A 228,755-nucleotide genomic window follows, 5' to 3' on the forward strand; every position below is an offset into this window, starting at 1 on the left:
GTGGTAGTTCAGTTGGTTAGAATGCCGGCCTGTCACGCCGGAGGTCGCGGGTTCGAGTCCCGTCCACTCCGCCATTTAGTACGCCCCAAAGAATATTGCGGAGTGGTAGTTCAGTTGGTTAGAATGCCGGCCTGTCACGCCGGAGGTCGCGGGTTCGAGTCCCGTCCACTCCGCCATTTTCACACTTCTGTTCGTTTCATGACTTTTCAGCGTTAACTCCCTGTCTTCGGTTTTGCCCTAATTTCTCCATTACGACGTTTTTCTGGATTTTACCTCTCATATTGCGCTTTTTGCCGTTTAGCTCTTGAGCTACATCCATTACAGGTCTAGAGTAATGTCACTAAAATTACAGTGATATAAAAACGATAACGGGAGATACCGATGCGTAAGACTTTACTTGCTGTTGCCGTCAGTGCGGCAGTTTCTTTGGGAGCGTGCAGTGATGCAGGCAACAACACATCAACCACGCAAAAGCCTGAAGCTGCTGCGGACAGTAGCCAACAAGCGACAGCGATGATGAATCCTTTTTTCAAGCCAAGTTCGCTACCTTATGAAGCTCCTAATTTCGATATAATTAAATTCGCTCATTATGAGCCGGCTTTTGAAAAAGGCATGAAAGAGCATATGGCAGAAATTGAAGCCATTGCGAATAACGAAGATGCTCCAACCTTTGAAAACACTATTGTCGCCATGGAAAAGTCAGGCCAAATTTTAGGTCGTGTTTCCTCAGTTTTTTACAACTTGTCGTCTTCACACAGCAACGAAAAAATTCGCGAGTTGCAAGCGGAACTGGCGCCTAAAATGGCTGCTCACAGTGATAATATTCGTCTCAATGCTAAATTGTTTGCGCGAATTAAATCACTTTATGAGAAGCGTGATGAATTGGATCTGGACACGGCGTCAGAACGTTTACTAGAAGATACTTACACAGGCTTTGTCCGTGCCGGCGCAGAATTGAATGAAGAAGAACAGCAAGAAATTCGGGATATTAATGAGCAACTTTCTAGCCTGACCACAGAGTTTCGTAATAGCTTAATGAAGCTGACTCAGGAAAATATCGTTGTCGTTGATTCTAAAGAAGCATTGGCAGGGCTAAGCGATAGCCAGATTAGCCAACTGGCAAGCGCAGCTGAAAGTCGTGACATGCCAGGGAAGTACGCAATAACCTTAACAAATACCACGCGCCAGTCTATTTTAGCTAGCCTTGAAAATCGTCAGTTGCGCCAACGTATTTGGGAAGCGTCCGCTAAACGGGGAACGGGTAATACCGAAACAGACACTCGTCCAATGGTTAAGAAGCTGACCCAGTTGCGTGCTGAAAAAGCCCGTTTGTTAGGTTATAAAACTTGGGGCGACTATGTTTTACAAGAAAACATGGCGGGTAGCCCTGAAGCGGCTAAAAAGATGTTGCGTGACTTAGTACCAGCGGTTGTAAGTAATGTTGAAAACGAAGCCGAAGCGATACGTGCAATGATTGAAGCTGAAGGCCAACAACACGAATTGAAACCGTGGGACTGGTTCTACTACGCAGAAAAAGTCCGTGAAGAGAAGTACGCGATTGACTCTGACGAAGTAAAGAAATACTTCGAGTTTAACCGTGTGCTGGAAGATGGGGTGTTCTACGCAATGAATCAGTTGTTTGGGATAACCTTTGAAGAACGTAACGACATTCCGGTTTATCAAGAAGATGTTGTTGTCTATGAAGTGAAAGATGTAGACGGCTCTACTTTAGGTTTGTTCTATGCGGATTACTACGCGCGTGATAGTAAGCGTGGCGGTGCCTGGATGAGCTCGTTCCGTACGCAGTCGGAATTGATGAATCAGAAGCCTGTTATTTTGAACAACATGAACATCAACAAAGCGCCAGAGGGTGAACCAACACTGCTAAGCTTTGATGAAGTGTCAACTATGTTCCATGAAATGGGCCATGCATTGCATGGTATGTTCTCCGACGTGAAATACCCATCGCAAGCGGGTACTTCAGTTCCTCGTGACTATGTCGAGTTTCCGTCAACCTTCCAGGAAGACTGGACGCTGAATCCAAAAGTTATCGAAAACTACGCGAAGCATTACGAAACGGGTGAGCAGATCCCTCAAAAACTGTTGGATAAAGTGCTGGCAGCTCGTAATTTCAACCAGGGCTTTGATACGCTTGAATACATTTCAGCTGCGTTATTGGACCTTGAGTACCACACAGTAGAAGCGGGTACGGAAATCGCTGATGTGACGGAGTTTGAACAAGACGCGTTAGAGAAAAACGGTGTTGCAATAGAAGCAGTGCCACCGCGTTATCGTTCAACTTACTTCGCTCACGTGTTTGCAGGTGGTTATTCTGCCGGTTATTACGCTTATATGTGGAGTGAAGTGTTGGCAGCAGATGCCTTCAAACATATGGGCAATAATGGCGGACTAAGCCTTGAAAATGGTCAAGAGTTCCGTGAGAAAATTCTTTCACAAGGCAGCAGTAAAGATCCAATGCAGCAGTACATCGACTGGCGTGGACAGAAACCAACCGTTGAAGCTTTACTTGAACGTCGTGGATTAACGGATCCAAGTATTGATTAAGCGATACTAAAATAATTACGACTGAGTGGTCGTTATCTGAAGCCACTGGCGTTATCATCGTCAGTGGCTTTTTTATTATCTGCAGATAAGCGAGGCACAAATGCAAGAACGAATTGTAATTGTAGGTGGTGGTGCAGGTGGGCTGGAATTGGCGACTAAGCTGGGCAGAAAGCTAGGGCGAAAGAAGAAAGCAAAGATTACTCTGGTTGATCGTAACAGCACCCATCTATGGAAGCCGCTATTGCATGAAGTTGCTTCTGGCGCATTGGATTCCCGCTTAGCCGAGCTGGATTATCGAGGACAGGGTGCCCGGGAAGGCTTTCAATTTCTGGTCGGAACCTTAGAGTCTGTGAATAAAGATAAAAAATCCATTCAACTTGCTGCCATAAAAGATGAACAAGGTGATGAAATATTAGCACCGCGGAATCTTCAGTACGATAGACTTATTTTAGCTATTGGTAGTGTCACAGCGGACTTTGGGATACCCGGAGTTGAGGAACATTGCTACTTTTTAGACTCGTTGCGCCAGGCTGATGAATTCCATGAACAACTGCTGAATGAATTTTTGCGAGTGAATCAATCACTCGAGGATGGTCAGAACACGAAATTGTCTCTGGCTATCGCCGGTGGTGGTGCTACTGGTGTAGAGTTAGCTGCCGAGTTAGTGCATTCAGTGTCTCTGCTTTCGATTTATGGCTTGTCCCACCTGGATAAAGAGCATCTTGAAATCTGTTTGGTTGAAGCTGGCGATCGATTACTTCCGGCATTGCCGAAACGCCTGGCAAGTTCAGTTGAGAAAAAATTAAAATCGCTCGGTGTTAACGTTATTCTGGGTAACCCGGTGAAAGAAGCAAAGAAAGGTGCTCTGGTATTATCTGAAGGTGACGATGTTGAGGCTGACCTTATCGTATGGGCTGCCGGGGTCAGAGCACCTGACATGGTCAAAGACTGGGGGCTAGAGGTTCGTAAGAACAATCAAATAGTGGTTAACGATTACCTGCAGTCGGTATCTGACAGCAGCATTTATGCAATAGGAGACTGCGCTGGCTGTAAAATTGATGATGAGCGCTGGGTGCCTCCACGGGCACAGTCTGCTAATCAAATGGCTGAGCGTTTGTATAAAAATATTCTTCGCGAGTATCGCCAAAAGGATGTAAAACCTTTTCATTATAAAGATAAAGGTTCATTAGTTTCACTAAGCCGTTATTCGGCCGTAGGTAACCTAATGCAAAGTAAAAGCTTATCAATGTCGCTGGAAGGGACTTTGGCGCGCTGGGCCTACGCAAGTTTATATCGCATGCATCAAAGGGCCTTACACGGTTGGTGGAAAATGTTTTTACTGTTGATGGTGGACAAGCTGAACCACGTAGTAAAACCGCGACTGAAGTTACACTGACGATATACTTCGCAGGTCGCTTAAGGCACAATAACGACCATAGAATAATAACGAAATAAGCCAGACTGTATTCGTAAAATGACTGCACCTAATTTTGTTCACCTAAGAATTCACAGCGACTTCTCCATGATTGACGGTCTGGCGAAAGTCGGGCCAATTTGTGAGGCTGTTGCCGAAGCCGGTATGCCGGCACTGGCAATTACCGATCAAATGAACTTTTGTGGCCTGGTTCGTTATTACGGAGCGGCTCATAAGTTGGGGTTAAAACCGCTAATAGGCTGCGATTTTTGGCTGCAAGCCGATTATCCTGAAGGTGAGATTTTTCGCCTGACAGCTCTGGCTATGGACAACGAAGGATATCAGCAGATAACCCAACTTATTTCCAAAGCCTATTTGCGTGGTGAGATCCAGGGCAAACCAGTTATAGATAAGGACTGGCTGAAAGAACATAACGAAGGAATTATTTTGCTGTCGGGCGGTCGTCATGGCGATGTCGGGCAGGCATTAATTAAGGGGCACGACGAGCCGCTTAATGCTGCACTGGACTTTTATCAGCAATACTTTCCTAATCGGTACTACCTTGAGCTTGTGCGCACCGGCCGACCGCAGGAAGAAGATTACCTTCACAAAGCGGTGGCTTTGGCGGGTGAGACCGAATTGCCGGTGGTGGCTACGAACGAAGTGGTTTTTCTTAAAGAGGAAAACTTCGATGCGCATGAAATTCGAGTTGCGATTCATGATGGCTATCAATTAGAAGATAAACGTCGGCCAAAAAAATATTCTCCACAACAATATTTACGCTCCAGCGAAGAGATGATCGAGCTGTTCTCTGATATCCCTGAAGCGATAGAAAACACCATTGAGATAGCAAAACGCTGCAATGTCACGGTACGGCTGGGCGAGTACTTTCTGCCTAAGTTTCCTACCGGTGATTTAACCACTGAAGAATTTTTAATCAAGGCCTCGGAAGAGGGGTTGGAAGAGCGTTTAGAGTTTTTATTCCCTGACGGCGAAGAGCGACAAAAGAAGCGGCCTGAGTATGATGAACGGCTCAAACGAGAGTTGGGCGTTATCAACGATATGGGCTTTCCCGGATACTTCCTTATCGTTATGGAGTTTATTCAGTGGAGTAAAGACAACGGTATACCAGTGGGACCCGGACGTGGCTCTGGTGCCGGATCTCTGGTGGCTTATGCGCTTAAAATTACGGATCTTGACCCACTTGAGTTTGACCTGCTTTTTGAACGATTCCTGAACCCGGAACGGGTTTCCATGCCGGACTTTGATGTCGACTTTTGCATGGATCGCCGTGACGAGGTAATTGACCATGTTGCTGATCTCTATGGCCGCGAAGCAGTTTCGCAGATTATCACGTTCGGTACTATGGCGGCTAAGGCAGCGATACGAGATGTTGGACGGGTTCTGGCTCATCCCTATGGCTTTGTCGACAGGATTTCAAAACTGGTACCGGGTGATCCCGGCATGACATTGGCGAAAGCTTTTGAAATAGAGCCGCAACTGGGTGCTGCGTACGAACAAGATGAAGAGGTTAAGGCCATTATTGATATGGCCAGGATTTTGGAAGGTGTGACTCGTAACGCTGGTAAACACGCTGGTGGAGTGGTTATTTCTCCAACCAAAATCACCGATTTTTCACCGTTGTATTGCGATGACGAAGGCAATAACCCAGTTACCCAATTTGATAAAGACGATGTTGAATCAGCGGGTTTGGTTAAGTTTGACTTTCTGGGGCTGCGAACCCTGACCATTATCCAGTGGGCGGTGGATATGGTGAACCGTCGTCATGCTCAAAGTGGTAAGGATCCAATTGATATTACCTCCATTGATTTAACCGATCCAAAGTGCTTCAGGTTATTGAAAAAGGCTGAAACAACGGCGGTTTTCCAGTTGGAATCCCGTGGTATGAAAGAGCTGATTAAGAAGCTACTGCCCGATTCGTTTGAAGATATCATTGCATTGGTGGCCTTGTTCCGTCCGGGCCCACTGCAGTCCGGTATGGTGGATAACTTTATCGATCGTAAGCACGGCAGGGAGGAAATTTCTTACCCCGATGTGGAATATCAGCATGACAGTTTACAACCCATACTGGAGCCAACTTACGGCGTTATCCTGTATCAAGAGCAGGTGATGCAGATTGCTCAGGTACTGGCGGGGTATACGCTAGGTGGTGCTGATTTGTTACGACGCGCTATGGGTAAGAAAAAGCCGGAAGAAATGGCCAAGCAGCGCGAAATTTTCCGTGAAGGGGCCGCTCGAAATAACATTGATCCTGAACTGGCGATGAAAATCTTCGATTTGGTGGAGAAGTTCGCCGGTTACGGCTTCAACAAGTCACACTCTGCTGCCTACGCGTTGGTTTCTTATCAAACCCTTTGGATGAAAACTCATTATCCGGCAGAGTTTATGGCAGCGGTGATGTCGGCCGATATGGACAACACCGATAAGATTGTCACTCTGGCCGATGAATGCGAACGCATGGGATTGGATTTGCTGCCACCGGATGTGAATAAAGGCGAATACAAGTTTATCGTCGATGAGCAGCAACGAGTGGTTTACGGTATTGGCGCAATTAAAGGCGTAGGCGAAGGGCCAATTGAGTCTATAATAAAAGCGCGTCAAGAGGGCGGCCCGTTCCGGGACTTATTTGATTTTTGTTGCCGGGTGGACTTAAAGCGGATGAACAAACGTATTCTTGAACGTTTGATCCGAGCGGGCGCGATGGACAACCTGGGGCCACATCGGGCTGCGCTAATGGCTACGTTGGAAAAAGCTATTCGTCAGGCAGAGCAGCATTTAAATGCGGAGAAAATTGGTCAGTCAGATATGTTTGGGGTGCTGACCACTGAACCTGAAGCGGTGGAACAAGAATTTGTTACGGTGCGCAAATGGTCTGAAGCGGTATGGCTTGAGGGTGAACGCGATACCTTAGGTCTCTATTTAACCGGACATCCTATTAATCGTTTTCGTGAAGAGCTCAAGCATTATATTAATAGTACGCTATCCAATGTCACTCCAACGCGTAAAGATGAAAGTATTGCTATTGCCGGTTTAGTTATCGATGTGCGTGTATTAACCAATAAACGCGGTCAACGATTTGCTATAGTGACTTTAGATGACAAAACGGCACGCATGGATGTACGCTTGTTCAGTAATGAGTACGAAAGTTATCAGGAATTGCTCGAAAAAGACCGAATTTTGTGGATAAAGGGTGAGGTCAGATTTGATAACTTCAGTAATAGCAATACAATGACTGCCAGAGAAGTGATGGCAATTGAGCAGGCACGAGAGACCTACCTCAAACATTTGGCGATTACGGTAACAGATGAACAATTATCCAAAGGTCTGGCCGGAAAACTGGAAAAGCTATTGCAGCCCTTTGCTGAAGGGACTTGTCCGATAAAAATGCGGTATCAGTCGGAACGTGTTGAAGCCTTGTTGAATGTGGGCGCACAATGGTATGTGAATCCGTCTGATGAATTACTATACGAATTACAGAACTTGTTGGGAACTCAGCAAGTCTCACTTGAATTTTAAAGGAAATGACAGCGAATGAGCCTTAATTTTCTGGATTTTGAACAACCTATTGCGGAACTTGAAGCGCAAATTGAAGAGTTGAAATCGGTCGGTAACCGAGGACAGCTGGATCTGAACTTAGAAGAAGAAGTTCAGCGCTTGACCACAAAAAGTCAGGAACTGACAGAGAAAATCTTTTCTGATTTAGGTGCATGGCAAGTGGCCCAATTGGCACGTCACCCACTGCGACCCTATACGCTCGATTATATCCGTATGATATTCACTGAGTTTGATGAATTAGCGGGCGATCGTTCCTTTGCCAATGATGAAGCTATTGTTGGCGGTATTGCACGCTTAGACGGCAAACCAGTGATGGTGATTGGTCAGCAGAAAGGGCGTGAAACCAAAGAGAAAATTCGTCGTAACTTTGGTATGCCGAAACCCGAAGGTTACCGTAAAGCATTAAGATTAATGCAAACGGCGGAACGCTTTAAAATGCCTATTGTTACTTTCATTGATACACCAGGGGCTTACCCTGGAATTGGTGCAGAGGAACGAGGACAAAGTGAAGCCATTGCGCGTAACCTAAAAGTCATGGCACGCTTAACGGTTCCTATTGTTTGTACTGTTATTGGTGAAGGTGGTTCCGGTGGTGCCCTGGCAATCGGTGTCGGCGATCGCGTTAATATGCTGCAATACAGCACTTACTCAGTGATATCACCCGAGGGATGTGCTTCCATCTTATGGAAAAGCGCCAGTAAAGCGCCACTAGCAGCTGAAGCGATGGGTGTAACAGCACAACGCAGTAAAGAGCTTGGGCTTGTTGATGCTGTTATCCCGGAACCTTTAGGCGGAGCGCATCGTCACCAGGAAGAAATGGCCGTTCGCTTAAAACGGCAACTGATTGCCGACTTAGGAAGCCTGCAAGGCTTGAGCCATGATGAGCTGCTGGATCAGCGCTACCGTAAACTCATGTCCTTTGGTTATTGCTAATTCTCAATGATGGACGATGGTCTTTACGACCTGTTTTGTGACAGTATAGAGTCGCTTGCCTTAAAGCCGGGACAGCAGTTAGTTGCTGCTCTCGGCGGCGGTGCCGACTCTCAAACCATTCTTGATTTGCTGATACGCTATCGTCAGAAAAACCCTCAATATCGCTACTTAGCAATCCATTTGGATCATAGTTTTCATCCCAGTTCAGCAGAATGGTCAAAAACCATTGAACAGGCTGCAAAGGCCTACGGCGTTGAAACGATATTTGAGCCGCTGGAAATTGTTCTTGCGAATCGCCAAAGCAAAGAAGCTGCCGGGCGTGAGCGGCGTTATCAACGTATGGCCGAGCTGACGGACGATGATTCCGTATTGTTACTTGGGCAGCATCGCAACGATCAAATCGAAACCTTTTTTCTGCAGCTTAAGCGCGGTAGCGGGCCCAAAGGTTTATCATCAATGGCAAAAGTTCAGTCTTGGATAGGCAACCGCCGATTATGCCGTCCTTTGCTGAGTGTCAGTAAAGAACAGATTCTGGAGTATGCTCAACAACGCAAACTGACTTGGATTGAAGACGACACCAACTACGATACCCGCATTGAACGCAACTTTTTGAGACATAAGGTTGTTCCGCTTATAGAACAGCGTTGGCCGCAGTTTGGTCATAGTGTGTTACGAGCGGCAAAGCTGTGTGCAGAACAGCAGCAAGTAATGGATGAGCTTTTACTGGAGAAGTTAAGAAGCCAGCAGACAGATGAGAGACACTTTCCACTGCGTACGTTACAAGCACATTCGGGGGCCATGCAAAGAGCTTTACTGAGGACCTGGCTGCAAGGGCTAAGGCGCTCGTTGCCCAGTTATGAGCAATTGGAGCAAATTCGACGGCAAGCATTGTCGGCCGAAAATGATAGCCAGCTGCAAGTGCAGTGTGACGGTTATACTGTGCGTTATTTCCAACAGGCTTTATGGTGTGACACTAAAATGCCCGACTTGCCAGAGAGCCAGAAAATAACCCAAGTCGAAACCGATTTAGGTGAGTGGGGCAAGCTGCATATACCATCTTCTCTGCTGACTGATACTAATGAACTCTGGTTAAGGTTTTCACTGCCAACAGAGAAGCTTGCAAAGCCAGGACGGCAGGGCAGAAAGAAACCTAAAGACTGGCTCAAACAGGCCGGAGTGCCGCCTTGGTGGAGGCAAAGGCAGCTAATAGTCGAGCTGAATGGAGAATACCTATGGGTGGCTGGTCTTGGCTGGTTCAGCTACCAGACTGTCGATAACCTTGATTTGCCTGAACCAATATGGAGTCAACTCAGGTGCTGATTCTTACCTGAAACTTTTGCTACGTAGAGGCGTCTGTCGGCTTCATCAATAATATCCTGAGGGCTATGGAAGTTTTCCATTGCCAAACTGCCAGCACTGACGCCAATATTAAACGTAGCAAGGCTGATGTCATTATTTAAGGCATCGCGAATGCGGATGAAAACGTCTTCAGCCTGTTGTGAATGCGTATTTTCCAATATGAGAACGAACTCATCGCCACCGTAACGGAAAACTCGATCAGTATCGCGCAGTTGCTGCTGAAGTAGACGTCCGAATTGCTTCAGTACCTCGTCACCTTGCTGGTGGCCGTGACGGTCGTTGACGGCTTTAAAACCGTCCATATCCAGTAGCATAACAATGTGTGATTGGCTGTTATCCCGCTTTAAACGGGCACTCAAGTGCTCCAGCGTTTCATCCAGCAGGGCCCGGTTCCCCAGACCCGTTAAATGGTCGCGTATTGCGGCTTGTCGTAGCTTTGAAAATTGCATCGCGTTTCGCAAAGGAAAGGTCAACTGACGGTGCATTTGTTCCAGTCGTACTTTGTTGACGTAGGACGGTGGGCGTTTAAATTGGTAAATCATCTGCCCCAAGTACTCATTGTCTGCGTAGAGCATGACGGAGTACTCATTGGCGCGGTTTTCATAATCGCCGACTAAATTGATGATTTGATCATCGGAAATGAATTGCAGTGCACTGACAGGTAGACGCTGAATCAGGTAGTCTGCATAAAGTGAAAGCACCTGATGCAAATCAAGTGACGTTTGCAAACGCTCGCTCAAGGGCGTCGATTTACTCTGCAGATCCGTTGATGAAGTTAATTGACTGATAATTGCCTGAGTTTTGTTCTCAGTTGTTTTATTTTCAGTTTTTGCAACAGCTCTGTTTAGCATGACAACCCTTAGTGCATGGATTTAATAGTAATTGAAAAGAGTTTAAGCAAAATTTAGGCCAAAATTAAAAAGCCTATATTTTACAAAACTTTATAGGAGATAGTTTTTCTGAAACAAAAGAGTGTTATTATTTTGACACTAACAAAAAACAATAAATCCAGAGGCTTCTGAATGAACGGTACTTTTTCCAGCCTTATGCTTTTATTAGCGGTGGCCGTTATTTTGGTGTGGTTGTTCCGACGGGTTAAGTTACCTGCCATCTTGGCGTACTTAACTGCCGGAATTATCGCCGGGCCTGACGTTATGGGCTGGGTCGCTGACCCCGATGATTACCACCTGGTTGCTGAGCTCGGTATCGTTCTACTTCTATTCTCACTTGGTCTGGAGTTTTCATTACCTAAGATGATAGCAATGCGCAGGTGGGTATTTGGGCTGGGGGCAGCCCAGGTGCTTGGCTCACTGCTGGTATTTATGTTGGTTGGGTTTATCTGGCTGGACGAATGGGCTGCTTCTTTAGCAATAGCAGGAGCGTTAGCGCTGTCGTCGACTGCTGTTGTTATCAAGCAGCTGAAAGAAAGTGCGCAAACGTCAACCCGTCGGGGGCAGATGACCATCGCTATCCTGCTCTTTCAGGATATTGCTGTCGTCCCATTGCTTATCATTATTCCACTGTTGGCGACAGATGGTGGCAACATTGGCTATACCCTATTGCTGGCTCTGGCGAAAGGTGCGGCGGTTATTGCTGTGCTCATGGCAATAGGCAAATGGGTCTTGCCCTATTTATTTAAAGAAATAGCGAAACAGCGTACTGACGAACTCTTTGTTCTCGCCACCCTCTTGGTTGCACTAGTCGCCGGTGGCATGACACAGGTGTTTGGACTTTCTATGGCATTAGGAGCCTTCCTGGCCGGAATGATGTTGGGAGAAAGTCAGTACAAACACCAGTTAGAAGCGGATATCCGTCCGTTTCGTGACATTTTAATGGGCTTGTTTTTTACCACCATAGGCATGCAGTTACAGCTTCAGGGCTTTGTCCAAAACGTCCACTGGATAGTGTTAGCGGTGTTGGTTATGGCTGTCGTAAAGATAGCCTTAATTAGTTCGGTAGCCCGCTTTATGGGTGAACGCGATGAAGACTCCTGGGGCAGTGGTTTGTCGCTGTTTCAAATGGGTGAGTTTGGTTTTGTTATTGTGGCTCTGGCCAACACTCACGGTTTACTGAGTAAAGAAATCGTCACCAGCATGATAGGTATTGGGGTGTTGAGTATGGCGATAACCCCTATTGTAATTCACCGTCTTAAGTTTTTGGTAAACCTTGTTGTCCGCTACCCCGATCCGTTAGCCGATATTGAACAGCAGCGGACGACACACAGCGAAGGGTTGGAAAACCAAGTATTGATTTGTGGTTTTGGGCGAGTGGGCCAGACAATGAGTCGTTTTCTGGATGCTGAGGGGATCACGCATATCGCGGTAGACAATGACCCGATGAGAGTGCAGGAAGCGGTTGCCGGTGGTGCTCGCGTGTACTTTGGTGACAGCGCGCGAAAAGATATTCTACGCGCAGTAGGCGCTGAAACGGTTGATCTTATTATTATCAGTTTTGCTGATGACATAAGAGCGCTGGAAGTACTGAAGGAACTACGGCAGTTAAACCCTGAGGCTTACATTATTGTGCGGAGCCGCGATGATACGAGGCTGACTCAGCTGCAGGAGGCTGGAGCCTCTCAAGTTGTTCCTGATACTTTGGAAGCCAGCTTAATGCTAATCTCCCACGTACTGAGCCGCAGCGGAATTCCTATACGTCGTATTTTGGCTCGTTTGGACAAAGAACGGCGTAATCATTACGGTGAGATGCATGGGTTCTTTCAGGGCTCCGAAACCGATATGGCACCTGAGCTTGTCGATAAGCTCGAGTTTTTGCGAGCGTTAACCTTACCGGAAAATGCATGGGCAAACGGCAAGCGTATTGATGAGCTGGATTGGGACAAGCACCAGGTTCAATTGAAAGCGTTGCGTCGCGATGACGAGGAATTTCCTGAGCCTGATCCCGATACACAGTTTCAACCTCAAGATGTGGTTTTGTTAGTGGGTAAACCTCGTTATGTAGAAGCTGCGGAACGCTGGTTACTTGAAGGCTGAAACAGTCGGTTACAACTTTCTGCTGTAATCACACAACTGGCAACAGTTAACGCCTAACATTTTACATTATTAACAGCGATAATAACGCTGTGAGTTAATCAATCATGAGTAGAACAATAATATGAAATTTCCAAAACGTGCTTTTATTCCACCACTGATCATTGTCGGGGCCATCGCTTTGTCGATACTGGCGAGTATGAGTGCTGAGCCGCCAAAGACGCGAGAAAAAGATAAACCTGCAGTAATGGTTGAGGTCAGCGACGTTAACTCCCGGGATCTAACGTTTATTGTTGATTCTCAGGGTACGGTCGAACCTAAACACTCAACGATGTTGGTAGCAGAAGTCAGCGGACAGATTGTGGATGTTGCTGAGAACTATAATGCTGGTGGCTTTTTTCAAAAGGGTGACATGTTAGTGAAGGTTGATCCTTCTGATTATAAAGTCGCCGTTCAGCAAGCTCGTGCTGCGTTACTTCAGGCTCAGTCAGAGCTTGAACAGGAGAAAGCACGTGCTCGTGTAGCAGAAGAAGAATGGGCTGCATTTAAAGATGGCAAAGCGCCTGAGCTGGGCTTGCGTAAACCACAGCTAGCGAGCGCGGTAGCCGCGGTTGAATCGGCAGAAGCTAATTTGGCTAAAGCGGAACGAGACCTGGAGAGAACAACCATAAAAGCACCTTTTGACAGTATATTAAAAAGTAAAGAGGCTGACTTAGGGCAATTCGTATCAACCGGTAGCCAAATTGCAATGCTTTACGATACCCGAAGCGCCGAAGTTCGGTTGCCATTAAGTGATCTCGATATGACTTACATTCTTGATCCTGCCACCGCAGATAAAAAGCCTCTGGTTCAATTAGAGTCTGTTGTCTCTGGAGAAGCGATCACCTGGCAGGGGCGTATGGTCCGAACCGAAGGCGTCTTAGATGAGAGCAGTCGTGTTATTTATGGTGTTGTTGAAGTTAAAGATCCTTATAACCTAGCAGACGAAACCCATCCGGCTCCGCTCCGTTATGGACGTTTTGTGCAGGCAAAGATAGAGGGCAAACCGGCAACGGATATTATCGAGATACCCACTTATGCATTGAATCCTGACGGCTCAGTTTGGGTTGTTCCTAAAAACAGGGAGTTGGAGAAGCGCCATGTTGAGGTTGTACGCACGCAAGGCAACACAAGCTTAATCAGCTCAGGTCTGGAGAATGGCGACAAAGTCGTACTGACGCAACTGAAAAATGCTTTGCCGGGGATGAAAGTCCGCTTGCCGGGCGACCCATTACCAGAGCAAATGGAAACGGCGGCTAAAGCAGATGATAAAGGCGAGAAGCAAGCCGGCGACTCTGAAAATGTAGGCGGGTAAGCATCATGACAACAGAAAAACAAACAGGTTTGATTGCGTGGTTTGCACGCAACTCGGTAGCTGCAAATTTATTGATGATTATTATTCTGGTTGCCGGTGCATTGTCGGTCTTTACTGTACGTAAGCAAATGTTTCCGGAAATAGAGTTAAATATCATCAGCATTCAGGTGCCTTTCCCAGGTGCCGCACCGCAGGAAGTTGAACAAGGCGTCATTATTCTGATTGAGGACGCCTTAGAAGACGTCAATGGCATTGAAGAGATGACCTCTCAATCCAGAGAAGGTGGAGGTAGCGTCACCCTGGAAGTTGAGCCTGGCTACGATGTACAAGTGGTCATGGATGAAGTCAAGATGCTGGTAGATGCTATCCCGAACTTTCCGCAGCAGATTGAGAAACCCAACATTTACCGGGTCAGGCCTCAGCGACAAGTCATCTGGATGTCCGTCTATGGCGACCTTAATGAGCGAGCTCGAAAGGAGCTTGCCAAAGATGTCCGGGATGAACTGAAAACGGTGGGTGGTATCACTAAAGTTGATGTCGTTGGGGATCGCAGTTATCAGATTTCTATTGAAATTTCACAAGAAGATCTCGAGCGTTATGGCCTGACATTTTCACAAATTGTAGAAGCCGTAAGAGGTACGTCAATTGATGTTGCGGGTGGCTCTATTAAAACCCCGAACGGTGATATTTTATTGCGGGCTGATAACCAGGCTTATGTTGGCGGTGAGTTCGAAAAAATTGTTCTATTAAGCCGTGCTGACGGAACCCGTTTAACTTTAGGCGATATCGCCAAGGTTCAAGATGGTTTTGTTGAGGAAGAGTCTTATACACGCTTTGACGGTAAACCGGCAACCTTCATTAGGGTTCAGTCAGTTGGTGATCAAAACGATCTTAAGATAGCTGAATACGTTCGCGGTTATGTGGAGAGGAAGAATAAGGAGCTGCCTGAGGCAGTGAAACTAGCCCAGTGGGGAGACTCATCCTATTATCTGCAAGGCCGTTTAGGCTTAATGCTAAACAACATGTGGATGGGCGGCTTGCTGGTTTTCCTGATGCTGTCATTATTCTTGCAATTACGTCTCGCCTTTTGGGTCATGATAGGTATCCCGGTGTGCTTCTTAGGAACCATCGCTTTAATGCCTCTGCCTATGTTTGACGTGTCGATCAACATGATTTCCCTATTCGGTTTCATATTGGTGTTAGGGATAGTGGTGGACGATGCCATTGTCATAGGGGAGAGCGCCTACACCGAAATTGAAGAAAACGGGAAAAGTATTGATAACGTAATAGCCGGGGCCAAGAAAGTGGCAATGCCGGCAACCTTTGGGGTTCTCACTACCATGGTTGCTTTTGTTCCTATGCTGACCGTTGAGGGAGGCATGGGGGCCATCTGGGAATCCATTGCCTGGGTAGTTATTCTTTGTCTGGCTTTCTCTCTGGTTGAGTCGAAGTTGATATTGCCTGCGCACATCAGCAATATGAAATACTCAAAGCAAGAGGGTGAAAAGGCAAATGCTTTCCAGCGTTTTCGGAATAAGTTTGCAGGAGCAATTAAGTCCTTTGTCGATAACCACTATCGTCCATTTTTGAAAAAATGCCTGCATTATCGCTATACAACGTTAGCAACCTTTTTAGGCATGCTGATTTTGATGGTGGGTCTGATTAGCGGCGGCATTGTGCGTTGGGTTTTCTTCCCCGATATTCCCAGTGACTTTATTCAGGCGAATGTTGAGATGCAACCGGGCACGTCTGAAACCCGCACTATTGAGGTTTTAAACACAGTTCAGGATTCGCTAACAGAAGTTAATAACGACATTAAGGAAACCGAAGGTGAAGGCGTGGTTCGTCATACCAATATTTGGATGAACGGAAGTACTTCAGGTACGGTTTTCGTTGAGCTCCAAAAAGGTGAGGAACGCCAAATTGATGGCTTTGAGATTGTTGATCAGTGGCGTAAATCGGTACCGGAGCTGGCGGGTGTGCGAGCACTCAATTTCCAGGGAAGTATGAGTGGTGGTAGCGGTTTTGATCTTGAATTTCAGTTAGTCGGTGAAGACCTTGATGAGTTAAAAGCTGCGTCTGAGGAACTGAAAAAAGAACTGTCTGACTACGACGGTGTATTTGATATCGAAGATACCTTTGGTGATGGTAAAGAAGAAATCATTTTACAAACCAAACCGTTAGCAACCGCCATGGGCATTAATCTGGCTGAATTGGCAACGCAAGTTCGTTACGCTTTTTACGGTGCAGAAGCTCAACGTATACAGCGGGGCGATGAAGAAGTAAAAGTGATGGTACGTTATCCTAGAGAGCAACGAGAATCCGTTGGTAACCTTAAGGATATGAAGCTGCGTGCCCCTGATGGCTCTGAAATTCCGTTTACCGAACTGGCGGAAATTCAATTTGCAGAAGGCTACAGCACCATCACTCGTATTGATCGTCAACGGTCGGTCAATGTCCGTGCCCGGGTTAATAAAGAGATGGTTGAACCTTTCCGCATTGTAGAAGAAGTTCGCAAGGATAAGATTCAGCCTATTCTGGATAAGTACCCAAGTGTTAACTTCCAGCTGCAAGGCGCAACTCAGGACGAAGCCGAAGCAACAGATTCATTGGCAATCGGTGGTTTACTGGCAATGTTCGCTGTCTATGCGTTAATGGCAATTCCGTTAAAGTCTTATAGTCAGCCTCTGATTATTATGTCAGTGATTCCATTTGGTGTTATTGGGGCTGTTATCGGGCATTGGGTTATCGGTATGCCGGTCAGTATCCTGAGTTTGTTTGGTATTATCGCGCTGGCAGGTGTTGTGGTAAACGACAGTCTGGTTATGGTGGACTATGTCAACCGCGCCAGAGAAGTGGGTACAGACTTGCGTAAAGCTGTTTTGGACGCTGGCTGTCGACGCTTCCGGGCTATTACCTTAACGTCGTTAACGACCTTCTTTGGTCTGCTGCCGATTGTTCTGGAAAAGAGTCTGCAAGCTAAGATAGTCATTCCAATGGCAATTTCGCTAGCCTTTGGTATTATCTTCGCGACGATTATTACGTTGCTATTAATACCTTGTCTGTATCTTATTCTTGCGGATAGCAAGCGCGGAATGCGTACTATGTTGTCCTGGTATGGCTTAGCAAAACCACCAGAGCCAAAAGACATGAGTACGAAAGAAGCTTTAGAAAACTATTAAACAGCAATGAAAAGAAATAAAGCCGGAGCGTAGTCTCCGGCTTTATCGTATGGTTCGTCATAAACTGGTAAACTAAAGCCATCACAATTAATGCATCTTTCAACTCGATAACTCTCAAGGAAACGTGGACATGGTGTTGTCTCTTCTTGATCTTGCTGCGTTAGCATTTTTCTTTTTTAGTTGGGTAGGCTATTCGCTTTTTGCCAAGAGGCGAGCGAAAACAACTCATTGTTTATCCAGTATTTTGTGCTCGCTCAGAATTGACTGGTTTACTACCGTCATGCACAAAGACAACCAAGTTGCAGATGCCTCTTTAATTGGTAACGTAGAACGTACGGTTACCTTCTTTGCGTCTTCCACTATTCTGGTTTTAGCGGGTGTAATTACCGTATTAGCGCATGCTGATGAGGTGGTTTTTGTGCTGGATAAACTGCCCTTAACGCCTCACACCAGCGCCATTATGGTTCAGTTTCAGCTTGCGGTATTAGCGCTTATTTTTATTTATGCGTTCTTTAAATTCACCTGGTCAATTCGTCAGTTTGGCTTTGTATCCGTACTGTTGGGTGCTTCTGTGGAGTATCATCAGGATAATAAGCCAGAAGAAGAAAGAGATAGATTTGCCAGACATGCTGCAAAAGTACTGGATCAATCCGGGCATGAGTACAATAAAGGGCTAAGAACGTATTATTTCGCGCTGGCTTACTTATCCTGGTTTTTGCACCCGCTAGCCCTGATTGCGTCCAGCGCAGCCGTCGTGATTGTACTTTACCGTCGTGAGTACCGTTCCAGGGTGTTGCGTGAACTGCTGGCAACCAAAGGTTTTGTTCCGGGCAAAAAATCGTAGGAGAAAGGTTTGAATAAGATATTTTCGGATTTTCTGGGTTGGAGTTGTGACAATGAGTGGGGCAGTGAAGAAACTGCTGAAATCAGCTTAGAGAACGGCACCCAACTTTCAGTTTGGGACAGCGGTGTATTAGAAGTTACTCCCGCAACTCCGGTCGGACACAAAGATATTATTCTGTCTTGCGCAGTCCACGGCAATGAAACGGCACCTATCGAAATTTGCCGGGATATTATTAATGATATTATCAGCGAAAAGCAGACGGTAACGCACCGGACGTTATTCTTAATAGCAAACCCTGCCTCTATTAATAAGGGAGAGCGGTTTGTTGAAGAAAACATGAATCGTTTGTTTAGTGGCGCCCATAGTAAAGGTGACACAAACAATAAAGAGCGTGAGCGGGCGGCAAAAATAGAAGGCTACGTGGAGCGTTTTTATTTATCAGCCCCTGAGGGGCCGCGTCAGCGACTGCACTATGACTTGCATACCGCTATACGGGATTCGAAACGTGAAAAATTTGCGGTGTACCCGTTCACACACGGCGCCCCTTATAGCCGACACCAACTTCAGTTTTTACTGGCGTGCGGAGTGGATACGGTGTTATTGAACCAGGCGCCAACCACGACTTTTTCTTATTTTAGTGTCAGACAGTTTAACGCTCAGGCGTTTACGGTTGAACTGGGTAAGGTGCGTCCATTTGGTGAAAACGATCGTACAAAGTTTGCTGCAGCGGAAAAAACACTGCGTCAGTTACTGGCTGAGGTGGAGCTGGACTTTGGCCCATTTGAACCAGAAAAGCATTATGTGTTCAAAGAGGCACAAACCATTAACCGCACACAGCAGGACTTTGAACTAAACTTTGCGGATGATGCTGCTAACTTTACCTCTTTTGATAAAGGTGATTTATTGGCTCGCGACGGCGACAAAAATCATTATGCGCAACACAATGGTGAGCATATTATTTTCCCTAATGCCAAAGTGGCTTTGGGTCATCGAGCGCTATTAACGGTGGTAAAGATACCAACAGAATCTCTCGACTTGTTCTGAGATTACTGGTCTAAGTAGTCAGTCTTTGTTGTTATTACTGTTCGTTTCTATTTACACTTAGCGCACTGAGTTTTCATTAGTGAGTGGTTTGCATGTCACTTTACGTAAAGGTAAAGTAGCGTCAATTTCCCACCCAGCTTTAAACCGAAAGAGAAGGTTATGGCCAAGGATAAAAAACACAACACAGAAATTGTGACCAAGCCGAAATGGTTTGATAAAAATTCTGTCACAATTCCGATGCTGCAAATCTTAAAAGAAGATGGCAGTTTTCATAAAGATGCCGACATGCCGGAATACGATAAAGAGCTGATCGTGAAAATTCACGACACCATGCAATTTATCCGCATTCTTGATGAGCGCATGATTGCTGCCCAACGTCAGGGTCGTATTAGCTTCTATCTTGCCTCTCGTGGTGAGGAAGCGGCAAGTGTAGCTTCCGCAGCTGCACTGGATTTTGGCGACATGATTATGGGTCAGTACCGCGAACAGGGCGCATTGGCTTATCGTGGCTTTACTGTTGAACAGTTTATGAATCAGCTGTTTTCCAACGAGAAAGATTTAGGCAAGGGTCGTCAAATGCCGGTTCACTACGGCTGTGCTGATCTTAACTTTATGACCATTTCTTCCCCACTGGGAACGCAAATTCCTCAGGCTACTGGCTATGCATTTGGCCAGAAAATGGATAAAACTGGAAAGTGCACTATTTGCTACTTTGGTGAAGGCGCCGCGTCAGAAGGTGATTTCCATGCGGCTTTGAATATGGCGTCGGTTTATAAAGTTCCGGTTATCTTTTTCTGTCGTAACAATGGCTACGCCATATCAACACCGGCACAAGGCGAACAATACAGCGGCGATGGTATTGCACCACGTGGTATTGGCTATGGTATGAAAACCATTCGTATCGACGGTAACGACGCGTTTGCAGTGTTGAAAGCCACTCAGGAAGCACGCCGTTTAGCCGTAGAAGAAAACGAGCCGGTATTAATTGAAGCGATGTCCTATCGTATGTCAGGTCATTCAACATCAGATGATCCAACGGGTTACCGTACGCGTGAAGAAGAAGCTGACTGGCAGGCTAAGGATCCCCTCGACCGTCTACAGAAATGGATGATGAACGAAGGCTGGTTGGATAAAGACCATGTTGAAGAGCATCATGCAGAAGTTAAAGCCAAAGTTCTGGCAGCGTTGAAAGAATCAGAAAAAGTGCCAGTCCCTCACATCGATGAACTGATCAACGATGTTTATGACGAACCGACTGATATGCTGAAAGAGCAGTTGGACGAATTAAAAGATCACATTCGTAAATATCCGGATGCCTACAGCAAAACGTCAGGGAGAATGGACTAATGGCTAAAATGAATTTACTACAAGCCATCAACAGCGCATTAGACCTGGCGATGGCCAAGCACGACAACGTATACAGTTTCGGTGAAGATACCGGTGGTTTTGGTGGTGTATTCCGTGCAACCTCAGGCTTAACTGAAAAATACGGTAAACACCGTAACTTTAATACGCCATTGGTTGAGCAAGGCATTATTGGTTTTGCCAACGGTCTTGCGTCACAAGGCAGTTATGCAGTCGCTGAAATACAGTTCGGCGATTACATCTTTCCGGCGTTTGACCAAATTGTAAATGAAACGGCAAAGTTCCGTTATCGCTCAGGTAATGAATTTAATGTCGGCGGCTTAACCATTCGTACACCTTACGGTGGTGGTATTGCGGGTGGTCACTATCACTCACAGTCCCCGGAAGCCTACTTTGCACATACTCCAGGCATTAAAATTGTCACACCACGTAACCCTTACGAAGCGAAAGGGTTATTGCTGAGCGCAATTTTTGAGAAAAACCCGGTGTTATTCATGGAGCCGAAGCGGCTGTACCGCGCATCCACAGGTGAAGTGCCAGAAGAAGAGTACACCATTCCGTTAGGCAAAGCTGACGTGGTTAAAGAAGGTAGCGATATTACCGTTCTTGGCTGGGGTGCGCAGATGGAAATGACCGAAAAAGCGGTCGAAAAAGCTGAAGAAGACGGCGTTTCCTGTGAAGTGATTGATTTACGGACCATATCTCCGTGGGATGTTGAAACCGTGACTCAGTCAGTTTTAAAAACGGGCCGTTTAGTGATTAGCCAGGAAGCTCCGATAACGGGTGGTTTTGCCAGCGAAATCGCAGCAACCGTTCAGGATAAATGCTTCTTGTATCTGGAGTCTCCAATTGCACGTGTTTGCGGTATCGACGTACCGTATCCGCTGTGTCATGAGAAAGAGTACATGGCTGATCATTTGAAGATTTATGAAGCGATCAAACGCTCAATGAACTACTAAGGACCCATCGACATGAGTAAAGATTTTATTCTACCCGATATCGGCGAAGGGATCGTAGAGTGCGAAATCGTTGAGTGGCTGGTTGCCGAAGGTGACGAGGTTAAAGAAGACCAACCGGTAGTTGAGGTCATGACCGATAAAGCCATGGTTGAGATCCCGGCTAAAGATGATGGTGTTGTGGAAAAGCTATATTACCAGAAAGGTGATATTGCTAAGGTTCACGAACCTTTATTTGCAATAAAGCCAGCTGATGGCTCTTCAGATGAAGCACCTGCTAAAGACAGCGAGCCGGCTAAAAAAGAAGAACCGAAAACTGAGCAAAAACAACCTTCAGCTGGTGGCGATACAACCGACTTTATTTTACCCGACATTGGCGAAGGCATTGTTGAGTGCGAAATCGTTGAATGGCTGGTGTCTGAAGGCGACGAAGTGAAAGAAGATCAGCCGGTCGTTGAAGTTATGACGGACAAAGCAACGGTTGAAATTCCGGCTAAAGACGATGGTACCGTGGTTAAGCTGTATCACAAAAAAGGTGATATTGCGGAAGTACACAAACCGTTGTTTGCGTTGAAGCCTGCTGGCGGTGTGCAAGAGGCTGGTTCAAATGCTCCACAGAGCCATGTTGACCCCCACTCTAAGACTTCGCCATCTGGTTCCAAAGCAGAAGCGGAGCCACCAGCGAAAGCGCGTCAGGGCAAAGCTATTGCAAGCCCGGCAGTGCGTCGTCTGGCACGCGAAAGCGATATCAATATTGCTGAAGTAGACGGTTCGGGTAAAAAGGGCCGGGTATTGAAGAAAGATATTGAAGCCTTTAAGTCGGGCGAGCAGAAATCGCAGCCAACACCGGATAGCCAGCAACCGCAAAAAGCAGCTGCTGCCAGTGGTGGCACCCGTACTGAGGCTATCCGTGGTGTGAAAGCGGCCATGGCGAAGCAAATGATGAGTTCAGTCAGCACCATTCCGCATTTCACTTATGCTGATGAGTTCGATGTGACCGACTTAATTGCGTTGCGTGAGAAGCTGAAAGAGCAATACAAAGAGAAGGGCATTCGTTTAACGGTAATGCCATTCTTTATTAAGGCTCTGTCGCTGGCGTTGAAAGAGTTCCCGGTGATGAACGCGCAGGTTAATGACGACTGTACGGAAATTACTTACTTCGATGATCACAACATTGGTATGGCAGTGGACACCAAAATAGGCTTGTTAGTGCCTAATGTTAAACAGGTACAAAACAAGAGCATCATTGACGTTGCTAATGAAGTGACTCGCCTGACTCAGGCGTCGCGGGAAGGTAAGTTGCCACAGGCCGATATGAAAGGCGGCACTATTAGCATTTCAAACATTGGTGTTATTGGCGGTACGGTGGCAACACCTATTATCAATAAGCCGGAAGCTGCGATTGTCGCCTTAGGTAAAGTACAGGAACTGCCGCGCTTTGATGCTAACGGCAACGTGGTTGCCCGTAAGATAATGACGGTAAGCTGGTCAGGCGATCACCGTATTATCGACGGCGGCACTATTGCCCGTTTCAACAAACTCTGGCAAGAATATCTCGAAGACCCAACCAGCATGCTGGTCAATATGGTCTAATCAGAAACAAAGAGTTAGATAAAGCTTCGGAACACGCCGTAAACCCATCCCTGGGGGCTTGAGTGACGCCATCCATGGCGTCACACAGTTCCTTCGCTTCTATCTAACTCTTTATTTGTTTCTGATTAGTCGGTTCTAAGTGAGATCCTCTGGCTTCGTCACTCCTGTATCAGAGGGTCTTAACTCCTGGTGCTACACACAATCCCCGTAGGAGCCTTAACACTTCCTTTCACCTTATTCTGTTTAGCTGTGCTATGGTTTTCTTATCTTAGAAGCATTGAGAGACAGCATGTTTGAGACTATTTACCTCTCTTTAGCGATCATTCTGGGCGTACTTACTTTGGCACCGTTATCGCGGTCGCAGGTTTGGTGGATACGAGGATTGGACTTTCCACGTCTGCAATTGTCGGTTTTGCTTGGCGCACTGTTGGTTATCGGGTTTGTCGTTATACGTGACTGGACATCGGTAACCGCGATAGCGATGGGCCTCATTATCGGCTGTCTGGTCTGTCAGCTGTGGTGGGTTGTGCCTTATACTTTTTTCTTTCCGAAGGAGGTAAAAGCGGTTAACGAAAGCCAGGGCGGTCAGCGTTTGCGGATAATGACCGCGAATGTATTGATGTCGAACCATAACAGCCGTGATCTTTTAAAGCTGGTTCACGACTTTACGCCCGACGTGTTGGTAACGCTGGAGTCTGACGATTGGTGGCAGGAACGGTTGGACGCTATTGAAGCCGATTATCCCAATACGGTTAAGATACCGTTGGACAACCTCTATGGTATGCATGTGTACTCGCGCCTGGCGTTGTCTGACATCAGTGTTGAGTATTTGGTAGAAAACGATAAGCCATCGGTGCATTGTCTTATTGAATTGCCGTGTGGCCGAAAAGTTAGAGCCCACTTTGTTCACCCCGCACCGCCAAGCCCTAGTGAAAATGAAGAGTCGGAGGAGCGGGATGCTGAACTTATACTGGTTGCTCGTCGAGTCGAGCCTGAAAAGTATCCTACTCTGGTTACAGGCGATTTGAATGATGTAGCCTGGTCGCGCACCACGTTACTTTTCAGGAAAATAAGTGGCTTGCTGGATCCCCGTATTGGCCGGGGGATGTTCAATACTTTTCATGCAGATTATTGGTTTGCACGTTGGCCACTGGATCATATCTTTCACAGTCATCACTTTGCGCTGGTCTCAATGACACGCTTGCCAGGTTTTGGATCCGATCATTTTCCTCTATTAACTGAGCTTGCGTTGGCCCCGGAAGAGAACGGTGTCAACGATGGCCCCTCACCGGATGATGATGACAAAGAGGTCGCGGATGAGATTGTCAAAAAGGCTATGGCTTAAGCTTTCGTCGAAAGTGCAGGCGTTGCACCAACAGTCCAAAGATAATAAAGATGAGGCCAACCAGCGTGCTGGGGTAAATGGTTTCACCAATCACAACAGAAAGCAGCATCAGTGAGATAAAGGGTGAGATAAATATCAAGTTACTGATGAGCGCAGTATTCGTCGCTGTTTTCATGGCTTTTAACCAAAATAAAAAGGTTATGCCCATTTCAAATAAGCCAACGTAGCTTACGGCAGCCCAGCCTTGCCAGGGAATTGCAGACCAGTCACTCCAGATAAAACTGGCGGCTATCAATAGCGGTAGGGCAAAGCCGAAGGAGAGTACTAAGCTGACAACGGAGTCAGCGTTACGTCGGGTGTTTAAGATCCAGTAACCAGCCCATAAGAAAGTCGAAATCAACGCAAGGGCAACGCCCCAGGGGTTACTAAAACTCAGTTCCAGTACATTGCCCCGGGTTGCAATGATTAAAACGCCAAAATAACCCAAAGCACAGGCAAACCAATCACGACGACGTATGCTCTGCTTTAAGAATAAGGCAGCCATAATACTTAGAGCTATAGCCCAAGTGTAATTTAGGGGTTGAGCCTCTGAGGCTGGCAATAATTTATAGGCTTGAAACAGAACCAGATAGTAAATCAGCGGATTAATAAGCCCCATGAGCACGTAATATAAGGGCATTTTACGCAGCTCAAGTATGAGCTCTGACGTCTTTTTCTGGATAAGACAGACCAAACCTAAAATAAAGAAAGAGACCGAGCTGGCAGCTGTGACCATCTGCAGTGGTGTCATATACTGAAGTGTAATTTTAAAGGCGGTCGCGACCGTTGACCATAAAAGAACGGCGATGATCGCATAAACAAAAGCTTGTTTATCAGCGGCTATGGTGTGATGGCATGATGACCCCTTAACTCATACTGTGATGAGTACTGCAGCTTGTTGGTATTCTATCCAGACCAGCGCATTTTGCTGATACTGGCGTGCAAGGTCAATGACTGTTTGCTGTTTAAGTCCTAAAACCATATAACTTTCCTCTGCCGGCCACTGTTTGTTTCTGTCTTGCCCTTCACCGCGAAAGTAGTGAACTTCTCCTATTTCCCTAAGAGTAGACTCTAACTGCTTATTTCTTTCTCTATTCTCCTTTATTGAAAGCAGCTGGCTGTGTGGATTAAACGCCGTAATAAAGGCGCCATTGCGTTGATTTAGGCTGTCACATAACCGATCAAAATAAACGTTCTTTTGGCCAATGGTTAAGGTCACTTGTTGCCCATCAGCCATGAAGCGGTAATTGGTATTTTTATAGTTCGCAAGTAACTTTTTATCCATGCTTTGACCAGTCCGCCAATGTTGATTAGAGTGTGGTATTAAGAGTCTAGCGTTAACAAGAAAGATGTTCTATGAATCCCAGTATTAGTGTAATCACTTTAGGTGTTGATGACTTAAAGCGTTCCCTAGCGTTTTATCAGGACGGCCTGGGTTGGGAAACCGACGGTATCATTGGTGAGGAGTTTGAACATGGCGCGGTGGTGTTTTTTAAATTACCCAGTGGTCTGAGATTGGCTTTATGGCCACGCGCCAGCATAGCGGCTGAAATGGGCGTTGAAGTTGCTCGCGCAGCTAACGAAGTATTACTGAGCCATAACGTTCAGTCGCGTCGTGCGGTCGACGAAGTAATGAATGAAGCCGAGCGGGCAGGGGCTGACGTCATAAAACCAGCAAAAGATCTCTTTTGGGGCGGCTACGGCGGCTTTTTTAAAGACCCGGATGGGCACCTTTGGGAAATCACCTGGAATCCAGCCTGGGATACCTAGCTAAGAATATTGATATCGATCAATATTTTGTGAATAATCATTCTAAAATTTACTTTTGTTTGATCTCATACGACCAGTCGAGCGTAATTTACCGCATTTAAATATCCTTTAGTTTGCGGTAGGAACCCTAAATGCTCGGTACCAAAAAAAAGAAACATCAACTCACGAAAATGACCGAGGAGTTGAAACAGTATAAGCAATTAATAAACTCCATTGATAACAACGTCGCGCGTATTGATTTTACCCCCCAGGGGTATGTGATTAATGCCAATAACCTATTTTTAGATACCATGGGTTATCGGCTGGATGATGTCGTATCTAAGCACCATAAGATGTTTTGTGAGTCCAATTACGTTTCTACTCAAGCGTATAAGACCTTTTGGCAACAGCTTGCTGAAGGACACTCACAGCATGAACGCTTCAAACGCGTTCGCAGTAATGGTGAAACTATTTGGTTAGAAGCCACCTATCTTCCGGTTAAAGATGAGGAAGGCGAGGTAGTGTTTATTACCAAAGTTGCCAGCGATGTAACGGATGAAGCAACCGCTCTGGAGCACCAAACTGCGATAAATACTGCCATCAACAAGTCTATGGCGACCATCGAGTTTACGCCTGACGGTACTGTTATCTGGGCCAATGATAATTTTCTAAATACCGTTGGTTATTCGCTGAGTGACATTACTGGTAAGCATCACAAACTCTTTTGTGAACAGAATTTTTATGATGAAAACCCTGGGTTTTGGCGTGAACTTAGTGCCGGTGAATTTAAAAAGGGGCGCTTTAAACGTGTTAGCCAGCAAGGAGAATCTGTTTGGCTCGAGGCTAGCTACAACCCTATTTTTGATAGGAATGGGCGAGTTGTAAAAGTTATTAAGTTTGCCAGTGACGTAACGGAACAGGTGTTAAAAGCACAACAAACAGCAGAAGCTGCGGAAATTGCTTACTCAACGTCGCAGCAAACGGCAATGATAGTAAAAGATGGTAAAGCATCCACGGATGTCTCCGTTGAAACGTCCAACGAGATTCTGACAAAAAGTCAGGCAACGGACGCCATTATTGAGCAATTGCAAGCGCAGGCTGGCAATATAGAAGATATCGTTAAAACGATTAATGGGCTGGCGGAACAAACCAACTTACTGGCATTGAATGCGGCTATTGAATCTGCCCGGGCGGGAGAGCACGGCAGGGGGTTTGCGGTGGTTGCAGATGAAGTGAGAAACCTTGCTACGCGAACGACAAAAGCAACGGGGGAAATATCAAACGTTATGCAGCGCAGCTCTGAGGTCTCTGAAGCGATATCATTATCTATCGACGATATTCAGCGTATGGCAAAGTTAGGTAAGGAACAAATTGAAAAAGTAAAAACCATAATGGAAGAGGTTGATGAAGGCGCAACAAATGTTGTTAACGCCGTGAGTCATCTTTCGTAAAACGGCTTTACCTATTGGCGAGCATCTTTCTCAGTAGTCCGGGTAAAAAGCGCTGCAGTAGTGGCGCAACTTTGCTCATTCCTTTGCCACTAATCACTTCAGCTTTGTTTGTCTCAATAGCCCGAATAATATCGGCAGCGCATTGTTGTGGGCTGATGCCTCCTGCGTTGTCCTGGTCTTCTGATCCTCTTAAAGAACCGTCACCGGTCAATGCGTTGTGGGCTATTTGAGTATGCACAAAACCGGGCAGCACGGTGGTACAGCACACATTGTGCTCTGTCATTTCAGCGCGTAAGCAATCCATGTAGCCAATAACCGCAAATTTAGCGCCTGAATACCCGCTGCGCAGCTTGGTCCCTACTTTGCCGGCTACGCTCGATACCGTGACTATATGCCCGTCACCACGCTGCACCATACTGGGCAAAACCACTTGATTTAAAGCGACAACAGAAAAGTAATCGACTTCCATTAAGGTGCGGTAAACCGCTAAGTCGGTTTCCATGGCTAAGCTGCGCTGAGAAACACCGGCGTTATTAATCAGAATATCAACGTGTTTGTCTGCTAGCGCGCCAGAAGCCGTTTCTTTCGCTTGCTCAGGCTGACTTAAATCCAACGCCAGCACCTGATGTTGTTCACTGTTAGGCAGAGACTGGCGTAATTCTTCCAACTGTTTTTCACGACGGGAGGTCAGAATCAGTCTCGCACCTTTGTCGGCCAGTTGATGTGCCAGAGCGAAACCAATACCCGAGGACGCGCCTGTTAACCAAACCGTCTTGTTCTTTATGGAAGTCATGAGAGTTGCCTGCTGTCGTTGCTTTTTATTGGCCTAACGTTTACGTATCGGTATCATAAACCCTATTGTATTGTGTGACCAAGCAAACAGGATGAAAATACCCATGATTTGTGGAACGGATGAAGCGGGCAGAGGGCCAATCGCAGGTCCTGTTGTGGCGGCAGCGGTAATATTGGATCCTGATAACCCGATAGAGGGCCTGAATGACTCGAAAAAGCTTAGCGAGAAGAAACGCGAAAAACTGAGCCTCGAGATAAAGGAAAAAGCGCTTTATTGGGCTATCGCCCAGTCTGATCCTGACGAAATTGAAGCCATTAATATTCTTTGGGCTTCCATGAAAGCGATGCAGAGAGCGGTAGAAGCACTTCCTGTTAAACCCGATATCGTACTTGTTGACGGCAACCGGGTTCCGGAATTAAAAGTTCCGGCAAAAGCTATTGTCGGTGGTGATGCCAGTGAGCAGTGTATCGCTGCCGCTTCCATTTTAGCGAAAGTAGAACGAGATCGGCAGATGCTAAAATGGCATGAGCTCTATCCGCAGTATGAGTTTGATAAACACAAAGCGTATGGCACTAAAAAACACCTGGAGTTGTTAGAAAAACACGGGCCTTGTCCCATACATCGTAAGGGCTTCAACCCCGTCAAACGGGCCTTGGCTAACTTGTGATTTAGCCCGAAAATTCATACAATAGAGGGCTACTCACACAGTTCTTTTAGGAAGTTGAAACCACCATGCAGTCTATCCCGCACGTTGATATGCGTCGTTACCATGACGACTTTGATGCTTTTACTCAAGATGTTGGTAACGGTTACGAGAAGTACGGCTTTATTGCGTTGACCCGGCACGGGGTCGATACGGGGCTAATTGAACGAGCACTGGATACCTGCCGCGAGCTTTTCGCTTTGCCTGAAGAAGTAAAAAAGCAATACCATCGCCCGGGACAGGGTGGGGCAAGAGGTTACACACCCTTTGGTACCGAAGTTGCGAAAGATGCGACGCATGTCGATTTAAAAGAGTTTTGGCACGTTGGCCGTGAAATTGACGGTAAACCCCTGTACCCACAGTTGTTACCAAACGTTTGGCCACAAGAATTACCTAAGTTCAAAGACGATATGTTGGCGATCTACGCGGCGCTGGATAAGCTGGGCAATCAGGTATTGGACGCATTAGCGGTTTATCTGGGGCAACCCAAAGACTTCTTCCGCGACAAAGTGAATAATGGAAACTCGATTTTGCGGCCATTGCACTACCCGCCAATAATCGATGAAGCTACTCCGTCGGTTCGTGCTGGCGCTCATGAAGACATTAATGTGTTGACCTTATTGGTCGGTTCACGTGAACCGGGTCTCGAGGTTTTAGCAAAAGATGGCACCTGGGTACCGGTAACAATTATTGAAGGGGCTATTATTTGCAATGTAGGGGATATGCTTCAGCGCTTAACCAATCATGTGCTGCCATCCACCACGCACCGGGTTGTTAATCCGCCGGCACCGTTTAATACCAAATCACGTTATTCTATTCCTTTCTTTTTGCACTTTAACCCGGATGTGGTGATCACGCCGTTGCCGAGTTGCATTTCCGATGAGAATCCGCAACGTGATGAACCTATTACAGCGGACGACTATCTAATGCAGCGCTTACGAGAAATTGGTTTAATCAAAGATTAAGAGGAAACGCTGGTGAAAACAGGCAAGCTGAATGTAAAACAGATGGTTCGAGCCGTGACAGCTGTCGCTGTTTCTTCTTTGCTGCTGAGTTGTGCGTCTGCGCCAGCTCCGGAGCCCAAGAGCAATGAGTTTAAACTCACAGTGGTACATATTGATGATCACCACTCGAATTTAGCAGCGAAGCAGAAAACGCTCGTTTGGGGCGAGCAAGAGTGGCAGGTTGAAGCGGGCGGTTTCCCGCGAGTTGGGGCAAAGATTAAAGCACTACGGGCTACAAATGAAAACGTATTGACCCTGCATGCAGGTGACGCGTTAACGGGGAGTCTTTACTTTACTTTGTTTGGCAGCGAACCCGACGCTCGTATGATGAATAATGTCTGTTTTGATGCGTTTACGATAGGTAATCATGAGTTTGATACTGGAGACGCCGGGCTGGCAAAGTTTCTGCAGCAATTAGGCACAAAGCGCTGTCCTACAGCGAAACTTGGCGCCAACATAAAACCTAAAGTGGGTGTATCACCGCTGACGCCGGAAAGTGAATGGCAGATGTTTCAGCCTTATACCATTGTAGAGCGAGACGGTGAAAAAATTGCGATTATTGGCCTTGATATCGCCAGTAAGACAAAGAAGTCCTCTCAACCCGATGAAAACACAGAGTTTTTAGATGAACTGGAAACTGCGCGTCGGTATGTTAGTGACGTTCAGCAACAGGGCATCGAAAAAATTGTGCTGCTGACACACATTCAATACGAACGTGATAAAGAATTGGTACGACAGCTTCCGGGCGTCGATATTGTCATTGGCGGCGACTCACATACGCTGCTGGGTGATTTTAGTGACTTTGGAATAGAGTCTGCAGGCCCTTATCCTACGGTGTTAACTAATGCTAACGGAGAAAAAGTATGTCTTGGCCATGCGTATGAATATTCTTTAGTCGTTGGCGAGCTGCATGCGCGCTTTAAAGGCGACAAAATTTCAGAATGCAGTGGCCGCCCGCATTATCTTCTCGGCGAGGATATCCAGGTCAGTGAAGGCATCGTGACCACCTACGAGCCAATTAAAACGGCGTTGGAAAAAAGTGGCGTTTTCAGTTTTGTTGAGCCAGACCCTGAATTGCAAAGCATGCTGGAAGATTACCAGAGCAAGGTAGAGGAATTTTCTGCAGAAGTTGTTGCGCAAGTCCCGCAACAAATTTGTGCGCAGGAAATTGATCGACCGCGACGTGAAGGCTGTGCTGATACACTGAGTTCAGGCGCTCACCGACTGGTGGCTGAAGCTTTTCTGCATTCAGTCCCTATGGCCGACTTCGCTATACAAAATGGCGGTGGTGTCCGGGCCGATATTAATCAAGGGGATTTCACGGTAGGCGATGCTTTTACTGTACTTCCTTTTGCAAATACTTTGGTTAAGCTTGAGTTAAGTGGCTCTGAATTCAAGCAGGCGATGGAAGAAGCGCTCGCTTATTCTGTTTCCGACGGTGGTTCATCAGGGGCGTATCCCTATGGTGCAGGCATTCGTTACTCAGTTGATTTAACCAAAGAAAAAGGTAGCCGGGTATCGAACTTGCAAGTGTGGGATAAAGGCAGTAATAGCTGGCAACCGATGACGGCCAGAGCCACTTACATTATGGTGACTAACAGCTTTATTGCTGGCGGCCAGGATGGGTACGACACTTTCTATCGGGTGAGCGAGCGCGGACGTGCCCGTAATACCGGCATCGATTATGCGGAGTCTCTGGTGAACTATGCCCGCGCGCAGAAAACATTGGAGCGTCCGCAAAATTTCGCAACGCAATCATACGTTCCAGCGGGAGATAACTAATGGCTCGACAGTTCGAGCCAACGCCTGTTTCAGACAACGCCAGATTTGATTTTATCGTTATCATTCTGGCGTTATTGACAGCTTTCGCTCCGCTTTCTATCGATATGTATTTACCCGCATTCAGTGCGATAGCCTCCGATTATGCGACTGATACACATCATGTTGAACTGTCTCTCACTGCATTTTTCTTTGGCCTTTTTATAGGGCAGTTACTGTACGGAACCGCAACAGATAAATTCGGACGTAAGAATCCGCTTTACATTGGTCTCGCGATTTATGTTGTGACCTCCATTGCCTGCGCTTTTGCCCCCGATATTGAGTGGCTGATTGTCCTGAGGTTTTTTCAGGCAATAGGGGCTTGCGCCGGTATTGTTATTGCCCGTGCCGTGGTACGTGACTTATACACGCCTCAAGCTTCGGCGCGTGTGTTCTCGTTTTTAATCCTGGTTATGGGCGTAGCCCCAATTCTTGCGCCATTGTTTGGTGCCTATGTGACCGAGTGGATGGGATGGCGAGCGCTGTTCTTGATCGTTGCCGGCTTAGGTGTCGCCTCAGCGATTACTATCCATTTTGTGATGCCGGAAACCCGGGGACGCCGTTACGACGTGCGTATGAGGAATACGGGCAGCACGTATTGGATGGTGCTGACAGATCCTTCTTTTCTGCGTTATTCATTAACCGGGGCTATTGCTCAATCAGGGTTGTTTGCCTATATCACGGGCTCGCCAAAGATGTTCATTGAAGTATTTGGCCTTGCGCCAACTCATTACAGTTGGCTATTTGGTTTAAACGCTGTGGGTATCATTGGGTTTTCTCAACTTAACGGTTGGTTATTGAAGTACCATACGTCACGTAAGATCCTGAACTTTTCACTGCCGCTATTGGCCATTGTCTCTGTTGTGATGTGCGTTATGGCTTATTTTAACGCAGGCTTCTGGGGTATCTTATTGCCGTTATTTGCTTATATTTCAACTCTTGGTCTGGTTTTCCCTAATGCTATGGCTGGGGCGTTGGCGGAACAGCAGGAACGTGCTGGTTCGGCATCAGCAGTGACCGGAAGTTTACAGTTTCTGATTGCGGGTTTAGTCTCTGCAGGCGTTAGTCAAGCCGGTGCACTTACTGACTATGCTATGGCATGGGTCATTGGTATGGCTGGCTTATTAGCTGTTATAGCATACCGCGTAATGCGTCGTCCCGAGCAACTTTAGTAATAAAAAAAGCGCCGCTGAATGAGCGGCGCCTTTTGGTTTGCGATGAACTCTTAAGCTGCTTCGCCTTTTTTCAGGTTTTTCAGTGCGTAATCAAATGCGGCTTTACCGGCCAACAGATCTTCCGGAGCAAAATCGTCAACGTTAATGGTACGCAAACGACCTTCTTCAGTGCGCTCCAGTAAGGCAACTTCATCATCACTGAGTACACCCAGCTCTTTACCTTTAGCACCAATCTGATCTAACTGAGTAAAGGAGAAACGCTTACCGGCCGCTTTGCAGACTTTGTCATAAAGAGGTTCCGCGGCAATCACATTCTTAAGAGTTTCTTCAAGGAAACCGAAATGACCTTCAGGACTCAGGAACTGGCCTTCACCTAAGCGTGTACGTACGTCATTGGGTGACATCAGCATACGCGCAATTTTGTGATCATTTTTGTCGCTTGGACGTTTTGCAATACGGCCTAATGGGTACATAACGGCACGCATAAAGCTACCAAGTCCGCCAAAGTTTGCCAGCATTTCAAGCTGTGCTTCCTGTAGCTTATGCAGAGTATCCTGCATTGCCCAATGAACCAATGGCAGATCGTCTTTAATGCGTCCCTGGTCATGAAAACGTTTCAGAATACACGAACCGATGTACAAGTAGCTGAGCATATCCCCCAGACGTGCAGAAACCCGTTCTTTACGCTTAAGGTTGCCACCCAATTTACCCATGGCGAGGTCTGATAATAACGCCATGTTGGCACTAAAGCGGTTCATTTGCTGGTAGTACTTACGTGTTGAGTCGCTGGCCGGGACTGAACTCAAGCGATGACCGCCGAAGCCGTAGAACAGTGAACGAACGAAGTTACTGATAGCAAAGCCAATATGGCCAAAGACAGCTTTATCAAACTTTTTCAATGCGTCCGGGCCTTTCTCAGCCGATGCTTCCATTTCTTTTAATACAAATGGATGACAACGGATAGCACCCTGACCGTAAATCATCATGCTGCGGGTCAGAATGTTGGCACCTTCAACGGTAATGGCAACAGGCACACCCTGATAACCACGGCCCAGGTAGTTATTCGGACCTAAGCAAATACCTTTACCACCATGAATGTCCATGGCGTCGTCCATGCAGGAGCGTAACTTTTCTGTCATGTGGTATTTTGCGATAGCACCGATAACTGATGGTTTCTCGCCTAAATCAATGCCCTTAGTCGATAGCATAGTTACTGCATCCATCAGGTAGGCGTTACCAGCGATGCGTGCCATGGGCTCTTCAACACCTTCCATCTTACCAATAGGCAGCTTGAACTGGCGACGAATACGGGAATATGCACCGGTTGCCAAAGCAATAGATTTAATACCGCCGGCACTGTTAGACGGCAGAGTAATTGAACGACCAACTGACAGACACTCAACCAGCATACGCCAGCCTTTACCGGCCATTTTCTGACCACCAATAATGTAATCTAAAGGTACGAACACGTCGTTACCGCGAATCGGACCGTTCTGGAACGGGACGTTCAGCGGGAAGTGACGACGACCAATTTCAACACCTTTGGTATCACGAGGAATCAATGCACAGGTAATACCCAGCTCTTCTTCTTCGCCAATTAGGTTGTCAGGGTCGTACATTTTAAAGGCTAAACCCAATACGGTAGCGACCGGTGCTAAGGTAATGTAACGCTTATTGAAATTCAGTTTAATACCGACAATTTCTTCGCCGTTCCATTCGCCTTTACAAACCACTCCGGAGTCGGGAATAGCACCAGCATCGGAACCGGCTTCAGGGCTGGTTAAAGCGAAGCAGGGGATCTCGTCGCCGTTAGCTAAGCGCGGCAAGTAGTGGTCCTGCTGCTCTTTGGTACCATAGTGCTGTAATAACTCACCCGGACCTAAAGAGTTAGGCACACCAACGGTTGATGCCAAAACGGTACTAACACCGGCTAATTTCTGTAAGACACGAGACTGGGCATAAGCAGAAAATTCCAGACCACCGTATTCTTTCTTGATGATCATTGCGAAGAATTTTTCATCTTTCAGATACTGCCAGACGTGTTCCGGCATATCCGTTAACTCGTGGGTTACTTCCCAGTCGTTCAGCATTTTACAAACCTCTTCACACGGGCCTTCTAAAAAGGCTTTTTCTTCCGCGCTGAGCTCCGCTTTAGGTACGTCATGAAGCTTTTTCCAATCAGGGTCACCGCTAAACAGGTCACCGTCCCACCAGACTGTACCTGCTTCTAGTGCATCGCGCTCGGTATCAGACATCTCTGGCATTACTTTGCGATATGCGTTAAGAATAGGTTTAGTCAGCAGGTTTAAACGGATGGGCGCCAAGTTAAGTGGTATTAGTACAATGGCTAAGAGAGCCCAGAGTACGGGACCAACAATGTCAATTGCGCTGCCAATAGCGAACATGATAACTAAGCCTGCACTGAAAAGTGCCAAGCTGGCTCGTTTGTAAATTAATGCAGCCGCCACTAAAACTGTAGCGACAATCCAAAGTGCAATACTCATAGTGTAATACTCCGACTTGGAGGTCTGACCAGTGATAGTATGCAAGTTAGATCAATGAGCGTTTATTTTCAAGAGAAAGTTGAACGGGCGTTTGAATTTTATTGTCAATATAAACGTCCAGTAGTGAGCAGAAATGGAGATACAACAGTGAAAAGGACCGCCAGCTGGTTAATATACAGCTTAGTCATCGGCAGTTTTGCGACAAGCATTGCGAGTGCTAAAGATGCAGGGCAGCCAGAAACGCAACCCATATCGCAGTCGATGAAACCGTATCAGGCTAATTACGTGATCACACGGGACGGTAGTGAGTACGGGCACGGTTATCGTTATCTGGAAAAGGCCTCGGAAAATGAGTGGGAACTAAAGACTCAGTCAGATATCTCCTGGTTCATTTTATCGGACAAGCGTGAGGCCCGTTCAGTCTTTATTCTGGACGATGAAAATAATCGTCTGGAGCCGCGTGAATTTATTTACATGAGAACCGGTACCGGATCAGATAAGTCGTTTCATGGTGAGTTTGAAGCGAACGAGAAAAGAGTAAGAAATGTTGATACCGGGAATATTCTGGATATTAACTGGGAACAAGCGCTGTTTGACGAAGCCAACGTGACAGAGCAGCTACGGATTGATGTAGCCAATGGCGCTGAAACCTTTAAATATCATGTGGTGAACGAGAAAGGCCAGGAAGACGAGTATCGTTTTGAAATTTTGGCCCGCAATCAGAAACTGTCACTGCCTTATGGTGAGGTTGAAGCCATAAAAGTAGCACGCATTCGGGAAAGTAACCGTCGCCAGACGTTTTTCTGGTTTGCGCCGGAGCTCAATTACGTGATGGTTAAAATGCAGCAGTTTAAAGAAGGTGAAGAACAGGCAACGATGTTGCTGAAAAGCCTGTCGATGTGATCTACGGCTATGTCAGGTTACGCCGTTAATCGGCGGCGTAACCTTGCTGACCTAAGACTTCTCCGTCGAATGTGACACGACCGCCTTGCAACTTCACTCGCTCCTGACAGAACCAGTTGACTACTAACGGATAAATGCGGTGTTCCTGCTCATGAACGCGAGCCTGAACATCTTCGACTGTGTCGCCTTCAAAAATCGGTACTTTTGCCTGCAGTACCACCGGGCCTCCATCGAGCTCTTCCGTAACGAAATGCACGCTGACACCATGCTCTGTGTCACCAGCATCGAGTGCGCGCTGGTGCGTATTCACGCCTTTATACTTGGGTAGCAGCGACGGATGAATATTGAACATGCGGCCTTCATAGTGTCGGGTAAACTCACCGGTCAGAATACGCATGAAGCCAGCCAGAATCACCAAGTCGGGCTGGTAACTGTCAATCAGCGACTTTAACTCAGCGTCGTAAGCTTCACGGGAGTCAAACTCTTTGTGGTTCAGCACTTCAGTTTCAATGCCTTTGGCTGCAGCCTTTTCTAAGCCTTTAGCAGACGCTTTGTTAGAAATAACAGCAACTACTTCACCGGCGACTTTACCGTCTTCACAGGCCTTTTGAATGGCCTGCATGTTACTGCCCGTGCCTGAAATCAGTACAACAATACGTTTCATTAGTGAGTCTCGTCGGCCAGAATGTCGACTTGCTCTTCGCCTTCAGCGGCATTGGCAATGCGGCCAATTTTCCAGGCATCTTCACCCGCATCGGTAAGAATATGGATAGCTTTATCGGCTAACTCGTTAGGAACGGCTATGACCATTCCCACACCACAGTTAAAGGTGCGGTACATTTCTTTCATGCTGACATTGCCGTTTTCTTTTAACCAGTCAAAAATGACCGGCCAGTCCCAGCTGTTGCCGTCAATAACCGCTTTACTGCCTTTAGGCAGAACGCGTGGAATATTTTCCCAGAAACCACCACCAGTAATATGCGACAACGCATGTACCGGAACGTGTTGAATCAGTTCAAGCACCGATTTTACGTAAATGCGGGTAGGTTCCAATAAGTGGTCAGCTAAGGTTTTACCGTGAAGGTGTGATTCTAAGTCGGCCCCGCTGACTTCAATAATCTTACGAATAAGTGAGTAGCCGTTTGAGTGAGGGCCGCTGGAAGCCAGGGCAATCAGAGCATCGCCATCGGCGACTTTTGTGCCGTCAATGATTTCAGATTTTTCAACAACGCCGGTACAAAAGCCCGCTAAGTCGTAATCGCCGGCTTCGTACATGCCAGGCATTTCTGCGGTTTCACCACCAATAAGAGCACAACCGGATTGCTCACAGCCGTCGCCGATACCGGCAACCACATCGGCTGCTACGTCGACATCCAGTTTGCCAGTAGCGTAGTAGTCGAGGAAGAATAACGGCTCAGCACCTTGCACAATTAGGTCGTTCACGCACATGGCGACCAAATCAATACCGACGCCACGATGGCGCTTTAGGTCTATGGCTAAGCGCAACTTAGTGCCAACACCGTCGGTGCCTGAGACTAATACCGGTTGCTTGTAACCCGCCGGAATTTCACACAGAGCGCCAAACCCACCAATGTTACCCATGACTTCAGGCCGGTGTGTACGCTTGGTGACGCCTTTTATACGTTCAACCAATGCATTACCGGCGTCAATATCGACACCCGCGTCTTTATAACTTAAAGAAGGTTTTTTATCGCTCACAGAATCATCCCGACAGGCAGAAAATTTGCGCGCAAGTTTAACACGGTTTGGGCGACAAAAGGTAGCTCATCCCCACGCTTATTCCATCAGGATTTTTGCGCGATAAACCGATAGCCAACCCCCGGCTCTGTCTCGATATATTGCGGATGTGTCGGATCGTCTTTGAGCTTTTTGCGAACCTGACTCACAAAAATACGCAAATAGTGAGTGTCCTGCTGGTGGGTATGCCCCCATATTTTTTCCAGAAGTTGTTGTTGGGTCACTAACTTATGCGGGTGGCTGACCAAAAAGTCGAGCAAGGCGTATTCTTTGCGGGATAAGTTGACTACTTCGTTTTGCAAAAAGACTTTGTGTTGCTCGCGATCAATAAGTAATTCACCAAAACGAAGCTGAGCTTCTGTAGTCGGCTGTTGATCGGACAAGTCGCGCAGTAAGACGTGAATACGGGCCATCAGTTCACGAATGCCGAAGGGTTTGGTCAGATAGTCGTTGGCGCCACCCTCCAGCAATTTTACTTTTTGTAACTCGTCATCACGGGCTGTCAATATTAACACGGGCACCTGGCTCCATTCGCGTAACTGCTGCATTAGCTGGTAGCCATCGGCGTCTGGCAGACCTAAATCAAGGATAACCAGGTGTGGGCTCTGACTGGTGATTTGTTTCATGCCGTATTCCGCCGTTGCGGCTTCTAAATAAGTATAGCCTTCAGCGGTGAGAGAGGCCCGCATAAAACGTCGAATCTGTGGCTCGTCATCAATGACTAAAATGCGGGGGCCTAAGCTGTGGGCTTGTGCATTCATTTGACTTCCTCAGTGGTATTGGCTCGCGGTAATTCAATTTGGACGTGGCAACCCTGGTTACTGTCCTGAATGCTAATACGGCCATTATGAATATCAATAATGCCCTTAGCAACGGATAGCCCCAGGCCGGTGCCACCGGTACCGGAATCTTTTTCGCGCGACGAATAAAAAACCTTAAAAACTAATGCTCTTTTATTCGCTGATATACCGGGGCCCTGGTCTTCTATATCAATAAATACAGACTCAGCGGTTTCCGACAGGGTAATGTTAACTGCTGCAGCTTCACCTGAAAAACGTACCGCATTATCGAGAACATTGAACAAAGCTTGCTCGAGTAAAGACGATTGAACTTCAACCATGGCGCTTTGCAAGTGATCATGAACAAAGAACCGGTCCTGCGAAGGGAAGCGCGACAAGGTTTTACTGACCACAGGGCGAATATCCTGTACCGCATGGGTTAAGCGAATTTCTCCATGTTGCAAACGGGTGGCTTGTAGCAAATTTTCAATGTAACGGTGTAAGCGGTCACCTTCATCTAAGGCTCCTTGCAGTAGCTCAGCTCGCTCCTGCTCCGGCAACCGTTCCTGATAAGCTTGCAGCGTACTTAAGTTGCCGATAATGCTGGCTAGTGGTGTCCGTAAATCATGAGAGACAGACAACAGAATATTAGAACGCAATTCTGCCTGCCGCAGACTTTCTTTTTGGTGTCGGAATGAGGTAGCCAAATGACTGGTGATGACGGCGACACTGATAAAAACAATGGCCGTTACAATCTCGTCGATATCCGTCATATGCAGTGAGTAACGTGGCTCGGTGAAGAGAAAATTAAATAACAGTAAGGCGATAACAACGGCTAACATTGCCGCCCGGAAATTGCTGAGGAAGGCAACTAACAATACTGATAATTGTAGAATTAAGACGGTGCCGGAGGTTGGCAATAACCAGTGGTCAAGCAGGTACGTAATACCGGCGGCAGTGCAGGTAATAACAACCGAAATGACGTAGCCTAACCAATGTTGCTTGTTCATATGTTAATCCCGCCAAAATTGAGGAAGCAGTAATGTTAGCAAAGTAAAGTATTCAAGGCGTCCTAAAATCATCGCCAGAGTGAGTATCCAGGTACCACTGTCTGTTACCGGGATAAAGTTGCTGGAGACCTCACCAAAGCCCGGGCCCAAAACGTTTAGGCAGGCCGAAACAGCAGTAAAGGCAGAGAAAAAGTCGAGCCCGGTGAACATCAAAATAACGGTAAATATCAGCGAGCTCATGGCGACCAGCAACATAAAACTCATAACGGCCTGGATAACATCATTGGTGACTGCTTTGCCCTGATACACCACTTTCAGAATAGCTCTTGGATGTATCGCCTGCAGCATCTGGTGTTTAAGGATCCGCAAGGTAATGACATTGCGAATGAATTTATTCCCGCCGGCGGTGGACCCGGCACAACCACCAAGATAACTGGCAACGACCAAAAGCCCAGCCGTAGCAGCCGGCCAGGCGGATAAGTCATCGGCACCATAGCCGGTGCTGGTCATAAAAGAGACGACATGAAAAATTGCCTGGTTAAGAGACTCCCAGAAAGAGTTGTGGGTTTGCGCGTTAAACACGAGCACGGTAAGAATGACACTAAAAACAGCCAGTGCGATTAAAAACCAGCGGGTTTCTTCGTCTTGCCAATAACCCTTTACTGCTTTGGTCGCAAAAATTTTATGATGAAGTGCAAAACTAATGGCACCCAGTATCATAAATACGTCGGCTACCATCAGAATAGCCGGTTGGTGAAAGTGACCCATACTGGCGTCATAGGGAGAAAACCCGCCGGTTGAGACCGTTGTTAAACTGTGTGCCACAGCGTCGAATGCCGACATCCCGGCAAGCCAGTAACCACCCGCGCAGCCCACGGTAAGACAAAGGTAAACTAACCAAAGATAGCGGCTGGTACTGGCAACCCGGGGAGCCAGCTTATCGTTTTTAATAGGACCGGGAGTTTCTGCTTTAAGTAACCGCATCCCGCCTACATTCAGCATTGGCAGAATGGCGACAACAAAAATAACGATACCCAGTCCGCCCATCCACTGCAGGAACTGGCGGTAAAGCAGAAAGCTTTTGGGCATTTCATCAAGGCCTGTCAGTATGGTTGCTCCGGTGGTGGTCATGGCGCTGACCGATTCAAAGACAGCGTCAGTAAAACTGACTCCGGTAACAGACATGATGGGCAAGGCACCTAAGACACCCATTAAAATCCAGGTAAAAGAAGCGAACGCCAGTGCTTCGCGGAAAAAGATTTTCTTTTGTTCACCGCGGTTGGTGCGAATAAAGAGAAAAAACGCCAGAATAAAACAAAGCAAAGAGGGGTAAATAAAATCGGTAAAGGCTTTGTCTCTGAATACAAAAATAGACAGTAAGCCAAAGAAGAACTGAATCGAGGCAATCCAGATAATAGGCCAGGTTAATAGATGTAAAGTGGCTTTTAGATTCACTGTAACCTCATTCAGAGACCTTATTTTATGTTAATCAGATTAATGTGTTACTGCGTAAAATCGCTATACCGAAAATCACTTTAGGCGTAAAATCTTCGTAAAATTAAGGGGTTTTAATTGTATGGCCTGTATTCAACCGGCGCGCAACGAGCATCTGGACGCAGTATCGGCAATAGAAACAGCCAACTTCCCAGAAGATGCAATCAGTAAGCGTAGCTTCCGCCGATTTATCGAGTCGCCAACCGCAGACTTCAGGGTGCTGCTGGCGGACGGAAAAGTCATTGGCTACACCGTTATTCTCTATCGCAACAATACGAACCTTGCGCGGCTTTATGCGCTGGTTGTTGAAGAGAGTTGTCGAAGCGGTGGTCATGGGCGGCGTTTGCTACAAACAGCAGAAGATCTGGCCGATGAGCGCCATTCACTGTTTTTAAGAACTGAAGTGGCCACATCGAATACGGTGGCCCAGCAGCTTTTAAATAGTGAAGGGTTTCGGGCAATAGAGCTGCGCGAAGCCTACTTTCCACCCTCTGCCTCGCAATCCACAGACGCATTAGTATTGCAAAAGCTGCTGCCGAGGTACGAAATGGGTGAAGACTCGGGTGTGGGGGCAACGGAAGAGTACGTGCCCATGCTGACCCAATCGACGGAATTTACCTGCGGGCCAGCGAGCCTGTTAATGGCAATGGACTATTTTGGTCGGCCGAGCAATGATCCTCAAGCCGAAGAACTGGAGATTTGGCGCGAAGCAACCACCATTTATATGACCTCAGGGCATGGTGGATGTGGCCCGCATGGTTTGGCCAGAGCCGCTTATCAACGTGGACTCAAGGTTCGCGTTGAGGTAAATACCGAACAGCCGCTCTTTGTCGATTCGGTTCGTCAGGAGCAGAAGAAAACCGTAATGCAGCGGATACAGCACGCCGATATGACCTATTTGCGTGAACAGGGTGTCCCAATTTCGGTACGCGATTATGACGTGAATTCAATAAAGGAAGATTTAAGCCTGGGTTGCCTTATTATGGCGCTTATCTCGACCTATCAGTTTGATGGTATCCGTGCGCCGCACTGGGTATTAATTTGCGCTGCAGATGACGATTTTATTTACATCAATGACCCCGATTACGATACCTTGCCCTGGGAATCTCCTACGGAACGTCAGTATTTGCCGGTTCCTATCAGCACGTTCAGCAAAGCCTTTGGCTACGGTGGCCGCAAGCAAAAAGCCGCGGTTGTACTTGCAGCGGATTTATCAATAAAGTGATCAATTGCCCTTGAATTCTGCGTAAATATGCTCAAAGTCATATAACAGTAGCAGATGATAAAGGAATTCTTATGAGCTCAGCATTTGATGATTTTGAACTGAAAGGCCACAAACTGGAAAACCGTTTTGTTGTTGCCCCTATGACCAGAACCAGCGCCGACAAAAAAGGTAAGCCAACCGAGTTAATGGGTGAATATTACGAACGTTTCGCTAAAGGTGGCTGGAGCATGATCATCAGCGAGGGGGTTTATACCGACAGGCAGGCAAGCCAGGGCTATGAAAACCAACCCGGCATTACCGATGCACCGCAAACTGACGCCTGGAAAGAAATTGTTGAACGGGTACACAAACATGACTGCAAATTTATTATGCAGTTGATGCACGCTGGCGCTCAGTTTCAGCACAATGAATACACCGATACGCCCATTGGCCCTAGTGAAGTAAAGCCTAAGGGTGAGCCATTAGATTTGTACGGAAAAACCGATGGCTGGCCTGAAGTGAAAGCGATGGGTGAGACCGATTTTGATGCGGTAATGAATGGTTTTGTCGGTGCTGTGAACCGTGCAAAAGAAGCCGGGTTTGATGGTGTAGAACTGCATGCGGCGAATGGTTATTTGCTGAATGAGTTTTTAAGTGACTATTTTAACCAGCGCCCCGACCAATGGGGCGGCGATATGGCAAAGCGTATGCACTTTCTGGAACTGGTTGTTAAAGCGGCGAAGTCAGCTGCCGGCGACGACTTTATTGTGGGTGTACGTTTAAGCCAAATTACGGTTACCGACCCGGACTACCAGTGGCCGGAAGGCGAAGACGCGATGATTAAACTGGTTAAGGCTATGGAGAAAGCCGGAGTCGATTACATTCACACAACGGATACCGATGTCATGCGTAAGCCGTTTAAAGGCGGCAGCAATAAGTCGTTGGGTGACATTGTACAAGAGTTTTCTGATACTCCATTAATTGTTAATGGTGGTATCAATGAGAAAAACTACGAACACGTAGCGGGGCATTATCCGAATTCATTGCTGGCGCTGGCAAAATCATCGCTGGCGAACCCTGATTTTCCTATCCGGGTAAAGTCGTCTGAGGGAGTCCGCCAGTTAGACTTTGCGATGTTACAACCAACCGCTACACTTGAAAATGAATGGAAATGGCGCGATGAGAACGACGCGCACATAAAACTGGATTAAAGCACGCTTTAAATAGCGCGGACAGGAGGTTTCGACGATGAAAAAAGTAGCTGTTATCTTATCAGGCTGTGGCGTTTTTGACGGCTCTGAAATTAATGAAGCCGTTTTAACATTGCTGCACATACAAAAGCAGGGCGCCAGTTTTGAATGTTTTGCGCCGGATGTCGAACAAATGCAGACCATTAACCATTTAAAAGGTGAGGAAAGGGGTGACAAGCGCAATGCGCTGGAAGAAGCCGCACGTATCACCCGCGGTGAGGTGAAACCTTTAACCGAGTTGGATTCTACTGAATTCGATGCGCTCATTCTTCCCGGTGGCTTTGGTGTGGCGAAGAATCTTTGTGATTTTGCAGTGAAAGGCGCCGATATGACGATTAATGAGCAGGTTTTGGAGATTGGCAAAGCCTTTGTCGATGCGAAGAAACCTGCTGGTTATATGTGCATTGCACCGGTATTGTTGCCGCACATCTATGGAGAGGGCGTTAAAGTGACTATTGGTAACGACGGTGAAGTAGCCGGCGCCATTAAGAAAATGGGCGGTGAACACGTGAACTGTAGCGTTCGCGACATTGTTGTGGATGATAAACACCAATTAGTGACAACACCTGCCTATATGTTGGCTGAGAACTTGCCGGATGCAGAAGAAGGCATTAGTAAGTTGGTTGAAAAAGTCTTATATATGGCGGCCTAATACCTAACTTAAAGTCCAATAAATAACCGCTTGAGTGCGGAACTTATAGCACTTAAGCGGTGTCTGAGTTATAGTGTTAAGCATTACGTAAGTAATAACCTTTGGGGCTGATCTGGATTCGACGGGATACACGAAACCCAAGGTGCATGCCGAGGTGAGGCAGGCCTCGTAAAAAGCCTCAACCTAATAGTTGCAAACGACGACAACTACGCTCTAGCGGCTTAATAACCCGCTAAGCCCATCCCCCGGCGCTTTGTCTGCGAGACCGGACCAGGATGGCTCAAACTAATGTAGACTCGCGTGGAGGCTTTGTCCGGAGCTGAAGCGTTAAAACCAATCGGACTCGTCAGTTGTGAAGCCTGTCAGTCGGCGTCACACTGATTAACTAAAAGACTGACTAAGCATGTAGGACCGAGGATGTAGGTATTGCGGACGCGGGTTCAACTCCCGCCAGCTCCACCACATTATTAAATCAGGGCGCTCCAGTAGCGCCCTTTTTTATGCCTAACCCCCCCCCTTTCATAGAGCCTCTTAAGCTATTTTAGATTCTCAAGTAATCTCACGATATTCCAGGGAAGCCTAACGTTTTTGTATTCCAGGTTGTATTCCTGAGCGATGGGTATACAATCCAGGAATACAACGATTGGAGATATTGATATGCCACGGCCTGTGACTCCGCTTAACGACAGTCAAATAAAAAAAGCTAAGCCAAAGGAAAAAGACTGTGTTTTTTCTGATGGTGGGGGGCTTCAGTTGCGCATTAGAGCTTCCAGTGGTTCAAAGTTATGGAATTTTAATTACCTGCATCCAGTTACAAAGAAACGTATGAATATGGGGTTGGGGATGTACCCTGAGGTTAGCCTAAAGAAAGCCAGAAGCTTAGCGGAAGAGGCTCGGGCAAAAGTTGCTGAAGGCATAGACCCTAAGCTTTCTAGAGATGAAAGTATTCGGACTCAGCGAACTGAGCAAGAGTCGACTTTACGTAAAGTTGCTGAAGATTGGTTTGAAACTAAGAAAACCAAAGTCACGGATGATTATGCGGATGACATTTGGCGATCACTAGAGCTTCATGTATTCCCAGACTTAGGCAAAAAGCCGATAAATGAAATTACTGCGCCGATGTTTATCCAGGTACTTAAACCAATAGAAAAGTCAGGACGCTTGGAAACTGTGAAGCGTGTTATTCAACGTGTTAATGAAATCATGGTCTTCGCCACGAATACTGGTGTTATCCAGGCTAATCCCCTAGCTGGAGTGAAAGCAGCTTTTCAGTCGCCCAAAAAGCAGCATTTACCAACAATAGGAAAGGATGAGCTACCGGTATTCTTGGATAAACTCCAAAACACTAGCGTCAGTAAGGTTACCAGGCATTTAATTAAATGGCAGTTACTTACGATGGTTCGACCATCTGAAGCTGCTGGCGCTAGGTGGGAAGAAATTAATAGACTGGAAAACGGTGAAGTTAATTGGATTATACCGGCGGAGCGAATGAAAAAGCGACGTCAGCACATTGTCCCTTTACCGACGCAAGCCATAAAAGTGCTGGATAAAATGAAAGAGATTAGCGGTAACAGAGAACATATTTTCATTTCAATGAAGAACCCTAAAACGCATGTAAACAGTCAAACAGCGAATATGGCGATACGACGCATGGATTATAAAGATAAGCTCGTTAGCCACGGTTTAAGAGCTTTGGCGAGTACTATTCTAAATGAAGAAGGGAAGGATCCTGATCTGATTGAATCTGCATTGGCGCATACTGACCCTAACCAGATACGCAGTGCTTACAACAGGGCTCAGTATTTGGAACGTCGTCGAGAACTGATGCAGTGGTGGGGCGATTATCTCGATGAAGCCTTCCGCGCGGGGATATGAGACAGTATGGGATCAACGAGGAACTACTACTAAGTCTTTAGTTAACTAGTGGCGATTCATATCGCCTATATCTCACTTAGTCAATGAATATGTAAATCTGCAAGCAGAAGAAGAGAAAATTAAGAAAAAATCGAGACGTGCTTGGGCTTTAACTTGGGTATCGTTCGTTGTCGGATTGATGTAGCTTCTACATTACATTAACAGGCCCTACAGCAGAAGAAATAGCACAACAGTTAATCGAGATTGGTGTGGTAGATGAGACAGAGAACTGATTAGAGCTCAATTTTTAGAATGCTGCAGACCCATCAGTTTTGTTATAGGGAACGAGGGTGCCCCCAACACTTGCTCGTGTGTGGTAGAAATCATTACTGATTTCTACCCTACCCATAAAAATGAATAGAAACATATCAGGTCGGGGGCATTGCTTGGCTCACTCGTAAGCGAATACGAATTCTCGCTTATCGAGAGATTTTTGTAAATACTTTTCATCCCTCCATGGGGCAATAAAATCATTAGCTAAAACGTAATCTCGTTTGTTATGGCCATAATTTGCTCCTGTTAAACTTTTCATTTTGAGCATTAAATCACATCTAATTCCTCTGTCTATATAGGGGCAAGATATGAAGTCAAAGAAGAGAATAAAAAACTGACAGCAAGAAAACTTATCATAGCTATTATCGATAAAGCTTAATGCATCTTTTATTAGGCTACTCTTTAATTCTGAATAGTCATCATCATCTTTCAAATAAATCATAAAAGTAACCCATTTAAAATAAAAGCTGTCATAATCATTAATAGAATTGTAGTATTTTGTCAGGCGATCTGGATCAAGCTTATAATCTTTAGGTAATAGTGATAATGTAACAAGAAGATTAAGTGTTTCTAGTCCATAGACTTTATCTTTTGTGTCTATGAATATGTCTATCGCCTGCTTCAATAAATCAAAAATTTTCTTGTGTAGAACTTCCTTATTAGAGCTTTCCATAGACTCACTGTAGCGCAAAATTCTCTCAACCTGCCTCGCTACTTTATCTGTTGTTCTTATTCGTATATCCATTGCGTGCATAAAAAATAAAACATCTAAATCTACAAGTAGCCAATTAATATGATTTTCATTAATATTAGTAGACGAGCTAATTTCCTCTAGAAGTTTATTGTTCTTGTTCTCTATTGATTTTAATAAGTAATTAGATATGGATTGATAACTTACATTATGGGATGATATCTCCATCTTAAGTCTTGATATAATTTTATTTGCCATTATATCTGGTCGAGAAAACTTCGAGTTTTCCAATTGCTCCCTATCTCTATTTTCAAAAACCTGGTTTATCTTATTCTTTATCGCATACTTAGTGATAGAAATGCTACTAGAGAAAGGACGTTTTAGGTACTCAGTTTTACTTTCATTTAAGTGAAGTTTATACTCTAATAAACAATCGGATACTGCTGTGTAAACTGTATCTGAAATTTCTTTGCTTTTATAAAAAATAAAGTAGTCATCAACGTATCGCCTGAAATCATAATGTTTTCCGATTAGTATGCCTTTATCTTTTAATGTTTTAATTATATCTATATCTATTTGCTGGAGTATAATTTCAGAGAATATTCTACTAACTTCAGGACCTATTATAATCCCATTAGTTTCACCATAGTTTAAATTTTGCATTAAAAGGTCAAAGGCAGATTCAAAAGATCCTTTGCCTTTTTGTTTAGCGAGTTTCTTACCCTTTGTTGCCCAGCCGATAGTGTGAGTATATATCGATGCAAAGCATTTCGATATATCTACTTGCAGCATACCCGAAAATCGCTTTTCAAGCTTATTATGTTCATATGACTCGAAGAACCTATATAGAAAAGGGTATTTAAGATATTTAAAGTATGAGCTAGCGGTTTTAGGATCGTCATCTATCATCTCAATGCCGATATTTGATTTATTCGATTTGCTGATTTTCCCATAGAACTTGGTCGAGACTTTATGAGGGTAACGCAATGAATTTCTTGACTTTCCAGAATAGTACTCAATCAAATTTTCGTAGGTACTATAAAAATTACATGTGTTTACTTGAGAGAAAGGGTGCATTATTGATAGTACTCTAGCTGACTTTCCATCACCTCTAAATATTTTATAGTTCAAGGGTATTGTTTCTGGTATTGGACCATCATTTGGATTTTTAATTTTGGATATAGCTGCATATGCCCCTATATCTTTTTTAAAGCGGTCGTACATATGGTGATTTGTATACCACAAGGGGAGCTCATATGGCAAAACGTCTGTAAGTAAAGCTCTAAGCTTATCATCTGTATCAACCTTTATTATTTTAGACATCTTTCCAAATCCTTGTTATGTCGATTACTTTTTTGTTGGTGAATTCAGATTTTATCTTTTTACTAGTGTGTCCATAAAATGACTTCTTTTTTAGATTTTCATATTCATCTCTACTGAAGTTAAATCGACTTTTAGATATTAATTTGAGATAGAAACCATCTATACCTTTCAAGCATTCAAATTCGTCTGTTACATGCCGATAGTTATAACGTAAACCGCTAAGTAGAACACCATTCTCATGTTTCCTGGCTGCTCTGACTGTACTTAAATAATTTATTCTTTGACTTAAAAGAGAGAAGTTCCTGTTCTTATTGAAATCCAATAGAGCTAATATAATTTTTAATTTTATTTTTTTAAGTTTATCTTTTGATATGGTAACTGAAACTTTATTCTCATTGTTGTTGCGATGATTAACTTTGAATAGATAGCCTAGAAATGTGAATTCTATATCTTTCACGCTTTGGTTTATAAATTTGTCGCTACCTTCATTAATTCTAAGGTCAATTTCTTCAACTTCTTTATTGATAAAGTAGTTTAACTTATCTTTTTTATATGAGTCATAGATTATTAGGTAATCATCTACATACCTTTGCGAGTAAATAACGGCTTCATTCTTTCTAATTTTATCGTCAAGATCTTCAAGGTATAGCTCAGATAAAGTTGGAGATACTGAGAGCCCTCTAGGGAGCCCTTCTATTTCCTGACGTTCACACTGATCAAAAATTGACTTTAGCAACTTTCGGCTTTGAGGGGAAAGCACCATATCGGTTTCCACTTTCTTTAGAAGCTTTAATCTAGGGATTGATTCATAGCACTTCTTTATGTCTATTCTTAATACGCTTAAATTGCTGTTATCTCTTAGAAGTGTTTTTATTTGTTTTATTATTTGACTTCTATCTGACTGTTTTACTTTATATATTCTTCTTAGATATTTATCTAGAAGCCTGATTGAAAATAGGTCCTCTGGTGAGCTGACTTGGTAGGTTGTAGCTCCTCTATGTTTCGAGGAGTAAAATGGCGCTACTTTTAGTTCCTTTTCTCTCAAAGTTTGGGCTAGCTGCTCAGTTTTAATCTCTTGCTCATTTTTGTCATTCCAGAGTTTCCATTTTTTGACGTCTTGTCTGTTTATTACTTTTGCTATAGATTCTCTGTTATAAGCTTGTTTAAGCATAGTAATTAGCTCTTTATTTAATTTGTTTTAAGAGTAGCTGAATATTAAGGAAGCTTTCTGATCTAGTCGATTTTTAATACCTTTCCAATTGGGCATCACTTGACCCATCAGTCGATAAAATCGCTCACTATGGTTGTGTTCGGCGATGTGACACAGTTCATGCAGTATGACGTAATCAATGCATTCGCGTGGCGCTTTAACCAGCAGTGGGTTTAGGGTAATACGTCCGTTAGGCGAACAGCTGCCCCACTGAGTTTGCATAGTCAGTATCCGCAGAGGAGGGCGTTTATCAACCCACAATGCTTGCTCTAAAACGGCGCCTAAACGCTTGTGGAAGGCGCCTTTGGCTCTCACCTTATACCAGCCTTGTAATGCTGCCTTTACACGCTCAGTAGTGTACTCACGCACGTTGACTTCAAGTTGACCGCGAAGCAGTTTAACGCCTGGTGCCTGGTCGGGTTTTATCAGTACTTTGAGTACGTATTGCTTGCCCAGGTAATAATGACTTTCACCGCTGACATAACGGCGTGGGGTAATGTGCGTTAGTTGCTTACGAAACTCTCGCAATTGCTGGTAAATCCAGCGTGCCCGTTTTTTGGCGGCACGCAATACGTCGTCATCAGAGCTATCAAGCGGTGCGGCGACTTTCACAGAGCAGTCAGGCAAGACCTTGATTTTAATTCTACGATCAGGGCTTTTGGCGGCAACGCGCTCAAACTCAATCAGCTCGTCGGCGTAATAAAAGCTGAGTTTATCCCCGTATGGCTTATGCTTCTCAGTAACCTGGTCAGCAAAACGTATCGCAAAGTTCATGGCTTAATGACCCAACTGCCCAACACGAACAACCTGCACAATAGCTTCGACAATCTTTTTCGTTTGCTCAATACCGCCACCGACAGCTTTGGCTTCGGCAAAAATCTTTGGTAGCAATTTATTGCGGATATCAGCTTCAATGTTATTCGGGTTAATCGAGTTTTCCGCAACGGACTGGCTAACGATGCTATCGACATCAAACGCAATCTCTACCCATTTATCCTGCGCTTGTTCATCCATTACTGTAAACGCCTCGGGTAGGTGCTTTTTGAACACGCCGTAATAGGCTTGCGCATGATGGTTGCCGGTCAACCGTTCAGGGATATCATCCAGACGACGCTCTTGTACCTGCTCCTCAAATTCGCGGAACAGCATGTACTGTTTCAGCGGGTGGTCAAACAGTTTTTCCGCTTCTTCAATGGCTTCACGCAGTAGCTTAGAAAATGCTTCCTGTGCGTAAGGGTCGTCACCGAGCTCTTGCTCAATCATTTTAGTGACACGGGTTTTGATGATATCGGTTTCGTTACGGGTTTTATCTTCGCTCCAGTCTTCCGGTGCTTGTTTCTGGCCCATTTTACCGACTTCGTATACGCCCTCAGAATCCCGCACTTCGACACCAACGACGTGTTTATTCAGCAACTTTTTCACCTCGTGAGCGTACTCGTCGTAACTGACACGCTCGCCGGAATCCTGTTGCACAGTTTGACGAAGACTGGATAGTTGTTTCACTGTCTCTTTGTATTGTCGACGGTCTTTATCGGAAAAGCTCTTATCCTCAAAGAAGGTTGCTGATTGCAGGGCAACTTTAAGGCAAGTGGCAAAGGCTGTGAGTGCTTCATAAAAGTCTTCGCGGCGTTTTTGGTTTTTATCGACCATCTCGCCGTTTATTTCTTCCATGTGCGGCAACAGGGCATGACGCAGGGCTTCAGTGTCTGATTTATTTTTAACACCATCAAATATCGCCCATAGCTCTTTATAAAGCTGTGGTAGCCGTTTGTATTCGGTGCTCATTTGCTGGTAAAGACCATCAATATCATCGATGTCGTAACCGCCCTGGGTACGTGAAGCCAAGTCCTGATATTCTTGTATAGTGGTATCAAGCTCGGACAAAATGCCTCGATAATCAATCAGCAGCCCGAATTTCTTGTCTGGGTGTAATCGGTTAACCCGAGCAATAGCCTGAATGAGGTTGTGACCTTTTAGTGGCTTATCGATATAGAGCACGGCATTTTTCGGCTCATCAAAGCCGGTTAACAGCTTATCAACCACAATCAACAGCTTAAGCTTAGGGTCTTTATCAAAGCGCTCGACCAGCTCTTTGGTGTAATTCTGTTCATCTGACGAGCCGACATGCTCTTTCCACCACTTACTGACTTCCGGCATTGTTTTTTCATCAACAGAAGTATTGCCCTCCCGGGTATCCGGCGAGCTCATGACCACCGCCGATTCAAACAGGCCGACTTCGTCCAGGTATTTTTTATATTTAATGGCAGAGGCCTTGCTGTCACAGCACAGCTGACCTTTTAAACCTTCATCGATGTTTCTATCAAAGTGATGAGCAATATCGTACGCAATAAGCTGAATACGCTCGTCAGTTCCATACACCTGACCGCGACGGCTGAATTTCTTCTTTAAATCGCCTTTTTGCTCGTCACTTAAGCCGTCCGTCATACGCTCGAACCAAGCGTCGATGGCGCGCTCGTTTACATCCAGGTCGGGTATGCGCTCTTCGTAGAGCAGGGGAGTGACGGTTTTATCTTCCACCGCACGCTGCATGGTGTAGGCGTGCACAATAGGTCCGAATTTATTCGTGGTTTTATCGTCCTTTAACAGCGGTGTACCGGTAAAGGCCACAAAAGATGCGTTTGGCAGCGCCTGATTCATGCGAATGTTGTTCTCGCCGCCTTGGCTGCGGTGACCTTCGTCAATCAGCACAATAATGTTGGGACTGTCGTTGTGGCACTCGGGTAGTTTGGTGGCGGAGTTAAACTTCTGAATGAGCGTAAAAATAATACGCTCATTGCCTTTACCGATTTGCTGAGCGAGGCGTTTACCCGAGGTAGCCATTGCCGCTTCTTTGTCTTTCTTACTGGACAACTCGCCACCGGAAGCAAAGGTTTTCGAGAGCTGGTTTTCTAAATCAACACGGTCGGTTACAACAATCACCCGGCATTGTTTCAGCTCTTCGTGCAGAATCAGTGCTTTGGACAAAAACACCATAGTGAAGGACTTGCCCGAGCCGGTAGTGTGCCAAATAACGCCGCCTTCGCGACCGCCTTTACTGTTGCGTTGTTGAATTCGTTCAAGCAGTCGTTTGATGCCAAACACTTGCTGATAGCGGCCTACAATCTTGCCGATTTTCTTATCGAAAATAGTGAAGTAGCGCACCATATCGAACAGGCGCTCTTTAGATAGCAGGCTTATCAGCAGTTTATCCTGTCCTGTTACCATGAGCTCGCCACCGGCAATCAGGTTTTGATACCAACTGAGGTCGCGCTTATCACGGTGGTCGAATAGATGTTGCAGGGTAGCGTCGTCCAGCGCCTTATTCTTGAGCGCCAGCATGTCAGCGTCGCTAATATCTTCTTCTTTCCAGGCGGCCCAGAACTTTTCCGGGGTCTCGACAGTGCCATAACGCCCATCAATGCCATTAACCGACAACAGCAGTTGCGAATACGCAAACAAGTGGGGGACTTCGTCAGGGCGTTGGTTACGCAGGCTCTGTGAGATGCCTTCGTTAATGGTTGGGCCTTTCTGAGCATTACCATCGGGGCGCTTCGCCTCAATCACCACCAGCGGCAAGCCGTTTACAAAACAAACCAGATCCGGTCGGCGACTGTCAAAGCCACCGGCACGCGTCACCGTGTATTCTTCTGTGAAATGAAACTGGTTGTTGTCCGGATTCTGCCAGTCGATGATAGAGACGGTTGGCGTGACTTTTTTCCCGTCGACGAATTCCGTCACCGGAATACCGTACATTAAATGGTTATAAATCGCTTCGTTGGCGTGGCGAAGTCCCTCATTAAGAGCTGGGCTGCAAAGATGCGAGATAATGTTATCAATGGAGTTATCGGACAGTGGGTAGCTTTTACCGGCATAATGAAAGGTACGCTGGCTCAGCACATCACGTAATACCTCACGCAACACCACCCGGTCCTGTTTACCACCACGCTTCGTCAACGCTTCCTGTGGCGACAAAAACGACCACCCCAAACCGGCTAATAGCGTCATTGCCGGTATTTTAGCGGCGTATTCTTCCTGAAATTTTGGGGCAAACTGTTCCATTGTCTTCTCCGCGTAAAGTCGCCTTATGGCAACAGACGCTTTTATTATTTTTAAATCAAAAAATAAGCTACCAGATTAAGTTGTTCGGCGAAACCGAACAACTTCTACCACTCACTCTTTAGTCCTTGCTCTGCTTGAACTAAGACCTCTCTGAAACTTGTTTCGCGGTGAAGGTAGCTCGATTTTCATGAGCTGGCACCGAGATAAAAGTTTTGAATCGATGACTTAATAGTCTCGAAAGCTTGATTATCTCTAAGACCAAACGAGCCGAATAAGCGTTGTTCCATTTGTACATAACTGCTTGCCTGTCCCTCAGGGGCACTATAAAGTCCTTCATCGCCTTCAAGCTCTTGTATTAGAAAGTATGCAATTAACTCAATAGCTTTTCTTGGGGCATTGCTCTGCGCCCACTCAGAACCTGGCAGTAGTCCTAAATATTTTGCGACATACTCAATATCTATCGAGTTGTTAATAATCGACTTTTCAAGCTTTTGCTCGAAACAGAAGATAAAGATTCCGAACAACCGTAGTAAGCAATAACCAGGATACTGATTGCTCTCCAACTTTTGCGTCAATTGGTGGTAGATTTCGATATGACGAACAAAGGTTTCAACTTCCCTTAGCGATAGGTTCTTGAGGATTGTAAGCTCTTCGCAAACGGATTTTACAATATGGCCGTGTTCTATGAGCTTTGTGTTTTTTAAAACTTGGCTGTCATATAAGAGTCTTGATAGGTGCTCAACAGAAGCTGCTTTTTCATGATAATGGGAGCCTCCCTCAGGGATAAACTTTTGGGGGAGGGAACATTTAAATTTTATAAATTTATCAAGATAACGGCTGGCCTCAACTCCTGCACCATACGCATGGTTAATTGCTGCCTTCAATTGTGTCGTGTTTGTCACTAGTACGAAGTCGACACCAGGAATATCAAATGTGTGCTTAATGAGCTCTAATACCTGTACTGAGAAGTCAGGTCGGCAACGGTCAAGTTCATCGATAAAAATCACGATAGGTGTATCGTGTGCAATAGATGCAAGTGTATCTTGTAAAGCTTTTATATTAGCTTCTGCTTCTTCGTGATCTTTTAGCAGGTTGCGGACCGTTGCATCAATTGCTTCATCTGTTGCACTATCTAATTCACTTGCAAGCTCATCACCCAAGCTGTCTGCGTTAGCTTTTAGAACATGGCTAAGGATAGCTTTTCCTAAAACCTTAGTTCCAAGTCGTAGAACAGGAATTGCTTTTTCCCTAAGATTTGACTGTTTTTCACCGTCCTCTATCAGGGATAATACTCCACTTAAGATTGTCATAAGAGGGTTGTCAGCGTGGTCAGCTTTAAAGGCGTCAATATAAAGAACTTTGTGACTATCTTCTGACTTAAGCTTATGAATCAGCTTCTGACAGAACTCTGTTTTGCCGGTTCCCCAGTCACCATCAATGACGAGTGGTGATATATCAATATCAGAGGTCAATAAGCTGATGAGCTGTGAGGCGATGGGCTCACGACGAAATTCATCTCGATTTTCGAACGTTAGTGCTGGCTTTGGCTCGTCAATATCGCTCACGCGACCTCCCTATCTAACTTTACGCGACGCTTTCCCGTAAGGAGCTGTTGCATAAGAGCCTGCTTCTCGCATTTTAAGTGACTAAGCTTTCTATTGAGAGTTTCTAGTTCTTGATCTGCATCAGCTAAAACTTCAGATATCTTCATTTGTTCTTGTAAGCTAGGACATTCAAAGGTCGTTTTTTCAAAATCTCGTTTTGATAACTCTAAAAAAGTGGAACCAGAAGCTTTTCGCGTAAGCTTTTTATTAAAATGTGCTATTAGGTAGTATATAAACTCAACGTCAAATTTTTTACTAGGGATAAGGTTTTTGAAACCTTGGTTTGTAGTGATTTCTGAAGCTGAAATTGCTGCTGCGCCAACCGTCGCACGTGTACAAACCATCAAGCTTCGAGGAGGTAGCAAAGTGGCGGAGCTTTCTTTAACACCTTTTTCGGTAATTGTTCTGGAAGTCGATTCAACATAACGTGATTTTAATGCTGTTACGTCGGTAGGAGTGAGCCAACTAACCGATCCTCCCCAATACTCTTCGTTTTTTGTATCTGGTGTGCCACCAGATACAATACGCCCCATCTCCGAGAGAGCAGTATCTTTCCACTCCCCACTAAATCGCACACCATTCTCATCCAGCAGGCGTTTTTTGCCGGTGAGCAGTTGTTGCATTAGAGCTTTTTTCTGCTGCTGGCTATTGGCGAGCAGTTGCTCGGTGGTAGTGATGGCCTTATCCCAGGTTGAGAGGATTTGGGCTATTTTCTTTTGTTCCCTGACGTTTGGCATTAAAGCTTTGTACTTGAACAAGTCAGACAAAGAGATTGAAACTTGATTAGCGTTACCTCTAACTAGAGTTGAAATGTAATGACGGAATTTAGGCTTTCTAAGTATCTCAAATAAATATTCAGTGGTGACTTGGCCCTCAATAGGAATTAGTTTTACTAAGTTTTGATTAAGAAGACTTCCTGACGCCGCTAGGGGAACCCTGATTGCTTTCCCCACCATAGAGTCAATCAGGTGGGGGCGAGAACCCACTGTAGTAAGCAGGATGTCTCCAGTTGAAAGTAAGTGAGCATCTAGTTTAGCTGCGACTTCATTCGGTATATAGACTGGACTCTCAGAGTGCACTGAGTCTCGAGTCGTATCTGAAATTCTAATGATTCTGACGCCAGAATCACTATAATCAGTTGATGTGAAAGCGAATCCTTTCTTATACGTTATAAGGTCACCTAAATTACGAGTGTTCCACCCCTCAGGCACCATAACCCAACTCCTCCAGATATTTCTCCATCTGGCTTTCTAGCTCATCTAGCTCGGCTTTTAGCTTTTGGCGCTCAGCACGCACTGCCATCAAATCGATTTCTTCTTCCTCTTCGAAAGTATCGACGTAGCGGGGGATGTTCAGGTTGTAGTCGTTTTCCTGAATTTCTTCGAGTGTTGCCAGGTACGAGTATTTGTCGACGGTTTCGCGACTGCGGTAGGTGTCGACGATTTTCTGAATGTTGCCGTCGCTTAGCTGGTTTTGGTTTTTACCTGATTTAAATTCACGCGATGCGTCGATGAACAGCACTTTGTCATCGGACTTCGATTTTTTGAAAACTAAAATAGCGGCAGGGATACCTGTGCCGTAGAAAAGTTTCTCGGGCAGACCGATAACGGCATCTAACAGGTTCTCGTTAATCAGTTGCTGACGAATTTTGCCTTCTTTCGAGCCTCGGAATAATACGCCGTGTGGTACAACGACGCCCATGCGGCCCCCGAGTTTCGTCGAAGACGCGGGCTTCAGCGTTTCTATCATGTGTAAAATAAACGCGTAGTCGCCTTTGGTTTTTGGTGGCACACCACGACGGAAACGGCTGAATTTGTCATTCTCAGCGTCGTCATGACCCCATTTATCTAAACTGAACGGTGGGTTAGCGGTTACGATATCAAACAGCATGAGGTCGCCGTTCTTATCCAACAGCTTAGGATTGCGAATGGTATCGCCCCATTCAATTTTATGGTTGTCCTCGCCATGTAGGAACATGTTCATTTTGGCTAATGACCAGGTGGAGCCAATGGCTTCCTGACCGAATAGGGCATACTCTTTGCTGTCATGATTTGCGATAACTTTGCGGCCACACTTCATCAATAAAGAGCCGGAGCCACAGGCAGGGTCACAAATGCTGTCACCGGGTTGTGGGTCGAGTAGCTCTGCTATTAAGTCGGATATTTCAGGTGGTGTATAAAACTCACCGGCTTTTTGGCCGCCGCTGGCGGCAAAGTGTTTAATTAGGTATTCGTAGGCGTTACCGATGACATCCAGTGAACCAACGCGGCTTGGCTTTAGGTTAAGCTCAGGCTTGGCGAAGTCTTCGAGCAAGTGTCGCAGAATGTCGTTTTTCTGCTTTTCTTCGCCTAGTTTATCGGTGTTAAAGCTGATGTCCTGGAACACGCTTTTGCCGGCATCTTTTAGCTTAGTGCCGTTGGCTTCCTCAATGGCATGCAGTGCTTGGTCAATGCGCTCACCATTACCCGGCTCGTAGCGACGGTCGTAGAGCGCATAAAAGCTGGCATCGCGCGGTAACACGAAGCGCTCGTTTTTCATCATCTCTTCAATGAGCTCAGGCTCATCACCATACTGTTCTGCATATTGGTCGTAATGGTCCTGCCATACATCCGAGATGTACTTGAGGAAGAGCATGGTCAGAAGAAAGTCTTGGTATGTTCCGGCATTTATTGTACCGCGAAAAGTGTCACAAGCGTTCCAAAGTGCTTTATTGATGCTGTCCTGGCTAATTGTTGTCATTATTATTAACGTCCCCGTACAACCTGATTGTAAGCGTTATTGTTATCCATTATTTGCAGTCATTATGCCACGGATAGCAATGATGTCACGGGTTCAAGTTTGGAGGAACGGTGCGACAGTTTAGGTCGCACTCTCATCGAGTATGGGTAGTCAGGGTAATACCAGTTCGATTGGGCGAGCTACCTGGGCTGTTAGTGCAGCTTTTTCGTCAATGCGGTGATAGCAATTGAGATGGCCTTTTTATCAAACATATTTAGTTTGCGTTGCGCCCATTTAGCGCCAGCAGGCCAATCGGTTAATGCTTCTATTACACTATCTGTGTCTGGATTTACGTTCCCCTCAGTTATCAGCCAGTCAACTGTCGCGAGCAGCTCGAGTCCAAAGGGAGATTCGAACCCTTCAATAATTTCTGTCGCTTTATCCAATGCATATTGAAACTCAGTTGCTTCAGCTTGTAGGAAAGCTGCAACGGTTTCCCGCTTATTATCATTAAAGGCAATCACATCTGTCGCTTTTGCGTCGGGAATCCGCTTATCCGACTGTAAATAACTACCATCTAACCGGTTTAATAAGTGAGTTAAGTCACTGGCATAGGGTCCGTAATTTCTGGGCTGAAAGGTCAGTCTAAGCGGGCTCTCTTTCCCTTCTTGCTGTATGGCTCGTTGCAGGAACCATGCAAGCTTTTGCACCTCAAGTAGGGTACATTCATTACCTAATACCCAGTAACGTCTTATCAGCTCTGCAATCATTGCTCGAGCAGCTGTTAGTTGCTCAACTCCAGATTGTTTGCTTACGTTCTGGTACTGCTGCGTAGGCTGATAAATTTGAATGTCGATGTCAGTCATATCGCCCAGATGCTTTTGTATCAGGGGCAAAACGTTATTCCAGTCTAAACCACCATTGCCTGCCCCTAGAGGAGGGATGGCAATTGAGCGAATGTTATTATCAATAATGAAAGCTCTTAAGTCTTTTAACCCTTCTTCAATCCATTCTATTTTTGATTTGGCACGCCAATGCTGCTTTGTCGGAAAGTTCACGATCCATTGAGGATTGACCAGTTCGTTGGTGTGAGTAACGAACATTTTGCCTGTCTTAACTTTATTCTCTTTACAGGCCTGAGAATAGGCTTCCATATTTGCAGGAAACCTTTCTTTAAACATCAAAGCGATCCCTTTACCCATAACACCGACAGTATTTACGGTATTAACAAGGGCTTCAGCTTCAGATTCTAATAAATTGCCTGTCTTATAATTGAGCATGAAAAAGCGCCAGTATTCGGGGTAGTGAATAAATTAGTCAATAGCTTACTAGCTACAAGATAGGGGAACCTTTGCTACCCCTTTAAGGCCCGTACTTTAGCTAACTAAAGAGTGTATCGCTACAGGCTGACCGCCCGACATTAAAATGTGGTCTTTAATCACGCAAAATGACGCCTTCGCGGCTTTTGAGCCTGTTCTAATTTTGGTTTGACAAAATACGGGCAACATAACTGGACTAATTAACAGGGTGATATGGATATCCAGTATTTTTTGGCATACCAAATTCTGAACGCTAACGGCTATTTCACTCGGCAAAACTTCAAACCTATATCACGGCTGTGCATTGCCAAGAATTAAGGAGAAAAGCTATGCACAGATACTTATGTATGGAAAGCTGTTGTTTGCAGGGCTCTGGTCATGATTAATGAGCATGGATTGTTAGCTATTAAAACAGAGCCTGGCAAAATCACGATCATTGAGAATCCAAACGTTATTTTATTACGTGCAGCTGGAAACTATGTCGAATTGTTCCTTGAGGATGGACGTTTGCTCCACCGGGCAACGTTGCAGTCTATGCTTGGGAAAATGCCTGAATACTTCCTACAAGTTCATCGTAGCTATGTTGTGAATTTAAAACATTTGAAGCACATACAGAGTGAGTTAGGGCGTTATACTGAGTGCATTATGTCAGATGGGCAACAAATTCCTATTGGCCCCCAATTCAGATCGTTGTTAATGATGAAGCTAGGTCTGCAATCAGACGATTAACTCTCCATATTCACCATCAATATCTACCGTTTACTCCATCATTCGTTAGTGTTCGTCACAAATTACCATCAATTACTGCAGCGTGTGTAACCCTCTAGTCTGAGTCTATTCGTGTTTATTCAGCAAGGATTAGTTAAATGGACGTTCGGGTTTATGGGGTACGCGAGTTACCTGATGTAAAGTTGAAGAAGTTATTACGTGACCACGAGTCTTTCGTCATCGAGAAGGTTCCGCGCAAACACTTCAAAGAGGTTATCAAGACGCTGGAAAGTCATATTGAGACACTCGATATGAAGTGCCGAGTTTTTTCAAAGGGACGTAAGACATTAATGGCAGGGTCTTTCTTTGGTCCAACGGCAATATGGGGTGTCGCTTCAGCGGCGTTTATGGGCGCACACAACGTAGCAACGTGGGACCCGGACTATGAAATTGCTAAGAACCGGGTAACTGGCACCTTAACCGTTACCTACAAGAAAAAGGACGACTGAGGGCTCTAGGAGCCCTCTTTATTTTTTGTCTACTCAAGTTCATTGTCGCGTTCAGCAATACGTTGCTCTATCCACTCTTAAATTTCGTTTTTGGAATTCGCTTGTTAATAACGGTTTGTGATTGAGTGAGTGTCCTCACCACGTGATTTTCTGAGGCATTGCATTAGCCATTCGTCGACTTCACTTTCTAGCCAGCCACTAGCTCGGCCGCCAAGTAATACTGGTTTGGGGAATCCGTCGTTTTCTATGCGGCGGTAAATGGATGAACGACTAAGGCCAACTTTGTTAATGACTTCTCCTAAACGAATGAATCTCATGAGTTTTCTCCTATCTGAGTTTGTCTCATGGGATTGGTTGACCCTGTAAGAAATTATTTGAGACTGGTTTACGGCTCGCCTTAAGCTCGAGCATTAATTAGTTCGTTGTCTTTAAGCACGCACTCGCCCTTCATTTTGTCCGTCTGATCACAAATAACCCTGCACTAATTAGGCATGTGGAAATCTGGGCTAACGTTTATTCCAATGACTGAAAGGAGCTAGTCATGAAAAGGGCATTATCTATTGCATTGTTTGCTGGACTTTTAGCTGCGTGTAGCGATCCGGATCCTCAAGTAAGTATTGAGGCTTGGGAGCATACCAACCGGCATACAGGTGGCACGTACTTCGTAATTGAGATTACATCAATTGAAGAGCAGGTAACGGTGGAAGATATGTTGGTTAATCGCGGGAACTGCGACTACAGTGATAAAACGCCTTACTCAAGAAAGCCATACCTACCAACCGATCTGAAGTACGGTGAATCTATTGAGCTTAAAATCTACGATGACTGCTCGCTGACTGAGATTGAAGTGGTAACTGATAGTGGCTCTACAGTCATTAACTATTAGACATAACTTTATGTCGCAAAATGGAAGCATAGAAGCGCTCAAGGAACAGTAATTTAACCCGTAGAGCGCTTAAATTTATTCAGGACCTAGCCGCGGCACTTTCGACCTAGTTCTTTTTCTGCTAGCTCAGTTGCTTGCTCAAGAAAATCGTCAGGAGCATCAGCCCAGCTTGAATACTCCCCATACTTGCGAAGATGCGTCTCTAAACAAGCAACGAACTCTGAGTCATATTCGTTATTATCAACTTTGTGGTCACTCATCATGATTTACCCTCTTTAGTTTGAGTTTTAGTTATTCTTCAAACAAAGAGGTTGGGGCTGATGTTCGATAGTTCAATACCGAAGAACCTGAATTTCTATGATCGAAATGCCCCTATTGAGTTACATTTGAAACCTATATTACCGCTGTGCATTGATACATTAATACTTAAGGAATCGATATGCACAAGCAAATACAAAATGATAAGAGCGTTTTGTTCAACTCAGAGCGAGAGTTGTTGAGCAAAGCGCATCTCCTAATCCAGTCACGATTTAAACAGGGAGAAGGCTTTACCGAGCCCTCAATGGTTAAAGAGTTCGTCCAGGGAAACTATCAGCAGTGCTCAAAAGAAGTTGCAGGTTTACTGCTACTCGATAGCCAACACCGACTCATAGATAACGTTGAGTTTGAAGAGGGCGAAGAGCTAGCTGCTTCCATAGTGTACCGAGAGGTACTTAAGGTTAATGCTGCCGCTGTTATTGTCAGTTATTTCTCACCGGCTAAAGAGCTGAGTCACTCTGACAAAGAGCATGAGTTATCAACACTTAAGTCGGCTCTGAACCTGATTGACGTATCCCTACTGGATTGTATGTTGGTAACTGATGAGGTCGTCTCGCTTGCTGAGCGGGGGCTACTATGACTGGGCGGCTGTACTGCTAGGGTACAGCCGTTTTGCATCCTGAGTTTTATAAATCGACCAATCTAATCCAACGTCTGCGGCCACCTAGCCTAGGTTTCTTTATTTTTTGGGAAGCCCCGTAGTCTCCGTTAACGTCATAAGCCATTTTTATAGCGGCAGTAAGCGACACAGTCATGTCTTCATCGAGAGCTATATCAGCAATGTCCATAGGCACATGAGGCCGTTGAAGATGGAGAGATTCAACATAGCTTTCAGCTCCTGCATAAGCACCGGAAAGGCAGATAGCCATCGTTTCATGGTCTGCGTGTCGCTCGACGAAATTGTAAAGGTACTGCTGTGTACAGACAAAACCGTGACCGTATAGCCGAAGGAATAGTAGGGCGCAGACCAATGCCGTATCACCGCTTTGTCTACCAAAAGCGTTTGAGCGAATGAGCTGGTACGCGTAAACGCCTGCTGCTTCAAAAGCTCCGTATGTCGAGTTATTCCAAATTTCGTTGGACGCTTGTTTTACTGCAGACTCCAACGCATCCCTTTTAATGTAGTAAGGGTTGTCGTGAAAGTGATTGTGAATGAGTGCAATGTGCTCTGCGTCAAAGGTAAAAGGGTTATACATGATGACTCCAAGTTTCTGTTGTGTTGATTGATCGTGCTTGCTTTCAAAGCATCGGTCGGAGCCGTAATGTTTTATTGCGATAGTTAAGAGCCCATCAGATTTCAGACCTATATCACTGCTGTGCATTTACCAAATTAGGAGGTTAACAATGCACACACTTGATAAAGGCTGTTATTCATCAGCCAACAATAAAGCTGAGCGAGACGTTTTTCATCGCGCCAGCCAGATCCTGGAAGAGCGTCACTTACGAGGCAAAGAGCCTTACAACCCGAACGTCATTAAGGACTTTTTGACGTATAAGCTGGCGCACTACGAGCGCGAGGTATTCAGCATCATCTTCCTAGATGAAAAGGGTCACTTCATTGAGTACCGCGAACTGTTCTACGGCACCATCAATGCGGCCAGTGTGTACCCACGGGAAGTGGTTCGAGCTGCACTGGAAACGAAAGCGTCGTCACTCGTGCTGTCACACAACCATCCTTCGGGAGAGCCTGAGCCTTCCAATGCGGACATCCGCCTGACGGAGCGCCTGCAAAAGGCCCTGGCTGTTATCGGCGTTGAGGTGAAAGACCACATCGTTGTCGGCAAAGAGTGCGTGTCATTCTCTGAGCGCGGTCTTCTTTAGCGCTAATTCACTTGTAACCAAATACTGGAGTAAACCTTTATGGCGGCAATATTTAAGACACCGGCATCGAGAAAGTGGGTAGTGCTGGGAATTAAGGCAGCAATAACTGCATTAGCGCTTTTACCGCAACTGCGAGAGCGCCAGCAAAATACTGGATGCTTAAGGTCAGAGTCAGACTTTCCTAACGCTATGTCAGCAAGCCCACTGGGCCTGCTCCTGCTCGATGAGCTGGGTTATGTCATCACGTCCTACCAAATCCGTTATCACATCACTGATGACTCTGCGGTTGATAGTGAAGGCATTAAGCGGGCAGCGTCCAAAGCGAAAGCGTACGGAGCTGTTTTAACGTTCGATAAAGGTGTGTATGCCAATGGTTTGTCGATCGAACCTGACGTTGTTGAGAGCGTTAGAGCGGCTTTGGAAGAGGTCGGTGTACGATTATTTAACCAAAGCTTTTCGTCTAGAACGGGACCTTAAAAAGCTGTTCCGTTTGTAGTCATATCAGCACTTAGTAGCCCTTGTAAAACGAGGGCTAAAAATGGAGTGTTGTCATTCCGAAACCATAGAAAAATAAGGAAACTTAACCATGGCTGAAGTACAAGCAGTGAAGGACTTGGACCAGGTGAAGCTTATTGGCCATCTTCTTCTAAAAACCTACGGTCAGCAGATATCTGATATCTGGAACGTTGGCTTAAACTTAGCTTTACGTATTTCTGACTTACTGTCAATTCGATTTAGCGATATCCAAGGGGATAGATTAGTTCTCAGGGAAAGCAAAACCGGTAAGTTAGCAAGTATCAAGCTCAACGAAAAAGCTAGAACGATTATTGAACGGATACGTTCGGAGCACCCTGACCATACTTACTTGTTTCAGTCCTATCGGAACCGTTGGTCGCTTAACCAGTCACCCAGGCCATTGAGCAGCCGGTATGTGAACCGCGCTATCTCAATGATTGGTGAAGAAGTGGGCTTAGATCTGGGAACGCACTCAATGCGTAAAACGCGAGGTTACCATCTCTACAAAAACACCAATGACCTTGCACGGGTTATGAAGATGCTTAGGCACAGTAATGAGGCGGTTACCTTGCGTTACATTGGCATTACGCAGGAAGACGTTGATAGGGACTTTGTTGAGTTAGAAATTTAGTGCGGTATATACCCGCACTCTTTCTCTTCATCGAGTATTAATTTAAAAAGAGGAGTAATTGTATCGCAAGAATTATAGAGAGAAACCATAATACTATCGTAAAGCGTTTTCTTAATGACTCGATTTGCTTTGATAAATGCTTAAACTTTCCGGAATTGTCTATAAGTTTTATATCGGCTCTTTCTCCATCTTTAGAGAACTGATCCGCATAAGAAGCTAGCACTCCTCCCCCTGCACCAGCACAAGAGTAGATAGCTAAACTTTGTAACAGCATGAAAATTCCAGAGTACTGAGTAAATAGCTCCCTGTTGAGGAGTAGTTGCTTCAATCCATCAGCAAAAACACTAGACCAAAAAACTCCGAAGAGAATTAGTGCTATCCCTTTAGTCGACCTAGTCCATTTCGCATGGATAAGCGCAATGAAAGGAAATATAAAGCTGAGGGCTAGAGCAAGGGGCACTGCGGATGATACGTTGTAAATAACGACAGTGACAGCAGCTATTAGAGAGAAAATTGCTAGAGTGGTGAAAACTATTTGCATTGAGCCCCCAATTGTTTAACTTTGCAATAGTTGTTGGTACTTGGGTTTAGTGGCATTAGCTTATCGTTTGTTTAACCATCTCTCTAGAGGCGTTTTTCAATTATGGTGGTTTAATACTCCACCCTATGCTGTCACTGAAATCTTTAGTACCTAGTCCAGACTTTACTAATTTCTACTACAGTTGAATGATTTTCTGCTATCTCCGTAATGTTTGCTCTTAAGCTTTGCAAAATAACTGAGGCGATAAAACGCATCCTGGTAAGACATTGAAGCTCGTCCCTCATTTCGCAGCAAGTGGTAGCTGGCGTTATCTACGAAATATACACCGCCAGCCAATTCAAAGACATTCAGATTTAACGCACTTGCCCAGGCTTTCTTAATAAAACACGCCAGACTTGTCTCGCTACCTCTGTACTTACCGAGTGTTCCAAAGTAACTTTCGTTCAGAACCAACGCAACGTGGTAATGCGGCTTCTCCGAACCTTCTTGCTCTAGGCACCAGATATATCTAAGGGTACAACGGTGGGCACGATTCGAGCTAATTAAACGTCGTTTTCTGTCTGTTAAAAATTGGTACTTTAATGCTTCGAAAAACCGAGTAATGGAGTCTGATTCAAATGCATACTCAGCAGTTATCGGGAATCTTAAGTCAAAGCGTACTACAAGGACTCTTGCGTAATCATCCATCGCTTTTGCTAGAACTTGCTCAATTGACTCAAGGTAGTTAATAGCTAAGGGCCCTTTGTAGTTGTAGACTCTTAAACCGTTGTAGAAACTCCCGTAGGTCAACCTAAGGTTTGTATTATCAGGGGGTCTTCTGTTCATGACTATTCCTCGTATGATTGGTTATGTGTCATACAAGTAGTCAGCCATGTAAAACTTTATTGGTATTGTTTAATGAACAGCTTTGTTGCTGCTCTAGTGGCTTATACATTTACTCTATATGTATATTAATTATTACATACATCAAGCATCGTAATTTTCCCCGGTGTAACGTGTGAAGTCATGCGCATTCCGCGTATATTGTGATTCTGATTAAATATCAATAGCCTTAACTGCAACGGTGAGGGTACTCAATCGACAACCAACAAACTTTGGGATGAAGAAAAGAAGTTCTTACTCGCCGGGTATAGCATGAATTTTTTTTGTCTTAGTTCGTCACTAGGCGTGCCTGAAAATTGTTGGCTATTTCGAACTGCACTTTGGATTTTATTGAATAGGTCAATTGCTGCATTAGCCATAAAGTAGCTGACCGCCTCACTTATTTTATTGGCCTTGTGATATCCCATGCTTTTAGTTAGTGGGCCAGTTACCATTTTGGAGATAGCATCGACGAACAAAGCGTGTTGATCATCTAATGTCGCATTAGAGGCGTTATCTTTTGGTTTTGCCGAGTCTGAATGGGGAAAGCCAGAACGCCTTAATTCACTTATGACGACTTCCTCAATTAAGAAACAGAAATGTTTGTAGGGTCGGTCCCCAATGGGAGGCTCGGCCTTAAACAGCTTGCGGAGCATGGAAAAACCATTATTCGTTAACTCCTGCGGTATAGCGTGCTTAATTTCTTGCTGTCTTGATAGACCTTTAAGAACGGTCAGTATGTGGCTACTACTACTAAGTGCTGCTAGATCAAGCAGTAAGGATATGGTTTGCCTTACAGGGTTGTCGCATAGGGTTATTTCGGTATTCAAACGACCTAGCTTATAGTTATTAACAACGATATCAGGTTTTACAATCAAGGTTGATTTCGCTTTCCCCATTAAGCTGCTTCCAACGAACCCTCCGACGTATTCGGATAGTAGGCCTAGCTTCTGAAATTGTGAAAGGTGGCTTCTCAGTGTCTTGGTTGTAATACCTAACAATGAAGCGAGTTCACCATGCTCAGTCTTGATTACTCCATATTCATTGGCTCGGCAAAGAAGGGTCCCAAAAGTTATTTGTTGCGGACGCATAAACCGAACCGCACCAATCCTATTACTTTTCTGTGCTTGTCCTTTGCTTACGACTTTAAAGTTCTCTGTATCATCGAGCTTATCTTGGCTGACATTCAGAAGGTCGGCTGTGTCATCTCGATTAGAGGTTATCAGTTTTATCGCCATCTCCGAAAATGGCGGTCTGTGATTGGATGCGTCGGTTTCAAAATCGGTAACAGAAAAACTAACTCTGCCATCTTCTTTCGATAAGTTTGACGTGGCTAAGTACTCTTGCGTCACTAACTCAGTTAATTCCGCATGGTAGTTATTTTTTACATATACGCCAATGTCGCTACTCTGAAACTGCAGGTTTTCCGCACGCTTTTCCGTGGTCAAAACAAAGCGGGGCTTGTTATTTTCGTTGGCCCACTCGATTAAATTTATAAGTAGGTGTTTTGTCTTTAGAGATATGGGATACTCGTTCGTTAATACGGATACTGACTTATGGTTATTCATAAACGACATTAATGTTGTTGCTATTAGGTATACCTTAAACTGAATAATATCAAATGTCACTTTAATGTTGTTTTGTCGTTATATATAGTCACATATGTTTTTTTCGAGTTGTCGTTGGATGGCTAATAGAAGAAGCCGGGAGAGATACATGAGTCGAAAATCGAAATCACTCGAGCGAGTTGCGGCAGAGGAAATAGATCTAGATTTTGATCGCGACGATGAAAAGTTCGATTTGATCGACCAGCACGTTGCCAAAGAATTTAGCTTTGTAAGTCCTAAAAATCGTGTCCTTTTTTATCGATGGCTCGAGCTCTTTCTCGACAAATATCCGACCCGATCGCATGTCGATTTACATGGCTCAGTAAAAAGTGACCAATTGCTTACATCTGAAAAAGTTGCTGCTTTATTAAGCACCCCCGAAACAAGTTTAGACTTAAACTCTTATTGGAAAAGAGGAAGCAGAGCGATCAGAGATAGAGTTAGAGAGGAAAATAAGGCGGAAAGGGATAGGATAGTTGCTATACCTATTTCAGTTAGCCGCCGGGACAAAGACAGGTTCGAAGACTTCAAGCATGGCCTTGATTACGAAGCTACTAATAAGGAGGCTCTGATTGAATTACTTAATTTGAGCGAGAGCTTTGAGCCCGCAGTGAAAATGCGTGTGCGAGAAAAGTATGAGAATCTTTTAGAGGAAAATAAGAAGCTTAGGAAAGCAAAGGAGGGAAAATTCACAAAGCAACAGCATCGTATACGGCTCGAAAGGCTTGAAGAGGCTCTAACTATGCTTTTCGATGCTAGCTTTGGTATGTCGGTGGAAGAATACCTTAAACATCATAGGCAACTAAAGACGTTGGAGGAAGGGCATAAGCGGATTGCAGCCGAAAACAGTTCCTCGACAAAGAATGACGATACTGAGAAGCCCGAATAGCAGTTGTTTCAGTACTATTTGGTCGGAGCGTTTATATGAACTTTTAGGCGATATCGTCGATGGTTCCCGATCCACTCCACCTATTGCTTTTAAATATCAAACAATAGGTGGCAAATCACAAACCCTTTTCAGCGAATTCACTTAACTTTTTTTTCACAACTGTCATGCAACATTAATCTAAACCTGATTAAATTGTACGCGTTTTCGTACAAACGTTGCGATAAACACTCGATGTACAAACCAAAAACTTATAAAAAAACAAAATAGGTAACTCGATGAAAAATTCGTCTACCCTAGGCAACCTGACGCGAACGCTAGCGACTCTATCGTGTTTATTTGCCGTTTCATTTTCAAGTAGTGCAGAGCCTCCAACGGGCTATTATAATAGCGTCGACCAAAGTAATGCCCAAACCTTGCGCCAGTCACTTCACACTATTATTGATGACCACCAACGCTTCCCCTATACCTCAAGCAGTACCGATACCTGGGATATACTAGAAGTAGCCGATGAAGATCCGGATAACTCCAATAATGTGATCGATGTTTATCGAAACGCTAGCTACATCAAGCAGGGTGGTGGTAACAGCTATTATAATCGTGAGCACAGCTGGCCAAAGTCCTATGGCTTTCCTTCGGATGGCAGCTCTAATTACCCCTATACAGATGCTCACCACTTATTTATTTCGGATAGCGGTTATAACTCCAGCCGCAGCAACAAACCTTACGCAAATTGCTCATCGGCTTGTTCGGAAAAGCCAACGGAGTACAACAATAATCGCGGAGGCAGTTCAAGCCAATCAAACTGGACAGGCGGCTCTTATTCGGCGGGAACATGGGAAACCTGGTCTGGTCGTCGCGGTGATGTTGCCCGTGCGTTGATGTATATGGCGGTACGCTATGAAGGCGGAAACCATGGCGTAACCGGTTATAGCGAACCTGACTTGATCCTTACTGACGACCGCAATTTAATCGATCAATCCAATCAAGGTACCAACATCTCGGTGGCTTATATGGGATTAAAATCGGTGCTATTACAGTGGCACAGCGAGGATCCCGTGGATGATTTTGAGCGCCGCCGTAACGACGCTATTTATGCTCAACAAGGCAACCGAAACCCGTTTATCGATCATCCGGAATACGTTGACTGCGTATTCCAAAGCGTATGCAGTGGCAGTGATGGTGGTGGGACGGGCGACACGACAGCGCCGAGTGCACCGACGTACTTAAGTGCATCAGCTGGCAGCGGTTACGTTACTCTAACCTGGAACGCTAACAGCGAAGCTGACTTAGCGGGTTATAATGTCTATCGCAGCACTAACTCGGGAACAGGCTATACTCGGCTCAATAGTAACTTAGTGACCACCGCGAACTTTGATGATAGCTCGGCAACGGCAGGTATTACCTATTCTTATGTCGTGACTGCTATTGATACCTCTGCTAATGAATCAGCTTATAGTGGTGAGGTATCAGCTATAGCAGAGGGCGGAGACTCTACCGGAGGCTCAGTCTGGATCAATGAAATTCACTACGACAACGATGGTGGTGATACAGGTGAGTTTGTTGAGGTTGCCGGTACTGCTGGCACTGATCTAAGTGGTTGGCAATTGGTTGCGTACAACGGTAATGGTGGCGGTGCTTACCATACCGAATCTTTAATCGGTACTTTACCGGAGCAAAACAACGGGTTTGGTACACAAAGCTATGCGATTAGTGGCTTACAGAATGGATCTCCCGATGGTATTGCGTTAATTGATGCGAAAGGCAATGTGGTTCAATTCTTAAGTTACGAAGGCAGCTTCACGGCAACGGACGGTGCGGCGGCTGGCATAGCATCGGAGAATATCGGTGTTGAGGAATCGTCTTCTACGCCAATTGGCTTCTCTCTGCAGCTGACAGGCTCCGGTAGCCAATACACAGACTTTAGCTGGCAAATGCCACAGTCGGCCAGCGCTGGCTCCGTTAATACTGACCAAGCCTTCGTGAACCCTAACGCGCCTGCCGACCCGGTGGTTTGGATTAACGAATTTCATTACGACAATGACGGCAGCGATAGTGGTGAGTTCATAGAGGTTGCGGGTACTGCAGGCGTTGACCTGAGTGGCTGGAGTCTGGTTGGTTATAATGGTAGCAATGGGCGTGTCTATGGAGCCATTAATCTAGCGGGTATTATCGCTGACCAGCAAAATGGTTTTGGCACGTTAACAAGCGCCTTTACGGGTCTGCAAAACGGCTCTCCTGATGGTATAGCGCTGGTCGATGCACAAGGTCAGGCTGTGCAGTTTATCAGTTACGAGGGCTCTATTCGCGCCAAAGATGGCGCAGCTGAAGGGCTTGTATCTGAAGATATCGGTGTTTCTGAGTCAGCGAGCACAGCTGTTGGGCATTCATTACAACTGTTCGGCTCTGGCGTTGAATACGCAGACTTCACCTGGCAGTTCCCTGGCCAAAATACCGAAGACTCGGTAAACAGCGAGCAGTCGTTTGGTAACTAGCCATCAAACTTAACCTTTAAACAAGAGGGCGTAGTTTTACACTGCGCCCCGTTAGCCCAACTTTCTTTCCGTTATGTGCCATAAACAGGCAGTGGTAACGCTGCGTTAGGTTAGAGAATAACGCCACCACGAAAATTTAACCATGCCACTTTAAACATAAAATCAAATGATGGAATGAAAATGCCATGCCTTGCGAATTACTCTTAAACAGTTTGTTAGTGTGATGTGGTTAAGTGATTCAAAGCCGATTGATACCAACTTTCTAAAAAGTTGAAAGCAACGACTGTAAGCCCAATACAGGCATCATGGCTAAGGGTTATATACCCATTGTCTATGTCTATTCCATCGTACCGAGAAGCTAATTGTTTTATTACAGTTGCTTTGGGAAATCCCTCAATACACGAATCATTGTGAACGATACAATTTCTTAGTTCGATTAATCCTTTAACGTCTTGAAAATTCGATAAATTCTCTGGTACCGGAATACCGCAAACTGTCGAGCAATATTTACTAAATCTTTCGATAGCACTACCTTTTAGGTCGTTCCACTTTAGTGGCTGATCGGTTGCTAACTTAAGCCGGTTGCAAAATGTAGAGAATTCCCGTTCGAGAACAATTAGAACAGTAACAATATGGCTTTTTCGGGTTACATCGGGAAAACAGTCAAAAACAAGTCTGTCAGAGCTACGACCAAGCTCAATACTTTCTGTTTTCTCAAGTATCAATAATAAGTCTTGTACGTAACAATCAAGGCTTACCAAGTCACCGAAAAATTTAGTTTCATGAGTTATACTCAAATACACTTCCTCTTAACAATACTAAAGCTGCGCTATGCGGCTGGTTTTTAGCGCAGCGGAAAACCTGTCCGACAACAGCGCTTTGTTATGCCTATAGTTCACGAAAATGCTCTGACACGTCTCGATTTACCAACAACAGGAACACCTTAATTCGATGCTGCTCATGGATTTTCCTTGCCCAGGTTTGTATTCGTTCCAAAGGTTCATCATTTTTCTGCCAATCGCTTTGGTCGTAACCTTTCACCAGTTTTTCAGCAAGCTCGCGCAAATTCAGTAACCTATTTTCGTTTATGCAGATATCAATCTCTTTCCTAAGAACATCACTTAACCGATTTGGTTTTTCGGATATAACCTCTGGAGAGTGCCAGCCAATATCACAACCCGTAGCTGAAAAAGAGTAGTAATGCTTGTGTGTGGTTACTCTCTCGTGAGGAACAATTGATACATGCTCATTTAGAAAAGGAACATTTCCGACATGAGATACCCAACCCCCTCTGAACAATTTATAGCTTCTATAATCATAAGGATGTGTAAGAAGTCTATTTGCTGAATCGAATAGACTGTTATCGTAATCATCTTTATCTAGGTGTAATGGCGCAACATAAAATGCCTGCGAATATTGCTGGTTGGCATATTCCATCAAAATGTTGTGCTGATAGTCAGATGCATTTTTAGACATTGCCCTCAAACCAAAATACAGAGTAGGGTCATCCTCTAAGCCGTGTTTTTGACGAAATTCCCGCACGGACTCTAGAGCGCTTCTATTTTTTCTTGTTGAAGGCGTGACTTTAGATACGGGTTCCAACCCTTTAGAAACTTTAAACTGCATTAAGAATGCGAATCCAGAGTCATAAAACTTTTTGTCGGCTCCGGTCAATTGCTCATCTATAGCCAAAAGACGGTATGGAGAGTGTTTTGATATCCACCCAAAAAAGCGTGAAACATCTGACTCGATCTGTCTTTCGGATAAGTTTCCCTTAATCTCGTATTTGCTCATTTGCGACCATTTCTGCTTTGTATTGTTTCTACAAATAACAGCTTTTAGCGAGACCTTGCAAGATACGCTACCTTATAGGTTATAAATCGAGGCCAAGCATGTATAGCAATACTAGTAAGACTAAAAAAATTATCTTAAATCATACAGTAAAGTAGATACTGCCTCAGCACAATTAGAACGGGGTGATGAAGCGGTTCAGTGCATTCCTGTGCTACGTAGAGTTATTGAAATTATAGGTTAATACAATGAAGTGCCAACCACGCACACGCTAAAGATGTATAAAACGGTTCGTATTGCCTGTTACGGAGTGAACGTCCGATCTTCGCTCAAAGCGGACTACTTGTCTATTGCCAGTAGCGACTGGTATGTATGAACTTTTTCTTTCTAATCGCAACTAAATAGCTTTATTAGCAAACAGTTGAAAGCGTAATGAAGCCCTATTTACTAATTTTAGCGTTAAGTTTTTTAGCCATGCCCGCAGCCTATGCTGATGAAAAGTATTACCGTAGTGATGGAACTGAAATTCGTTATTACTTAGATAACGCAGAAACCGAAAACTTGCTTGTTATTTTCCAAGGCTCGGACTGCAACAGTGTCCGACATATGGAGTCGGTAAATAAAATATGGCAAGAATTTGCTCCGGGTTCAGCGCTTTTGACCATCGAAAAATATGGCATCGATAATAGCTTATCCTACTCCTCCGGAGAACGAGATGACTGCCCCACCAAATATCTAAAGCACGATACTATGGCACAACGAATTAGCGATGGGGTTCAAGTTATCGAGGCTCTGAAGCATTCTTACGGCAAAATCACTCTAGCTGGCGGCAGTGAAGGTGGCTCCATTGCGTTAGGAGTAGCCGCACAAATTTCAGACTTGCACGCTGTATTGGCATTGAACTCGGGGTCATCCAGCTTTCAGCATGATGTGGAATTCAGCATTCAGCAAACTGTTCCTGCCGAGCAACTTGATAAGGTTTTAAATGGTTTCAGACAATTTGTAGCGCAGATTAAGGAGAGCAATGAGCCGTTTCCGGTTGAAGTAAGTGGTCATGGCTATGCTTTCTGGAAGGACGCTTTGGAGCGAGACTTGCTCCAACCGCTCAAAAAAATCGACGCGCCTGTGCTTATAGCACAATCAACTGGAGATAAAAGCGTGGATCCCGATAGAACCAAGCATGAGGTTGAAAATATTATTGCTGAGGGCGCATCTAACATCACTTTATTAATGATACCGAAGCTTGATCATGGCTTTCGTGACGAAAGTGGCGTCTCGAAGCTTAAAGAGGTTATTGAAAGCGCGGCTGGTATTCTTAAGACTTAACTTTTCGACGTGCCCTTTGGGAAATTAGCGGCTCAAATTTAAAGGTCCGCTGTGAGCGAACAGCGGACCTTTGCGTTTTGACTAATTTAAAGATTGACTCGTTTCCTTGTTATGGGAAGCGTGAAGAAGCCAATGAGGCACCGCACACTTATCACTGCTACATCGTGTGTTCTATCATTGTGTTGTCCATTTAGGTTGTTTATTCTCAATTACATTCCAAACAGTTTGGATATTGTGCGTGAGCATGCTCAACTTGTCTCTGTTGGCTCGAGACCTGCAGGCGCACGAATGCTGACTTGAACAGTAAATTAGGAACCGAATACTACCAATTGTAGCGAGTTCCGAGGTGTGCAGGCATAATTTAAAGGTATTATATATTTGATTGGAGGTAGTCTTTGGCCGCTACTTGGCTAGACATCGTTGATACAGCAGTAAAGATTGGCCTAGGCGCTGCAATCAGCGGCATCGCAACATATGCTGTCACTCGGTATAAGCATGTATCGGATAAGAGCCTAGAGGCAACGCAAAGAAAGCGTGGCGCCATCAGTCAAGTTGCTGAAGAAGTTGAGGAGTTTTCTCATATTTCCCTTAATTACTGGGCGCGAATTCTTGATTGGACACGAAAGCGTGCCAATGGGAAGTCTCCAAACGAAACATTGGAGCAAGAGCTTCGCCAAGTTCGCACAGAGCTGTTCAATTCCTATAAGGTGCTAGCCAGCGCTGAATCAAAGCTTTTGTTAATGGGTGAGCAGGAAGCTCAGGATTTAGTTCGGAAATATGGTGAAGAACTGACGAAATTTTATTCGAAAGCATTCATTGGCGATCACGAGATGTCGGTGGATGAAATTCAAGAGTGGCGCGAAGTAATACTCTCAGGTCGTATCAAGGTGTTTAAAGAGTTGAGCCACGTGTTCAAGAGTTTGGAAATATAAAAATGCCGAGCACGACGATGCCTAATATATTGAGGCTTTGCCTCATCCCACATCGCATGCTGACCGGCGTTTGGAGGCAGGGAGAGTTCAGTTGTATAACAGAGCCATAGAACATGCTTTTGAAGAGTTAGCACAAAGCCTTCGGGTTCTGTTGGAAGCCGATTTCAGAGCCAATCAAGACGGCCTTCTCCTGATTGATAGAGCTGAAGCGATTGGAAATATTGAAAATGCCCTATCTTCAGTGCTAAACGCATTTCATAGCCTCTATGATGCTATAGAAAAGCAACTGGATAATCACCCAATAAACTGGTATGAATCAGCTCCTCTAGCCATTGTTTTAGCCATACGTAACGCTAGACACCACAACAAAGCAAACCGGATTCGAACTCTTTATACATACCATACACAAGAAGCCGAATATGTTCAGCGCATGGAACGTTATGTACTAGTTGACTTTGTGACCCCAGATGAAGGTGCAGATACTTTTGATGTATATATGTCTTGGAGTGATTTAAAGTTTCTTCTCAATATGCCGCCAAATGAGAGTCGAATACGGAAGTCCACTAGTATTGCAATTCGCGAGTACCTTGATACTGAGAAGTTTCCAGAATATTCAAGCTACTATGACTTAGAGGAATCTCGAGTATTCTTCAATATAGTTCCATTATTGGTTAACGCTGCTGCCACAATCGTTCCTCTGATAAAACAATATTGTGGATCAGGGTCAACAGAAAGTGCTTTTTTCGCAGAGCATTTCTCTACAGTAATCCATGCTGATACAAGCCACCATGACGTTAATTGCGGTCCATTTGCTTTAGTCAAATAATGTGCGGTCAACTTTTAATTTGGTTCCTGTGCTGGAAAAGATACTCGCTGAACTCCATTTGCGCAGCTAAAACGTCAACGTCCGCTCCTGGCACAAAGCGGGATTAGGCAACTCGTTTGCTTTGATAAGGGCGTTTTTTCAAACTGAATTATGTACTTCGTACCGAAAGCGGAAAGTGTAGCCATTAAGAAAAATAGGGTAACGTCTTATAGTTAATCCAGTATTTTCACAGTGTCTTAAACCGGTTGTTAAGCTGGTGCGGTAGCGGATGTTTGTAATACCTGATACGACTAGTAAGCAAAAGCTTATGTATTCCTAGTTGTATTCCTTTTTAATCGTATTTTTATAAAAGATCAATATAAACAGTTGGTTATATGAAATTTTAAACTCCCGCCAGCTCCAACAATTCCATTAAAAAGCCGCTCAAATGAGCGGCTTTTTTACACGTTTAACAATACCTATTTTAAGCCAGTTACATCCTTTCAATCACATTATCAGTAATACGCTCAAGTCGACTAAACTTTTCGCCAATTTCGGCTTCCTCAGCGCTGCCCGCCTGGCTGGCGGTTTCCATTTCACGCTGAATGTCATCTAGGCGTCGCTCGCGCGATTCGCGCTCGGTTCGACTTCCGGCCAGCTCCATATTCGAAACAATACTTTCTCGCTCTTGAGCAAGAGCATCGTATGATTGTGTTCGAGTGTGGTCAGCTGGCGTGGCAGCTTCCGTCTGAAGTTTAACTATTTCACTGGCTAACTGCTTAAGCTCTTCTTTTTGCTCTCCGGCAGCATCATAGAACTCTGGCAGTGAGCGGTTATCGGGTAGTCGATTGATAAGAAAATCGTTTAAATATTGCTCGGCATTCATAACTACCTCCATTTACAACAAAATTAAATACTTACCTTAAGTGTTATTTGATAATCGGGATCTGTCAAATCTGGGAGAACTTACTTACGGAACGAAACCAGTTTATGTGGGTACATAGTTAAGTCGATTAAAGCGGGATTATAGCCAGGAACGCTGTTGGATTAGCCTTGTAGTTATTTGTGTTGTTAGTTTTGGTCAGTTATTTGGTGTGAGCTATCATGGCACATACAACGTATCTTGCATGAGGAGCAATTTCTTAGGCAAAGCTAGTGTCTCACGGTTTTGTTTTAGAGACGCTCAGGCTTATAAATTATCTGTTAAAGGAGAAAGAATATGACCGGCAAAATTAAAGCACTAAAACTCAAAAAGCCATTTGGACTGGACAACATTCAGGTTACCGAAATAGATGATCCTGGTCAGCCAGGTCCGGGTGAAATTCGAGTAAAGGTAAAGGCCAGTTCACTTAACTTTCATGATTACGGCGTTGCGGCTGGTGTTATGCCTCCCGAAGACGGGCGTATTCCAATGTCTGATGGAGCCGGTGTAGTTGAAGCCGTAGGTGACGGCGTAGACGAGTTTGAAGTAGGAGATAATGTCGTTTCAACCTTCTTCCCGCAATGGCAAAATGGTCCTGCTCCAGTCGGCGATTTTAGCTCCACCCCGGGTGATGGCATTGATGGTTACGCTCGTGAAGTGGTGGTGCGGCCTACTCAATTTTTTACGCACCAGCCCAAAGGCTACAGTCATGCTGAATCAGCAACCCTCACTACGGCCGGATTAACGGCGTGGCGCGCGTTAGTTGTAGATGGCAACATTAAGCCGGGGAACACGGTGCTGGTACTAGGCAGCGGCGGGGTTTCTGTCTTTGCCTGCCAGTTAGCAAAAAGCCTGGGAGCCACTGTGTTTGCCACCTCGTCTTCTAATGACAAACTCAAGCACTATAAACAGTTGGGTGCGGATCATCTTATCAATTACAAAGAAGATGAGGAATGGGGCAAAACCGTTCGCAAACTTACCAACGGGCGCGGCGTGGATCATGTGATTGAAGTGGGCGGGCCTGGTACTTTACCGCAGTCAATAAACGCTGTGGCTATTGCCGGACATATTGCTTTAATTGGTGTGTTAACCGGAAGTGCAGGTGAAGTGCCAACCGCTAAGTTAATGGCAAAACAGGCGCGTTTACAGGGCTTAATTGTTGGTAGTCGTGACAATCAGAAAGACTTTGTGCGGGCTCTGGAAGCCAATGGTGTAAAACCTGTCATTGATAAAACTTTTGCAATGGAAGAACTGGCGGATGCTTTCCGTTATGAAGAGTCCGGTAAACACTTCGGTAAAATTTGTGTCGAGTTCTAAAATGTTTGTATGGTAGGGAGAATAGATGAAGTGTATTCACAAATCCTTAGTAACTAAAAGCATTGGAATAAACCAACATGACCATAAAGCCGGGTATTTACGAACACTATAAAGGGGGGCGTTACCGTGTTATTGATACTGCTCGCCACAGCGAAACAGAAGAGTGGATGGTGCTTTATCAACCTCTTTACGGTGAACAAAAGCTGTGGGTTCGCCCCTTTGATATGTTCGCGGAAATGGTAAAGATTGACGGCGATGACGTACCACGGTTCCGATTTATTGGCAATGAGTAAGGCAAAACAATGAACGGAACCGATAACAAATTGTTTTTAGTGTATGTAGGCGGTACGGCACCCGGGGCAAACATTGAGCTGCATGATATTCGCTTTGTGGTGGGGCAGCGCATGGAAGATACCTACCAGACTATTCGAAAAGGGTGGTTCGGTACGCAAAAAGGATTACACCTGGACAGCTTCGTTCACTTGCACCATGTGGATGGCTACCGCATTCAACTTACCTCTAAAGCGCCTGAGAAACCTGCGGAAAAACGCTTGTATTTCGTTAACTTCGGTGGTTATTTTCCGAACAAGCTGGCCGAGTATCATGACTTTACTGTGGTGGTCGCTGACTCACCACAATCCGCAAAGCAACTGGCTCGCGCACAAGTTTCCAAAGCCGGATTAGCGGACGCTGAGCAAATCCATAAAGACGACTTACTGGCGGTGGACGACTACTTGTGCGTCGATTTGGTGGATAATCACTATGTGACGCTTGAATTTGACGGTGAACAACAGCCGTTGGTACCGGACTGGAAAGGGTATCAGCCACTGCCATAAATTTTGCATCCAAAGGCATTCGTTGTTGTGTCTAATACTGTGTAAGTAAAATAATTTAACAACAATAGGGGGCGTTATGTCCGATCTTTGGGTACCAATTACAGCCATGCTGAGTATTTCAATCGTTATTATTGTGGGCCTGGCTTTATCGGCTCATCATAAAAAGCACTTGCAGTTAACTTTACAAAAGCATCTGGAAAACGGAGGCACACTAACTTCGGAGCTTTTAGGGCAGTTGGGCACTTCGCCCAGTAGTCGTCATGGCGACCGTCGTAAAGGTCTGGTTTTGGTGTCAGCCGGGCTGGCCTGTTTAGTGGCCGGGTGGTCAGTGGGTGACTTGGATGTCGGCGTTATGTTCGGGGTATTCCCGGTGTTTATTGGCGTTGCCTTCTTAATTTCGGCTTACTTAACTAACGATGAATGATAGAGCGTTGATTGCGCGGGTGATAGCCCGCGACGATCAACATGCATTTGCAACCTTGGTCCGGCAGCACCAAAATGGGGTGCGGCACTTTCTGCGACGATTAACGGCGGGCGACCATGCGCTGGCTGACGATTTAGCGCAGGAGGTGTTTTTACGCGCCTACAAAAACCTGAAAAGCTTCCGCGCAGACGCCAGTTTTAGTACCTGGCTGCACAGCATTGCGTACCGTAGCTTTTTGAATGAGCAGCGTAAATCTCATCGCCATAATGAAGTAGCTGGCGACACTTTACCGTTTCTGCCGGGGCCAACCAGCTCTATTGATAGTGATATTATGGTGGAGCGCCTTATGCGTCAACTTTCAGTGGCGGAGCGTACCTGTTTAACCTTGTCCTTAAGTGCGGGGATGAGTCATCAGGAAATTGTCGCTATTACTGACCTGCCGTTGGGTACGGTCAAATCTCATACTGCCCGTGGAAAGCAAAAGTTGGTTGATATTTCAGCTCACCTAAAAACAAGCAGGAGGTAGCCTCATGAGTGCGCCCGAACAGGATCCTTTGAATGATCTTCTCAGCTATAAAAGTCGCTTAGTTGATGAAAATTTTACCCACGATACGCTGAGTGTTATTAGAAAATCACAGAAAAAGCGCGGCATTCTTGTCTTTCTGGCCACCCTGAGCGCGCTACTGGTGTCTGCAGTCTTATGGGTAATGTCAGGCGATCAAATTTTAGCTCCGGTAAGGAGTTTTATGGCCCAGTCACCGTATTTGTTCACACTGGCTATTGTGGCTTTTTGTTCAATTACCTTTTGGTCAACACAACACAATAGGTAGCACCGTTTCTTTATGCTTGGTGTTTATGTTGTCGTTTGTAGGTTAACAGTCCGGAAATAATCAACGACGAGAAAGTCAGGACCCCGAACCAAACTAATAGTGCATCGACCGCATTGGGCATGAAAACGGTGCAGGCTAGCCCAGATGCTAACAACGTGAACCCAGCCAATTTATAAACGCGTTCTCTGCTTGAACTTATGACGTTTAAATTAAACAGCTTACGGTGACGTGCAGTTACAATACACAGCAGCCAGAATCCGGCAATGCTAAAAAGCCACATAAGCAGGGCTATCATTGGGACACCTCGCTCTGGGTATTTTGAGCCATATTTTGTGATTGCAGTTGTACAAAACCAAAGGACATAGCACCTCCGAGAATCAGCAGTATCAGCGTGATTTTCAGCAGTTTTTTCGTTGCAATAATCCACATAATCAGAGCACAGTAGACGGCGAAACTGAGCAGCATCATCCACATTAAGCTTGAAGCCTTATTCCAGCCCCAAAGCCAAACAAGCAGTTCAGGCGTAAATACGGTAACGATAAGAGTAAAAAGGAAGCCGCCGATAGCTGCCAGCAGAATTCGGTAACCCACCATTGCGTTAGTCAGCGCAGATGTCTTTGAATTTCCAGCTGTCATTTTCCACTCTCCATTCTCGTTTTATTCCTGAATAAGTATCTGGTAAGTGCCAAAAATATTAGAGCGGTCACCCACAAGCTAATATCAATGCCTAGCAGTGGCCAGTCTCGAGGATACTGATAGTTAAAGATATGACGACCAACAGTAAAGACGCTGACAACGGGCAGCGCCAGGAAGGTAATTCCATTGAATAATGCGCCATCTCTCCAGGTCCGTTCGGACCCTCTCAGCAGGGGATAGCAAACCATGAACAACCAAGCGAAGAAGAAACAACTGATTTCCAACTCAGCGCGGTTGTCTGCACTGACAGGAAGTAACCGGTTGCTCAGAAAATAAACGGCAACGGCAAAGGGGAGTCCCATAATAAAGCCCGCATTCAGGCCACTTACCAAATGATGACCGAAAGATAATTTTTCCATCGCTTTCAATTTCTTCTTCCGACTCTCAAACCATAATACTAAGCCGGTAGCGACCATTAACGTGCCAAGAATACCAGAGAAGAAATAAAGCCAGCGTAGTTGAATGCCTGCAAAGCGGCCTGCATGTAGCCCTATCATTGTACGCCGGGTTAGCTCTGCATTATTTAGTACGGGTTTTGCGCTAAGCAGCTTGCCACTCACTGCTGAGTAAGTCAGAGTTGAATAATTGGACATGAGCGACGAGGTGGCCGCTTCATGAAAACTGACGGTGGCATTTTTATCGCCTGGGTTCACAACACTAATGAAGCTAATGGGTTTATCACCAATAGATTCCCGGGCATTGAAATAAAGTGTTTGTAAGTTGGTTAATGGCGCGGTTTGACCGCTAACCTGTGGCGCAGGAACTTGTGATTCCAATGCCTGGAAAAACGCACCGCGATCTCCGAAGCTAAGCGATATTGCTGATGACATGTACATTATCATCAGCGTTACTAGACCAGTGTAAGTAATCATAAAATGAAAGGGTAGTGCCAATACTGACGTTATCGTATGCCCGTCAAGCCAGCTTCGGGGACCTTTGCCGGTCTGAAAGGTAAAAAAGTCCTTAAATATTTTTTTATGAATGACAATGCCGGTAACAATAGCGACCAGCATAAACATGGCACATATTCCTATCAGCCAGCGAGCCCAGAATACGGGCATATAATGCAAATCAAAATGGAAACGATAAAGGAAGCTTCCACCCCGCGTATCGCGAAGAGCAACCTCGTTGCCGTTGCCATCAAGCGCAGCACGCTTGAAACCGCGCCCGCCAGCGTTTGGGTCTCGCCAAAAAAGTATTGTTGTGGTGGCACGATCATTGGGTAAAGTGATAGACCAGCGTGATGAATTGGGCGCGCGATTTTGGAGAAAATTTTGAGCTTGTTTTACGGCTTCATCCGGGGTGGCGTATTGTTTTAGTTCGGGCTGCATCCACTGAGTAATTTCGTCCTGAAAATAGGCTAATGTCCCAGTTAAAAAGACAGCGAAGAGTATCCAGCCTGCGACTAAACCGGCCCAGGTATGAAGCCAGTTCATGCTGTCTCTGAATCGTGTTTTCATAATAATTTTGGTTAGTTATTAACGTTTAACAGGTGGGTATTACACCATATAAATAAGTATAATGAAAACCATTATCATTTGTATTGTTAAGAACTGTTTTTAATAGAGGGTGTTAACATGGTCGTTAAAATGGAAGATGTTATCGATTTTTGGTTCAAAGAGCTGACCCACCAACAATGGTTTGCCAAAAGTGACCAACTGGATGAGGCCATTAAAGAACGGTTTTCAAGCACCCTAAATGCAGCAGCGGCAGGAGAATGCTGGAAATGGAGAGTGACAGCACACGGACGCTTGGCAGAAATTATTGTGCTGGACCAGTTTTCGCGCAACATTTACCGCGACACACCTCGTGCTTTTTCGCAGGACCCCATGGCTCTGGTGCTGGCGCAGGAGGCTGTCAAAGAAAACGCAGATGAATCATTAAACACAAACGAAAAAGCATTTTTATACATGCCCTATATGCACAGCGAATCAACGCTTATTCATGAGCAAGCTATGCAGCTATTTGACCAGCCCGGCCTTGAAAATAACTATAAGTTTGAAGTGAAACATAAAGACATTATTGATCAATTTGACCGTTATCCGCACCGAAACGCCGTATTGGGACGTCAATCGACGCCGGAAGAAGAAGAATTCCTCAAGCAGCCGGGCTCTAGCTTTTAATTTTGTCGATGGATTCCACCTATTTCTCTCAAATTCACACATAGAATTATGCGTTTAAGGTAAACTGCTGCAAAATTTTGACAGGGAAAATTTAGTTAATGATGGCTTTTAAACGCACGCTGGTTTCTTTGGTTGTGTCTGGCGCTTTACTCGGGACTTCTCAAGTAGCAGCCCATGATGGAATCGAACGGATTTTGATTTCAGGGCATCAGGCAAATTTGCTTGGGCAGGCGATGTCGGCTTCTGAAGGCGTTTTAGGCCAGGCGGAAATTGAAATTCGGCCCATGTTGCGTACCGGCGAATTGATGGAATTGATTCCGGGAATGAGCGCGACTCAGCATAGTGGCAGTGGTAAAGCTAACCAGTACTTTTTACGTGGTTTTAACCTTGATCATGGTACCGATTTTGCGACCTACGTTGATGGTATGCCGGTTAATATGCCAACTCATGGCCATGGGCATGGTTACACCGATATTAACTTTCTGATTCCGGAGCTGGTTGATCAGATAGCCTATCAAAAAGGCTCTTATTACGGCGATGTAGGAGATTTTTCCGGCGCCGGAAGTGTGGGCTTCAGTACGCAGATGAGTCGGAAAAAGGGCCTTGCCAAAGTCAGCCTGGGAGAAGACGCTTACCAAAGAATGTTACTGGCTGACAGTATCTCGCAGAGCAGCCGCAGCAGTACGCTGTATGCACTTGAATATCAGACTTATAATGGACCCTGGACCGATATTGAAGAAGACGTAAATAAAATTAACGGAATACTACGGCATAGCATCCGCACCGACGGGGGCGTGCTGACACTAGGCGCCATGGGATACGAGAATGAATGGAACAGCGCCGATCAAATTCCCTCCCGCGCGGTAAACAATGGCCTAATTGATGAGTTAGGCTCTATAGATGAAACCTTGGGTGGTAAAACACACCGGTACAGCGTAAATGCCATTTATACCGCTGCAGATTACGCATTAACCGCCTATGTTATTGACTATGAGTTATCGCTCTTTTCAAACTTTACTTATTATCTCGATAACCCTCTACAGGGCGATCAGTTTGAGCAAGTCGATGACAGAAAAGTGTATGGTGCTTCAGGAAGCTGGCATCCCGATAATAACCTGACGCTTGGGTTTTCAACGCGTTACGATGATATTAATGAAGTTGGCCTGTACAACTCGCAGCAGCGGGAGCGGTTGGGTGCGGTTAGAAGTGATGATGTCAATGAGTGGAATATGGGGGCGTATGCCAGTTACGACTATCAATGGACCAGCCGACTAAGAACGAATGTTTCTCTGCGCTACGACTATTTTAACTTTGATGTGAATTCTCTCATTGATACTAATCGGTATGGAGTTGATCTTAACGCCAATAACGGTGAGACGTCTGATGAACTCTGGTCTTTTAAAGGCAGTGCGACCTACCTGCTGAACAACGATATGGAAGTTTACTTATCGGCCGGACAAGGTTTTCATTCGAACGATGCACGCGGCACAGTAGCCAGTGTTGACCCCAATAGTGGCAATGCGGTTGAACCGGTTGATCCTCTGGTCAGAACCTTTGGTTACGAGGCTGGCTTGCGCTGGCGTCCGAACGGAAAGCTTAATAGCTCGCTGGTTTTTTGGGCGCTAGAGCAGGACAGTGAACTTTTGTTTGTCGGGGATGCCGGGAATACCGAAGCAAGCCGGCCATCTAAAAGGCAAGGGATAGAACTGGCAGCTTATTATAACGTCAGTGAGCAGCTAAGTTTTGATCTCGAATACGCTTATACTGACGCTGAATTTGATGACGGCAATGTGCTTGAGCGAGAGATACCCGGAGCAATGGAAGACATTCTGCAGTTTGGAGTCACGCAGCGTTTCGAAAATAACTGGTTTTCCACGGTGCGGGTTCGTTACTTGGGAGAGCGCCCCTTAGTTGAAGATAACTCTGTACGTTCGCAAACTTCAACCGTAGTAAATTTTCTACTGGGCAAACAATGGGACGCGTGGTCGATGAATATGCAGGTACTTAATGTTTTTGACAGCAATGATCACGATATTGACTACTTCTACGCGTCGCGACTGCCGGGTGAACCGGTGGCTGGCGTAGAAGATGTGCATTACCATGTTATGGAGCCCAGAACCGTTCGCTTTGAACTCAGCTATGAATTCTAATTATCGTCTGGATTGCTACCTTTAATGTTGTCGGCTGTTAATTCGATAATCCGTTGCCGCGCTTCAGGTGACGTCCACGCATTATGTGGCGTTACAATAAGGTTTAGTCCTTCGTTCATTGCGTCCAGTAACGGGTTGCCATTTTTCGGCGGTTCCTGAGGCAGTACGTCGGCCGCAACACCGCCAATTTTACCAGCTAGGAGTGCGTCAGCAACGTCCTTCTCATTGATAACCCCTCCGCGGGCATTATTGACGACAAGTACTTCTTGCTTACAACGTTTTAGGTTGTCAGCGTTAAGTAGATTTTTAGTGTCATCGGTTAACGGGCAATGGAAAGAAAGGACGTCAGCGTCGGGAAGCAATTCGTTCAATGATGGGCGCGGGTCATCGGTTTTGCCTGGTCTTGCTGAAAATTTAACGGTCATGCCAAAGGCTTCTGCCAGCGTTTTTACCGCCTGACCTAGCTCCCCTGAGCCAACGATAACGAGCTTTTTGCCGGCTAGTTGAATGGTTGACGGGTCTAGCAGACAAAACATAGAGGAGTTTTGCCAGTCACCTGCGGCTACTCGTTTTTGCATTACCGGCAGTTTAGTGGCCAGTGCCAACATCATCATTAAAGTGTGCTGAGCAACGCTTGGTGTGCCATAGGCTTCAACATTCTTAACCGGAATATTTAATTTTTCGGCGGTGGCTAAATCAATGTTATTCATGCCCGTTGCTAACACACAAATGAGCTTCAATTGCGTGGCGTTTTCAAGAGCTGGTTTATTGATAACAACCTTGTTGGTTATAATAATCTCAGCATCCTTTATACGCTCATCAACCTGGTCTGGTGTCGTCGAATCATATAAGACTAAGTCTTCAACTAGCTTCTCAATGGCTGAAAAATCTACACCATTGCCCAGGGTTTCCGCATCGAGTATCACTGCTTTCATGCCTGCCTCTTCGTATTTTGAAGTCGTATTTTAATGCGTATCTTATCAAAAATAATAAAGGGTATTTCATAAAAGCCTGATCTCGCTCGTTCATCCAGGGAACAATTTAGGGTATTATTCGCGCCGACTATTATTGACTAAGGAAAAACGATGTTGAAGTTAGGGAAACTCATTGCGATAGCTATTACCACTCTTTACCTTTCAGGCTGTGCACAGTTAATGACTGCTGAGCAGGCTGCTCCCGCAATTAACGCGCCGGCTGATCTGAAATCGATAACCATTGCTGTGGTTGATAAGCGTGAATACGTTATTAATGGAGATAAAGCGCCTAGTTTTGAAGGATTAAGCCGCAGCAATTTCGGTATTCCTTACTCCCAATATACGCCGGGTTCACAGCCAATGACCAGCTATTTAGGTGACAGGCTTGTTGCGGGTTTTAGCAAACAGGGCATTAAAGCTGAGCTTTATTCGACAAGCCCGTCTATGAGTATAGAAAGAATTAGAGACGCATTAGCAGAAAAAAACCAGCCATCGATTATTATCGCGTTGAATGAATGGAAGTACGACTATCATGCGTTTTCAGATAGCTCTTGGTATAACGTCGATGTTTTGGTTTTGGACAGTAATGCCAAACTGAAAGTTGAGAAGAACTTTAGAGGCGAAAACGATGTTGGCAATGGGGTAATTTCCAATGAAATGCAGACGATATACAAACACCGTTTTGAGCACATATTTTTAGATCGTGATATTGAAAGTGCTTTAACACTTTAAATTTTGACTGCTTTTTAAGCCCGCCTATAGCAGGGCGGGCACTTTCCCGGAAAATGAATGAAACGGTAATGCATCAGTTGCTACGAATCGCTGATACGAGTACGTCTTTAATAGCGCAACTAAGCTTTAAAGTCGCTAAATCATCAGCTCGCGTCCTGCCCAGGGTGAGTAATGCTACGGGTTGATTGTTCTGGTACGCCTGTCGTGCAAAGCGATAGCCGGAAAACACCATGAGCGACGTGCCTATAGCGAGTAGAGCATTGCTTTCTTGTAATGCTTTTTGAGCTTCTTCAACACGTGGTCGAGGAACATTGTCGCCAAAATAAACCACGTCAGGCTTTAGAATACCTCCGCAGTTTAGACAATCGGCAATTTTGAACCTTTCAAAGTCGGCTTCCAGGTCCGCATCACCATCGGGGGCTGCGGCTGCCTCAAGAGCTGCAAATTCAGGATTCATAGTCAGGCAGCGTTCATGCATATCAAGGCGCGGACTGATCTGACGACAACCCATACAAACCATATTATTGGCGTATCCATGCAGGTTAATAACATTGGTTGCTCCGGCTTTTTGGTGAAGCCCATCCACATTCTGGGTAATGATGCTGCTAACGAGCCCTTGCTTCTGTAATTCAGCAATAGCGTAATGTGCAGAGTTAGGTTGTGCGTGGTAAAGAACCGGCCAGCCAAACAGGCTGCGGGCCCAATACCTCTTTCGGACGGCTTCGCTGCGCATGTAATCTTGATGCTGGACCGGAGGTGTGCGTTTCCATTCACCTTTGCTATCACGGTAGTCCGGAATACCTGAGTCGGTACTTATACCTGCACCAGTAATAACCGTTACAGGTGCATTCTCTTGCAAGAAATGTATAAGAGCAGAACGGGCTTCAGTTGAGTCAGTTATTGTCATATTAATAAAAGGGTAAGCGTAAGTTACAACGTTGATCGTAAGTTATCACTGCTGAGTAATAAGAGGAAAGCGTTAAGTAAAGAATCTGCAAATTTCATGAGTGGCTATACTAAAGCATGCTAATTTTCTGGGCATTGACTGATTCAAGGGAGTAAATATATGAAAAAGTTCGTTCTAACTATGGTGATGTCGTCCTTGGTAGTGGCTGGGTGTGCAAACATGAGTAACACCCAGAAAGGGGCGACCATTGGTGCTGTTACCGGAGCTCTATTGGGCAAAGGAACGGGCGACCATGATAAAAGCCGATATGTCTGGGGTGCTGCAGTTGGTGCTCTGGCAGGCGGTGCCATTGGCAATTATATGGATAAGCAAGAGCAGGAATTCCGTGAAGAACTGGCTGACAGTGGTGTAAAAGTTATTCGCGATGGCGACAACCTGCGTCTGCAATTACCTAGTAGTATTACCTTTGCGACGGGTAGCGCTAATATTTCTCAAAGTTTCGATCCTGTACTGGATGACGTTGCCCGAGTACTGAAGAAATACGAGAAGACTACGATGCTGATAGAAGGGCATACCGACAGCACCGGTTCGGCCGAGTACAATCAGCAGTTGTCTTTAAACCGGGCTAAAGCCGTGCGTAACCATTTGGTTGGTAATGGAGTGGACTCACGTCGGGTAACGACTGAAGGCTATGGCGAGAGTATGCCGGTGGCCGATAACGACACCGAGAGAGGACGCCAGTTAAACCGACGGGTCGAGTTACGTATTATACCAAATACGAAATAGAAATTAGCGGCCCTTCTTGTTAAGGGCTAGCGGTGAAATTCCAGGAGTTGGTTGTTTGCCGGCATAGTATGGATGTTTTTTAATTTGAATCCTTGCTGGTCGGCAAGCTTCGCGATCCATTGTTGGTCGCGTATGCCCATTTGACTATCACGAGCCTGCAATGACTGCTGAAAAGCTCGGTTGCTGTCGCTGGTAAAGTGGCCGTTGTCATTAAACGGTCCGTAAATGCATAGCACCTTTACTGATTTAAGTGCATCCCCTAAGTGGTCGAAAAGTCTTTCAACGCCTTCTTTAGGCATAATGTGGCAGGTATTTGCTGTGAATAGGGCATCAAATTGACCGTTAGGCGCTGATTTAAAAACGTCAAACTCCCGAGGGGCAGGCTGGTTGTTCTCGCCTTCCTGTTTAATGCGAGCTGTTATTCCAGATAAATATTGAGGCTGATCACTTGCCTGCCACTTAAGGTGCGTGAGTTGCCTGGCAAAGTACACTGCGTGCTGTCCGGTACCACTACCCACTTCTAGTACGTGAGAGGAGTCGGCAAAAGCCCGTTTCAGAATATTGAGTATTGGGTCTTTATTGTTTTCGCAGGCTTGTGAAAAAGGTAATTCCATAATTACATCCAGGATTTTTTCAGGGCTTCGACACGGTACAGGCAGACATCAATGAACGTCCTTCCCGTTGTATCTTGTACGAAAGGCAGTGTTTGCCGGCCACAGGCTAATACAAATTTAACCGAGCATAATTGAAAGCGTCGCATAAAAACGCTTTGAGAGAACTGAGTTTGTTGAACTTTATGGATAGGGAAGCAGCGATAATTAATGCCGATTAAACCCCTTCTAAGATAAATGAAGTTATCGTCAATGGCGTAACCCCATCGTTTCCAACTTAAAATGATAAAAGCAGTAGAAACAGCAAACAAAACAACTGACGCCGATGCCAGCTCTGCTTGTCCAAAGTAAGCGAAAACACCCGCCAGTGGAATGAGCAGCCAGAATGCAATAAGCGTGTTCCGCACGGCAAGCCGTTTACTAACCGGCTGATAATCGACTGTGCTGAGTTTATTGTCGGGCCAGCTATCCGCAGCTAAGTGATGTGCTTCTTCAAGGGTTACAGAGGGCACAATAATTTTTCCACTGGAGCCTTCGCCGGACTGATGCCCCTGGTTTGCGTTTAATTGTTCAAACTTTAGATTCACTCTTTGTAAAAGACGGTCGAGCCAATTTTGCTGATAAATAATCATTTGAAGTCGGGACAATTTCATAACGACTTCATGCCGGGTGAAAAGCCCGTTACGGCGAATATAGCGATCATCACTCCGTGTTAATTTAAAATTATAAAAGGTGATGACCGAGCCTAGAATTGAGAACAACGCCATAAGCGCAATAACAACAAAAGCGATAGATAAGAAAAACAAAATATATTGCCAGAATGCGTATTGAGACGAGGAAACTAGAGAGTCGACGTCAACCCCCATACTCTCTATGCTTTTCACAAACTCTTCTGAAATTGAATTAAAGAAGGGGGCCAACGCGCCCAAAACAATCCAAATGCGGTTACTGGCAAGCCCATGAACGATTAAATCACGAATTGAACGAGAATTTAAAAGCTCTTCCTGCTCTGCCTGAGGTTCTTCGGGCTCTGTGGAGTCAATGCGTTCAGTTTTGTGTTCGAGTATTTCTTTTTTCAGGGATTCGGCGACCTCTTTGGGTAAAGCAATAACTTTGGCTTCTAGTTTACTCGAACCTGCCGTATCCAAAAGCATACAAATATGGTTGGTGGGCCGATAAAAAATAGGCTGCTCAAAACGAACGTTCTGTATGCGTTCAAAAGGAAGGTCAATGTGTGTTTTTTGTAATACGCCGGAATGAATTTGAACTCTTCCTTCCGTTAGACGATATTTATAGAAGTAAAATTTGAGCAACGCACTTACTGCAACAAAAAGCAAAATAGCGCCGATACCTGACAGTATCATCGGGCCATTCTCGGCAAATTGATTATAACCGACAAGAATAGCCGGGAGCAGATAAATTAGGTTATTGCCAATGCTTTTAATAAACTGAACGGCAAAATAAATTACTGCTACTGGCGACAGTTTTAGCCATTGATTCTGGTAACTAATCATTTGCTGCAATATCACCGTGCGTTAATACATACGATCGCATTTCAAGGGCTTTCTCTTCTGGTAAGCCGGGAATAGAGAAAGTATACATTGATCCACCGGCGCTAAAAATTTCTAAATTAGCTAACCCAAAATGTCGATCGATAGGGCCGTGCTTTAATTCAACATGTTGTATACGCAAAATAGGCTGACTTACAACGGATTTAAATAGAACGCCGCTGCGATAGCTGAAGTCGTGTTCCCGTATTGCATAGCCCTTTTGTTTGTCAGCGATAACCCCATAGATTGAGCTTAACAACCCCAATATGCCAGCAGCTAACTGCAGCTCCGGTAAATAACGTGCGGCTTCTGGCGGAAGAGAGAACCAAGGCTGCCAGTAGAGTACTAAAAGAACGCTAACAAGGACTAACCAAAAGACTAAGCGGCACAGCAAGTTGACCTTCACATAAACTTTGCTTAACGGTGTAAATTGTTGTGCGCTAACGTTTGGAAGATTGTCAGGCGGTATTGGTTGATTACTAAAGTTATCGCTTGGCATTGTCTTAGGTATCTAATTTTTATTATGCCGTAAAGTTACCAGTATTTTGATAGGTGTTCTAGTTTTGCGAAAATAAAAAGGCGGCTTCAGAAGCCGCCTTTTTATTTAAAGAGTGTGATTAAGTGTTCGCACTATTCCGCACGAACCTGCAGGTTGTTTTCGATGTCTTTTACACCTTTAACCGTTGAAGCAAGGTTCTCTGCTGTATCGATATCGGCTTCACTCTCAACAAAGCCAGACAGCTGAACAATTCCGTTGCTCGTTTCAACATTAATATTCATGCTACTCAAATTGTCATCTTCGAATATTACCGCTTTAACTTTGGTAGTGATGACAGCATCGTCAACGTATTCAGCAGCTTCTTCTGCTTTGTCTTCAGTGTAGCTTTGAGCTTTTTGAGCTGTGTCTTTTGTTTCCTGCATTGCGTTTTCAGCTTTAGACTTAGCTTTTTCGGTCTCGGCTTCACTGCAACCTGAAATTGTTAGCATTGAAAGCGCGATTAAACTTGCTGGTAGTACCATTTTTAAATTCTTCATGGGGTAAACCTCCTGTTATTGAAAAATCATTACCACAATCACTATAGCGACATCTATTCGGTTTTACGGTCATCTTTACAGATGTTTTGCAAAACCGGCGGCTGTTTGAGCGCCTGAGATGATTCTTAATACATTAATCACCGCTCCTGATTTTGGCTTTTTCTGCTTTTGAGGTTTTTTCTGTCGTGGTTTGTCTGACAGCCTTCCGATAAAGAACCCGGCACCGGCAGCAAAGCAAAGCGCTTCGGGCGACGATAACTTGTTACAGGTGGTGGCAACCGCTTGTCTTGAACGAGCTTTTAAAGCGAGTTTACGACGCTTAAGGTTGTGCTCCATTTGCGCAATTTGATTATCCAGGCTTGATGGCATAAAACCTCCATTAAAAACTGCTGCTTGTTTTAGAAAACAAGAGGTCACGGCTTCGCCTTTTGATGTACTTAATAATGTAAAGTGCGATACCGAGATGGCAAGCGGAAACGACGATAAGCGCCGTTGTCAGAGATAAAACAGCGCTATTGACGACGATGGCTACAGCGGCCACCACTAGTGCTCCCCAGGCAGACAAAATTAAGCAACTGGCGATAACGCCTAAGGCTACCATTCGAACAAAGCTTTCCCCCGCTCGGCGGGTTTCCATACCCGCTAGCTGGAGCTGTGCTTTAACAACACCTCGTACTTCGCTTTCCAGCGCCTGGATTTGTTGAAGCAAACCTTCAGTTTCGTTCGCTTCTGCTTTATTAGGAGCGGTCACTAAATAACCTGCTCAATAAGTAGCCGCTAGCTGCTGCAATTCCCAACGATTTAATGGGGTTTTCCTTAACGTAATCGGTTGCAGTAGAAAGCCATTTTTCCTGAGTTTCTTTTAGGTCGTGACCTTTCTCACCGACTTGATCAGAAGCATTCTTAGCCGCATCAGCGACTTTATCGATGGTGTCGTGGGCCTTATTCGCAGATTTATTGACAGTTTCTTCAGCTTTAGCTTGGTTGTTACTCATAGTACCCTCGCTTTTTCATTGAAAGTCTATTACTAAGCAAAGACCCTGGCGCCGATATAAGCAAATAAATTTACATTGATTTACAGTGAGTAAAGGGGAGACATTTTTTAGTATTCTGGCAACTAATGAAAACCACAAAAAGGCAGTGTTATTCTGTTATCTGATGAGCGTTAAATTACAAAGAAACTTAAGAAGAATAACTGAGGGAGAGGCTATGAAGTATATTTTTCAAGTTCGTATTAAAGAGGGTCATACTGCAGAGGAATACGCAGATGCCTGGGTCAAAGCTAGCGAAATTATCCAGCAGGCTCCCGGTGCCAAAGGTACAGAGTTGCATCGAAAAATAGGCGATGAAAAAACATTAATTGCCATCGCGACATGGGAAAGCAAGGCACAGCGGGACGCTATGGAAGGTCAGCATGACCCGGCTGTTGCTGACATTATTCGTAGCGCTGCGCCTTTTTGTGAGATTACACCTCTCGGTGAATTCGAGGATCCTGAATGGATCGTATTGCCGCCAAACAATTAGATTTGGGTCAACCACCCGTGCTTATCTTCTGCTTTGCCCCACTGGATATCGTTCAGTGCTTTTCGCAGCTTCAGCGTTGTTGCTCCCGCATTTCCGTCCCCGACGGGAAATTCCTGTCCGTTGTGAATTAAGGTACCAACAGGGGCGAGAACGGCAGCTGTGCCGGACAAAGCCGCTTCAGTGTTTGGTTTCTTAGCCCGCTCAAGCAGCTCTTCTACACTAAGCTCGCGCTCTGAAACTGTCATGCCCATATCGCGTGCAATGGTCAGGATAGAATCTCGGGTTACGCCATGCAGGAAGCTACTGTCCAGCGCCTTGGTAATAATTTCGTTGCCATCGATAAGCAAGAAATTGGCAGCCCCGGTTTCCTGTACGTCGCCATTAGGGCAAAACAACACCTGATCAGCGTTGACGGAAGCTCGTGCCTGTAAAATAGGCTGCAACGCACTGGCGTAGTTACCACCGCTTTTAACCATGCCCATGTGTGCGGCGCAGCGCGAGCCATCTTCTTCTAACAGTAAGCGCAAAGTTTTTGCCCCGCCGGAAAAGTAGTCGCCAACCGGTGATAGCAACACGTAAAGCATTGAAGAGCTGGTGGGGGATGCTGCTTTGCCGATAGCGGCTTCGGTGCCTATATGAGTGGGTCGTATGTACATGGATCCCGGTGGTTTTGGAACCTCGTCAGCAAAATGACTGACAACATCTGAAATCATGTTTTGCAGCAAGCTGGCATCAAACTTAGGCAATGAGAGTAGCTGACTGCTTTGTTGCATGCGCTCTATGTTGCGGTTCATACGAAACAAATTAATAGAGCCGTTGTCGTGACGAAATGCTTTGAGTCCTTCGAAACAGGTACTGGCGTAATGTAAAACATGGGCGCCGGGGTGTAACTGTATTGAGTCAGATGAGACGAGTTTAGGCGCACTCCAGTTTGAATTTTCGAAAGTTGCCAACGTCATTTGTGGCATAAATACGGTGCCAAAAGCTGCCATAGGATTATCCTGCTCGGGTAAATAGTTGCGCAGTAATATACCACAAAACTTAACATTCGGATGACCACCGTGGTTTGCTTCTTTTGCGTCATGCTCGTACATTGAGTCATTAACCGGAGCACGCGGGCGGATGATTAATGAATAAAGCACTTAAGTTAGTGATTGTGAGCAGTTTGTTAATGATAGGATTTGCTCAGGCCGAAGAAACAGAGACTACGTTAAACGCTCATGCGGCTGGCTATACCGCAGGCTTTACCTGCAGTGCTGTCTTTAACGGCAATAAAAATATGGAGCAAATTCGCGAACATGAGTTGAGTGGCATTTATTCATTAATTGCTGAACGCGTGAGGACTATGGAGCCTGTCATTGACGAAGAAAACCAGTGGGTCAGGGTTGCTTACGATGAGGGCAAGAGGGAGCGGATATCAGTGTGGCGTCCGAAGTTGGGCTGCGTGGATTTGCCAGTAGGTGCCAGTACAGACGATGCTAAATTGGTAGCGGATCCATATAGCGGGAAAGCCGCAGCCGGAAAGGATAATGGAGAGCCATGGCAGCAACGCGCCAAGGTTAATGCTATTAATGATAATCCTGAGTTAGAGTCAGTACTTCAGCAAGCTTTTACTAAAAAATATGGTTCAGGGGCACGAACTTCAGCAATATTGATAGCAACACCTGACGAAATTATTGCGGAACGCTATATCGAAGGTTTTACTCCTGAAACCTCGCAGCGCACCTGGTCGGTTGCGAAGAGTATTGGTGGCAGCGTTATTGGGGCTGCCGTTCAACAAGATAAGTTAGAGTTGGGTGCTCCAGCGGGGATTGCCAACTGGTCGCACCCAATTGATCCGCGTAGAAACATTACGCTGGAAAACTTATTACACATGGCGTCCGGCTTAGATAGTAACAAAGCGGGGAATCGCACCGACCGCGTCTATATGGGAGGCGGGCTGGTGAGTGACACCGCCACGGTAGCCGCTCTTGAGGTGGCCCCGGGGAGCCGGTGGAAGTACGCTAACAATGACACATTATTGGCATTACGGGCGCTTCATGAACGTTTTGATACAACGGAAGAGTATTTGGAGTTTCCGCACACAGCTCTATTGGAAAAGATTGGTATGCAGCACACGTTCCCGGAAACTGACTGGCGTGGGGACTTTATTTTATCGTCACAGGTGTGGACGACTGCTCGCGATTTAGCTCGCCTGGGCGTTCTGCACCTGCAAAGAGGAAAATGGCAGGGGGAGCAAATTCTACCTGAAGGCTGGCTCGATTACATCAGCATGCCGGCACCGGCCCAACCGCCGCAAGGAGCTCCAGGGTATGGCGCGCAGTGGTGGCTTTACAATGAACGCTTTCCGGAATTACCGAATGACACCATTGCCGCGCGTGGCAACAGAGGACAGTTTTTGGTGGTCATTCCGTCAAAAAACTTAGTCGTTGTTCGCCGGGGCTATGATCTTGCTGGGGAACCAGGGTTCAATGAGCACGATTTCGTACGCGATGTACTAGAAGCATTGCAAAAAGACCCTTCGGGGGAGACGGAAGAGTGATAGAATGCATCCCCACACTGATCAACAAAAAGAGCCGACTATGAGCGAAGAACAGCAAGTGATTCAAAGTAAACACACGCAAGAATACAGTGACAACGGCAAAACCGTGGAAATAGATATTTATCGCTCTGAAGAGAGTGGCTGGATTTTAGAAATTGTTGATCAGAATAATAACTCGACCCTTTGGGAAGATGAGTTTGAGAAAGAAGAAGACGCTCTTGCAGAAGCATTAGATGCCTTAAAAGAGGAAGGCATTGATAACTTTATAGAACCCGCAGAGTAAAATGATCAGAGTTTCACAGCGAGTTGAATTTTCAGAACATGAAATAGAATGGCAGTTTATCCGTTCTAGTGGTGCGGGGGGCCAAAACGTGAATAAAGTGGCCACCGCAGCTCAACTTATTTTTGATGTTCAGGCGTCTTCCTTGCCTGATTTTTATAAACAGCGACTGCTTAAAAAGTCTGACCACCGTATTACTCAAAGTGGCAAAGTCATTATCAAATGCCAGGAGACTCGCAGCCAGGCTCGTAACCGGGAGCTGGCACTTGAACAGCTGATTGAGCTAATTCGCAGTGTCGGACAGGTTCAAAAAAAGCGGATTCCGACAAAACCCAGCCGCTCAGCTAAGGAGCGACGATTAACCGGTAAAAAGCAACTGGGGCAGAAGAAGGCTCTTAGGAAAAAAGAGTTTTAACTGTCAAAATTCGTTAACGAGCTACTGCAATTTATACGTGCACATTCGAGTATCAACTGTTTTAATTCACATTGGCTGCAGTAATCACAACAACGAATATCGCTGGCAACGAGCTTCTGTTCAAGTAACAGTTTCTTGAGCTGCTCTTTACTCATTGAAAGTTTTAAACGCTCAGGTTTGTTCCTGCGCATAACCCGTCTCCTCTAATTGTTGTATACAATGCCCCAGACAACGAGAATGCTGACACCCCGTAATAAGTAATTGATAACAATAGCGGCATAGCTCTATGAGCGGTTGAGCCGATGTGTGCTGCTGCCACTGTATTAACTGCTTCATGCTTTCCTGCTGAAACTCGTGCGCCTGCATTTGCTGATGGCGGCGAATACAAGTGGCTATAAGTAAGACTGAACAGGTTGTATAGTTTTGGATGGCGTTAGCAGCCAGAGCCGGTTCATTGAAAACGCCTTTCACTGACTCTCGCGCCTGTGCAAGGAAAGCGGTTGCGGACTCATAGTTCTTTTGGCTTAGCAGTGACGTGGCGGTTTTTAACTGCGCCTGACTAGTAAAGTAGTTTTGATAAGTGTCAGTCATTCTTTGTCCTTTTATCTGGCTTTAAGTAAATAAGCTAACGCAAATGATAATAGTTCGCAATAAGTTATTTGTAAACGATCGTAATGTAGAGATAGAACGTATAGCTAACTAATCAGACAATAAACTCGGAGCTTTAATGAGAACCTATAAACAGCAAGATCTAGCGAACATGGAAGACAGCGAAAGAGCCTGCTTCGTCAACTGTCTGTCGGGTTTTAAGAGTGCCAATGTGATAGGGACACGTGACCGACATCAGCAAAATAACCTGGCAATGATAAGCTCGGTTGTGCACTTGGGTAGCAACCCGCCTTTTCTCGGCTTTATTATGCGCCCTCAGTCTGTCACCCGGCATACTTGGGAAAACATTGAAGAAAGTGGCGTTTACACCATTAATCAAGTCAACAACGAGTTTTTTCAGCAGGCGCACCAGACCTCAGCACGGTATCCGCGCGACACCTCGGAGTTTGAGGCTTGTGGGCTTACTCCTGAATTTGCGGATGGGTTCCACGCGCCCCACGTAGCGGAAAGTGCTTTGAGAATTGGTATGCAGTTGGTGGAAATTATTCCTATTCAGCATAACGACACGGCATTAATTGTCGGTGAAGTACGTTGGGTGGAGGTGAAAGAAGAGGCTGTAAAAAACGACGGCTTCATTGATATTGAATCACTGGGAGCAATGACGGTTTCAGGGCTGGACGGATACCATAGTACCCAGCGGGCTGCACGTTTATCTTATGCAAAACCTGGTGAAGAGTTACAGGAACTGGATGTTGAAGGACAGGTTAAAGACTCATAATATTCGGTGTTTTACGACTGTGCTTTTTTGTTATCCAAAACAGTAATAACCCGGCTAAGGCCAGTGCGCATCCAACCCAGCCTGTGCCTTGCCAGCTTAGGGGGGATATAATGGCGAGTCCGCCCAGCCAGGCACCTAACGCATTCGCAGCGTTGAAAGCTGAATGGTTCAAAGACGCTGCCAGGGTTTGGGCTTCACCGGCAACATCCATTAAGCGCACCTGAAGAGCGGGCACCAGAGCGGCGGCACTACCCAGTAATAAGACCATGGGCATAATGCTCCAGAGGCTCTGTAATGTGAGCGGAAAAATGGCCAGGACAATTGCTGACCAAAGCAGGGAACCACCTATGGTTAATTTCAAGTTTCGGTCAGCCGCCCAGCCTCCGACTAAACTGCCACCCAGAGAGCCTATTCCATAGATGAATAATGCGACAGGTATCCAGTGAGGTGCCAGCCCGGTTGCGTTTATCAGTGTTGGTGCTATGTAACTCAAAACTGAAAACATTCCACCGAATCCAATCGCGCCTATTGCTAAGGTCAGCCATACCTGCGGGTTTTGTAATGCTTGTATTTCGTTTCTGGCGGAGGTTTTTCGTTCGTTCGGATGTTGCGGAACCACAAAGAAAATCATGATCAGCGCCAGTAGCCCAAGAGCGCCTACCGTGTAGTAAACTGTGCGCCAGTCAATAAGCTGCCCTAGCCAGGTTGCTAATGGATTGCCAACTAAAATGGCAATGGTTAGACCCATCATGACCATGGTGACAGCCATACCGCGTTGGTTTTTGTGCACCATGTCGGCAGCAACCAAACAGGCAATACCAAAATAAGCACCATGCGGTAAGCCTGTTAAAAAGCGTAATACCTGCAGTAGCGGGTAGCTGTCTGCAGAGGCGCTGGCAAAATTGCCTAAAGCGAACGCCAGTAGTAGAGCGAGTAGCATGGGTTTGCGCGGAAATCGTGCAAATAATATGGTAATAAGTGGCGCGCCAATAACGACACCCAGTGCATAAAGACTAATTAAATGCCCTGTTTGGCGGGTATCTGTATTAAAGTCCGTCGCAACGTCCGGTAGTAGCCCCATAATGACAAATTCGCCAATACCAATTGCAAAGCTTCCAATCGCCATGGCAAAAATGGCCAGTTGAACTTGTGCTTTAGAGAATTGAATCATGGGTCCGGTTTGCTTCCTGTCGAAATGAGGAGATTATGCGATTGCGCAGTTTAGCGGATGTAGCAACTATTGCAATCTATGTGACCTTACTGTATAAATAAACAGTATATTTACACATCAGCAAAGGACCACACCATGGCTGTAGTAACCCAATATGTAGTTATTCGCGACGGAGCCGAGAAAATGACATTCACTTCAAAAGCCGAAGCCGATGCACACGATAAAATTTTGGATATGGCAGAAGCCTTAAATCCACTCATTAAAGGCAGTGAAATTTTTACTGACGAGCAGCAGCTTGAAGATATGGCCTTATTTCTAGCAAAAGAACGCGAGAACGTACTTATTGCGTTAGGTGCAAAAAAACCGAAAAAGCCAAAAACTGAAAAAACTGCAACGGAAACTTCTGGGCCAGCAAAAACAAATAATAAAGAGTCGACCAAAGCGGCTTAATCAGCATGATAGAATTTGGTGCAGGCAAAGACTTTGATAATATAGCTGCCTTGTTTTAATGAATAGGATCAGAATATGACGCAACAAACGATTTATCATATTGGAACGCCGGGTAAGCCGTGGGGAGCAGAAGAGAAAGCTCGCTGGCTGGCTGAGCAAAGCAAAAAGCGCTCATACTTTGATGATGTTGTCAGCAAAATTGAAACCTTTAAAAGCGATTTTGACGTAGAGCAATACGGTGAACTTGCATACGAAAGCGCGACTTACCCTTTATTTGCTGTGAAGACAAAAGATTGGGATAGCGCTAAGCCAACTATTTTAGTGACAGGTGGCGTGCATGGTTATGAAACCAGCGGTGTGCATGGCGCGCTGCGTTTTATTGAAGCAAAAGCAAACGCTTATCAGGCAAATTTTAATGTTGTAGTGGCGCCGTGCTTAAGTCCCTGGGGTTATGAGACGATTAATCGCTGGAATCCTGCCGCCATTGATCCTAACCGTTCCTTTGTGGTTGATTCTCCCGCAGGCGAGTGTGCGCATATTATGAATTATGTCGCGGGCCTTGGGGTGGATATTTTGGCTCACATCGACTTGCACGAAACAACTGACACAGATAACAGTGAGTTTCGTCCGGCCAAGGCTGCTATGGACGGTAAAGTGAATACCAACTGGAATATTCCAGACGGCTTTTATTTAGTTGGTAATTCAGAAAAGCCATACCCGGACTTTCAAAAAGCGGTGTTGGATTCGGTAGAGCAAGTGACGCATATTGCGGACGCTGACGACGAGAATAAGTTGATAGGCGAAGACATTGCCCAGCGCGGTGTTATTTTATTGCCAACCGCAAAAATGGGGCTGTGTATTAGCTTTAGTAAAGCCGAGTATGCCACCACAACAGAAGTGTACCCTGACAGCCCGAAAGCAACACCTGAGCAATGTATTGATGCTCAGGTTGCAGCGGTTACCGGAGGGCTAGACTTTTTGAAATAAAGTCTAGCCGTGCTTCCGACCGTGAAACTAGCGTCGTGTATCTGGCCTTTTTTGGCGAGGCGCACGACGTGAGTTCTGAGGGCGGCCCGTTCTGGGCTTTTGGATTGGCTCCGGTTTTATACTGGGGTCTGGTTCAAAGCCCGGAATAACCTCTTTAGGTATCTCATTTTTAGTCAGTTTTTCTATGTCGCGTAACAATTTATGCTCATCAACACAGACCAGTGATGCCGCTTCACCTTCACTGCCAGCTCGGCCGGTGCGACCAATGCGGTGAACGTAGTCTTCAGCTACCTGAGGCAACTCAAAGTTAATAACGTGGGGTAGCTCGTCGATATCGATACCACGTGCGGCAATATCGGTTGCCACTAGTACGCGCAATTTTCCGGCTTTAAATTGGGCCAGGGCTTTGGTTCTTGCGCCCTGACTTTTATTTCCGTGGATTGCCATAGAGGGCAGGGCATCATCAGTTAATTGTGTTGCCAGCCTGTTGGCACCATGTTTAGTGCGCGTAAAGACCAGTACTTGTCGCCAGTTACGGCTACCAATTAAGTAGCTGAGCAGCTCTCTTTTACGTTTTTTATCAACCGGGTAAACCCGCTGTTGTATCGTGTCTGCTGCCGCATTCTGGCGTGCAACTTCAACCAGCTTTGGCTCATGCATAAACTGCTGCGCCAGGGCTTTAATTTCACTCGAAAAAGTTGCTGAAAACAGCAATGTCTGGCGTTTCTCGGGTATGAGTTTCATCACTTTTTTAATGTCATGAATAAAGCCCATATCCAGCATTCGGTCCGCTTCGTCCAGAATCAAGACGTCAATTTTACTTAAATCCACCGTCCCCTGACGGCTATGATCCAGCAAACGCCCTGGGGTTGCTACCAGAATGTCGACACCACGACGTAATGCATTAATTTGAGGGTTAATACCAACGCCACCAAAAATAACCAAAGACTTAAGACCGGTATATTTGGCGTAGGTATTGAGGTTATCTTCAACTTGAGCAGCCAGTTCGCGAGTCGGCGTCAAAATTAACGCTTTGATAACTGGCTTACCTTCGGTCTTGGTACTGGAGAGTTTATGTAGCAATGGCAGCGTAAAACCGGCTGTTTTTCCGGTTCCAGTCTGCGCGGCAGCTAATAGGTCATGACCTGCCATCACAGTTGGGATGGCTTGCTGTTGTATTGGGGTCGGGGTGGTATAACCGCATTCAGTAACGGCACGTAAAATATTGTCGCTCAATCCTAAAGACTGGAATGAGGTTTGGTTTTGTTCTGTGGACATGAAGCTCCGGGAATTATGATAGTAGACACCACACGCATGCGGCTTTTTGCCATTGTACCACAGACCACAGTAAACCTTTATTTAGAAACCAGCGTAATAGGATAACTTTTCTTGATTTGATGAAAATTTGAGCGCATTATTCGCGCCGTTTTACTCCTCCCCCCGAGGATATTTAAAGGAAATTTCATGTCGTACCGCCCGTGGATTAATTCCGCCAATCGAGTTTTTACCGGCGTCTTGCTGATTCAGCTACTGATCACGCTAGTTATCGCCTTTCTTACCAACGACTGGTTTGTACCTGTATTGTTGTCGTTACTGATTGTGTCTTTACCGTTGTTGCTGATTCGGACGGCGGGGCAAAGCAAGCTGACACGACATGTTATAGCCGCTGCTGTTCAACTTATTACAGCCGTTCATATCGATCAAACCATGGGTTTGGTTGAAATGCATTTTGAAATTTTCGTGGTAATGGCGTTTCTGATTTATTATCGCGATTGGGCTATTGTCGTCACAAGTGTCGCAGTGGTCGCTGTTCACCATATTCTATTCTTTATTCTGCAATCTAACGGTGCTGACGTTTATATTTTTGCAGAAGGCTATGTCACTCTCGGTATTCTGGCCATTCATGCGGGGTTTGCGATAGCTGAAGCCGTGGTACTTTCTTTTATCGCGAAACAAAGCGACACGGAAGCGGTTAGCGCTCAGGCTTTACGCGACAGCATTGCTGATATTGTAAAGCAGTCTGATAAGCTCGATTTAGCCGTAGAAGTTAAAGGAGAGAGCAATGAAGTAGTGGCGTTTAGAGAGTTGCTCAATCAGTTTCAGGGTAATATCCGAAGTACTCGGAGCCTGGCTGGCCAAGTACAGAGTGTTTCAGGTGCACTGTCTCATCAAACAGAGGAATTAATGGACAGCCGACAGCAAACTTCCAGGGAGGTAGACAGCATTGCCAGTGCAATTGAACAGATGGCGGTTACTATCAGCAGTATCTCCGAGCAGGCAAATGATGTGAAAGTTGCGGCAGAGGAGTCCATTGAACGTTCCGAACACGCAGAAAGTGTAGCCAAAACGGCAGCTGACTCTATTGGTTCACTGAAATCCAATGTACTGGCAACAAATGAGAAGTTGAGTACGTTAGATAATCAGTGCCGCCAAATATCGAATGTTGTCGAGGCTATTAACGATATTACCAAACAAACGAATTTACTGGCACTTAATGCCGCTATTGAAGCTGCCCGGGCCGGAGAGGAAGGCCGCGGCTTTGCCGTGGTTGCTGACGAGGTAAGATCACTGGCTGCAACAACTGGTCGAAATGCTGAAGAAATTAGTAAAATTAGCCGAAGTATACTTACTGAAGTTGCAGAGGCTGTGAGTTCAATGGACGCTTGTGTTCGGCAAATTGATGATGCGGTGATATATTCTGATGAGTCAGGAGAATCAATGAGAGCAGTTGCAGAGCGAATTCATCATGTTGCGGAGCAAGTGATCTCAGTTGCCGCTGCCACTGAAGAACAAAGAAATGCAAGTGAAGATATTTCTCGATCGGCGCAGACAATGCGCGAGCTATCTGAGGCCGAAACGGAATTGCTGCTCAGTGGGCAAAAAAATGCTGATTCACTGAAAAGTGCGTCAGACCAGCTTGATGCAGAAGTAGGGCGTTTTATCGTTGACTAAAACTCTAAGTAAATCACGCAACCGATGGCTTATTGTTGCTGTTATCGTCTGGTTTGGATTGGTACTTTTTGGCATCAGTTACTTACTGGAGCAGCGCTTAGTCTGGTTTGATGAGCAGGAACTGCTATTGGAACTTAGCAACAACGAGAGCCTTGAACGTGAACTAGTCGCAGAGCTCAAGCATCTTGGCTACGAAGTGCCGGGACGTGTTTTTCATATCACTTCACAGGACTGTTCTTGCAATTGGCGCTCATCCGGTCATATAGCCAGCGTAAAAAGACAAGTGACAGAGTCCGATGGCCAGAACCTTATAATTGATATTGATCAAGTTTCGAGCCTAAAAGACTTCGTACCAGCAACGCCTGCCATTATTATGTTTAATAAATCATCAAAGCTTATTTACATTGGGCCATACGCAGACGGTGCTTTCTGTACTACAGAGAATAGCTTTGTGGAAGAGTTGATTCCGTCAGTTTCGGTGAGCTCAAGGGCTCCTAAGTGGGTTAATACCGTTGCAAAAGGGTGTTATTGCAAAGTTTAAAGCGACAGAATAATGGAGCCGCATCAGAAAATGGAAGTAAAACAAACCTTTATTGATTTTCTGGAAGTGATTCCTGATGGTGCCGTCGTTATTAACCGGCAGGGCTTCATTATTGCTGTTAATCAGGCGGCAGCAATGATGTTTCGCTATTCGTCATCATCCATGCTGGAGCTGCATCTTAACCAGTTGTTGCCGGAAGATGTGCGCGAGAAACATGATCAACATTTGATAAAGTTTTTTAAGTACCCTGGCCGACGTTCAATGGGCAACGGTTTAATTTTTTCGGCAATTCGCCGCGATGGTTCCACTTTCCATGTTGATATCATGCTCAACCAGCTTGAGTTAGAAGGCGAGTTGTATGGTATTGCGATAGTGCGTGACTATACTTTACAGAAAAAAGCCGAAGATAAGATCCGACTGGAGCTTGAATTTGAAAAGCGTCAGGCACTCACTGATCATCTAACCGGAATTATGAACCGGCGCGCTTTTACCGCGCAGTTGCAGGATGAAATAGAACAGTTGGAATTGCAGGGGACCCCCTTCGCTGTGAGTTTTATCGATTTAGATGATTTTAAAGAAATCAATGATGAACACGGGCATCATTTCGGTGATGAAGTTTTGCAAAAAATCGCTGAGCTTATTCGTTTACACAGTCGGCACACTGACTATGTAGCCCGTATTGGTGGTGATGAGTTTGCTACGATTCACCCGATGATTTCAGCAGAGGACGCTGAGCTTATGATGCAGCGTTTGCGCAGTCAGCTGGTCAGTGGAATAGGGCATGCTGAATTACCGGTCACTCTCTCAATAGGGCTTTGCCAGTGCGATAAACCTTCTGAACTTTATACAATAGAAGGGATAATGGCGAGAGCAGACAAAGCCATGTATCAGGCGAAAAAAGAAGGCAAAAATGCCGTGGTACTCGCCAACTAAATGTAATAAAGAGTAATTAAGTTTGCTTGTCACTCAAGGTCTACTCTAAAGTGGTTTTGGCTTTGTAAGGAGAGACCATGGCAATCTTCACTTCCTATTTACGCATTATCTTACTCATTACGGGTGTTCTGGCGGGTATACAGCTGCCCGGTTTTGTCGATCAGTATGGTAAAAGTCTGCAGGCACATTTAATTGAGTCTGAGCGCAGTCTGGATGAATTCCGTGATGAAGCTGAACGGTTTTTTGATGGCAGTATTGAAGAACTGATAGCGCATTACCAGGCCAGCGATGACAAAGTATTTCAGGAAGGTGGGCAAAGTATCAGCGTTATTTATCAACGAAACCAGCGACTGAACCAAGCCTATCAAGACTTCAGTAAAAATGCATGGAGTGCCTATCAACAGGCATTTTTCACACCGGTTGATGATATCCAGCGCGAAGTTCGTGCCAGCTTTTCTTACACCGTTAAGCTAAACCCCGGTGCCATTCTATTTGGGTTGGTTTCGGGGTTATTGTTAGCGATACTCGGGGAGCTCATTGTTCGACTCTTGGTGAGGCCCTTTCGACAATCGCAGCACAGTTGAGCCCGGGTGGTAATGTGCCGTAATTAAAGGCGCCATGTTGCTCTAACCGGCTGGCACAAAACGCATCCGCAATATCCTTACTCGCGTGCTGGACTAACAAGGCGGCTTGTAAGCCAACCGCCAACTTGTCGGCAATAGTACGAGCCCGATATTGTATGGTGTTTTTGTCAGTAAACTCATTCTTCAGGCGCATTAGAAATTGATCAAAGCGCTTATCCGCACCCTCAGCACGTTGCAATTCGGTAAAGTAAGCATCCAAAACATCCGGCTGTTTCTCTACTGCTCTTAAAATATCCAGACATTGAACATTGCCGCTGCCCTCCCATATGGCATTTACCGGAGACTCTCTAAACAGCCTTGGCATAATGTGATTTTCCATTACACCGCTGCCTCCAATTACTTCCATTGCTTCGTAGGCGTGGTTAGGTGTTCGTTTACAAATCCAATACTTGCCTACAGGTGTGGCTATTCTTGATAGCAATTTTTCATGTTCGTTATCCTGATTATCCATGGCGCGAGCTATGCGCATGGTGTATGTCATCGCTGCTTCACTTTCCAGTGCTAAATCAGCTAACAGGTTTTGCATTAAAGGTTGGTCGCTTAGCATTGCGCCAAAAGCTTTGCGGTTGCTGGCATGATGAATGGCCTGAACTGCCGCCTGTCGCATGCCTGAAGAAGAGCCTATCATGCAGTCATAACGGGTAGTGGCGACCATTTCTATGATGGTGCGTACGCCACGACCCTCCTCACCCACCATCTGACCATATGCACCGCGAAGTTCAGTTTCACTGGACGCGTTAGCGGCATTGCCCATTTTTTGCTTCAACTGTTGAATTTGAATGGGGTTTTTTGAGCCGTCAGGACGCCATCTGGGAACCAGAAAGCAAGACAGTCCATTGGTTGTTTGGGCCAAAACCAGAAAAGCGTCGCACATTGGTGCTGAAACAAACCATTTATGCCCAACCAATTCATAGGCCTGGCCTGAGCCTTCTCTATCGATAGGATAAGCTCGTGTGCTGTTAAGCCGGACATCCGATCCGCCTTGCTTTTCGGTCATCGCCATACCAATGGTAACGGCTTGCTTTTCGGTATGAGGCAGGTTCCGTGGGTCGTAATGGCGCGCCGTAATCTTAGGGCCCCATTCTTTCAGTAAATCCGGTTGATGTCGAAGTGCCGGTAATGCTGCAAAAGTCATGGTAACAGGGCAGCCATGTGAAGCTTCTACTTGAGTATGTAAGTAATATTTGGCTGCTCTTGCGACATGAGCGCCTGGTTTAGGCTCACTCCATGGGCTTGCGTGCAAACCGTGCTCAATGGCTGTGCTCATCAGTTGGTGATAACTGGGGTGGAAGTCGACCTGATCAATTCGATGTCCATAGCGATCATGTGTGCGCAATTCCGGTTGGTACTTGTTGGCCTGAAAACCCAGTTCAATACTTTCACGCTTTCCGGCCAGTTCGCCAAAGGCAATAAGATCAGAAAAAGCCCAACTGGCTCCTTCACGTTCAACGGCTTGTTGCAGAGCTTTGTCGGCTAGGTATAGGTTATAGTTTTCCAGCGTTGAGGGCTGGTTTTCAACCTGATGCGTGCTGGCCAAAAACTGATCGGCCTTGGGGTATAACTGTGTCATTCCTCACTCCTTATATTGACTGAGTGAAGCAATTAAAAAAGATTAAGTCAATGAGTTTAATAGTTGCCTTTATCATGGTTTGTGATAACAGTAGAAGTATACATTTGCTTTATTCAAAAGATTTATTTTGAGCCAGTATTTATTCAGAAGCTTATTATTAACCATTAGTTGGGTCGTCTTGTGGCGGGTCGCCGCCATTATGGAATATGGACCCCATGCCAGTATATGGTTCCCTCCAGCTGGCTTAACTTTTGCGGCGCTTTTAGTGATGCGCTGGAAAGCTATACCGGCTCTTTTACTGGCCGGAGTTTTATCGACTTTATGGGTGACGGGCTTATACGGAAATGAAATTGTTGTCCGCGAAGCCGTTACAACAGGGTTAATATTCGGTGTAGCTCATTGTACTCCCTATTTTATTGGAGCCTGGCTATTACGATCGAAACTGACCCGCTTAGGCAGCCATGGCCTGGCAAGCACCATTATGGCCTTTCTCGGTATTGCTGCTGCTTCCTCATTATTTGCTGCATGGTTTGGAACCGAAGTGATGGCAGCCAGAGGAATGCTTGAAGCGGATGCTGTCTGGTATACCTGGCTGCCTTGGTGGATTGGCGATATGAGTGGAATTATTGTCCTGTCGCCACTGTTTATCGGTTTGATGAGTTGGCGTTACCCAGAACTAGAGCACTGGTTAGGTGGGCTCAGTTTTACTGTAAAAACAGGAAGTCAGAGTTCTTTTGTCTGGAAAATCCTACTTATCCTAGTGTTATTAGCACTGTGTCTGATATTAACGGTTACCGCAGATAAAGACGAAGCCGCTTTCTCAATATTTTTCCTTATCCTGCCTTTACTTTGGGTTTCTTATACAGAATCTCCACTGAATACAGCCATTGCTCTGGCGCTATTCAGTACAACGACTGCATTAGCCGTAGGGCTGTTGGGGTTAATGGATTATGCCATTGTTTATCAGTTTGCTGTCACGGTTATTGCAGCCAGTGTGTGGTTTGGGTTAACGGTTCCTACTCTTATAGCTCATAACCAGTTACTGACTCGACAAGTATCAGAGGACGGGCTCACAAGAACAGCATCGCGTGAACACTTTATGCAGCGTGCGGATGCGTTAATAAAGTTGAGTAAACGTCAGAATAAACCGCTTTCTTTGATCATGTTCGATGTCGATGACTTTAAAAAGATTAATGATAGCTATGGCCATATTGCTGGTGACCAAGCTCTGGTTCAAATAACCAACCGGGTTGCTTCGGCCTTAAGAAATAGCGACTTGCTGGGGCGTTTCGGTGGTGATGAGTTTATGATTTTACTACCGGGAAGTTCGGTTAACTATGCTGAAGAAACGGCTGAGAGACTGCGAGTTGAAATTAGCAAAACAACGCTTGTTGGCACTGAACATTACTTTTCCTGTAGTTTCGGAGTCGCCCAGGTGGTGGCCAATGAACATATTATGGCCACAATTGATCGTGCCGATAAAGCTTTGTTAGAAGCGAAAAGGCATGGGAAGAATCGTATAGAGAAGGAAAATTCATGCGTATCATATTCTTAGGTGGTGCAGAGACGGTTACCGGTTCTAAATATTTAGTAGAAACGGATTCGACCCGAATCTTAATCGACTGTGGTCTTTTTCAAGGGTATAAGTGGTTACGTCGACGCAACTGGCAACCGCTTCCTATGGGAATTAATCAAGTTGATGGTGTTGTATTGACTCACGCTCATTTGGACCATTCGGGTTTTGTTCCGGTGCTATACAAAGAAGGGTTCCGAGGGCCTGTATTTGCACACCATGCAACGGTAGGTTTGTGCGATATCCTGTTGGCAGACAGCGGGCGTATTCAGGAAGAAGACGCTAAGTATTTAGGTAAGCATAAATTGAGTCGCCATGATAAACCTGAGCCTTTGTACGATGAGGCAACTGCAAAGTCTGCTATGCGGTTGTTTCAAGGAGTCGAATTTCATCAGCAATTTTCAATTGGGGATATCAACATCTTGTTGCAGCCCGCGGGTCATATTCTTGGCGCTTCCAGTGTAATTGTTGAGGCGGAAGGTAAGAGAGTAGGGTTCTCTGGTGATGTTGGCCGACCTCAGGATATCATGATGTACTCACCTGAGCCTTTACCCGATGTAGACCTACTTTTATTAGAATCTACCTATGGCGACCGTCGGCATGCAGAAACAGCACAAGCTGAAGATCAGCTGGCAGAAGTGGTTAATGAGACGTCACAGGCGGGAGGGGTCTTATTAATTCCAAGCTTCTCAGTTGGCAGGGCACAATTGCTGCAATATTTGCTGGTAAAACTCATGGATGAAAAACGCATTCCCAAGCAACCTATATATCTAGACTCGCCTATGGCGATTAATGTGTCTGGTCTTTATCAGCGGTTTCACAAGCTTCATCGGTTAAGTGACTCGGATTGTTCAAGAACCTTCAGTACAGTGGAGTACACGCGCTCTGTTGATGAGTCTAAAGGGATTGCGTCTCAGACGGGCCCTCACATTATTATTGCCGGAAGTGGTATGGCAACGGGTGGACGCATTCTTCATCACTTTAAACGCTGGTTAACCGATCATCGTGCCACGGTTCTGTTTAGCGGCCATCAGGCGGGAGGCACCCGCGGGGCGAAAATGCTACAGGGCGCAGAGTCGATTAAACTTCATGGACAATGGTTACCGGTGAAAGCAAGAATACGCTCATTAGAAGGTCTTTCAGGTCATGCTGATTACAAAGAAATAACCGATTGGCTGGCACAGTCTAAATTAAAGCCGAGCACAGCAATTGAATTGGTGCATGGTGAGGTAGATGCACTTGAAACCTTTCGCGATTATTTAATGAAAAATACATCGTATAACGTGAATGTTGCTGATTATCAGGGGGTATATCACCTGTAATGGAGTCTGCTAAAATAACTGAATCAGGAAAATCACGTTAATAAGGGAGTTGTATGACGTTTTTAAGGACTATTTTGGCTGGCACTGCATTTTTACTGTTCAGTGTTTTTGCACACGCGCAAGACAGCGGTTATTACGGGGCCGTGTCTTTAGCGCAGCTCAATGTTGATAGTGAGCTTATAGGCTCTCCTTCATTTACGCCCCACACGGCCAATTTAATGCTGGGGTACCGTTACAGCAACAGCTTGTCCGCAGAAGCCCGTTACGGTTTTGGTGTTCACAGCAGCAGTGATAAGGGCGTAAAGTTTGAAACGGACTATTCAGCGAGTATTCTGGCGAAACCCCGCTTGTATTTATCGCCTGAGGTGGCGCTGTATGTGACCGGTGGATTTACCCGCGGGAAATTTAGAGTCGGTGGACAGGATACCACTCTTAACAGCCTAAGTTATGGCGCGGGTATCCAGTACGATCGTAATCCCCGGACCACCTATTTTATTGATTGGATCAAGTTAATTGATAAAGACGAGTACACTATTAATGCATTAAATATTGGTGTCACTTACCGTTTTTGAACGGTAGTTTTGTCAATAAAGGGGCTTTAAGGCCCCTTTTTCTTTAAAAGTGCCATTTGACCAAAAGATTCGGATTGTTCTCATTTAACCCGTCAATATAAAATTTATTACGCCAATACACGTACTCAATACCAACATAAAGCGGTGCTGATAACTCGAAATAAGGGGCAATATTCCATTTGAGCTGAGACGTAAAGTTTAAGTTAGCGGGACCAACATTGCTGATGCCTGAAGCGTAATCAATAAAACCATCATAGAGCCACTTGGTGTTACCGACTGAAAAAGGCAATCCCCAGGTTGCTGTTAACTGATAGTTGTTAGGCAGGCCATCGTTATTTCGTTTATAAGCATCAAGTTCGACATACTGAAAACCCGGGACATTGAATGCAGCGCCAAAACCATACAAGTAATTGGTGAAGCCATCTCCCATTTCAGCTGTACTGGTAAGGCTAAGATTCTTAACGGGACTATCCTGAAACTCGAACAAATACAGTTCAGGAGACAACTCGATATAGGTTTCGGTATCGCCGTTAAAGGACTCTAGTCTATCGGCAAAGCTGAATATTTTACCCCAGCTGTAGCCGCCGATATATTCAAAGGTCAGTACCTGCCGGTCAGTATCTCCCAGTTCGTAATCACTGCCGTTTAAGTAAGTTAAGCTCGTATCTGACCAATACTTTTCTGCATGAGCAGAAAATGAAAGGGCACTGAATAATATCAGTGTTGAAATTAGTTTTTTCATGAGAATTTACCTGACAGATAACGGGTGAAATAAATTTTGAACGAATTATACGGGAGTCAATGACCCAGGTTAAGTAAATATCTTCGGTGTGCACTGTTATTATCTTAGCGAATTCGGTACATTACATAAAACTAACATTTATTTTTTTGACATAAGCCGAGCAAGCATGAATGCGTGATACATTTTTGTTAAAGCAGTACATTAATACGCTTGAATCTTCAGCTTTATGTGCACGACTGTCGCCGGAAGGCACTATTCGTTGGATGAGTGAATCTCTTCACAAGCTACTCGACATTCGTTACTTAAGGGAAACCACTGTTTTTTCAGCTTTTCTCCCTGTCGACAATCGTGCTGGTGTGGTTAATGCGATTAAAAAAGCCTCAGATAAAGGCGATGCGTGGAATGGAACTCTTTGCTTAGAGAGCTCTAACCGAAATAACTGGTGTCGCTGCATGGCAATCCCTTTATATGGAACCGATGGTCAGTTGACCGAACAGGTTTTGTTATTTCAGGATATTTCTCGCGAAATTTATCTCGATGAATTGCTTCGGGAGGCGCGTTTTGATCAGGTTACCGGATTACCGACCCGAGTTGACTTACTCAATGACCTTAAACGTGTCGAGGCGCAATGCCTTGCGGTACTGGATATTCGGAAATTCAGAAGTTACGCAGACTTCTACGGCCTTGAATTTGGCGATGAGCTTTTGCGCGAATTTAGTGCTTGGGCATCAGCGTTTCTGAAAACGAAACACATCAATATTTATCGTATGTACAGCGATAAGTTCGCATTAATTCCCGACTTTAGAATGATTCCGAATTTATTTGAGGATCACTTGTTAAGCTTTCATCAAGCCTTGTCTTCAATGAAGCTCAAAGTTGGAAATAGCGATATCGCTCTCGATGTTGCTATTGGCATGGGCGTTGGTCGTAATAAACAGCTACAGTTAGCTGAGAGTGCACTATCTAAAGCTAAAACTATCTACTCTGGCTACAAAATTCAGGTGGTTTATGAGCGTGAATTTTTGAATGAAAATAGAGTGAACTGGATACCTAAAATTCAATCAGCTTTAGTTGATCATCGCTTCGTGAATTACTATCAGCCAATTAAAAGCACAAAGAAAGATAAACCAAGCTATTACGAGGCTTTAGTTCGGCTGAGGGAAAACAATAAAGATCTGACCCCTGGGTTATTTTTAGATAAAGCGAAGACTACTCGCTACTACTGTGAGATAACCCGCTCTGTTATTGAGCAGGCGGTGCTGACGTCAGAGCAGTATCAGGTGGCTATATCGGTGAATTTATCGATTGAAGACGTTTTGAATGACGATACGGTCAGTTTTATTCACTATGTACTGGCAGAACATAAAAGAGCTAAGCTCATTTTTGAAATTACCGAAACGGAATCAACAGAAGATTTCAGCAAAGTCCAGGCTTTTGCTAAAGAAGTCAGGCGCTTAGGCGGACAGATTGCAATTGATGACTTTGGTGTTGGTTATTCCAATTTTTCGCGCCTGATAAGTTTGCGTCCAGATTATCTCAAGATTGACGGCAGTATTATCCAGAACATTCTGCATGACCCAACCAGTGCCAGTATTCTCAATGGGTTAATTAGTATCTGTAAGGAGTTAAACATTCCTATCGTTGCTGAATTCGTTGAGAACGAAGACGTCAATGGTTATCTGTGTGATCAGCAAATTGAGTATCTACAAGGCTACTATATTGGTAAGCCAGCCCCGGAAGTCGACAGCTTATTAAATTAAAATTTTTTTAAACGCCACTTTTTATCCTTAAATATTCCGTTACTGGAAAGAGTCGTCGCTATGAATGATTTTATCGAAACCTATGACAACGCCTTATCTTCCGAGTTTTGCGAGCAACTAATTAACGTATTTGAACAGTCTCCACATACTTTTCAAGGGCGCACCGGCGGTGGTGTCGATGTTAGTAAAAAAGCCAGCACTGATTTAGCCCTGAACAATCATACGGAATACCAGGAGCTGTTGTTACAAATACAACAGACGACAGCCCGCTATGCACTGGAGTATTTCAAGAAATACCATTTTGCCTTGATTGCCCCCGTAGCTCTTACGCTGCAACATCCGAAAACGAAGCAACCGACGCCGCTGACGCACGATAACTTTGATGAAGTTGCTAAAGGCAATGAAATGGCCATTATGCAAAAGCTGTTTCGCGTGGGCGCTATACAAATGCAACGTTACCGAAAAGGGGAAGGAAACTACAATTATTGGCATTGCGAAGCATTCCCACAGAAAGGTTCGACGGAACCACTGCATAGGGCGTTACTGTTTATGTACTATTTAAATGATGTCGATGAGGGAGGGGAAACCGATTTTTATTACCAAGACCGCTCATTAATGCCAAAAGCGGGGCAAATGGTCATAGCACCAGCGTATTTTACGCATACTCATCGGGGCAGAACGCCAATTTCTAACGATAAATACATTTTAACCAGCTGGATATTGCATAGTCGTGCAGAGCAATTGTTCGGAGGTTAATACAAGAAGAACACCCCAGCCATCAAGACTGGGGTGTCATTACGGTTATTTAACGTCGCTGTCACTTAGAATGGTCACTTCACCCAAATCGAGTGAACGGACTTTTTCTTCAATTTCAGCTAAGTCTCCAACGATAACCCAGGTCATTGCTTCCGGTTTTAGAACCTGATCCGCATTTTCCCTTATATCTTCAAGTGTAATAGCGTTGATGCGTTGTCCATAATCTTCCAGGTACTCGACATCTTTACCTTTATTAAAGGTACCGACTAAACCGCTAAGCAGGCTGCCTTTTGTTTCATAAGCGCCTGGTAACTTAGCCGTTTTATTGGCTTTTACTTTAGCGAGCTCGTCTTGTGTTGCCGGTTTGCTTCCCTCGTATTGAGTAAATTCTTTAACAATTTCCTCAATAGATTCTTTGGTTTTATCGGTTTGTACCGGTGCCAAAGCCACTAGCAATCCAGGACCTTCGTTATCCAGCCAAATAGAGCGTGCACCATAGGACCAACCTTTGTCTTCCCGTAAGTTCATGTTCAGACGGCTGGTAAAACTGCCACCAAGAATGGTGTTCATGACATCGATGGTGTCGGCATTATCAACTCGGCCAGAAGGCGCAAGTTGGCCAGCAATGATCAATGACTGAGGAGTTCCCGGCTTATCAATCAAAAATACACGGCTGTTATCCGATGCCATAGCGGAATCAAACGTCTTTTGGGGTTTGTCAGACGCTGGTGCCTGCCAACTGGCAAGCTCTTCTTCTAATAAAGCTTTAGCTTGCTCAACGCTGGTGTCGCCAACAATGACCAGTCTTGCGTTATCGGGACGCAACCAGGTTTGTGCGTGCTGAACCAAGTCGTCGCGAGTTAAAGACTTGATTGATTCTGCTGTACCAGACCCCGTTAGCGGTTGGCTATAAGCGTGCCCGTCACCGAACATGAGCCCAGGTAGTACACGTAAGGCTTGTGTTTGAGGTCTAGCCTGTTCTTTACGTATTTGCTCTAACCAGTTTGAACGTTTACGTTCAATTTCTTCTTTGGCAAAAGCAGGGTTCTGCAGGACATCACTCATTAACGATAAGCTTTCCGCAAAGTTTACTGTCAGGGTGTCCATGTTAATGCGCGAACTGTCGAGACTGGCGGATGCGCTTAGGTTTGTTCCCAGTGACTCGAGACGCTTATTCAGTTCTAATGCACTTAAGCTCTCTGTCCCTTCTTTGAGCATCGACATGGTGTAACTGGCTGTACCCAGTTTCGCTCCGACATCAGAAGCATAACCGCTGTCAAACACTAAACTCATTTCCACGGTTGGTGTGTCACTGCGTTGTGCCAGGTAAACGTCTAAACCATTTGATAAGGTAAATTGTTCAACTTGCGGCAGTTCCAATTCCGGCAGGTCGCCTATGTCTGGCAATTGTGAGCGGTCGGCGTTGGTTTCCTGCGTGGTATATTCTGGTTGTGGTACAACATGAAGAACGAAATCACCAGAGCTTAGCCATTGTTCAGCTGTACTTTGAAGATCATTCACGGACGCTTGCTTTGTCCATTCCATCTGTTGCTGATAAAAGCCTGGGTCGTCGTGGTAAACTGCTCCAGATGCCAGAATATCTGACTTGCCGCCAAAGCCACCAACTTTCTCAGCACGACGAACAAAGTCGGCTGTTGTACTGAATTTAGTGCGTTGCAGTTCTGCTGTAGTAGGCCCTTCATTAATTAAGCGCTCAACTTCTTCATCAATGATGCTCTCAATCTGCTCAAGCTCAACCCCAGGCTTTGCATCAGCAGTAATTAAAAATTGTCCGGCTAATTCACGACCATATTGAAAAGCACTAACAGAGCTGGCTATTTGTTCGTTATACACTAGACGCTCATACAAACGTGAATTTTTACCGTTGGCCAGAATGTCGGCAAGCAGGCTAAGATATTCAGAGTCTGCGGTGCCCATTTCTGCCGTATTCCACACTTTATAGACGCGGGCAGCCGGCACTCGGTCTTCCATGGTTGCGCGTTTCTGTTCTTCGCGTTTAGCAACCCAGGACTCCTGCTTTTGTAGCGGTTTGCCAGGCTCTATATCGGCAAAGTATTTTGTTACCTTTTCTTTTGCGGTCTCAACATCGATATCTCCCGCCAAAACTAATACTGCATTAGCGGTTCCATAGTAATTTTCAAACCACTGATGCACATCGTCAAGAGACGCTGCGTTCAAGTCTTCCATTGAACCAATAACTGACCAGGAGTAGGGGTGGCCCTCAGGGAAGGTTTGCTCGGCAATATAGCTCCATGCTTTACCGTACGGTTGTGCTTCGCCCTGACGCTTTTCATTTTGAACAACGCCGCGCTGTTCATCCAGTTTTTCCTGAGTAATTGCTCCGAGCAAATGACCCATACGGTCAGATTCCATCCATAACGCCATATCAAGTGCTGGGGTAGGGACGTTCTCAAAGTAGTTAGTACGGTCATTGTTTGTTGTGCCGTTCATTTCGGTAGCACCGGCGCGTTCAAACGGACCAAAATACTCATCGTCGTAGTTTTCTGTACCATTAAACATTAAGTGTTCAAATAAATGAGCGAAACCGGTTTTACCCGGCTCTTCGTCTTTTGAACCAACGGCGTACCAGACATTTACTGCCACAATAGGGGCTTTATGGTCCTCGTGAACAACTACCGTTAAGCCATTATCCAGAGTAAAGGTTTCGTAGTTTACGTTAATCTCCGGAAATTGGGACTGACTGATGGTCTGTTCGTTATTATTAGCTGACTGAGTTGTCTGGCAGCCACCTAACAAAGCCGTTGTTACGGCGACCGCTGTTAAGGTCTTCATCATTTTCATAATAGTTCCTGAATTATTTTAATTAAGCGCGCTTACTATACGAGAGGTCGACATAGATGTTCGGACTAAATTGTAACGAAATTAAACATTCTTGGGTTTAAGGGTAAAAGTTGTGACAATAAAGGTGTCAGTCAAGTCTTTTAATTACGCGGACAATCAAGGATAATTGCGCGCGGTTTACAGCAAATAGAAACGGAAGCTTGTGAGTAAAATAACAGTAATAGCGATAGCTGGCGCCTCAGCGTCAGGAAAGAGCCTGTTTGCCTCAACGGTATATCAGGAGTTGGTGGCTGAGTTAGGAACTGACGGTATTGCTATTCTGGCAGAAGATGCTTACTACCGTGACCAAAGTCATATGACGATGGAACAGCGGGTTTTAACGAACTATGATCAGCCAGCTGCTTTTGAACATGATTTACTGATGCAGCATTTGCGCCAGTTAAAATCGGGTGAGGCTGTTGATATGCCACAATACAGCCACAAAACACACACTCGTCTGGATGAGTCTATTCGGGTAGCACCGGCAAAAGTGGTGATGGTTGAAGGCATTTTGTTGCTAACGGATGAGAAGTTGCGTGAGCAATTCGATATCTCCGTATTTATGGATACTCCTTTAGACATTTGCTTGCTGCGCCGTATAAAACGCGATATTGAAGAACGAGGCCGCACGTTACAGTCGGTTGCAGAACAATATGAGCAGTACGTCCGCCCCGCATTCTTTGACTTTATATTCCCGTCTAAGCAATTCGCAGATCTCGTTGTTACTCGTGGTGGTCAAAACGAAATCGCGATTGATATTATAAAAACAAAAATACGTCAGTTGCTGGCGGAATAAAAAATTGGTTCTTTTATGAATAGTATTCTCGGCGTTGCTGTCATTTTTATCGTTGCTTACTTAGTTTCAACGAACCGGAAAGCCATTCGCTGGCGCACCGTCCTGGGGGCTTTCGGTATTCAGGTTGTATTAGCGGGCTTTGTGCTTTATGTGCCTCTTGGTCGTGAGTTATTGTTTGGCTTTGCACAAGGTGTTTCCGCCGTTATTGGTTACACTAAAGCGGGTATCGATTTCTTGTTTGGGAACCTGGCATCAGAAGAGTTTGGTTTCGTGTTCGCTATTCAAGTCCTGTCGGTCATTGTTTTCTTCTCCTCTCTTATTTCTGTTTTGTATTACTTAGGTATTATGAAGTGGGTTATCCGCATTTTGGGTGGTGGTCTGCAAAAGTTATTGGGAACCAGTCGTCCGGAGTCTATGTCTGCCGCTGCCAATATCTTTGTGGGACAAACAGAAGCGCCCATGATGGTACGCCCCTTTATCGGTACCATGACTCGGTCTGAACTTTTTGCCGTGATGGTCGGTGGCATGGCGTCTGTATCGGGCTCGGTGCTAGCCGGTTATGCCGGTGTTGGCGTGGAGTTAAAATATCTGATTGCGGCAAGCTTCATGGCGGCACCGGGAGGTTTCCTGATGGCGAAGATGATGATCCCCGAATGCGAAAAGCCGCGCAATGACCTTGAGGAAGTAGAAGTTGAAGATAACTCCGCGAACGTTATTGATGCTGCCGCACAAGGCGCATCCAGCGGACTTCAGTTGGCAATGAACGTGGGTGCTATGTTGTTGGCCTTTGTTGCGCTTATTGCATTAGTTAACGGTATTTTCGGCTGGGTTGGTGGCTGGTTTGGATATTCCGACCTGACCCTGCAGGAGCTTTTCGGTTATGTGTTTCAGCCAGTGGCGTATGTATTGGGTGTAAGCTGGGATGAAGCGCAACTGGCCGGAAGTTTTATTGGGCAAAAGTTGGTGATCAACGAATTTGTCGCTTACCTGGACTTTGTCAATTACAAAGACCAATTAAGCCAAAACTCTCAAGTCATCATTACGTTCGTTCTGTGTGGTTTTGCTAACTTCTCGTCGATTGCTATCTTGTTGGGTGGCTTAGGTGGGATGGCGCCCAGCAGACGCCATGATATTGCTCGCTTAGGTATGCGTGCTCTTTTAGCCGCAACCTTGGCAAACATGATGAGTGCCGCAATTGCCGGCTTCTTTGTGTCACTGACCTAAAGCTATTTCGGGATCGCGTTTAACCGCGGTCCCGCATTACACCTTCCTGAATTGTCGATGCCACTAGTACGCCATCTCGAGTAAAAATTTGCCCGCGAACTAAACCGCGCTGTCCGCTGGCAGATGGGCTGTCTATCGCGTAAAGCAACCAGTCGTCCATGCGAAAGTCGCGATGAAACCACATAGCGTGATCAACGGTAGCAACCTGCATATTAGGCTGGGCAAAGCTCACTCCATGGGGTTGCAGTGCCGTTGGCAGGAAATTAAAATCAGACGCATAAGCCAGTAAATACTTATGAACTCTTTGATCATCGGGCATATTACCGTTGGCTTTAAACCAGACATAACGGCGAGGCTCATCTTTCTGCGGCTTAAACGGGTTATAGGGCGTTACAAACCGCATCTCTATGGGTTTATCACAAATGAACTTTTTGCGTAGCGGGGCGGGTATCAGCTCTTCGTGTTCGCGGTAAATGTCCAAATCTGAGACCAGGCCTTCAGGACCTGGCACCTCAGGCATCGTATCCTGATGTTCATAACCGCTTTCCTGCTGCTGAAAAGAGGCGGTCATGTAGAAGATAGGCTTGCCGTATTGGATGGCTTTTACTCTTCGGGCCGAAAAGCTTTTCCCGTCGCGTATGGTTTCAACGTCGTAGACAATAGGTTTTTTTGCATCACCCGGACGCAAAAAGTAGCTGTGAAAAGAATGACAAACCCGTTCTTGTGGCAGAGTTTCTTTTGCAGCAGAAAGCGCTTGTCCAATCACCTGACCGCCAAAAACGGCACCAAAGCCCAAATCCTGACTTTGACCACGATAAAGTCCGTCCTCAATGCCTTCCAGGGTCAGCAAGTTGAGTAAATCGTCGAGTACCTGACTCATCCATTATGTCCTTATTGATTTCGGTTAGACTGATGTTTGTTGATCTTAAACGCTTTTTACGGACTATGTAATATAAACACAATTTATAATAAAAATAGCCGCTTAACTGAGTACTTAACCACCAGTTAATTGGCACAAACCTGTGATTTATGTTTTCATCAACGTATAAATTCTATGGCTGAAACGGTTGTGTTTGTCTATATTTAGAAGACCGTTGGGCTAAAAAAACGCTTTGGAAGCGAAAGGGAGAGAATCTATGTCAGGCAAAGACAGTCTGAAAACCTTAAGTTCGTTAGACGTAAAAGGGAAAACCTTTCATTACTATAGCCTGCCTAAAGCAGAAGAGGCTTTGGGGGATATTTCAAAACTTCCGGCTTCAATGAAAGTTTTACTGGAAAACCTATTGCGCAATGAAGACGGCGAAACCGTCACAAAGGATGACCTGCAAGCCATGGTCGACTGGTCGAAGAAGAAAAAAATTGACCGTGAAATTCAATATCGACCAGCGCGAGTTCTGATGCAGGACTTTACCGGCGTTCCTGGCATTGTCGATTTGGCTGCTATGCGTGATGCAGTGGCAAAAGCGGGACATGATCCGGAAGTGATTAATCCGCTATCCCCCGTCGATTTGGTTATCGACCACTCGGTTATGGTTGATAAATACGCTACGGAAGGGGCGTTTAAACAAAACGTACGCTTTGAAATGGAAAGAAACAAAGAGCGTTATGAGTTCCTGAAGTGGGGACAGGGCGCCTTTAAAAACTTCCGCGTCGTCCCACCGGGTACGGGTATTTGCCACCAAGTCAATTTAGAGTATTTAGGTAAAAGCGTCTGGACGAAAGAAGAAGACGGCAAAACTTTTGCGTACCCCGATACTTTGGTCGGCACTGACTCACACACCACCATGATCAACGGTATTGGTGTATTAGGCTGGGGTGTCGGTGGTATTGAAGCCGAAGCTGCTATGCTGGGTCAGCCTGTTTCTATGCTGATACCGGAAGTTGTCGGTTTCCGTATGACAGGCAAGCTGAAAGAAGGTGTTACTGCAACTGACTTGGTTTTAACGGTTACCCAAATGCTGCGTGAAAAAGGCGTTGTTGGCAAATTCGTTGAGTTTTACGGTCCAGGCTTAGATAACCTGCCATTGGCAGACCGGGCAACCATTTCGAACATGTCACCGGAATATGGTGCAACTTGTGGTTTCTTCCCGGTAGATGATGAAACTCTGCGCTATTTCCGTCTGTCAGGCCGCGATGAGGAAACCATTGAGCTGGTCGAGAAATACTCTAAAGCTCAAGGTTTATGGCGTGACAATGACAATGAGCCAGAATACACCGACACGCTGGAGTTGGATCTGGATTCTGTGACAGCGTCCTTAGCTGGACCTAAGCGCCCTCAGGACAGGGTGAATATGGAGCAGCTGGGCAGCAATTTTGACTTGATTCTGGAAACTAACGGGAAATCAGGCGAGAAAGACAAAGAAGTGCAGGTTAAAGGCAAGGATTACTCATTGTCGCATGGTGACGTGGTGATTGCTGCGATTACCTCTTGTACTAACACGTCTAACCCCAGTGTCATGATGGCAGCCGGGCTAGTGGCCAAAAAGGCCGTGGAGAAAGGGTTGGCTCGTAAGCCATGGGTCAAATCTTCGCTGGCTCCGGGCTCTAAAGTGGTTACCGATTATTTTGCTAAAGCCGGCTTAGATGAATATCTCGATAAGCTGGGCTTTAACTTAGTCGGTTACGGTTGTACTACCTGTATTGGTAACTCGGGTCCACTGGATGACGAGATTACTGAAGCCATTAATGAAGGCGATTTGACGGTATCTTCTGTGTTGTCAGGTAACCGCAACTTTGAAGGGCGAGTTCATCCGGAAGTTAAGGCGAACTGGCTGGCTTCGCCACCCTTAGTTGTTGCCTATGCGCTGTCTGGAACAACACGTACCGATTTGAGTAAAGATCCTTTAGGAAAAGACTCAGAGGGTAACGATGTGTTCTTAAAAGACATCTGGCCAAGCAGTTCAGAAATTGCCGAAGCTGTGGAAATGGTGGATAACGAGATGTTCGGCAAAGAATACGGCGAAGTCTTTGAAGGTGATGAAGAATGGCAGTCAATTAGCGTTGCTGAAGGCAATACTTATAACTGGCAGGATGATTCTACTTACGTGAAGAATCCTCCGTTCTTTGAAGGTATTGATAAGCCACTGGAAGCGCCAAGCGATATTAAAGACGCAAACGTGTTGGCTGTATTTGCTGATTCAATTACGACGGATCACATCTCGCCAGCAGGCTCCATTAAACCGGACTCACCGGCAGGTAAGTATCTGCAGGAGAATGGCGTAGAAATTAAAGACTTTAACTCTTATGGTTCTCGCCGGGGTAATCACGAAGTGATGATGCGTGGTACCTTTGCCAATATTCGCATCAAGAACCAAATGTTGGATGATGTTGAAGGTGGTTACACCAAGTTCATTCCAACTGGCGAGCAGATGCCAATTTACGATGCGGCCATGAAGTACATGGAAAACGATACACCGCTCGTTGTGTTGGCAGGTAAAGAATATGGTACAGGTTCAAGTCGCGACTGGGCTGCTAAAGGTACAACGCTTTTAGGTGTTAAGGCCGTATTGGCTGAAAGCTACGAGCGTATTCACCGTTCTAACCTGGTGGGTATGGGAGTTCTGCCGCTGCAGTTTGCTGAAGGCGAAGGCGTTAAAGAGCACAAATTGACCGGCGAAGAGCAGATATCGATTTTAGGCCTGGATGATAATCTAAAACCCGGACAAATGCTGAAAGTTGTTGCGAAACGCAAGGATGGAAGCGAAGTTGAGTTTGAGGTTAAGTGCCGTATCGATACCGGTAATGAAATGAGCTACTACAAAAGTGGTGGTATCTTACATTACGTATTGCGCGGAATGCTTAAATAAACGCAGAATAAGTTGTGAAAGCAAACCCGGCCATTGCGCCGGGTTTTTTTATATCATCAAGCCGCGACCACCATCAACTTTGATTGATTCTCCGGTAATGAAAGGGTTGTCGCGTAAAAACCGAACGGTCTCTATCATGGGTCCTAAACCTCCTTCCACACGCAGCGGTGTTTCATCCAGAACTTGTAGACGATGCTCCTTATCATGTTCGGGTAGAAAGAGAATTGGACCCGGCTGAATGGCATTGACTCTCACCGAAGGGGCTAAAGTTTTCGCAAACGCTTGAGTCATATTGGCCAGCCCGGCCTTTGCAGCGCAATAGGCGATATAATCAGTGGAAGGGCGGTCTGCGTAAATGTCGGTAATATTAATGACCAGTCCATTTTCTGACTGGCTTAATTGCTGTCGCAAGCCGCTAATAAGTAAATAAGGTGCCATACCATGCACCTGGAATACGGAGGCTAACGCGTCGTTATCGGTATCAACGGTTTCGTTGTCAAAAAAGCAAGACGCATTGTTGACTAAAAGCTCGATGGAACTTGTTGCATCGCTGATTGTGCGGATCATGGCTTTTACACTCGCTACATCGGTGAAATCTGCCTGCACCCCTTTTGCCCCTAGAGATTCTAATTCATCAATACCGTCACGAGAGCTATTATAGTGGGCAAATAATTGATACCCCTCTGCCAGTAAAGATTTGGCTAATTCAAAACCAAAACGTCGTCCTGCACCGGTAATTATTGCTGTTTTTTTCATGAGGCGAGTCCTAAATCTGGTAGTAAGGAAGTTAAATAATCAGGTACCTTCGGGCTTTCTTCAACGCTTCCAAGAATATCGATGTCGATGGTGCGGTCTTTTAGGCTTCGCTCCGGATCAGAACGATCACGCCCAAGTGCCTCTTCAATTCTATTAAACTCACGTTTTAGTTCGCCAGCGGTCATTGGCGTTTCAATAATAAACAAAGCATTTAAAAATGCATTGTCGGTGTTGATATCAACCGGAGATGTCGGAATGTTTCTTGAGAAGGTTATATCGCCAGACAATACCTCGAGGGCAGCCCGAGCTTGAGAAAAGTGATGTTGAGGTTCTATGTTTGACCCCAGACTGCATAAATACTTTTTCATTGAATATCTGACCACTAAACGTGAATAATATGTTGAGTTAACTACGGCTAAAAACACAAAACAGATGACAGCCTCAAACAGTTGAAATTGCGAAGATCTGCTGATAGCCTGAAGTTTCAACCTACGCTGGTGAGCAGACGTCTTAATGATCAAAGAGAAAAACTGCTTTAACTATCGATATATTTTGTTGGCTTTATGTTTACTTAGCATGCTGCCAACAATGACGCTTGCAGACTCATTAACGCTAAGCGGGCCTGGCTCTGTCGTTAAAGAAGGTTATTTTACCGTTTCTGTTCGTGCTGCCGATGAAGCGGAGCTTAACAGACTTACCATTGAGGTTGCCAGCAATTCAGAGTTCACGCAAAGCACTCGCCAGTTCCCGACACTGGGCGATTTTAAAGACATTTCGCTGACGGGTTTTAGTAACGGCTCGTACTATTTACGCGCCCGTGCGCAAAATGCTAACGGTCAAAGTCTTATCAGCAATACGATTAAAGTCACTGTAAAACATTACCCACTTTGGCAGGCCCTGACACTGTTTTTTATCGGATTGGTTATTTTTGTCACCCTGGTAGCAACTTTACTCCTATTGCACCGCCAATGGGTACACTCCAGAAAAGAACACCATGACTGAATTTGCTTTAGAAACGAGTACTGGTATCGCCATTATCATCCTGTTTGGGGTGTTTTGGATTGCTTTTGGTTATTGGCTGGGACGAAAGAACCGCAGTCACGAAGATTTTGCGTTAGCGGGACGCAATGTCGGATTTGCTTTTGCTGCAGCAACAGCCATGGCAACCTGGGTAACCAGTAACACCACGCTGGTGGCACCTCAGCTAACTTATCAGTTTGGCATATGGGGAATGATAGGGTACTCCTTTGCTGCATTAGGTTTGATTCTATTTGCGCCAATGGCTAAACGAATTAAAGAATTATTACCCAATGGCTACACTTCCGGAGACTTTGTACGGCTGAGGTACGGGAATTTTGCCTGGCTGATCTTCATTATCATTTCCGTTGTTTATGCGTTCGGATGGTTAATCAGTTTAGGTATGGCTGGTGGTATTTTGCTGGAATCGTTGAGTGGTCTTGATTACCACATTGGCATGACAACCATATTACTTATTTGTGTTGGTTATACGCTGTTTGGCGGAATGCGGGCGGTTATTGCTACTGACTTTATCCAGGCATTGATCATTATTGTCGGTGTCAGTTTTATTGCGTATTGGTTAATTGATAATGTTGGTTTGCAAAGCATTCACAGCAACTTGACCGCTGAACATCCGCGGCTTCTGGATCTTTTATTTCCTGCGGCAATTATGTTTTTGTTTAACAATATTTTCTTTGGACTTGGTGAGATATTTCACTCCAATGTCTGGTGGTCGCGGGCACTCTCTTTTAAAAAAAATGTGGCCTATAAAGCCTATTTAACAGGAGGGTTGCTATGGCTGCCTATTCCTATCGTTACCGGTTTTATCGCGCTTGCTGCCCCTCAGCTGGGCATTTTCCCACCAAGTCCTGACATGATTGGACCGACGGTTGCAGCGGCAGTGTTGGGTAAAGCCGGAGCCATTGTTGTTTTCATTGTTATCTTCTCTGCTTTGGCATCCAGTCTGGATTCATTACTTGCTGCAACGTCCGATTTAGTAACTCGGGATATTTTTCATAAAAGACTGAAGCCCAAAGCGAGTGATAAAACACTCATGCGTTTTAACCGTAGCTGTATTTTGGGCTTAGGCATTATGACCTGGTTGTTTTGCTTACCGCGTATTGCGACGTTAGGGGCTTTGTTGAATTTCGCAGGCGCATTTGTCGCAAGCACAATCTGGCCAATAGTATTGGGACTTTATCATCGTCGTTTGACCGGAGGGTACGCTGCTTGTGCTATGGCGTTTGGAACAGCATTCGGTATGCTGGGTTATTTCGTTATTGGCTTTTATGTCGCTGCATTGGCCTCATGCGCAGTTTCCGGCCTTATCTGCTTAGTTGGTATTCTACGTAGCAACAACGCGTTTGACTGGGACCAGTTAAATGAGGGAGATCAAGTTCATGCTGATAAGTGAATTCGTTTTCGAATGGCTGATTTATTTGGCTTTGATAATGACTTGTTTAGCGCCGATACTGCTGGTGGGGCTCTTTATTAAAGATTTTATTTCTAAAACCATATGGTAATTGTATGACTATAAAGGATGTCTCCTTTGAACGGGATCGCCCCGATGTGTGTGGCGATGCTCATCCAAAGGCGTTGTTGAAAGCAATTCAGGAAGATGGTGATTACCTGCTGAAATTATCGAATCAGCATGTGGTATCGGCTGATCAATTTTCACAATTGGGTATGTTGCAACTGTTTCGGTTGGCTGCGAAGTATGAGGCGAACCCCCGGCGGTTTAGTACGTCATTACAAGGAAAGATTCTAATCAGTGCGTTTTATGAGCCGAGTACGCGCACGCGGTTATCATTCGAAAGTGCCTGGCATCGGTTGGGCGGCGATATCATGTCAATTACCGATCGTTCTACCACCGGTATCGCTAAGGGCGAATGCCTGTCGGATGTCGCAGAAATGTTTAATAATTACGGCGATTGTGTGGTACTTCGTGATAACAATGAAACTTCTTTAGAAGAGATGATTGACTCGTTACGCATTCCTATTATCAATGCGGGCAACGGCTCCGATGAGCATCCAACGCAAGCCTTGGCTGATATGTATGCGCTGTTTAAGTGGCGGCCGGACTTGGTGACTGATGAAGCTGCAAAAGCACCTATAAAAATCGGTATTATTGGGGTGCCTAATAAAATGCGGACCGTCCGCAGCTTTATAAAGTGCCTGGTCAAGTTTCCTAAAGCCATTGATGAAATTGTTATTATTCACGATGAGGAATCTTCAACTCAATTATTCGGAAGTGAACAAAGAGAACAAATTGAACAAGCCGGAATTAGAATTCGTACCACTCGAGACTTAGAGCAGGTATTACCAGAACTCGATGTGGTTTATATCAATGCCATTTCATGGGAAGGTGATACTTTTAGTACTTATGGTAGTGAATTTCACTTAACGACGCAGTCACCGCTAAAAGACAGCGCCATTATTTTACACCCTTTAGCACGCGGTCAGGAACTATCGACCGATCTCGACTCTACCCCCCATAACTGGTATTTCAGCCAGGCTAGGGGAGCTGTGTTTTTACGTATGGCGCTGCTGACCTGCATGGTACAGCGAGCTGAGCGCGTCATTGATGTCGTCTGATACGAGGAAAAGCAAAGAATGTGCGGAATTGCTGGCGTTTTTCATCATCAAACGGAAAGAACGATTGACCCCCAAACCTTAGTCAATATGGCAGCGATAATGCATCATCGCGGACCGGATGGTTTTGGATACGAAGTTCAACAAGATTATGGCGTGGGTTTTAGTCACGCCCGGCTATCAATTATTGACCTAAACGAAAAGCGAGGTCGACAACCCTTTTTGTCTGCAGATAAGCGGTTAATGCTGACGCATAATGGCGAATTTTATGATTTTAAACGGATTCGTGCGGACTTAACCGCTCGCGGAGCGCGATTTAACAGTAAAAGCGATTCTGAAATTGTTCTGCATTTGTTTGAGCGCTACGGGCTGGAGGAGACATTAAAAGAGCTGCGTGGCGAGTTTGCTTTTGGTCTTTTTGATACAAAAGATGAGAGTCTCTACCTGGTGCGTGACCGGTTCGGAATAAAACCACTGTACTGGACGGAGACTGAGCATGGGGTTGTGTTTGGTTCGGAGTTGAAAGTGTTGTTTGCTCACCCGGACGTTAAACGTGAGTTTTCGGCAGAAGGTTTATATCATCAACTAATTCAGGTGATGGTTCCGGGCTCCACGGCTTTTGAAGGCATTAATCAGGTCCAGCCTGGTTATGTCGTTAAGCTGCAACGCAAAAACGGAAAAGTTGTTGCGACAGAACATAAATACTGGGATGTCGACTTTCCGCCTGAGGAGAGCTACCCCGGAGCTGATGTGGATGAAGAGCAATACATTGAAGGTGTTCGTTCTAAGTTATTGGAGGCTGTCCAACACCGCATGACAGCGGATGTGCCTGTGGGTTGCTATCTGTCGGGTGGCATTGACTCATGTGCAATTCTTGGTCTTGCTTCCGCATCAACACAAACTTCGGTTAAGGCTTTTACTATCGGCTTTGATTCCGCCGACTACGATGAGACGCCTATTGCTGAAGAAATGGCCGAAGCCACTCAGGCGGATCACCATATTATGCGTCTGAAAGCAGACGATCTTTACGATCACTTTGTGAAAACGCTTTGGCACACCGAGCGAACCATTTATAACACGCTGGGTGTTGCGAAATACTTGATGAGCAAAGAGGTGCACGAAGCAGGTTATAAAGTGGTAATGACCGGAGAAGGTTCCGATGAACTTTTCGCGGGTTACCCGGCTTTTCGTAAAGACATGTTTTTACATGGCCTGGACCACTTACCGGAAGTTGAACGTGTTGAGTGGCAAGAGTTGCTGGAGAAAAACAATAAACTTTTTAAAGGCGCTATGTTGGCGCGGGAAGAGTTTGTCAGCGACGCATTTAACCAGAAAATGGGCTTCACTCCGAGCTGTGTTCAGCCTTGGCTGTCGTGTTCATCGGTTGCGCTACCGCTCATGTCAGAGCGAAAACGTAAACAAGTCAGCGATTATGACCCCAGTAAAGCAATAGCGGATACGCTCGACAAGGATATGCTCGACGGGCGTCATCCTTTAGACAGAGCTCAGTATGTCTGGATTAAAACAATGTTAGAAGGGCAAATTCTGACCTGGGGTGGCGACAGGGTCGATATGGCGAATTCAATGGAAGCTCGGCCGGCGTTTTTGGATCATCATTTGGCCGAGTACGCGTTCACTGTACCCCCGCACTTGCGAATTAAAGGCAACAAAGAGAAATATGTTTTACGCGAAGCAATGAAAGGCTTGTTGCCAGAGACGCTTTATAAGCGTGAGAAGTTTGCTTTTATGGCGCCGCCGGCACATACCGATCCTGAAAAATGGAAAGCGGTAGAGAAGTTGGCTGATCAATTCCTGAATGAGGAGGCGGTTAAGTTAGCCGGCCTGCTGGACTACGATGAGGTTGTACGAACCTTTGAGCGGCATCAGGATGAAAATGTGCCTAACGAAGAGCGGGTGCAACTTGACGCGGTAATTAACCACATGCTCGGTGTTCAGGTGTTACATCATCATTTTGTGGCGACCGATGTGCCTAAGCAAGCCCAGCAACGTGCAAGCGAACTGGGCTGGACGGTTTGATTTTTTACTCTCCGGTGACTGCAGGAATGTAGTCACCGTAACCTTCCGCTTTCATATCTTCCAGCGGAATAAACCGCAGTGCCGCTGAGTTCATGCAATACCTTAAGCCGGTTGGCGGTGGACCATCTTTAAAAACATGGCCAATGTGAGAATTCGCTTTGCGACTGTGAATTGCAGTGCGGGTGTAAAACCAGCTACTGTCTTCTTTCTCAACGACGGCGTTAGGCGTTATGGGCTTGGTAAAGCTTGGCCAGCCGGTGCCCGATTTGTATTTATCCGCGGATGAAAACAGCGGTTCACCACTGACAATGTCGACATAGATACCGGCACGCTTGTTGTCCCAGTAAGGGTTATCAAAAGCGGGTTCAGTTGCGTGTTCCTGAGTTACGGCATACTGTATATCGGTTAGCCGTTCTTTCAATTCACTTTTACTGGGTTTCACGTAACCTTGCTTTTGTTCTTGGCCTGTGGGGTTACTGTTTGTGTATTGTTGGTAATCGACGTCGGAAGTATCGCCCCAATGTTTTTCAACAAAGTCATAACGGCCCGAATTATAAGTGTAAATACGATAGCGAACGGGGTTCTTCTCGTAGTAATTCTGATGATATTTTTCCGCTTTATAAAAGCTTTCGAAGGGCGTTATTTCAATCACCACGGGTTCAGAGAAAGGCCCATTTTTATCCAGCCATTCTCGAGACTCCATCGCAATGCGCTTTTGTTGTTTGTTGTGATAGAAAATAGCAGGACGATACTGCTTTCCTCGATCAACAAACTGGCCTTGGTTATCCGTTGGATCGCTGATACGCCATAACTTTTGCAGTAAAGCAGCATAGCTAACGATATCGGGATTATAGTAAATTTGTGCCGCTTCAGTGTGGTCTGTTTGACCTGAGGAGACTTGCTCATAAGTCGGGTTAACTTCCTCACCGCCACTGTAGCCGGATATCACTTCCCGGACACCCGCCATTTCTTCAAAGGCTTCCTCAACACACCAAAAGCAACCGCCGGCAAAAGTCGCTACTTTTTCGTTTTTTTGCTTTGTTGGCTCATTATTCTGTGCCATGCTGAAACAGGAAACTAACAAACTAGCAATAACAATTATAAGGCGAAACGACATTGTGTTCTCCAACTGCAGGTGGTGGTTAGTTATAGACCGTTTTATATGAAAAAGATTACTTGGTTCGTTATTATTTTTAGTCTCAATTGTCACTCTGCTGCTGGATTCCAGCAATCAGATGATGAAGATGAGATGTGGCTGGACAGTTTTCGCAGCGGGCTTGGATCATCGGTTGACGTGTCTGCTCGCTGGCTTGACGGTTTGTTTGGAGAGGAGGGCATCGAACAGTATGAACGCTCTTATGGGCGACTGTCGGTAGCTCCTCAATGGGACCAGTACGAAGGTTTTGAAATTAAATCGCGTTTTAGAGCGAGGGTCGCTTTACCCAAACTTAAAGAGAACTTTTCTGCCTTTATTGGGCGTGTCGATGAGAACGAATTTTTGGGTGACGATTCAGCTGGGCGCCCATCAGTAATTCGCTCGGCACAGTCGGATGAAGAATGGCTGGTAGGCCTTGGATTTGAGCCGGAAATTAACGAAGCGCACCGGGTGTCTTACAGTGTCGGGATTCGGGGGGGACTGAGATTTGATACTTATGTAAGAGCGCGCTACATGACGGGGTTTGTTCTGTCTGAAAACCAACAAGTCCGTACTCAAGCTTCCGCTTTTTGGCGCGATAGCGACGGTTTTGGCGTTGTTCAACGTATTGATTATGAAGCGACGCTTTCCGACACATGGCTATTAAGGTGGGGCTCAATCGGAACCTTCGCAGAAGAAACAAAAGGGGTTCGATGGAGTAGTAGTGCGCGTTTATATCATTTGTACGGGCAAGACAAAGCCTGGGCGACGGAAACCTGGATAGAGGGTAACACCGACCATGCGGTGCCTATTCAGGACTATGGATTGCGATTGTTGAATCGGCAGCGGTATTTGCGTGAATGGTTTTTTGTTGAGAGTTGGGTGGGTTACCACTGGCCACGAGGGCATATGGAAGAGCGGCGTCGTGGACAGTGGTTAGTTGGTATTGAGTTTGAAGTTCACTTTGGAACGGACAATGCTTACATGCCGGATTCAGAAAACTCTAAATCGAGTACCAGCGGATCGTGGTCAGAAGAGCGAAAAGGGCCTTCTGAGAAATACGTTTCGTTGCGGTAGTCGTAAACCCAGGGTTCATCAGCATTAAAAGGCAGGTGGTATACTGTTTTAACTGACCCCTTAAGAGAGTTTTCGACAAACACGTGGTCTAAAGCACCTGCCTGGCTGTCGTAAACGTATGAGTAGTCAGTGGCATCAGATGGATTATAAAATCCGTTTTCACTCAGATAACGAATGGGGTCCTCCTGATAGTAAGCGTTAAAATCGCCCAACAATATCGAGTTTGTCAAAGCCTCACTCTGGATCCATTGAACCAATTGTTGCGATGACTTCAGGCGGAGATCGTTCCAACAAGCCTGACCGTCATTCTGATTGCTGTTAAGGCTTTCGGCATCTTCCGGGCAGCTGCCCTTAGACTTGAAGTGATTCACAATAACGCTAAATTCTTTACCATTGTGGTCAGCAATGAAGCTCTGAGCCAGCGGTGGACGACTCCCCCAGGAAAATGGGCCTTGACGGGTAAACAACGCGTGTGAGCTTGGTGTGACCCGTTCAGGTTGATAGATAATACCAACCGTAATTTGATCGGTACCAATTTTTTCTGCTCTCGGTTCGGCTATCGCGTAGTCTTTGCCGGACGCTTTTTCTAATGCATTAACCAATTGCATTATCGCGCTGTGCTGACCAAAACCGTCATTTTCAAGCTCCATTAGACCGACAACATCTGCGTTAATAGCCGTTAGTGCCGCAACAATTTTCTTCAATTGACGCCGCATTTGCTCTGGGTCGTCGGCTCCTCTTGGGGTAGGGAAACCGGCTCCCGCACCGTTGCCGTTAAAAAAGTTCAAAACGTTAAAGCTGGCGATACGGATAGAGTCACTGGCTTTCTCTGAAAGTTCAGGCTGTTTTGATGCTGTTTTTAGCTGCAGCTCATCGGTTGGCTGGATCCTGTAACCATCATGAAACTGACTAAGGACGCCATGAAAGCTCGCGACGGTTGAACCCGATCGCAGACTCGTCTGGGAGCCATGCTGAAGTTGCGCAAAGGGAAGGGGAGTGGGCTCAACAATGTCACTGTTGTCATCCACCTGCAAACGATTTAATTGGTTATCTTTGGCCTGGCGATTGGCATCTTTGCCAGGCATAACCACTTGGGTAGGTGTCCATAAACGGCCTGAAGAAATATCGAAATAGCCGTAGCGAGGGTAGTTATAATGGCCGGCAATCGTCAAATTTTCGCCTTTTTCGGCGGATAGCTTAACCGGCATCCCTTCCAGAGCCTCAAGTTGGCTGAGTGATTGAACGGGTAATCTCAGTTCGACCGAGTCAGGTATGTTGTCGCTTGTTCCGCAAGTTACTATATTAGAAACCTTAACCAGAGAAGTTAACTGCGAACGCTCAGCCACTTGCCCGGTTATTATTACTTGCTCACCAGCAGTGACCAATGAGTGCTGTTTTTTTGTTGCAACAAAGAGTCCTTCTGAGGTGGCTGGATTGTCATCTATATCCTCTGCGAAACTGTGAATGAAAAAACCGCCGAGTTGGTCTGGCTCTTGCCAGCTTGCAGTGACAACTCCCCGTACCGTTACCTCATCACCTGCTTTCTCCGATAATTGGGCTTCTCCCTGAATACTCGGGATGGGAATGATGTCTTTATCGTTGCCACAGGTGTCCGCTACTGCAGTTCCGGACAAGAAAAGTGCCGGTAGCAAGTTAAGTATTTTTTTGTTCATATTAGTTATCCAGGTTGTGATAGCTTCCGACTTCAAGTACGGGGGCTGCGTCGAGACGTTCTGCATCCATCATATTGGCAATTCGCTGCATGGATGAAAGTAATAGCGATTGTTCCCACTCATCTAAGGCCTGAAATTTTTTGATAAAATCTTCCTGAAGTGGTTGTGGCGCCTTTTCAAGCAGTGTCAGCCCCTGTTCAGTAAGGTACAGCGAGACTCGGCGTTTATCTTGTTCGCTCCGGTGTCTGTGTATAAGCTGTCGGTGCTCAAGCCGCTCAATGACGTTAGAAACTGTGGCTGGGCTCAGGTTGATATTCTGTGCCACTTTACTGGCTGTTATGCCGTTAGCGGCATTGATTTCACGCAAAATTAATAATTGGGGGGCGGTTAATCCCGAATACTTGTTTAACTGCTTAGAATACAAATCGATGGCCCGAATGACTTTTCTAAGCGCAAGGAGCAATTCTTCGTACTTTTCCATAAGTGCCTCGGAACTGTTTAGTATCGTGGAGCGGACAAATCCGTACGTCGAATCTGAACAACGACGCCCATTTTAGGGTGGTCGAAATAATGTGTTTCGTGACTGATCACCCGCCGTAACTGAGAAAAGTAATAGCTGCGCAAATAAGGAATGTCTTCGCTCGAGTTATTCAGTGCCAGTGATGCCTGTGCTTCTATATCGTTGACAGCACGTTTTATTCTGTCGGGCTCGCGTAAATTGAACTCACCATCAATATGAAGGTAGTTTCCCACAAGGAATATGTGCATTAGTCCATCAAACTGCCAGGCGAGCTCAGGGTAACCCGCTGCCATCAACGGTGGACGAATAGGCGTTTCTGAATTTAACGCACTGAAAGGTTCAGAACCTGTTTCAATCATGTTCAGCAAGCTTTGAATATTGGCCATGCGTTGCTGTTCGCTGGCGCTTGATAATGGTGTTCTGAGGTTTTCTTGTTCCCGGGGAAAACCATTATAAAAAAATTCGTCACTGTAGTTTTTACCAGCAAATAAGCGATATTTTTTACCAACGCCACGAGTAAAAACAGGCTGTCTCCAGGCTAGATGTAATAAGGGCTCTGCTTGTCCGGTTGCTTTTAGTTGACTGCGGATGGGCGACAGTTCCAGTACGTTTTTCGGCATTAAAAAAGGCTGCGAAGCGGTTTCAATATTTCCGCCGGGGCCATCAACAATAACCTCTGTTGAATTGAGTTCGGCTAACGCGTGGCCAGGCGCAAGCGGATTGCCGGCAATGGGTATCCACTGATCCTCATTTTCGTACTGACAGGCTATATCAATTTGCCAGTTTTGTTTAGCCAGCTCGACACAAAACGGCAGTGCGCTTCTGAGTGCACGGTTTTTTTGACTGAAGTAAGACGTTAATAAGTTCCGGCTGTGATCAACAGCAATGGGATGCAGAGCCAGAGAAAAATCTTCGCTCAACTGCTGTGAGGTTGTTTGTTTGAAGACCAGAACTTCCACTTCAAACCAGCGCCAGTAGTCTTTATCAGACTGAGCGGCGGCACTAAAAGACACGAGGGCCATTAGTGCCGTTGTCAGACCCAGTATCGATTTTAACCCACGATGCGCCAGCGCCATTCCTTCACTCCTGTGTTATGCCGCCTGAGATTGTTCTGCAAACTCTTCCAGCAGAGACTCTATCAGTTTTAAGCGGCTTTGAGTATCTTCCAGTGGCTGACTTAAACGTAAACGATTCGGCCCGTCCAGTTTGTAATAATTGGGCGCCTTTTGAATTAGCCCAATAATGGTTTCCGGGTTAATCTTAGTGTCGTCAGCAAACTCAATAATACCGCCTTGATTACCGATATCAATTTTGCGAATACCCAGCTGCTCAGCGTTATTACGAAGTTGTGTCTGCCTAAGTAGATTCTTCGCTGCGTCTGGCAATAGACCAAAACGATCAATCAATTCGACTTGTAAGTCGTCCAGCTGCTGGCTGGTATCACAGTTAGCAATTCGCTTGTACAAACTTAAACGATTATTAACATCGGGAATGTAAGCTTCGGGTAAAAGTGCCGGCAGTTTTAAATCAATTTCGGCGCGCTCATGTAAGAGTTGCGCCAACGCAGGCTCTTTACCGTCTTTTAATGCCTGAACGGCTTGTTCCAGCATGTCCATGTACAGGGTAAATCCAATGCTTTCAATCTGACCACTTTGATCATCTCCCAACAACTCACCGGCACCGCGGATTTCTAAGTCGTGAGTGGCAAGCATAAAGCCCGCACCCAAATCTTCGAGTTGGGAAATTGCCTCTAGACGTTTATGCGCATCTTTGGTCATGCGTTTGGGGTGCGGTGTTAATAAGTAGGCATAAGCCTGATGATGGGAACGCCCGACACGGCCGCGCAACTGGTGCATTTGAGCCAGTCCGAGGTGGTCGGCTCTGTCCATAATTATGGTGTTAGCGCTGGGTATATCAATACCCGTTTCAATAATGGTAGTACATACCAGAACATTAAAACGCTGATGGTAGAAGTCTGACATAATGCGTTCAAGGTCTCGCTCGCGCATTTGTCCGTGGGCTACGACAACACGGGCTTCAGGCACCAGAGCTTCAATATCGGCGGCGGTTTTCTCAATGGTGTCGACGTTATTGTGCAGAAAATACACCTGACCGCCACGCAATACTTCACGCAGAATGGCTTCGCGAATTGTGGGTTCATCGTATTGACGCACAAAAGTTTTCACTGCCAGCCGTTTGGCTGGCGGAGTGGCAATAATCGAGAGATCCCGAATGTTATTCATGGCCATATTCAGGGTTCGGGGAATAGGCGTTGCTGTGAGTGTCAGTATGTCAACGTCAGCCCTCAGGCGTTTAATCGTGTCTTTTTGGCGGACTCCAAAACGGTGTTCTTCATCGACTATTAACAGACCTAAATCATGACACTTTACATTGTCCTGAAGCAATTTGTGTGTCCCAATAACGATATCGACCTTGCCATTAGCCAGATCCTCAAGCACTCCTTTTGACTGCTTAGCTGTTTTAAAACGCGACAACACTTCAACCCGAATTGCCTGGTCAGCAAAACGGTCACTAAAGTTTTCGTAGTGTTGCTGGGCAAGCAGGGTAGTGGGGACCAGCACCATGACCTGCTTACCTTCATTAACAGCTAAAAATGCGGCGCGCATCGCCACTTCGGTTTTACCAAAGCCAACGTCACCGCACACCAGTCGGTCCATAGCGCGAGGCTGTTGCATATCGTGCTGAACAGCGTCAATTGCGGCTTGCTGATCAATAGTTTCTTCAAAAGGAAATCCAGCCGCGAAGCGCTGGTAATCTTCATCGTTAATTTTAAAGGCGTAGCCAGGTTTCGCTTCACGCCGGGCATAAATATCTAATAATTCTGCGGCGACATCGCGAACTTTTTCGGCTGCCCGCTTTTTGGCCTTTTCCCAACTGTCATTGCCCAGCCTATTTAATGGCGCATGACTTTCCTCGCCTCCACTGTAACGACTTAAAACGTTGAGGTTTGCCACCGGCACATAAAGCCTGGCAGCGCCTGCGTATTCAATAGTGACAAACTCGGTGGTGACGTTGCCGGCATCTAGCGTGGTCAGTCCCTGGTAACGACCCACACCGTGGTCAAGGTGCACTACGGGCTGACCAATTTGCAGCTCCGCCAGGTTGCGAATAAGGGTGTCAGCGCTGACAGTCGCTTTTTGCGCCCGGCGCCTGCTCTGCACCACGCGGTTGCCAAAGAGTTCGGTTTCGGTAATAAACCAAAGTTTGGCGTCCGGCAAATAGAAGGAATTAATAATTGGGCTAATGATTAATCCAATTTGCTTCGTTGGGCATTCATCTAAACCGGCACAAAGTTTAACCGACAGGCCAAGCTTGCTGACAATTTCTCGTAAGGCTTCACGGCGGCCGGCAGTTTCAGCAGACAGTAGCACTTTCTCATTATTTGCTAAGGCCTGTTCTAACTTGGCCTTGAGCTTGGCGAAAGGCTGTTTTTGCTGGTGATCAGCGGCTATTTCAGTGACAGCTTCTGTAATAAACGGGGTCGGCCCGGGTTGTGCCATTTCGGCTGGCACGTTGGCCCGTACTCTGCGGTAGTTTTTAAAGCCCGCGTGAATATTATCGACCGGAAGAAACAACTCATTCGGGTGCAACAGTGGTCTTAATGGATCGAATTGACGCTGATCGTAGCGATGATTAATGTCCTGCCAAAGTCGTTCCAGGCTGGCCTGAATATTACCGAAAGTGACCAACACGGTATCGTCCGGAAGGTAATCGAACAAGCTGGCGGTTTCTTCGAAAAATAGCGGTAAATAATATTCTATACCGCCGGGCAACTGGCCTTTACTGACTTGCTGGTAAACCGATTCGCGCTCGGTACTGGCGTCAAAATGCTCGCGATAATTGGCGCGGAAGTGTTCAATTGCCGTCTTGGTTAACGGAAACTCATGCGCCGGTAACAAGTTAATGGCGTCTATTGGGTCTTTGGACAGTTGAGTCTCAGGGTCAAATGGTCGAATACTGTCGACTTCGTCGTCAAAGAAGTCGAGTCTGTATGGGGTCTGACTGCCCATGGGATACAGATCTAAAATGGAGCCGCGGGCACTGAATTCACCGTGTTCCATCACTTGATTTACATGGCGGTAGCCGGCATTTTCTAACTGTTGACGTAGTTTCAGACTATCGAGTTGCTGGCCTTTTTCAATTTGTAATGCCTGGCCTTGAACAAAAGAGGTTGGTGCAATTCGATGCAGCAGGGTGTTGATGCTGACTATCAGCGCGCCACGTTTGGCGTCCGGGAGCCGAGCCAGAACCCGCAAACGATCAGAGATAATATCCTGATGCGGCGAAAAACTGTCGTAGGGCAGAGTTTCCCAGTCAGGGAACAGGGTTATATCGTCATGGTATTCAGTGTGTTCACCAGCAAAGTATTTAACTTCCTGCTCCAGCCGGTGTGCCTGATTGGCATCCGCTGTAACAATCAAAACCCGCCCGGGGGTGGCGTCAATCAACTTGGCGATAGCCAGTGCTGGCGAGCTGCCATGCAACTCCTGCCAGGTAAGATCTTTATTTGCCGCCGGTGGAAAAGGGGGTCTTAATACCGATGCCTTAGTCATGACTACTCAACTGGTTTAGAAAAACGTCGGTATTATACCGAAATCAATCAGGATTTGGATGACAAAGTGTCGCTTTCTTTTTGCTCCCGGCGCTGCTTCGAACGTTCTTTAAGCTGACGGCTTTGAGCGTGGAGACTAGCCCGAATAAGCAGTTCTTGATCTTCTTCTCTTATTTGAGCAAAGCTGAGCGTGCAGCGATAACGGTCGCTGTCCTCTTCTTGCTGGCAGTTATCAAGTGTCAGGTAACAATATATTGCCAACGCTTCTTCTTTGAAAAACAATTTGGCCTGGAACGCCTGACCTTCTGTTAAGGGCGAATCATTTAGAATGCGGATACCGCCGCCGCCATATTCAACACCCTCAAAACGATGATCCGGGTCATCTTCATTGCGCAGCATATAGCCCAGCAAAATGTTCATGCGCTTATGCTGTTGTTCAAGAAATGCGACTAACGCACTGCCTGAGGACTGTTCCACCTTGATACTTTGCAGTTGTTGCTGGTCGCTTTCAGCCATACTGGATGCAATAGTAAAAAGCTCTGGGATTTCAGCAATAAATGTGTCTTCATCCGGGATGCTATCGGCCGATTCCAGTACAATTAAATTAACCGGGAAATGATCTCTTACAGTGAAGAAATCCCCTATTGGTGATGTCATTGATGTCTGCGATTGCGTCATTATGTCGGCTTTTAGTTGTCAGGCTCAATACAACTCATTATCCTTGCTCGTTATGAATTAGCAACCATCAAATAATTGAGGGTATATGTTCCAGCCGGTCGTGCTGTTTATTGGCCTGCGTTATAGCCGGGCAAGGCAGGGGGCTGCGTTTACTGCGTTTATCAACCGCTTTGCTTTTGCTGGTATTGCACTGGGCGTTATGGCGCTGGTGGTTGTTATGTCGGTTATGAACGGTTTCGAAGGTCAGCTAAAAGAACGGATTCTGGGGGCCGTACCTCAGGTCACCTTAACCGATGCCGGCAGTTCAACAGAGCTGACCAACTGGCAGAAGGCACAGCAACAGCTTCCTAATTTGCCCTCAGTTAGAGGTTCAGTCCCTTACGTACAAACGCAGGGTATATTGCAGTTTTCAGAGAAAATGTCAGTCGCAAATATTCAGGGGATTTACCCCGATACGGGTGCCGTACCACCCTCACTTTCCGATAGCATGGTGATGGGGTCATGGAATAGCTTAGAACCCGGTGCTTACCATTTGGTCATTGGGCAGCGTCTGGCTCGAATGCAAGGCATTACTGTGGGTGACACGGTCAGGGTGATAGCTGCTCAAGGCGGCATTTATACACCGTTCGGGATGGTACCAGCTCAAAGACGATTTGTTGTCAGTGGCCTATTCGCTATGGGTTCTGAAGTAGATGAGTCCGTTGTTTTCGCCCACGGTAGTGATTTAGCGCGCCTGATTCGCTTACCAGAAGGAAAAGTCAGTGGCCTGCAGTTGTTCTTGAATGACGCCTTTAATGCTCCGATGGTTGCAATGGAACTACGTAATCAAACAGACCTTAACGTGAGTGACTGGCGCCAAAATTACGGGCAACTGTTTGAAGCGGTTGGCATGGAAAAGCGCATGATGTGGCTAATGCTGGCTTTAATTATTGCAGTTGCCGCGTTTAATACATTATCGGCTTTAGTCATGGTTATTAATGATAAGCGCCACGACATAGCCATACTACAGACATTGGGCTTATCGAATCGCCGTATTCGTGCTGTGTTTATGCTGCAAGGGCTATACAACGGCGTTCTTGGATCATTACTAGGCGTCATTTTAGGATTAATGATCAGCTGGTTCCTGAATGACATTCTGGCATTATTTGGTGCTCAGATATTTGCCGGTTCAAATGAAGGTTTGCCCATTATTATTAATGTCTTTCAAGTAACAGCGACAGCCGTTGCCGCAATAGCATTAACACTGGCAGCAACTCTATACCCTGCATCACAAGCTGCGCATATCCAACCATCGGAGGCACTACGTTATGACTGACAGGCTGTTGGCTTGCTCTGAACTCAGTAAATCTTATCAGGACGGGAACAGCGAGGTCACTGTTTTAAAAAACATTGATTTTTCTCTGCAAACCGGAGAAATGGTTGCGGTAGTGGGTGCCTCGGGTTCAGGCAAAAGTACCTTGTTGCATTTACTGGGTGGTTTGGACAAGCCTTCAGGTGGGCATTTATTTTATCAAAATGAAGAAATGACGCACTGGAAATCTGATAAGTTAGCTCAGTGGCGAAACCAAAATCTTGGCTTTGTCTATCAGTTTCATCACTTACTGCCTGAGTTCTCCGCGTTAGAAAATGTGGCTATGCCACAAATGATAGCGGGTAAAAGCCAGAAAGAGTCTAAGCAAAGTGCTCAACGGTTATTAGAACGCGTTGGACTAGGGCATCGTTTATCTCATCGCCCATCTCAACTCTCCGGAGGCGAACGGCAGCGTGTTGCAATAGCTAGGGCGTTCGTGAATAAACCCAAGGTTGTGCTTGCAGATGAACCCACAGGCAATTTGGATGGAAAAGCAGCTGAAGCCGTTTATCAATTAATGCTTGAACTGAACCAGGAGATGGGAACCGCGTTTATTGTGGTGACTCATGATTTACAGTTGGCTGAGCAGTTGCAGCGAGTAGAAGTGCTAAAAAATGGTGCTTTGCTAAAGGACCAGAACTGATGCAATTGGCATGGTTAATCGCACGTCGCTTTCGCCAGGGCTCAGCTAAACAGGGCTTTCTGTCCTTTATATCGGCTTCTTCAACTATCGGCATTGCACTTGGTTGTGCTGTTTTAATTGCCGCCTTATCAATGATGAATGGCTTTAATAAGGTTCTTCAGGAGAAGCTGCTGGCGGTTGTCCCTCAGGTTGAATACCGGGCAGTGGAAGGGCATTTGAATGACTGGAAAGCACTGGCTGCTATTGCAGAACAACACCCGAATGTAACAGCGGTTGCTCCGGGAATTAATGCGACTGTGATGGTACAAAGTGAATCCAGCTTTCATGGTATTCAAGTGCGGGGGATATCTGCTGAGTATGAACATGGCGTATCTTCCCTTGCGGATTATGTCAGCGAGCAGGACTGGCAGCGTTGGCAACAGCAAGGGGGATTGTTACTTGGTGCCGGTTTAGCCGAGGAACTTGAACTCAATATTGGTGATTCGGTGTCGCTATTAAAACCTGAAAAGTCAGCGAATGGTTTTCGCTCTCCTGAGCGTGTCAGACTCAAAGTCAGTGGTATTTTTAAGTTTGGTGGACAAATTGATTACCATAACGCTTATGTTTCATTAGAAACCGCAAAGAACGAACTCAACTTTTCTGACGGCGTTAACTCTATTCGCTTGAAATTAAACGATGTGTTTGCGGCTCCGGGTATCGCCAGAGAAATTGGTAACCAGTTGCCCGAGTTGGTGTATCTGGATGACTGGACCCGGAGTCATGGCCATTTGTATCGCGATATAGAGCTGGTGCGTTGGGTTGTTTATTTGGTCTTGATCTTAGTGATGGCAGTGGCTTGCTTTAATATTGTTTCAACTTTAATTATGACGGTAGCAAAAAAACGCAGTCAAATTGCCATGTTAAAAACCCTGGGGATGTCCGACAAGGATTTATTAAAATCATTTGTTTTACAAGGGCTTATAAATGGCGTTTACGGTGTGGTTATTGGTTGTACCGGGGGCATACTGTTAGCGCAGTTTTTACCGAATATTATGATGACCCTTGAGCAATGGTTTAATTTTGATGTGCTTTCCAGCGACATTTATTTTGTTGGTAATGTTCCATCCGAATGGATCTGGTCCGATATTGTCTTAGTTGCGGGAGTCGCACTGATTATGAGCTTCTTAGCGACTCTTTATCCTGCCTGGCGAGCCGTTCATGTTGAGCCGGCTAAAGCCCTGCATGGCAGCAGTTAAGTGTTTCCTTTGTTACGACGGCGCCACGCTTTTACTACTGACTGGCGCCAAAGTAACCGAATACCCACGTAACCAATAAAACTTGATACGGTTCCTAAAATTAAGCAGCCAAGCAAAAACGCGGGGCCTATCGTTGAAACGCTGTGCATTAACCACGCCCAGCTAAGCTCAAAGGCAAATGGTTGAGGGGGTTCGGCGAGAATGGCGTTGCCCAGCAGATAACAGAGGTAAAACATCGGTGGCATAGTAATAGGGTTTGAAACCCACACTAGCCCAACTGATAGCGGTAGGTTTACACGAAATGGAATTGCTGAGGCTGCCGCTAAGAGCATTTGAAAAGGAACCGGTATAAAGGCGCAGAATAAACCAACCGCAAAGGCTCCTGAAGCCGAGCGTCGATTCAGATGCCACAAGTTTGCATCGTGCAGGAGACTCCCAAATACACGAATCGCTTTTGACTCACGTATTTTTTGATGATCAGGCATTAAGCGTTTAATGAAGCGTCTGGCCATAATGTGACGTTTATTACCTATCCTGTTACTGCCCCATGGAAGGAGCAATGATGGACCGCTGGTTATTGGTATTTTTAGGCGGAATGACGTCCGCCTTATTACACTCTGACATTCAATTTTGGCTGATTGTTTCATCTATCGCACTACTACTTTTGGCGATAGTTTATGCCTATTTTTGCGTTAAGCAGAGAGAATTAAAGCAACGATCGATCATATTACTGCTGATGCTACTATTTTGCGGTATTTTATGGGCTAATGCCAACCTTTATTGGCAAAATTTACGTGCAATACCGGCTTCACTTATAGGTACTGAAACTAAACTTAGATTAACAGTCGATGAAATCTCCAAGCGTTATCCTTATCACCTGCGAGTAACTGGCAGAGTAGAGCTGCTGTCTGACAAAATACTGCCTTACTGGCAGCAGCCCAGAGTTCAGTTAAACTGGTATCAAAAGGAATGGTCGGGGATACCTGAAATGGGCGAGCGTTGGGACTTGGACGTTCGCCTTAAACTCGCCACTGACTACAGAAATCATGGCAGCTTTCGCTACCGACATTACTTACTGCGCAATAACATCCACGCTATAGGAACTATCAAGCAAGGAATAAAAGTCTCAGGTTCAGCTAATTTTCGGCAGAAGATTTTTAACACAATAAAGCGTGTCGATTTAGCCGAGCCGGGAATACTGGCCGCATTAACCATTGGTGACCGCAGCTTGCTAACAGAGGACACCCGGAACATTTGGCAGAGGACAGGTCTGGCTCATAGTCTTGCAATTTCGGGGCTGCATTTAGGGATGGTTGCCGGCACCGCTGTTCTGTTGTTTCGTCTAGGCTTTCGTTGCTTCCCCGTCAGTATGAAAATCAGAGAGCAAATAGACCTTCGTTTTTGGTCCTTAGCTTTTGCCGCATTTGTGGTCACCGGTTATGCCGGTCTGGCAAACTTTCCGGTTTCTACTGTAAGAGCCCTGACCATGTTTCTGGTTGTTTTAGGGCACTTAATGCTGCAAGTGAATTTAAGACCATTCAGTTTATTACTGCGTGTCTTGGTTGTGGTGTTAATAGTGGATCCGATGTCCTGGCGGGACCCTGGTTTATGGTTGTCAATTACAGCGGTTTCTGCGCTCTTTTTAACGAGTTGGCGTTGGGAAAAGCGTCGGGGGCGTTTTGCAGCCATTCAGAATTTATGGTTTATCCAATGGCTGTTACTTGTTGTAATGTCGCCGTTGTCTTTTATGTTGTTTGGCGGTTTTTCCTTATTCGCACCCTTAGTGAACTTGCTGGTATTGCCCATTATCAGTTTTTGGCTACTTCCTCTGTCTCTTGCTGGAACTATTTTTGCGCTATTTGACAGTGCGTTTGTGCAACCTATTTGGCAGTTGGCAGAATTGCCTGTTACCTACCTAAACCCGTTACTTAAGGTAATAGCCGAAGAACCGGCTAATTGGTTGCAATTGAATCAATGGCCGATAACGCGTGCGGCAAGGTTTGCCGTTTTGTTCGCACTGATTGGGGCATTGTTGGTTCCGCTTCGAATCCGCTGGCAGCGCTTTGTCTTATTGTTGTGTTTGCCAGCGTTGGCTTTTGTATTGTTTAACCAAAGAGACGGTAAGTTACGCCTTCATGTATTGGACGTAGGGCAGAGTCAGGCGGTGGTGCTTGAAAAGGACGGTCGGGCTATGCTGGTGGACACTGGAATTGAATTTAATTCTGGCTTTAGCGTTGCTGAGTCAGTTATTGAACCCTTTCTAAATTATCATGGACTAGTCCCCGAACTGGTGTTTATTAGTCATGGCGATAAAGACCATAATGGTGGAATACGTTTTCTCTCAGAGCGCTATCCTGAGCTAATATGGCGAGGTGACTCCAGCAATAAGCCTTGTCATGCCGGAGAGAGCGGTAGTTGGAATGATATAAAATGGGAAGTGTTGTGGCCGACACCGGTATACGGTCGTTCGGAAAACTTCAGTAAAAACAACCGGTCATGCGTATTACGCATTCGCTATGGTAATTTCACGGCACTCTTACCGGGCGACATTGAGATGTCAGCAGAGCAAGGGTTACTTGAGCGACTAGATAGCCCGGCCGAAATAGCCTCTGATGTCCTGTTAATTCCTCATCACGGCAGCAAAACATCGACCAGTTGGCCTTTGTTGCAAGCGGTAGATGCGGATATATACCTTATCAGTTATGGCCTCCACCGGGGTTATAGGTTTCCGCATCGGTATACAACTGAAAGGCTGCTTCGTACAAAGAAGCCCTGGTTTGGAACGAAAAACAAAGGTCAGCTGACTATTGTAAGCGACGGAGACACATGGAGTTTGGAGTTACCCTTTGAAAACAGGTAGAATGTTCCAAGTGTTAATGACTTATATGAGATTACATGGATTCTCAGCTTAAAAAAAAGACAGACTTTAAACGCTTACTAGGTTATATCAAGCCTTATAAAGCTGCTTTTGTCGTTGCCGTTATTTGTATGATTGGTTACGCGGGCATCGATACATTATTCATATCCCAAATCAAAACCTTAATAGATGATGGCTTAACAGAACAAAATTCTAGCGTTTTGATCTATGGTGCTATTTTTGTTCCTTTCATTTTCATTTTGCGCGGTTTACTTAATGTGGGGTCAAACTACTTTTTGCATTGGGTTGGCTTTAAAGTTGTGACAAAAATGCGGCAGCAGCTGTTTGAACACATGATGAGACTGCCGGTTAGCTTCCATGATCAGCATTCAACTGGCGATTTGATTTCGAAAATCACTTACGATACCCAACAAGTAGCGGAAGCCAGCAGCCGGGCCGTGTTAGTGCTGGTTAAAGAGGGCGCTTTTGTTGCCGGATTGCTGGGCTTGATGTTTTATCACAGCTGGCAATTGTCACTGGTATTTCTGGTAATTGGCCCCTTAATTGCAAAAATTGTCGGAATTGTATCTAAGCGCTTTCGCAAAGTCAGTGGTCGTATTCAAACGGCCATGGGTAACGTCACAACAACCGCCGAGCAAATGATTAACGGTCATAAAGTTGTACTCATGCACCAGGGGCAAAAAGAAGAGTCGGCGCGTTTTTCTGAGATAAATAATATTACTCGTAACCAGAATATGAAGTTGGTGAACACTCGGGCAATAAGCACTTCGGTTATTCAGTTTATTGCATCTTTAAGTTTATCTATGGTTTTGGTTATAGCTAGCTTTCCTGAAATGCTGGGTGAGCTTTCAGCGGGTGCGTTTACTACCTTATTAGGCGCCATGCTTATGCTATTGAGGCCATTGAAGCAGTTAACAAACGTAAACAGCGACTTTCAGCGCGGTATTGCCGCAGCGACTAGCGTCTTTGCGATTCTTGATGAGTCGATTGAAGTTGACAAAGGGTCGCGGGTCATTGAGCGTGCAGCGGGTAACATCGTCTTTGATGATGTCACTTTTTCTTATCAAGAAGACGATGATCCAGCGCTTCATCATATTAGCTTCAATGTCGATCAGGGTAAAACTATTGCACTGGTTGGGCGCTCAGGTAGTGGTAAGTCGACAATATCGAATCTTTTGACGCGTTTTTACGATGTGTCACAAGGACGAATTTTGCTCGATGGTTACAATATTAATGACTACAAGCTGAAGTGCTTAAGGCGCCAGTTTGCTTTAGTGTCTCAGCATGTCACGTTATTTAATGACACTATTGCGAATAATATCGCTTATGGGGCAGCGAAAAATTTGTCCAGAGACGACATCATAAAAGCGGCCGAACAGGCCTATGTAACAGAGTTTACCGACAACATGCCGAAAGGCCTCGATACTATGGTTGGTGAAAATGGTGTGATGCTGTCCGGTGGTCAACGTCAGCGTATTGCAATTGCACGGGCATTGTTGCAGGACGCGCCCATCCTGATTTTGGATGAAGCAACGTCAGCACTGGATACTGAATCAGAACGTCACATTCAGGACGCTCTGGGCGCCTTGCGTCAAAACCGAACCGCTATCGTTATTGCGCATCGGTTATCGACCATAGAAAATGCGGATGAAATTCTAGTCATGGATAACGGCGAAATTATTGAACGTGGTACCCATCAGGAACTATTAGACAACGATGGCGCTTACGCACAACTGTACCATTTGCAGTTTAGCGGGGCCGTTTGATGTGGCTTCAAGAACAGTGGTATAAAGCCCGACTGCATCCCTTACTTTTTCTGCTTACGCCACTGTCTTTATTGTTTTGGTTGGTGACTAATTTACGTCGGAGCTTCTATTTTTCGGGCTTAATTCGGCGGTATAAAGCCAATGTGCCAGTTATCGTTGTGGGCAATATCAGCGTTGGTGGTACAGGCAAAACACCGATGGTTATTGCTTTATGCCAATGGCTGAAAGAAGAAGGCTGGAAACCAGGCGTTATTAGCCGGGGTTACGGTGGCAAAGGGCCCTTCCCGCACTCGGTTTCGGAAAATGATGACCCCAACTTTGTCGGTGACGAACCTTTACTCATGCGACGAAGAACTGCCTGTCCTGTTGTTATTGCACCGAAACGCGCTCAGGCTGCACAGCTTATGTCTGAGGAATTCCCTGACGTCGACGTCATTATTAGTGATGACGGTTTGCAGCATTACGGGCTCAAGCGTGATATTGAGCTGATCATGTTAGATGCTGAACGAGGAACCGGTAACGGTTGGCTGTTGCCAGCAGGACCTTTGCGTGAAGGGCCCTGGCGTTTAAAGGGTGCTGATTGGGTTATTTCTAACTACGGACGACATGCTTTTGCTAAGCATGTGGTTGATGTTGAACCGGGGCAATGGCATCGGGTCGATAATGATGAAAAGGTTGAACTGAAAGCTGACGATGACTTTTATGCGATTGCCGGCATTGGGTACCCCCAGCGATTTTTTAACTCGCTATCAGAGCAAGGGATAAAGCTGACAGGCAGTCAGGGCTTTAATGATCATCATGTGTATAGAGAAGAAGACTTTTCTCAGCTATCAAGTCATCCTATATTAATGACTGAAAAAGACGCCAGCAAATGTCAGGCGTTTGCACAACCGAATTGGTACTATCAGACGATAGAAGCGAAGCTACCGGAAGTAATGAAAACCAACTTACTGGCGGAGCTGGAAAGGAAGAAAAATGTCCATTGATAAAACAACATTAGCAATTCTGGCTTGCCCCAAGTGTAAGGGGAAGCTGACCTATTATTCAGAGAAAGACGAGTTGGTATGTCGGGGCGAGCGCCTGGCCTACCCTATAGATGAAAACATTCCGGTTTTATTAGCGGATAAAACCCGTGAGTTGTCCGGAGAAGAGTTAGAAAAGGTTCCTTCATGAGTTTTACGGTTGTTATTCCTGCCCGTTATGGTTCCAGCCGCTTGCCTGGTAAACCTTTAGCGGACATTGGCGGTAAGCCAATGATTCAGCATGTGGTTGAAAGAGCAGAGGCGAGTGGCGCTGCAGAAGTCATTGTTGCAACCGACGATGCGCGGGTAAAGGCGGGTGTTGAGCAGTTTGGTGGCCGCGTCATGATGACTTCAAGTGAGCATTCTTCAGGTACCGAACGCCTGGCTGAAGTTATTGAACAACTGGCACTTGCGGAAGATGAAGTGGTGGTCAATGTGCAAGGTGACGAACCCTTCATTCCGCCGGAAATTATTCGGCAAGTGGCCGATAATTTAGCGAATCAGCGCCAGGCACCAATGGCAACTTTAGCGGTTCCGATTGATGACGCCGACGATATTTTTAACCCGAATGTTGTAAAGGTTGTTACTGACACTGCAGGCTACGCACTGTACTTTAGTCGTGCAGCTATTCCGTGGGATCGGGAGCACTTTTCGGCCGAGCGGGCAACCCAGGTTATTGCGGAGCATTACCATCGCCATATTGGTATTTACGCATATAGAGCTGGTTTCGTAAGACGCTACATAGAATGGCAGGCAAGCCCATTAGAACAGCTTGAGTCGTTAGAGCAGCTGAGAGTGCTTTGGCATGGTGAGCGTATTCACGTTGCAGAAGCTATTAAAGCCCCGGCTACAGGCATTGATACTGAACAAGACCTGCAGCGGGCGAGGCAGCTGGCAAGCGATGGTTAGTCCATCGCTGCCATTTTTGAGTATTCATCCTCGAAAAAGAACTTTTCTTCACCAAATGCAGGCTCTAACTGGTGCAACCAGGTGGCGTCCGGGTTGTATTTAGCGAAGAAAGGGCGTTGAACCCAGTCGGGGTTACGCCCCTGAATAAAGCGTAAAGCGAAGACCTTTTCGCCGGCAATTTCGGTAACACCCTGAACTTCCACTTTCCCCGGGCCTGCGCTCATTGACGGGCCGCGCACGGTACGTGCAATACCGGACACCTGTTGGTACGCTTTTTGGAAAATTTCCCAGGTACGCTCCAATGGCACTTCAAAGTAGCGTTTCGCGCCAGTATCGCGTTCAACGAACATGTAATAAGGGATCATGCCAAGCTGTACTTGCTTCTCCCACATAGAAGCCCAGACATCTGGGTCGTCATTAATATGTTTCAGGAGCGGAGCCTGACAGCGTATTTGAGCGCCAGTGGCGCGCAGTCGGCGAATCGCTTCCTGGCAGACTTCGGTACGCAGTTCATTAGGGTGGTTCAAATGCGCCATTATAGATACGTGTTTACCACCGGCGACTAAGCGCTCCAACAGACGGAGCATGTCGTCCGCATCAGGATCGGTAATAAAACGGTATGGCCAGAAGGTCAGAGACTTAGTGCCGATACGTATGGTTTTTATGTGTTCGAACTCAGGCTTAAGCAAATCTTCTAAGTAATGAGCCAGTTTACGAGTCCGCATCACCATAGGGTCGCCGCCAGTAACCAATAAGTCGGTTACTTCTTTATGCTGGGCTAAATAGCGGTGCAGCTGGTCTGCATCGTTTGAGTTGAAGCGTGTTGCTTTACCGACAAACTGTGCCCAGCGGAAGCAAAACGTGCAATAGGAATGACAATACTGACCTTGAGCCGGGAAAAAGAGCACTGTCTCGCGGTATTTGTGCTGCATTCCGGGTAGCGGTTCACCGTCAACGTGCGGCACGTTCATTTGCATTTGGCCGGCCGGGTGAGGGTTCATTTCGTCTCGCAGCTGAGTTGCCAAATCAAACACCTCGTTGGTGGTGTGTTTGCCCGACATCAAATCAGCCATCCGCTGGTAAGCTGAAGGTTCCAACATATCTTTTTGCGGAAAAGTCAGCTGAAATAAGGGGTCATTGGGTACATTTTCCCAGTCGATGAGTTCATTAAAGACATACTCATTAACTCTGAACGGCAGAACATTAGCAACGACTTTCATCTCAAAGCGCATGTCAGCAGGCACTTTCTTTAACGCCTCAATTTTATCTAACTGGCGATGCTGATAGACCTTGAACTTACGTGGTGTAATGATGGGTTGTTGTACATTGACTACTTGCTGCATAAGCCTCTCTATAATTATCTGCAACCTGCTAAAGCATGTTGAAAATGAATATGTCTGTCAGCTCTGTGGCGACCAACGAAACGCGACGTAGTATAAAGAAATTGAGGGGCAGTTGCACGTTCTGTAAGGGGTGAAAAGCGATGTACTGAAACTAATTAGCGTGAGGCACAAAAAAAGGCGCTCAATTGAGCGCCTTCGTAAGACTGAATATTCTTACTTTTTAATCGGCGAAAACTCGCGTTTTGTATAGCCAGTATACAATTGACGAGGACGACCAATTTTCTGGTTTTCTTCGCCCATCATTTCGTGCCAGTGAGAAACCCAGCCAACGGTACGTGACAGTGCAAAGATAACGGTGAACATATTGGTAGGAATACCAATTGCTTTCAGAACGATACCAGAATAGAAGTCAACATTCGGGAAGAGTTTCTTCTCGATGAAGTAGTCGTCTTCTAGCGCGATACGCTCAAGTTCCATGGCAACATCAAGTAACGGATCGTCACGGTTCAGTTCTTTCAGTACCTCGTGGCAAGATTCACGCATAACGGTTGCACGTGGATCGGTGTTTTTGTAAACGCGGTGACCAAAGCCCATCAAGCGGAAAGGGTCGTTCTTATCTTTCGCTTTCTCGATGTATTTTGGAATATTCTCAACTGAACCAATTTCAGCCAGCATACGCAGGCACGCTTCGTTGGCACCACCGTGTGCAGGGCCCCATAAAGAAGCAACACCGGCAGCAATACAGGCGTAAGGGTTTGCGCCTGATGAACCTGCAAGGCGGACCGTTGAGGTTGATGCGTTTTGTTCGTGATCGGCGTGCAAAGTAAAGATACGATCCATTGCACGAGCAACTGCCGGGCTGATCTTGTAGTCTTCAGCTGGCACAGAGAACATCATGTTCAGGAAGTTCTCTGCATAACCGAGGTCGTTACGTGGATACACGAAAGGTTGACCAATGCTGAATTTATACGCCATGGCTGCAATTGTTGGAATTTTAGCAATTAAGCGATAAGCACTGCGTAAACGTTGATCGGGATCATGAATATCTAAATCATCGTGATAGAATGAGGATAAAGCGCCGGTTACCGCACACAACATTGCCATTGGGTGTGCGTCGCGACGGAAACCATTAAAGAAATTATGGATTCCCTGATGCACCATGGTGTGCTTAGTAATGGTGTCTTTAAATTCATTATATTGCTTTTCATTCGGCGCTTCACCGTGTAACAGCATGTAGCAAACTTCTAAGTAGTCTGCTTGGGTCGCTAGTTCGCCAATGGGGTAACCGCGGTGTAGTAAAACTCCGTTTTCACCATCGATGTAGGTGATAGCCGACTCGCAAGAGCCTGTAGCCAGGAACCCAGGGTCAAAGGTGAAGTAACCATGTTTACCCAGAGTTCGGACGTCAACTACATCCTTGCCTGCCGCTGGTGAAAGTACCGGCAATTCAATGGATTGGCCGTCAATCTGTAAAGTGGCTTTACGATCAGCCATAAGGAATTCTCCTCACTGTCTACTTTGAAAAAGTGCGCTAATTTAACTCGATCATGCCCTTAAATGTCAATTTTAATCGGGGAACATGAACCAATTATAGTCAAAGATACGTAATAAACATGACGAAAAGATTACTAAGATTGAACAATTATCGAGTTACGTTAGACTTTAGTAGTACAAGGTGTTTGTTGACCGTTCAATTATGAGTTTGTCGTTGTAATTAATGGTTTGGCTCGATATACTTTGCGCCGTATTGGTGGCATGTATCTGTGTCGCGCAAACGAAAATTGCATTTCTTTTGTGCTTTATTAAAAGGCAATCTATCGTGAAAAAAGAAAGACCTGTTAATTTAGACTTATCAACTATCAAGTTTCCTGCCGCTGCCAAAGCATCCATACTGCATCGTATTTCCGGTGTGGTTATGCTGTTCTCTCTGGCATTTTTGACTTGGGCTTTTGCTGTATCACTGAGTGGTCCCGAAGGCTTTGCTCAGGTTGAGAATATCATGACCAGCTTTATTGCCAAATTCATTGGCTGGGGTATTTTGACAGCGCTAGGATTTCACTTAATCCTTGGCCTTCGCCACTTAATGATGGACATGGGCTACTGGGAAGAACTCAACTCGGGAAGAATTAGCGCGAACGTTTCATTCGTCCTTTCTATCATTCTTTCCGTACTAGTAGGAGTTTGGCTATGGTAACAGCAGCAGCTACTTTTGGTCGCAGTGGTACTCATGACTACATTTTACTGAGAGCCAGCGCAATTGTATTGGTTCTATACACTCTGTTCATGGCAGGGTTCTTCCTTTCTACGCCAGATGTAACTTATCAAGTGTGGAATGGCTTGTTTGCCAATATCTGGATGAAAGTCGCTACCATGCTGGCATTGTCTGCTGTGTTAGTTCACGGTTGGATTGGCATTTGGCAGGTATCAACAGACTACGTGAAAGCCGCGGGTTTAAGAGCTTTTATCCAATTAATTTTCAGCGTTGGTCTTATCGCTGTTTGGCTCACTGGCTTATTCGTACTGTGGGGTGTTTAAGTGAACGTTAAAACTTTAGAATTTGATGCAGTGGTGATTGGTGCTGGCGGTGCCGGCATGCGAGCAGCATTGCAAATTTCCCAAGAGGGAATGAGCTGTGCGTTGATGTCCAAAGTGTTTCCAACGCGCTCTCACACGGTTTCAGCTCAGGGTGGTATTACCGTTGCTTTAGGTAATGCGCACGAAGATGATTGGCAATGGCACATGTTCGATACGGTTAAAGGGTCTGATTATATCGGCGACCAGGACGCTATTGAATACATGTGTAAGGCCGGCCCAGAGGCTGTTCTGGAATTAGAAAATATGGGTTTACCGTTTTCACGCTTTGAAAACGGCAAGGTTTATCAGCGCCCATTTGGTGGCCAGTCAAAAGAGTTTGGTGGCGAGCAGGCTGCACGTACTGCAGCAGCTGCAGACCGCACCGGCCACGCCATGTTGCATTTGCTGTATCAGCAAAATATAAAGAATAATACGACGGTATTTTCTGAGTGGTACGCGCTGGACTTAGTAAAGAATCAAGACGGCGCAGTTACTGGTGTGACAACACTGAATATTGAAACCGGTGAAGTTTACTATGTGAAAGCTAAGTCTGTTGTATTAGCGACTGGTGGTGCCGGACGAATTTTTGCTTCAACCACGAACGCCCACATCAATACGGGTGACGGTGTTGGCATGGCACTGCGCGCCGGTGTGCCAGTGCAAGACATGGAAATGTGGCAGTTCCACCCAACGGGTATCGCTGGTTCTGGCTGTTTGGTGACCGAAGGTTGCCGGGGCGAGGGCGGTTACTTGCTGAATAAAGACGGTGAACGCTTCATGGAACGTTACGCACCTAACGCGAAAGATCTTGCTTCGCGTGACGTTGTCGCGCGTTCAATGATGACTGAAATTCGTGAAGGTCGTGGTTGTGACGGGCCATGGGGTACGCACCTTAAGCTGAAGCTTGACCATTTAGGTAAAGAAACGCTGGAAAGTCGTCTTCCTGGTGTTTGCGACTTAGCACGTACCTTTGCTCACGTCGATCCGGTGAAAGAACCTATTCCTGTTATTCCAACCTGTCATTACATGATGGGCGGTATTCCAACAGACGTTAATGGTCAGGCTTTGACGGTTGACGACAAGGGTGAAACAAAACCTGTTCCAGGTCTGTTTGCTTGTGGCGAAATTGCTTGTGTGTCTGTGCACGGTGCAAACCGTTTGGGCGGTAACTCGCTGCTTGACCTGGTCGTATTTGGCCGGGCAACAGGCATGCACTTAGGCGAAACGTTAGCTGCCAACAGTGAAGCTCGTGAATCTTCTCAAGACGACGTTGAACAAGCAATGTCTCGCTTTAACCGTTGGGAAAACACTCAGAAAGGTGAAGACCCTGCACAAATTAAGAAAGACTTGCAAAACTGCATGCAAATGAACTTCTCGGTATTCCGCGAAGGCGACTCAATGGCCGATGGCCTTAAAGAATTGAAAGAAATTCGTGAGCGCTTAAAGCATGCTCGCCTGGACGATACGTCCAAAGAGTTTAATACGCAACGTGTTGAATGTATGGAACTCGATAACCTGATGGAAACTGCTTTCTCGACAGCCGTTGCCGCAAACTTCCGTACAGAAAGTCGCGGTGCTCATAGTCGTGCAGATTATCCTGAACGTGATGATGATAAGTGGTTGGTTCACACGGTTTACCGTCCGGAGAGTGAAGACATGGTGACTCGTCAGGTGAATATGGCACCGAAACTGCGCGAAGCTTTCCCTCCGAAAGCTCGCACGTACTAATAGAGGGGTCAACGATGAAAACATTGAATATTTCGATTTATCGTTACAACCCGGATGTTGATGACGCGCCGTACATGAAAGATTACACCCTAGAGGTGGAAGAAAATCAGGACATGATGGTGCTGGATTTGCTTATTAAATTGAAAGAGCAGGATCCATCGTTGGCGTTCCGGCGGTCATGCCGTGAAGGCGTTTGTGGTTCAGATGGTCTGAATATGAACGGCAAAAATGGCTTGGCGTGTATTACTCCAACTTCTGCCTTAAAAGGCGGTAAAATCGTGATTCGTCCATTACCAGGGCTGCCGGTTATTCGTGACTTAATTGTTGATATGAGTCAGTTCTATCAGCAGTACGAGAAAATAAAGCCGTACCTTATTAACGACGATAAAACACCACCGGCGCGTGAGCGACTGCAGTCACCAGAAGAGCGTGCTAAGCTTGATGGTCTGTACGAATGTATTTTATGCGCTTGTTGTTCAAGTTCATGCCCGTCGTTCTGGTGGAATCCGGATAAGTTTGTCGGACCTGCGGGGCTTTTGCAGGCTTACCGCTTCTTAATTGATAGCCGCGATACGGCAACAAACGAACGTTTAGATGACTTGGACGATGCCTTTAGTGTCTTCCGTTGTCATGGCATTATGAATTGCGTCAACGTTTGTCCGAAAGGATTGAACCCGACGAAGGCTATTGGACACATTAAATCGATGCTTTTGAACCGCGCAGTTTAACTTGTTAGATTGGTGCGTCAGTTCAAGCGGTTGATGTTGTGGATAGCCATCCCACAAAGGGTGGCTATTTTTTTATAAAAACGGTTTATCTATTCAGGTGAAGGAAACGCAATGCAAGATGGTGTAATGCGTGAATGGTTAGAAACATCGCATCTAGCCGGTGGTAACGTTGCCTACATTGAACAAATGTTTGAGGCGTATCTGGATGATCCGACGGCAGTCAGTGATGAATGGCGTCAAATGTTCGATGCGTTGCCGAAAGAGAATCACATTGTTGATACCAAACTCAGCGAAGTGAGAGAGCAGTTCCGCGAAGCTGCGAAAAATAAGCTGAAGCAATCTCAAACAGGCAGCACGACTGCCGCCGATCAGAAGCAAGTCAAAGTTTTACAGCTAATCAATGCTTACCGGTTCCGCGGTCATCAGCATGCCAATCTCGATCCTCTCGGTTTATGGAAACAAGAGACCGTTCCTGATTTATCATTAAACTTCCACGATTTAAGTAAAGATGATTTAGAACGTGAGTTTAATGTGGGGTCTTTAGCCGTCGGCAAAGACACAATGAAGCTGAGTGATATTCACGAGGCATTAGAAAATATTTATTGTGGCTCTATTGGTGCTGAGTACATGCACATTGTTTCAACCGAAGAAAAACGCTGGATTCAGCAACGGTTGGAAGGTGTTCTTGGAAAGCCTAAGTTTGAAAAAGAACAACAGACCAAAATTCTTAAAGAGCTGATTGCAGCTGACGGAATGGAAAAGTATCTGGGATCAAAATTCCCGGGGGCTAAACGTTTCTCGCTGGAAGGCGGTGACAGTCTGGTTCCGTTGTTAAAAGAATTAATATCGCGCTCGGGTGAGCAAGGTGCCAAAGAAGTGGTTATTGGCATGGCGCACCGTGGGCGTTTGAACGTTTTAGTGAATGTTCTGGGTAAGAAACCACAAGACTTATTTGATGAGTTTGCGGGTAAACATGACAGCAGCAAAGGCTCCGGTGACGTTAAATACCACATGGGCTTTTCATCTGACTACGCAACTCCGGGTGGCGATGTTCACTTGGCACTAGCGTTTAATCCATCTCATCTTGAGATTGTTAACCCAGTGGTTATGGGATCGGTTCGTGCGCGTATGGATCGCCTGAAAGACCCGGAAGGTAAAAAAGTACTGCCTATTACCATTCATGGTGACGCAGCGGTTGCTGGTCAGGGCGTGGTACAAGAAACCTTTAATATGTCACAGACCCGAGCTTACCGTGTCGGCGGCTCCGTTCGAATTGTCATTAATAACCAAGTGGGTTTCACAACATCGAAACAGGAAGATGCGCGCTCTACTCAGTATTGTACTGATATTGCAAAAATGGTGCAGGCACCCATTTTCCACGTAAATGCAGACGATCCAGAAGCGGTCGTATTTGTCACCCAATTGGCGTTGGACTATCGAAACGCGTTTCAACGCGATGTGGTTATCGACTTGGTGTGTTATCGCCGCCATGGGCATAACGAAGCCGACGAGCCAAGCGCAACGCAGCCACTGATGTACGCTAAAGTGAAAGAGCAGCCTGTTGCTCGGGAGCTTTATGGCAAGCAGTTAATCAAGAACTCTATTGTTGATGAAGACACGGCGAAACAGTGGGTGTCAGACTATCGCGACGCTCTTGATAAAGGCGAAGTGGTGGTTGATGAGCACCGTCCTATGCGTCAGCACTCGGTTGACTGGTCTCCGTATATTGGTAACGATTGGGACGTTGAGTATGACTACAAAGTTTCAACGGAAAAATTGAAAGATTTGGGTGAGAAAATCACTCAATATCCAGAAGAACACAAGCTGAACTCTCGCGTTGCTAAGGTTTATCAGGAACGTGGAAAAATGGCGAAGGGCGAAAAGTCCATGGACTGGGGTTTTGCAGAAACCTTAGCCTACGCCACTTTGGTCAATGACGGTACTCATATTCGCCTGACCGGGCAGGACAGTGGTCGAGGTACTTTTTTCCACCGCCATGCGGTTCTGCATAATCAGGAAGATGGCTCAACTTATATGCCTTTGAATAATCTGGGATCAGAGCAAGGGCAGATGGAAATCTATGACTCGGTTTTATCTGAAGCCGCGGTTGTCGCTTTTGAATACGGTTACGCGACAGCAGAGCCAAAATCTCTGGTAATGTGGGAAGCCCAGTTCGGTGATTTTGTGAACGGCGCTCAGGTAGTGATTGACCAGTTCTTGAGTTCTGGTGAGCAAAAGTGGGGGCGCCTGTGCGGCCTCACTTTATTACTGCCTCACGGTTACGAAGGCCAGGGGCCAGAGCACAGCTCAGCCCGACTGGAGCGTTTTCTGCAATTGTCTGCGGATCATAACTGGTCAGTCTGCGTGCCGACAACGCCCGCTCAGGTATTCCATATGATCCGACGTCAACACTTACGCCCTGTGCGCAGACCGCTGGTAGTGATGACGCCTAAATCCTTATTACGTCATCCGTTAGCCGTTTCAGAAATGGAAGATTTGGCGGATGTCGGGTTCCAGAACGCGATTGGTGAAATCGATGATCTGAACTCGAAAAAGGTAAAACGCGTGGTGTTCTGCTCCGGTAAAGTTTACTACGATTTACTGAAAGAACGTCGCGAACGCGAACAAGAAGATGTTGCCATCATTCGTATTGAACAGCTTTATCCGTTCCCTGCAGAAGAAGTGGCAGACATTATGAAAGATTATCAGCACGTTAAAGATTTTGTCTGGTGTCAGGAAGAGCCTCAGAACCAGGGCGCATGGTATAGTAGCCAGCACCATTTCTGGGCCGCAATTCCGAAAGGAGCTCAGTTGTCTTATCGTGGTCGCAGTGCGTCAGCCGCACCAGCGGTCGGATACATTTCAGAGCACAACAAGCAGCAGCAAAATCTTGTTGACGAAGCGCTAACCATTAAATAGGTGAAGATGAACCATGGCGATTGATATTAAAGTTCCTCAATTACCCGAGTCTGTTGCAGATGCAACTATTGCAACATGGCACGTAAAACCTGGCGATAAAGTGTCTCGCGACCAGAATCTGGTTGACATCGAAACCGACAAGGTAGTGCTTGAAGTAACTGCGGAAGCGGACGGTGTTCTCGGCGAAATTACAGCCGAAGAAGGCACAACGGTAAACGCCGAAGAAGTCATCGGCAAAATTGAAGAAGGTGACGGCGGGTCTTCGTCTGACGATAAGTCAGAAGATAAAGATTCGGATGATGGCAAAAAAGAAAAGAAATCAGATAAGTCTGAGAAAAAAGAATCGGATTCGTCTGATAAGAAAGACTCGGACAAGAAAGGTTCAGGCGAGAAAATGGAAGTTAAAGTTCCTCAGCTGCCTGAATCTGTTTCAGATGCCACTGTTTCAACCTGGCACGTAAAAGCTGGTGATTCAGTCAAACGCGACCAGAACCTGGTGGATATAGAAACCGATAAAGTGGTTCTCGAAGTCGTGGCTCCTGCTGATGGCGTATTGGCTGAAATTAAGCACGAAGAAGGTGACACTGTTAGCGCTGATGATGTCATTGGTATTGTAGAGGCTGGCGCTTCAAGTGGTGATAGTGCAAGCAAATCTGAAGGTGATAAGTCTGAAGATAAAAAGTCTAATGACAGTAAGTCTAAGTCTTCTGAAGAAAACAAAGATGAAGGCGACAGCGAAGTAGCCGGTCCGGCAGTACGTCGCTTGTTAGGCGAGCACGGTCTTAAGCCAAGTGACGTAAAAGGTACGGGCAAAGGCGGTCGCGTCACTAAGGAAGACGTTGAAAAACACGTTAAAGGTCAGTCTTCATCTAAATCGTCTGACAGCAGTAGCAAACAGCAGTCTTCGCAGCCAGCCGTTTCAGGTGACCGCGATCAAAAACGTGTGCCAATGACGCGTCTGCGTAAGCGTATTGCAGAGCGCTTGTTGCAAGCGAAGAACGACACGGCTATGTTGACGACGTTTAACGAAATCAACATGAAGCCTATTATGGACTTGCGTAAGAAATACAAAGATGTGTTTGAAGAAACACATGGTACGCGTCTTGGTTTCATGGGCTTTTATGTCAAAGCGGTAACAGAGGCGCTGAAACGCTTCCCTGACGTGAACGCATCTATTGATGGCGACGATATTGTGTATCACAACTTCTTCGACATCAGCATTGCGGTTTCTACACCACGTGGTCTGGTAACGCCGGTATTACGTGATACTGATCGTCTAAGCATTGCCGACATGGAAAATGGTATCCGTGACCTAGCCATTAAAGGCCGTGACGGAAAGTTAACCATGGATGAAATGCAGGGCGGTAACTTCACTATTACCAACGGTGGCGTATTTGGATCACTGCTTTCAACACCTATTTTGAACCCACCACAAAGCGCTATTCTGGGCATGCATAAAATCCAGGAACGCGCCATGGTGGTTGACGGTAAGATTGAAATCTTGCCAATGATGTACTTAGCTCTTTCTTACGACCATAGAATCATTGATGGTAAACAATCGGTAGGCTTTTTGGTTACCGTGAAAGAGTTACTAGAAGACCCTCAACGTCTTATCCTGGATATCTAGACGCTGAGAACCCAGCCGCAACGCTTATTTGAGCTTGCGGCTGTTAATTAAGCGCTGAGCAAGTTAAAATTCGGCGCGGTATTCGGGTAAGCAGCACGACGCTGCTTTAGTTGTTTCAACGAATCGGAAGAGCATCATGAATTTGCATGAGTATCAGGGTAAGCAACTCTTTAGAGAGTTTGGTTTGCCAGTATCTGAAGGTTTTGCTTGTGACACTGCAGATGAAGCAGTAGAAGCAGCAAAACGTATTGGTGGCGACATTTGGGTTGTTAAATGTCAGGTTCACGCTGGTGGCCGCGGTAAAGCGGGTGGCGTGAAGTTAGTAAAAAGTTTAGACGACGTTCGTGCATTCGCAGAGCAGTGGTTAGGTAAAAACTTAGTTACTTTCCAAACCGACGAGAAAGGTCAGCCGGTTGCTAAGATTTTAGTTGAAAGCTGCACTGACATCGCTGACGAGCTTTATTTAGGTGCTGTTGTTGACCGTGCTTCACGCAAAATCGTGTTCATGGCTTCAACCGAAGGTGGCGTAGAAATCGAAACCGTCGCTGAAGAAACCCCTGAAAAAATCTTGAAAGCTGAAATTGACCCTACAGTTGGCGCACAGCCTTACCAGGGTCGTGAATTAGGCTTTAAACTGGGTCTTACTCCAGATCAGGTTAAGCAATTTACTAAGGTGTTCTTAGGCTTGGCGAAAATGTTCGAACAGTACGACTTAGCACTGTTGGAAATCAACCCATTGGTTATCACTGACGAAGGCAACGTACACTGTCTTGATGCGAAAGTTGGCATTGACAGCAACGCGTTGTACCGTCAGCCTAAAATCCGTGAAATGCACGATCCGTCACAAGATGACTCGCGTGAAGCAGAAGCGGCCAAATGGGAGCTGAACTACGTCGCACTGGATGGCAACATTGGTTGCATGGTTAACGGTGCTGGTTTGGCGATGGGTACAATGGACATCGTTAAATTAAGTGGCGGTGAACCAGCTAACTTCCTGGACGTTGGTGGCGGCGCGACCAAAGAACGTGTTTCTGAAGCGTTCAAAATCATCTTATCTGACAGCTCTGTTAAAGCCGTATTGGTTAACATCTTCGGCGGTATCGTACGTTGCGACATGATTGCTGAAGGTATCATGGGCGCTGTTGAAGAAGTTGGCGTGAAAGTGCCGGTTGTTGTCCGTTTAGAAGGTAACAACGCGGAACTGGGTAGAGAAAAACTGAAAGAAAGTGGCCTGAACATTATCGCTGCAGAGAGCTTATCTGATGCTGCTGATAAAGTTGTTGCTGCGGCAGGAGGTCAATAATGAGCATTTTGATCGATAAAAATACCAAAGTTATCTGTCAGGGCTTTACTGGCGGTCAGGGTACTTTCCACTCTGAACAAGCTATTGCTTACGGTACGCAAATGGTTGGCGGTGTGACACCTGGTAAAGGTGGTCAGGAACACTTAGGTCTGCCTGTATTCAATACAGTAAGCGAAGCCGTAGAAGCAACTGGCGCAACCGCATCAGTTATCTACGTACCGGCTCCTTTCTGTAAAGATTCAATCATCGAAGCGGCAGATGCTGGTATCGAACTGATTGTTTGTATTACTGAAGGTATTCCTACGCTGGATATGCTGTACGTTAAAGAATATCTGACGCACAAAGGCGTGCGCATGATCGGTCCAAACTGTCCGGGTGTTATTACTCCGGACGAATGTAAGATTGGTATCATGCCTGGCCATATCCACAAGAAAGGTAAAGTGGGTATCGTGTCACGCTCAGGTACATTAACGTACGAAGCGGTTAAGCAAACAACAGATGCTGGCTTTGGTCAGTCAACGTGTGTTGGTATCGGTGGTGACCCTATTCCGGGTTCTAACTTCATCGACATTCTGGAATTGTTCGAAAAAGATCCAGAGACCGAAGCTATCGTTATGATTGGTGAAATCGGCGGCACAGCAGAAGAAGAAGCGGCAGAGTACATTAAAGACAATGTGTCTAAGCCGGTTGTTTCTTATATTGCTGGTGTTACTGCACCTCCGGGCAAACGTATGGGCCATGCTGGTGCCATTATTGCCGGCGGTAAAGGTACTGCTGATGAGAAATTCGCTGCACTTGAGGCAGCAGGCGTTCAGACTGTACGCAGCTTAGCCGATATCGGAAAAGCGCTTGCAGAGAAAACCGGCTGGAAATAATCCCGCCAAACGTTCTATCAAAACCCGGCCTTGAGCCGGGTTTTTTGTTTTCTTTTACGGCGCATGAAGTAAGAAATGTTTAAAAACGATCTAAAAAGTTGATCTAATTAGTCAGTTAATTGGTATGTATTAAGTGCAGTACGAGTTTTTCTCAAGATTTAGGAGGAAATTATGTTACGCACGGCACTTATTGCGTCAGCTATTGCAGCTGCATTTTCTGTACAAGCGAAAGATTTTGAAACAATGCCCGATCAAACCTGGGTTTCCATATCTGGTGAGGTCGCAACAACCTCAGCCGAGCATTTTACTTTGGATTACGGTCAAGGTTATATCACGGTCGAGATGGATGACTGGGAATGGTACACCAATGAAGGTTCGGCCCTGTTAAGTGGCGATAAAATTACCGTTTATGGTGAAGTTGATGACGATTTCGCTGAGAACGCTAAAATAGAAGCCTCTAGCGTTTATGTAGAAAACTTGGATAGCTACTTCTACGCTAGTGCGGCAGATGAAGAGTCAGGCGAGGCCAATATTAGCCTGGACGTTATTGCCATGGACACTTCCGGGCCTGTCGATATTAACGGTACCGTTACCTCAGTAAACGATACCGCAGACGAATTTACCATTGATAGTGGTATTCAGCAGGTTACCGTTGATGTGTCACAGTTATCGACTAACCTTCTCGATAGCATAGGCTTCCAACAAGTTTCTAAGGGTGATTATGTATCGGTCTCCGGTGAATTCGCAAACGATATCACTGGTGGCATACAGGTTGAGGCTAGCCGTGTCACCACAGCCCAAATCTTTTAAAATAGATTAATAGGCAAGTTGGATGAATAAAAAAGGGAGGGTGACCTCCCTTTTTTCGATCCATTCGCCACTTTTGTGCGTAGTAAGTAGTAGATAAATAAGCATTAGGAGGAACAATGAGTAACGCCAACAATACACAGAAAGTGGCTGAGTTTACTGCTCCTGGCGTTGATAACCAGGCAGCGCAAGATACTATCGCTTTACTCGACAACCGGCTGGTTGCGCTTATCGATTTACAACTTACTCTGAAGCACATTCATTGGAATGTGGTCGGGCCGAACTTTATCGGTGTGCATGAAATGCTAGATCCTCAGGTTGATGCCGTTCGGGAAATGACCGATACCATCGCAGAACGGATTGCGACAATGGGAGGAGTACCAGTTGGCACTCCTAAGTCAATTGTTGACCGTAGAACCTGGGATGAGTATTCAATTGGCAAGGGTCTGGTCACAGAGCATTTAGGCGCACTTAATAAAGTCTATGACGGTATAAACTCCGATCACAGGAAAGCGATTGATAAGCTTTCTGAACTTGACCCGGTTTCGGAAGATATGCTGACAGGTCAGTTAGCCGAGTTGGAGCAGTTCCAGTGGTTCGTCCGTGCTCATATTGAGTCATCGTCAGGTGAGCTGAAAAGCTAGCTAATGAGCGAATCAGATAAATAAGCCCAGCACTTTGATGTTGGGCTTTTTTTATGCGTAATTTGGGGTGAAAATTAAAACAGATATTTGATGCGACTTACTTACTCTGACTTTCCAATGCCTGAATCTTACTCCAAAGCTCGTCTGCTTTCTGGCTGATATGGGAACTATCGCGAATGTTCCCGTTACGCTGCATTTCCATTGCTTTTTCTTGCAACTGCTTTAGCTCTTTGCGCATTTTTTTCGTTGGGTTTGACTTAAAAAGTCCAAACATTAATGATTGCCTCAAATTATTAAATGTATCTAGCAATACGGCAAAACATGGTTAAAAGTTTCGGTAAAAGAAGATTTAATTAATCTGAGTTATCCTCCTTCTTTGCCTTAGACAGACCAACTGACCGTTATGTTTCACTGTAATGGCAGTGAAAACACTTGAATATCATCTAAGAATGGACCAGAGCTATCGGTATTGCCGCCAGTCACGAATACCTCATTGCCAAACACGACAGCCGCATTATGTCGACTGGCCTTATAGGGCAAATCAAGATATGACCAAGTATCACCCGTGAAGTCATACATTAAAACCTGATCAAGGTTATTGTAATCACCAAACACGTATAGCTTGTTATTATGAACAGCGACAGAATGCGCGCTGACAGAATCGGGAGCATCTGGCATTAACTGCCACCTTCCAGTGGTTGGGTCATAGCAATCAAATACAGGGAAACTATTAAAGTTATCGTAACCGCCTACAGTGCAAACCTTGTCGTTAAAGGTGAATGCCCGAGTGTCTCTTGCGACTGGTAAGTTTGCTAGTCGGGACCATTTTTTAGTGTTTAAATCAAAGGCAGTGACCAGCGATGTGGCGCGCAGTTCATATCCTCTTTCAATAGCTTTAGGATAATAAACAGAGCCTCCTATTACGTAAATTTTATTGCCTAACCGCACCGCACTGTTAAATCGTCGGGGCACTCGCATTGGTGTAGTGGTGGTTACTTCGTGTGTATAGGTATTAAAAATCTCCACCGTTCCTTCTTGCCAAAACCGACCGTTTTGTCGGCTTATACCACCAAATATGTAAATTGAATGTTTTCCATCCCACACAGCGGTTAAATATCGGCGAGGTATTACCTTGTCTCGCAAAACTGTTGTTCTTTTGGTTTTAGGATCGATAATTTCGATACTAGACAGATCCCCCGTTTTATTCGAGCCACCAATAATATAAATATTTTCACTGGCAGCTACTGCGGCGTGGCCGTATCTTGGCCCATCTAATGTTGGAATGGAGGAATCAGTTACTTCTTTATCTGGAGAATACGCGCATCCAGTGAATAAGGTCGAGCAAAAAAAAAGTAGCAATAATTTTAGTGTGATATTGGAAGAGGGCATTCTTAACGTCCTGTGTCAGAAATTAAAGCAGCATTGTAAGTGATAGTTTTGTTAATACAACATGAGTTTCTGCCTAGCAGGCACCCGGGTTAGACGTCACCGTTGCAGCCGTTATAGCAGGCATAATAACCGCTATCATCACTGCAGCCTCAATGGCCTGAACGGCTTCCTTAGCGGCTTTGGAAATGAGCTCACCGTTTTCTAACTGTTTAATGCGCTCCTTACGATCTTTCAGCTCTTGCTTGCTGAATATCTGGGGTAAGAGCTTAGCGCTATTGGCTAAAGCTACGGTAATAGCGACTCGTGGCTCAACTTCGTCGCCATCGCTCAGTACGGCATGACGCATTGCCTGACGCAGCTGCTGTTCAGGTTCCGGGTTTACTTCTGGATAAACCTGGCGTTCAAAGACCCAAAGGACTTTTCTTTCTCTTCTGACACAATGCCGCCAGCGGTAGCATATTCAATATAGGCACCGTTCATGGTTCCTTTTTCTTCGCACAGCGCAATGTAGTGGCAAACTAAATTTGGCCACCTCAGAAAGGAACGCGGTGGTGAGTAACCCAAAGCCACACCAATGACGGCCGATCAGCTGAGAATACGTGAGCTTGAGAAGCGTCTGCGTGATGTTGAAACGGAAAAAGACATATTACAAAAGGCTACAACAGCTTAATTTGTTATACACACGTGTCTTCTATTAGAGCTTTTTGCTTTTTAATTTCATTAGTGTTGTTTTCTGATTCAGCAATAATAAGCTCCATCCTAGCCGCCGCGCATTTATCTGCTAGTTCTTTATCCATCAAATAGTTCTGATCTTTTTGATATTGCGCCATACCTTCGATTCCGTTGTATTCTTGTCTATTTTTGGGGCTAACATCTTTTTCATAAGGTTCGGGTTGAGTTGCACCACAAGCGCTAAGGAGTATGGCTGGCAAAAGGATGATGATAGCTTTATTCAATTTATTATCCTCATATTTTTTTGTTAATAAAACATTTAAATGAGAGGAAAACAAGTAAAACCCCACATCCCAAACTAATCTAATGAGAATTGCTAGCCACTCAAGCCGTCGCTATCCGTTACTGGTTTGCCCTGCGAACTGCCTTCAGCATATTTTTAGTGTCGCTACCCGAATACCAACGACCGTTAGATATGACATCTGAAATTGCTCTCGTGTTGTTAATATCTTTCAGCGGGTTCTGGTTGAGTATAAGAAGGTCGGCTTGGTAACCTTTGGCAATCACCCCTGTTTTTAAACCCATCCACATCGCGGCCTCAACCGTAGCACTTTTCAGAGCTTCTGCCGGTGTATATCCGGTTTTAGTCAAAGCGACAAGCTCATCATGCATTGAAAACCCTGGTACTATTACTGGCACATTTGCATCGGTTCCGGCAAGAACTCTCACCTGATGTTCTCGCATCGCTTGTAAAATAATCTGATTTGCCTTTGCATAGGCTTTCCAGTAACGCTGATTGCCCTGAATAAGGTTTTCGGGGTAGTCCGCCGGTAGTCGGTAGATGTTCACCTCGGGAAGCCAGCCCATGACTTTAATGCTGGGGTGTAGAGCTTCGGCAATTCCCCGGTTTACATAGTCGGACTGAACATGATTGAGTGCACTTTCCACACTCATTTTCTGCTCGGGAATACTTTCGACAAGTGCCAGGGTTGAAACGATCGCCATACCGTTCTCTTTAAGGCGGTTCATGATCTCGGGGCTGCGCTCTTCAACGAACTGCAGGAACGCCGCGGTATTATCACGAGTATAGCCGCCGAACTCTCGGTCTAGTGCTTTTACAAGCTCTTCAACGTGCGCCAGTTCTTTTAGATTTGATGACCAAAGTTGGGTAAGTGGTAAGTTATTGGGGATGTGCCCTAAAATCTTGATGCCTTCTGCTTGAGCAGCGCGGTTAAAAGCGAAAAAGTGCTCGTTATTTAAAAGGGTATATATTTTTATAGCATCGTAACCTTCAGCTTGAATTTCACTGACTAACTCAGGTATTTCTTCAACGCTGGAGACAGGGCTCACTTTCGCTGCCCAGCGATCGAATATGCTGGCGATACCGGTGGAACTATTATGTCGGCGGGTTGCTACGAATAAGTCTGGGCCCGGTCTTCCTGCGACAATCTCTTCACGCCATTGCAGATGTTCGTTGCTGCCATTCAGCTCACGGATATGCGTCACACCGTTAGCTAAATACAAAAGTAAATCGTTAGGGCTTTGCCATAAGTGCACGTGTGCATCGATGAGTCCGGGTATAATGAACTTTCCTGTTCCATCAATTAATTCCGCGTCATTGGGTATAGATAAGTCACTACCAATTTCAGTTATTTTTCCCTCTCTAATCAGGACCGTTTGATTAGGTACCATATGTTGTCCATTTTCGGAGAGAACATTAGCGTGACTTATTGCATAAACGCCCTGGGTTCTCTCATAAGAGGAGGTGTCAACTACAGGGATATACTCGCCCCAGGCTCGATTCACTTGGTTGTACATGACAGCGAATGCTATGGCGGTGACAGTAAGCAATATAATAAATAACAGTAAACTGGCTTTCTTAAAATTAGCAGCCTTCATAGTAAGTAACCTTTTGTTCTGATAAGTACACTCAGAGTAGAGAACCCGGGGTGTGAAAGCTGGTCGATTATGAAAAATATCACATCAATTTCGAAAATCTTGCTGGTTTTTCCTAAATTGTGACGGGGTTATTCCGGTTTCTTTTTTAAAGGCTCGGTTAAAAGGCGGTAACGAGTTAAAGCCATGATTCAATGCAATGGTTAAGATGGGAAGGTGATCGTTGTCTCTGCATGAGAAGCAATTTATTACGTCTTTTAATCGGAAAGAGTTGATGTAGTGACTGAAGTTGTTGAATCCGGTCTGCGTGTTAATTAACGTTCTCAATTTATGTTCTGCGACACCTAATTTTTGAGCCAAAGCACGGGTCGTAAGCGTCTCGTTTAAATAAATCCTATCCTTTTTCATTAATTCATTGAGCTTAAACAGTATTTGTTCATCGGCTACTGATAAGGGATTTTTGCGAGCGGTATCGCGATAAAAAGTCAGCGCTGAGCGGTCACCTTTTAGCACCCAAAGAGCCATGGAAAAAATCGGCAACCAGACACTGAGGGCATATATTGTCGGCTGTGAGCTGCGCAACCAAACAGAGCCGACCAGAATGGCGAGAAGCATCGATGCAGTAATAATGAATAAAAAATAGAGGCGATATTTTCGGCGTGTTTCAATTAAGTCATCGTTACGGCCGAGTAACGTAACGAGCATCATATGTGTCACCAGGCCAAGCGCCAGTGTATTGACAACAACCGACCACCACTGTGGTAACTCGTCTAGCCAGCTTAGCCAGACGAATCGTTCCACGAGTATGGAACCACTGACAGCGATAAAAATACCTAAATGCAGCACCCCAAACCGAAGGTTTCGATGAAAAAGTGTTAATACAAATACCCAGGTGACTGGTAGCAGTAAAGTGTCTAATAACCGAAACGGAATTTGCCAGAGAGAAGGAAGGGCAAATTCACTCGGCATAGAGCCAAGCAGAAAGCTTGCCAGACAGAGATTCGTGGCAATCATTAAGTAACATCGGGTTGAGCGTGGCAAATCCCGAATGACCGCTACTGTCATGAGCAGTAAAAAGCCAATTGCTGAAAACCTGATGAGTGCATCAATGAGTAGCATAAGTCAAAGCCTTGAGCCGTCCTGCAGGGCACTCTTAACGTCCTGTGTCAGGAACTAAAAGAGTATTGTAAGGAGTATAGTTGTTAAAACAAAGTTAAAAAACAAAAAGTCTGCGCGCCCTGTGTTTCAGGTTTATAGCTTAGGGCCGTTCCAATCGGTATATTAGTGGTTATATTGGTTGTGTGTTTGATTGATTAAAGCGAATGACAGGTACATGACATAGTAATGTCGTAACGATGTCGGGTGCTTTTAGGTAAGATTTTACTCGAACTATCGGGCAATAGAGCTGAATATAATAATGAAAAGTACTAAATTCGCAGAACGTTTAACTTACCAACGGAAATTAAAAGGGTTCTCGCAGGAGCAACTTGCAGAGATAACCATGGTAACCATTCGCACTATTCAGCGCTTAGAAAAAGGCGAAGTTACTCCCCATTTACGAACGGTGAAGCTGTTAGCGGCCGCCCTCGAATTGGATGTCGATGACTTATTGCAGCTGGATAACCCGCGTGATGAAAATATTCAGACAAAGTGGCTGTTACTAATGCACTCATCCCCATTTATTGGTTTTGTGTTGCCGTTTTTAAACATCCTGTGCCCTTTGTTTATATGGATCCATAAGCGCGAAGATAACCCACTGTATGATTTACACGGGCGGGCAGTCATTAACTTCCAGATAACGATGACGTTGGTTTATGCTCTTGCTTTTATTGCACTACTGAGTATCAAAGGCTTTGGCTTTTTGTTTTTTATCGCTGTCATTCCTTATGCCGTTTTAGTCATGTTGGCTAACGTTATCGCTGTACTCAAAGCACAAAAGTATTTTTATCCCAGTATTCCCTTTCTTGGAAAAAAGAAGCTAGCAGCCGCTAGCTCCAGTCTTTAAACAACACCGCGTAGGAAAATATCATGAGAACAGTAAATTGTTATTTGCTGGCGATTACGCTCGTATTTTTATCAGTAGGTGAAGCGTCAGCACAATCGAAGATTTCTAAAGAGAAGATCGAATCATTCCGGTCTTATCTCAAAGACTTTCGTATCGATAATCAAATTCCAAGCTTGTCCGTTGCAATCGTAGACAACGGCGAAATTATTATGCTTGAAGGTATCGGATTTCAGGACCACGACGCAGAAGAGCCTACAACAGAAAACACATCGTACCTTGCGGCGTCTATTACAAAGACGTTCACGGGCGCTACGTTATTGGCTATGGAAGCCGATGGACACATTGATCTCGATGAGGACTTTACGACATTGAGTGACTGGGACGGGCGGTGTGAGTGGTTAACGACAAGCGGAAGCATTTTCGGCGGAGGTACTCTGGATAATGGCCACGAGATACCCGAGTTAAAGTGCGACCAGGTGATAACGCTGCGTCACGTGCTCCAACATCAAGTGCAGGGAGAGCCTGGTACAAGTTTCTTCTACAATCCCGTTGTGTTTGGTCGCCTATCCAATTGGGTAGAGGAGAATACAGATAAAAGCTGGCGTTATTGGATGACGAAATACGTCATTGCACCGGCAAAATTAAAAGGAATAGCCGCTGGCTGGCGCGATCCTTCCGGAGGTGAAGTACTCACGCATATTGCACCACCGTTTCGCCATGCTTCGGAACAGTCAGATGGACTTGCGCCTTCGGTATTACCGAATACTGAACTGAACGCTAGCTCAGGGATTATCGCCAGCGCCAAAGCGCTTGCACATTACTCCATCGCTTTGGACGAAGAACGAATTCTCCCGGCAGCTTTGCGAGATACAATGTGGACGCCAGCCAAGAATGGAGAGGGTAACCCAATGCCTTATGCCTATGGTTGGTTTGTTCAGAACTGGCATGGCCATAAGCTTGTATGGCACGGCGGCTGGTGGCCGGATGCGTATGCCGCACTTTTACTAAAAGCACCAGATTCAGGATTAACCTTAGTCGCGCTTGGCAATACCGATGGCCTGCGACACGAAATCAACAGCCTGACTAGCGCACAAATAGAAAAGAACCCACTCGCGTTAAAGTTCTTAGAGGTATTTGTTAAAAAATCGTAGGGACCTCTGCCAATTAACTCAGCAAGAGCTTGGGCTCGAGGTTACCGTTGCCGCGGTGATAGCTGGCATAATAGCCGCTATCATAACCGCGGCTTCAATAGCCTGAACCGCTTCTTTCGCCGCTTTAGAAACGAGCTCACCGCTTTCCAGTTGCTTAATGCGCTGTTTGTGGTCTTTCAGCTCTTGTTTGCTGAATACCTGCGGTAAAAGCTTTGCGCTATTGGCCAAAGCAACGGCGATAGCGATTCGTGGTTCAATTTCATCGTTATCGCTGAGTACCACGTGACGCATTTTCTGGCGCAATTGCTGTTCCGGCTCTGGGGTAACCTCTGGATACACCCGGCGCTTAAATAGCCATAGCACCTTTACCTTTTCTGCCTCGACAATGCCGTCCGTAGCAAGCATGTGTGCAACTTTATGTTTAAGATCTTTAATACCACCGAGTTTTTGAACCCAGTCTTTTAATTTACGTTGCCGTTTAGATTCGGAAATCATGGTTAAGGCCTCATCCAATAGAGAATCACCTGTAGAGCTGTCATCAACCACAGCGACTTTCTCTTTATTGTCATGTTCTACTTTTATACGTTTAAGCATTAATAGTTCTGCGGCAATGGCACCAGCGGTAGCATATTCAACATAGGCACCGTTCATGGTTCCTTTTTCTTCGCACAGCGCAAGCAGCATCACAGCTTCATAAAGCTTTAAGTTCTCTGGCATTGTCGCACCTGTCTAGTAAAAGCGATGATATTGAGATGGTTAATAGTAAGCATTTTTGGACAAGACAGGCAAGTTATAGGGAAACTGGTAAAGAACTAAGGGTGGTATCTTTAGTCAGATAACCTTATAACGCTAATAAAAAGCAATCATCCACGGTTAATAAAATGATAACTAGAATCACAAAATTAGCATTAATATCTATGACATTAGTATTCTCAGCATACGCCTTAGCAAACCCGTCCGATGGTATTCTTAGGGAGAAAGATTGCTTTGGCGATACTTATGAAGGCTTTATTAACTCGCAAATTAACTCGAATGATTACGGCAAAGCAAAACGAAATAGGCTCGAGAGTATCTTGCGTTCGAAAGTAAATAAGAAAGAATTCCAAGATCTACGAGCCAATTTCACTTGCAAGATCATTGTCTATAAAAGTGGCCTGTATCCTGTTGGGGGCATACTGTTAACTCCTAATATCGAACAGGAAAAAAAATTGCCTGCGGTCATTTTTAATCGAGGGGGTAACGGTCGTTTTGGTGCTTTAACCTACTCTGATATATTCCTGCATCTGAAACCCATAGCAGAGATAGGAGCTGTCGTTTTAGCAACTCAGTACCGCGGAGGAATGGAGCTCAGAGACGGGCCGGGAGAGGAAGTCGATGAGTTTGGAGGCAGGGATGTAAAAGATGTTACTAATATCGTTCATATAGCGTCTCAGTTGCCCTATGTAGATAAAAATCAAATTCATATGGTTGGCATGAGTCGAGGCGGCATGTCGGCTTTTCTCTCACTGAAAGAGCTTGATAACATAAAGTCACTAACCGTGATCGGCTCACCCTCTGACTTATTTAAGTCACTTGAGGAAAGGCCTGAAATGGAAGAAGTTTTAGCTTATAGGGTGCCGAACTTTACGAGTAACAGAGATTCGGAGATAACAAAACGATCTGTAATTTACTGGGTGAAAGATCTACCTCGCAGCGTGCCCATTCTTATACTTCATGGCTCAAAAGACAAAAGAGTTTCAGTTGAGCAGGCAAAGGCTCTGGCAAATAAGTTGTCTACTATTAATCACCCGCACAAACTGGTCATTTATGACGATTACCATGGCTTGCCGTTTTCGAGTGGTAAAATGTTTAATGAAATTGAAGCATGGATAGCGGAAAGTAAACCGAACGACTGACCGACGTATGTCTAAAGCCAATTTAGCTTAAGTTACAATACTGCGGGTCAATTAACTAGTATCGGTTCGAACCGTTACGAATATGATGTCCCTCGGACATCGTCTAGTGATCGGTTCAGGGAGTACTGAGCGACTAACTGTGTACAGCCGCGAAGGTACGCTTTTAATGACCGAAATTAACGGTAAAAGTAGCTATAAAATATTGCTTGATGGCGAAGCCGTTGCTCAAGTGGGTGATACAAATAGTCCATCGAATAAACAAGGCTACACCGGCCATGTTGGCGATGATACCGGCTTAGTTTATATGCAGGCACGATACTATGATCCAGTGATAGGTCGCTTCTACTCCAATGATCCTGTTGGATTTACAGGTGAAATTGACACTTTCAATCGATATTCATATGTGGCAAACAATCCATATAAGTATACTGACCCCACAGGTGAAGAAAAAATATCCTTGGGATTAACCGGTGAAGCAATGCTATTTGCTGGAGCCAGAGTAGGCTTTTCGGTAAGTTTTGACACTGAAACTCTAGAGGTTGGTGCGGCGTATACGGCTGGGCCTAGGCTAGGAATCGGGGTTGGAGTAAAGCCTAGTTTGACTGTTGAGCAGAGCGGTGAAATTGCCCAAGACTCTTCTAAATCCGAAATTGCGGTGACTGCTGATGTAACTGTTGGTGCGATTTCCTATGGAGGAGAAGTAATGTCGGAGAACACCCTTAATGGAGATGTTAAAAACCAAGCTAGCTTTGACGAGCCCAATGGAAAAGTCGGCTTGGCTGCCTCGGTAGGTGTTGAGTTTAAAGGAGAAGTAACTTCCGACGCTGTCAAACAGGCAGTAGACAAAATAAAGAAAACTTTTGAGTAATGTATGACTATCAAAAATAAAGAAACTTTAAATTTTTATACTGAAGCCCCTGCAAGATTAGTGATTTTCTCGTTCTTTTCGGCTGGGGTGTATAATATGTACTACTTTTACAAAAATTTTTTGAAAAATAGTGACGCCTCGTCGCAATTGGTACTAATTGCAAAATCAATCCTGTATCCGTTTTTCTGCTTTGGATTGTTAAAAAAAGCGAGTGCAAATACTGGAGATGATTCCAAATCTAGCGTAAAAGTTGTGCTTTTGTGGGGGACGCTTTTCATTTTTGTTTATGCAGGTGGATTGTTGCAAGGCGATTTAAAATATCTAGCTTTCACTACATTTATCCCCCTACTTGGTATCAATTTCCTATTTAAGCGTGCAAACTCGCGGATATAAATAAATCAAATTGAATCCAAAGCCTCGCCCTCGCGGGGCTTTGTTTTTGGTGCTCAATTGGAGAGGCATCGAGAACTAGACTATACTGCTAAGAGATTGGATTAACGTAAATTTTTTTTACTATGCACTATGGATCGTACTGTCGATTAATGTATATGCAGGCACGATACTATGATCCGGTGATTGGGCGATTTTATTCGAATGATCCGTTGAATACGCTCGGTCATTTGAGAAAAGGTGATATTCACGGGTTTAATCGTTATTCATACGCTAATAACAATCCCTATAAATATGTAGACCCAGATGGTTTTGATTCTTTCTTAGTAAGTAGACCTTTGAACGGCATTTTGGGTAGCGCAGGAAACCATAATTTTATTGTTCATGATGCAGACTTCTTGGGTGATCCGAATGGTATCGTAAGATCTTATGGTGATGTAGGGAACGATACCATGGGAGAGGTAAATGCAACTACAGAAGGTTTTTCAGCAGGAACTTTTCAGACTGATTCAGCTGCTTGGCAAAGTCTGAGTCAAGATGGCTCTGATTCCACGTTTAGGCAAATAGATGCGCCCGATAATGAAGTAGCGTCATTAGCTGATTCAGTTAAGGGCGGTCAAGAGTATAGTGCAGTCCCAATTATCCAAGGTGGTGTAAACAGTAATTCAGCAGCGGGTGCAATAGCGCACAGAGCTGATGGAGGTTCTGCGAAGGTAGACAATGGAGCTAATCAACCGGGTGCAAATCAGCATAACAGAGTCGAATTTAGGGAGGAGCACTAAATGTCAATAAAAGGATTAGTAATTGGATTAGTTATTATCATTCTAGCCTACCCGATATATCTTTGGGCCACTTACATCAACGATACATTAACTTCTGGTTCTGGGTATGGTTTTAAAATTGGTGATACAAAGAAAGAGATTTATGACCGATTGGATGTTGCTTTTGGGGAGCTTGCTGGGAATAAGCAAGGGGTTTTTATACAAATCAAATCTAATCCAGAAATGGAACAATTTTTGGCAACCGAAAGTGGTTTCGATGTAATGATAAGTCCACTTTTTCATAATGTTGGGTTTGTTCAATTTGAGAAAAAGGATCTTTGGCAGTTTTATATAGGTGCATCTTATTTCAACACACTAAAATTAGAGTTTTGTGACGGAAAACTTTGCCGTATCCATCGCCATAGACAGTATTTCGAATTACCTTAAACACTGATTTTTGAATCCAAAGCCTCGCCCTCGCGGGGCTTTTTTTGCTCGCATCAAGGCAAGTGGTCGCTGTTCAATATTCAGATGAGGCGGTGCAAGGTTTGGTGTCAATGCAATGCTTGGTGGCAAAAGCCATCAGTTTCTTATCGTAAAAGTTCATATCCCGTTGGTAACGGCAGAAGAATGTTATGGCGGCATTCTCTTCATCATAGATAGCCCGAATATCGTTTTCCCCGGCATCAACCGAGAAAGAACCATCGTCTAATTGGTAAGCAGCTTGTCCGCCAACAAAGCATTCTTGCGTAAGCGACGTAAGCACGTTTTCCACCTGCTCTGGCTTCACAAGCTTAAATTGGGTGCGGCAATAAGGCATGACTAAGGTCTCTTTTTGTACTTATGCTTGAGTATAGCAGAAGGGAATATTGCTCGGTGGGTATGCGGAGCTTTTGGAACATTCTGTGAGCGAGACGGAACACGCTAATGAGTCTTGCCGGAACATTTGAAGAGTTCAGGTGAACGTTTTCATGAGCGTAATCAGTGTGCCATTTGGATGGTAATTTACATTTATTAGTGAAATGCTAGTTAAGCTAATACATATTGGGAAGTGAAAGCGACTTCTTTCAATGAGGAACGAAAATGGAATTTTCTATAAAGCTCAATAAGCTACATACAATTTTGATTGCTACTATTATTAGCTTTGCAATTGCGTTTACCAAATACAACTTTGAAGCTAACCTGACGGACATTGTTATCGACGCTCAGGCTGGTATTGTTGTTGTCTTCGCGTTCATTACTAGTGCGATACTCTGGGCACTATTAACCTTATCAATTTATAAACTCATTAGAGCATCTATCAATGCGGAGCGGGTAAAAGTAATTAGCTACGCCTTAATAACCGCTATTCTGATGTGTCTTGCCGCGTACTCGGTCGGAAGCTCTGTTGAGAAGAAAAATGCACTTTTGGACTCCGCTAATCCTGCAACTCAGCCAGAAAGGTTGAGAGAACTCGTCGGTTTTCAATCAGGCTTCGGCTACGAGATAGACAACAGGATCGCGAGAAACCCTTCTACACCAAGGGATGTTCTTGAATCGCTATATGCTATTCAAGGTCAAGTTGGAACTGATTTTAGCTTAGCCAGCAATCCGAATACACCGAATGATATTCTCATAAAGCTTTCAAAATATAGCGACAACGCCTGGAGAGACTATATTTTAAGTAGCTTAGAACGTAATCCAAAAGTTAAACGTAATAAACTGTACTTTGATCAATCAATGGTTCTTCATGAGACGACACCGTCAGAATTGAGTAATTAGCCTTTCAATTACTCTTTTTTCGACTCGCATCACGACCTTTGTTTCCACTGCGGTCTGCAGGCTTACGCGGTGGGCGCTGGCCTCGCGTAGGTGCAGGCGTTTTACCGGTGAGTTCAACATCGGCAAAGCCTTCCAATTTACGTCGTTCAATAGGCTGGTCTATCAGTTTTTCAATGGCTTTCAGAAGCTTAAACTCTTCATCCATTACCAATGAAATGGCGTGGCCAACCTGGCCTGCACGACCGGTGCGGCCAATGCGGTGCACGTAGTCTTCAGCCACCTGTGGTAAGTCGTAATTGATCACGTAGGGCAGTTTGTCGATGTCTATGCCCCGGGCGGCGATGTCGGTCGCGACAAGCACTTGCACGTTGCCGGCTTTAAAGTCGGCCAATGCCTTGGTGCGGGCACCCTGACTTTTATTGCCGTGAATAGCAGCGGCAGAGAAGTCGCCTTTATCAAGCTGCTTCACTAAACGGTTACAACCGTGTTTGGTGCGTGAAAACACAAGCACCTGCGGTAAGTTGAGGTCTCGCAGTATTTGCATGAGCATGCGCGGCTTTTCGCTCTTCTCTGCCGCATACATGATTTGCTCGATACGCTCCGCTGTAGAGTTTGGCGGTGCCACGGAAATTTCTACCGGACTGTGCACCAGGCTTTTAGCCAGGGTCCGAATGTCATCGGAAAACGTTGCTGAGAACATGAGTGTCTGGCGCTTAGCCGGCAACAACTTAATAATTTTCTTAATGTCGTGAATGAATCCCATGTCGAGCATGCGGTCGGCTTCATCGAGCACCAATACTTCTAATTTCGGGAAGCGAACGGCGTTCTGCTGGTAAAGGTCTAGCAAGCGGCCTGGTGTGGCGACCAGAATATCAACGCCTTTGCGAAGCTTCATCATCTGCGGATTAATTTTCACACCACCAAACACAACCGCGTAATTTAAGGGCAGGCCAGCGCCGTAGGTCGCAACACTTTCACCCACCTGAGCAGCTAATTCGCGAGTGGGCGTTAGAATAAGAACCCGCGCTGTGTTGGCCTTGGCGCGCTCGTTACTTTTCAGCCTTTCTAATATCGGTAAGGTAAAGCCTGCGGTTTTACCTGTGCCTGTTTGTGCCGCGGCCATAACGTCATTACCCGCGAGTACAGGCGGAATTGCTTGCGCTTGAATGGGCGTTGGTTCGGTATAACCCTGACGTGACAGGGCGGCAAGAATTTCAGGGCAAAGTCCGAGTTCAGAAAAAGTCATGTATTAATGCGCAACTTAATAGTGATAAGAGTGTGCATTCTACCTCATGGACGGGTTACTTGGTAAGGCCTGGCTTTATGTGTCATTCTTTCTGTTATCTAAACATTAGTTGGGCGATGTCCGCTCTTGGTGCAGCCAGACCGCTGTGAGCGAGGACTGAACACCGCCTGAGATAGGAACCTTCCTAAGCTCTGCTTATTCTTAGCAGGCTTATATAGCTAATAAAAGCAGCCATAAGCAGCCAAAACACGACTATAGAGAACCAAACCACGGGGGAGGCCTGACTAACACCCCATTCGTTAAAAGTTATCTGACTTTGAGTGAAGAGTGATGCCATACCAATATACTGAAGTGGGATGTTCGCCCACAGTAACGATGCCAAAATGATAGGGAAGATATCTAATTTAAGGAAAGCCATAAGCGACATTAGTAATGGAGGAAGGTTTAAAAAGATACCTACTGTTACGGTTCTTAGAAGAAGTTGTTTCACGGACTTATCCTGTTGAAAAAAATCACTAAAACGATAGGCGCTAAATGAAGTGTTGTAAACTGATATCGAAAGTTCAATGATCCTTGCTAAGATAGATTTATTGGAGAATATTTATCACTTATGATGGTGAGTATACAGAGTCAGCTCTCCTAAGAGCTGCTGGACAGTTGGGCTTCCCAACCTATTTCGTGCTGAACCAGAATAGAGAAGTCACCGGTATTTATGTAGGCAATCAAGAATTAAAGCTGTGGCTGGAAAAGCAACATGATTAACTGGGAACAACCCTGGCAGTTGCTGAACTCCACGGTTAATTATTTTTCTTATTGCCGTATTTTTAAGGAGGAAAAGATGAAGAAAATTCTGGGTATCGTGACCGTTGCGCTTTTGAGCGGGTGTACATCGATGAATTACTCAAACGTGAATAATAGCCAAGCCGTCATTAGTAATCTGAAAGTGTCTGAACTGGGTAAAGCTGGAACGAAAAAGCACCAGTTAGATGTAAAATTTGATTATAGCATCAAGGACTACAAAGAGCTTACCAATCTGTATCACTGCTCAGTCTTGTTTGCGACCGGAAAAAATCAACTGGTGACCACGACTAAAGAAAAAGCTCCTTGCAAGATTGACTCAAAAAACGGTTCTGTATCAATTAAGTGGACTACTCCTTTATCAACGAGTGGGGCTTATTCAAAGGAACAGTTGAGTAAAATGCAATTGCCACTTAGATATCACATAGCTATTCATCAGAAGAAGAAAAAAACTACAAGTGTAATTATTGGTATGAGTGAGCCTCTTTATCTTGCACCAAAAATGTAACGAATATATGGAGAATGCGCTGGAGCACTGAGACCTAAAAATGTAGGCGACTTCAACATTTTCTACTGCGCTAGTGCTTTGGATACGCATTCGTTACCCTTAGTGTTCACGTCACCAAAGGATTACAAGGATGAATAAAAAAAAGGGGCTGATGTTACTGGTTTTGACATGGGTAATTATCGGTTGTTCGTCTACTCCGGATAAGCAGCAGATAACGAGTCATCAAAGTGGCAGCTATAGTGCTTCACCACTACAAAAGCTAGGTATGAAACCTGGCGTTTATCAGGGGTTTATTCGAATTGGCGAAGAGTTTCGTGTCGTTCAGTTGCGCGAAAGCGGTCAGCATGCGATCTATAAAATGAAGCTTGCCCGAGGTTTAACTGCTGCAAAGCGTTATACTTTTACCAATGACGATATGCAGTGTGATGCTTTTCAGTGTGCAGTCAGGCGACAAGCGACGTCCCCTGATGAGCCCGCGCGTCTCATGTTTTATATTCAGCGCGCGATGACAGGTTTTCAAGTCGTTGAGGTATCACTCGATAACGCTGGGGGTATTGTGCTGGCTGCCCCTTTTAAAATTAATGAGCGCTATTCGGGATCCGCCGCCAGGGCATTTTTAACATTTTATGGCGATATGTTGCGTGATGCTTATCAGGCAGGGCCCGAAAAGCTATTTGGTGAAGATCGAAGTCTATGGCTGGGTGTTAAAGAGGGAGACTATTTCTCGACACTGCAATCATTGGATTTCAAAGCCAACGGTACCGTCACTTGGCGTCGTTATGCTGATGTTGCAAGTGATAACTTAAAGGCGTTTGAACTCTCAGCCGAACAGGTAACAAAGACTGAGCAAGGATATCGTTTGACGGTAGATAATCTCTCGGGAACCACCACGGTAGAGCTTCTCGAGTTGCGCCGCGGGAAGCTCGAGGGAACAATTACAGAGCATCATGCTGATGGTTCGGTCTTTAAAGTTTCTAAAGTTGAGTTCCTTCGGGTTAACCCCATTCCACCGCGTTCGAGGTAGTCGTAAATAATAAATCCAGCTTGTCCATGGCGGTGTGTTTTAGGCTCGTGATTAATAGGCCTGTCATTAGTAAGAGTGGGAGACGCTAACTATGCAGGAGCTAACCTCTCTGGTTGTACCACCAGCACGTTCAAGTCTACAATGCAGTTAACTATTCGTTGGGAGTGGGTGTTATGGACTTTTCCTACAGTGCGAAAACAAAGGATTATCTGGCGCGGCTGAATGCCTTTATGGTGGAGTCTATTGAGCCGTATGAAGACCAGTACCAGAAAGAAAATTATAGGCTGAATAGTTCACCTAACTGGCGTGAGTGGCAGGTGCCCCCACGGGTGGCTGAGTTTAAAAAACAGGCAAAAGAGCAGGGGCTCTGGAACTTGTTTTTGCCGGACGAAAAGCTTGGCGCTGGGCTAAGTACGCTGGAATACGCGCCACTTGCTGAGCGCATGGGCCGCAGCCTGCTGGCGCCGGAAATCTTTAACTGCAATGCGCCTGACACAGGCAATATGGAAGTGCTGTATCACTTTGGTGATGACCAACAGCAAGAGCAGTGGTTAACGCCGCTGCTGAAGGGCGATATCCGTTCCGTATTTTGTATGACAGAGCCTGATGTCGCGTCCTCCGATGCCACCAATATGCAAACCACCATTAAGGCCGACGGCTCCGACTGGGTGATTAATGGTCGCAAATGGTGGAGTACCGGTTTAGGCCACCCCGACGCTGAAATTGCCATTGTTATGGGCTTAACCGACGAGGATGCCGAAAAGCATTATCGTCACTCCATGGTATTAGTGCCTTTAAATACGCCGGGCGTAAGCATTGAGCGCATGCTGCCAGCCCTTGGCGAATATGACGCGCCTTATGGTCATGGTGAGGTGGTGTTCGACAACGTTCGTGTACCCAAAGAGAACATCATTGTTGGCCCCGGTGCCGGCTTCAAAATTGCGCAGGGACGTTTAGGCCCAGGCCGTATTCACCATTGTATGCGTGCTATTGGCGCAGCAGAGCGAGCGCTGGAGCTGTTCATTGAGCGGGGTACTTCGCGTATTGCTTTTGGCGAGCCTCTATTAAATCTGGGTGGTAACAGTGAGCGTTTGGCTGATATGCGTGTGGCTATTGATCAGGCTCGTCTATTGACCCTGCACGCCGCTTGGCAAATTGATAACGTCGGTGCCATGAGGGCCATCAAAGAAATATCGGCGATTAAGTTGGTAGCACCGACTGTGCTTCAAAACGTGGTGGATGAAACTATGCAGTTGTTCGGTGGGGCATCCATGTGTCATGACACGCCGTTACCGGGGTTATTAACTGTAGCCCGCTCGCTGCGCATTGCGGATGGACCTGACGCTGTGCACCGTGCGACCATAGCAAAAACAGAGTTAAAAAAATGGGAAAAACAATGGAAAGGGCGCGCCAATGACTGAAGCATCTGCGGTTACTGATCAGGCCGTTGAGGTAAGAGAAGAAGAAGCACTGCCAATAGAGGCGCTGGATAACTGGCTAGCAGAAAACATAGGTAATGAATTGCCCGAAGAGCGTGGTGAACTGCGCGTCACCCAATACAATGGGGGCGTTTCAAACTGGACCTATCGTTTAGATTATAATGGCCTTGCGCTGGTTTTGCGTCGCCCACCCGAGGGTACTAAGGCTAAATCAGCGCACGATATGGGGCGTGAATACCGTCTGCAGAAACGTTTGCGACCGTCTTTCCCTCATGTACCCAGAATGTTGGCGCACTGCAAAGACGAGTCAATCATTGGGGCTGAGTTTTATGTGATGGAGCACATTACTGGCATTATCCCGCGCCGGCGTTTTCCGAAAGGTTTGGAGCTTTCTTCCGAACAGGCACGTCAATTATGCACCAATGCACTGGACAGACTGATTGAACTGCACCAGGTGGATTTAGACAGCACAGGTCTGCGCAAAATAGCCAAAGGCAAAGGCTATACCGAGCGGCAGGTAAACGGTTGGTGTGGCCGTTATGAAAAAGCCAAAACCTGGAATGTGTTTGGGGCAGGTTCAGTTATGCGCTGGCTACAGGAAAATCAGCCAAAGAATGAGGCTATCTGCCTGGTACATAACGATTTTCGTTTAGACAACCTGATTCTTAACCCAGAAGACCCAACGGACATTATTGGTATTCTGGACTGGGAACTAGCGACCTTGGGCAACCCGTTAATGGACTTAGGAAACTCGCTGGCGTACTGGATAGAGGCCGGCGATGACAAGGTCGCGCGAGCGACCAAACGTCAACCCAGCGATTATCCGGGCATGCTAACCCGCAAAGAAATTATCAACTATTACTGCGAGCAAACTGGCACCGATGCGAAAGACTTTGCTTTTTACGAAGTGTTTGGCTTGTTCCGTTTGGCTGTTATAGCACAGCAAATTTATTATCGGTATCACCATAAGCAGACCACCAATAAAGCCTTTAAGAACTTTTGGTTTTTGGTGAACTATTTGCTGTGGCGCTGCCGCCGTCGTATTGCTAGAGCCTAAAAACATGAATAAAAGAGAATTAAAAAATGTCTCAAGACCGTAAAAATATTTTAATTACCGGTGCCAGTTCAGGCCTCGGGCAGGGCATGGCGCGGGAGTTTGCTGCTCAAGGTAAGAGTTTATGCCTGTGCGCCCGCCGGCTAGACAGGCTGGAAGAATTGAAAGCAGAACTCGAGGGTAAGCATTCCGATATAACCGTCAGTATTAAAACTCTGGATGTAAACCAGCACCAGGACGTATTCCGTGTGTTTCAGGAATTTAAACAAGAGCTGGGGGAAATTGACCGTTTTATCATTAATGCCGGCATGGGCAAAGGTGCAGCTTTAGGTACTGGCTACTTCGAGGCCAATAAAGCCACGGCGGAAACCAATTTTGTAGCGGCTCTGGCGCAATGCGAAGCGGCTATGGAAATTCTGCGCGAACAAAAACAGGGACACCTGGTGACCATTTCGTCCATGAGTGCGTTCCGCGGTATGCCACGGGCTATGACCGTGTATGCGGCAACCAAAGCGGGCCTGGCGTCTTTAACTGAAGGCATTCGGGCGGACTTAATGAAAACTTATGGCAGCAACAGTCCAATAAAGGTTTCAACCATTTATCCGGGCTACATACGCTCTGAAATTAATGAAAAAGTGAAAAATACCCCGTTCATGGTAGACACGGAAACGGGGTGCCGACTGTTGGCTGAAGCCATCAATAAAGAGCCGGTAAAAGCGTATGTTCCGCGCTGGCCCTGGGCACTGATGGCATTTTTAATGAAACGCCTGCCGCTAAAATGGGTGTTAAAGCTGGCTTAACCTGCTTTCATTGTTCGGCGCCATTACACATTGCGTCACCGGTGGTCGATACCTGCACCGACAGGGACTGACTCACACCGTTGGCGTCCGTAAACAAGAATACCGGTTCAACCAAGTTCATATCGCCACGGCTACCGTCGTGGTTTATGTCCAGCTGTTGGTCGTTTAAGGTCAATTTCAGGCAACCATCGTGTTCTGTGGTGAGTATGCGTTGCCATTTCTCAATGCGGGGTTCGTAAAGCCATACCTCGTGACCCTGCCATTGTGCATCGCTGCCGCGCTTACACCAGTAAGAATGGGCCTCTAAGGAGCCATCGCCATTGTTTACTAACTGCTGAATGTCGCAATCCTCTTCACTGGGCAAATCAGGCTGCATGGTGGTCTTTTGGTAAACGACAGCGCTACCCAGAATAATCACAACAGTAATAATTATGGCGCTTAGGCCTAGTAAAATTCGTTTTAACATATGGCTCCAGAACCTGATACAGTATAAATTCTTAGTATAATGACAATAACGATAAGAACAATGACTTGGGGGTAAGTATGTGGCAACGTGTTTTGGCAATACTGATTCTTATTGCTGGCCTTTTAATGGCTGTGTTGGGGGTGGTGAGCGATAATGACACCAATGTCAGGTTGTCGGGTGCTGTTCTGATGTTGATCGGTATCATCTGGCTTTATAAACAACCCACGTTACAATCGCTCAACCGTACTGATAAACCTGTTTTGAAGTGGTATCAGTCACCTATTCTTTGGGTGCCGGTTATTGCAATCATTTTCTTTATTATTAGCCTATTTATGTAGGAACAGAATTAATGAATATAGCGAAACGAATTGTTATTTTAGCTGGCGCTGTCGGGCTGTTTTTTTATACCGCAGAGCAGGAAGAGCTGATTACGCTGATAGCGAACTTTGATCTGAGCTGGTACAAATTAGGTGTTCCCATTGCCTGGGGCCTTGTTCTTGGTGGGCTGGGAGCCTTGCTTAGACTGCGATCACTGATTTCCTGGATGGGGCCGGTGACCTTGGTCGCCAGTGCTATTACGACCATGGGATTGATAGGGGCTGTAGCTGTGTTTGCAAAACACCAACTGGTGGTACTTTGTTTGCCGCCATTACAGTTAGCCTCTGTGGGCATTGGATTGTATTTGTTTGGTGTAGGCCTGACCAAGTTAATGGGTGACATTGAAGCCAGAAAATCTGAAAAAGGTAAAGAATGAGTCGTCGAATCACATTAAACAGTGATATTGGTGAAAGTTTTGGCGCCTGGACAATGGGGGCAGATGACCTAATTATGCCTCACATTGACTGCGCTAATGTGGCGTGTGGTTTTCATGCGTCGGACCCTCTTACCATGCTGAAAACGGTGAAGTTGGCTAAACAGCATAATGTGACCATAGGAGCTCACCCGGCTTACCCCGACTTAGTTGGCTTTGGGCGACGGCATATGGCGTTAAAGGCGGACGAGGTCACGGCCTTAATTCAATATCAGGTAGGGGCTTTACAGGGCATTTGTGCCGGGCAGAAAACCACCGTTAGCTATGTTAAGCCACATGGCGCACTTTACGGTGACATGTTGAGTGATGGTCAACAGTTTGACGCGGTCTGCGAAGCTATCGCTGCGCTGCAGAGTGACTATGATACCAGCTTACCGCTAATGGTTATGGCAACGCCCGAGAACGATGCCTGGAGAAGCCGCGCTAAAAAGCTTGATGTGGAACTGTGGTTTGAAGGTTTTGCCGACCGGTCCTATGATGATAACGGGCAGTTGCGTTCCCGAAGTTGTTCCGATGCAGTACACGATGACAATGACGCGATTTACGCTCAGGCTGAAGCTTTTGCCAAGGGGCGACCTATTGAGAGTGTATCCGGTAAGTCGCTACAGATTGAAATCGATTCTCTTTGTGTTCACGGTGATAATCCAAAGACGATAGAAACCGTGGAGAAACTGCGAGATATCGTCCGACAAGCTTATGAATAACTTATGAGTAAAGAGTCTGATACACCAAAACTGGTTTCCGCTGGCGCTGATGCCGTCATAGCCTATTTAGGCGAGGGCATTAGTGTGTCGGTAAACCAACGGGTTCTGGCGGCAGTTAAGGCCGTAGAAGAACAGCTGTCTGACGTTGTGCTGGACTTAGTCCCGTCTTATAACTCCTTAATGGTTTACTACGATGTGTTGAGCATTGATGAGCCAGAGATGCGCGACCGTTTGCAAAAAGTGCTTAAGGGTCTGGCTAGCGATGACAGCGAAAAAGCCGGTAAACGTCACCGTATTCCCGTCTATTATGATGAGAGTGTTGGGCCTGAGTTATCCCGTATTGCTGAAATTAACGACTGTTCAGTGGACGATGTGATAAAAGCACATACAGAACAAACGTATCGGGTCTATGCCATGGGGTTTGCGCCGGGCTTTGCGTATTTAGGCGAAGTGCCAGAAGACATACGAGCGCCGCGTTTAGATAATCCCCGCAAAAAGATTACGGCAGGCAGTGTTGCTATAGCGGAGAGCCAAACAGCGGTCTACCCGTCGGCATCACCTGGTGGGTGGAACATTATTGGCCGGACCTCAACTGAGCTTTATGATCCGTCATCCGGCACTATTAGTCCCTTCAATGTGGGCGATGAAGTGGAGTTTTACTCTGTAGATAAACAAGAGTTTACAGACGAAGGCGGTGACACGGAGGCGTTATCATGATGCGTATTATTGAGCCTGGTATGCGCTCAACGATCCAGGATTTTGGTCGCTTCGGTTATTTGTCTAAAGGTCTGACTCGCGGTGGCCCTATGGATGAACATGCTTTTTTATGGGCAAACCGGTTGCTTGATAATGAATTTAATGCCGCTCAGATTGAGATTACGTTGGGTGGTCTCGAGGTTGAGTTTGGTAAGGATTGCCAGTGTGCAGTGACTGGAGCTGATGTTGAACTTAAGCTGGACGATGAGGTTTTGCAGAATTGGCAGAACTTTAAAGTACGTGCCGGTCAGCGGCTAAAAGTGGGTTTCGCCAGTGCCGGTGTCCGATCATATTTAGCCGTGCAGGGCGGTTTCCAGGTTGAATCTAAGTGGGGCAGTTGCGCCACCGTAACGCGGGATGCTGTTGGCGGCTTGCATGGCGACGGCTCACCCTTGCAGGCGGGTGACGAGGTCGCATTTAATGATAAACAGGACTATGAGATATCGCGACGCGTTAGCTGGGAGTATCGGCCAAATTATGAGAAAACTCCTGTTATTGGCTTAATACCTGGTTTCCAGTACGATGAATTTCCTACCTCGGCTAAAGAAGCTTTTTGCTATGAAGACTACGAAGTAACAAAAGACAGCGACCGCATGGGTATACGCTTGTCCGGTAAAGCCCTGGAATACGACGGCGAAGGTTTGGTGTCAGAAGGGGTTAATGTGGGGTCGGTACAGGTGCCGTCTAATGGCCAGCCCATCATTATGATGCACGATCGTCAAACTCTGGGCGGATACCCAAAGCTGGGAACTATTAATCCTTTTGATTTAGGGCGACTGGCACAATGCCAGCCAGGCCAGACGGTTCGTTTTACGCGTATTGAAGGTAAAGTCGCACAGCAGCAACTACGGCGTTTTTATCAGTTTTTTAATGTTCGCTTACCTTGTCAGGCAGGCGATAACCTGCGATCATAACCGCTTCATTTTATCCGGTGTTGATTTTGTAGCGGAGACAAAAGGTTCATGGCTGATACTGATTCTCGTCCCAGTAATTTTATTCGTCAAATCATTGATAAAGATTTGGCCAGTGGTAAACACTCGACTGTACACACCCGTTTTCCTCCGGAACCTAATGGTTATTTGCATATTGGCCATGCTAAATCGATAGTGCTGAACTTTGGCATTGCTGAAGATTACAACGGCACCTGTAACCTGCGTTTTGATGACACTAACCCACTGAAAGAAAAAGTGGATTATGTGAACTCCATCAAAAAGGACGTGGAGTGGTTAGGTTATGACTGGGAAGGCGAGCCGCGCTATTCATCCAATTACTTTGATCAGCTGCATGGCTATGCCGTTGAGTTGATAGAAAAAGGCTTGGCTTACGTTGATTTCAGTCCTCAGGATAAAATGCGAGAAATGCGCGGTACTCTGAAAGAGCCGGGCGTTAACAGCCCATACCGTGATACCTCCGTTGAGGAAAACTTGAAGCACTTTGCTGACATGACGGCAGGGAAACACGAAGAAGGCACTGCGGCATTACGAGCAAAAATAGATATGAGCTCACCGTTTATGTGCATGCGTGATCCGGTGATTTACCGAGTGCGTTTTGTGCACCATCACCAGACTGGTGACAAGTGGTGTGTTTACCCGATGTACGATTTTACCCATTGTATTTCCGATGCGTTGGAAGGCATTACGCACTCTTTGTGTACGTTGGAGTTTCAGGACAACCGTCGCTTGTATGACTGGGTACTGGATAACATCAGCATCGACTGTCATCCGCAGCAAATTGAATTTTCACGCCTGAACTTGCAATACACGGTAATGAGCAAGCGTATTATCAATACGCTTGTAGAAGAAAACAAAGTAACTGGCTGGGATGACCCCCGGGTTGCCAGTGTGGCCGGTTTGCGCCGTCGTGGTTATACGCCAGAATCCATTCGTGAGTTCTGTCGTCGTATTGGTGTGACGAAAATGGATAACCAGGTTGAAATGAGTATGCTGGAAGCCTGCATCCGTGACGACTTAAATGCCAATGCACCACGCGCTATGGCAGTGATGGACCCGGTTAAAATAGTTATTGAGAATTATCCGGAAGGTGAGCAGGAATTGCTGGATGCGCCGAACCACCCGAATGACCCTGAAATGGGCTCTCGCCAGGTAACTTTCAGCCGCGAAATTTGGATAGAACGGGAAGATTTCCGCGAGTCGGCTAACAAAAAGTTTAAGCGTTTGGTGCTGGATAAAGAAGTTCGCCTGCGTAATGCCTATGTTATTCGTGCGGATAGGGTAGAGACGGATGCTGATGGTGAAATTCAGACCATTTACTGTCATTACGACGCGGATACATTAGGTCAAGACCCTGCAGATGGGCGCAAAGTGAAAGGCGTTATTCACTGGGTGTCTGCTGAAACGGCGAAAGAAGCCGAATTCCGTGTGTATGATCGCTTATTCCAGGTGCCTAATCCGGCCGCTGAGGATGACTTATTTTCGACGCTTAACCCGGAGTCTTTGGTCATTAAGACCGGTTTTGTCGAAGCAAATTTAGCGACTGCGAAATTGAGTGAAAACTTCCAGTTTGAACGTTTGGGGTATTACTGTCTGGATCAAGATGCTGAAACAGAAGGACGTTTGATTTTCAACCAGACGGTTGGACTACGTGATAGCTGGGCAAAAATAGAACAACAGCAAACTACTGAATCGTAAACTGTTTCAGTAGTTTCGCGCCGTATAAACGAGAGGGGGTGTAAAAGCCCCCAGACTGTTTATGGCTTAAGGTGTGAATCGCTAATTCCACAGCACCTTCAGCGGTTAGTGAATAGCCGTTTTTCACTTTAACCCGCATACTCTTTTTATTGCCTTTGGCATCGGATATTTCACCCCATACATAAGTGGGATTGTCTTTTCGCTCTTTTTCTTCCGGCCCGGCAGGTTGTGATTCCAACTTCTTCTTTAGCTTTGCCTGAAGCCACTTCCACTTAAATACCCAGCGGAACCAATTCATACGGCGCATTTTCTTCACTAAGCGCGGACTGGCGGGGATATAAACTTCAATATTGGGTATTTCGGTGGTGTAGTAGGCCGTAGAGACATCGCCCCAGGGAATGGTCATGGCACATTTTTCACCATTGCCAAAATCAATCCAGCGTGAGTGCCATGCGTGGGGAACGTCGGTAATTTGCCCGTTAATACGTGCAGCACCGCCGCGGCCTAAACGTTCGATACTGGTTTTAGCTGTACCGCGGCTCATGCGTGAACCGGAGTCAAAACCTAAAGCTAGATGCACTGCCTCCGGCATTTGAGCATTTAGGCGTGCTGCCAGGCAGTCTGTTGGAATTACATCAAATCCGACGCCGGGGCAAATAACAATACCGGCTTTACGCGCGGCTTTGTCCATTGAGTGAGCGTATTCAAATACGTCAATTTCGCCAGTAATGTCTAAGTAATGAGTTTTGGTATCAATGCAGGCTTGAATAAGAGGCGCTGCAGTTTGGCTAAAGGGACCCGCGCAATTAATGACTAAATCGACATCTTCTAATTGTCTTTTTATCTCATCGAGACTATCTAACGAAAAGGATTTGTACTGAAGGCTTAAGTGGCGGGCAACTGGCTCAAGGGAGTCTTCGTTACGGCCGGCTAAAATGGGTTGATAACCGCGTTTTTTTGCCTGGTGAGCAATAAGTTTGCCCGAATAACCGTATGCACCGTATATGAGCCAGCGCAGCGCCATATTTATTCTGCCTCAGCAGCGGCTTTGTACTCGCAGCTATCGCCACGCTGACATTCACCGTAAAGATAGAGGCTGTGATTGGTGAGTTTGATTTTATTGGCTGTAGCCACTTTTTCCTGGCGCTGTTCAATAACATCATCTTCAAATTCGAATACGTGCCCGCAGGTTAAGCACACGAGGTGATCATGATGATGCTTAGCGCTTAATTCAAATACCGAACGTCCACCTTCAAAGTGGTGGCGAGTAATAATACCAGCATCATCAAACTGGTTTAGTACCCGATATACGGTAGCCAGGCCAATTTCATCTTTTTGTTCTAGCAGAATTTTATAGACATCTTCAGCACTGATGTGTTGGTTATCTGGCTTTTTTAATATCTCCAGAATCTTCATCCGTGGGGAAGTGACTTTTAGTCCCGCTTTTTTCAGCTGTTCGTCGTTACTCGCCATAATGATTCGTATCTCAGTTAAACATGTACAACAGCATACCCTGTATTAGCTGTCACTTGCCAGTTCTGCCAGACACATTTCTTCATAAACTTGCTGGCACCACTTGTTAACCCGTTCTTTGGTTAACTCTGGCTGGCGGTCTTCGTCGATACCCAGACCGACAAAGTGGGTGTCATCTGCCATTCCTTTAGAGGCTTCAAAATTATACCCCTCGGTCGGCCAGTGCCCTACAATGATACCGCCACGTGCTTCGACAATGTCGCGCACCATACCCATTGCGTCGAGGAAGTACTCAGCGTAATCTTCTTGATCGCCGCAGCCAAAAATAGCAATTAATTTATCGGTGAAGTCAATTTCTTCAAGTTCGGGGAAAAAGTCGTCCCAATCGCACTGAGCTTCACCGTAGTACCACGTCGGAATACCGAACAGTAGCAAGTCATAACTGGCAATATCTTCTTTACTGGATTTAGCCACGTCTTTGACGTCGACCAGCTTTTTGCCCAGTTCCTTCTGAATCATCTGAGCGACGGCTTCGGTGTTACCGGTGTCGCTTCCAAAGAAAATTCCAACAGTTGCCATAAGTCAATTTTCACCTGATTATACGAACAAACAATACTGAGTGGATTCCCATTCAGCGGCGTAAATGATCAATTGGGTTTTAAACCCCAGATTCCCAGAGTACCTGAATAATACCTTTAGCGATAAAGCCAAAACAGCCAAGGAACAGCACCATCCACACAATAATTTGCCCGAACTTAGGTACTGCAGAGCGCTTCAGGACATCACGAATAGCCAAGCCTATCAGTAAGAATAGTATGGCCAGCGTAAAATTGGTGACCAGTACTTCAATTTCTTCGTAATATTCAGCTAACATACGACTTCACCTCGCTGGTGCTTAACTCGATAGTCTGTAACGCGATATTGACTGTTTTTTAACGGCGCCTAGATTACCATAAAGCACGCCTGCTGGCGAGGTTACTCAGTCAGAAACTCAGTAACCAAACGGTTAAATAGTCGGGGTTTCTCAGCGTGTAACCAGTGACCGGTACCTTCTATCACTTTTACTGAGGCGTTACTAAAACGAGAGCGAACCTCTTGTTGATGTTTCTCGGTCAGATAGTTTGAGTTGCCCCCTTTAATAAAGAGCACAGGACCGCTGTATTGGCCTTTGCTGACGGCGGCTGAAATCAGCTGATAATTATGCTTAAGGGCGTCCAGGTTAAGACGCCACTGGTAGCCATTATCGGTTTTTTGTAGATTTTTTAACAGAAACTGACGTATACCTTTCTCAGAAATTTTTTCGGCTAGTTGCTTATCGGCATCACCGCGGCTTTTCACCTGGCTTATATTTAATGAAGACAGGGCTTCCATAATGCTGTCGTGGGTGCCTTCATAAGCGGTAGGTGAGATGTCGGCGAATATGGCTGCTTTAATCCTGTCAGGGGCTTTCATGCAGGTTTCCATGGCAATTTTGCCTCCCATAGAGTGCCCCAGTAAGTAAAACTGTTCAATTTCTAAGGCGTTGGCCAGATTGAGGATATCTTCAGCCATTGCCGCATAAGTCATGGTGTCGCTGTGAAACGAATCACCATGATTACGGGCATCCGGCAAAATACAAAAGTAATTTTCGGACAGTTCCCGGGCGACACTTTTTAAATTGTCTTTATCGCCAAATAGGCCATGAATGATGATGATAGCCGGATTTGTATCCGTGCCGAGTGTTTCGTGATTCAACAATGAAGAGTCTGCCATCGAACGGCCTTTAGTGATAAACTTTGATGCATATTTTCAAGGCTTTGTCGGGGTGTTGCAAGTGACAAAGCACAACCTTTCAAATTTCAGAGGTAGAAAGTCAACAATGAAGCGGATTGACATTGACGATGACCTATACGCATACATTGCAAGCCACACCAGACAAATAGGCGAGAGCGCGTCTGATATTCTGCGTCGGCTGCTTGATGTAGCGGGTAATGAGCCCGGAGCTAAAGTAAAAAGCGAACCGGCGGAATCAGTTTTCAATCGCATGAATGAGCAAGACGTTCTTATTCAAAAAAGTGTGGTTGCGCGTTTCCTTTATATCTTGAGCATGTTGTATCGTTGCCATCCGGACGTTTTTTCGCAGGTACTGGATATTCGAGGACGCGATCGTCAGTATTTTGCGCGTTCAGAGGAAGCGTTGCTGACCTCCGGCAACAGCACCAATCCGAAGCAGATACCGGACTCTCCATTTTGGGTTATCACCAATACTAATACGACAAAGAAAAAAGCGATGTTGACTCAGGTGGCTGAAAAACTGGGCTATGACTCAGCAGATGCAGAAAAAATTAGGGATTTTTTATAATGGCAAATCACGAACGCGCAGGCTTGTTAGCGCAACCTGCCGATTTAACCAATATTGCGCAGCTAACAAGTGCTTATTACGTTTATGAACCAGACCCTCGTAAGGCGGCAGAAAAAGTCAGTTTTGGTACGTCTGGCCACCGGGGTAGCTCATTAAAGCGCTCCTTTAATGAAGCGCACATACTGGCTATTGCTCAGGCTATTTGTGCCTACCGTGAAGAGCAGGGCATTACCGGTCCTATCATGGTGGCTAAGGATACTCATGCGTTGTCAGAGTCCGCTTATATTAGCGCCTTAGATGTTTTTATTGGTAATGGTATAGAAGTACACGTTCAGTCTGAGCACGATTACACGCCAACACCCGTATTAAGCCGCGCGGTTATTGAATGGAACCGTGACAATAAAGCGAAGGCCGACGGGGTGGTCATTACGCCGTCGCACAATCCGCCGGAAGACGGTGGTTTTAAATACAACCCACCGCATGGTGGACCAGCCGATTCAGATGTTACGCGAATTATTGAGAAGTATGCGAACGCGTTGTTGTCGTCCGGCCTGGTTGGCGTCAATACGTGTGAAAGTGAAGATGTTTTGCAACACCCTAAGCTCACCTTTGTTGACTGGCGTAGTCAGTACATTAACCAGTTGGGTAACTGCATTGATATGGCCGCAATTCAAGACGCAAAATTGACGTTGGCAGTAGATGCTATGGGCGGCTCAGGTGCTAAATACTGGCAGCAAATTGCTGAGCATTACAACTTATCAATTGACGTTCGTAATGCCGTTGTTGACCCGACATTTTCATTCATGCCGCTGGATAAAGATGGCAAAATTCGAATGGACTGCTCATCACCTTTTGCCATGGCCAGCCTGCTTGAGCTGAAAGAAAACTATAACTTAGCTTTTGGTAACGATCCTGATTACGACCGTCACGGTATTGTTACGCCTACCCACGGTTTGTTGAACCCAAACCACTATCTGTCTGTCGCTATCGATTACTTGTGTAAACATCGTGACTGGGATAAAAGTATGGCGATAGGTAAGACGCTGGTATCCAGTGCTATGATCGATCGTGTGGTCAATTCAAACGACCGACCATTAATGGAAGTACCGGTTGGCTTTAAGTGGTTTGCGCAAGGGCTTGCTAAGCAAACCATTGCCTTTGCTGGCGAAGAAAGTGCCGGAGCAACCTTGCTGGATCGCAAAGGGAACACTTGGACCACCGACAAAGACGGCATTGTTATGGCGTTGTTGGCAGCTGAAATAGCGGCAAAAACAGGTAAAAACCCAGGGCAGTATTATGATGAACTATGCCAGCAACATGGCACTTCGTATTATCGTCGGGTTGATACGGCTTCAAGTGCTGATAAGAACGCGCGCTTTAAAGACATTCGTGCATACAAAGTGAAATTGCCTGAGCTGGCGGGTGATAGTGTGTCGGATATTTCGACCAAAGCGGCAGGAAATGGGGCACAATTTGGTGGTATTAAAGTAACCACCGAAAACGGCTGGTTTGCTGCAAGGCCTTCGGGTACTGAGCCGGTTTACAAAGTGTATGCAGAAAGCTTTGTAAGTGAGCAGCATTTAAATGATATTCTTGAGCAGGCCACTGTTTGGGTGAATGACCTGCTCTCAAATTAAGCCTCTATCGAAGGACGGCGTTGGATTCCATTTCATCGTCGTCGTCTTCTTCTGTCTCTGGAGCTTCTTCCGCCATAGACGTTAATAGTTCATCAGACGTTTGTGACGGTGCCAGTATGGCAAAGTTGCTGTGCAACTGGTCTTCGGCTTTCGCGCGACGTGTAATGCGGTACAGCGAATAGAAACCGACCATGGCAGTCAGCGCTGCCAATAATAAGAAAAAGTAGTTAATAGCACCAAACTGCATTAATGCCGCAACAGCAGGAGCTCCGATAATAGAGCCTGCGCCACCAATCTTAATAATTGCCCCCGTGGCACCTACCATTTGATCTCGTTCCAGAAAGTCGTTTGTGTGTGCCATGCCGAGTGAATACAAAGGCAGAATGAATGCCCCCAGCAGACCAACGTTTAAATAAATGAAAATAGCGTTAGACGCGCCGAGTTGTGAAAGAGCGGCGGCAGTGAGTGTTCCTCCGGCGGCACAGATAGCGATAACAAAACGACGATCGATTCGGTCTGATAATAAGCCAAAAGGTGCTTGAGAAATTAAGCCACCGGCAATGAATGCGGCCATAAAAAAGGTAATTTGCACAACGCTAAGACCAATGTAAGACGCATACATTGGGCCGATACCGTAAAACATGGCATAGCAGGCCTGCATAATGAATGCGTTGACCACACCCAGGGGTACCGTTTTAAGCAACAGTGAGATAGGCACTTTACGATTCTCGTGAGTGGTTGGTTCTGCAGTAACACTAACCAGAATGGGAATGAGGGCCAGATTAATCAACAGAGCAACAATGGCGAAAGCCACAAAGCCTGCGGGATCAGCCACACCCAAAATGAGCTGCCCGGCGATGAGTCCACTGTAGATAATGACTAAGTATACGGACAGCAAGGTGCCACGACTACGGTTATCCGCCATTGTGTTCAGCCAGCTTTCAACAATAACGAAAATACCGGAAATGGCAAAACCGGTAATAAAACGCATGACAAACCAGACAATGGGATCAACCCAAATAGCTTGCATCAAAATACTAAACGCAGCCAATGCCGCAAGACCCCCGAATGAGCGGATATAGCCCACTCGGCGGATATCTTTAGGAGCTCGGGTAGAGCCAAATAAGTAGCCAATGAAGTAGGCCGACATGATAAACCCGGTAACCAGAGTGCCGAAGCCTTCAATGGTGGCGCGCAAACTTAATAAGGTGCTGGTCATACCGACACAGACCCCAATTAAACTGATGCTGCCCAGTAAGGAACTGATACCTCGAAGCTGTTGTTTTAGCATGCCTTTGTCACCCTTCGTCCGTTTGTCGCAATACTACCTTTAGTGGCTTTATTTTCCTAGTGAAGATTCCCACAAGCTTATCCACAAGTTGTTACTTGCTGTTCGCTACCTGGCTGTTTAATATGCTCTCAAAGTCTTATTTGGATAATGACATGTCAAAGTTGCTGGTTCACTACGTGGTTGTCATATCGGTTTTGGTATTGGGGCTGTTTGCGGCTCCCAGTGGCAACGCGCGTTTGATCGATAATTTGTATTCGGCAGAAGTGGAAGTTGCCTCGCAGAGCGATTCGCACAGACAGCGAGCAATTAATAAAGCGTTTGACCGCGTGATTACGAAGCTGACCGGGCAAGCTGAGTTAGCCAATCATGAGGCAATTCAACGCGCAAAGCGCGATGTCAATAATTACTTGGTTCAATACGGTTACAGTGAAAATAATGGGCAACGCACGCTGACCGCAACTTTTGATGGCCGCAAATTACGAAGCTTGTTGGCTGAATATCAACTGCCTTACTGGGGCAGTCGCCGCCCACAGCTGATGTTATGGATTGCTAAAGAAAATGAAAATGGTGAAAGAGTCATTATTGATAGTAGTAGCGAATCGGTTTTTACTCAGCAGTTAAAGTTTTACGCAAGGCAATACAGTATTCCCGTTCAATTACCGCTAATGGACTTAACCGATAGTTTTGCGATTAATGCAATGGATGTGTGGGGGCGGTTTCTGTCGCCGGTTCGAACGGCCTCCGAACGTTATGGCCCTGATGGTCTGTTAATTGGGCGTATTCTTCAGCATTCAGAAGGCGAGGAACCCTGGAGTTTAAGTTGGCTGGCCGAAATAGGGGATGATCGGTTGTCGGGCGAGGTCACTGCCATCAGTCCTGACTGGTTGGCGGAGCCTTTAATTGAACAACTTATGTCGAAACTCGCGGCTCGTTACAGTGTCACCGCAGGTGATGAAAACGTACGCAATACAATGATATTAAAAGTGAAGGAATTAGAAGAGCTCGGCAGCGTTTTGAAACTGGAGAGTTTTTTGAAAAGTATAGTCTCGGTTAGTGAAGTGCGTTTATTAACGTATTCTCAGGGGATGAGTGAATTTGAAATTGTGGTTAATGGACCCGTCGATCAGATACTGCAGGCTATTAATCTCGATGGCCGACTGGCTTCAGAGCAATTGGGACCTTTTGTGGCGGTGCAGCAAGCTGCGGTGCCAGTCTACCGCTGGAATGAGAACCGCTAATGTCACCCCAGCAGTTGCCACTGGCTGTTCAGTTACCTGATGATGAGATCTTCTCAACGTTTTTGGTTGGCAATAATCTCACTTTATCAAGCTGGCTAAAGGCACTACCGGAAACTGAGCCGCCATTAAAGCGAAATCAGCAACTGACGTGGTTGTCGGGTGCGCATGGCGTTGGTAAAAGTCATTTAATGCATAGTGTTATTGCTGCTGTAGAACAACAGCAGCGCATCGCCTATCTGCCTTTGAGAGAGCTTGCTAAGGTCGATGCGGCTGCGGTTTTGCAGGGCATTGATCAGGCCGATCTTATTTGTCTGGACGATATTGATGCGGTGACAGCAGAGCCGTCCTGGAACTTTGAATTGTTTTCGCTAATTAATAGAGTGACGGATAATGAGTCCACGCGTTTAATTATGACCGCCCAGCAATCAGCGGTGCAAAGTCAGGTACAATTGCCGGATTTGCAGTCTCGCTTCCAATGGGCCACAGGATTTCAAGTTCAGCCTTTGACAGATCAAGAAAAGGTTGAGGCGTTAATTTTACGGGCTCAGTGGCGGGGATTAGAACTGCCGAAAGATGTGGCTGGCTTTATGACACAACGCTTAGGCCGTTCAATGCGTGATTTGATGACAGCGTTAAATGAGCTCGATAAGGCATCAATCACGTTTCAGCGTCGCTTAACAATTCCTTTTGTTAAGCAAGTTCTTGAAATTTAGTCGTAATCTTTTAGTTTTTTGAGCCCCAACCCCTGAGCCCGGCCTTGATAGCGCGCATACCCCGTAGCGCCGATAAAAGCACCGGTCGTTAATATCAGTTCTAACACCGACCATAAACGCTCATCCGGGTGGGTATACACCACTGTTAAGCCGTGTAAAAAGTAAAACATTAGAACAAAATTGGTCCAGGCATGAGTATAAGGTTTGCCTTTAACTAAGCCGTGAAGGGGTAAGAGCAGCGGCAGCACCCACAACGTTAATCCGATATAAATTGGCAGCGTACCGGGGGCATTGGTGGGCATGCCATGCCATAGTGCCACTAAAATAAGTAAAGGCCAGTAGCAAATTTGTGTTAACCAGCGGTAAAAGCGCGGAGATGTTGGCATTGATAAATCCTATGATGAGAGCTTAGAAGCAGTTTCTGTAACCCTTTTACCTAAGGCGACAGCGCATTGACGCTCATGCTCGGTTAACTTACTGCTCTGCGCGTGGTGACTGGCACCGTAGGGCGAACCACCTGACTGAGTCTGGTGCAGAGCTGGCTCCGAATAGGGAATGCCAACCAGTAGCATGCCATGGTGTAACAAAGGCAACGATAAGGTTAATAGTGTGGATTCCTGACCGCCATGCAGTGAACTGGAGGAGGTAAAAACTGCTGCGGGTTTGTCCGCTAAGGTTGCCTGTAACCACTCACGAGAGGTGCCTTCCCAAAACTTCTGCAGGCTTGAAGCCATATGGCCGAATCGGGTTGGGCTTCCTAAAATGAGTGCATCACAACTTTCAAGGTCAGCATTTTCAATTTCGAGATCTCGATCGCTTACCGCATTGCTACCGTGACCAGTACTTCTTAAAACGGCTTCGCCACCGGCGGCCGTGATCCCTTCTGCAATGGCATCGGCAAGGAGTTGCGTTGCACCGTTGCGGCTGTAGTAGAGAATAACGACCCGGGTCATTATAAAATGTCCAATACAGCTTCAGGAGGACGGCCAATAGCGGCTTTATTCCCATGAATAACGATAGGGCGCTCAATAAGTTTGGGGTTATTAATCATGGCTGTAATCAACTCATCTTCGTCACTGACACCTGCCAGGCCTAACTCTTTATACACGCTTTCTTTTTTTCGCATAAGTTGTTCAGCAGAAAAGTTTAGTTTATCCAAGATACCTTTTAATTCTGCGGCATTGGGCGGTGTCTTAAGGTACTCTACAATGTTTGGCTCAACCTGTTTTTGTTGGAGCAGCTCCAGAGTTTGTCTTGATTTTGAGCAACGAGGATTATGATAAATTGTGATTTGGCTCATAAGTATCGTACCTTGTAGTATCTAAGTATGGGTTAATAGTAACGTAATTGAGGTAAGGAATGAAACTGAGAACGCTCGTCTGCGCGGCTTTTGTTGTATTAATCAGTGCCTGCTCGCAAGAGCCGGATGTTGTCACCGATGAAAACGAAACCTTTATTTGGTCAAACCTTGAGGGTAAAACGGTCGTGGTGAATTACTTTGCAGAGTGGTGCGCTCCTTGTTTGCGAGAGCTTCCGGAACTTAATGACTTTAATGAAAAAAAGGCAAAGGATGTGAAGTTAATTGGTGTCAGCTTTGATCCTATGTCTAACAGCGAGCTTGCGGAGCTTAAGAAGCGCCATGGTATTGAGTTCCAGCTTGCGCTAATGAACCCCGCGCCGAAATTTCCTTTTCAGCGACCCCAAATGTTGCCGGCAACCTATGTGATCAAACCGAATGGCAGTGTTAAAGGACCATTGATGGGAGAGCAAGATTTAGAGTCTCTCAATAAAGCCGTTAGCTCACATTAACTGCTGAACTTGCTGTTCTAAACTCTCTATCTGATCAATACGGGCATTCAGTCGCTTATGCGTTAAGGTATTGTCCGTATGGTTGTGCGCTTCATGCAGCTGATCAACAGCAAGTCTGAAGTTGCCCCTTAAGGCGAGGGCTTCCGCCCGCGTTTCATACATGGCCGCGCGTTTACCGCTGCGATCATATACCTGGGTAAGAAGGTCAAGGGCTAATGTATGTTTGGGTTCACGCAATAAGAAGTCGCGCAGGAGCTGCTCGGCTAAAGCGGTATTCTCTGCCTGAAGCGCAGCATTAGCAAAGTTTAGGGTAATAACCGGCTCAGTCGGTTGTTGAATGTATTTCCCTCTCAGCCAGTTGACAACGGTATCGTACTCTTTTTTTGCCAGGAGAATATCGGTTTGAACATCGATATAAAATAAATTGTCCGGAGCATTGTCCAACAACGGTTTTATCAGTTTCTGAGCTATTTCAGCATTGCCGTTGTCCAGAGCGCGTATGGCTAGACCATACTGTCCGGCCTTTTGCTCGATGGGATCACGACTTAAGCGCATCGATTCGAAGTTACTTGCGGAAGCCTCGTTCATATAGCGCGCCTGGATCCTGGCTTTTGCGAGAGCAAACTCAAGACTCGGAGCGATATTAACACGTTGCATATTTTCGGCTCTGGCGCGTGTGTCGGCTATACGAGAGTCTGGCAAGGGATGTGTCAGCAGCATTTCCGGCGGCTTGCTAACGTAGCGGTACTTTTCTGCAAGTCGTGCAAAAAAGTTTGGGGCCCCTCTGGGGTCAAAGCCTGCGTTAGCAAGTACGGAGAGGCCAATTCGGTCGGCTTCTTGTTCATACATTCGGGTGTAATTAATTTGTGACTGTCCAGCCATTCCCATTGTCGCGTAAAGACCAGCAGCGCCGGCTTCTGGATTGGCCATACCAATTAGGATAGAACCGATAATACCGGCAATGGTCATGGGCATACTACGCTGCTGTTCTTGCATACGGCGAACCATATGTCGCTGGGTTATGTGTGCTACTTCGTGACCAAGCACCGCTGCCAGCTCTGATTCAGTCCTGGCTTCGTTTATAAGCCCTGTGTGTACGCCAACATACCCGCCCATAAAAGCGAAAGCGTTAATCTCTTTATTGTTTATCCAGAAAAAATTAAAGGGATAGCGCACACCACTGGTATTTCTGACCAGACGCTGTCCAATACTGTTCAAATAGCTGTTTAATACGGGATCGTAAATAATGGGAGCCTGCGCGCGTACCTGGCGCATGTAAAAGTCACCGACAACCTGTTCGCGCTCTATGCTCATAAAGGCGGCACCGGTGGTTCCAATTTCCGGTAGGTTCTGGTGAGCTTGTGCCGCAGCACTTCCGGCGCTATAGCTTAAGGCGAAAGAAAATAAGCACGCGATTAAAAAATGCACTGTTTTGGTGGACATCAACAACTCATTGGCTAACTGAAACGGATTGACTCTTTCTTAAGAGCTAATTTGTAATCTTTAGTTCCTTTTTACTCTATGGGGTTATCGAAAGATTGCAAGGACTGATATTATCATTGTAATAAAACTCAAGAGAACTGGGCTATGCTGGAATACATTAATCAATGGTATCAACGAAAATTTGCTGATCCGAACGCTGTCACCTTGTTTTTGTTATTGGTGGTTACCGTATTAATTATTGTTTTTTTTGGTAGTTTGATGGCGCCCTTACTCATTGCCATTTCGTTGGCTTACCTACTGGATTGGCCAGTAATGAGACTAATGGAAATAGGCTTATCCCGGTTAAGCGCAACCATAATAACGTTCTCCTTATTTTTAGCTCTGATGCTATTCCTGTTGCTGACACTGGTGCCTGTTATCTGGCAGCAAAGTACGACCTTGATCCAGGAACTGCCGGATATGGTCACTAATTTACAAATCTGGCTGCATAAGCTCCCTGAAATGTTTCCAACCATTGTTGATGATAACCAGATTAATGAGTTCACCCAGGAAATGAAACGTCGGGTGGTTGGTTTAGGCGAGAGCTTATTGACGGTTTCATTAGCTTCTATCGTCAACATAATGGCGATGCTGGTGTACCTAATCATTGTGCCGTTATTAATTTTCTTTATGCTAAAAGACCGCGATGTATTAATCGCGCATTTCAGTCGCTTGCTGCCATCAAACCGTCAGTTGATTTCGCAGGTAGGGCAAGAGATGAATCTACAAATTATGAACTACATTCGTGGCAAAGCCATTGAGGTGGTGGTGGTTGCGGCCGTAACTTTTGTCACCTTCAGTCTGTTTGGCCTGCGCTATTCAGCTTTGCTTTCCATCATGGTGGGTTTGTCTGTTTTAATTCCCTATATTGGTGCGGCAGTTGCGACGATACCGGTGGTTTTGGTGGCGCTATTTCAATTTGGCCCAACCGGGCCCTTTGTTTGGGTTACGGTTGCCTATTTGGTTATCCAGGCTCTGGACGGTAACTTGCTCGTGCCGTTATTATTTTCTGAAGCGATAAGTTTAAACCCAGTGTATATAATAGCCGCAGTATTGATATTCGGCGGGATATGGGGATTCTGGGGGGTGTTTTTCGCAATTCCTCTGGCAAGTTTGGTGAAAGCGGTATTAACGGCATGGGGTGGTGAAAGCGCGCAAAATGTAGATGAAAAAACACCGCTCTAAGGCGGTGTTTTTGATAGTTTAAGCTTGCTTCAGATGCTCGAGTACAACCTCGTGGTGTTCTTTTGTTTTAAATTTATTAAATACTTTTGACACGGTTCCATCCTGCTCCACAAGAAAGCTAATGCGGTGTATTCCGTCATACTCTTTGCCCATAAACTTTTTCAGACCCCACACGCCAAATTCTTCGGCAACTTGATGGTCTTCGTCGCTAAGTAAGGTAAAATTAAGTTCATCTCTGTCAGCAAATTTAGCCAGGCGCTTAGGGGCGTCAGGACTGATCCCAACAGAAACAACATTAAATTCTTCCAGTTCTTTGCGACTGTCTCTTAAGTTTTGTGCCTGCACAGTACAACCTGGGGTCATGGCTTTTGGGTAAAAATAAACCAACACTCTGTGTTCTTTTAATAATGCTGATAAGCTGACTGAATTTTCATTAGCATCAAGTAGAGTAAAATCCGGTGCTTTATCACCTTCTGTGAGTGTTTGCATTGTATTCTCCTGGAACTTAGTGAACGGTGCCAATATGATAGCGGACACAAGCAAGCTTGGAAAATGCCTTAGCGGTAAAAGTTTACGGAACCTTCTTGGTAACTTACGTTCCTATCACTTGTGTTTCGTCGGGGCTGGCATTACCATTGGAGCCCCAATTCAGGACTTGGAGAAAGTATGCTTAAGGGCAGTATTGTCGCTTTAGTTACCCCTTTTACAAAATACGGCAATGTCGATTACAGTGAACTTGAGTTCTTGGTCAACAAACATTGCGAAGCGGGTACAGACGCTATTGTAGCTGTTGGCACAACCGGGGAGTCAACGACCTTAACGCATGAAGAGCACATTGATGTCGTTAATGCGATGGTTGAATTAAGTGCTGGGCGTATTGAAATTATTGCCGGGAACGGGTCAAACTCGACCAGTGAAGCGGTTCAACTCACTGAGAAAATGACGCAAGCCGGCGTCAGCGGTTTTTTGAATGTAACGCCTTATTATAATAAGCCTTCCCTGACGGGGCTCATCGCGCACTATCAAGCGTGTGCTGATGTAACCGATAAACCTCAAATTCTTTACAATGTTCCTGGCCGTACAAGTCTTGATATGACCCCGGAGATGGTTGAGCAGTTAGCCAAAATTGATAACGTTGTTGGTATTAAAGAAGCGACTGGCGACGTTAGCCGTGTACAGGAACTTAAGCAGCGTTGTGGTAACGATTTCATCTTACTCAGTGGTGATGATCCCACCGCACGTGAGTTTATGTTTGCCGGCGGCGATGGCGTTATCAGCGTGACTGCTAATATTGTCCCCGAGAAAATAAAAGCAATGGTTACGGCGGCGTTGTCCGGTGATAAACAACTTGCCAGTCAGATTGATGCCGAGCTGGAGCCTTTGCATAACATGCTATTTATTGAATCCAACCCGATCCCTGTGAAATGGTCGTTGGCCTTAATGGGTTGGGTAAGTGCTAATTATCGTCTGCCACTGACGCCTCCGGAAGAGTCAAATCAACAGTTGATTGAGTCAGTGTTACAGAAAGCAAACCTACTGAATATTCAGGAGTCTTAATGAAATTGTCTCGCCTCGCGTTGATAGGCGTAGTTGCCGCTGTGGTCACTGGTTGTTCGTCAGTGGAGAAGGAACGTGCGAGTGGAGGGTTTGATTATGTCAATATTCAACCTACTGCAGCGCTGGATATTCCACAAGGGTTGGAAGAGCCCGAGAAAGGCACTAAATATCGCATTCCCGATACTAACGCCGACTCCTCTATGGTTGGGCGTCGGGTCAACATTACCGCTCCTCAGCAAGTGCGTCCTATTGCGTTAGGTGCCCGAGTATCAGAAAGCGAAACCGAAACTCGGGTCTATTTCGATATCGTTGACGGCATGGGGGATTCAGTGACTGAATTTGTTCGTGCTGCGGCGAAAGATGTTTTAGAACGTCGCAATATTGCCTGGGAAAATGTTGGCGAGAACCGCTGGCTTACCGAGCAAATGACCGTTGAGCAAAGCATTGAAGGCGAGGGCGGTTTTCTGGGTATTGGTGGTGAAAGTGAAAGTGTTCTTGAAAGAACGTTTCGCTATGAGTTGATTCAGCAGACTGAGTCGCACCAGCGTAGCACTAGCTTACAGGTTAATGTGGATGACTTTTCGCAGAATATTGATGGTAAGCAGAAAAAAGTAGCTCCTTTAGTTGTTCGGAATCTGGAAGCTGATTTACTTAATGCCATTATTTCTGAAGTAAACCGTGAACAGCAAATGGCTGTTGCCCGTCAAAAAGCGGAAGGTATTGATACGTTACTATCGAAGACTAGCGCTGGACACTCGGTCTTTATAGTCAAAGACAGCTTTGAGCAAGTTTGGCCTCTGGTTAACTTGGTACTTGAAGATATTGGCTTTGACGTTGAAGATTTAAACCGAGAATCAGGAACTTATTTTGTCGAGTACAGTGAGCCTGGCAGCGGATTTTTGTTCATGGGTGGTGATGACTACGAAGCTCTTGGTATAGCTGAAGGCGAGTACGAATTCCGGTTACTGGAAGAGGGTGAAGATACTTCAGTTACGGTTTATCAGAACGATGAAGTTGTTTCTGACGAATGGGTTAATAAAGTGTTTGAGGCCTTCAAAAATTCGGTTAAGAAGCAAAGCAAACTTTAACTTAAGCGCGAGTGGAAAGATTCATGGAAAAACGCAGTGAACTGTATCGGGGAAAAGCAAAAACGGTCTACCATACCGATGATCCGAATCGTCTAATTCTGGAGTTTCGTAATGATACTTCAGCGTTCGATGGTGAAAAAGTCGAGCAACTGGATGATAAAGGAATGGTGAACAATAAGTTTAACCACTTTATTATGGCCAGGCTGGAAGAGGCTGGTATTCCGACTCAGTTGGACGAGCGCCTGAACGATACTGACTCTTTGGTCAAAAAGTTGGATATGATTCCGGTAGAGTGTGTTGTCCGTAATGTGGCCGCTGGCTCTTTGGTGCGCCGTTTAGGTGTTGAAGAAGGTAAAGAGCTGACGCCTCCAACTTTCGAGTTCTTTTTAAAGAATGATGCACTGCATGATCCTATGGTTAATGAATATCATATCCAGGCATTTGGTTGGGCAAGCGCAGAGCAAATTGCGAGAATGAAAGAGCTGACTTTTAAGGTGAACGATGTTCTGAAAGCGTTGTTTGCTGATGCAGGTCTGTTACTAGTGGATTATAAGCTTGAGTTTGGTGTGTTCGACGGTGAAATCATGCTCGGTGATGAGTTCACGCCGGATGGCTGCCGTCTTTGGGATGCTAAAACGCGTGAAAAGCTCGACAAAGATCGTTTCCGTCAGGGCTTAGGCGGTGTCGTTGAAGCCTATCGCGAAGTTGCCAAGCGCTTAGGTGTCGAGCTGGATTAGTCTTTAGTATCAGTGTCCTGGTCGGAGTCGTCTTCAGTTTTGGACGATTTCGCACCAGGCCATTTGAATTTAGCGGTATATTTCAGCACCATAATATTACTGACCACTACGCCAACAACTAATAATATTATTAACCACACCAAATATTCGTCCATCCGTCATCCTCCGTTATAGTGTCTATGTACTGCCTTTTTATTGGTGCCAGATTCTCAAGAATAGTACGTTTGCCTTCGATAGCGAGTGAGTTAATGGTGTCTTTCAACGTTTCCAGACTGAGCTGTCGCTGACATTCTTTTGATACGGAACGGTAACTCAAGTGCCATGGCTCCTGTGCGACTCCCCCCTGATAACGGGCGTACGGAAAGAAGAAACCACTTTCATGAGCGTGTTGCGTTAACCATTGCCAAAGTTTGTGGCAAGGTCCTGACGAATCAATATACTCCGCGGGTACCAGACGCAACTTGAGTTCGCTGTTTTGAAAAGGTCGCGGGTCATACAAATCAAAATCACTGCCCCAGTGATGACGGCTGCTTCCAGGTAACGCGGACCAATGCAAAATAGCGTGCATTTTCTCCGTGTCAGTTAAACGAGAGGGGTCAAGTAACTCCCCTTGTTCGGACAAAAGAGGTAACTTGCCTCGCCACTTGCGATTCCATATGGACAGTTGTCTGTCCAGCGAGCGGAAGCCACTGGCAATGGCCAGTTCAAGACCACTGGCAACAGCCTCTTTTTGCATAGTGAGGTAGGCGTCAGCGGCAGCCGGATGCAGTTTGTGTCCATCCACTGTAACCAAATGCGTTTCTGATGCACCGGTAAGCTCTGTATTGCTCAACATAAAAGCTTCTCCATGCAACGGTAATAAACCTCACTGAGTTTATCTAAATCGCTGGCTTTAACACATTCGTTTACTTTGTGAATGGTTGCATTCACAGGGCCGAGCTCAATAACTTGAGCTCCGGTAGGAGCAATGAAGCGGCCGTCGGAAGTTCCCCCCGCGGTCGACAGGACTGTTGAGAAACCACACTCGTGTTCAATGGCGGACTGAACGGCTTCAACCAATTTCCCTGACTCTGTTAAAAACGGTGGGCCGTTTAATTTCCATTGCAAATGGTATTTTAGCTCGTGTCTATCAAGTATCACTGCGACGCGCTGCTTGATTTCTTCCGCTGTCAGCTCGGTCGAGAAGCGGAAGTTAAATTGAGTATCAACTCGCCCGGGTATAACATTTCCGGCACCTGTACCTGCCTGAATGTTCGATACCTGAAAGGTTGTTGGCGGAAAACTGGCGTTGCCGTTGTCCCACGTCTCTTTTGTTAATTCGCTGAGTGCCGGCGCCAGATCATGGACCGGGTTTTGTGCCAGATGAGGATATGCAACATGCCCCTGAATGCCCAGAACGGTCAGGTCGCCGGTCAAACTGCCTCTGCGTCCATTTTTTACGACGTCGCCAAGCATGTCGGTACTGGATGGTTCGCCTACAATGCACCAATCAATACTTTCATTACGTGCCTGCAATGTTTCGATAACCCGTTTGGTACCGTTAACAAAGGGTCCTTCTTCGTCACTGGTGATAAGAAAACCGATGTCAGCATCGACATTTGGGTAATCTTCAATGAAACGTTCTGTTGCCGTAATCATGGCTGCCAGACTGCCTTTCATATCAGCAGCACCTCGACCGTACAAATAACCATCATGCAACGTTGGCTGAAACGGTGGAAATCGCCAGTCGTTAACATCGCCAGGCGGGACCACATCGGTATGACCGGCAAAACAAAACAGTTTCCGGCCTTGCCCTCGACGAGCCCAAAGGTTGCTGGTGTCCTCAAAGAGCATTGGTTCGAGGTTAAAGCCTAATGCCGCAAGCCGCTGGCCAATGAGTTCCTGGCAGCCTTCATCTTCAGGGGTAATAGAAGGTCTGGAAATCAGGTCGTGAGCAAGTTTTAACGTTTCTGAACTCATAAGTAACGGTCTCTCCAGACTTTATCATTAAAACCACAGTGAATATTGTCATCTGATTCAACCAGCGGCCGCTTAAATAATGTTGGTTGCTCAGCGACAAGAGCGGCTATAGCATCGGAATCGTCCAATGACTTTTGTTCATCAGACAGGTTACGCCAACTGGTGCTACGTTTGTTTAATAAAGACTCAGCCGGAAGCTGCTTTAACCAATGGCTTACTGTTTCCTGTTGCAGAGGCGACTGGCGAACATCGATAAATTCATAAGCAAGTTCGTGTTTATCTAGCCATTTAAGAGATTTTTTAACGGTATCGCAGTTTTTTATGCCATAAACGCGCAACATAGGTACAGCTCCTGTCGGTGTTAATAAGTAATAAGTGAACTGTCTTTTGCGGTAACAAGTCCTGACTCCAGCCAATTAAATGGTTCGGTGATTTGCTCGGACGCAGGTGAGCAGAGCAGTACCGTAAGGCGCTGTTGCATAGGCTTTAAACTGCGTAATAGCGATTGGTTAATCTTTACCAGTGGGTCACCGAATTTAACCTGTTGTTGCTTACGGCAAAGTACGCTAAGTGCTGGATGACTCCCGAAGGAATCGCCCGAACCCGTGACTAACTGGAGAGAGTAAGTGTCATTTAGGCGCAGGGACAAGTAGTCGCCACTACTACTGATATGGGTTAAGGCCCCGTCAGAAGGGGCGTATAAGGTACTGCCGGTCATTTCTATGACAATGCCTTTTCCAAGTAGACCGTGCTGACAAACCAGAGCAGACGGTTGTACTGTGATCACCCGTCCGGTTATTGGTGCATAAATAGAAGGGAACTGACTTGTCGTCACTGCTGACACCCTGTTACTGAGTAATTCAGATAGTATAGTGGCAAAGCTAAAGCCTGGGTGCAACTGTATCCACATTAACTGTGGATATCTTTGTGTACTACACGGTTGTAAGGTGGTAATCTATTGATAAATAAAGATAATATTTAAAGTTTGAATATCGTACAATCCGCCGCTGATCGGTTATAATTACAGCGTATTGGTTTAAGAGGTATTCATGAGTCGTTCATTTTTTGAAGTTTTAAGAGATGGAAAGGTGTATGCCGATAAATGGCCTCATCATTCGGTTGTCGCCGCGATGGCTGAGTCACGGATAATACCGGTAACGCGCAAAGCCATTAGCTGGATTCCGGGTATTGCAGTACTAAACGCTGTGCTCACCTGGCAGTTTATGTCACCAGAGCAACTGGCGCCGGGTTTAATGCTGTCACTTATCATGCTGAGTTTGCCGCTTCAGGGGTTGTACTGGCTTGGGTGGCGATCGCGCCAAAAACTAAAACCGACCTTGCAACATTGGTATAAAGAACTTAGGGACAAGCTACGAAAGCAGGGTGTGGAATGCCAGCCGCAAGGTGAGAAAGGTCCTGAATATATGGATCTGGCTATTATCTTGCGTAAGGCGCTGGAAACATTACCGCCGGAAGAGCATTAACCTCAACCGACGGTACTAAAAGGTTAGGCTTTAAAGGTGGACCATACGGGGGCGTGATCAGAGGGTTTTTCTATACCCCGAAGGTCGTAGTCGATACCGCTGTCCTCGCATTGTTCTGCCAGCTTTCTAGTTGCCAGAATCAGATCAATTCGTAACCCGCGGTTGTCATCAAAGCCGCGCGAACGATAATCAAACCAACTGAACTGATTATCCACATCCGGGTTTAATTGCCGATAGGTATCGGTAAAGCCCCAGTCCATTAGTTTTTGCATCCATTCCCGTTCTTCCGGCAGGAAACTGCATTTGCCGGTTCTTAACCAACGTTTTGCGTTGTTTTCACCAATACCGATGTCTAAATCGATTCGTGAGATATTTACATCACCCATAACAATAACAGGTTGTTCCGGTGACAGGTCGTTATTCAGGTAACTCATTAAGTCCCGATAGAACTTTTCTTTGGCCGGGAATTTCGTTGGGTGGTCGCGACTTTCGCCTTGTGGGAAGTAACCATTCAGGATGCGCACATGGCTGCCGTCGGCAAGTGGGTAATCCCCCATAATCATCCGACGCTGAGCGTCTTCATCGTCCGAAGGAAACCCGAACTGTGGGTTTTCCAACGGTTTTTTACTCAGCATTGCCACCCCGTAATGGCCTTTCTGACCGTGATAAATGACGTGGTAACCCATAGCTTCAACATCCTGCAGAGGAAATTGGTCGTCATGAACCTTAGTTTCCTGCAAGCCGATAACATCTGGCTGGTGCTTATCAATCAATGCTTGTAACTGATGTAATCTTGCTCGTATGCCATTGATATTGAATGAAATGATTTTCATAGAAGGTCCTGTAAATAAGTCTCTTTATTACCTTAGGATAACACAGCGAAGAACAAACTTGGGATGCGAAAGTGGCAGAAAATTCGTATAATCGAGCGATGCTGTTTAGAGAGGTATTAGCGTGCAGAATGTGCTAAATAATTTGGGTGTCATGATCCGCCCACATTTTTACGAATTAGCAATGATGATTATTGCTACTTTATTGGTCATTTATGGGTCTGAGATTAACCGCATGGTTAAGCGGCAAGTGGGTCATTGGCATTTTGTTTTCCGAACGTTGGTTTTCATTGTGGTTTGTGCGTTTGGATACGGCTGGTTAATGGTTTGGTTCACGCCAGTTTTAGCGGGATGGTTAAGCCTCATTCCATTACATTTGCTCGCGCTAAGCACAGTAGGAATACTTTTCTTGCTCGGCTTTCTAGCTGAAAGAAAACGACAATTATAAGACAGGGAACGTTGTATGACAGATTGGATTAACATAAAGGCCGGAGCATCGGCTTATCAGCACATTCAGGAGCAAGGGCTGACTGCTGATGATATCGGTCTGCTGTTAGGCGCGTCCGGCGGTCCTAAATGGTTTGTGCTTCAGGGGCTTGATAAATGGCTTTTTGGTGAGTTTTTCAAGCATAAGAAAGAACCGCTAAATACCCTTGGAACATCGGCCGGAGCCTGGCGCTTTGCGGCACTTGGTCAGCAAGATCCTGTCGCCGCGAGTGATTTATTTTGTCGTCTATATAGAACTCAAACCTACAGTGCGAATCCGGACAAAGATGAAATTACCAGTGAAGCCAAAGAGCTCCTAGCCAAGTATGTACCTGATCAGGCGGTCACCGAAATTTTGGGGCAGTCGGCGGTCCGTCATCATTTTATTGTCGCACGTTGCCGAGGCTGGACAGCTGCTGAAACGAAAAAGCAAATGTTGGGTCTGCTGAGCTCTGCGTTTGCGAATAGTCTCAACCGTCGCTGGTTAGGACGATTTTATGAGCGCGTTATTTTTCATCATCCGCAATCTGATCTGAGTTTTTCAAAAGGGTGGCAAGATCTACCTACCCACCATGTCGAACTGACTCAGTCGAATTTTCAGCAAGCGTTGTTAGCCACGGGTTCGATTCCACTGGTGTTGGACGGGGTTGTCGATATTCCAGGGGCCCCCACGGGAACCTATCGAGATGGTGGGGTGACCGATTACCACTTCGATCTAGACTTTTCTGACGTAAATGGACTGGTGCTTTACCCCCACTTTCATAATGAAGCCATTCCGGGCTGGTTTGATAAACGATTAAGCTGGCGGCGGACGACTGGAAAAAAATGGCCTCAAGTGGTGTTCATTAGCCCATCAGAGGACTTTATTGAGTCATTGCCATACGGGAAAATCCCCGATCGCACCGACTTTGCAAAACTTGATGCTGCGACTCGCATTGATTACTGGGAAAAAGCGGTTGATGCTGGAAAACGTATGGCCGATCAACTTCAGGATTGGGTGGCTACAGACAAGTTGCGGGAAAAAACTCAACTGTGGCTTCCTTAATTTTATAAACCATGCACGTCAAAACTGGCGTCACATATTTGTTCGAAGCGCTCGGCGGCCAGCTGACGAGCGCTGTTCAATTGTCGCGCGGTCAACTTATGCAGAAAGTGACTGATTATTTTCTCGGCTTCTGTCTCTCCCGCTCTGTCGGCCAGGGTTAGCCAGCAACACGCGTGAAAAGCACTTTCCGGTAAATCTTTACCTTGTAAAAACATCTGGCCTAGATACAGCATCGCTTTACTGTGACCGAACAAAGCGGCACGGCGAAAATGCTTCGCTGCCTCAAATCCTTGCCCGGCCTTGAGTAAGTCTGCGGCTCGCACGTAATGATGTTTAGCAAAACGTTGCCAAAACTCAGGTCCACGAATAACGGGGTGTTGTTTTCCGGGCAACCGCGTCTTAGCCAACTCTATGAGTTGATCAACCTGCGTAAGCAGGGCAGTTTGCCATTCATTGACGTTTGCCTGAGCCATCTGAGTATTGTCGTTTCTATGTTATTATTTTGGTCAGTGTACACCAAGTTACTATTGCGGCAAACTGGCCGGAAGAAAGCACAAAACTTGAGCTAGAGTTAATGAGAACACCCGTTTCCAATGAAAACCTGGCGGCCCTACTTAATGTTGGCAGTCGTTTAAGCTTATTTGTCTGGGAAGACTCCCCCGGATGGCCGGTTCTGTTTGTTTCAGACAATATCGAAGACTTACTGGGGCTTAAAAAACAGCGTTTAGAAACGCGTGAAATTGAATATCGAGACCTTATTCATAAGGATGATTTACCTCGAGTGATGAGCGAAGTTGAGACCTTACTCAGCGGCGCTTCAGGATCGTCGATAACGCACCAGGATTACCGTGTAAGACATATTCAGGGAAGGGATGTATGGGTGTCTGATACAACGGTAGTTATTAAACAAGACGACGGAAGCAATCACCTTTACGGTTATTTGATTGATATAACTGAGCGTAAACAGCTGCAGCTTGCGCTTGAAATGGAACGTAACCGATTACAGCTCATTTTGGACGCAACGCGGCTGGGAACCTGGGAGTGGAACCCGCAAACCGGGGTCACGATTTTTAATGAACGCTGGGCCAATATGTTTGGTTGGGATTCAAGCGAGCTCGATGCCACGGTAGAGAGCTGGTCCAGCCGTATGCACCCGGAAGACTATGACAGAGTATGGCAAGCGATAAAACAGCACTTGGATGGTATTACTCCTTTTTACGAGAGTTTGCACCGGATAAGACACCGGGACGGGCACTGGGTTTACGTGTTGGATCGCGGAAAAATTATAGAGCGGGACAGTGAAGGTAAAGCGGTACGGTATACCGGCACGGTTACCGACGTTACAGAACAGAAAAAAGCAGAATTAAATGCACGCAAGGCAGCTCGTGCAAAAAATGTGTTTTTAGCGAATATGTCGCATGAGATTAGAACCCCTCTGCACGGTATTCTGGGCATAGCCTCGGTACTTGAGTCAACCGATTTAGATTCACATCAGCAGCAACTATTGGAAACGATAAAAAACAGTGGCGATTACCTGTTAACGACGTTGAATGATGTTCTGGATTTAACGCGCGCAGAAGAAGGACAATTAAAAGTGTCTCTCGGGGTTCACTCTCCGGCAGAGGTGATAAGTCATATTGTTAAGTTGTTTGAACAACCAGTGAAAAATAAGAAACTCGACTTTGTGGTTGATATCAGTGGTGACATTCCTGAAAGAACGCTAATGGATCAGGGTAGGGTGGCACAAGTGGTGAGTAATTTAGTCAGTAACGCGCTTAAATTTACTCAACAGGGTTCGATAGCACTCTCCGCCAGCTGGTATCAAAATGCCCAACAGAAGAGCCAAGGTGAGCTGGTGGTAAAAGTCCAGGATACAGGCGTCGGTATTCACGATACTAAGCGCATTTGGCAGTTGTTTGAGCAAGAACAGGATGGCTTTAACCGTGCCGAGGGTGGCAGTGGCTTGGGTTTGGCCATTGTGCGTAATTTAGTACAGCTACTAAATGGTACGATTCAGGTGGATAGCAAGCCTGGCGTTGGTTCTTGTTTTACTCTTAGCTTGCCAATGAACGTTCAGCTTGGAGGGGGGCATGAACCTAAACCGCCTGCAATACCTCCACTAGTAGAAAGACAGATTTTGGTTGTTGATGACAATAAAATTAACCAGCTGATCATCAAAGAAATGCTGCTATCGCTAAACCAAAAAGTCGATTTGGTGAGCGACGCTCAGACCGCACTGAAAATGTTGCAGTCGCGAAAATACGACGTACTGTTTATGGATTTGCATATGCCTCATATGGACGGTATGCAGGCAACTCTTACTTTACGCGCTATGGACATTCATCAGCCCTACGTCATTGCACTCACCGCTGATGCTTACCCTGAAACCCGAACCCAGGCATTGCGTTCAGGCATGAACGACTATGTAACAAAGCCTTTTGTTAAGGCCGACATTGCGAAGGTGCTTGAACGCTTTGATAAAATACCTCCAGACAGTGGTCTCTGATTAGCACAGGCAAAGTGTCTGTTGTACCATAGCCGCAGTTTTTAAGCTTAATTAGGGATAGAAGAATGGATTTTAGCAGCAGTTCTCAGTATGTCGTATCACAAGAGTTAGCAACGGCGGTTAATGCCGCTGTAACACTTGAAAAGCCGTTACTGCTTAAGGGTGAACCCGGCACCGGGAAAACCCGACTTGCCGAGGAACTGGCAAGTGCGTTAGATACGGAGTTGTTGCAATGGTCAATTAAGTCAACAACAAAAGCGCAACAGGGTTTATACGAGTACGATGCAGTGTCCCGCTTACGTGACAGCCAGCTGGGTAGTGAAAAAGTTCATGACATTAGTAACTACATTCGTCCGGGAAAACTCTGGCAAGCGTTTACTGCCGATAAGCGTCCGGTGTTGCTAATTGATGAAATTGATAAAGCTGATGTTGAATTCCCAAATGACCTATTGCATGAGCTGGATCAGATGGCTTTTCATGTTTACGAAACCGGAGAACAGGTAAAAGCGCAGCAGCGTCCTATTGTTTTGATTACCTCAAACAACGAAAAAGCGTTACCCGATGCGTTTTTACGCCGCTGCTTTTTCCACTACATTCAGTTCCCGGACAGTGACACCTTAAAGGCCATTGTGGATGTTCACTTTCCTAAACTACAAAGTAACTTGTTGGACACGGCTCTTGCGTTGTTCTTCGAACTACGAGACGTGCCCGGGTTAAAGAAAAAGCCATCGACCTCTGAGCTACTGGATTGGTTGCGGTTATTGTTAGTGGAAGACATTGACGCTGATGATCTTCAGAAAAGCCGAGAACAAGGCGGGTTGCTGCCTTTGTCGGGTGCTTTGCTCAAGCACGAACAGGATGTCGAACGCCTGGCTGAGTACGCTCGCATTCAACGGCGCTAACCAGCACTATGTTTATTGATTTTTTTCAAACCCTGCGGCGACATGGACTTAAAACCAGTATTACCGAATGGCTGGATTTATTAAGTGCCATGAAAGCCAACTTAGCCTTTGCTGATGTGGAGCAGTTTTATTATTTGTCCCGGCTTATTCTGGTCAAAGATGAGTCGCAGTACGACAAATTTGATAGAGCCTTTAGTGAGTACGTCGACAAGGTTGCCAAGGTCGATGTGACTGAGAAAATCCCCAAAGACTGGCTGGAGAATGCACTTAAGCGTAATCTGAGCGATGAAGAGAAGCAAAAAGTACAGCAGTTGGGAAGTCTTGATGAATTAATGAAAACTTTCCATGAGCGTTTGCAGGAGCAGCAGAAACGCCATCAGGGTGGCTCTAAATGGATAGGCACAGGCGGAACATCACCTTTTGGTGCTTACGGCTACCATCCCGGAGGTATCCGAATTGGGCAGGACGGTAATCGAAATCGCAGCGCAGCCAAAGTGTGGGACAAACGAGAGTTCCGAGATCTTGACGATAACGCCCGACTAGAGCAACGTGGTTTTCAGGTTGCGCTTAGAAAACTTCGTCAGTTTGCACGAACCGGTGCAGCCAGCGAGCTTGATTTAAATGGAACCATCGAAGCCACGTCTAAAAAAGGCGGCTTACTTGATCTGAAGTGGCAGTCTGAACGCCACAATGCGGTTAAAATCATTCTGTTGTTGGATGTTGGCGGCTCGATGGATGATTTCGTATATCAATGCGAACAATTGTTTACCGCGTTAAAAAATGAGTTTAAGCACCTGGAGTTGTTTTACTTTCATAACTGTGTTTATGAAGGGGTATGGCGCGAAAACTCACGGCGGCGAGAAGAACAAATTTCAACGGAGCAGTTAATCCAAACTTATGGCGAGGACTATAAGCTCTTATTTGTTGGTGATGCCACTATGGGTCCGTACGAAATAGCTTATCCCGGGGGGAGTGTTGAGCACTGGAACGAAGAACCCGGTGAAGCCTGGTTGAATCGTTTAACCCGACACTTTGAAAAAGTCGCCTGGCTTAACCCTCAACCAGAAGAACATTGGCGTTATTACATGTCGGTAAGAATGGTTCATGATTTAGTCGGTGGACGAATGTATCCGTTAACTCTGGACGGGCTCGAAAGGGCGATAAGTAAGATAAAATGAATACTTTACTAACGACCTCATCCGGTAATCGGTTTCTGCTTTTGGAAGAGGCTCACCAGGCACTTATTGAACGCGTGAGGCTGATACGTAAAGCGCGGCATCATATCGCATTGCAATATTATTTATGGCGCCCGGACAGTAGTGGATTAACCTTGTTGAAAGAACTGCTCGACGCTGTGGAGCGCGGCGTCAAAGTTGATCTCCTGTTGGATGATTTGCACAGCAAGCCGTTAGAGATTTTATTACACGACTTATCTTCCCGCTCTAATTTTAATATTAAGCTTTTTAATCCGTTTAAGCACCGTCGCTGGCGCTGGTTGAACTGGCTTACTGATTTTAAGCGAATGAATCGACGCATGCACAATAAAGCGTTGCTGGTGGACGGGGAAGTCGGCATCGTTGGCGGTCGTAATATTGGCAATGAGTACTTTGGTACCCATGCGGGCCAACTTTTCTCCGACCTCGACGTGATCGCAAAAGGACAGGTCGTTAAGACCTTACTTGAAGATTGGCAACACTACTGGGCATGTCCGTTGTCTATTCCTATCAGTGCGATAAAATCACCTGAACGAGTCCGACTATTTGAGGACATTTGGTTAAAGTATCAAAAGCAACCGGAGCTACAGGATCTGCATGAGTTCGTGCTTTCTGATGAGCATTTGCAGGGGCTTCCCCAAGTCGATTCAGATGTTTGGTACGAGGCGACAGCAGTGGTTGTCAGCGACGATCCTTTAAAGGCAAAGCTCAATAGCAGACCGCAACGGTTGGTGACTCATCAGCTGACAAAGGTTTTAGGAGCGGCACGACGCTCTGTCGTTCTAGTTTCCCCCTATTTTGTGCCAACACCTGACGGTGTGAAGGAGTTGGAGCAATTATCCGAGCAAGGTGTCAAAGTCAGGGTGTTAACCAACTCATTAGCGGTGACTGACGTACCGGCTGTGCACGCGGGGTACCAACGGCACCGCCGGCGGCTGCTATTGGCGGGTGTTCAATTGTTCGAGTTGCGTCGCTCAGAAGAAAAGCCGTTACGTAAAGATATTCGGCCGTACTTTAGGCGCTCGGCATCGAGTTTACATGCAAAAACGGTCATTGTGGACGCAGAAAAGGTGTTTGTCGGTTCTTTTAACTTTGATACCCGCTCAGCGCAAATTAATACAGAATCTGGGCTGCTAATTGAATCTGCAGAGATGGCTGAGCGAATTAATGCCATGTTTGAGCATGAACTGCCGTTACGAACTTATGAAACCCGGCTCAATAGGTTTTATAAACTGTACTGGTTGGATAAAAGTAAAATACCGGCAGTCCGGCTTTATAAAGAGCCTGGAGCCGGTATTTGGCGGCGACTGGCGGTTTGGTTAACCGCCAGGTTACCGGTTGATCACTTACTCTAATTTAAAGCTGTTGTGCTACCCAGCGCCTAACTTTGCGCTCGAGTATGATAAGTGGGACAGCCCCATCTTCTAAAATCACACGATGGAATGCTTTGATATCGAACTTGTCGCCTAACCTATTTTTTGCATGGCGACGCAATTCACTAATCTTAAGCTGGCCAATCTTGTAGGCTAAGGCTTGCCCTGGCAGCGCCATGAATCGCTCTGCTTCAGATACTGCTCGGGCTTCGGCAACAGGCGCGTTGTCGTACATATAATCTAATACCTGTTGGCGAGTCCATCCTTTTGCGTGTATACCGGTATCGACGACAAGGCGAATAGATCGCCATAGTTCGGCAGCGAGTTGGCCGAAACGTTGGTAAGGGTCACTGTAGAGGCCCATATCGTAACCTAAGGACTCTGCGTATAACCCCCAACCCTCTGTATAAGCAGTTTCGCCCCCAAATTTACGAAATTTCGGTAATTCCTCCAGTTCCTGCTGTATCGATATTTGAAAATGGTGTCCAGGCGCCGCTTCATGTAGAAACAGGGCTGTTTTCGCCCAACTGGGCCGTGAGCCTAAATCGTAGGTATTTAGATAAAAAATGGCAGGACGTGAGTTATCTATAGGGGCCGATTGATAAGAACCGGAGCTTGCTGACTGCTCACGAAACTCTTCTACTTTACGAACTTCGTATTCTGCTTCAGGAAAGATATTAAACAGTTCTCCGACGTTATCGTCAACAGCACTGCGCAGTGAACGATAGTCTTCGACCATTTCCTCCCGGCTGTCGTAGATGAATTGTTTATCGTTGGTCATAAAGTCGAAGAAAGCTTTCAAATCACCTTCAAAGCCGGTTTCTTTTATAATGTCACGCATCTCATCATGAATGCGGGCAACTTCGTCCAGACCAATTTTATGAATACGATCGGCGCTGAGCTCCGTCGACGTATTGTCCTCTATTTTATGTTGGTACCATTTCATTCCCCCCGGAAGCTGGCCTAAACCGAAAGTTTCAGTGCGAGCTTCTGGTAAATAGTCACTACTCAGATAGTCACTGAGTTTTTGATAGGCGGGCATAACGGTATTAGAGATAATATCCTGGTACTGTTTTCGAATAGCTTCAGCATCTGTTTCTGCTATGTTCTCCGGCAAGTTATCAACAGGGCGCCAGAAAATACTTTCGGTAATGTTCTCGGTGATCTGTGCATCAATTTGCGGAATTGCTTTTTCGATTAAAACACGAGGCTGAACAATATCTTGTTTGATGCCTTTTTCCATATTCTCTATTGCCTGGTCAAACAGCCTCGGAATTTTTTCCATGCGACTGGCCCAGGCACGGTAGTCTTCGACTGTATTGAATGGCTGCGCGGAGGTCCCTGAGCCGAGCAAAGCTAAGCGATTGGCGATATTATAAAATTGATTAATTGGCAGCAGATGATCAGGGTACTTGGCCCCTTCAATTGCTAACTCTCGATCGCGTTTAAAAATGTCATAGCTAATCTTTTCCGAACGCGGCAATTGGTCTGCGTTAATACTGTCTAACTTTTGTAAATAGCGTTTCTCAAGTTCTAACGACTTTTCCAGGTATGTTTCCGAGTAAAAATTGGGAAGCTCGTCATTGTAGCGGTTATCACCAATATAGGTTGCCAGTAACGGGTTAATCTGTAGTTGTTCTTCAAAGTAGTTTTTGTATATTGCTTGCAGTTGTTTACTCGGAGAAGATTGTTTAATTGTGCTTTTTTGTTGTTCTTCGTTTGTAGCCGTCTGCGATGGCTGACCACAAGCCGCCAAAAGTAACGAAAACGAAATAGCGAGAGTGGTTTTTTTCATCGTTCTAAGTACCTGCTATAAGTTATAGACGATTTAACGGAACCTTTAAGTAAACGGTATCGTTATTTTCAGCGGGCGGGAGCTGCCCGGCACGGATGTTGACCTGGATAGCAGGGATGATCAGGCGAGGCATATTTAACGTTGCATCGCGTTCTTCCCGCCATTTGACAAACTGCTCTTCACTGGTGTTTTTTCCCACGTGAATATTGTTCTGCTTTTGCTCCCCGACAGACGTCTTGCATTGATGTTCACGTCCCTCCGGAGGATAGTCGTGGCAAATATACATTTCAGTTGTAGTATCAAGCTTAAACAACGTTTGAATAGACTGATATAGAGTGCTGGCGCTACCGCCCGGGAAGTCACATCGTGCTGTGCCAACATCGGGGTTAAACAACGTATCGCCAACAAAGACTTTGCTTTCATTAATGAGATAGGCGATATCTGCCGGTGTATGCCCCGGTGTATGGATGACCCGGATCGTCATGTTGCCTACATGAAAAACATCACCGTCTTTCAAAAGCCGGTCAAAATGTTCACCATTAGGCAGAAATTCTTTATCAAGATTGTAGACTTGTTTAAATATTTTTTGCACTTCGGTGATATGTTCGCCAATGGCAATAGGCGCTTTTAACTGTTCTTTTAGGAAAGGCGCTGCACTTAAATGATCGGCATGAGCGTGTGTTTCCAGTACCCAGGCCACGTCTAAATGCTTTTCTTGTACAAAACGAATGATGCGCTCAGCGCTTTGGGTATAGGTTTTACCAGAGGCGTAATCAAAGTCGAGTACGGGGTCGATAATCACTGCGCCTTTACTTTCAGCATCGTAAACAACGTAACTGAACGTTTCGCTGTCATCATCAAGAAACTCTTTGACCTGAACGCAATTGTTGTTATTCATGGTTTTGACTCCACTCGGTTGCGACCTGACGCTTTCGCTTGATACAAAGCTTGATCGGCAGCAACGAGTAAACTGGAATGATCAGCGTAATGGTAGCTGCTGGCTACACCAATACTAACGGTAATTTTTAAGTCTTCAACCAAGTCACTGAAATTGGTTGCGGCAATACGCTCCCGCATTCGCTCGCTTGCTTCCTTAGCCATTTCAAGTTCAGAATTGGTTATCAAAACAGCGAACTCTTCACCACCCCAACGGGCCACATAATCAATATCTCTAATTTCATCGTTCAGTACCTCAGCTAATCGAATCAATACTTTATCGCCAACGGTATGCAAAAAGCGGTCATTCACTTTTTTAAAGTAGTCAATATCCAGAATAGCAAGGCTTAAGTATGTGCCGTCGCGGCGACACCGGTTGAGTTCATGTTGTAAGTGTTCATCGAAGGCACGACGATTTCCCAGATTCGTTAGAGGATCTTGGCGCGCCATTGTTTCTAAATCAGCGGTTTTTTCTTTAACCATCTGTTCTAGCTGCAGTCGTGTTCTATTGTGCTGGTCAAGACGCGCTCTTACGGCTACTAGGGTCAGCAGCGCGACCACTAACGACGCAACAATCCAAAACCAGGGCTGCATCCAAAGATGTGCAGACTGCCGGAAAGCGAAGTAATCGGGCTGGCTCCATTGCCCGCCAGGGTATCGAGCACGAACCTGGAACACATAGTCATCGGCGGGCAGAGTTGTGTACTCAGCTGAATTGAGGGAGCCTTTATTCACCCAACTTTTATCAAAGCCAACTAAGCGTACTTGATAATCGATCTGTTCAGCCATAAGGTAACCGGGAGCAACAAATTCAAATGCAATACGGTCGGTCTCAGCTACTAATTCCTCACCAAATATAACCGTCTCATTGTCTGCTTTTACGGACTCAATATTAACGTCCGGTGGCAGGTTTCCGATTTCAGTGATGGTGTTAGGATCGACTTCGGAAACACCTTTACTGGTAGCGAGCCAGATATTACCATCTTGAGTCTGCAACATTGAGGGGCCGCCGCTATTGATTTGAGCGCTTTCCAGGCCGTCTACTTCGGTATAACGCTGAACATTAAGTGTATCAGCCTCACCCTTTAATACCTTAGTAAAAGAATCATGCTCAACCATTACAGGACCGCGATTTGAACCTAACCAAAGGTTGCCATCGCCGTCAAATGCTACGGACATGAAGTTGTCAAACGGTAGCCCGTGATCTCGGTTGAAAATTTGCCAGGTATCTTGTTCAAGGTTATGAACGATGAGCCCACGATCGGTTGCCATCCACAAATAGCCAGCTTGTTCGGTAATATGAAATGCGAGCTCCGCATTGTTAAGCGGCGTTAAATCGACGGGGGCAATCTGGTAACGGTACTGATCGTCTTCTGCCGTAATTTTGATACTGACAACGCCTCTTGCAGAACCGACCCAGAGCGTCCCATTGCTGTCTAGATATAAGGCGGTTGTGTAGTTATTGGTCAGCCCATCATTTTGGGACAGATGCTGGGAAACTCGCTCCCCTTTAGCATTTTTGTATAAGTGGGTGAGCCCGGCAGGGGTCGCCAGAAAAGCACCAAGTTTGGGGGCCAGCGCTATTTGGCGAATCTCATCGGTCTTCAACAAGTTGTCGCTATCAAAATGATTGACTATTTTAGTGCCGTCCCAAATATACAGTCCGTCGGTGTAGGTCCCTATATAAAGCTGTTGCTCATGATCATAGGCTAAAGATAAGACCGACTGCTCGGGTAATACGGTGCCTTGCCCCAAAGGCGATATTCCGGAGTCATTAATGACTGATAATCCATGGCTGGAGCCAACGATAAGTTCTTCATTACTATTCTCAGCTATTGCTCTGATATAGTTGCCGGTTAATCCATCTTTTTTTGTATAGGTTGTGAATAAGGCATCTCTGAATTGAACCAGACCACCGTGCGTCGCGACCCAAAAGCTGCCTTCCTGATCTTGAATGATATCGAGAACATGGTTATTGGGGAGACCTTGTTCCGTGTTAAATATTTCAATGCCAGACTTGTTGATACGAATGAGTCCGTCCCGGTAGGTACCCAGCCAAATATTGTTATTGGGTGATTGGTATAAGGTACTTATTCTGCTCTCGATTTCCGGAAAAATACGTTCAAATTCGTTTTGCTTTGACTGACGGTAGAGTCCCTTTTCCGTGCCGACTAATAACTGCCCGTTTTGAAGTTCAAGTAGCGATGTAATCAGTTGCTGTGGGATTGAGGGCACACTTTCAAAACGCGTATGCCCAGCCTTTTTCACCTGCAAACCTTTGTTGGTTGCGACCCATAAGTTGCCCCGGCTATCAATAAGCGACTCGAAAATAAACAGGGAGTTTAAGCCGTGTTTCGTCGTGAACTGTGCTGCTCTTTGGTTATTTTCATAAACGAGCAGGCCAAGCTCTGAGGTCGAAACCCAAAGATTACAACTTTCATCAATGTACAAGTGATTGACAAAGGGGGGAGCCGATTGCAACGCTTCCCAGTGACCATCATAGAAACGAGCAATTCCTCCGCGGCTGCCGGCCACATAAATACTACCATCACAATGGCTATAGGCTGCTGTAAACATTCCAACATCCGGCAAGCCGGTTTCACGCAGGTTGTCATAGATGTCGAAGCGGCGGCCATTAAAACGCGCAGGCCCCTGCCAGGTAGCTAACCAAAGGTAGCCTTTGTCGTCCTGAATAATTTCATTCACGGAATTGTGAGGCAAGCCGTCACGAGTTTCCCAGTGTCTTATCAAATAATCATTAAGACGGTCTTTTTTTTCAGTGATTTTACCTTGCTCTATATAAGCGGTCGCCACCGGAGAATTCAGGCAAAGAAAGCAGGCTAGCAGTATGGAAAAGGTGTACTTCATAAGTCATCTTTTATTTATCAGCATCATTGAATGGTATGTTGTCGGCGAATAGGTTGCAATAACTCTAAAGCCCAGAATCTAAAATTGAGTTTTATGAGTACGTTAATGTGAGAAAACAATTAAAAGGAGTAATACATGACAAAAGCTTATGCGGCTAAATCAGAAACGTCGAAGCTGGCCCCTCATTCAATAGAGCGTAGGGAGCTGCGAGACGATGATGTTGCGATTGACATTACTCACTGCGGTGTTTGCCACACCGATATTCACTACGCTGAAAATGACTGGGGTGGCACAATTTATCCCGTTGTACCCGGTCATGAAATAATAGGAAAAGTGACAGCTGTCGGTGACAAGGTTAAAGGTTTCAGTGTTGGTGACACAGTAGGAGTTGGCTGCTTAGTGGATTCATGCCGGGAATGCTCTTCGTGTGAAAAAGGTCTGGAACAATATTGCTTAAATGGAATGGTGCCAACTTACAACGGAGAGGACTTGCATGACCAAAGTATAACCTACGGCGGGTATTCTGAAAAAATCGTTGTTAGCGATCGGTTTGTCGTTCGGGTGCCGAAGAAACTCGACCCGGCAAAAGCTGCACCCTTACTCTGTGCGGGCATCACGACTTACTCGCCGCTGCGTCATTTTGGTGTTAAAGAAGGGCACAAAGTAGGTGTTATTGGTATGGGTGGCTTAGGTCACATGGGCGTCAAGTTCGCTAAAGCAATGGGAGCGGAAGTGACGATTTTCACTCGTTCTGAGAGCAAGGTAGCGGAAGCGAAAAAGCAGGGCGCCGATCACGTCGTTATATCAACCGACGACTCACAAATGGAAGCGGCAGCCGAAACCTTCGATTTTCTGCTTGATACCGTCCCGGTACAACACGATTTAAACCCTTATATTAATTGTCTTAAGGTTGATGGTACGCATATCCTAGTTGGCTTGTTAGAGCCTGTTGACCCTGCATTGCAAGCTGGTGCCTTAGTCATGAAACGTCGTGTATTAGCGGGGTCTTTAATTGGTGGACTTCCAGAAACACAGGAAATGCTCGATTTTTGTGCCGAGCACGATATTCACTGCGACGTGGAAATGCTGGATATAAAAAACATTAACGAAGCCTTTGTGCGTATGAAAAAGGGGGATGTTAAGTACCGTTTCGTCATTGATATGGATACGTTAAAGCAGTCTTAGTCAGCAAAAAAATTGACCGCGCTTTATCAGCCGTGGTCTAATTTCCCCAAAGAAGAGGTGCGTACATCAGGGATGTTCGAACTTAGGCCGCCAAAGCCAGAATTAAGTCGAATAAGAGGGGATGTCACGCCGAGGTAACATTGCTATTTGGCGCAATGTTGCCGGTTGCAGGGTTTGAACACCCGCAACTGTCACCTTTTAAGGTGGAGAGCTTCTGGTCTTTGCATTTTCCTCTCGGCCATTCATCGACGCCGCCAGTATTTTTCTGCAAAACCTAAGTTCTCCGAACACTAATGCTGTTATGTTCTGGAGAAGTACGTGAGTTTCACTGTTGCTAAGTTCGGAGGTACAAGCGTTGCGGATTACCGTTCTATGTTGCGCTGTGCCGAAATCATTCAAAATGATTCGTCTATTCGTCTGGTTGTTGTTAGCGCCTGTGCCGGGGTGACCAATCGGCTGGCTGATATAGCGATCGCACGTGACAAGAAAGTTGACTTTTTACTGGATGAAATAGGCGCTATTCACTCCTCAATAGTTGAAAGCTTTGCTTTTTCTGAAGACAAACAAAGAGCGCTTTCTCAACTGCATGAGGAGCTCGGGTGCCATTGCGGGAAACCAATAGAAGACTGGGCTGCATGGCGGGATGAATTATTAAGTTTTGGTGAACGTTGCTCCAGTCTATTGTTCTCGTGGGTACTGGAGCAAAATGGAATTGTATCGGATACCCTGGATGCGCGACAGTTACTCAAAACAAACAGCGATTTTGGGCGAGCCCAACCAGATGAACTCACTACTAAATCGCATTGTCTGGAGCAAAAACAGAAACTTGAACCCGGCTGCGTTTGGGTTACTCAGGGGTTTATTGGCTCAAATAACCAAGGGCAGACAACAACCCTGGGTCGTGGCGGAAGTGATTACAGTGCTGCGCTAATAGCGGCTGGCTTTAATGCAACGGATTTACAAATTTGGACCGATGTAGCCGGTATCTATACAACGGATCCCAGAATTTGTTCCAGTGCCCGCGCGATAGCGGAAATGAGTTTTTCAGAGGCCGCGGAGCTGGCAACTTTTGGGGCGAAAATCCTACACCCCTCGAGTCTGGCACCGGCAATACAAAATGACATCCGAGTTTTTATTGGCAGCAGCAAAGATGCTTTGGCCGGTGGAACATACGTTTCAGCCTCACCCACAACTCGGCCGGATGTGCGCGCCGTTGCACTAAGAAGAAATCAAACATTAGTAACGGTCCATAGTTTAAGCATGTTGCACGCGAGCGGTTTTTTGGCTCGCCTTTTTGAGATACTGGCTCGATATAATGTGAGCGTAGACTTGGTGACGACGTCGGAGGTCAGTATAGCTTTAACCCTCGATGAAGGGGGGAGTGTGGCTAATGGGGAAGCGTTATTGCCGGCTGCTGCGCTGGAAGAGTTAGAACAGTTCAGCCGGGTCGAAATTGAAACGGGTTTGTCGTTGGTGGCTATCATTGGTAATGGTATTGGACGTGATGCGCATATTAGCCAACTCACTTTCAATACAGTCAATAATTATGCCGTGCGTTTAATCTGTCAGGGGGCAAGCGAACACAACCTTTGCTTTCTTGTTGATGACGCTCAGGGAGAGAGTGTGATTCGAATTGTGCATGAAAAAATATTAGGTTAATAATATGTAAATAACGGTTTATTTAACCTAAAAGTAAACTACAGTTAAATTGCTTCTATAAACTTAATTTAGGTGACTATTATGAAACAACTGACATCAAAAACTCTGGCAATTACTTCGGCATTATCGGTAGCGTCTGCAATGAGTATGACTGCAGCGCAGGCAAACCCTTTTGAAGCGACCGAATTGTCTTCCGGTTATGAAGTGTCTCAACCTCAAGAAATGAAATGTGGTGAAGGTAAATGTGGGGAAGAGAAGAAAGCGAAGTCTGAAGAAATGAAAGAAAAAGCAAAGGAAGGCAAATGCGGTGAGGGTAAATGCGGTGAAGGCAAGCGCGGCGACGAGATGAAGCACGAAAAAGGTGAGAAAAAGCACGATAAATCTGAAGAAGGCAAATGTGGTGAAGGTAAATGCGGTGCTTAATCACCTAATGTTACTTTCGTTCTGACAACGAAACTGACTATAATGCTCGCTTTCTATTTGCACAGAATGAAGGCGAGCATTTTTAATGGATTTTTTACAGTCAATCATCCTGGGGATCATCCAGGGAATAACCGAATTCCTTCCCATATCGAGCTCTGCCCATTTAATCCTGATGCCGATAATGACGGGTTGGGAAGATCAGGGTGTCGGTTTTGATCTGGCTGTTCACGTTGGTACGTTGCTTGCCGTTATTTTGTACTTCCGCAAAGAGGTAGGTGAGCTCTTTATCGACGGACTGCACTCCATCAAGGTACGTCAACATGTCGGTCAAAGCCGGCTGGGTTGGGCTGTCGTCGTTGCAACTATACCAGCGTGTATTGCGGGCGTACTGTTGCTTGATTACATCGACACCACCTTAAGAGCAGTAGGCGTTATTATTACAACCACCGTTGTATTTGCGGTACTTTTAGCCGTAGCAGATCGCTTTGCCCGAGGCAACAGAACACTGCAGAATATCGGCTTTATAGATGCAATTATTGTTGGGTTAGCACAGGCGGTCGCTCTCATTCCGGGCACTTCACGTTCAGGTGCCACAATGACCGCTGGATTATTTTTAGGTTTGAACCGCGAGGCTGCCTCTAAGTTTTCATTTTTTATGGCTATCCCGATTACCGCCGCGGCCGCTTTGGTTAAGCTGCTGGAAATTGCGTCCAATTCTGTCGTTGTTGATTGGTCTGGTTTTCTCGTCGGTGGCGTTGTTTCGTTCTTAACGGCCATTACGGCCATTCACTTCTTTTTGAAATGGCTCAATGACTTCGGTATGTGGCCTTATGTCATCTACCGTTTAGTGTTGGCGGTTGTCTTATACTTGTTTTTCTTCTGAGTAATGACGTATGTATGAAAATGTAAAAAAGCGCTTATTCAGGCTAAAGAGCAACAGGATTTTTGAGACGGTGGTTGTTACCGTTATTATTATTTCAGCACTAGAGATTGGTGCGAAAACCTACGAACTTCCGTCCTTTGCGAACACCTTAACTTATGGTTTAGATTGGTTCATTACGCTGTTTTTCTTATTTGAAATAGCGATCCGGTTTGTTGCTGAGGAGGATAAAAAGGCATTTTTCCGATCGGGCTGGAACGTATTTGACACCGTTGTTGTGGTCATGAGCCTTATCCCGATAAATGATTCCGAACTGGCTTTATTAGCTCGTTTGGTCAGGATCTTCCGCGTACTGAGGATGATTTCAATCATCCCTGAACTGCGAACATTAATAAATTCTTTGATAAAAGCACTGCCGCAAATGGCTTACGTCGTGTTGCTCATGTTTATTATCTTTTATATATACGCGGCCGTGGGCAGTTATCTGTTTGCTGATATCAATCCGTTTTTGTGGGAGAACATAGCGACGTCAATGCTCACCCTGTTCCGGGTCATGACATTTGAAGACTGGACTGATATTCAGTACGAGACTATGGAGGTCTATGGCTGGAGTTGGATTTATTACATGAGCTTTATCTTCCTGACGGCGTTTGCGTTCTTGAATATGGTGATAGGTATTGTCGTTAACGTGATGAATAAAGAGGGGCAGCGTATTGAGCTGGCTCAGCAGGATGCGGATACCGAAGCTGCAGATAAAGAGCCGTCGATACGTGAGCTACAACAGGAAATTCGAGAGTTAAAGCAGTTAATAGTGGCCCGTAAAGAGGCCAACATTGAATAAAAGTGTCAGCCAGACCACGCTTTTTGTTAATGACATTCCGGTGACGGTAAAGCGCAAGCGGATAAAAAATTTGTATTTACGGGTAAGAGGCTCTTCTGGCGAAGTCGAAGTGTCGGCGCCTAGTCGCTGCTCGTTAGATGAACTAGAGCGTTGGTTATTTGACCGCCAAGACTGGTTGATAAAACAGCGAGAGAGAGCGGCTTTGCAACCGGTCCTGCCTGAATACAAGTTTGTATCTGGTGAGCAACATAAGTGTTGGGGCGAAAACTGCACATTAAATGTTGTGGTGAAAAAACGCGGAACGTCGGTTGAGCGATTCCACAATCAGTTAACGCTGACGTCCTTACCTCATTATAATGACATACAACGCAAGCAGGTTCTTAATCGTTGGTATCGTCAACAGATTAGCCAGGAAGTTGAGACTCTGTTAGAGGTCTGGCAACCTCGAATGGGCGCCTACAGTAGCGGTTTTGGCATTAAGGCAATGAAAACTCGTTGGGGTAGTTGTAATATACGCAGCAAAAAAATCTGGCTGAATTTAGAACTGGTAAAAAAACCACCCCAATGTCTTGAATACGTGGTTGTACACGAGCTCGTGCACTTATTTGAGCGTTATCATAATGCCCGCTTTTATGCTCTGATGGACCGCTTTCTTCCAGACTGGCGGGAACGAAAAAAACTCACTAACCAGCTTATCTGAGCTCTTCCCCTAATTGGTTCTGCGCTATTAGCCTAAACACATAAGCTACTTTGAATAGACCTGCTAAAATGATCTGCGACAGATGCAGAAAAACAAGCAGCATCAAAGGTAAATTCTCTTCCTGAAACCAGGCAAGATAAAAAACAACAACAGAAAGAACCAAAAATACGATCATTGAAGTATTTGATGTAAAGAGAAGCTTTTTACCGTTCATAATAAACATTCCTAATGTATGTTTAATAAGTGCATTCTAAATGCATTTTTAATTTAGATCAAGAAATAGTTAAGGAGTCAGTGGTGTAGTATTTACATACTATGGTGCGGGTGCACAATCTGGAACAGTCTTTAAATTTTTACTGTGACTTATTGGGCTTACAGGAAGTTAGTCGAAAAGAAGTGGAAAAAGGTCGCTTCACG

220 protein-coding genes, 1 tRNA gene, 1 other RNA gene, 1 pseudogene and 1 riboswitch (1 of these 224 running past the window's edge) are annotated in these 228,755 nt (G+C 45.8%); of the genes and pseudogenes, 133 read left to right on the forward strand and 90 right to left on the reverse strand.

What is annotated here, in order from left to right; genetic code table 11:
• The first annotated feature begins 99 nt into the window (after positions 1-99).
• The 6 genes and pseudogenes from RBK99_RS00005 (at position 100) to tilS (ending at position 9,860) form a co-directional block, all read left to right on the forward strand.
• Positions 100-176, forward strand: a tRNA-Asp gene (locus RBK99_RS00005).
• A gap of 205 nt (positions 177-381) precedes the next feature.
• On the forward strand, positions 382-2,565 hold the full coding sequence (locus RBK99_RS00010) for a M3 family metallopeptidase (protein WP_317502600.1): 2,184 nt from the start codon (positions 382-384) through the stop codon (positions 2,563-2,565).
• Between the two features lie 100 nt (positions 2,566-2,665).
• A complete protein-coding gene (locus tag RBK99_RS00015; RefSeq protein WP_317502601.1) occupies positions 2,666-3,961 on the forward strand; it encodes an NAD(P)/FAD-dependent oxidoreductase in 1,296 nt (431 codons plus the stop codon).
• Between the two features lie 78 nt (positions 3,962-4,039).
• On the forward strand, positions 4,040-7,516 hold the full coding sequence (gene dnaE / locus RBK99_RS00020) for a DNA polymerase III subunit alpha (protein ID WP_317502602.1): 3,477 nt from the start codon (positions 4,040-4,042) through the stop codon (positions 7,514-7,516).
• Between the two features lie 15 nt (positions 7,517-7,531).
• Positions 7,532-8,488, forward strand: a complete 957-nt coding sequence (gene accA, locus RBK99_RS00025) for an acetyl-CoA carboxylase carboxyl transferase subunit alpha (RefSeq protein ID WP_317502603.1) — start codon at positions 7,532-7,534, stop codon at positions 8,486-8,488.
• Positions 8,489-8,494: 6 nt separating this feature from the next.
• Positions 8,495-9,860, forward strand: a pseudogene (gene tilS / locus RBK99_RS00030) (tRNA lysidine(34) synthetase TilS).
• Here the strand turns inward: tilS and RBK99_RS00035 are convergent.
• Positions 9,793-10,698 carry a GGDEF domain-containing protein gene (locus RBK99_RS00035; RefSeq protein ID WP_317502604.1) on the reverse strand — a complete coding sequence of 302 codons (906 nt, stop codon included), beginning with the start codon at positions 10,696-10,698 and terminating at the stop codon, positions 9,793-9,795. The pseudogene tilS and the gene RBK99_RS00035 overlap by 68 nt on opposite strands.
• Positions 10,699-10,869: 171 nt before the next feature.
• Between RBK99_RS00035 and RBK99_RS00040 the strand changes: the two genes are divergently transcribed.
• The 9 genes from RBK99_RS00040 (at position 10,870) to RBK99_RS00080 (ending at position 24,517) form a co-directional block, all read left to right on the forward strand.
• The gene (locus RBK99_RS00040; RefSeq protein ID WP_317502605.1) at positions 10,870-12,837 is read left to right on the forward strand and encodes a monovalent cation:proton antiporter family protein; all 1,968 of its coding nucleotides are present in this window, start codon (positions 10,870-10,872) and stop codon (positions 12,835-12,837) included.
• A gap of 121 nt (positions 12,838-12,958) precedes the next feature.
• Complete coding sequence (locus tag RBK99_RS00045; protein WP_317502606.1) at positions 12,959-14,188, forward strand: efflux RND transporter periplasmic adaptor subunit; 1,230 nt, start codon at positions 12,959-12,961, stop codon at positions 14,186-14,188.
• Positions 14,189-14,193: 5 nt separating this feature from the next.
• Positions 14,194-17,370, forward strand: a complete 3,177-nt coding sequence (locus tag RBK99_RS00050; protein WP_317502607.1) for an efflux RND transporter permease subunit — start codon at positions 14,194-14,196, stop codon at positions 17,368-17,370.
• Between the two features lie 130 nt (positions 17,371-17,500).
• The gene (locus tag RBK99_RS00055) at positions 17,501-18,214 is read left to right on the forward strand and encodes a DUF599 domain-containing protein (protein WP_317502608.1); all 714 of its coding nucleotides are present in this window, start codon (positions 17,501-17,503) and stop codon (positions 18,212-18,214) included.
• Between the two features lie 9 nt (positions 18,215-18,223).
• Positions 18,224-19,258, forward strand: coding sequence for a succinylglutamate desuccinylase (astE, locus tag RBK99_RS00060; protein ID WP_317502609.1), 1,035 nt, complete (start codon positions 18,224-18,226; stop codon positions 19,256-19,258).
• A gap of 159 nt (positions 19,259-19,417) precedes the next feature.
• Positions 19,418-20,605 (forward strand): thiamine pyrophosphate-dependent dehydrogenase E1 component subunit alpha, encoded by a 1,188-nt coding sequence (locus RBK99_RS00065; RefSeq protein WP_317502610.1) that lies wholly within the window; start codon positions 19,418-19,420, stop codon positions 20,603-20,605.
• On the forward strand, positions 20,605-21,582 hold the full coding sequence (locus RBK99_RS00070; protein ID WP_317502611.1) for an alpha-ketoacid dehydrogenase subunit beta: 978 nt from the start codon (positions 20,605-20,607) through the stop codon (positions 21,580-21,582). The genes RBK99_RS00065 and RBK99_RS00070 overlap by 1 nt, the downstream gene beginning before the upstream one ends.
• Positions 21,583-21,594: 12 nt before the next feature.
• Positions 21,595-23,172, forward strand: coding sequence for a dihydrolipoyllysine-residue acetyltransferase (locus RBK99_RS00075; protein ID WP_317502612.1), 1,578 nt, complete (start codon positions 21,595-21,597; stop codon positions 23,170-23,172).
• A gap of 289 nt (positions 23,173-23,461) precedes the next feature.
• Positions 23,462-24,517: an endonuclease/exonuclease/phosphatase family protein gene (locus tag RBK99_RS00080; protein ID WP_317502613.1), complete on the forward strand. Its 1,056-nt coding sequence runs from the start codon at positions 23,462-23,464 to the stop codon at positions 24,515-24,517.
• Here the strand turns inward: RBK99_RS00080 and RBK99_RS00085 are convergent.
• Positions 24,507-25,400: a DMT family transporter gene (locus RBK99_RS00085; RefSeq protein WP_317503344.1), complete on the reverse strand. Its 894-nt coding sequence runs from the start codon at positions 25,398-25,400 to the stop codon at positions 24,507-24,509. The two genes, RBK99_RS00080 and RBK99_RS00085, sit on opposite strands and share 11 nt — an antisense overlap.
• A 27-nt stretch (positions 25,401-25,427) precedes the next feature.
• Positions 25,428-25,841, reverse strand: coding sequence for a DUF3293 domain-containing protein (locus RBK99_RS00090; protein ID WP_317502614.1), 414 nt, complete (start codon positions 25,839-25,841; stop codon positions 25,428-25,430).
• A gap of 71 nt (positions 25,842-25,912) precedes the next feature.
• On the opposite strand from RBK99_RS00090, the gene RBK99_RS00095 reads away from it, so the two are divergent.
• Positions 25,913-26,326, forward strand: a complete 414-nt coding sequence (locus RBK99_RS00095; protein WP_317502615.1) for a VOC family protein — start codon at positions 25,913-25,915, stop codon at positions 26,324-26,326.
• 131 nt (positions 26,327-26,457) lie between these two features.
• Positions 26,458-27,756: a methyl-accepting chemotaxis protein gene (locus tag RBK99_RS00100; RefSeq protein WP_317502616.1), complete on the forward strand. Its 1,299-nt coding sequence runs from the start codon at positions 26,458-26,460 to the stop codon at positions 27,754-27,756.
• 7 nt (positions 27,757-27,763) lie between these two features.
• On the opposite strand, the gene RBK99_RS00105 is transcribed toward RBK99_RS00100, so the two are convergent.
• Entirely contained in the window at positions 27,764-28,549 is a 786-nt protein-coding gene (locus RBK99_RS00105; RefSeq protein ID WP_317502617.1) for an SDR family oxidoreductase, read from the reverse strand.
• 103 nt (positions 28,550-28,652) lie between these two features.
• On the opposite strand from RBK99_RS00105, the gene rnhB reads away from it, so the two are divergent.
• From rnhB to RBK99_RS00125, 4 genes are all read left to right on the forward strand, one after another.
• A complete protein-coding gene (gene rnhB / locus RBK99_RS00110; RefSeq protein ID WP_317503345.1) occupies positions 28,653-29,216 on the forward strand; it encodes a ribonuclease HII in 564 nt (187 codons plus the stop codon).
• Between the two features lie 65 nt (positions 29,217-29,281).
• Positions 29,282-30,217, forward strand: a complete 936-nt coding sequence (locus RBK99_RS00115) for an isopenicillin N synthase family dioxygenase (RefSeq protein ID WP_317502618.1) — start codon at positions 29,282-29,284, stop codon at positions 30,215-30,217.
• A 12-nt stretch (positions 30,218-30,229) separates the two neighbouring features.
• Positions 30,230-32,038, forward strand: coding sequence for a bifunctional metallophosphatase/5'-nucleotidase (locus RBK99_RS00120; protein ID WP_317502619.1), 1,809 nt, complete (start codon positions 30,230-30,232; stop codon positions 32,036-32,038).
• A complete protein-coding gene (locus RBK99_RS00125) occupies positions 32,038-33,246 on the forward strand; it encodes a multidrug effflux MFS transporter (RefSeq protein ID WP_317502620.1) in 1,209 nt (402 codons plus the stop codon). Before RBK99_RS00120 ends, RBK99_RS00125 begins: the two co-directional genes overlap by 1 nt.
• Before the next feature lie 53 nt (positions 33,247-33,299).
• Here the strand turns inward: RBK99_RS00125 and fadE are convergent, their stop codons facing one another.
• Positions 33,300-35,753, reverse strand: coding sequence for an acyl-CoA dehydrogenase FadE (gene fadE, locus RBK99_RS00130; protein ID WP_317502621.1), 2,454 nt, complete (start codon positions 35,751-35,753; stop codon positions 33,300-33,302).
• A 147-nt stretch (positions 35,754-35,900) separates the two neighbouring features.
• Between fadE and RBK99_RS00135 the strand changes: the two genes are divergently transcribed.
• Complete coding sequence (locus tag RBK99_RS00135) at positions 35,901-36,656, forward strand: DUF3108 domain-containing protein (RefSeq protein ID WP_317502622.1); 756 nt, start codon at positions 35,901-35,903, stop codon at positions 36,654-36,656.
• 25 nt (positions 36,657-36,681) lie between these two features.
• Here the strand turns inward: RBK99_RS00135 and purN are convergent, their stop codons facing one another.
• The 5 genes from purN to RBK99_RS00160 all read right to left on the reverse strand — a co-directional run bounded on the left by purN (position 36,682) and on the right by RBK99_RS00160 (position 41,658).
• Positions 36,682-37,320, reverse strand: coding sequence for a phosphoribosylglycinamide formyltransferase (gene purN / locus RBK99_RS00140; protein WP_317502623.1), 639 nt, complete (start codon positions 37,318-37,320; stop codon positions 36,682-36,684).
• A complete protein-coding gene (gene purM / locus RBK99_RS00145; protein ID WP_317502624.1) occupies positions 37,320-38,375 on the reverse strand; it encodes a phosphoribosylformylglycinamidine cyclo-ligase in 1,056 nt (351 codons plus the stop codon). The genes purN and purM overlap by 1 nt, the downstream gene beginning before the upstream one ends.
• Before the next feature lie 86 nt (positions 38,376-38,461).
• Complete coding sequence (locus RBK99_RS00150) at positions 38,462-39,175, reverse strand: response regulator (protein WP_317502625.1); 714 nt, start codon at positions 39,173-39,175, stop codon at positions 38,462-38,464.
• Complete coding sequence (locus RBK99_RS00155) at positions 39,172-40,203, reverse strand: sensor histidine kinase (RefSeq protein ID WP_317502626.1); 1,032 nt, start codon at positions 40,201-40,203, stop codon at positions 39,172-39,174. The genes RBK99_RS00150 and RBK99_RS00155 overlap by 4 nt, the downstream gene beginning before the upstream one ends.
• Before the next feature lie 3 nt (positions 40,204-40,206).
• Entirely contained in the window at positions 40,207-41,658 is a 1,452-nt protein-coding gene (locus tag RBK99_RS00160) for a TrkH family potassium uptake protein (protein ID WP_317502627.1), read from the reverse strand.
• Between the two features lie 121 nt (positions 41,659-41,779).
• On the opposite strand from RBK99_RS00160, the gene RBK99_RS00165 reads away from it, so the two are divergent.
• From RBK99_RS00165 to RBK99_RS00185, 5 genes are all read left to right on the forward strand, one after another.
• Positions 41,780-42,922 carry a peptidase C39 family protein gene (locus tag RBK99_RS00165; protein WP_317502628.1) on the forward strand — a complete coding sequence of 381 codons (1,143 nt, stop codon included), beginning with the start codon at positions 41,780-41,782 and terminating at the stop codon, positions 42,920-42,922.
• Positions 42,923-42,993: 71 nt separating this feature from the next.
• Positions 42,994-44,112 (forward strand): NADH:flavin oxidoreductase, encoded by a 1,119-nt coding sequence (locus tag RBK99_RS00170; protein ID WP_317502629.1) that lies wholly within the window; start codon positions 42,994-42,996, stop codon positions 44,110-44,112.
• A gap of 37 nt (positions 44,113-44,149) precedes the next feature.
• Positions 44,150-44,803, forward strand: coding sequence for an isoprenoid biosynthesis glyoxalase ElbB (gene elbB, locus RBK99_RS00175; protein ID WP_317502630.1), 654 nt, complete (start codon positions 44,150-44,152; stop codon positions 44,801-44,803).
• A 103-nt stretch (positions 44,804-44,906) separates the two neighbouring features.
• Positions 44,907-45,265: a transfer-messenger RNA gene (gene ssrA, locus RBK99_RS00180) on the forward strand.
• Between the two features lie 195 nt (positions 45,266-45,460).
• The gene (locus tag RBK99_RS00185; RefSeq protein ID WP_278355592.1) at positions 45,461-46,678 is read left to right on the forward strand and encodes an integrase domain-containing protein; all 1,218 of its coding nucleotides are present in this window, start codon (positions 45,461-45,463) and stop codon (positions 46,676-46,678) included.
• 430 nt (positions 46,679-47,108) lie between these two features.
• On the opposite strand, the gene drt3b is transcribed toward RBK99_RS00185, so the two are convergent.
• The 8 genes from drt3b to darG all read right to left on the reverse strand — a co-directional run bounded on the left by drt3b (position 47,109) and on the right by darG (position 59,875).
• Positions 47,109-49,004 carry an antiviral reverse transcriptase Drt3b gene (drt3b, locus tag RBK99_RS00190; RefSeq protein WP_278355591.1) on the reverse strand — a complete coding sequence of 632 codons (1,896 nt, stop codon included), beginning with the start codon at positions 49,002-49,004 and terminating at the stop codon, positions 47,109-47,111.
• Positions 48,997-50,175 carry an antiviral reverse transcriptase Drt3a gene (gene drt3a, locus RBK99_RS00195; RefSeq protein ID WP_317502631.1) on the reverse strand — a complete coding sequence of 393 codons (1,179 nt, stop codon included), beginning with the start codon at positions 50,173-50,175 and terminating at the stop codon, positions 48,997-48,999. The genes drt3b and drt3a overlap by 8 nt, the downstream gene beginning before the upstream one ends.
• Positions 50,176-50,202: 27 nt before the next feature.
• Positions 50,203-50,988, reverse strand: a complete 786-nt coding sequence (locus RBK99_RS00200; protein WP_317502632.1) for a M48 family metallopeptidase — start codon at positions 50,986-50,988, stop codon at positions 50,203-50,205.
• A 3-nt stretch (positions 50,989-50,991) separates the two neighbouring features.
• The gene (locus RBK99_RS00205; protein WP_317502633.1) at positions 50,992-54,273 is read right to left on the reverse strand and encodes a type I restriction endonuclease subunit R; all 3,282 of its coding nucleotides are present in this window, start codon (positions 54,271-54,273) and stop codon (positions 50,992-50,994) included.
• A 185-nt stretch (positions 54,274-54,458) separates the two neighbouring features.
• Positions 54,459-55,838, reverse strand: a complete 1,380-nt coding sequence (locus RBK99_RS00210; protein WP_317502634.1) for a KAP family P-loop NTPase fold protein — start codon at positions 55,836-55,838, stop codon at positions 54,459-54,461.
• The gene (locus RBK99_RS00215; RefSeq protein WP_317502635.1) at positions 55,835-57,091 is read right to left on the reverse strand and encodes a restriction endonuclease subunit S; all 1,257 of its coding nucleotides are present in this window, start codon (positions 57,089-57,091) and stop codon (positions 55,835-55,837) included. The genes RBK99_RS00210 and RBK99_RS00215 overlap by 4 nt, the downstream gene beginning before the upstream one ends.
• The gene (locus tag RBK99_RS00220; RefSeq protein ID WP_317502636.1) at positions 57,081-58,616 is read right to left on the reverse strand and encodes a type I restriction-modification system subunit M; all 1,536 of its coding nucleotides are present in this window, start codon (positions 58,614-58,616) and stop codon (positions 57,081-57,083) included. Before RBK99_RS00220 ends, RBK99_RS00215 begins: the two co-directional genes overlap by 11 nt.
• A gap of 191 nt (positions 58,617-58,807) precedes the next feature.
• On the reverse strand, positions 58,808-59,875 hold the full coding sequence (gene darG, locus RBK99_RS00225; protein WP_317502637.1) for a type II toxin-antitoxin system antitoxin DNA ADP-ribosyl glycohydrolase DarG: 1,068 nt from the start codon (positions 59,873-59,875) through the stop codon (positions 58,808-58,810).
• A 417-nt stretch (positions 59,876-60,292) separates the two neighbouring features.
• On the opposite strand from darG, the gene RBK99_RS00230 reads away from it, so the two are divergent.
• A complete protein-coding gene (locus RBK99_RS00230) occupies positions 60,293-60,643 on the forward strand; it encodes a LytR/AlgR family response regulator transcription factor (RefSeq protein WP_317502638.1) in 351 nt (116 codons plus the stop codon).
• Positions 60,644-60,780: 137 nt separating this feature from the next.
• Positions 60,781-61,131, forward strand: a complete 351-nt coding sequence (locus tag RBK99_RS00235; RefSeq protein ID WP_286822718.1) for a hypothetical protein — start codon at positions 60,781-60,783, stop codon at positions 61,129-61,131.
• A 104-nt stretch (positions 61,132-61,235) separates the two neighbouring features.
• Here the strand turns inward: RBK99_RS00235 and RBK99_RS00240 are convergent, their stop codons facing one another.
• Positions 61,236-61,448 (reverse strand): AlpA family transcriptional regulator, encoded by a 213-nt coding sequence (locus RBK99_RS00240; protein WP_317502639.1) that lies wholly within the window; start codon positions 61,446-61,448, stop codon positions 61,236-61,238.
• A 224-nt stretch (positions 61,449-61,672) separates the two neighbouring features.
• On the opposite strand from RBK99_RS00240, the gene RBK99_RS00245 reads away from it, so the two are divergent.
• A complete protein-coding gene (locus tag RBK99_RS00245) occupies positions 61,673-62,017 on the forward strand; it encodes a hypothetical protein (RefSeq protein WP_317502640.1) in 345 nt (114 codons plus the stop codon).
• An 86-nt stretch (positions 62,018-62,103) separates the two neighbouring features.
• Here the strand turns inward: RBK99_RS00245 and RBK99_RS00250 are convergent, their stop codons facing one another.
• The gene (locus RBK99_RS00250) at positions 62,104-62,280 is read right to left on the reverse strand and encodes a hypothetical protein (RefSeq protein WP_317502641.1); all 177 of its coding nucleotides are present in this window, start codon (positions 62,278-62,280) and stop codon (positions 62,104-62,106) included.
• A gap of 176 nt (positions 62,281-62,456) precedes the next feature.
• Between RBK99_RS00250 and RBK99_RS00255 the strand changes: the two genes are divergently transcribed.
• Positions 62,457-62,915, forward strand: a complete 459-nt coding sequence (locus tag RBK99_RS00255; protein ID WP_317502642.1) for a JAB domain-containing protein — start codon at positions 62,457-62,459, stop codon at positions 62,913-62,915.
• Between the two features lie 46 nt (positions 62,916-62,961).
• On the opposite strand, the gene RBK99_RS00260 is transcribed toward RBK99_RS00255, so the two are convergent.
• On the reverse strand, positions 62,962-63,531 hold the full coding sequence (locus RBK99_RS00260) for a death-on-curing protein (protein ID WP_317502643.1): 570 nt from the start codon (positions 63,529-63,531) through the stop codon (positions 62,962-62,964).
• A 148-nt stretch (positions 63,532-63,679) separates the two neighbouring features.
• On the opposite strand from RBK99_RS00260, the gene RBK99_RS00265 reads away from it, so the two are divergent.
• The 3 genes from RBK99_RS00265 to RBK99_RS00275 all read left to right on the forward strand — a co-directional run bounded on the left by RBK99_RS00265 (position 63,680) and on the right by RBK99_RS00275 (position 65,303).
• A complete protein-coding gene (locus RBK99_RS00265) occupies positions 63,680-64,156 on the forward strand; it encodes a JAB domain-containing protein (RefSeq protein ID WP_317502644.1) in 477 nt (158 codons plus the stop codon).
• Positions 64,157-64,195: 39 nt separating this feature from the next.
• Positions 64,196-64,633 carry a hypothetical protein gene (locus RBK99_RS00270; protein ID WP_317502645.1) on the forward strand — a complete coding sequence of 146 codons (438 nt, stop codon included), beginning with the start codon at positions 64,196-64,198 and terminating at the stop codon, positions 64,631-64,633.
• A gap of 109 nt (positions 64,634-64,742) precedes the next feature.
• Positions 64,743-65,303 carry a tyrosine-type recombinase/integrase gene (locus RBK99_RS00275; RefSeq protein WP_317502646.1) on the forward strand — a complete coding sequence of 187 codons (561 nt, stop codon included), beginning with the start codon at positions 64,743-64,745 and terminating at the stop codon, positions 65,301-65,303.
• 37 nt (positions 65,304-65,340) lie between these two features.
• Here RBK99_RS00275 and RBK99_RS00280 read toward each other — a convergent pair whose 3' ends face one another.
• From RBK99_RS00280 to RBK99_RS00290, 3 genes are all read right to left on the reverse strand, one after another.
• Positions 65,341-65,844, reverse strand: coding sequence for a hypothetical protein (locus RBK99_RS00280; protein ID WP_286822725.1), 504 nt, complete (start codon positions 65,842-65,844; stop codon positions 65,341-65,343).
• Between the two features lie 165 nt (positions 65,845-66,009).
• Entirely contained in the window at positions 66,010-66,669 is a 660-nt protein-coding gene (locus RBK99_RS00285; RefSeq protein WP_317502647.1) for an inovirus Gp2 family protein, read from the reverse strand.
• A gap of 248 nt (positions 66,670-66,917) precedes the next feature.
• Positions 66,918-68,333 carry a hypothetical protein gene (locus RBK99_RS00290; RefSeq protein WP_317502648.1) on the reverse strand — a complete coding sequence of 472 codons (1,416 nt, stop codon included), beginning with the start codon at positions 68,331-68,333 and terminating at the stop codon, positions 66,918-66,920.
• 88 nt (positions 68,334-68,421) lie between these two features.
• On the opposite strand from RBK99_RS00290, the gene RBK99_RS00295 reads away from it, so the two are divergent.
• Both RBK99_RS00295 and RBK99_RS00300 read left to right on the forward strand, forming a co-directional pair.
• Complete coding sequence (locus RBK99_RS00295; RefSeq protein ID WP_317502649.1) at positions 68,422-69,201, forward strand: hypothetical protein; 780 nt, start codon at positions 68,422-68,424, stop codon at positions 69,199-69,201.
• Between the two features lie 275 nt (positions 69,202-69,476).
• Positions 69,477-71,693, forward strand: coding sequence for an endonuclease (locus RBK99_RS00300; protein ID WP_317502650.1), 2,217 nt, complete (start codon positions 69,477-69,479; stop codon positions 71,691-71,693).
• Positions 71,694-71,908: 215 nt separating this feature from the next.
• On the opposite strand, the gene RBK99_RS00305 is transcribed toward RBK99_RS00300, so the two are convergent.
• The gene (locus tag RBK99_RS00305) at positions 71,909-72,490 is read right to left on the reverse strand and encodes a hypothetical protein (protein ID WP_317502651.1); all 582 of its coding nucleotides are present in this window, start codon (positions 72,488-72,490) and stop codon (positions 71,909-71,911) included.
• 91 nt (positions 72,491-72,581) lie between these two features.
• Complete coding sequence (locus RBK99_RS00310) at positions 72,582-73,487, reverse strand: hypothetical protein (protein ID WP_317502652.1); 906 nt, start codon at positions 73,485-73,487, stop codon at positions 72,582-72,584.
• A gap of 429 nt (positions 73,488-73,916) precedes the next feature.
• On the opposite strand from RBK99_RS00310, the gene RBK99_RS00315 reads away from it, so the two are divergent.
• From RBK99_RS00315 to RBK99_RS00325, 3 genes are all read left to right on the forward strand, one after another.
• On the forward strand, positions 73,917-74,810 hold the full coding sequence (locus tag RBK99_RS00315; protein ID WP_317502653.1) for an acyl-CoA thioester hydrolase/BAAT C-terminal domain-containing protein: 894 nt from the start codon (positions 73,917-73,919) through the stop codon (positions 74,808-74,810).
• A gap of 395 nt (positions 74,811-75,205) precedes the next feature.
• Positions 75,206-75,742: a hypothetical protein gene (locus RBK99_RS00320; RefSeq protein WP_317502654.1), complete on the forward strand. Its 537-nt coding sequence runs from the start codon at positions 75,206-75,208 to the stop codon at positions 75,740-75,742.
• A gap of 91 nt (positions 75,743-75,833) precedes the next feature.
• Entirely contained in the window at positions 75,834-76,568 is a 735-nt protein-coding gene (locus tag RBK99_RS00325) for a hypothetical protein (RefSeq protein WP_317502655.1), read from the forward strand.
• A 472-nt stretch (positions 76,569-77,040) separates the two neighbouring features.
• Here RBK99_RS00325 and RBK99_RS00330 read toward each other — a convergent pair whose 3' ends face one another.
• Positions 77,041-77,433: a hypothetical protein gene (locus tag RBK99_RS00330; RefSeq protein ID WP_317502656.1), complete on the reverse strand. Its 393-nt coding sequence runs from the start codon at positions 77,431-77,433 to the stop codon at positions 77,041-77,043.
• Positions 77,434-77,766: 333 nt separating this feature from the next.
• On the opposite strand from RBK99_RS00330, the gene RBK99_RS00335 reads away from it, so the two are divergent.
• The 6 genes from RBK99_RS00335 (at position 77,767) to RBK99_RS00360 (ending at position 80,876) form a co-directional block, all read left to right on the forward strand.
• Positions 77,767-78,786, forward strand: a complete 1,020-nt coding sequence (locus RBK99_RS00335) for a zinc-dependent alcohol dehydrogenase family protein (RefSeq protein ID WP_317502657.1) — start codon at positions 77,767-77,769, stop codon at positions 78,784-78,786.
• A gap of 77 nt (positions 78,787-78,863) precedes the next feature.
• Entirely contained in the window at positions 78,864-79,079 is a 216-nt protein-coding gene (locus tag RBK99_RS00340; RefSeq protein ID WP_317502658.1) for a DUF1653 domain-containing protein, read from the forward strand.
• Positions 79,080-79,088: 9 nt separating this feature from the next.
• Entirely contained in the window at positions 79,089-79,622 is a 534-nt protein-coding gene (locus RBK99_RS00345; RefSeq protein WP_317502659.1) for a DUF1543 domain-containing protein, read from the forward strand.
• 76 nt (positions 79,623-79,698) lie between these two features.
• A complete protein-coding gene (locus RBK99_RS00350) occupies positions 79,699-80,046 on the forward strand; it encodes a DUF6249 domain-containing protein (RefSeq protein WP_054487214.1) in 348 nt (115 codons plus the stop codon).
• Entirely contained in the window at positions 80,039-80,572 is a 534-nt protein-coding gene (locus RBK99_RS00355; protein WP_317502660.1) for an RNA polymerase sigma factor, read from the forward strand. Before RBK99_RS00350 ends, RBK99_RS00355 begins: the two co-directional genes overlap by 8 nt.
• 4 nt (positions 80,573-80,576) lie before the next feature.
• A complete protein-coding gene (locus RBK99_RS00360) occupies positions 80,577-80,876 on the forward strand; it encodes a hypothetical protein (protein WP_317502661.1) in 300 nt (99 codons plus the stop codon).
• Positions 80,877-80,886: 10 nt separating this feature from the next.
• Here RBK99_RS00360 and RBK99_RS13510 read toward each other — a convergent pair whose 3' ends face one another.
• Genes RBK99_RS13510 through RBK99_RS00370 form a run of 3 tightly spaced genes read right to left on the reverse strand, consistent with a single transcriptional unit; the run spans position 80,887 to position 83,008 of the window.
• Positions 80,887-81,171, reverse strand: coding sequence for a DUF3325 domain-containing protein (locus RBK99_RS13510; protein ID WP_411161959.1), 285 nt, complete (start codon positions 81,169-81,171; stop codon positions 80,887-80,889).
• Positions 81,168-81,512 carry a hypothetical protein gene (locus tag RBK99_RS00365; RefSeq protein WP_317502662.1) on the reverse strand — a complete coding sequence of 115 codons (345 nt, stop codon included), beginning with the start codon at positions 81,510-81,512 and terminating at the stop codon, positions 81,168-81,170. The genes RBK99_RS13510 and RBK99_RS00365 overlap by 4 nt, the downstream gene beginning before the upstream one ends.
• Positions 81,509-83,008 carry a PepSY-associated TM helix domain-containing protein gene (locus RBK99_RS00370; protein WP_317502663.1) on the reverse strand — a complete coding sequence of 500 codons (1,500 nt, stop codon included), beginning with the start codon at positions 83,006-83,008 and terminating at the stop codon, positions 81,509-81,511. Before RBK99_RS00370 ends, RBK99_RS00365 begins: the two co-directional genes overlap by 4 nt.
• Before the next feature lie 141 nt (positions 83,009-83,149).
• Between RBK99_RS00370 and RBK99_RS00375 the strand changes: the two genes are divergently transcribed.
• Together RBK99_RS00375 and RBK99_RS00380 are read left to right on the forward strand one after the other, a co-directional pair.
• A complete protein-coding gene (locus RBK99_RS00375) occupies positions 83,150-83,695 on the forward strand; it encodes a DUF924 family protein (RefSeq protein ID WP_317502664.1) in 546 nt (181 codons plus the stop codon).
• 98 nt (positions 83,696-83,793) lie between these two features.
• Positions 83,794-85,845: a TonB-dependent receptor gene (locus tag RBK99_RS00380; RefSeq protein ID WP_317502665.1), complete on the forward strand. Its 2,052-nt coding sequence runs from the start codon at positions 83,794-83,796 to the stop codon at positions 85,843-85,845.
• On the opposite strand, the gene RBK99_RS00385 is transcribed toward RBK99_RS00380, so the two are convergent.
• Positions 85,842-86,780, reverse strand: a complete 939-nt coding sequence (locus RBK99_RS00385) for a D-2-hydroxyacid dehydrogenase (RefSeq protein ID WP_317502666.1) — start codon at positions 86,778-86,780, stop codon at positions 85,842-85,844. The genes RBK99_RS00380 and RBK99_RS00385 overlap by 4 nt on opposite strands.
• Positions 86,781-86,930: 150 nt before the next feature.
• Here RBK99_RS00385 and RBK99_RS00390 point away from each other — a divergent pair, with 150 nt between their 5' ends.
• Positions 86,931-87,551 (forward strand): hypothetical protein, encoded by a 621-nt coding sequence (locus tag RBK99_RS00390; RefSeq protein ID WP_317502667.1) that lies wholly within the window; start codon positions 86,931-86,933, stop codon positions 87,549-87,551.
• 73 nt (positions 87,552-87,624) lie between these two features.
• On the opposite strand, the gene RBK99_RS00395 is transcribed toward RBK99_RS00390, so the two are convergent.
• Complete coding sequence (locus RBK99_RS00395; protein ID WP_317502668.1) at positions 87,625-88,458, reverse strand: NAD-dependent protein deacetylase; 834 nt, start codon at positions 88,456-88,458, stop codon at positions 87,625-87,627.
• A gap of 159 nt (positions 88,459-88,617) precedes the next feature.
• Between RBK99_RS00395 and RBK99_RS00400 the strand changes: the two genes are divergently transcribed.
• Positions 88,618-89,244 (forward strand): YiaD family glycine zipper/OmpA-like lipoprotein, encoded by a 627-nt coding sequence (locus tag RBK99_RS00400; RefSeq protein WP_317502669.1) that lies wholly within the window; start codon positions 88,618-88,620, stop codon positions 89,242-89,244.
• A gap of 26 nt (positions 89,245-89,270) precedes the next feature.
• Here RBK99_RS00400 and RBK99_RS00405 read toward each other — a convergent pair whose 3' ends face one another.
• The 7 genes from RBK99_RS00405 to RBK99_RS00435 all read right to left on the reverse strand — a co-directional run bounded on the left by RBK99_RS00405 (position 89,271) and on the right by RBK99_RS00435 (position 93,435).
• On the reverse strand, positions 89,271-89,858 hold the full coding sequence (locus tag RBK99_RS00405; RefSeq protein ID WP_317502670.1) for a DUF938 domain-containing protein: 588 nt from the start codon (positions 89,856-89,858) through the stop codon (positions 89,271-89,273).
• Positions 89,859-89,860: 2 nt separating this feature from the next.
• Positions 89,861-91,369, reverse strand: coding sequence for a PH domain-containing protein (locus RBK99_RS00410; RefSeq protein ID WP_317502671.1), 1,509 nt, complete (start codon positions 91,367-91,369; stop codon positions 89,861-89,863).
• On the reverse strand, positions 91,362-91,904 hold the full coding sequence (locus RBK99_RS00415) for a PH domain-containing protein (RefSeq protein WP_317502672.1): 543 nt from the start codon (positions 91,902-91,904) through the stop codon (positions 91,362-91,364). Before RBK99_RS00415 ends, RBK99_RS00410 begins: the two co-directional genes overlap by 8 nt.
• Positions 91,905-92,035: 131 nt before the next feature.
• Positions 92,036-92,440: a BON domain-containing protein gene (locus tag RBK99_RS00420; protein WP_317502673.1), complete on the reverse strand. Its 405-nt coding sequence runs from the start codon at positions 92,438-92,440 to the stop codon at positions 92,036-92,038.
• A gap of 75 nt (positions 92,441-92,515) precedes the next feature.
• Positions 92,516-92,809: a hypothetical protein gene (locus RBK99_RS00425; RefSeq protein WP_317502674.1), complete on the reverse strand. Its 294-nt coding sequence runs from the start codon at positions 92,807-92,809 to the stop codon at positions 92,516-92,518.
• A gap of 10 nt (positions 92,810-92,819) precedes the next feature.
• Positions 92,820-93,191, reverse strand: a complete 372-nt coding sequence (locus tag RBK99_RS00430; protein ID WP_317502675.1) for a phage holin family protein — start codon at positions 93,189-93,191, stop codon at positions 92,820-92,822.
• Positions 93,178-93,435 carry an ElaB/YgaM/YqjD family protein gene (locus RBK99_RS00435; RefSeq protein WP_317502676.1) on the reverse strand — a complete coding sequence of 86 codons (258 nt, stop codon included), beginning with the start codon at positions 93,433-93,435 and terminating at the stop codon, positions 93,178-93,180. Before RBK99_RS00435 ends, RBK99_RS00430 begins: the two co-directional genes overlap by 14 nt.
• Before the next feature lie 214 nt (positions 93,436-93,649).
• On the opposite strand from RBK99_RS00435, the gene RBK99_RS00440 reads away from it, so the two are divergent.
• On the forward strand, positions 93,650-93,964 hold the full coding sequence (locus tag RBK99_RS00440; RefSeq protein ID WP_317502677.1) for an antibiotic biosynthesis monooxygenase family protein: 315 nt from the start codon (positions 93,650-93,652) through the stop codon (positions 93,962-93,964).
• Here RBK99_RS00440 and RBK99_RS00445 read toward each other — a convergent pair.
• A complete protein-coding gene (locus RBK99_RS00445; RefSeq protein ID WP_317503346.1) occupies positions 93,961-94,956 on the reverse strand; it encodes a branched-chain amino acid aminotransferase in 996 nt (331 codons plus the stop codon). The genes RBK99_RS00440 and RBK99_RS00445 overlap by 4 nt on opposite strands.
• Before the next feature lie 137 nt (positions 94,957-95,093).
• On the opposite strand from RBK99_RS00445, the gene RBK99_RS00450 reads away from it, so the two are divergent.
• From RBK99_RS00450 to arfB, 3 genes are read left to right on the forward strand one after another with little or no spacing between them, the layout of a single operon-like run.
• Entirely contained in the window at positions 95,094-96,506 is a 1,413-nt protein-coding gene (locus RBK99_RS00450; protein ID WP_317502678.1) for a serine hydrolase domain-containing protein, read from the forward strand.
• A 4-nt stretch (positions 96,507-96,510) separates the two neighbouring features.
• Positions 96,511-96,789 (forward strand): hypothetical protein, encoded by a 279-nt coding sequence (locus RBK99_RS00455; protein WP_317502679.1) that lies wholly within the window; start codon positions 96,511-96,513, stop codon positions 96,787-96,789.
• Between the two features lies 1 nt (position 96,790).
• Positions 96,791-97,201, forward strand: coding sequence for an alternative ribosome rescue aminoacyl-tRNA hydrolase ArfB (gene arfB, locus RBK99_RS00460; protein WP_317502680.1), 411 nt, complete (start codon positions 96,791-96,793; stop codon positions 97,199-97,201).
• Positions 97,202-97,372: 171 nt separating this feature from the next.
• Here arfB and RBK99_RS00465 read toward each other — a convergent pair whose 3' ends face one another.
• The gene (locus RBK99_RS00465; protein WP_317502681.1) at positions 97,373-97,792 is read right to left on the reverse strand and encodes a hypothetical protein; all 420 of its coding nucleotides are present in this window, start codon (positions 97,790-97,792) and stop codon (positions 97,373-97,375) included.
• 136 nt (positions 97,793-97,928) lie between these two features.
• Here RBK99_RS00465 and RBK99_RS00470 point away from each other — a divergent pair, with 136 nt between their 5' ends.
• Positions 97,929-98,588, forward strand: a complete 660-nt coding sequence (locus RBK99_RS00470) for a flavin reductase family protein (RefSeq protein ID WP_317502682.1) — start codon at positions 97,929-97,931, stop codon at positions 98,586-98,588.
• On the opposite strand, the gene RBK99_RS00475 is transcribed toward RBK99_RS00470, so the two are convergent.
• The gene (locus RBK99_RS00475) at positions 98,575-99,759 is read right to left on the reverse strand and encodes an MFS transporter (RefSeq protein WP_317502683.1); all 1,185 of its coding nucleotides are present in this window, start codon (positions 99,757-99,759) and stop codon (positions 98,575-98,577) included. The genes RBK99_RS00470 and RBK99_RS00475 overlap by 14 nt on opposite strands.
• A 135-nt stretch (positions 99,760-99,894) precedes the next feature.
• Here RBK99_RS00475 and RBK99_RS00480 point away from each other — a divergent pair, with 135 nt between their 5' ends.
• Positions 99,895-100,209 (forward strand): YebG family protein, encoded by a 315-nt coding sequence (locus RBK99_RS00480; RefSeq protein WP_317502684.1) that lies wholly within the window; start codon positions 99,895-99,897, stop codon positions 100,207-100,209.
• 75 nt (positions 100,210-100,284) lie between these two features.
• On the forward strand, positions 100,285-101,196 hold the full coding sequence (locus tag RBK99_RS00485) for a M14 family metallopeptidase (protein WP_317502685.1): 912 nt from the start codon (positions 100,285-100,287) through the stop codon (positions 101,194-101,196).
• Between the two features lie 27 nt (positions 101,197-101,223).
• Here RBK99_RS00485 and RBK99_RS00490 read toward each other — a convergent pair whose 3' ends face one another.
• Entirely contained in the window at positions 101,224-102,474 is a 1,251-nt protein-coding gene (locus tag RBK99_RS00490; protein WP_317502686.1) for a DEAD/DEAH box helicase, read from the reverse strand.
• A 186-nt stretch (positions 102,475-102,660) separates the two neighbouring features.
• On the opposite strand from RBK99_RS00490, the gene RBK99_RS00495 reads away from it, so the two are divergent.
• From RBK99_RS00495 to RBK99_RS00510, 4 genes are all read left to right on the forward strand, one after another.
• Positions 102,661-104,148, forward strand: a complete 1,488-nt coding sequence (locus RBK99_RS00495; protein ID WP_317502687.1) for a methyl-accepting chemotaxis protein — start codon at positions 102,661-102,663, stop codon at positions 104,146-104,148.
• Entirely contained in the window at positions 104,141-104,689 is a 549-nt protein-coding gene (locus tag RBK99_RS00500; protein WP_317502688.1) for a DUF6436 domain-containing protein, read from the forward strand. Before RBK99_RS00495 ends, RBK99_RS00500 begins: the two co-directional genes overlap by 8 nt.
• A gap of 30 nt (positions 104,690-104,719) precedes the next feature.
• Positions 104,720-105,622 carry a GGDEF domain-containing protein gene (locus RBK99_RS00505; RefSeq protein ID WP_317502689.1) on the forward strand — a complete coding sequence of 301 codons (903 nt, stop codon included), beginning with the start codon at positions 104,720-104,722 and terminating at the stop codon, positions 105,620-105,622.
• A gap of 77 nt (positions 105,623-105,699) precedes the next feature.
• The gene (locus RBK99_RS00510; RefSeq protein WP_317502690.1) at positions 105,700-106,206 is read left to right on the forward strand and encodes a DUF2937 family protein; all 507 of its coding nucleotides are present in this window, start codon (positions 105,700-105,702) and stop codon (positions 106,204-106,206) included.
• Here the strand turns inward: RBK99_RS00510 and RBK99_RS00515 are convergent.
• On the reverse strand, positions 106,157-107,836 hold the full coding sequence (locus tag RBK99_RS00515; RefSeq protein ID WP_317502691.1) for an isovaleryl-CoA dehydrogenase: 1,680 nt from the start codon (positions 107,834-107,836) through the stop codon (positions 106,157-106,159). The genes RBK99_RS00510 and RBK99_RS00515 overlap by 50 nt on opposite strands.
• A gap of 127 nt (positions 107,837-107,963) precedes the next feature.
• Here RBK99_RS00515 and RBK99_RS00520 point away from each other — a divergent pair, with 127 nt between their 5' ends.
• Genes RBK99_RS00520 through RBK99_RS00530 form a run of 3 tightly spaced genes read left to right on the forward strand, consistent with a single transcriptional unit; the run spans position 107,964 to position 111,303 of the window.
• A complete protein-coding gene (locus tag RBK99_RS00520; protein WP_317502692.1) occupies positions 107,964-109,391 on the forward strand; it encodes a GGDEF domain-containing protein in 1,428 nt (475 codons plus the stop codon).
• Complete coding sequence (locus RBK99_RS00525; protein WP_317502693.1) at positions 109,373-110,731, forward strand: MBL fold metallo-hydrolase RNA specificity domain-containing protein; 1,359 nt, start codon at positions 109,373-109,375, stop codon at positions 110,729-110,731. The genes RBK99_RS00520 and RBK99_RS00525 overlap by 19 nt, the downstream gene beginning before the upstream one ends.
• Positions 110,732-110,784: 53 nt before the next feature.
• Positions 110,785-111,303, forward strand: coding sequence for a porin family protein (locus RBK99_RS00530; RefSeq protein ID WP_317502694.1), 519 nt, complete (start codon positions 110,785-110,787; stop codon positions 111,301-111,303).
• Positions 111,304-111,346: 43 nt separating this feature from the next.
• Here the strand turns inward: RBK99_RS00530 and RBK99_RS00535 are convergent, their stop codons facing one another.
• Complete coding sequence (locus tag RBK99_RS00535) at positions 111,347-112,045, reverse strand: nucleoside-binding protein (RefSeq protein WP_317502695.1); 699 nt, start codon at positions 112,043-112,045, stop codon at positions 111,347-111,349.
• A 170-nt stretch (positions 112,046-112,215) separates the two neighbouring features.
• Between RBK99_RS00535 and RBK99_RS00540 the strand changes: the two genes are divergently transcribed.
• Both RBK99_RS00540 and RBK99_RS00545 read left to right on the forward strand, forming a co-directional pair.
• The gene (locus RBK99_RS00540; RefSeq protein ID WP_317502696.1) at positions 112,216-113,805 is read left to right on the forward strand and encodes an EAL domain-containing protein; all 1,590 of its coding nucleotides are present in this window, start codon (positions 112,216-112,218) and stop codon (positions 113,803-113,805) included.
• A gap of 60 nt (positions 113,806-113,865) precedes the next feature.
• Positions 113,866-114,561 carry a 2OG-Fe(II) oxygenase gene (locus tag RBK99_RS00545; RefSeq protein ID WP_317502697.1) on the forward strand — a complete coding sequence of 232 codons (696 nt, stop codon included), beginning with the start codon at positions 113,866-113,868 and terminating at the stop codon, positions 114,559-114,561.
• 45 nt (positions 114,562-114,606) lie between these two features.
• Here the strand turns inward: RBK99_RS00545 and RBK99_RS00550 are convergent, their stop codons facing one another.
• Entirely contained in the window at positions 114,607-117,384 is a 2,778-nt protein-coding gene (locus RBK99_RS00550) for a M16 family metallopeptidase (protein WP_317502698.1), read from the reverse strand.
• Positions 117,385-117,586: 202 nt separating this feature from the next.
• Between RBK99_RS00550 and udk the strand changes: the two genes are divergently transcribed.
• Both udk and RBK99_RS00560 read left to right on the forward strand, forming a co-directional pair.
• Entirely contained in the window at positions 117,587-118,219 is a 633-nt protein-coding gene (gene udk / locus RBK99_RS00555; protein ID WP_317502699.1) for a uridine kinase, read from the forward strand.
• A gap of 15 nt (positions 118,220-118,234) precedes the next feature.
• A complete protein-coding gene (locus RBK99_RS00560; protein ID WP_317502700.1) occupies positions 118,235-119,443 on the forward strand; it encodes a NupC/NupG family nucleoside CNT transporter in 1,209 nt (402 codons plus the stop codon).
• Positions 119,444-119,462: 19 nt separating this feature from the next.
• Here RBK99_RS00560 and tesB read toward each other — a convergent pair whose 3' ends face one another.
• Positions 119,463-120,323, reverse strand: coding sequence for an acyl-CoA thioesterase II (gene tesB, locus RBK99_RS00565; protein WP_317502701.1), 861 nt, complete (start codon positions 120,321-120,323; stop codon positions 119,463-119,465).
• 256 nt (positions 120,324-120,579) lie between these two features.
• Between tesB and acnA the strand changes: the two genes are divergently transcribed.
• Positions 120,580-123,249, forward strand: coding sequence for an aconitate hydratase AcnA (gene acnA, locus RBK99_RS00570; protein WP_317502702.1), 2,670 nt, complete (start codon positions 120,580-120,582; stop codon positions 123,247-123,249).
• A gap of 48 nt (positions 123,250-123,297) precedes the next feature.
• On the opposite strand, the gene RBK99_RS00575 is transcribed toward acnA, so the two are convergent.
• Together RBK99_RS00575 and folK are read right to left on the reverse strand one after the other, a co-directional pair.
• Positions 123,298-124,005: an SDR family NAD(P)-dependent oxidoreductase gene (locus RBK99_RS00575; RefSeq protein ID WP_317502703.1), complete on the reverse strand. Its 708-nt coding sequence runs from the start codon at positions 124,003-124,005 to the stop codon at positions 123,298-123,300.
• Positions 124,002-124,373 carry a 2-amino-4-hydroxy-6-hydroxymethyldihydropteridine diphosphokinase gene (gene folK, locus RBK99_RS00580; protein ID WP_317502704.1) on the reverse strand — a complete coding sequence of 124 codons (372 nt, stop codon included), beginning with the start codon at positions 124,371-124,373 and terminating at the stop codon, positions 124,002-124,004. Before folK ends, RBK99_RS00575 begins: the two co-directional genes overlap by 4 nt.
• 145 nt (positions 124,374-124,518) lie before the next feature.
• On the opposite strand from folK, the gene RBK99_RS00585 reads away from it, so the two are divergent.
• From RBK99_RS00585 to asnB, 4 genes are all read left to right on the forward strand, one after another.
• Positions 124,519-125,007 (forward strand): hypothetical protein, encoded by a 489-nt coding sequence (locus RBK99_RS00585; RefSeq protein ID WP_317502705.1) that lies wholly within the window; start codon positions 124,519-124,521, stop codon positions 125,005-125,007.
• A complete protein-coding gene (locus tag RBK99_RS00590; protein WP_317502706.1) occupies positions 125,000-126,436 on the forward strand; it encodes a sodium:solute symporter family protein in 1,437 nt (478 codons plus the stop codon). The genes RBK99_RS00585 and RBK99_RS00590 overlap by 8 nt, the downstream gene beginning before the upstream one ends.
• Before the next feature lie 113 nt (positions 126,437-126,549).
• Positions 126,550-127,617: an aspartate/ornithine carbamoyltransferase family protein gene (locus RBK99_RS00595; protein ID WP_317502707.1), complete on the forward strand. Its 1,068-nt coding sequence runs from the start codon at positions 126,550-126,552 to the stop codon at positions 127,615-127,617.
• A gap of 18 nt (positions 127,618-127,635) precedes the next feature.
• Complete coding sequence (gene asnB / locus RBK99_RS00600; RefSeq protein ID WP_317502708.1) at positions 127,636-129,651, forward strand: asparagine synthase (glutamine-hydrolyzing); 2,016 nt, start codon at positions 127,636-127,638, stop codon at positions 129,649-129,651.
• A gap of 4 nt (positions 129,652-129,655) precedes the next feature.
• On the opposite strand, the gene msrB is transcribed toward asnB, so the two are convergent.
• Positions 129,656-130,768: a peptide-methionine (R)-S-oxide reductase MsrB gene (gene msrB / locus RBK99_RS00605; RefSeq protein WP_317502709.1), complete on the reverse strand. Its 1,113-nt coding sequence runs from the start codon at positions 130,766-130,768 to the stop codon at positions 129,656-129,658.
• A gap of 45 nt (positions 130,769-130,813) precedes the next feature.
• On the opposite strand from msrB, the gene RBK99_RS00610 reads away from it, so the two are divergent.
• Complete coding sequence (locus RBK99_RS00610) at positions 130,814-131,863, forward strand: hypothetical protein (protein WP_317502710.1); 1,050 nt, start codon at positions 130,814-130,816, stop codon at positions 131,861-131,863.
• Here the strand turns inward: RBK99_RS00610 and RBK99_RS00615 are convergent.
• From RBK99_RS00615 to RBK99_RS00635, 5 genes are read right to left on the reverse strand one after another with little or no spacing between them, the layout of a single operon-like run.
• The gene (locus tag RBK99_RS00615) at positions 131,767-133,536 is read right to left on the reverse strand and encodes an ExeM/NucH family extracellular endonuclease (RefSeq protein ID WP_317502711.1); all 1,770 of its coding nucleotides are present in this window, start codon (positions 133,534-133,536) and stop codon (positions 131,767-131,769) included. The genes RBK99_RS00610 and RBK99_RS00615 overlap by 97 nt on opposite strands.
• Before the next feature lies 1 nt (position 133,537).
• Positions 133,538-134,017, reverse strand: coding sequence for a MarR family winged helix-turn-helix transcriptional regulator (locus RBK99_RS00620; RefSeq protein WP_317502712.1), 480 nt, complete (start codon positions 134,015-134,017; stop codon positions 133,538-133,540).
• Between the two features lie 17 nt (positions 134,018-134,034).
• A complete protein-coding gene (locus RBK99_RS00625) occupies positions 134,035-135,132 on the reverse strand; it encodes a CsiV family protein (protein WP_317502713.1) in 1,098 nt (365 codons plus the stop codon).
• Between the two features lie 15 nt (positions 135,133-135,147).
• Entirely contained in the window at positions 135,148-138,630 is a 3,483-nt protein-coding gene (gene mfd, locus RBK99_RS00630) for a transcription-repair coupling factor (RefSeq protein WP_317502714.1), read from the reverse strand.
• A 47-nt stretch (positions 138,631-138,677) separates the two neighbouring features.
• Positions 138,678-139,307 carry a PilZ domain-containing protein gene (locus tag RBK99_RS00635; protein WP_317502715.1) on the reverse strand — a complete coding sequence of 210 codons (630 nt, stop codon included), beginning with the start codon at positions 139,305-139,307 and terminating at the stop codon, positions 138,678-138,680.
• An 85-nt stretch (positions 139,308-139,392) separates the two neighbouring features.
• Here RBK99_RS00635 and RBK99_RS00640 point away from each other — a divergent pair, with 85 nt between their 5' ends.
• The 3 genes from RBK99_RS00640 to RBK99_RS00650 are packed head-to-tail and all read left to right on the forward strand — an operon-like array spanning position 139,393 to position 142,536.
• Entirely contained in the window at positions 139,393-140,622 is a 1,230-nt protein-coding gene (locus RBK99_RS00640; protein WP_317502716.1) for a lipoprotein-releasing ABC transporter permease subunit, read from the forward strand.
• On the forward strand, positions 140,615-141,301 hold the full coding sequence (lolD, locus tag RBK99_RS00645; RefSeq protein ID WP_317502717.1) for a lipoprotein-releasing ABC transporter ATP-binding protein LolD: 687 nt from the start codon (positions 140,615-140,617) through the stop codon (positions 141,299-141,301). Before RBK99_RS00640 ends, lolD begins: the two co-directional genes overlap by 8 nt.
• Positions 141,301-142,536: a lipoprotein-releasing ABC transporter permease subunit gene (locus RBK99_RS00650; protein WP_317502718.1), complete on the forward strand. Its 1,236-nt coding sequence runs from the start codon at positions 141,301-141,303 to the stop codon at positions 142,534-142,536. Before lolD ends, RBK99_RS00650 begins: the two co-directional genes overlap by 1 nt.
• Here RBK99_RS00650 and RBK99_RS00655 read toward each other — a convergent pair.
• The gene (locus RBK99_RS00655) at positions 142,533-143,048 is read right to left on the reverse strand and encodes a DUF2062 domain-containing protein (protein WP_317502719.1); all 516 of its coding nucleotides are present in this window, start codon (positions 143,046-143,048) and stop codon (positions 142,533-142,535) included. The genes RBK99_RS00650 and RBK99_RS00655 overlap by 4 nt on opposite strands.
• 47 nt (positions 143,049-143,095) lie before the next feature.
• Here RBK99_RS00655 and RBK99_RS00660 point away from each other — a divergent pair, with 47 nt between their 5' ends.
• The 5 genes from RBK99_RS00660 to kdsB are packed head-to-tail and all read left to right on the forward strand — an operon-like array spanning position 143,096 to position 149,111.
• Positions 143,096-145,396, forward strand: a complete 2,301-nt coding sequence (locus RBK99_RS00660; RefSeq protein ID WP_317502720.1) for a DNA internalization-related competence protein ComEC/Rec2 — start codon at positions 143,096-143,098, stop codon at positions 145,394-145,396.
• Between the two features lie 35 nt (positions 145,397-145,431).
• The gene (gene msbA / locus RBK99_RS00665) at positions 145,432-147,180 is read left to right on the forward strand and encodes a lipid A export permease/ATP-binding protein MsbA (RefSeq protein ID WP_317502721.1); all 1,749 of its coding nucleotides are present in this window, start codon (positions 145,432-145,434) and stop codon (positions 147,178-147,180) included.
• The gene (lpxK, locus tag RBK99_RS00670) at positions 147,180-148,166 is read left to right on the forward strand and encodes a tetraacyldisaccharide 4'-kinase (protein WP_317502722.1); all 987 of its coding nucleotides are present in this window, start codon (positions 147,180-147,182) and stop codon (positions 148,164-148,166) included. Before msbA ends, lpxK begins: the two co-directional genes overlap by 1 nt.
• Positions 148,156-148,353: a Trm112 family protein gene (locus tag RBK99_RS00675; RefSeq protein ID WP_317502723.1), complete on the forward strand. Its 198-nt coding sequence runs from the start codon at positions 148,156-148,158 to the stop codon at positions 148,351-148,353. The genes lpxK and RBK99_RS00675 overlap by 11 nt, the downstream gene beginning before the upstream one ends.
• Positions 148,350-149,111 carry a 3-deoxy-manno-octulosonate cytidylyltransferase gene (gene kdsB, locus RBK99_RS00680; RefSeq protein WP_317502724.1) on the forward strand — a complete coding sequence of 254 codons (762 nt, stop codon included), beginning with the start codon at positions 148,350-148,352 and terminating at the stop codon, positions 149,109-149,111. Before RBK99_RS00675 ends, kdsB begins: the two co-directional genes overlap by 4 nt.
• On the opposite strand, the gene RBK99_RS00685 is transcribed toward kdsB, so the two are convergent.
• Positions 149,108-150,454, reverse strand: coding sequence for a KamA family radical SAM protein (locus RBK99_RS00685; protein WP_317502725.1), 1,347 nt, complete (start codon positions 150,452-150,454; stop codon positions 149,108-149,110). The two genes, kdsB and RBK99_RS00685, sit on opposite strands and share 4 nt — an antisense overlap.
• Before the next feature lie 213 nt (positions 150,455-150,667).
• On the reverse strand, positions 150,668-151,948 hold the full coding sequence (gene gltA / locus RBK99_RS00690; protein ID WP_317502726.1) for a citrate synthase: 1,281 nt from the start codon (positions 151,946-151,948) through the stop codon (positions 150,668-150,670).
• A 325-nt stretch (positions 151,949-152,273) separates the two neighbouring features.
• Between gltA and sdhC the strand changes: the two genes are divergently transcribed.
• The 10 genes from sdhC (at position 152,274) to dps (ending at position 163,659) form a co-directional block, all read left to right on the forward strand.
• On the forward strand, positions 152,274-152,648 hold the full coding sequence (gene sdhC / locus RBK99_RS00695; RefSeq protein WP_317502727.1) for a succinate dehydrogenase, cytochrome b556 subunit: 375 nt from the start codon (positions 152,274-152,276) through the stop codon (positions 152,646-152,648).
• A complete protein-coding gene (gene sdhD / locus RBK99_RS00700; RefSeq protein ID WP_317502728.1) occupies positions 152,642-152,989 on the forward strand; it encodes a succinate dehydrogenase, hydrophobic membrane anchor protein in 348 nt (115 codons plus the stop codon). Before sdhC ends, sdhD begins: the two co-directional genes overlap by 7 nt.
• Entirely contained in the window at positions 152,990-154,756 is a 1,767-nt protein-coding gene (sdhA, locus tag RBK99_RS00705) for a succinate dehydrogenase flavoprotein subunit (protein ID WP_317502729.1), read from the forward strand.
• A 14-nt stretch (positions 154,757-154,770) separates the two neighbouring features.
• Positions 154,771-155,484, forward strand: a complete 714-nt coding sequence (locus RBK99_RS00710; protein WP_317502730.1) for a succinate dehydrogenase iron-sulfur subunit — start codon at positions 154,771-154,773, stop codon at positions 155,482-155,484.
• A 111-nt stretch (positions 155,485-155,595) separates the two neighbouring features.
• Positions 155,596-158,403, forward strand: a complete 2,808-nt coding sequence (locus RBK99_RS00715) for a 2-oxoglutarate dehydrogenase E1 component (RefSeq protein ID WP_317502731.1) — start codon at positions 155,596-155,598, stop codon at positions 158,401-158,403.
• Between the two features lie 13 nt (positions 158,404-158,416).
• Complete coding sequence (gene odhB, locus RBK99_RS00720) at positions 158,417-160,030, forward strand: 2-oxoglutarate dehydrogenase complex dihydrolipoyllysine-residue succinyltransferase (protein WP_317502732.1); 1,614 nt, start codon at positions 158,417-158,419, stop codon at positions 160,028-160,030.
• A gap of 136 nt (positions 160,031-160,166) precedes the next feature.
• Positions 160,167-161,333, forward strand: coding sequence for an ADP-forming succinate--CoA ligase subunit beta (sucC, locus tag RBK99_RS00725; RefSeq protein ID WP_317502733.1), 1,167 nt, complete (start codon positions 160,167-160,169; stop codon positions 161,331-161,333).
• Positions 161,333-162,208 (forward strand): succinate--CoA ligase subunit alpha, encoded by an 876-nt coding sequence (sucD, locus tag RBK99_RS00730; RefSeq protein WP_317502734.1) that lies wholly within the window; start codon positions 161,333-161,335, stop codon positions 162,206-162,208. The genes sucC and sucD overlap by 1 nt, the downstream gene beginning before the upstream one ends.
• A 171-nt stretch (positions 162,209-162,379) precedes the next feature.
• Entirely contained in the window at positions 162,380-163,018 is a 639-nt protein-coding gene (locus RBK99_RS00735; protein ID WP_317502735.1) for a NirD/YgiW/YdeI family stress tolerance protein, read from the forward strand.
• 116 nt (positions 163,019-163,134) lie between these two features.
• The gene (gene dps / locus RBK99_RS00740) at positions 163,135-163,659 is read left to right on the forward strand and encodes a DNA starvation/stationary phase protection protein Dps (protein ID WP_317502736.1); all 525 of its coding nucleotides are present in this window, start codon (positions 163,135-163,137) and stop codon (positions 163,657-163,659) included.
• Positions 163,660-163,756: 97 nt separating this feature from the next.
• Here dps and RBK99_RS00745 read toward each other — a convergent pair whose 3' ends face one another.
• From RBK99_RS00745 to RBK99_RS00770, 6 genes are all read right to left on the reverse strand, one after another.
• On the reverse strand, positions 163,757-163,933 hold the full coding sequence (locus tag RBK99_RS00745) for a DUF6435 family protein (RefSeq protein WP_317502737.1): 177 nt from the start codon (positions 163,931-163,933) through the stop codon (positions 163,757-163,759).
• Positions 163,934-164,067: 134 nt separating this feature from the next.
• A complete protein-coding gene (locus RBK99_RS00750; RefSeq protein ID WP_317502738.1) occupies positions 164,068-165,048 on the reverse strand; it encodes a Kelch repeat-containing protein in 981 nt (326 codons plus the stop codon).
• Between the two features lie 73 nt (positions 165,049-165,121).
• Positions 165,122-165,508 (reverse strand): GOLPH3/VPS74 family protein, encoded by a 387-nt coding sequence (locus RBK99_RS00755; RefSeq protein WP_317503347.1) that lies wholly within the window; start codon positions 165,506-165,508, stop codon positions 165,122-165,124.
• Between the two features lie 214 nt (positions 165,509-165,722).
• The gene (locus RBK99_RS00760) at positions 165,723-166,004 is read right to left on the reverse strand and encodes a hypothetical protein (protein ID WP_317502739.1); all 282 of its coding nucleotides are present in this window, start codon (positions 166,002-166,004) and stop codon (positions 165,723-165,725) included.
• Positions 166,005-166,122: 118 nt separating this feature from the next.
• Positions 166,123-167,619 carry an amidohydrolase family protein gene (locus RBK99_RS00765; RefSeq protein ID WP_317502740.1) on the reverse strand — a complete coding sequence of 499 codons (1,497 nt, stop codon included), beginning with the start codon at positions 167,617-167,619 and terminating at the stop codon, positions 166,123-166,125.
• A gap of 84 nt (positions 167,620-167,703) precedes the next feature.
• Positions 167,704-168,735: a helix-turn-helix domain-containing protein gene (locus RBK99_RS00770; RefSeq protein ID WP_317502741.1), complete on the reverse strand. Its 1,032-nt coding sequence runs from the start codon at positions 168,733-168,735 to the stop codon at positions 167,704-167,706.
• Between the two features lie 298 nt (positions 168,736-169,033).
• Here RBK99_RS00770 and RBK99_RS00775 point away from each other — a divergent pair, with 298 nt between their 5' ends.
• On the forward strand, positions 169,034-169,621 hold the full coding sequence (locus RBK99_RS00775) for a magnetosome magnetite crystal formation protein family (protein ID WP_317502742.1): 588 nt from the start codon (positions 169,034-169,036) through the stop codon (positions 169,619-169,621).
• A 23-nt stretch (positions 169,622-169,644) separates the two neighbouring features.
• The gene (locus tag RBK99_RS00780) at positions 169,645-170,772 is read left to right on the forward strand and encodes a serine hydrolase domain-containing protein (RefSeq protein WP_317502743.1); all 1,128 of its coding nucleotides are present in this window, start codon (positions 169,645-169,647) and stop codon (positions 170,770-170,772) included.
• Positions 170,773-170,790: 18 nt separating this feature from the next.
• Here RBK99_RS00780 and RBK99_RS00785 read toward each other — a convergent pair whose 3' ends face one another.
• Positions 170,791-171,489 (reverse strand): GOLPH3/VPS74 family protein, encoded by a 699-nt coding sequence (locus tag RBK99_RS00785; RefSeq protein WP_317502744.1) that lies wholly within the window; start codon positions 171,487-171,489, stop codon positions 170,791-170,793.
• A gap of 200 nt (positions 171,490-171,689) precedes the next feature.
• Here RBK99_RS00785 and RBK99_RS00790 point away from each other — a divergent pair, with 200 nt between their 5' ends.
• The 5 genes from RBK99_RS00790 (at position 171,690) to RBK99_RS00810 (ending at position 175,133) form a co-directional block, all read left to right on the forward strand.
• Positions 171,690-172,667 carry an alpha/beta hydrolase family protein gene (locus RBK99_RS00790; protein ID WP_317502745.1) on the forward strand — a complete coding sequence of 326 codons (978 nt, stop codon included), beginning with the start codon at positions 171,690-171,692 and terminating at the stop codon, positions 172,665-172,667.
• A 166-nt stretch (positions 172,668-172,833) separates the two neighbouring features.
• Positions 172,834-173,535, forward strand: a complete 702-nt coding sequence (locus tag RBK99_RS00795) for an RHS repeat-associated core domain-containing protein (RefSeq protein WP_317502746.1) — start codon at positions 172,834-172,836, stop codon at positions 173,533-173,535.
• Between the two features lie 3 nt (positions 173,536-173,538).
• On the forward strand, positions 173,539-173,928 hold the full coding sequence (locus tag RBK99_RS00800; protein ID WP_317502747.1) for a hypothetical protein: 390 nt from the start codon (positions 173,539-173,541) through the stop codon (positions 173,926-173,928).
• A gap of 155 nt (positions 173,929-174,083) precedes the next feature.
• Positions 174,084-174,707 (forward strand): RHS repeat-associated core domain-containing protein, encoded by a 624-nt coding sequence (locus RBK99_RS00805; protein ID WP_317502748.1) that lies wholly within the window; start codon positions 174,084-174,086, stop codon positions 174,705-174,707.
• Positions 174,708-175,133: a hypothetical protein gene (locus tag RBK99_RS00810; RefSeq protein WP_317502749.1), complete on the forward strand. Its 426-nt coding sequence runs from the start codon at positions 174,708-174,710 to the stop codon at positions 175,131-175,133.
• A gap of 73 nt (positions 175,134-175,206) precedes the next feature.
• On the opposite strand, the gene RBK99_RS00815 is transcribed toward RBK99_RS00810, so the two are convergent.
• Positions 175,207-175,506 (reverse strand): hypothetical protein, encoded by a 300-nt coding sequence (locus tag RBK99_RS00815; protein ID WP_317502750.1) that lies wholly within the window; start codon positions 175,504-175,506, stop codon positions 175,207-175,209.
• 263 nt (positions 175,507-175,769) lie between these two features.
• Here RBK99_RS00815 and RBK99_RS00820 point away from each other — a divergent pair, with 263 nt between their 5' ends.
• Positions 175,770-176,447, forward strand: coding sequence for a hypothetical protein (locus tag RBK99_RS00820; RefSeq protein ID WP_317502751.1), 678 nt, complete (start codon positions 175,770-175,772; stop codon positions 176,445-176,447).
• Between the two features lie 4 nt (positions 176,448-176,451).
• On the opposite strand, the gene RBK99_RS00825 is transcribed toward RBK99_RS00820, so the two are convergent.
• Positions 176,452-177,693, reverse strand: coding sequence for a DEAD/DEAH box helicase (locus RBK99_RS00825; RefSeq protein WP_317502752.1), 1,242 nt, complete (start codon positions 177,691-177,693; stop codon positions 176,452-176,454).
• Positions 177,694-178,447: 754 nt separating this feature from the next.
• Here RBK99_RS00825 and RBK99_RS00830 point away from each other — a divergent pair.
• From RBK99_RS00830 to RBK99_RS00850, 5 genes are all read left to right on the forward strand, one after another.
• A complete protein-coding gene (locus RBK99_RS00830; protein WP_317502753.1) occupies positions 178,448-178,999 on the forward strand; it encodes a hypothetical protein in 552 nt (183 codons plus the stop codon).
• A gap of 130 nt (positions 179,000-179,129) precedes the next feature.
• Positions 179,130-180,023 (forward strand): hypothetical protein, encoded by an 894-nt coding sequence (locus RBK99_RS00835; RefSeq protein WP_317502754.1) that lies wholly within the window; start codon positions 179,130-179,132, stop codon positions 180,021-180,023.
• A 173-nt stretch (positions 180,024-180,196) separates the two neighbouring features.
• On the forward strand, positions 180,197-181,444 hold the full coding sequence (locus tag RBK99_RS00840; RefSeq protein ID WP_317502755.1) for an acyl-CoA dehydrogenase family protein: 1,248 nt from the start codon (positions 180,197-180,199) through the stop codon (positions 181,442-181,444).
• A complete protein-coding gene (locus RBK99_RS00845) occupies positions 181,437-182,519 on the forward strand; it encodes a phosphotransferase family protein (protein ID WP_317502756.1) in 1,083 nt (360 codons plus the stop codon). The genes RBK99_RS00840 and RBK99_RS00845 overlap by 8 nt, the downstream gene beginning before the upstream one ends.
• A gap of 26 nt (positions 182,520-182,545) precedes the next feature.
• Positions 182,546-183,316: an SDR family oxidoreductase gene (locus RBK99_RS00850; protein WP_317502757.1), complete on the forward strand. Its 771-nt coding sequence runs from the start codon at positions 182,546-182,548 to the stop codon at positions 183,314-183,316.
• Between the two features lie 7 nt (positions 183,317-183,323).
• Here the strand turns inward: RBK99_RS00850 and RBK99_RS00855 are convergent, their stop codons facing one another.
• Positions 183,324-183,782 carry a hypothetical protein gene (locus RBK99_RS00855; RefSeq protein ID WP_317502758.1) on the reverse strand — a complete coding sequence of 153 codons (459 nt, stop codon included), beginning with the start codon at positions 183,780-183,782 and terminating at the stop codon, positions 183,324-183,326.
• Between the two features lie 77 nt (positions 183,783-183,859).
• Here RBK99_RS00855 and RBK99_RS00860 point away from each other — a divergent pair, with 77 nt between their 5' ends.
• Genes RBK99_RS00860 through glnS form a run of 6 tightly spaced genes read left to right on the forward strand, consistent with a single transcriptional unit; the run spans position 183,860 to position 188,701 of the window.
• Positions 183,860-184,120, forward strand: coding sequence for a hypothetical protein (locus tag RBK99_RS00860; protein WP_317502759.1), 261 nt, complete (start codon positions 183,860-183,862; stop codon positions 184,118-184,120).
• 11 nt (positions 184,121-184,131) lie between these two features.
• On the forward strand, positions 184,132-184,536 hold the full coding sequence (locus RBK99_RS00865) for a hypothetical protein (protein WP_317502760.1): 405 nt from the start codon (positions 184,132-184,134) through the stop codon (positions 184,534-184,536).
• Positions 184,533-185,297: a 5-oxoprolinase subunit PxpA gene (locus tag RBK99_RS00870; protein ID WP_317502761.1), complete on the forward strand. Its 765-nt coding sequence runs from the start codon at positions 184,533-184,535 to the stop codon at positions 185,295-185,297. Before RBK99_RS00865 ends, RBK99_RS00870 begins: the two co-directional genes overlap by 4 nt.
• A gap of 3 nt (positions 185,298-185,300) precedes the next feature.
• The gene (gene pxpB / locus RBK99_RS00875) at positions 185,301-186,014 is read left to right on the forward strand and encodes a 5-oxoprolinase subunit PxpB (protein WP_317502762.1); all 714 of its coding nucleotides are present in this window, start codon (positions 185,301-185,303) and stop codon (positions 186,012-186,014) included.
• Positions 186,011-186,967 (forward strand): 5-oxoprolinase subunit C family protein, encoded by a 957-nt coding sequence (locus tag RBK99_RS00880; RefSeq protein ID WP_317502763.1) that lies wholly within the window; start codon positions 186,011-186,013, stop codon positions 186,965-186,967. The genes pxpB and RBK99_RS00880 overlap by 4 nt, the downstream gene beginning before the upstream one ends.
• A 48-nt stretch (positions 186,968-187,015) precedes the next feature.
• Complete coding sequence (gene glnS / locus RBK99_RS00885; RefSeq protein WP_317502764.1) at positions 187,016-188,701, forward strand: glutamine--tRNA ligase; 1,686 nt, start codon at positions 187,016-187,018, stop codon at positions 188,699-188,701.
• Here the strand turns inward: glnS and RBK99_RS00890 are convergent.
• The 5 genes from RBK99_RS00890 to RBK99_RS00910 all read right to left on the reverse strand — a co-directional run bounded on the left by RBK99_RS00890 (position 188,688) and on the right by RBK99_RS00910 (position 191,926).
• Complete coding sequence (locus RBK99_RS00890) at positions 188,688-189,725, reverse strand: saccharopine dehydrogenase family protein (RefSeq protein WP_317502765.1); 1,038 nt, start codon at positions 189,723-189,725, stop codon at positions 188,688-188,690. The genes glnS and RBK99_RS00890 overlap by 14 nt on opposite strands.
• 2 nt (positions 189,726-189,727) lie before the next feature.
• On the reverse strand, positions 189,728-190,174 hold the full coding sequence (gene fur / locus RBK99_RS00895) for a ferric iron uptake transcriptional regulator (protein ID WP_317502766.1): 447 nt from the start codon (positions 190,172-190,174) through the stop codon (positions 189,728-189,730).
• 45 nt (positions 190,175-190,219) lie between these two features.
• Positions 190,220-190,753, reverse strand: a complete 534-nt coding sequence (gene fldA, locus RBK99_RS00900) for a flavodoxin FldA (protein ID WP_317502767.1) — start codon at positions 190,751-190,753, stop codon at positions 190,220-190,222.
• A 79-nt stretch (positions 190,754-190,832) separates the two neighbouring features.
• Positions 190,833-191,048: a DUF2788 domain-containing protein gene (locus tag RBK99_RS00905; protein ID WP_317502768.1), complete on the reverse strand. Its 216-nt coding sequence runs from the start codon at positions 191,046-191,048 to the stop codon at positions 190,833-190,835.
• Between the two features lie 101 nt (positions 191,049-191,149).
• Positions 191,150-191,926, reverse strand: a complete 777-nt coding sequence (locus RBK99_RS00910) for an alpha/beta fold hydrolase (protein ID WP_317502769.1) — start codon at positions 191,924-191,926, stop codon at positions 191,150-191,152.
• 106 nt (positions 191,927-192,032) lie between these two features.
• On the opposite strand from RBK99_RS00910, the gene RBK99_RS00915 reads away from it, so the two are divergent.
• Together RBK99_RS00915 and pgm are read left to right on the forward strand one after the other, a co-directional pair.
• Entirely contained in the window at positions 192,033-192,515 is a 483-nt protein-coding gene (locus RBK99_RS00915; RefSeq protein ID WP_317502770.1) for a replication initiation regulator SeqA, read from the forward strand.
• Positions 192,515-194,152 (forward strand): phosphoglucomutase (alpha-D-glucose-1,6-bisphosphate-dependent), encoded by a 1,638-nt coding sequence (pgm, locus tag RBK99_RS00920; RefSeq protein ID WP_317502771.1) that lies wholly within the window; start codon positions 192,515-192,517, stop codon positions 194,150-194,152. Before RBK99_RS00915 ends, pgm begins: the two co-directional genes overlap by 1 nt.
• 4 nt (positions 194,153-194,156) lie before the next feature.
• On the opposite strand, the gene RBK99_RS00925 is transcribed toward pgm, so the two are convergent.
• The gene (locus RBK99_RS00925; protein ID WP_317502772.1) at positions 194,157-195,443 is read right to left on the reverse strand and encodes an MFS transporter; all 1,287 of its coding nucleotides are present in this window, start codon (positions 195,441-195,443) and stop codon (positions 194,157-194,159) included.
• A gap of 152 nt (positions 195,444-195,595) precedes the next feature.
• On the opposite strand from RBK99_RS00925, the gene RBK99_RS00930 reads away from it, so the two are divergent.
• Entirely contained in the window at positions 195,596-196,681 is a 1,086-nt protein-coding gene (locus tag RBK99_RS00930; protein ID WP_317502773.1) for a DUF2066 domain-containing protein, read from the forward strand.
• Entirely contained in the window at positions 196,681-197,394 is a 714-nt protein-coding gene (hda, locus tag RBK99_RS00935) for a DnaA regulatory inactivator Hda (protein WP_317502774.1), read from the forward strand. The genes RBK99_RS00930 and hda overlap by 1 nt, the downstream gene beginning before the upstream one ends.
• Here hda and RBK99_RS00940 read toward each other — a convergent pair.
• From RBK99_RS00940 to arsC, 3 genes are read right to left on the reverse strand one after another with little or no spacing between them, the layout of a single operon-like run.
• Complete coding sequence (locus RBK99_RS00940) at positions 197,391-197,780, reverse strand: DUF2069 domain-containing protein (protein ID WP_317502775.1); 390 nt, start codon at positions 197,778-197,780, stop codon at positions 197,391-197,393. The two genes, hda and RBK99_RS00940, sit on opposite strands and share 4 nt — an antisense overlap.
• 9 nt (positions 197,781-197,789) lie before the next feature.
• The gene (locus RBK99_RS00945; RefSeq protein ID WP_317502776.1) at positions 197,790-198,347 is read right to left on the reverse strand and encodes a flavodoxin domain-containing protein; all 558 of its coding nucleotides are present in this window, start codon (positions 198,345-198,347) and stop codon (positions 197,790-197,792) included.
• Positions 198,347-198,694 carry an arsenate reductase (glutaredoxin) gene (gene arsC / locus RBK99_RS00950; RefSeq protein WP_317502777.1) on the reverse strand — a complete coding sequence of 116 codons (348 nt, stop codon included), beginning with the start codon at positions 198,692-198,694 and terminating at the stop codon, positions 198,347-198,349. Before arsC ends, RBK99_RS00945 begins: the two co-directional genes overlap by 1 nt.
• 59 nt (positions 198,695-198,753) lie before the next feature.
• On the opposite strand from arsC, the gene RBK99_RS00955 reads away from it, so the two are divergent.
• On the forward strand, positions 198,754-199,203 hold the full coding sequence (locus RBK99_RS00955; protein WP_317502778.1) for a TlpA disulfide reductase family protein: 450 nt from the start codon (positions 198,754-198,756) through the stop codon (positions 199,201-199,203).
• Here RBK99_RS00955 and bepA read toward each other — a convergent pair.
• Positions 199,195-200,646: a beta-barrel assembly-enhancing protease gene (gene bepA, locus RBK99_RS00960; protein ID WP_317502779.1), complete on the reverse strand. Its 1,452-nt coding sequence runs from the start codon at positions 200,644-200,646 to the stop codon at positions 199,195-199,197. The two genes, RBK99_RS00955 and bepA, sit on opposite strands and share 9 nt — an antisense overlap.
• A gap of 144 nt (positions 200,647-200,790) precedes the next feature.
• Between bepA and RBK99_RS00965 the strand changes: the two genes are divergently transcribed.
• On the forward strand, positions 200,791-201,870 hold the full coding sequence (locus tag RBK99_RS00965) for an AI-2E family transporter (RefSeq protein ID WP_317502780.1): 1,080 nt from the start codon (positions 200,791-200,793) through the stop codon (positions 201,868-201,870).
• 18 nt (positions 201,871-201,888) lie between these two features.
• On the opposite strand, the gene bcp is transcribed toward RBK99_RS00965, so the two are convergent.
• The gene (gene bcp / locus RBK99_RS00970; RefSeq protein WP_317502781.1) at positions 201,889-202,359 is read right to left on the reverse strand and encodes a thioredoxin-dependent thiol peroxidase; all 471 of its coding nucleotides are present in this window, start codon (positions 202,357-202,359) and stop codon (positions 201,889-201,891) included.
• Between the two features lie 177 nt (positions 202,360-202,536).
• Between bcp and dapA the strand changes: the two genes are divergently transcribed.
• The 3 genes from dapA to purC are packed head-to-tail and all read left to right on the forward strand — an operon-like array spanning position 202,537 to position 205,252.
• The gene (gene dapA, locus RBK99_RS00975; protein WP_317502782.1) at positions 202,537-203,427 is read left to right on the forward strand and encodes a 4-hydroxy-tetrahydrodipicolinate synthase; all 891 of its coding nucleotides are present in this window, start codon (positions 202,537-202,539) and stop codon (positions 203,425-203,427) included.
• Complete coding sequence (gene bamC, locus RBK99_RS00980) at positions 203,427-204,515, forward strand: NlpB/DapX family lipoprotein (RefSeq protein WP_317502783.1); 1,089 nt, start codon at positions 203,427-203,429, stop codon at positions 204,513-204,515. The genes dapA and bamC overlap by 1 nt, the downstream gene beginning before the upstream one ends.
• Positions 204,516-204,538: 23 nt before the next feature.
• Positions 204,539-205,252, forward strand: a complete 714-nt coding sequence (gene purC, locus RBK99_RS00985; RefSeq protein WP_317502784.1) for a phosphoribosylaminoimidazolesuccinocarboxamide synthase — start codon at positions 204,539-204,541, stop codon at positions 205,250-205,252.
• On the opposite strand, the gene RBK99_RS00990 is transcribed toward purC, so the two are convergent.
• The 5 genes from RBK99_RS00990 to RBK99_RS01010 are packed head-to-tail and all read right to left on the reverse strand — an operon-like array spanning position 205,249 to position 208,046.
• Positions 205,249-205,407 carry a DUF2897 family protein gene (locus RBK99_RS00990; RefSeq protein ID WP_317502785.1) on the reverse strand — a complete coding sequence of 53 codons (159 nt, stop codon included), beginning with the start codon at positions 205,405-205,407 and terminating at the stop codon, positions 205,249-205,251. The two genes, purC and RBK99_RS00990, sit on opposite strands and share 4 nt — an antisense overlap.
• Entirely contained in the window at positions 205,383-206,087 is a 705-nt protein-coding gene (locus RBK99_RS00995; RefSeq protein WP_317502786.1) for a M15 family metallopeptidase, read from the reverse strand. Before RBK99_RS00995 ends, RBK99_RS00990 begins: the two co-directional genes overlap by 25 nt.
• Positions 206,081-207,211: a succinyl-diaminopimelate desuccinylase gene (gene dapE, locus RBK99_RS01000; protein WP_317502787.1), complete on the reverse strand. Its 1,131-nt coding sequence runs from the start codon at positions 207,209-207,211 to the stop codon at positions 206,081-206,083. The genes RBK99_RS00995 and dapE overlap by 7 nt, the downstream gene beginning before the upstream one ends.
• Positions 207,208-207,552, reverse strand: a complete 345-nt coding sequence (locus RBK99_RS01005; protein ID WP_317502788.1) for an arsenate reductase — start codon at positions 207,550-207,552, stop codon at positions 207,208-207,210. Before RBK99_RS01005 ends, dapE begins: the two co-directional genes overlap by 4 nt.
• Positions 207,553-207,572: 20 nt before the next feature.
• Positions 207,573-208,046 carry a PTS glucose transporter subunit IIA gene (locus RBK99_RS01010; protein ID WP_317502789.1) on the reverse strand — a complete coding sequence of 158 codons (474 nt, stop codon included), beginning with the start codon at positions 208,044-208,046 and terminating at the stop codon, positions 207,573-207,575.
• 214 nt (positions 208,047-208,260) lie between these two features.
• Between RBK99_RS01010 and yfbV the strand changes: the two genes are divergently transcribed.
• The gene (gene yfbV, locus RBK99_RS01015; RefSeq protein WP_317502790.1) at positions 208,261-208,695 is read left to right on the forward strand and encodes a terminus macrodomain insulation protein YfbV; all 435 of its coding nucleotides are present in this window, start codon (positions 208,261-208,263) and stop codon (positions 208,693-208,695) included.
• 23 nt (positions 208,696-208,718) lie between these two features.
• On the opposite strand, the gene xthA is transcribed toward yfbV, so the two are convergent.
• Positions 208,719-209,528 carry an exodeoxyribonuclease III gene (xthA, locus tag RBK99_RS01020; protein ID WP_317502791.1) on the reverse strand — a complete coding sequence of 270 codons (810 nt, stop codon included), beginning with the start codon at positions 209,526-209,528 and terminating at the stop codon, positions 208,719-208,721.
• 121 nt (positions 209,529-209,649) lie between these two features.
• Between xthA and RBK99_RS01025 the strand changes: the two genes are divergently transcribed.
• Entirely contained in the window at positions 209,650-209,973 is a 324-nt protein-coding gene (locus tag RBK99_RS01025; protein ID WP_317502792.1) for a DUF3392 domain-containing protein, read from the forward strand.
• A gap of 15 nt (positions 209,974-209,988) precedes the next feature.
• Positions 209,989-211,056: an alpha/beta hydrolase gene (locus tag RBK99_RS01030; RefSeq protein ID WP_317502793.1), complete on the forward strand. Its 1,068-nt coding sequence runs from the start codon at positions 209,989-209,991 to the stop codon at positions 211,054-211,056.
• A 2-nt stretch (positions 211,057-211,058) separates the two neighbouring features.
• Here the strand turns inward: RBK99_RS01030 and RBK99_RS01035 are convergent, their stop codons facing one another.
• The gene (locus RBK99_RS01035) at positions 211,059-211,529 is read right to left on the reverse strand and encodes an SEL1-like repeat protein (RefSeq protein ID WP_317502794.1); all 471 of its coding nucleotides are present in this window, start codon (positions 211,527-211,529) and stop codon (positions 211,059-211,061) included.
• A 29-nt stretch (positions 211,530-211,558) separates the two neighbouring features.
• On the opposite strand from RBK99_RS01035, the gene RBK99_RS01040 reads away from it, so the two are divergent.
• The 4 genes from RBK99_RS01040 to RBK99_RS01055 all read left to right on the forward strand — a co-directional run bounded on the left by RBK99_RS01040 (position 211,559) and on the right by RBK99_RS01055 (position 217,033).
• Positions 211,559-213,562 carry a hybrid sensor histidine kinase/response regulator gene (locus RBK99_RS01040; protein ID WP_317502795.1) on the forward strand — a complete coding sequence of 668 codons (2,004 nt, stop codon included), beginning with the start codon at positions 211,559-211,561 and terminating at the stop codon, positions 213,560-213,562.
• A gap of 65 nt (positions 213,563-213,627) precedes the next feature.
• Positions 213,628-214,464, forward strand: a complete 837-nt coding sequence (locus RBK99_RS01045) for an AAA family ATPase (protein WP_317502796.1) — start codon at positions 213,628-213,630, stop codon at positions 214,462-214,464.
• Positions 214,465-214,472: 8 nt separating this feature from the next.
• Positions 214,473-215,642 carry a vWA domain-containing protein gene (locus RBK99_RS01050; protein WP_317502797.1) on the forward strand — a complete coding sequence of 390 codons (1,170 nt, stop codon included), beginning with the start codon at positions 214,473-214,475 and terminating at the stop codon, positions 215,640-215,642.
• Positions 215,639-217,033: a phospholipase D family protein gene (locus tag RBK99_RS01055; protein WP_317502798.1), complete on the forward strand. Its 1,395-nt coding sequence runs from the start codon at positions 215,639-215,641 to the stop codon at positions 217,031-217,033. Before RBK99_RS01050 ends, RBK99_RS01055 begins: the two co-directional genes overlap by 4 nt.
• A gap of 1 nt (position 217,034) precedes the next feature.
• Here RBK99_RS01055 and RBK99_RS01060 read toward each other — a convergent pair whose 3' ends face one another.
• Genes RBK99_RS01060 through RBK99_RS01070 form a run of 3 tightly spaced genes read right to left on the reverse strand, consistent with a single transcriptional unit; the run spans position 217,035 to position 222,650 of the window.
• Positions 217,035-218,846, reverse strand: coding sequence for a DUF885 domain-containing protein (locus RBK99_RS01060; protein ID WP_317502799.1), 1,812 nt, complete (start codon positions 218,844-218,846; stop codon positions 217,035-217,037).
• Between the two features lie 22 nt (positions 218,847-218,868).
• Positions 218,869-219,744, reverse strand: a complete 876-nt coding sequence (locus RBK99_RS01065; protein ID WP_317502800.1) for an MBL fold metallo-hydrolase — start codon at positions 219,742-219,744, stop codon at positions 218,869-218,871.
• A complete protein-coding gene (locus RBK99_RS01070) occupies positions 219,741-222,650 on the reverse strand; it encodes a ligand-binding sensor domain-containing protein (protein ID WP_317502801.1) in 2,910 nt (969 codons plus the stop codon). Before RBK99_RS01070 ends, RBK99_RS01065 begins: the two co-directional genes overlap by 4 nt.
• A gap of 135 nt (positions 222,651-222,785) precedes the next feature.
• Between RBK99_RS01070 and RBK99_RS01075 the strand changes: the two genes are divergently transcribed.
• The 6 genes from RBK99_RS01075 to RBK99_RS01100 all read left to right on the forward strand — a co-directional run bounded on the left by RBK99_RS01075 (position 222,786) and on the right by RBK99_RS01100 (position 228,338).
• Positions 222,786-223,835, forward strand: a complete 1,050-nt coding sequence (locus RBK99_RS01075; RefSeq protein WP_317502802.1) for an NAD(P)-dependent alcohol dehydrogenase — start codon at positions 222,786-222,788, stop codon at positions 223,833-223,835.
• Between the two features lie 44 nt (positions 223,836-223,879).
• Positions 223,880-224,057: riboswitch (Lysine riboswitch) on the forward strand.
• Between the two features lie 96 nt (positions 224,058-224,153).
• Entirely contained in the window at positions 224,154-225,494 is a 1,341-nt protein-coding gene (gene lysC, locus RBK99_RS01080) for a lysine-sensitive aspartokinase 3 (protein ID WP_317502803.1), read from the forward strand.
• A gap of 81 nt (positions 225,495-225,575) precedes the next feature.
• Positions 225,576-225,917, forward strand: coding sequence for an HvfA family oxazolone/thioamide-modified RiPP metallophore (locus RBK99_RS01085; RefSeq protein WP_317502804.1), 342 nt, complete (start codon positions 225,576-225,578; stop codon positions 225,915-225,917).
• 85 nt (positions 225,918-226,002) lie between these two features.
• The gene (locus RBK99_RS01090; RefSeq protein ID WP_317502805.1) at positions 226,003-226,800 is read left to right on the forward strand and encodes an undecaprenyl-diphosphate phosphatase; all 798 of its coding nucleotides are present in this window, start codon (positions 226,003-226,005) and stop codon (positions 226,798-226,800) included.
• Between the two features lie 10 nt (positions 226,801-226,810).
• The gene (locus RBK99_RS01095; protein ID WP_317502806.1) at positions 226,811-227,638 is read left to right on the forward strand and encodes an ion transporter; all 828 of its coding nucleotides are present in this window, start codon (positions 226,811-226,813) and stop codon (positions 227,636-227,638) included.
• Positions 227,631-228,338: a M48 family metallopeptidase gene (locus RBK99_RS01100; protein ID WP_317502807.1), complete on the forward strand. Its 708-nt coding sequence runs from the start codon at positions 227,631-227,633 to the stop codon at positions 228,336-228,338. Before RBK99_RS01095 ends, RBK99_RS01100 begins: the two co-directional genes overlap by 8 nt.
• Here the strand turns inward: RBK99_RS01100 and RBK99_RS01105 are convergent.
• A complete protein-coding gene (locus tag RBK99_RS01105) occupies positions 228,331-228,552 on the reverse strand; it encodes a hypothetical protein (RefSeq protein ID WP_317502808.1) in 222 nt (73 codons plus the stop codon). The two genes, RBK99_RS01100 and RBK99_RS01105, sit on opposite strands and share 8 nt — an antisense overlap.
• 101 nt (positions 228,553-228,653) lie before the next feature.
• Between RBK99_RS01105 and RBK99_RS01110 the strand changes: the two genes are divergently transcribed.
• Positions 228,654-228,755, forward strand: partial view of a VOC family protein gene (locus RBK99_RS01110; RefSeq protein ID WP_317502809.1) — the start only. The gene runs 321 nt beyond the window's last position; only the first 102 of its 423 coding nucleotides appear in the window; the start codon lies at positions 228,654-228,656; its stop codon lies off the right edge, out of view.

It is taken from the genome of Idiomarina solivarensis (genome assembly GCF_033052755.1).
Taxonomy (GTDB): domain Bacteria; phylum Pseudomonadota; class Gammaproteobacteria; order Enterobacterales; family Alteromonadaceae; genus Idiomarina.

What these genes read in the sequence shown, in the direction of transcription:
- RBK99_RS00010 (WP_317502600.1), top strand. Translation starts at nt 382, where the DNA reads ATGCGTAAGACTTTACTTGCTGTTGCCGTCAGTGCGGCAGTTTCTTTG.
- RBK99_RS00015 (WP_317502601.1), top strand. Translation starts at nt 2,666, where the DNA reads ATGCAAGAACGAATTGTAATTGTAGGTGGTGGTGCAGGTGGGCTGGAA.
- dnaE (WP_317502602.1), top strand. Translation starts at nt 4,040, where the DNA reads ATGACTGCACCTAATTTTGTTCACCTAAGAATTCACAGCGACTTCTCC.
- accA (WP_317502603.1), top strand. Translation starts at nt 7,532, where the DNA reads ATGAGCCTTAATTTTCTGGATTTTGAACAACCTATTGCGGAACTTGAA.
- RBK99_RS00035 (WP_317502604.1), bottom strand. Translation starts at nt 10,698, where the DNA reads ATGCTAAACAGAGCTGTTGCAAAAACTGAAAATAAAACAACTGAGAAC.
- RBK99_RS00040 (WP_317502605.1), top strand. Translation starts at nt 10,870, where the DNA reads ATGAACGGTACTTTTTCCAGCCTTATGCTTTTATTAGCGGTGGCCGTT.
- RBK99_RS00045 (WP_317502606.1), top strand. Translation starts at nt 12,959, where the DNA reads ATGAAATTTCCAAAACGTGCTTTTATTCCACCACTGATCATTGTCGGG.
- RBK99_RS00050 (WP_317502607.1), top strand. Translation starts at nt 14,194, where the DNA reads ATGACAACAGAAAAACAAACAGGTTTGATTGCGTGGTTTGCACGCAAC.
- RBK99_RS00055 (WP_317502608.1), top strand. Translation starts at nt 17,501, where the DNA reads ATGGTGTTGTCTCTTCTTGATCTTGCTGCGTTAGCATTTTTCTTTTTT.
- RBK99_RS00065 (WP_317502610.1), top strand. Translation starts at nt 19,418, where the DNA reads ATGGCCAAGGATAAAAAACACAACACAGAAATTGTGACCAAGCCGAAA.
- RBK99_RS00070 (WP_317502611.1), top strand. Translation starts at nt 20,605, where the DNA reads ATGGCTAAAATGAATTTACTACAAGCCATCAACAGCGCATTAGACCTG.
- RBK99_RS00075 (WP_317502612.1), top strand. Translation starts at nt 21,595, where the DNA reads ATGAGTAAAGATTTTATTCTACCCGATATCGGCGAAGGGATCGTAGAG.
- RBK99_RS00080 (WP_317502613.1), top strand. Translation starts at nt 23,462, where the DNA reads ATGTTTGAGACTATTTACCTCTCTTTAGCGATCATTCTGGGCGTACTT.
- RBK99_RS00090 (WP_317502614.1), bottom strand. Translation starts at nt 25,841, where the DNA reads ATGGATAAAAAGTTACTTGCGAACTATAAAAATACCAATTACCGCTTC.
- RBK99_RS00095 (WP_317502615.1), top strand. Translation starts at nt 25,913, where the DNA reads ATGAATCCCAGTATTAGTGTAATCACTTTAGGTGTTGATGACTTAAAG.
- RBK99_RS00100 (WP_317502616.1), top strand. Translation starts at nt 26,458, where the DNA reads ATGCTCGGTACCAAAAAAAAGAAACATCAACTCACGAAAATGACCGAG.
- RBK99_RS00105 (WP_317502617.1), bottom strand. Translation starts at nt 28,549, where the DNA reads ATGACTTCCATAAAGAACAAGACGGTTTGGTTAACAGGCGCGTCCTCG.
- rnhB (WP_317503345.1), top strand. Translation starts at nt 28,653, where the DNA reads ATGATTTGTGGAACGGATGAAGCGGGCAGAGGGCCAATCGCAGGTCCT.
- RBK99_RS00115 (WP_317502618.1), top strand. Translation starts at nt 29,282, where the DNA reads ATGCAGTCTATCCCGCACGTTGATATGCGTCGTTACCATGACGACTTT.
- RBK99_RS00125 (WP_317502620.1), top strand. Translation starts at nt 32,038, where the DNA reads ATGGCTCGACAGTTCGAGCCAACGCCTGTTTCAGACAACGCCAGATTT.
- fadE (WP_317502621.1), bottom strand. Translation starts at nt 35,753, where the DNA reads ATGAGTATTGCACTTTGGATTGTCGCTACAGTTTTAGTGGCGGCTGCA.
- purN (WP_317502623.1), bottom strand. Translation starts at nt 37,320, where the DNA reads ATGAAACGTATTGTTGTACTGATTTCAGGCACGGGCAGTAACATGCAG.
- RBK99_RS00150 (WP_317502625.1), bottom strand. Translation starts at nt 39,175, where the DNA reads ATGAATGCACAAGCCCACAGCTTAGGCCCCCGCATTTTAGTCATTGAT.
- RBK99_RS00155 (WP_317502626.1), bottom strand. Translation starts at nt 40,203, where the DNA reads ATGAACAAGCAACATTGGTTAGGCTACGTCATTTCGGTTGTTATTACC.
- RBK99_RS00165 (WP_317502628.1), top strand. Translation starts at nt 41,780, where the DNA reads ATGGCCTGTATTCAACCGGCGCGCAACGAGCATCTGGACGCAGTATCG.
- RBK99_RS00170 (WP_317502629.1), top strand. Translation starts at nt 42,994, where the DNA reads ATGAGCTCAGCATTTGATGATTTTGAACTGAAAGGCCACAAACTGGAA.
- elbB (WP_317502630.1), top strand. Translation starts at nt 44,150, where the DNA reads ATGAAAAAAGTAGCTGTTATCTTATCAGGCTGTGGCGTTTTTGACGGC.
- RBK99_RS00185 (WP_278355592.1), top strand. Translation starts at nt 45,461, where the DNA reads ATGCCACGGCCTGTGACTCCGCTTAACGACAGTCAAATAAAAAAAGCT.
- drt3b (WP_278355591.1), bottom strand. Translation starts at nt 49,004, where the DNA reads ATGTCTAAAATAATAAAGGTTGATACAGATGATAAGCTTAGAGCTTTA.
- drt3a (WP_317502631.1), bottom strand. Translation starts at nt 50,175, where the DNA reads ATGCTTAAACAAGCTTATAACAGAGAATCTATAGCAAAAGTAATAAAC.
- RBK99_RS00200 (WP_317502632.1), bottom strand. Translation starts at nt 50,988, where the DNA reads ATGAACTTTGCGATACGTTTTGCTGACCAGGTTACTGAGAAGCATAAG.
- RBK99_RS00205 (WP_317502633.1), bottom strand. Translation starts at nt 54,273, where the DNA reads ATGGAACAGTTTGCCCCAAAATTTCAGGAAGAATACGCCGCTAAAATA.
- RBK99_RS00215 (WP_317502635.1), bottom strand. Translation starts at nt 57,091, where the DNA reads ATGGTGCCTGAGGGGTGGAACACTCGTAATTTAGGTGACCTTATAACG.
- RBK99_RS00220 (WP_317502636.1), bottom strand. Translation starts at nt 58,616, where the DNA reads ATGACAACAATTAGCCAGGACAGCATCAATAAAGCACTTTGGAACGCT.
- darG (WP_317502637.1), bottom strand. Translation starts at nt 59,875, where the DNA reads ATGCTCAATTATAAGACAGGCAATTTATTAGAATCTGAAGCTGAAGCC.
- RBK99_RS00230 (WP_317502638.1), top strand. Translation starts at nt 60,293, where the DNA reads ATGATTAATGAGCATGGATTGTTAGCTATTAAAACAGAGCCTGGCAAA.
- RBK99_RS00235 (WP_286822718.1), top strand. Translation starts at nt 60,781, where the DNA reads ATGGACGTTCGGGTTTATGGGGTACGCGAGTTACCTGATGTAAAGTTG.
- RBK99_RS00240 (WP_317502639.1), bottom strand. Translation starts at nt 61,448, where the DNA reads ATGAGATTCATTCGTTTAGGAGAAGTCATTAACAAAGTTGGCCTTAGT.
- RBK99_RS00245 (WP_317502640.1), top strand. Translation starts at nt 61,673, where the DNA reads ATGAAAAGGGCATTATCTATTGCATTGTTTGCTGGACTTTTAGCTGCG.
- RBK99_RS00250 (WP_317502641.1), bottom strand. Translation starts at nt 62,280, where the DNA reads ATGATGAGTGACCACAAAGTTGATAATAACGAATATGACTCAGAGTTC.
- RBK99_RS00255 (WP_317502642.1), top strand. Translation starts at nt 62,457, where the DNA reads ATGCACAAGCAAATACAAAATGATAAGAGCGTTTTGTTCAACTCAGAG.
- RBK99_RS00260 (WP_317502643.1), bottom strand. Translation starts at nt 63,531, where the DNA reads ATGTATAACCCTTTTACCTTTGACGCAGAGCACATTGCACTCATTCAC.
- RBK99_RS00265 (WP_317502644.1), top strand. Translation starts at nt 63,680, where the DNA reads ATGCACACACTTGATAAAGGCTGTTATTCATCAGCCAACAATAAAGCT.
- RBK99_RS00270 (WP_317502645.1), top strand. Translation starts at nt 64,196, where the DNA reads ATGGCGGCAATATTTAAGACACCGGCATCGAGAAAGTGGGTAGTGCTG.
- RBK99_RS00275 (WP_317502646.1), top strand. Translation starts at nt 64,743, where the DNA reads ATGGCTGAAGTACAAGCAGTGAAGGACTTGGACCAGGTGAAGCTTATT.
- RBK99_RS00280 (WP_286822725.1), bottom strand. Translation starts at nt 65,844, where the DNA reads ATGCAAATAGTTTTCACCACTCTAGCAATTTTCTCTCTAATAGCTGCT.
- RBK99_RS00285 (WP_317502647.1), bottom strand. Translation starts at nt 66,669, where the DNA reads ATGAACAGAAGACCCCCTGATAATACAAACCTTAGGTTGACCTACGGG.
- RBK99_RS00295 (WP_317502649.1), top strand. Translation starts at nt 68,422, where the DNA reads ATGAGTCGAAAATCGAAATCACTCGAGCGAGTTGCGGCAGAGGAAATA.
- RBK99_RS00300 (WP_317502650.1), top strand. Translation starts at nt 69,477, where the DNA reads ATGAAAAATTCGTCTACCCTAGGCAACCTGACGCGAACGCTAGCGACT.
- RBK99_RS00310 (WP_317502652.1), bottom strand. Translation starts at nt 73,487, where the DNA reads ATGAGCAAATACGAGATTAAGGGAAACTTATCCGAAAGACAGATCGAG.
- RBK99_RS00315 (WP_317502653.1), top strand. Translation starts at nt 73,917, where the DNA reads ATGAAGCCCTATTTACTAATTTTAGCGTTAAGTTTTTTAGCCATGCCC.
- RBK99_RS00330 (WP_317502656.1), bottom strand. Translation starts at nt 77,433, where the DNA reads ATGAATGCCGAGCAATATTTAAACGATTTTCTTATCAATCGACTACCC.
- RBK99_RS00335 (WP_317502657.1), top strand. Translation starts at nt 77,767, where the DNA reads ATGACCGGCAAAATTAAAGCACTAAAACTCAAAAAGCCATTTGGACTG.
- RBK99_RS00340 (WP_317502658.1), top strand. Translation starts at nt 78,864, where the DNA reads ATGACCATAAAGCCGGGTATTTACGAACACTATAAAGGGGGGCGTTAC.
- RBK99_RS00345 (WP_317502659.1), top strand. Translation starts at nt 79,089, where the DNA reads ATGAACGGAACCGATAACAAATTGTTTTTAGTGTATGTAGGCGGTACG.
- RBK99_RS00350 (WP_054487214.1), top strand. Translation starts at nt 79,699, where the DNA reads ATGTCCGATCTTTGGGTACCAATTACAGCCATGCTGAGTATTTCAATC.
- RBK99_RS00355 (WP_317502660.1), top strand. Translation starts at nt 80,039, where the DNA reads ATGAATGATAGAGCGTTGATTGCGCGGGTGATAGCCCGCGACGATCAA.
- RBK99_RS00360 (WP_317502661.1), top strand. Translation starts at nt 80,577, where the DNA reads ATGAGTGCGCCCGAACAGGATCCTTTGAATGATCTTCTCAGCTATAAA.
- RBK99_RS13510 (WP_411161959.1), bottom strand. Translation starts at nt 81,171, where the DNA reads ATGATAGCCCTGCTTATGTGGCTTTTTAGCATTGCCGGATTCTGGCTG.
- RBK99_RS00365 (WP_317502662.1), bottom strand. Translation starts at nt 81,512, where the DNA reads ATGACAGCTGGAAATTCAAAGACATCTGCGCTGACTAACGCAATGGTG.
- RBK99_RS00370 (WP_317502663.1), bottom strand. Translation starts at nt 83,008, where the DNA reads ATGAACTGGCTTCATACCTGGGCCGGTTTAGTCGCAGGCTGGATACTC.
- RBK99_RS00375 (WP_317502664.1), top strand. Translation starts at nt 83,150, where the DNA reads ATGGTCGTTAAAATGGAAGATGTTATCGATTTTTGGTTCAAAGAGCTG.
- RBK99_RS00380 (WP_317502665.1), top strand. Translation starts at nt 83,794, where the DNA reads ATGATGGCTTTTAAACGCACGCTGGTTTCTTTGGTTGTGTCTGGCGCT.
- RBK99_RS00385 (WP_317502666.1), bottom strand. Translation starts at nt 86,780, where the DNA reads ATGAAAGCAGTGATACTCGATGCGGAAACCCTGGGCAATGGTGTAGAT.
- RBK99_RS00390 (WP_317502667.1), top strand. Translation starts at nt 86,931, where the DNA reads ATGTTGAAGTTAGGGAAACTCATTGCGATAGCTATTACCACTCTTTAC.
- RBK99_RS00395 (WP_317502668.1), bottom strand. Translation starts at nt 88,458, where the DNA reads ATGACAATAACTGACTCAACTGAAGCCCGTTCTGCTCTTATACATTTC.
- RBK99_RS00400 (WP_317502669.1), top strand. Translation starts at nt 88,618, where the DNA reads ATGAAAAAGTTCGTTCTAACTATGGTGATGTCGTCCTTGGTAGTGGCT.
- RBK99_RS00405 (WP_317502670.1), bottom strand. Translation starts at nt 89,858, where the DNA reads ATGGAATTACCTTTTTCACAAGCCTGCGAAAACAATAAAGACCCAATA.
- RBK99_RS00410 (WP_317502671.1), bottom strand. Translation starts at nt 91,369, where the DNA reads ATGATTAGTTACCAGAATCAATGGCTAAAACTGTCGCCAGTAGCAGTA.
- RBK99_RS00415 (WP_317502672.1), bottom strand. Translation starts at nt 91,904, where the DNA reads ATGCCAAGCGATAACTTTAGTAATCAACCAATACCGCCTGACAATCTT.
- RBK99_RS00420 (WP_317502673.1), bottom strand. Translation starts at nt 92,440, where the DNA reads ATGAAGAATTTAAAAATGGTACTACCAGCAAGTTTAATCGCGCTTTCA.
- RBK99_RS00425 (WP_317502674.1), bottom strand. Translation starts at nt 92,809, where the DNA reads ATGCCATCAAGCCTGGATAATCAAATTGCGCAAATGGAGCACAACCTT.
- RBK99_RS00435 (WP_317502676.1), bottom strand. Translation starts at nt 93,435, where the DNA reads ATGAGTAACAACCAAGCTAAAGCTGAAGAAACTGTCAATAAATCTGCG.
- RBK99_RS00440 (WP_317502677.1), top strand. Translation starts at nt 93,650, where the DNA reads ATGAAGTATATTTTTCAAGTTCGTATTAAAGAGGGTCATACTGCAGAG.
- RBK99_RS00445 (WP_317503346.1), bottom strand. Translation starts at nt 94,956, where the DNA reads ATGGCAGCTTTTGGCACCGTATTTATGCCACAAATGACGTTGGCAACT.
- RBK99_RS00450 (WP_317502678.1), top strand. Translation starts at nt 95,094, where the DNA reads ATGAATAAAGCACTTAAGTTAGTGATTGTGAGCAGTTTGTTAATGATA.
- RBK99_RS00455 (WP_317502679.1), top strand. Translation starts at nt 96,511, where the DNA reads ATGCATCCCCACACTGATCAACAAAAAGAGCCGACTATGAGCGAAGAA.
- arfB (WP_317502680.1), top strand. Translation starts at nt 96,791, where the DNA reads ATGATCAGAGTTTCACAGCGAGTTGAATTTTCAGAACATGAAATAGAA.
- RBK99_RS00465 (WP_317502681.1), bottom strand. Translation starts at nt 97,792, where the DNA reads ATGACTGACACTTATCAAAACTACTTTACTAGTCAGGCGCAGTTAAAA.
- RBK99_RS00470 (WP_317502682.1), top strand. Translation starts at nt 97,929, where the DNA reads ATGAGAACCTATAAACAGCAAGATCTAGCGAACATGGAAGACAGCGAA.
- RBK99_RS00475 (WP_317502683.1), bottom strand. Translation starts at nt 99,759, where the DNA reads ATGATTCAATTCTCTAAAGCACAAGTTCAACTGGCCATTTTTGCCATG.
- RBK99_RS00480 (WP_317502684.1), top strand. Translation starts at nt 99,895, where the DNA reads ATGGCTGTAGTAACCCAATATGTAGTTATTCGCGACGGAGCCGAGAAA.
- RBK99_RS00485 (WP_317502685.1), top strand. Translation starts at nt 100,285, where the DNA reads ATGACGCAACAAACGATTTATCATATTGGAACGCCGGGTAAGCCGTGG.
- RBK99_RS00490 (WP_317502686.1), bottom strand. Translation starts at nt 102,474, where the DNA reads ATGTCCACAGAACAAAACCAAACCTCATTCCAGTCTTTAGGATTGAGC.
- RBK99_RS00495 (WP_317502687.1), top strand. Translation starts at nt 102,661, where the DNA reads ATGTCGTACCGCCCGTGGATTAATTCCGCCAATCGAGTTTTTACCGGC.
- RBK99_RS00505 (WP_317502689.1), top strand. Translation starts at nt 104,720, where the DNA reads ATGGAAGTAAAACAAACCTTTATTGATTTTCTGGAAGTGATTCCTGAT.
- RBK99_RS00510 (WP_317502690.1), top strand. Translation starts at nt 105,700, where the DNA reads ATGGCAATCTTCACTTCCTATTTACGCATTATCTTACTCATTACGGGT.
- RBK99_RS00515 (WP_317502691.1), bottom strand. Translation starts at nt 107,836, where the DNA reads ATGACACAGTTATACCCCAAGGCCGATCAGTTTTTGGCCAGCACGCAT.
- RBK99_RS00525 (WP_317502693.1), top strand. Translation starts at nt 109,373, where the DNA reads ATGCGTATCATATTCTTAGGTGGTGCAGAGACGGTTACCGGTTCTAAA.
- RBK99_RS00530 (WP_317502694.1), top strand. Translation starts at nt 110,785, where the DNA reads ATGACGTTTTTAAGGACTATTTTGGCTGGCACTGCATTTTTACTGTTC.
- RBK99_RS00535 (WP_317502695.1), bottom strand. Translation starts at nt 112,045, where the DNA reads ATGAAAAAACTAATTTCAACACTGATATTATTCAGTGCCCTTTCATTT.
- RBK99_RS00540 (WP_317502696.1), top strand. Translation starts at nt 112,216, where the DNA reads ATGCGTGATACATTTTTGTTAAAGCAGTACATTAATACGCTTGAATCT.
- RBK99_RS00545 (WP_317502697.1), top strand. Translation starts at nt 113,866, where the DNA reads ATGAATGATTTTATCGAAACCTATGACAACGCCTTATCTTCCGAGTTT.
- RBK99_RS00550 (WP_317502698.1), bottom strand. Translation starts at nt 117,384, where the DNA reads ATGAAAATGATGAAGACCTTAACAGCGGTCGCCGTAACAACGGCTTTG.
- RBK99_RS00560 (WP_317502700.1), top strand. Translation starts at nt 118,235, where the DNA reads ATGAATAGTATTCTCGGCGTTGCTGTCATTTTTATCGTTGCTTACTTA.
- tesB (WP_317502701.1), bottom strand. Translation starts at nt 120,323, where the DNA reads ATGAGTCAGGTACTCGACGATTTACTCAACTTGCTGACCCTGGAAGGC.
- acnA (WP_317502702.1), top strand. Translation starts at nt 120,580, where the DNA reads ATGTCAGGCAAAGACAGTCTGAAAACCTTAAGTTCGTTAGACGTAAAA.
- RBK99_RS00575 (WP_317502703.1), bottom strand. Translation starts at nt 124,005, where the DNA reads ATGAAAAAAACAGCAATAATTACCGGTGCAGGACGACGTTTTGGTTTT.
- folK (WP_317502704.1), bottom strand. Translation starts at nt 124,373, where the DNA reads ATGAAAAAGTATTTATGCAGTCTGGGGTCAAACATAGAACCTCAACAT.
- RBK99_RS00585 (WP_317502705.1), top strand. Translation starts at nt 124,519, where the DNA reads ATGATCAAAGAGAAAAACTGCTTTAACTATCGATATATTTTGTTGGCT.
- RBK99_RS00590 (WP_317502706.1), top strand. Translation starts at nt 125,000, where the DNA reads ATGACTGAATTTGCTTTAGAAACGAGTACTGGTATCGCCATTATCATC.
- RBK99_RS00595 (WP_317502707.1), top strand. Translation starts at nt 126,550, where the DNA reads ATGACTATAAAGGATGTCTCCTTTGAACGGGATCGCCCCGATGTGTGT.
- asnB (WP_317502708.1), top strand. Translation starts at nt 127,636, where the DNA reads ATGTGCGGAATTGCTGGCGTTTTTCATCATCAAACGGAAAGAACGATT.
- msrB (WP_317502709.1), bottom strand. Translation starts at nt 130,768, where the DNA reads ATGTCGTTTCGCCTTATAATTGTTATTGCTAGTTTGTTAGTTTCCTGT.
- RBK99_RS00610 (WP_317502710.1), top strand. Translation starts at nt 130,814, where the DNA reads ATGAAAAAGATTACTTGGTTCGTTATTATTTTTAGTCTCAATTGTCAC.
- RBK99_RS00615 (WP_317502711.1), bottom strand. Translation starts at nt 133,536, where the DNA reads ATGAACAAAAAAATACTTAACTTGCTACCGGCACTTTTCTTGTCCGGA.
- RBK99_RS00620 (WP_317502712.1), bottom strand. Translation starts at nt 134,017, where the DNA reads ATGGAAAAGTACGAAGAATTGCTCCTTGCGCTTAGAAAAGTCATTCGG.
- RBK99_RS00625 (WP_317502713.1), bottom strand. Translation starts at nt 135,132, where the DNA reads ATGGCGCTGGCGCATCGTGGGTTAAAATCGATACTGGGTCTGACAACG.
- mfd (WP_317502714.1), bottom strand. Translation starts at nt 138,630, where the DNA reads ATGACTAAGGCATCGGTATTAAGACCCCCTTTTCCACCGGCGGCAAAT.
- RBK99_RS00635 (WP_317502715.1), bottom strand. Translation starts at nt 139,307, where the DNA reads ATGACGCAATCGCAGACATCAATGACATCACCAATAGGGGATTTCTTC.
- RBK99_RS00640 (WP_317502716.1), top strand. Translation starts at nt 139,393, where the DNA reads ATGTTCCAGCCGGTCGTGCTGTTTATTGGCCTGCGTTATAGCCGGGCA.
- lolD (WP_317502717.1), top strand. Translation starts at nt 140,615, where the DNA reads ATGACTGACAGGCTGTTGGCTTGCTCTGAACTCAGTAAATCTTATCAG.
- RBK99_RS00650 (WP_317502718.1), top strand. Translation starts at nt 141,301, where the DNA reads ATGCAATTGGCATGGTTAATCGCACGTCGCTTTCGCCAGGGCTCAGCT.
- RBK99_RS00655 (WP_317502719.1), bottom strand. Translation starts at nt 143,048, where the DNA reads ATGGCCAGACGCTTCATTAAACGCTTAATGCCTGATCATCAAAAAATA.
- RBK99_RS00660 (WP_317502720.1), top strand. Translation starts at nt 143,096, where the DNA reads ATGATGGACCGCTGGTTATTGGTATTTTTAGGCGGAATGACGTCCGCC.
- msbA (WP_317502721.1), top strand. Translation starts at nt 145,432, where the DNA reads ATGGATTCTCAGCTTAAAAAAAAGACAGACTTTAAACGCTTACTAGGT.
- lpxK (WP_317502722.1), top strand. Translation starts at nt 147,180, where the DNA reads ATGTGGCTTCAAGAACAGTGGTATAAAGCCCGACTGCATCCCTTACTT.
- RBK99_RS00675 (WP_317502723.1), top strand. Translation starts at nt 148,156, where the DNA reads ATGTCCATTGATAAAACAACATTAGCAATTCTGGCTTGCCCCAAGTGT.
- kdsB (WP_317502724.1), top strand. Translation starts at nt 148,350, where the DNA reads ATGAGTTTTACGGTTGTTATTCCTGCCCGTTATGGTTCCAGCCGCTTG.
- RBK99_RS00685 (WP_317502725.1), bottom strand. Translation starts at nt 150,454, where the DNA reads ATGCAGCAAGTAGTCAATGTACAACAACCCATCATTACACCACGTAAG.
- gltA (WP_317502726.1), bottom strand. Translation starts at nt 151,948, where the DNA reads ATGGCTGATCGTAAAGCCACTTTACAGATTGACGGCCAATCCATTGAA.
- sdhD (WP_317502728.1), top strand. Translation starts at nt 152,642, where the DNA reads ATGGTAACAGCAGCAGCTACTTTTGGTCGCAGTGGTACTCATGACTAC.
- RBK99_RS00710 (WP_317502730.1), top strand. Translation starts at nt 154,771, where the DNA reads ATGAAAACATTGAATATTTCGATTTATCGTTACAACCCGGATGTTGAT.
- RBK99_RS00715 (WP_317502731.1), top strand. Translation starts at nt 155,596, where the DNA reads ATGCAAGATGGTGTAATGCGTGAATGGTTAGAAACATCGCATCTAGCC.
- odhB (WP_317502732.1), top strand. Translation starts at nt 158,417, where the DNA reads ATGGCGATTGATATTAAAGTTCCTCAATTACCCGAGTCTGTTGCAGAT.
- sucC (WP_317502733.1), top strand. Translation starts at nt 160,167, where the DNA reads ATGAATTTGCATGAGTATCAGGGTAAGCAACTCTTTAGAGAGTTTGGT.
- sucD (WP_317502734.1), top strand. Translation starts at nt 161,333, where the DNA reads ATGAGCATTTTGATCGATAAAAATACCAAAGTTATCTGTCAGGGCTTT.
- RBK99_RS00735 (WP_317502735.1), top strand. Translation starts at nt 162,380, where the DNA reads ATGTTACGCACGGCACTTATTGCGTCAGCTATTGCAGCTGCATTTTCT.
- dps (WP_317502736.1), top strand. Translation starts at nt 163,135, where the DNA reads ATGAGTAACGCCAACAATACACAGAAAGTGGCTGAGTTTACTGCTCCT.
- RBK99_RS00745 (WP_317502737.1), bottom strand. Translation starts at nt 163,933, where the DNA reads ATGTTTGGACTTTTTAAGTCAAACCCAACGAAAAAAATGCGCAAAGAG.
- RBK99_RS00750 (WP_317502738.1), bottom strand. Translation starts at nt 165,048, where the DNA reads ATGCCCTCTTCCAATATCACACTAAAATTATTGCTACTTTTTTTTTGC.
- RBK99_RS00765 (WP_317502740.1), bottom strand. Translation starts at nt 167,619, where the DNA reads ATGAAGGCTGCTAATTTTAAGAAAGCCAGTTTACTGTTATTTATTATA.
- RBK99_RS00770 (WP_317502741.1), bottom strand. Translation starts at nt 168,735, where the DNA reads ATGCTACTCATTGATGCACTCATCAGGTTTTCAGCAATTGGCTTTTTA.
- RBK99_RS00775 (WP_317502742.1), top strand. Translation starts at nt 169,034, where the DNA reads ATGAAAAGTACTAAATTCGCAGAACGTTTAACTTACCAACGGAAATTA.
- RBK99_RS00780 (WP_317502743.1), top strand. Translation starts at nt 169,645, where the DNA reads ATGAGAACAGTAAATTGTTATTTGCTGGCGATTACGCTCGTATTTTTA.
- RBK99_RS00785 (WP_317502744.1), bottom strand. Translation starts at nt 171,489, where the DNA reads ATGCCAGAGAACTTAAAGCTTTATGAAGCTGTGATGCTGCTTGCGCTG.
- RBK99_RS00790 (WP_317502745.1), top strand. Translation starts at nt 171,690, where the DNA reads ATGACATTAGTATTCTCAGCATACGCCTTAGCAAACCCGTCCGATGGT.
- RBK99_RS00795 (WP_317502746.1), top strand. Translation starts at nt 172,834, where the DNA reads ATGACCGAAATTAACGGTAAAAGTAGCTATAAAATATTGCTTGATGGC.
- RBK99_RS00800 (WP_317502747.1), top strand. Translation starts at nt 173,539, where the DNA reads ATGACTATCAAAAATAAAGAAACTTTAAATTTTTATACTGAAGCCCCT.
- RBK99_RS00805 (WP_317502748.1), top strand. Translation starts at nt 174,084, where the DNA reads ATGCAGGCACGATACTATGATCCGGTGATTGGGCGATTTTATTCGAAT.
- RBK99_RS00810 (WP_317502749.1), top strand. Translation starts at nt 174,708, where the DNA reads ATGTCAATAAAAGGATTAGTAATTGGATTAGTTATTATCATTCTAGCC.
- RBK99_RS00815 (WP_317502750.1), bottom strand. Translation starts at nt 175,506, where the DNA reads ATGCCTTATTGCCGCACCCAATTTAAGCTTGTGAAGCCAGAGCAGGTG.
- RBK99_RS00820 (WP_317502751.1), top strand. Translation starts at nt 175,770, where the DNA reads ATGGAATTTTCTATAAAGCTCAATAAGCTACATACAATTTTGATTGCT.
- RBK99_RS00825 (WP_317502752.1), bottom strand. Translation starts at nt 177,693, where the DNA reads ATGACTTTTTCTGAACTCGGACTTTGCCCTGAAATTCTTGCCGCCCTG.
- RBK99_RS00830 (WP_317502753.1), top strand. Translation starts at nt 178,448, where the DNA reads ATGATTAACTGGGAACAACCCTGGCAGTTGCTGAACTCCACGGTTAAT.
- RBK99_RS00835 (WP_317502754.1), top strand. Translation starts at nt 179,130, where the DNA reads ATGAATAAAAAAAAGGGGCTGATGTTACTGGTTTTGACATGGGTAATT.
- RBK99_RS00840 (WP_317502755.1), top strand. Translation starts at nt 180,197, where the DNA reads ATGGACTTTTCCTACAGTGCGAAAACAAAGGATTATCTGGCGCGGCTG.
- RBK99_RS00845 (WP_317502756.1), top strand. Translation starts at nt 181,437, where the DNA reads ATGACTGAAGCATCTGCGGTTACTGATCAGGCCGTTGAGGTAAGAGAA.
- RBK99_RS00850 (WP_317502757.1), top strand. Translation starts at nt 182,546, where the DNA reads ATGTCTCAAGACCGTAAAAATATTTTAATTACCGGTGCCAGTTCAGGC.
- RBK99_RS00855 (WP_317502758.1), bottom strand. Translation starts at nt 183,782, where the DNA reads ATGTTAAAACGAATTTTACTAGGCCTAAGCGCCATAATTATTACTGTT.
- RBK99_RS00860 (WP_317502759.1), top strand. Translation starts at nt 183,860, where the DNA reads ATGTGGCAACGTGTTTTGGCAATACTGATTCTTATTGCTGGCCTTTTA.
- RBK99_RS00865 (WP_317502760.1), top strand. Translation starts at nt 184,132, where the DNA reads ATGAATATAGCGAAACGAATTGTTATTTTAGCTGGCGCTGTCGGGCTG.
- RBK99_RS00870 (WP_317502761.1), top strand. Translation starts at nt 184,533, where the DNA reads ATGAGTCGTCGAATCACATTAAACAGTGATATTGGTGAAAGTTTTGGC.
- pxpB (WP_317502762.1), top strand. Translation starts at nt 185,301, where the DNA reads ATGAGTAAAGAGTCTGATACACCAAAACTGGTTTCCGCTGGCGCTGAT.
- RBK99_RS00880 (WP_317502763.1), top strand. Translation starts at nt 186,011, where the DNA reads ATGATGCGTATTATTGAGCCTGGTATGCGCTCAACGATCCAGGATTTT.
- glnS (WP_317502764.1), top strand. Translation starts at nt 187,016, where the DNA reads ATGGCTGATACTGATTCTCGTCCCAGTAATTTTATTCGTCAAATCATT.
- RBK99_RS00890 (WP_317502765.1), bottom strand. Translation starts at nt 189,725, where the DNA reads ATGGCGCTGCGCTGGCTCATATACGGTGCATACGGTTATTCGGGCAAA.
- fur (WP_317502766.1), bottom strand. Translation starts at nt 190,174, where the DNA reads ATGGCGAGTAACGACGAACAGCTGAAAAAAGCGGGACTAAAAGTCACT.
- fldA (WP_317502767.1), bottom strand. Translation starts at nt 190,753, where the DNA reads ATGGCAACTGTTGGAATTTTCTTTGGAAGCGACACCGGTAACACCGAA.
- RBK99_RS00905 (WP_317502768.1), bottom strand. Translation starts at nt 191,048, where the DNA reads ATGTTAGCTGAATATTACGAAGAAATTGAAGTACTGGTCACCAATTTT.
- RBK99_RS00910 (WP_317502769.1), bottom strand. Translation starts at nt 191,926, where the DNA reads ATGGCAGACTCTTCATTGTTGAATCACGAAACACTCGGCACGGATACA.
- RBK99_RS00915 (WP_317502770.1), top strand. Translation starts at nt 192,033, where the DNA reads ATGAAGCGGATTGACATTGACGATGACCTATACGCATACATTGCAAGC.
- pgm (WP_317502771.1), top strand. Translation starts at nt 192,515, where the DNA reads ATGGCAAATCACGAACGCGCAGGCTTGTTAGCGCAACCTGCCGATTTA.
- RBK99_RS00925 (WP_317502772.1), bottom strand. Translation starts at nt 195,443, where the DNA reads ATGCTAAAACAACAGCTTCGAGGTATCAGTTCCTTACTGGGCAGCATC.
- RBK99_RS00930 (WP_317502773.1), top strand. Translation starts at nt 195,596, where the DNA reads ATGTCAAAGTTGCTGGTTCACTACGTGGTTGTCATATCGGTTTTGGTA.
- hda (WP_317502774.1), top strand. Translation starts at nt 196,681, where the DNA reads ATGTCACCCCAGCAGTTGCCACTGGCTGTTCAGTTACCTGATGATGAG.
- RBK99_RS00940 (WP_317502775.1), bottom strand. Translation starts at nt 197,780, where the DNA reads ATGCCAACATCTCCGCGCTTTTACCGCTGGTTAACACAAATTTGCTAC.
- RBK99_RS00945 (WP_317502776.1), bottom strand. Translation starts at nt 198,347, where the DNA reads ATGACCCGGGTCGTTATTCTCTACTACAGCCGCAACGGTGCAACGCAA.
- arsC (WP_317502777.1), bottom strand. Translation starts at nt 198,694, where the DNA reads ATGAGCCAAATCACAATTTATCATAATCCTCGTTGCTCAAAATCAAGA.
- RBK99_RS00955 (WP_317502778.1), top strand. Translation starts at nt 198,754, where the DNA reads ATGAAACTGAGAACGCTCGTCTGCGCGGCTTTTGTTGTATTAATCAGT.
- bepA (WP_317502779.1), bottom strand. Translation starts at nt 200,646, where the DNA reads ATGTCCACCAAAACAGTGCATTTTTTAATCGCGTGCTTATTTTCTTTC.
- RBK99_RS00965 (WP_317502780.1), top strand. Translation starts at nt 200,791, where the DNA reads ATGCTGGAATACATTAATCAATGGTATCAACGAAAATTTGCTGATCCG.
- bcp (WP_317502781.1), bottom strand. Translation starts at nt 202,359, where the DNA reads ATGCAAACACTCACAGAAGGTGATAAAGCACCGGATTTTACTCTACTT.
- dapA (WP_317502782.1), top strand. Translation starts at nt 202,537, where the DNA reads ATGCTTAAGGGCAGTATTGTCGCTTTAGTTACCCCTTTTACAAAATAC.
- bamC (WP_317502783.1), top strand. Translation starts at nt 203,427, where the DNA reads ATGAAATTGTCTCGCCTCGCGTTGATAGGCGTAGTTGCCGCTGTGGTC.
- purC (WP_317502784.1), top strand. Translation starts at nt 204,539, where the DNA reads ATGGAAAAACGCAGTGAACTGTATCGGGGAAAAGCAAAAACGGTCTAC.
- RBK99_RS00990 (WP_317502785.1), bottom strand. Translation starts at nt 205,407, where the DNA reads ATGGACGAATATTTGGTGTGGTTAATAATATTATTAGTTGTTGGCGTA.
- RBK99_RS00995 (WP_317502786.1), bottom strand. Translation starts at nt 206,087, where the DNA reads ATGTTGAGCAATACAGAGCTTACCGGTGCATCAGAAACGCATTTGGTT.
- dapE (WP_317502787.1), bottom strand. Translation starts at nt 207,211, where the DNA reads ATGAGTTCAGAAACGTTAAAACTTGCTCACGACCTGATTTCCAGACCT.
- RBK99_RS01005 (WP_317502788.1), bottom strand. Translation starts at nt 207,552, where the DNA reads ATGTTGCGCGTTTATGGCATAAAAAACTGCGATACCGTTAAAAAATCT.
- yfbV (WP_317502790.1), top strand. Translation starts at nt 208,261, where the DNA reads ATGAGTCGTTCATTTTTTGAAGTTTTAAGAGATGGAAAGGTGTATGCC.
- xthA (WP_317502791.1), bottom strand. Translation starts at nt 209,528, where the DNA reads ATGAAAATCATTTCATTCAATATCAATGGCATACGAGCAAGATTACAT.
- RBK99_RS01030 (WP_317502793.1), top strand. Translation starts at nt 209,989, where the DNA reads ATGACAGATTGGATTAACATAAAGGCCGGAGCATCGGCTTATCAGCAC.
- RBK99_RS01035 (WP_317502794.1), bottom strand. Translation starts at nt 211,529, where the DNA reads ATGGCTCAGGCAAACGTCAATGAATGGCAAACTGCCCTGCTTACGCAG.
- RBK99_RS01045 (WP_317502796.1), top strand. Translation starts at nt 213,628, where the DNA reads ATGGATTTTAGCAGCAGTTCTCAGTATGTCGTATCACAAGAGTTAGCA.
- RBK99_RS01050 (WP_317502797.1), top strand. Translation starts at nt 214,473, where the DNA reads ATGTTTATTGATTTTTTTCAAACCCTGCGGCGACATGGACTTAAAACC.
- RBK99_RS01055 (WP_317502798.1), top strand. Translation starts at nt 215,639, where the DNA reads ATGAATACTTTACTAACGACCTCATCCGGTAATCGGTTTCTGCTTTTG.
- RBK99_RS01060 (WP_317502799.1), bottom strand. Translation starts at nt 218,846, where the DNA reads ATGAAAAAAACCACTCTCGCTATTTCGTTTTCGTTACTTTTGGCGGCT.
- RBK99_RS01065 (WP_317502800.1), bottom strand. Translation starts at nt 219,744, where the DNA reads ATGAATAACAACAATTGCGTTCAGGTCAAAGAGTTTCTTGATGATGAC.
- RBK99_RS01070 (WP_317502801.1), bottom strand. Translation starts at nt 222,650, where the DNA reads ATGAAGTACACCTTTTCCATACTGCTAGCCTGCTTTCTTTGCCTGAAT.
- RBK99_RS01075 (WP_317502802.1), top strand. Translation starts at nt 222,786, where the DNA reads ATGACAAAAGCTTATGCGGCTAAATCAGAAACGTCGAAGCTGGCCCCT.
- RBK99_RS01085 (WP_317502804.1), top strand. Translation starts at nt 225,576, where the DNA reads ATGAAACAACTGACATCAAAAACTCTGGCAATTACTTCGGCATTATCG.
- RBK99_RS01090 (WP_317502805.1), top strand. Translation starts at nt 226,003, where the DNA reads ATGGATTTTTTACAGTCAATCATCCTGGGGATCATCCAGGGAATAACC.
- RBK99_RS01095 (WP_317502806.1), top strand. Translation starts at nt 226,811, where the DNA reads ATGTATGAAAATGTAAAAAAGCGCTTATTCAGGCTAAAGAGCAACAGG.
- RBK99_RS01105 (WP_317502808.1), bottom strand. Translation starts at nt 228,552, where the DNA reads ATGAACGGTAAAAAGCTTCTCTTTACATCAAATACTTCAATGATCGTA.